Below are 217754 nucleotides of genomic sequence, written 5' to 3' on the forward strand. Positions count from 1 at the left end.
CAAGGGGGCGGAGCTCACAAAGACGAGCGAAATCCCTGCGATCCCGCCCCATCCAAACATCCCCGGTTACTGCGCAACAGGCCCACAAGGGGAGAAGGAAGGACGGTGCCGCTACCGCCCTTCGCGGTACCACATAGAGCCCATCGCCAAAAGCAGCAGGCCGAGTCCGAGGAAGCCACCGAACAGCGGCACGCGCGAGACGGCCTTGAGCACGCTGTCGTCGGTGGTGCGCAGGCCGATCCAGTCATTGCCGGAAGCCGCTCCCGAGGAGCGGACTGGAACGATCGAGGGCAGCGTGACCATGCTGGTGAGATTGCCAAGTGCCGAGGCCGGCGCCAGCCGGCGAACGCTGCCGCCGGTTGCCTCAGCCGGTGGTTTCAGCCGGTTCTCGGTGGAGACCACATCGGTGAATTCCGGGGCGTTGACCGGCCCGACATGGGCCAATGCCGTCAGGTCGCCATTGCCGACCTGGTAGAGACCGATTTCGCTGGTCTCGACGCTGCCGAGGAAGACACCTGGTTCGGATTTCTCGAGCCTGACGATCAGTGCCTTGCCGGATGGCGTGATGACTTGCGCCGGGCCGGGGTCGTCGCTCATCGTCTGGCGGCGGATTTCCAGCACCATGCCGCGGCCGTCGGCGGTCAGCCGCTCTTCCTCGAGTTCGGGCTCCTTCATCAGCCAGTGGGCGATGCGCCGGTAGAGCTGGACGTGGGGGCCACCGCCCTCGAAGCCGCGCGCCCACAGCCAGCCCTGGTCGGACAGAAGCATGCCGACGCGGCCTTCGCCCTTGCGATCGAGCAGCAGCAGCGGCCGGTTGTCGGCGCCCTTCATCACCACCTCGCCCTCGGGGTTCTCGACCCCGATGGTGCGGAACCAGCGGCTCCAGTGCGGCGGCTCGGTCGCGGAGCCGTCGAGCCCGCGCGTTACCGGATGACGCTGGCCGGTATCGGTGAGGCGCGGATAGAAGGCCTTGTCGATGACCTCGCCGGTCGGCATTGCCGGCAGCGCCGATATCAGCGGCGTGCGGGCGATCGAGCTTTCGCCGGCATATTCGGGGCCTGCCGCGATCAGCAGCGCGCCGCCCTTTTCGACATATTCGGAGATATAGTCGTAATAGAGGATCGGCAGTACGTCGCGGTGCTGATAGCGGTCGAAGATGATCAGGTCGAAATCCTTGATCTTCTCAACAAACAGCTCGCGCGTCGGGAAGGCGATCAGCGACAATTCGTTGATCGGCGTGCCGTCCTGCTTTTCCGGCGGGCGCAGGATGGTGAAGTGCACGAGGTCCACCGAAGCGTCGGATTTCAGCAAATTGCGCCAGGTGCGCTCGCCCGCATGCGGTTCACCGGAAACGAGCAGTACCCGCAGATTTTCGCGAATACCGTCGATCAGCGCGATGGCGCGGTTGTTGGTGTCGGTGAGTTCGCCCGGCTCGTGGTTGATGGCGAGTTCGACAATGTTGCGCCCGGCGCTGGGAATGGTCACCTGCAGCGGCATCGCCTGGCCGATGTTGGCGTGCTCGACCGATACCTGCTCGCCATTGACCGATACGCGGACATCGACCGGGCCGGTGTCGTTGTTGGTGGCGATGACGCGATAGGTCATGTCGAGCGGCTTGCCGACGAGGCCGAAGCGCGGCGCATTCTCGAAGCGAATGCGACGGTCCTTTTCATGCTCGTTGCCGGTAATCAGCGCATGCAGCGGGGCATTGAAGTCGGGTGTGCCGGACGGCGCGTCATGCACCTCGCCATCGGTGATCATGATGGCGCCGCCGATGCGCGATGGCGGCACGTCGCGGAAAGCATTTTCGAGCGAGGAAAACAACCGCGTCTCGGTGCGCTCGTCGGCGGCTTCGGACTTGCCGGTTTCGACGACACGGACGTCGAACTGCTTGAAGCGGCCGAGACGCTGCTGAAGCCCGGCTAACGCCGCGTCGGTCTGCTTGGTGCGGTCGCCGATATCCTGGCTCTGGCTGCGGTCGACGACGACGGCGACGATGCTTTTCAGCGGCTCGCGCTCTTCGTCGAGGAACACCGGATTGAGCAGCGCCGCAGCCAGGGCAATCAGGGCTGCCAGGCGGAAAATCGCACCGCGCTGGCGAAACCAAAGGCCGGCCAGCGCCAGCAGCAGCAGCGGCACCAGGACCACTGCGAGCAGCGGCCAGGTGATGAGCGGTTCGAAGGAGAGCGACCAGTTCATAGTCTACTGCCCCAGCCGTTCGAGCAGCACCGGGACGTGCACCTGATCGGACTTGTAGTTGCCGGTCAGCATGTACATCATGATGTTGACGCCGGCGCGCAGCGCATAGATGCGCTGCATCGGATCCGAAGGCACCGTCGGCAATAGCGGGTCGCCATTCTCGTCGACCGCCCAGGCGCCGGCGAAATCATTCGCGGTGATCATGATTGGCGAAACGCCGTCGCCGGTGCGCACCGGGCGGTTCTCGGTGTTGCTGGCTTCGAGCGATGCCTCGACCCAAAGCGGGCTGCCGGCAAAACGGCCAGGAAACTCCGGAAGAATGTAGAAGGATTTGGTCAGCACGTGGTCCGACGGCACCGGTTCCAGCGGTGGCACGTTGAGGTTGCCGAGGATGTCGCGCAGCCGCTCCGTAGCCGGGCTGGTCGAATCCGCACCAATGCCATTGGCGAACTGGTCACGGGTGTCGAACAAGACCGTTCCGCCCTGCTGCATATAGGCGTCGATGCGGGCGATGGCGGCCTCGCTCGGCATCGGGGCCGAGGGATCGATCGGCCAGTAGATCAGCGGGTAGAAGGACAGTTCGTCCTTCGAGATGTCGACGCCGGCGGGTGCTCCGGGTTCGAGCGCGGTTTTTTCGATAAGAAAGCGGGTCAGCCCTTCGAGCCCGGCGCGGCTGATCGAATCGACACCCGGTTCGCCGGTCAGCACGTAGGCGATCCGGGTCTTTGAAATGTCCCCGATCGCCTCTGTATCTCCCGGTTTGGCGTCGTCGGCACGCGCGACGTCCGCGTGGCCAATCAAGGCGCAGAGCGCAATCAGCAGGACGGCTGCCGTCGCCGCAGCGCCGGCACGGCGCGGCCGGCGCGACAACAGGCCGCCCATCCAGAATACGGCAAGCGTGTCGAGCACCATCAGCACCAGGGCGGCCGTGACAAGCGGACCTTTGAGGTTGCGCTGCTCGTCGAAGGCATACTGGATGGTGGTGATCGGCACCGTGATTTCAGGCCGGGCAAGCGGCGTGAATGCGCTGTCGCCGCCGAGCAGATTGTGAGCGAACACTCCTGTCTCGGAGCCGTAGAGGCCGGGCGGGTTTTCCAGCGTCACCGGCAGCGGGCCGGCGCCTGGCACCAACGGCTTGGCATCCGGCGTCGGCGGCACCAGCGTGCCGTCGGCGGCGATCATGCGATAGGGTGCCAGCGACGTGGCGGCTGCCTCGGCGTTGGCGACCGCCGAGCCCTGGTTGCGCGACAATTGCACGATGCGCCGCAGCATCTCGACGAAGCTGCCGGAGATCGGCAGGTTGGACCACGTCGCCTCGGGGGTGACGTGGAACAGTACGAGGGTGCCCTTGTCCTTCTTCATCCCGGTCACCAGCGGCGTGCCGTCGGCAAGCGTGGCCCAGGTGCGCTCGACAATGTCGGGCGTCGGCTCGGCCAGCACCTGCCTAGTAACGGTGACCTCGGTTGGCGGCGCGAGGTCGGCGAAGGGACCGGTTTTCGGGAATTCGGTGACCGGCTGCGGCGCCGTCCATGACAGCGCGCCGCCAAGCGATCGCTCGCCGGTGCGCAGCCGGACCGGCAGCAGATCGTCGTCATTGCCGGCAGCGGCCAGCCGCGAACCGGCAAAACGCACCAGTGTGCCGCCCTTGTCGACCCAGTCGACCAGCCTCTGCCGCGCCTGTTCCGGAATGGTGCCGACATCCGCCATGACGATCATCGCCGGTTTCTGGTCGAGCAGTTGCGGAATGGCGTCGGCGAGATCGACGCTCGACGGCTCGACGAGATCGGCGAAGGGCTGCAGGGCGCGGCGGATGTAGTAGAGCGGCGACAGCAGCGGTTGCGCCTGATCGGCCTCGGACTGCGACAGCAGCCCGACGCGGCGGCGCTTTGAGCTCTCATCGAGCACGCGGACGGCACCGGCCTGGCGCTCGCCATCGAGCGCGATGTAGGCGAAGTCGTTGCGCAGTTCGAACGGCACCGCCATCGTGCCGGTCGCGGTGGTTCCGCCCGGGGCAAAGGTAAGCGTCGCGTCGGCAATGCGGCGGCCCTTGTCGTCGAACGCGCCGGCCGTCACCTGTGCAGGTGCCGGGTCGCCCGGTGCGCGGATGGCGGTCAGGGCGAAGCCGTCGACCTGGTTGTCGGCGCCGGTCAGGCCGGTCAGCGACAGCCGGTCGGAGACGGCCCAGACAATACGTGCCGCGTTCTTTGACAACAACGTGTTGAAGGCGGTTTCGTCGCCTTGCGCCGCCAAGCCATCGGCGAGCACTGCGACGCTGGCGCCCGGCAGCGACTCCAGGGCTGACGCGACGCGGGCGTAGACGGCGGGGCGGTCGGTCGGGATCGGCCGCGGCTTTGCCGCGCGCAGCCGGTCGAGCGCGGCAGCGGCATCGAAGGGACCGATCTCGGCATTCGGCTTCTCGGCGGTGAAAGCGATGAGCACCGGCACGCCATTCGAATTGGCATCGGCGATCAGCCGCTCGGCGGTGGCGACCCGCTTGCCCCAGTCGGGGGCACTTGCCCAGTCATTGTCGATCACCAGCGCCAGGGCGGCGCCCTCGGCGGGCAGCTTTTCGCGCGGGTTGAAGACGGGTTCGGCAAGTGCCGCCACGACAAGCGCGGCCATCAGCAGCCTGAGCAGCGTCAGCCACCAAGGGCTCTGCCGCGGCGTTTCTTCGCGCCTCAACACGCGGGCGAGAATCCTGAGCGGCGGAAACACCTCGGTTTGCGGCCTGGGCGGAGTCAGCCGCAGAAGCCACCAGATCACCGGCAGCACCAGCAGGCCCCACAGCACCATCGGCGCCCCGAAGGAGAGCGGCAGCCAACTCATGCGCGGGCCCTCCCGGCAAAGCTGCCCTCGGCGGTCATCGCCATATGGATGCGCACCAGCGCCTCGGAGGCAAGGCGATCGGTATGATTGACGGTAAAGCTCCAGCCAAGCCGTTTGCACCAGGCGGCCAGTTCCTGGCGGCGGGCGGCATAAAGCAGGCGATAGTCCTCGCCCAGCATTTCGGCACGGCCGGCGGTCAGCTTGTCGCCGGTCTCAGGATCGGTGAATTCGGTGCGCCCGGCATAGGGGAAGCTTTCCTCGGCCGGATCGGCGACCTCGATCAGGTGTGCGCGCACGCCGTGGCGGGCGAGCACGTCCAGCCAGGCCATGGTGTCCTCGACCGGGTCGAGGAAATCGCTGACGAGGACGATGTCGCAGAAGCGGCGAATGCCGGACAGGTCGGGCTTTGCCGGCAGGCCGCCGGCGTGCATCAGTTGCGCCGCGATGCGCTCGGCGCCATTGCGGGCGGTGAACGGGTCGGTCAGGCCGGGCCAGGCAATGCGCTCGCCGCTGCGCGACAAAAGCTCGGCCATGGCCAGCGTCAGCACAAGGGCGCGCGATTCCTTGGAAACGCTGGCTCCGGTCGATTTGTAGAGCATGGAAGGCGAGGGGTCGGCCCACAGCCACACCGTGTGGGCGGCCTCCCATTCACGGTCGCGGACATAGGTGTGGTCGTCGCGGGCGGAACGGCGCCAGTCAATGCGCGAGGAATCGCCTTCGACATAGGGCCGGAACTGCCAGAAGTTCTCGCCGATGCCGCGCTTGCGGCGGCCATGCCAGCCGGCAATTACCGTGTTGACGATGCGGCGCGCCTCGACCAGCAGGTCCGGCACCAACGAAGCCCGCAACCGGCCTCTGGCGAGCGCATCGCGCGTCGCTGCCGGTGCCTGCGCTTCACCGATGCGCGCCATCAAATCCCTTTCGCGAGCTTCGCCACGACGTCGCGAACCGTGGTGCCCTCGGCGCGGGCGGCGAAGGTCAGCGCCATGCGGTGCTGCAGCACCGGCTCGGCCAGTGCGCGGACGTCGTCGACCGACGGCGCCAGCCGGCCGTCATAGAGGGCGCGGGCGCGGGTGCACAGCGTCAGCGCCTGACTGGCGCGCGGGCCTGGGCCCCAGGCGACGTGCTTGTCGGTATCGGCGTTGCCCTGGCCGGGACGCGCAGAGCGCACCAGCTTGAGGATCGCCTCGACGACGCTTTCCGGCACCGGCATGCGGCGGATGAGCGTCTGGATGTCCTTCAGCCGCGCCGGCTGCAGCACGTTTTCAGCCTTGGCATCCTCGATACCGGTGGTTTCCAGCAGGATGCGGCGCTCCGCCTCGATCTCGGGGTAGAGGATGTCGACCTGCATCAGGAAGCGGTCGAGCTGTGCCTCGGGCAGCGGATAGGTGCCTTCCTGCTCCAGCGGATTCTGTGTCGCCAGAACATGGAACGGTGACGGCAAATCGTGGCGCACGCCGGCAATGGTGACGTGGTATTCCTGCATCGACTGCAGCAGCGCCGACTGGGTTCGCGGTGAGGCGCGGTTGATCTCGTCGGCCATCAGCAGTTGCGCGAAGATCGGCCCGGAAATGAAGCGGAACGAACGCTTGCCGAATTCATCCTGCTCCATCACCTCTGAGCCGAGAATGTCGGACGGCATCAGGTCGGGCGTGAACTGGATGCGGCGCGAATCGAGGCCGAGCACGATGCCCAGCGTTTCGACCAGCTTGGTCTTGGCTAGGCCGGGCACGCCGACCAGCAGTGCATGGCCGCCGGCCAGCAATGCGACGAGCGTGCGCTCGACGACGCTTTCCTGGCCGAAGATGACCCGGCCGACGCCGTTGCGAACCCTTGAAATGTCGGCCAGCGCTTTCTCGGCCTGCGCCACCATGTCCTTTTCGCTGATCGGGCTTTCCTTGATCATCACGCTCATGCAGCATCGATCCTTCTGGTTGGAAATACCGCTTGGCACAGTGGGTGCCGCAGAATGCCGCGATTCGGCCTCGCAGGGCGCCTGTCTTTGAATTTAAATCACAGACTTAGGCTGACAAGCGGAACAACAGTGACTATTTCGTGACCATGACGGAAGCCGCAGACAATCGTGAAGAGAGCCTGACGGCCGCGACTGAGGCGCGCGGGCTGCAAGCGCTGGTCTCGCGCGCGACGCGCGCCGGCAAGGGGCCGGCGCCGGTGGAACGCTGGAATCCGGCGTTTTGCGGCGATCTCGACATGGAAATCAAGCAGGACGGCACCTGGTTCTATCTGGGAACGCCGATCGGCCGGATGCCGCTGGTGCAGCTTTTTTCCTCGGTGCTGCGTAAGGACGAGGACGGCAGGACCTACCTGGTGACGCCGGTGGAAAAGGTTGGCATCCGCGTCGCCGATGCGCCCTTCATTGCCGTCGAGATGGACGTGTCTGGCGCGGGCGATGGACAAATCATCACCTTTCGCACCAATGTCGGCGACGTGGTCGAGGCTGGGGCGGGACACCCGCTGCGCTTCGTCGATGAGGACGAGACAGGTGGCCTGAAGCCCTATGTGCTGGTGCGCGGGCGGCTGGAGGCGCTGGTGGCACGGCCGGTGATGTACGAGCTGGTCGAGCACGGCGAAGAGATCGACATCGGTGGCAAGACGATGTTTGCCGTCCGTTCCAAAGGCGAGGTCTATCCAATCATGCCGGCTGAGAAACTGAAACGGCTGAGCGCATGATGGACCGCCTATGATGGATCAGGCGACGCCGTTGGCGTTTTCCGCTGCCGAGTTTCGCCAGCGCGTCGCGGCGCAGCCGCTGGCGCATGCCGGCGACGATTTTGGCGACCACCGCTTCAATCCGGGCCATCCCAGACTGAAGCTGGCCAAGGCGCTGCGCGATGCCGCCGTTCTGATCCCGGTGGTCGATCATGGCCATGAAGCCACGGTCCTTTTGACCAGGCGGGCGGAAAAGCTGCGCAACCATTCGGGGCAGGTTGCTTTTCCCGGTGGCACCGTCGATCCAACCGATGCGAGCCCGGAAGCGGCGGCGTTGCGCGAGACATTCGAGGAGATCGGTCTCGATAGGGATTACATCGAGATCATCGGCCGTCTGCCGGACTACGTTTCTGGCAGCGGCTATCGCATCGCCCCGGTGCTCGGGATCGCGCGGCCCGGTTTCAGCCTGACGCTGAATTCCGACGAAGTCGATGCTGTCTTCGAGGTGCCGCTGGGTTTTCTGATGGACCCCGCCAACCACACCAGAGACAGTCGCATGTGGAACGACCTCGAATGGTTCTTTTACGAGATGCCCTATGGCGGCCAGCGCATTTGGGGCGTCACTGCGGGCATCATTCGAACGCTCTATGAAAGGCTCTATTCGTGAGCAATCCGGTGTCGATTGCCGGCAAGGCCGGCTGGCTCGGCGAAAGCCACTTGCAGCGCCTGCTCGCCGCGCTCACCGACGGCGGCGAGGAGGCGCGTGTCGCCGGCGGTGCGGTGCGCAACGCGCTCATCGGCCAGCCGGTCGCCGACATCGACATCGCTACCACGACGGTGCCCGAGGAAACCATCCGGCGTGCCGAGGCGGCGGGCTTCAAGACGGTGCCGACCGGCATCGAGCATGGCACCGTCACCGCGGTCGCCCAGGGCAAGGCCTACGAGGTCACCACGCTGCGTGCCGATATCGAAACCGACGGCCGGCGCGCCAAAGTGTCGTTCGGCCGCGACTGGAAAGCCGACGCCGAGCGGCGCGATTTCACCATCAATGCACTCTATGCGGAAGCCGATGGAACGGTCGTCGATCTGGTCGGCGGTATCGCCGATATCGAGGCGCGGCGGCTGCGCTTCATCGGCGATCCGGAAGCGCGTATCCGCGAGGATTATCTGCGCATCCTGCGTTTCTTCCGTTTCTTCGCCTGGTATGGCGACGGCAGGCCGGATGCCGAAGGGTTAAAGGCTTGCGCCCGGCTGAGGCAGGGGCTCGACCAGCTCTCGGTCGAGCGCGTCTGGTGGGAATTGAAGAAATTGCTGTCGGCGCCGGATCCGTCGCGGGCGCTGCTGTGGATGCGCCAAGCCGGCGTTCTGACCGCCGTTTTGCCGGAAAGCGAGAAATGGGGCATCGATGCCATCCACGGGCTGACCAAGACCGAGAAGGACCTGGCCTGGGCGCCGGACCCGCTGCTCAGGCTGGAAGCCGTCGTGCCGCCGGATGCCGCGCGCATGAAAACGCTTGCGGAGAGATTGAGGCTTTCCGTGAGCGAGGCAAGCCGCCTGCGGAATTGGGCGATCACGGCTGCCGTCGATCCGAAAACGACCGAAGGAGAGTTGGCGAAAAGGCTTTATTTTGGCGACCGCCAAGGCTTTGTCGATCGGCTGCGGCTGTTGCTTGCTTCCGCTCGAGCCCGCGCGGTCGAAGACAATGACGCACTACTCGAAGCCGGTGGCTTCTCGCGCCTGCTTGCCTTCGCCGAAAAATGGCAGAACCCTGTTTTTCCGCTCAAGGGCGCCGATCTGACGACACTTGGCGCGTCACCGGGGCCAAAGCTTGGTGCAACGTTGAAGAACCTCGAAAAGGAATGGGTCGAGTCCGGTTTTGCGCTCGATCGCGGCGCGCTGCTCAAGCGCGCCGCAGAGGCACTCGAATCCTGACCGTCACGCTGCGTCGCGGACCATTTCGATGCGCGAGCGGATCGCCTCGATCATCGTCTCGCGGATCACCGTCTCGCCATGCGTCTCGCGCAGATGCTCGACGGCACGGCGCATGACCTCAGCCTCCTCCTCCGCGCGTGTGTGCCACTCGCAGCCGGGTACGAGCGACCCGCAATGGAATTCCTTCATCGGCTTCTCCTCATCTCCTCCTTGGAGCACCGCGCACTGACACGGAAGCTCCAGACCTTTGATTGCGCGATCCGGAAACCGCTCCGGTATCCGGGCTACACGCTGGCCAGGTTAGCATAACACGATCGAATGGTTTTGGTTGCCTTAGAGTGCCGTGCGTCCAAGCCGACACGCGGTGATCGGGTTGCGAAAAGGCGGAGCATCGCTGCTCCGCCCTCTTACGCTACCCAGGAGTAAGACCTCGTCTTGCTCCAGCGGGCAGGACATCACTTCACGATCTTGACTGCCTCGGCAATTTTATCCTTGCCGCTCATATCCCACGTGACGCGGACCTTTTCGCCGACCTTCAGGCCAGGATCCTTGAAGGTCTGGGGCAACGTAAAGGTGGCTCCGTTATCCAGAACCAGGCTCATCGCCGTTCCATCAAAGCTTTTGATCGTGCCGGTGGTGTGCTTGACCGCAGCAAATGCGGCAGTACCAGAGGCGAGAACCGCAGCGGCGGCTGCGGTCACAATAAGCTTGCGCATGGCATGCTCTCCTGGAAAATGCGGGCACCGCTTAGGAAAGGTGCCCCATTCAATCATGGGCCGTCCGGTCACGTCGGGTCGCGGCTCTCGGGAGTAAAGAACCGCCGGCGTTTCCCGGCCCGACGCGACAAATAGCCCAATCTTTACAATGGTATATTAGACGAAAAAGATATTTTTTGGCGCGCCTTGCGCCACATTCGCCGTCAAATTCCGGGGATTTGGACCCGATTGCGGCTCACCTCGTGCTCACCGAGATTTTACGGCCATTTCGCTTCTGGCGGCAGGCTGGACAGGATCGAGGCGACATTGCCGCCGGTCTTCAGCCCGAAGATGGTGCCGCGATCGTGAAGCAAGTTGAATTCGACATAACGGCCGCGGCGGATGAGCTGCTCGTCACGGTCGCCATCGGTCCAGTTGTCATTGAAGTTGGCGCGCACCAGATGCCCGTAGACGACGAGAAAAGATCGCCCGACGTCCTGGACGAAGTTGAAATCGGCGTCCCAGCCGCCTTTGTCCTCCCCCGAATGCAGCCAGTCGAAGAAGATACCGCCGGTACCGCGTGGCTCGTCGCGGTGCGGCAGGTAGAAGTACTCGTCGCACCAGGCTTTGAATTTCACGTAGTCGGCGATCACCGCGTTCTTCTCGCAGGCAAATTGCATCGCTCTGTGGAACGCGATCGTGTCGGGGTCGTCCTGGCTGCGGCGGCGGTCGAGCACCGGTGTCAGGTCGGCGCCGCCGCCGAACCACTGGCGTGAGGTGACGACCATGCGCGTGTTCATATGCACGGCCGGCACGTTGGGGTTCCACGGATGGGCGATCAGCGAAATGCCGCTCGCCCAGAAGGACGGGTCCTCTTCGGCGCCCGGCATCTGCGTCCTGAATTCGGGGGAGAACTCGCCATGAACGGTCGAGGTGTGGACGCCGACCTTCTCGAAGACGCGGCCATGCATCATCGACATGATGCCGCCGCCGCCCTTGCCGGCATCGCGTTGCCACGGCGTCTTTTCGAAGCGACCGGGCGACCAGCTGGCCTGCGGCCCCCGCAGGTCCTGCTCGATCTGCTCGAAGCTGGCGCAGATGCGCTCGCGCAACGTCTCGAACCACAGCCGTGCCTTCGTCTTCTTCTGTTCGATGTCGGCTGGCAGCCCAGCCGGTATCTCGGGTCGTTGCAAATCCTGTCTCCGGTTGCGGGGCGTACCCCGACAAATGACTCGTCTTTTCCGGCCGCGATCCCTAATCTCTTAGGTGCAAGGGTCAAGTGTGAATGGAGTTCTTTCTTGCGCACCCCGGCAAGACCGCCGCTGGATGGCCTGAAGAAGAGGCTCGACCGTTCACGCGCCGAGAACGCGCGCATGCCGCGCGACGGTTTCCTGCGCGAGACCTTCGTGCTGCCGCGTTCCGACGCTCGTCTCAAGGCGAAGGAATGGTTCGAGCGCTTTCCCAAGCAGGCCTATTGGACCGAGATCGAGAGCTGGTTCGAGCGGCCGGGCGACGTCATCGAATTCACGATCAGGCGGCTGCCGGCGGCGGATTAACGCTCGATCAGCAAGCGCCTCGCGCCGGGCCCTCGGATGCTCAGCCGGTCGCCCTTATTCCGCAGCGGGCATTTGTCGATCGACATGCAGCCGCAGCCGATACAGTCGGTCAACCCGTCGCGCAGCTTCTTGAGCTGACTAATCTTCTGGTCGAGCTCGTCGCGCCAAGCCGTCGAAAGCAGGTTCCAATCCTCGCGGGTCGGCGTTCGTCCTTCGGGCAGCGATCGAAGGGCTGTGCCGATCTCGGCCAGCGAAATGCCGACCTCCTGCGCTACCTTGATGATCGTCACACGTCGCAGCACGTCGCGGCCGTAACGCCGTTGGTTGCCTGATGTGCGGTGGCTGCGGATCAGCCCGCGCGCTTCGTAGAAATGCAGCGCCGACACCGCCACGCCACTGCGCGTCGCCACTTGGCCGACCGTCAATTCCGTTGCCGCAGCCATCTCCGATTTTTCCGCTTGACCTCAAGTTAAGTTGAGCTTGTAGCGAAGAAGCCTCGAAGATGCAAACGGCAGGAGATGGCGATGGGCGTCTGGATTTAGAATGACCGGAGAGGACGCAGTGTTGCGTGAGGACGATGCCTTGGTCGCTGCGGCCGGCGATCGCGTACACGTCCTAGCGAAGCTGCCGGATCGCCTCGCCCGCCACCATCGCAACGGAAAGCGCGACGTTGATGCTGCGCGCTCCGGGCTGCATCGGGATGGTCAGGCACGCATCCACCGCCTCGTGGACGGCATCCGGCACGCCTGCGGATTCGCGGCCGAACAGGAGAATGTCGTCGCCGGTAAAGGCGAAATCCGTGTAGGCGGCAGCTGCTTTGGTCGACAGCAGCACGACCCGCCGCTTGGCAAGCTTGCGCCAGTCCTCGAAGGCGTGCCAGTCGACATGCCGGGTGAGCGCCGCCATTTCGAGGTAGTCCATGCCGGCCCGTTTCAGCGCCCGGTCACCGAGCGGGAAGCCCGCCGGTTCGATGATGTCGACGCCGAGACCGAGGCAAGCGGCGAAGCGCAGGATTGTCCCGGTGTTGCCGGCGATATCAGGCTGGTAGAGCGCGATGCGGAGACGGTCGTTCATTTCCGCGTCTTTCTAATAAGTGGCAGATCAGCCACAGAGCTCTCGCGGTTTTGGAAATTCCTGGACTGGCGGGTGGTCATTTTCTGCGAAGTCGGTTATACGGCCAGCATTGTCAACCCGAACCGATGGAGGGGTAATTCATGATGGCCATGCACATCCACCACCTCTCTCGTGGGCTTACCAGCCCGACGGCGGTTTCGGTACGACGATTCTCCTGACCTTCTAGACTTCTGATCGCACCGATTCCCGCCGAAACCTTTTCGGCCTTTGAAGGAATCCTGCGATGTTTTTCAAGCTGTGCAAGGGGCTGAACGCCCCGCCTGAACACAATTCGACCGATGTCACCTTTGCCGCACCGCGCATGCCCGCGGCCTGGGTCGACTCACCCTTCTATCTGCATCTTCAAGTGGAGGACGGACCGATGTTCGATCCCTGTAGAATACCCGGCTCAAGAAGCCTGCACGAGCGCAAGATTGCGACCTGGGCACTTTTGATCGGCGAGACCCACTCGTCGGCGGTTCACGCCGAGACCCGCCGGCGTCCGCATCGCGGCATGCTGCCGGACATCGATTTCTCGCGCGCCGTTCCGGACTATAGCCGGCCGTCGTTGGTGCGCCGGATCATCAGGCTGATCCGGCCTGGTGCAAAAACCGGCGCGAAAATCCGGATTGTCAAAACGTCGTCAGCATTGTCAAGCGAGACTGTCGGCGAAAGGCCCGCGACAACCTATATAGCGCGAAGCAGGGCCGGCGAGGCGGACGATACCGTATCGCCGGTTCTTGACGCCATGCGGTCTGGGCACCTCGTCCGTTCGCGTGCCGCGTGAGCGGGAAATTGTGAGCATCACTATGTTTAGCTGGTTTGAAAAAAGGCTCGATCCGTTCCCTGCCAAGGAGCCGGTCGAGCCGCCGCGGACACTGATCGCCTTCTGCGTGCATTACACGCGCGGCGCATGGCCCTACATCGCTCTCGATGCGGTACTGGTGACGGCCATCGCCCTTGCCGAGGTGTGGATGTTCGGCTTCATGGGCCGGATCGTCGACTGGCTGTCCGGACAGAATCGCGAGACGTTCCTGCAGACCGAAGGCTTGAAGCTGGCCGGCATGGCCTTCATCGTGGTTTTCGCGCTGCCGGCAACCGTCTGGTTCCATTCGCTGCTCAACCAGCAGACGCTGATGGGTAATTATCCGATGCGTATCCGCTGGCAGGTGCATCGGTACCTGCTCAAGCAGTCGATGAGCTTCTATCAGGACGAGTTTGCCGGGCGCATCGCGACCAAGCTGATGCAGACAGCGCTCGCCGTGCGCGAGTGCGTCATCAAGCTCATCGATGTGCTCAATTATATCGTCGTCTATTTTCTCGGCATGCTGTTCATTGTCGGCTCGGCAGACTGGCGGCTGGCTGCGCCGCTTGCCGTCTGGCTTGCCGGCTATGTCCTGCTGTTGCGCTATTTCATCCCGCGGCTGGGCAAGGTCGGCGAGGAGCAGGCCAATGCGCGCTCGACCATGACTGGCCGTGTCGTCGACAGCTATTCCAATATTCAGACGGTCAAGCTGTTCTCGCATGCGCGGCGCGAGGCATCCTTCGCCAAGGACGGTATGGCCGGCTTTCTCGACACCGTTTACCGATCGATGCGGTTGGTGACGCAACTCTACGGCCTGCTCTATGTCCTGAATTCGCTGCTGTTGTTTTCGGTCGCCTCAATCTCGCTATGGCTGTGGCTCGGCCAAGCCGTGACGATCGGCGCTGTCGCCCTGGTCATCGGCCTCGTGCTGCGGCTCTGGGGCATGTCGCAATGGATCATGTGGGAGATGTCCACGCTGTTCGAGAATATCGGCACGGTGCAGGACGGCATCGCCTCGATCTCGCTGCCGCGCCTCGTCGAAGACCGGCCTGGCGCCAAGGATATTGCCGTGACCAAGGGCGAGATCCGTTTTGAGGACATCCGCTTCCACTACGGCAAGCAGAAGGGTGTGATCGAAAGCTTGTCGCTGACGGTGAAGCCGGGCGAGAAGGTCGGCATCGTCGGTCGATCGGGTGCCGGCAAGTCGACGCTGGTCAATCTTCTGTTGCGCTTCTACGACCTCGAAAGCGGCAAGGTCCTGATCGACGGCCAGGACATTGCGGCAGTGACGCAGGACTCGCTGCGGGCCCAGATCGGCATGGTCACGCAGGACACCTCGCTGCTGCATCGCTCGGTACGCGAGAACATCCTCTATGGCCGGCCGGACGCCAGCAACGAGATGCTGCTCGAGGCGGCGCGGCGCGCCGAGGCGCTGGATTTCATTGCCGGCTTGTCGGATTCGAACGGCCGCAAGGGTTTCGACGCGCATGTCGGCGATCGCGGCGTCAAATTGTCCGGCGGCCAGCGGCAACGCATCGCCATAGCCCGTGTCATGCTGAAGGACGCGCCGATCCTCATTCTCGACGAGGCGACCTCCGCCCTCGATTCCGAGGCCGAGGCGGCCATCCAGGAGAATCTCTACAAACTGATGCAAGGCAAGACCGTCATCGCCATTGCGCACCGGCTGTCGACGATCGCGGCCATGGACCGGCTCGTGGTCATGGACAAGGGCCGAGTCATCGAGGAAGGTTCGCATGAGGAACTCGTTGCCAAAGGCGGGCTCTACGCCCAGCTCTGGCAACGTCAGTCGGGCGGATTCCTGCTCGACGACGCGCCTTCTGCCAACGATGCGGCCGCCAACGATGCAATCGCCAAGGGTGAAGCCGCCGAATGATGACTGCCATCTACCGCTGGTTCGAGAACTGGGTCTATCCATTCCGGGAGCCAGCGGACCTTCGGCCACCTGCTGGCGTCAGGGGTTTCCTCTGGCATTATGTCGGGCAGGCGAAGATCGCCTTCTTCGCCATGCTGGTGATCGGCGGCATCGCGCCGCTGGTCGAAGCCGGACTGTTCTATTTCGTCGGGCGGCTGGTCGACATCCTCGACCAGCTTCCCGGCGAACGCAGCTGGCACGCGCTGTGGACTGCCGCCGGCCCGGAGCTTGTCTTCATGATCGCGGTGGTGCTGGTCATCCGCACCATTGTCGTCGGTCTGTCGGCGCTGGTCGACGAGCAGACGATCACGCCGGGTTTCTATAATCTGGTGCGCTGGCAGGCGCATCGCCAGGTATCGCGCCAATCCTACGCTTTCTTTCAGAACGACTTTGCCGGGCGTATCGCGACCAAGGTCTGGCAGGCGGGACAGGCGACCGGCGATCTGATGGAAAGCTTCATCGAGGTCGTCTGGTTCATGGTCGTCTATACGGTGACGACGCTGGCGCTGGTCGCCGGGCTCGATCTCCGGCTGGCGGTGCTGGTGGTGATCTGGATTACCGCCTTCGGCTTGCTGGCCAGGCGCTATTTGCCGGCAATCCGCAAACATGCCGAAGCGACCGCCGAAGCCGGCTCGATGATCACCGGCCGCCTTGTCGATTCCTATTCGAACGTGCAGACGCTGAAACTGTTCTCGGCCGATGGCGACGACCACTACATCAGGAACGGCTTCGACATCTATCTCGACGCGCTGCGCCCGTTCACCCGCCGGCTGACAGGCGTGCGCATGGCGCTGACGATGCTGTCGGGCATCATGATAACGGCGATCGCCTGCTTTGCCGTTTACCTCTGGGTCGAGGGTTCGATCACAGTCGGCGCCGTGGCTTTCACGCTGTCTTTGGTGCTGCGGCTGAACATGCTGCTCGGCCGGCTGATGATGCAGCTCAACGGCATCTTGCGGAATCTCGGCGTGCTGGAAAATTCCAAGGCGCTGATCTCGCAGCCGCTCGGCCTGACCGATGCGCCGGACGCGAAAGAGCTTGTCGTCGGCGGCGGGCGCATCGACGTCAGCAATGTCGAGTTCCACTACGGCAAGGGGTCCGGCGTGCTCAACGGCATCGACGTCGTCGTGCGGCCGGGCGAAAAGGTCGGCCTGGTCGGCCCGTCCGGCGCCGGCAAGACGACCTTGGTCAATCTGATCCTGCGCCTCTACGACCTCGAGAGCGGCAAGATCACCATTGACGGGCAGGACGTCTCCAGGGTCACGCAGAATTCGCTGCGCGCCAATATCGGCGTCGTCAGCCAGGATACGGCACTTTTCCACCGCTCGCTGCGCGACAACATCAAGCTCGGCATGCCGGAAGCGACCGACGCCGAGGTGGTCGCGGCAGCGAAGAAGGCCGAGGCGCACGAGTTCATCCTCGGTCTGCGCGACAATCGCGATCGTATCGGCTACGAGGCCTATGTCGGCGAGCGCGGCGTCAAGCTCTCCGGCGGCCAGCGCCAGCGCGTGGCGATCGCCCGCGTCTTCCTCAAGGATGCACCGATCCTGGTGCTCGATGAAGCGACCTCGGCGCTCGATTCCGACATCGAGGCGGCGATCCAGGAAAATCTGGCAAGGCTGATGGAAGGCAAGACGGTCATCGCCATCGCGCATCGGCTGTCGACCATTGCGGCACTCGACCGGCTTGTGGTGCTCGACGAGGGCCGCATCGTCGAGCAAGGCACGCATGACGAGCTGGTCGGGCTCGACGGGCTCTATGCCAGGCTGTGGAAGCGGCAGTCCGGCGGCTTCCTGTTCAACGAGGAGAGCGCGCTGGCCGAGACCCGGCCGGCGGAGTAGTTTCTAAAAACCGGAGTAGACCATGGCGGTGAGAATGCCATCGAATTTCGGACGGTCCGGCGCGCAGGAGAGCGCGTTGGACCTGCTTGGCCATGAAATCCTCGGCGAGAAGGCGGCCGCGCTCGGCCGCGCCGGCCGGCGCGTCGAGGAAACATTGACGAGGCTGCGCGAGAATTGCGACAGTGTCGACCGTGCCCGGCTGCTCAGGGATGCAGCCGAAGCGGTGCACGGGTATTTCATCCAGCGCGAACTTTGCGGCCTGCGCAAGCACGACACGGTGATCCGGGAATACAACATTCCCAAGGCCGTTCTGGCCAGGCTCGGCGCCAGCGGATGATCCGAACCGGAACTGGTTCGGGAAGCGTTATTCCAGCCACTCGGTGATGAAGCCGCCGTTCTCGTGTATGTCGGTGGTTTCCAGCGGGCCTGGCCCGAGATTGGTGAATTTGTGCGGCGTGTTCGGCGGTACGATCAGGATCTGGCCGGCTGTGGCCTCGATCTGCCGGTCGCCGACGGTGAACAGACCGGTCCCGGTTCGGATGATGAAAATCTCGCAATAGGGATGGCTGTGCAGCCTCGGGCCGCCGCCGGTCTCCGGCAGGTAGTTAAAGATCAGGCAACTGCTGGAACCGTAAGGCCCGCATTGCAACTCGCCTTGCCAGTGGTCGGGCAACTGGTCGGGCGCTTTGGCCCATTTGTCGCGGTCGATGACATGCGCCATGGGGCGAGGATAAACCGGGCGAGCGTCCGCTGTCGAGGTGAACGCAGCCGTTTGGTTTTGCTGCTGTTTTCCAATCGTTCCGCTGGGCAAATTACGCCCCCGCGACAATCTGCCCTTGTGCCTTCGCCCGTCTGGACAAAAACAGGCTTCACGCATAAACCCAAGTCCCAAATGCCGGAGGAATTCGCTAGCCTGTTCGCCATGCGCTGTCGGGCCGGCGCGATTGAGCGGGGAACAAGCTCGGCCGCCGGCACGGAAGAGGCGAAAGGATCAGGCACCCGTGAGCGCAACCGACACCCAGGATCCCAACCGTCGTGATTTTCTCTACGTCGCCACCGGCATGGCCGCAGTGGTCGGCGCGGGCGCCGTTGCTTGGCCGTTCATCGACCAGATGCGTCCGGATGCCTCGACGCTGGCGCTTGCCTCGGTCGAGGTCGACGTTTCGTCGCTGACGCCAGGAATGTCGCTCGTCGTGAAGTGGCGCGGCAAGCCGGTGGTCGTGCGCAACCGCACCGAAAAAGAGATGAAGGACGCCGAGGCGGTCAATCTCGCCGAGCTCAAGGATCCAATCGCCCGCAATGCCAACCTGCCGGCCGACGCGCCGGCGACCGACGCCAATCGAACCACGCCGGGCAAGGAAGCCTGGATGGTGATGGTCCAGGTCTGCACCCATCTCGGCTGCATCCCGCTCGGCCAGGAAGGCGATTTCGGCGGTTGGTTCTGCCCATGCCACGGTTCCGTATACGATACCGCCGGCCGCATCCGGAAGGGGCCGGCGCCGGAGAACATGGCGGTACCGGTGTTCCAATTCGTTTCCGACACCAAGATCCGTATCGGCTGAGGCAGGGGATATTTCCATGAGCGAGGGACACTCGACCTATACGCCCAAGTCCGGCATCGGACGCTGGTTCGATTCGCGCATGCCGCTGCCGCGGCTGGTCTATGACAGCTTCATCGCCTATCCGGTGCCGCGCAACCTGAACTATGCCTGGACCTTCGGCGGCATCCTTGCGCTTATGCTGGCGGCGCAGATCCTTACCGGTATCGTGCTGGCCATGCACTATGCAGCCGACAGCACTCTCGCCTTCGATTCGGTCGAGAAGATCATGCGCGACGTGAATTCGGGCTGGCTACTGCGCTATCTCCATTCCAACGGCGCGTCATTCTTCTTCGTCGCCGTCTACATCCATATTTTCCGTGGCCTCTACTACGGCTCCTACAAGGCGCCGCGTGAGCTGCTGTGGATCCTCGGCTGCATCATCTACCTGCTGATGATGGCGACCGGGTTCATGGGCTATGTGCTGCCCTGGGGCCAGATGAGCTTCTGGGGCGCCACCGTCATCACCGGCTTCTTCACCGCCATTCCGCTGGTCGGCGACTGGATCCAGCAGCTTCTTCTCGGTGGCTTCGCGGTCGACAATCCGACGCTGAACCGCTTCTTTGCGCTGCACTACCTTTTGCCGTTCATGATTGCCGGCGTCGTCGTGCTGCACATCTGGGCGCTTCACGTCGTCGGCCAGAACAATCCGACCGGCATCGAGGTCAAATCGAAGACCGACACGCTCGCCTTCACGCCTTACGCGACCATAAAGGACGGGTTCGGCATGATCGTGTTCCTGTTCGTCTTCGCCTATTTCGTGTTCTACCTGCCGAATTATCTCGGCCATCCCGACAATTACACCGTGGCCAACCCGCTGAAGACGCCGGCCCACATCGTGCCGGAATGGTACTTCCTGCCGTTCTACGCGATCCTGCGCGCCATCACCTTCAATATCGGGCCCATCAACTCCAAGCTCGGGGGCGTGCTCTGCATGTTCGGCGCGATTGTCATGCTGTTCCTGGTGCCGTGGCTCGACACCTCGAAGGTGCGCTCGGCAGTCTACCGGCCCTGGTACAAGCTGTTCTTCTGGCTGTTCGTGGCCGACGCCATCCTGCTCGGCTGGCTGGGCTCGCAGCCGGCCGAGGGCAGCTATGTATTCATGGCGCAGATGGCGACGCTGTTCTATTTCGCCTTCTTCCTGGTAGCGCTGCCGGTGCTCGGGCTGATCGAAAAGCCGCGACGGCTGCCGAATTCGATCACCGAGGCGGTGCTCGAGAAGAACAAGGGCGGCGGCGGACATCCTGCTGGCGCCATGACCGCCCCGGAAACCAAGGGCTGAGCATGATCCCGAAAAGTGGAAACCGGTACTCGGACAAGGTCATGCTCGAGACGATGACAGCGCGTCAGAGAATCTCAAGGGGAATTGGCATGAAAAAGATTCTCTCCTCGCTGGCGCTGCTTGGCCTTGTGGCCGCGGGCATGGGTGCCGCAAGCACTGGAGCCAGCGCCCAGGAAGAGGCGCACAATGAGGCGGCGCCGACGCATTTCCCGATACACGAACCGAAGGAAATGGACTGGAGCTTCGCCGGGCCATTCGGCACCTACGACAAGGCCCAGCTGCAGCGCGGGCTGAAGGTCTACAAGGAAGTCTGCTCGGCCTGCCATTCGATGAATTTGGTGGCGTTCCGTACGCTGGAAGGCCTTGGCTATTCGGATGCGCAGATCAAGACGCTGGCGGCCGAATATACGATCCACGACGGACCGAACGATGCCGGCGACATGTTCGATCGCCCCGGCAAGCCGTCCGACCATTTCCCGGCGCCGTTCCCCAATGTGGAAGCAGCGGCGGCGGCAAATGGCGGCGCAGCACCGCCCGACATGTCGCTGCTGGCCAAGGCGCGCGGCGTCGAGCGCGGCTTCCCGCGCTTCGTGTTCGACATCTTTACGCAATATGCGCAGGGCGGCCCCGACTACATCCACTCGCTGCTGACCGGCTACGACCAGCAGCCGCCGGCTGGCATGGTCATACCGGAAGGCACGCACTACAATCCGTACTTCCTGTCCGGCGTGTCGCTGAAGATGCCGAAGCCGCTCTCCGACGGCCAGGTTACCTATGATGACGGCGCGCCGCAGACGGTCGACCAGTACTCGCGCGACGTGTCGGCCTTTCTGATGTGGGCGGCCGAGCCGCACCTCGAGGACCGCAAGAAGACCGGCTTTCGCGTGCTGGTCTTCCTGCTGCTGTTCGGTGCGCTGGTCTACCTGACCAAGCGCAAGGTGTGGGCCGGCGTGGCGCACTGAGCCCTGCGATATACGAGAATGCGAGGGCGTCGAAAGGCGCCCTTTTCATTGCAGGCATGTCGATTGATCGTAGCCGACGCTGAGCAAGGCCCTTTGCCGGACAATTTTCCGTCAGGCATCACATGGCGGTAGCCGGACTTGGCGGCGCCGGGTTACGATTGGCCCATTCCTTTCACGCTTTCAGCCGAATCTGAATAGCCCGGAGAGCCGCTCGATGAAATCCTCGCTCGAAGAGACGCTGCTTGCCGCGATCCGCACCATTCCGGATTATCCCAAGCCGGGCATCCTGTTTCGCGACATCACCACGCTGCTCGGCAATGCGCGGGCCTTCCGCCGCGCCATCGACGAACTGGTGCATCCCTATGCCGGCCTGAAGATCGACAAGATCGCCGGCATCGAGGCGCGCGGCTTCATCCTCGGCGGCGCCATCGCCCACCAGCTCTCGGCCGGCTTCGTGCCGATCCGTAAAAAAGGCAAGCTGCCTTACGAGACGGTGCGGGTCGCCTACAGCCTGGAATACGGGCTGGACGAGATGGAGATGCACAAGGACGGTGTTTCTCCAGGCGAGAAGGTAATCCTCGTCGATGATTTGATCGCCACCGGCGGCACGGCCGAGGCGGCCGTCAAGCTATTGCGGCAGATCGGCGCCGATATCCTCGCCGCCTGCTTCGTCATCGACCTGCCGGACCTTGGCGGCCGAGAGAGGTTAGAGGCGCTCGACGTACCGGTGAGGACGCTGATCGGGTTTGAGGGGCATTGAGCGGTTCTTCCTTCTTCCCTGGGGGAGAGGGGAAGAACTCCGCTCACTCCACCTTCACCAGCACGGCACTTTCGAATTCGATGACCTTGTCGCCGGTCGAATCGAAGGCCTCTGAGCGGAGCGTCAGCAGCCGCCAGCCCGGTCGCGAGGCGATGGGGCGATGGGCCAGCGCGGTGCGGGTGAAAGTCACGGTTTCCCCGGCATAGACAGGTTTGGGCCATTTGAGGTTCTTGAAGCCGGGCGAGGGACCGAATTCCGGCACCGGCCCGGGGCCGGGCCAGCGGGCGACCTCTGCCTCCATGCCAGCCTGGAGGTTCAATTTCATCCAGGTGGCGGCGGTGTGCCAGCCCGAGGCGCAGAGCCCGCCGAATATGCTGTTCCTCGCCGCCTCTTCGTCGACATGGAATATCTGCGGGTCGTATTTGCGGGCGAACGCCTTGATCGCCTCCGGTTCGAATCGATGTGAACCGAGCGTGACGGTGATACCGATGCAGAAGAATTCGTCGAGGCTCACGCACTGCCCTCGCGGGTGAGGAACATGACGGTGTTTTCGAGCTCGAAAACACCTTCGCCGCGCTGGTTGAACAACTCGCTGCGCATGGTCACCAGGCCAAGGCGGGGCTTCGATCTGGACAGTCGCTTGGCAAGGACGGTGGTGCTGCCGCTCAACAGGTCACCGGCCAGGACCGGCCGTTTCCATTTGACCTGGTCGACGCCTGGCGCGCCCTGGGAGGTCGAGTCGAGCAGGAAGGCATCGCACAGCATGCGCATGAACATGGCGCAGGTGTGCCAGCCCGAAGCCGCCAGCCCGCCGAGGATGCTGGCCTTGCCCGCGGCCTCGTCGAGATGCATCGGCTGGGCATCGAACTCGTCGGCGAATTCTATGATTTCAGCGGCGCTTACCAGCTTGGTGCCGAGGTCGAGCGAAGCGCCCTCGACAAAATCCTCATAAGCCCAGGTCTTTGTGGTCATGGTCTGGAAATCCTGTTCAGGATTGTACAATCGCTACGCGTCGGGTCCCGGATGCAGGCAGGGCGGCATTTGGTCAAGCAATTTCTGGTGCGCCAGCCTGCTGTGCCCAAGCCGTAGCGCGCATTGACAACCCTATAGCCAGCCGCGACGGCGGAAATACCAGAAGGGCAGGATTGCCGAAAGCACCATCATGCCGATTGCGAAGGGATAGCCAAAGTGCCATTTGAGCTCAGGGATGATGTCGAAATTCATGCCGTAGATTGAAGCGACAAGCGTCGGCGGCAGGAAGATGACAGCGGCGACGGAGAAGATCTTGATGATGGCGTTCTGCTCGATCGAGATCATGCCCAGCGTCGCGTCGAGCAGGAAGCTGATCTTCTGCGACAGGAAGGTGGCGTGGTCGGCAAGCGACAGCACGTCGCGCGACAACGTTTTGATGCGGGCGCGGGTATCCTTGCTCATCTTGGTCTGAGTGGAGGCATGGGCGAGGAAGCCGGCAAGGCGCTGCAGCGAGATCAGGCTGTCGCGGACCGAGGAGGCGAGGTCCTCCTTTCGGCCAATGGCTTTCAACAGTTCCTGGAAATCGCGGTTGCGCTTCGAGACCTTGGTTGATGTCGCCTCGAAGATATCGCGCGAGATCGCCTCGATGTCGCGGCCGGCGCGCTCCAGAATATCGGCGAGGCGATCGACGATTGCCTCCAGCAGCCCGATCAGGATGGTGTCGCCGCTGGTGCAGCCGGTGGCCACCTTCTCGGCGCGCACCGGAAAGGTCTTGAATGCCTTCGGTTCGTGATAACGCACGGTGATGAGCCTGCTGCCGGCGAGCACAAAGGTGACCGGCGACATCAAGGGATCGTCCAGCTCGGTCTGCGCCGGCAGAATGGCGGTCATGAAATAAGCGCCGTCCTCGACGTAGAGACGGCTCGAAATCTCGATTTCCTCCATCTCTTCGCGGGTCGGAACGGCGACGCCGAGCCAGGTCTCGATCGTCGTCTCTTCTTGCTTTGTCGGGTTGAGGAGGTCGACCCAGACGACGCTGTCGCTGTTTGCCAAGAGATCGTCGGCGAGGCGCAGGCGATCATTGTCAACGACGAAGGCCTTGATCATATCCGGGTCTCCCTTGCTGTTGCCAAAGAGGGTTCGTTCGGAGAGCCGTATCAGTCAGATTGCACCGGTACGGCCAGGTGAGGCGAGGCCGGTGCAGAGGCCCTTAGACCGGGCGCGATGGGCCGTCAAGCAGCGCCGACAGACGCTGCGGCGCTCTTGCATGAAGCCGTGATGGAGCGGCGGCCATCATAGCCGCCGGGCGGGTCTCGCCGGCTCAGGTGTTGAACTTGAACAGCATGATGTCGCCGTCCTGGACGACATACTCCTTGCCTTCGTCGCGCGCCTTGCCGGCCTCCTTGGCTGCCACTTCGCCGCCCAGCCTGACGAAGTCGTCATAGGCGATGGTCTGTGCGCGGATGAAGCCGCGCTCGAAATCGGTGTGGATGACGCCTGCCGCCTGCGGCGCCTTGGCGCCCTTGTTCACGGTCCAGGCGCGTGTCTCCTTGGGGCCGACGGTAAAATAGGTGATGAGCTGCAGCAGCTCATAGCCGGCGCGGATCACCTTGTTCAGGCCCGGCTCATCAAGCCCGAGCGAGGAGAGGAATTCCATCTCCTCTTCGTCGGAGAGCTGGGCGACCTCGGCTTCGATCGCCGCGGAAATCACGACGGTGCGGGCGCCCTGCGCGGCGGCCATCTGCTCCACCGCTTTGGTATGTGCGTTGCCGGTGGCGGCATCGGCTTCGGCAACGTTGCAGACATAGAGCACAGGGTGCGAGGTCAACAGGTTCAGCCCCTGCAGGATGCGCAGATCTTCAGGCGAGATGCCGTTGAGCAGGACGCGGGCAGGCTTGCCGGCCTGCAGCAGCTCGAGCGCCGCTTCCATCATGGGGAGTACGGTCGCGGCCTCCTTGTCCTTGCCGGCGGCGCGCTTGCGGATCTGCACGATGCGGCGCTCCAGGCTGTCGAGGTCGGCCAGCATCAGCTCGGTCTCGACGGTCTCGGCGTCGGCGACAGGATCAATGCGGCCCTCGACATGGGTGATGTCGTCATCCTCGAAGCAGCGCAGCACATGGACGATGGCGTCGACCTCGCGGATGTTGGCGAGGAACTGGTTGCCCAGCCCTTCGCCCTTCGAGGCGCCGCGCACCAGGCCGGCAATGTCGACGAAGGAGATGCGGGTCGGGATGATCTCCTTCGACTTGCCGATCGCCGCGATCTTCTGCAGGCGCGGATCGGGCACCGCCACCTCGCCGGTGTTCGGTTCGATGGTGCAGAACGGATAATTGGCGGCCTGTGCCGCCGCCGTTCTGGTCAACGCATTGAAGAGCGTCGACTTGCCGACATTGGGCAAGCCAACGATGCCGCATTTGAAACCCATTTTTGTCTGGTCCTATCGGGAAATCGAATTTGATCTGGGCTATGGGCGAAAGCGCCGATGATCGTCAAGCCCTGAGCACTCATGCCCGCGGCGCTGACGGCGCCATGGCTCAGTCCTTGCCGCCAAAAAGCTTCTTCAGCATGGCCGCCATCGGGCCGGTTTCGGGCAGCTTGGCCGCCGGCTGCTGCGGCCGCGCCTGGCGGACGTGGCTTTGTGCCTTTGGCGCCTTGGGCGGCGGGCGGTCGTCGTCGCCCGTCGGCGTGAGCTTGTCGCGCAAGGCCAGCGTCACGCGGTTCATGAACGAATTGTCGTCGCCCTTGGCAAGCAATCCGGCACCATCGGCGATTGCGTCGAGCAGCACGTCCAGCCATTCGCGGTCGCCCTTGGCGAAATCGCCGAGCACATGGCCATGCACCATTTCCTTGACGCCGGGGTGGCCGACGCCGATGCGCACACGGCGAAAATCCTTGCCGACGTGCTGGTCGAGCGAGCGGATACCGTTGTGGCCACCGGAACCGCCACCGACCTTGACCCGCACCTTGCCGGCAGCAAGGTCGATCTCGTCATAAAAGACGGTCAACGCCGAAGGGCCGAGCTTGTAGAATCGCAGGGCTTCGCCGACCGCCTGGCCGGACAGGTTCATGAAGGTCTGCGGCTTGATCAGGATCACCTTTTCGCCGGCAAGCATGCCTTCGGCAATCAGGCTCTGGAATTTCTTCGACCAGGGCGAAAAAGAATGGCGGCGGGCAATCGCGTCCGCCGCCATGAAGCCGACATTGTGCCGGTTGTTGGCGTATTTCGCGCCCGGATTGCCGAGGCCTGTAAAGACAAGCATCGTCGCCTCCGGGCGGGAAGGGGTTACTTCTCTTCGGCGGCAGGAGCCGCTTCGGGCGCAGCCGCTTCAGTCGTCTCTTCCGCTGCCTCCGGCTTCATCGCCGAGGAGCCGGCAATGGTCGCGATGGTGAAGTCGCGGTCGGAGATCACCGGCTTGACGCCGGCCGGCAAGGTGACGGCCGAAATGTGGATGGAATCGCCGATATCGGTGCCGGTGAGATCGATGGTGATGAAATCCGGGATCGCATTGGCCGGGCAATGGAACTCGACCTCGTGGCGCACGATGTTGAGCACGCCGCCGCGCTTGATGCCGGGCGACTTGTCTTCATTGATGAAGTGCACGGGCACGTCGACATTGACTTCGGTGTCCTTGCCGATGCGCAGGAAATCGACGTGGACCGGAAAATCCTTGACCGGGTCGAGCTGAAAATCCTTGGGCAAAACCTGGATCTTGTTGCCGTCGACATCGATCGTGGCGACCGTGGTCAGAAACCCGCCGCCATGGATCTTGTAATAGATGTCCTTATAGGTCAGCGCAATCGCCAGGGGAGGCTGCTTGTCGCCGTAAATCACTGCAGGCACTTTACCGTTGCGGCGAACTGCACGGGCGGACCCCTTACCGACCTGTTCGCGCGCTTCGGCCTTGAGCTCGTAAGTATCGTGGCTCATGGCATTTCCTTTCGCGTTGTTCTGGAGCGTTCGCGGCCAGCGTGGCTGGGCCGTAAACGTCGAAAGCCGCCGGGCCTGCATATCCGAAAGCGGCAGCCGCATAAGCAAGCGGACCTTTGTTCGGGATCACAAGGGAAGGCAGCCTTCCGCCGCGTTGCCTCCAAGGGTGTCTACGCGGGTGGCGGCTCTATAGCCGAAGGCGGGAAAGGGTGCAAGTCATGGCAGGCAAGGTCATGGCAGGCAGGTCTACAAGGGTTTCCCATGGCATGGCGATCACCCATGCCGGTGTCATCAGCGCCGACCTGCTGGCCTTCTTCAGGCCTTTAAGAACGTGACAAAAAACTGCCTTCTGGCGAGTGTCTTTTTTTGTCACGTCGTGCCGATGTCAGGCGATGCTCAAGCCGCCATCGATCAGCATTTCCGCTCCGACCATGAACGGGCATTCGTCCGAAGCAAGAAAAACCACTGCATTGGCAATTTCCTCGGCGGTTCCGAAACGACGGGCAGGCACCAGGCCGACCACAGCTTTCGCGCGCGCCTTCGCCGCTTCGGGGGCCAGCCCAAGTTTGTCGTTTAGCGGCGTGTCGATCGGACCCGGGCTGATCACATTGGCGCGAATACCCCGTTCTATCAGTTCGCCCGAGAGCGTCCGGGCGAGCGAAATCATGCCGGCCTTGGCCAGCGCATAGACGTGCGTTCCAGCCATTCCCATATGTGCGTTGACCGAGCCGCTGAGGATGATCGACGACGGGTTCGAAAACAGCGGAACGAGCGCCTTGACCAGGAAGTAGGGCCCCTTGAGGTCGACATCGATGCTCCTGTCAAACGCGGCCTCGGTCCAGTCGCCAAGCGGGCGCAGGTCGGCGATACCGGCATTGAGGAAGAGAATGTCGAGCTTGCCGAAGGTTTCCTCGATCCGCCGCGCTATGTCGTTCTGGGCAGCGGCATCTCCGGCGTCAGCGGCAATGACAAGTACGTCACTGCCGAGGGTGGTGCGCGCCTCCTCGAGACGGCTCGCATTGGTTCCGGTGATAGCGACGCGCGCACCTTCCTCGATGAAACGTTGTGCCGTCACTAGGCCGATGCCGCTGGTGCCGCCGGTAATCAATGCGGCCTTGCCTTTTAGTCTGGACATAAGCGAATTGCCTTTCCTGGCGCGGAGCGCTGCGCAGCATCAGGGGTAAGCCCGGTATGTTCAACTTGGAAGCGTTGCTGACCACAATTTTGCCTTCAGGGGTGACCCTCTCTGACAGGCTTTTCACCCGGCGTATGGTGAAAGAATCATCAAGGGCGCGGCAACTGCCACGCCCTCCTATCAATTCCGAAAGATGCACTGATGTTTAGCTGGCCGCCGCCTCCAGCTTCCTCGCTGCCTTCATGTTAGGCAGGAGGACCGTCAGTAGCCCGAGCAGCGGCAAATACGAGCAGACCTGGAAGACGAAATCGATGCCTTTCAGGTCGGCGACGACGCCAAGCACGGCGGCGGCGATGCCGCCCATGCCGAAGGCGAAGCCGAAGAAGATGCCGGCGATCATGCCGACGCGGCCGGGCACCAGTTCCTGGGCGAAGACGACGATGTTCGAGAAGGCCGAGGACAGGATCAGGCCGATCAGCACGGTGAGAACCATCGTCCACTCGAAATTGGCGTAGGGCAGGGCCAGCGTGAAGGGCAGCACGCCGACGATCGAGAACCAGATCATCGCCTTCTGCCCGTAGCGGTCGCCGAACGGGCCGCCGAGCAGGATGCCCAGGGCAGAGGCGCCGAGGAACAGGAACAGCATGACTTGCGACATCTGCACCGAAACACCGAACTTATGAATGGAATAGAAGGTGTAGTAGCTGGCAAGGCTGGAAATATAGGCGTTCTTGGTCAGTACCAGCAGCGTCAGCACCAGCAGCGCTCCCATCACCTTGCGGCGCGGGAAGGGCGAGACGAAGCTTGCCGCCTTGCGGGCGCCCTGCGCGGCACGCAGCCGGCTGTACCAGCCGCCGACCTGCCACAGCACGATGATGCCGATCAGCGAGCCGCCGGCGAACCAGGCGATGCTGGTCTGGCCGAAGGGCACGACGATGAAGGCTGCCAGCAGCGGCCCCATAGCCTGGCCGAAATTGCCGCCGACCTGGAACAGCGACTGCGCAAGACCGAACCGGCCGCCGGAGGCGAAGCGGGCGATGCGCGAGGATTCCGGATGGAAGATCGCCGAGCCGATACCGATCAGCGAGGCGCCGATGAGGAGCAGGAAATAGTGTCCGGCGTAGGCCAGCACGACCAGTCCGATCAACGAGGAGGCCATGCCGTAGGGCAGCGAATAAGGCATCGGCCGCTTGTCGGTGATCATGCCGATCACCGGCTGCAGCAAGGATGCCGTCACCTGGAAAGTGAAAGTCAAGAGGCCGATCTGCCAGAAATCGAGACCGTAATTGGCCTTCAGCAGCGGATAGATCGCCGACAGCAGCGACTGCATGATGTCGTTGATGCAATGACAGAAGCTCACCGCCAGGATGACGGTGAAGGCCGTCGCCTGAGCTGAGATGTGGCCGGCCGCTGCCGGCTCGCCCTCGGCGATTGCTGTGGTATCTGTCAAGGCATGCTCCGTGGTCTTTTTGGCGGGCACTTCCGCACGCGGTCTTATGGGGCCGCCTGCCTTATACGTCGCTTGTCACGCGACTTCTTTCGTGGTTTGGTCCAATAGTTTCGCAAGTGGGCCATAGCTGATGCCGCATGGCAAGGAAATGTTCAAGGCGGGCGACGCTGATCTCGGGCTGCTGCATGAGCGTCGCTGGCAATGGCTGGAGCAGGCCGTAGGGCCGGCAGTGGCGCTGCCGACCGAATATCCGGACGGCTACCATGTGCCACGGCACCATCACAGCCGCAGCCAGTTGCTGCACGCGCTGGTCGGGGTCGTGCTGGTAACGACGCGGCATGGGCGCTGGATGGTGCCTCCGGACCACGCGATGTGGATCCCCGCCGGCACCGAACATTCCGTCGAGATGCTGGGCGACGTCAGCATGCGGTCCGTCTATGTGATGCCGGAGGCCATTCCCGGCCTACCGGACGGGTTGCGTGTCGTGGGCATCACCGACCTGATGCACAGCCTGATCGTGGAATCGGAAAAGCTGCCGCAGGGCGCCGAGCTGGAGGGCCGGGGCGGACTGATCATGAAGCTCCTGCTGCACGAAATCCCGAACCTGCCGGAACGGCCGCTCGGCCTGCCGTTCCCGTCCGATGCAAGGCTGGCGACGCTGTGCCGGCGCTTCGTCTCGGCACCGTCACCGCATGCGACGATCGACCAATGGGCCGCTATCGTTGGCATGAGTCGCCGCTCTTTCACCCGCGCGTTCCACCGCCAGACGGGATTGTCGCTGTCGACCTGGCGTCAGCAGGCCTGCCTGTTCGCGGCGCTGCCACGGCTGGCCGACGGCGAGCCGATCACAAGGGTGGCGCTCGATCTCGGCTATGACAGCGTGCCGGCGTTCATCACCATGTTCAAGCGCATGCTGGGAGCCTCGCCACGCGGTTACATGCGCGGCGCCCGTGATGCTGGCGAAGGTGCGGCGAACAAGCGGTCCGGCTCGGCCTGAGTCGCAGCCCTGAAGGCGTCGCGTTCGACCCGCCTCATGCGATGCGCTTTAGGTTCTTGTTTTTATGCATGTCGTTATCGGAAAACCGCTGCACAGTTTTGCGCGACACGCATTAATCGAACAGGCTCGACACCGATTCCTCGGTCGCCGTGCGTGAGATCGCCTCGCCCATCAGTTCGGCGATGGAGATGACGCGGATATTGGCGGCGTCGAGCACTGCCTGGGTCGGCTGGATGGAATCGGTGATGACCAGTTCCTGCAGTTTCGAGGCGCCGATGCGGGCGATGGCGCCGCCGGACAAAACGCCATGAGTAGTATAAGCGGTGACGCTGGTGGCGCCGTCGGCAAGCAGCGCATCGGCTGCATTGCACAGTGTTCCGCCCGAATCGATGATGTCGTCGATCAACAGGCAATCCTTGCCGCGCACGTCACCGATGACGTTCATGACTTCCGATTCGCCGGGGCGCTCGCGGCGCTTGTCGACGATGGCGAGCTGGGCATCGATGCGCTTGGCGAGGGCGCGGGCGCGGACCACGCCGCCGACATCCGGCGAAACCACCATGACATTGGCAAGCTGCTTGTATTTCGCCTTTACGTCGCGGGCCATGACCGGCACGGAAAACAGATTGTCGGTCGGGATGTCGAAGAAGCCTTGAATCTGGCCGGCATGGAGATCCAGGGTCAGCACCCTGTCGACGCCCGCCCTCGTGATCATGTTGGCGACCAGTTTGGCCGAGATGGGTGTGCGGCCCGAGGCGCGGCGATCCTGCCTGGCATAGCCGAAATAAGGAATAACCGCAGTGATGCGCTTGGCCGAAGAGCGCATGAAGGCGTCGATCATGATGAGCAGTTCCATCAGATGATCGTTGGTCGGGAACGAGGTGGACTGCAGGATGAAGACGTCCTCGCCGCGCACATTCTCCTGGATCTCGACGAAGATTTCCTGGTCGGCGAAGCGCCTGACGCTGGCCTTGCCCAGCGGAATGTTGAGGTAGCGGGCGACTGATTCGGCCAGCACCCTGTTGGAATTGCCCGCGAAGAGCTTCATGCACCGTTCCTGGCGAAGGATTGAGAGACTCCGATAGCACTCCAGCCTCTTAGTCGGGCTTTTAGCGGCCCGCGCCGGTATTGCAAGCGTCGTGAATGGGAATCCGCCGGCTAATCTCAATAAACGCTTACGGCTTGACGATGCGGCGATAGGTCCACTGCGATGCCGACGGAATCGGGGATAGCTCTATCTTTCAGTCTGAGCATGGTCTTTTCCGAAAACCGGATTCCACTTTTCGGAAATCATGCTCCAGGTCAGCCGGCGCCGCCGCCAAGCCAGGTGGCGAACTGGTCGATTGTCTGGTCGGCAATTGCCTGCATGGTCGCCGGCGCCACCGCCGCCCAGCCTTCACCGCCGCCGACGGAGGGTGCCTTCTGCTGGCCATTGATGCGATGCAGCCGGTTGCCGGCCGGGTCATAGATGTCCCAGACGTAGATGACGGTGGTGTCCTTGCCTTCCGTCATGGTCGAGAAATAGCCCTTGAGCACATGCGTTGGGGTCTGGTCGGTGCTGCCGGCCAAGGTGATGCCGCGCTGCCTGGCGCGTGTCTGAAGCTCGGCGGTCAGCGGTGTCGCGGCTTCTACCGAGGCGCCGACGATCGGCGCCACCTGCAGCCGGGTCCGCGCAATGGCAGCCGCGCTTTTGGCGGGCGGCACGGCTACTGCAGCCGAAGGCTGCGCTGTATCTGCAGTTTGCGCGGTGCCGGCAGGCCGAGCCGGAGTTGCGGGGGGCGTTGCGGCACTTCCGGCTCCGGAGAGCGATTGCGTCGATTGCGGGGCAATGGCCGACGGTTCGAGAACGTCCTTCGCATTGGTGCAGGCCGCCAGCGCCAGCGCCACGAGCAATGACACGGTCGTCACATGCGATCGTCTCATTAGCCTGAAAACTCCTTGGCGATGAACGCCCCTCACACTCTTTGCATTATGGATTCACTGCACGATCAAGTCGAGATCATGGCGGGACAGCGGCTTCGGCTGGGATTCGGTCGTCAGATAGGTGCGGCCAAGCGTCATCGCGGTTTCGGTTTCGGAGTCCATGATGATCATATGGGCGAACAGCGTCATGTTCGGCGCAATCGGTTCGGGATTACCCTGATAGAACATCGGCATATCCATCCAGGACGGGGTGAAGCGGGCGCCGAGCGAATAGCCGCAGGCATTAAGCCGGTGCTTGGTCAAATTGTGGACTTCGAGGGTGCGGGCATGGGCGTCGAACACGTCGCCGAACGTATTACCGGGCGTCATCGCCTTCTCGACTGCAAGTAGCGCGGCGCGGGCGGCATCGAACAATTCCTGGTGGCGTTTCGATACCTTGCCGGTCAACACCGTGCGCATCATTGCCGCATGGTAGTGGTGGAAGACACCGGCCCATTCGAGCGTCAGCTGGTCGTTCTTGGTGAGCTTGCGGCGGCCGGCTTTGTAGCGGCAAAGCAGGGCGTCGACGCCGGAGCCGATGATGAACTCGTTGGCCGGATAATCGCCGCCGCCGGCAAAGATGGCACCTTGCATGGCGGCGAGGATCAGCGCCTCATCGCCGCCCTGCTTGATCAGCGGCAGTGCTGCGTCCAGCGCGTCGTCGGCCAGATTTGCGGCTTTTTCCGCCTTGGCGATTTCTGCCGGGCTCTTGAACAGCCGTAGCCGGCTGACAATGCCGGAGGCATCCGCGATCTGCCCGAAGGTCTGCAACTGCTCGTCGAGGCGCCGGCCATTATAGGCGGTCAGGCCGTGGGTGTCGTATTCGACGCCGATGCGGGCACCGAGCAGGTCGAGTTCGTTGAGCAGGTTGCGCAGGTCTACCGCCGGATTGGCGCCGTTGCGGTCCGTCCACAAAACGATGTTGTCGATGATCGAGGTGTGGCGCGCCTGGCGCAAGTCGGCCGAACGCGTCAGCAGCACCATCGAGCCGTCGGCCTTGACCACCAGGCACTGGAAAAAGCAGAAGCCGAAGGTATCGTAGCCGGTTAGCCAATACATGCTTTCCTGGGCAAACAGCAGGACGGCGTCGAGCTTCTTTTCGGCGATCTCGATCATCAGTCGATCGCGCCGCGCGTCGAATTCCGAGCGTTCGAAATGCAGCGCCATCAGTCAGCCTCCAAAACGATTGCCGAAACCTGCCGCCCGTAGTCGGGCTCGTTGCGATGCGTGCTGCGCCGATAGGAGTAGAAAAGCTCTTCCTCGGCATAGGTGCAGCGGCCAAGTCCTTCGGCGTTGACGCCAGCCTTGGTCAGCCGGTCAACCGTGTAGCGGTTGAGATCGAACATCGCGTGTCCGGCATTTGCGGAGGGCGCGAAATAGCGAGCATTGCAGGCATCGGCGTCGACGAAACGGGCGACGAATTCCGGTCCGACTTCGTAATTCCGTGTGCCGATCGAAGGACCGAGCACTGCGACGATGCAGTCGCGCCGGGCGCCGAGGCTTTCCATTGCCGCGATGGTGTTTTCCAGCACTCCGGTGAAAGCGCCTTTCCAGCCGGCATGGGCGGCGCCGATAATGCGCGCCTCGGCGTCGGCGAAGAGGACCGGTCCGCAGTCGGCGGTCGAGGCACCGACGGCAATGCCCGGCCGGTCGGTGACAATGGCGTCGGCCTTGGGCCGCTCGCCGGCAAAAGGCTCCCTGGCAATGACGACGTCCGGCGAATGAACCTGGTGAGCGGTCAGCAGATGGTTTGCGGGCACGCCCATCCATTCGGCGACCCGGCGGCGATTTTCGCGCACCAGCGTCTGGTCATCGTTCGAACCGGCCCCGATGTTGAGGCCCCGGTAGATGCCGCTGGAAATGCCGCCGACTCGCGTGAAGTAGCCGTGGCGGATGCCTTGCGCCGTTTCCAGCAAGGGCGACCGAACGGGATCCGGTTTGGTCTGATTCAGCATGGCGGCTTTGTTGTCCGTATGGGCGATTTCGTCAAGCGAGTTGAAGGGGCGCAGTTGAAGGCTGGGCGGTTGAAGGCTGGCGAAGTTGATGTCGGGCGCTAGTCGGAGACGGGAGAGTGAAAGAGGCGGCAGCGAAAAGTCAATCCGTGCTTGGAAACGGCGGAACGGCAATGCCGGCAGGGAGGACGGCAAGCACCTTGAAGAGTTCGCCCATGGCCAGCGGGCCGGCGAGGCGCTCGACGTCGGCCGCGATCTTTTCGCGAGCTGCCTCATCGGCGTTGGCGCCGAGCCGGCCAGCCCGTTCGAGAAGCCCCATCTTGAGCAGGAATTCACCTTGCGTTGAGAGGTGGGCATCGAGGCCGTGTGCCCGAACGGTTGCCGCGAGGGGAGCGAAATCGACATGGGCTGTGAGATCGGCCTGCCCCGGATTGGCCAGCACGTCCTCATGACCGTGCTTGCGCAAGGCCTGCAAGGTGTCGCCGATCCCGGGCTGGAGATGACCGTAGTCGAGAAACAGGCCGGCTCCGCCAAATCCGGCAAGTCGCCCGGCGATGGCCGCCATCAGGGCGGCGCGGGCTGGCGCCACCTCGACGATGGCACCTTGCGTCGCATTCTCGGCACCCTCCGGCAGCAGCATCGGGTCAAGCGAGCCGGCGCCGACGAAAAAGCGCAGCCGGTTCGCGTCGTCGAGACCGATCATCCGTTCGCTCCAGCCGGCTCCAGCGCGGACGAACTGGCGGATGGGCACGGCGTCAAACAGCTCGTTACCAACAATCAGAAGCGGCCCCTGCGGCAGCGTGTCGACGGCCTCATGCCAGGCGATGGTGGCCGACGTCCCGGCAAGCGTCCGTTTCTGGACCTCGGTCAACCGCGGACTGGCCTCGATCAAGGCGAACGATGCGCTGGCGGTAAGCGTCGGATCGAGCCGCGAAAGCGTGCGCAGCATATCTCTCATCAGCGTGCCGCGGCCGGGGCCGATTTCGGCGATGGCGACCGGCGTCGGCCGGTCGATCGCCAGCCACGCCTGGTAGAGCCAGATGGCGACCAGCTCGCCAAACATCTGGCTGATCTCCGGCGCGGTGACGAAGTCGCCGGCGGCGCCAAACGGCTCGCGTGTCGTATAATAGCCGTCCTGCGGATCGAACAGGCAGAGCGCCATGTATTCGCTGATGGGGATCGGTCCTACCGCACCGATCAGCTCGGCGATGCGGGTCTTCAGCCGCGTCATGCCGGCTGCGGTTTTGTCACCGGCTTGGCTGTAGCCATCGCCCAGATGCCGGCCAGCACCATCGGCAGTGACAGCACCATTCCCATGGTCAGCCAGCTCGTGCCAAGGAGGTAGCCAAGCTGCTGGTCGGGCTCGCGGAAGAATTCGACGAAGATGCGCGAGGCGCCATAGCCGGCGATGAAGGCGCCGCCGACGAAGCGCGGCGTCTTCAGCTTGAGCCTGGAATGGGTGAGGAAGCGCAGGACCAGGAACAGCACCAAGCCTTCGAGCAGCGCCTCATAGATCTGGCTCGGATGGCGTGCAAATGGGCCGCCATTGGGGAATTCGAATGCCCATGGCACGTCGGTCGGCCGGCCCCATAGTTCGGAATTGATGAAGTTTGCCAGGCGAACGAGGCCAAGCCCTACCGGCACGCCGGCGGCAACCACGTCGAACAGCGACCATGTGCGGATGCCGCGAGACCAGGAAAACAGCGTCATGGCGAGAATGACGCCGAGTAGGCCGCCATGAAACGACATGCCGCCCTGCCAGACGGCGACGATATCGAGCGGATTGGCAATGTAGCGCGGCAGGTCGTAGAACAGCACGTAGCCGGTGCGTCCGCCGAGCACCACACCGATGGCTGCCCAGATGATGAAGTCGTCGAGGTCGATGGGCTTCATCGGCAGGATGCCGTCGGGCCAAAGTTTGGGGTTGGTGACGAGGCGTTTGGCATACCACCAGGCGAACAGAATGCCGACGATATAGCCGACGCCGTACCAATGCACCGCCAGTGGTCCGATCCGGACGATGACCGGGTCGATGTTGGGAAAGGGCAGGGCGGCCAGCGGCAGCAAATATTCGCTCAACAGGGTCTCCGGGTTCCAATCAGGTTCGGGCGCGGACCATGCGGCAGGCTTTTGGCGCGGTCAAGGCAAGCATATGCTTGCATTCCGAATGGTGCGCCACTACGTCAATTCAACCAAGCGAGGATTTGCCATGGCGACTGGACCGAACCGCATTCTCGATGAATTCGCCAAGCTGATGACCGATGCAGCCGGTGCCGCGCAGGGCGTGCGGCGCGAGGTGGAGACCGCCTTCAGGGGCCAGGCCGAGCGCATACTCAACTCCATGGACGTGGTGCAGCGCGAGGAATTCGACGCTGCTCGCGACATGGCGGCGAAGGCCAGGGAAGAAAACATCCGGCTCGCCGCTCGCATCGAGGCGCTCGAGGCCAGGCTTGCCGAATTGACCGGTCAAGCAGCGCCTGTGGCTGCGGCAAAGCCGCGTGCAAAAAAATAATCAGAAATAAATCGTTAAACTTTTCCACAAAGCCGGATCGTAAAAAGCGCTTTGTCGTGAATCGCTTACCGGTACTGCGTGAATCTTTGTGACATCGCCTTTCCACATGCGAATGACGCAGTGCGAAAAATTTGGCTGGTCACGCGACTCCCGATCAATAGACTGAATTTGTTGCATGATTCGGAGCAGGGTCATGCGCCGGGCGGTGGGGTCCGGTCCGGGGTCTTTGCGTTGACGAAGTCCTGGCCGTCCGAGTTCTAGGCAGAATTGTTCGAGTGTGCCTCTCCCGCGGAGCGTGTGGTGGCGCTCCCAGAACGACAGGAAGCATTTCATGGAACTTCTCGAACTCGAATTCTCCCGCGAAATCCATCCGGTGGATGTTATCGAGCAGGTGGCGCACAACAACGACTGGTCCTTCGAACGGGCCGGCGACGACGAGATCTCGATTTCGGTTGCCGGGAGCTGGACCGACTACCACGTTTCATTCTCCTGGATGGAGGACTACGAGGCGCTGCACCTGGCCTGCGCCTTCGACATCAAAGTCCCGGAGGCGCGCGCGCTCGAGGTGATGCGGCTGCTTTCGCTGATCAACGAGCAGATGCTGTTTGGCCATTTCGATCTCTGGGAGCAGGAAGGCGCCATCATGTTCCGCCAGTCGCTGCTGCTGGCCGGTGGGGTCGAGCCGTCAAGCCAGCAGGTCGAGGTGCTGCTGTCGTCGGCGCTGGAAGCCTGCGAATGCTATTTCCAGGCGTTCCAGTTCGTCGTCTGGTCGGGGACTTCGGCCAAGGATGCGTTGGCCGGCGTGCTGTTCGAAACCTACGGAAACGCCTGACCGTCGATGAGTTCGAGCAACAGGCGAAAACCCGAGATCAGCTTTGCCGATTTCGACCGTATCGACATCCGCGCCGGCACGATCGTAGAGGCCGAGCCTTTTCCCGAGGCGCGCAAGCCGGCGATCAAGTTGAAAATCGATTTTGGTCCCGTGATCGGGGTGAAGAAATCCTCGGCCCAGATCACAAAATACTATACGCCCGAAACCCTGATCGGCCGGCAGGTGTTCGCTGTAGTCAATTTCCCGCCGCGCCAGATCGGGCCATTCATGTCGGAAGTGCTGACGCTAGGCTTTCCCGATGAAGAGGGCGCCGTCGTGCTTGGCGCGATCGAGCGCAAGGTGCCGGACGGAGGCAGGTTGTTCTAGCTGCGCTGTTGCTCACGCAGCCAGTTTACGCGTGGTGCCCAGCGCCTCTTCAACCGTTTTCATGAACATTTCCGCGCAGGCCTTCCAGCTGTAGCGCATCGCGCGTTGCCGCGCCTCGGCGCGGTCGACGTGAAGGGCGGCGAGCGCTGCTTGCCGCAGGTCGTCCGATACCGCGCCGCCGATGCCGTCTCCGATGATGTCGATCGGTCCGGTGACGGGATAGGCTGCGACCGGCGTGCCACTGGCCAGCGCCTCGATGATGACGTTGCCGAATGTGTCGGTGCGGCTGGGGAAGACGAAGGCATCGGCCGAGGCGTAGATCTCGGCCAGCTCGTCATTCGGACGATGGCCGAGGAAATGGGTATCGGGATATCTGGCCTTCAGCTTCGCCAATTCCGGCCCTTCGCCTACGACCACCTTGCTGCCCGGCAGGTCGAGGTCGAGAAAGGCCGGCAGGTTCTTTTCGATCGCGACGCGGCCGACGCAGAGGAAGATCGGTCCGGGAAATCCCAGGTCCTTTCTTTTATCCGGCCGAAAATGATCGGTGTCGACGCCGCGCGTCCACGGCCGGAGCTTGGTGAAGCCGCGCGCCGCAAGATCGTCGGCAAGCGACTGGGTGGCGACCAGCGTGCCCTGTCCTGAATTATGGAAATCGCGCAGCCAGCGATAGGCCCATGCTTCAGGCACCGGCAGGCGTGCGCTCAGATATTCCGGAAAACGTGTGTGATAGCTGGTCGTGAACGGGCGGCCGGCGTTGCGGCAGTAGCGCCGGGCCATAATGCCGAGCGGTCCTTCGGTGACGATATGAACGTGGTCCACCTTGCGCGCCTCGATCAGCCGCGCCACGCGGTGCGGCGTCGTCAGCGCCAGCCTGATATCGGGATAGGTCGGCAGAGGCAGGGTGCGAAAGATGTTGGGTGTCAGGAAATCCGTCTCGACATCGAAGGATTTCAGGGTCTCCGAGAGGCGCTCCAGCGTGTGGACGACACCGTTGACTTGCGGGCGCCAGGCGTCGGTGACCATCAGGATGCGCATGGCGGTCCCTTGGCGGAGAGCTTGATTGCCTTGCCGCGATGCCTGAGCGGCGACCACGCCGCAGCTCTGGCGTCGCACCGGCGCACCCGGGCAGGCGCGGGGTCGAAATGAGGCCGCAGGGCCGAATCAATCAGGATCGCGCGCTTCATTGGCGCTCTTCACCATGGTTTCATGACGGGCGAATGAAGGCCGGGTCTCGCTGCCGTCAAGCCGGAACCTTGATCACCGCCCGCAAGCCGCCGAGCGGGCTGCGTTCGAGGACGATGTCGCCGCCATGGCTGCGGGCAATGTCGCGTGCGATGGAGAGGCCAAGGCCGGTGCCGCTGGCGTCGAGGTTGCGGGCCTCGTCGAGCCGCACGAACGGCTTGAATACATCCTCCCGCTTTTCGGGCGGAATGCCCGGACCGTCATCGTCGATGGTGACGAGCAGCGAACCGCGTCCATGATTGGCGTTGATCTCCACCGTCTTGGCATAGCGGAATGCATTGCCGACGACATTGGAGAGCAGCCGGGCAAAGGCATTGGGGCGCACGTGGACGTGCGGATCGCCGGTAAGTACGGTCGACAGCTTGCGCTTGCGGAGCGCGGCTTCCTCGCGAAGCTTGTCGAAGAAGGCTTCGAGGTCGAACCGGCCGGCATCTTCCGATGCTTCGCCGCGTGCAAAGGCAAGGTAACCTTCCAGCATCGACTGCATGTCGTCGATGTCCTGGTCGAGTGCCTGGGTGTCGGCCGCCTTGGTCCCGGCCAGTGCCAATTGCAGCTTGAAGCGGGTGAGGATGGTCCTCAGATCGTGGCTGACGCCGCTCAGCATGGCGGTGCGCTGCTCGAGCTGGCGTTCGATGCGTTCGCGCATCTGGATGAAGGCAAAGCCGGCGCGGCGGACTTCCTCGGCGCCGCGCGGGCGAAAATCGCGCGGCATCGGCCGGCCTTTGCCAAAGCTCTCGGCCGCCTCGGCCAGCGTCAGAATCGGCCGGATCTGGTTGCGCAGGAAGGGAATGGCGATCATCAGCAGCACCAGCGAGGTGCCGACCATCCAGATCAGGAAAATATGGGTGTTCGACGCATAGGCCTGGCTGCGGCGCACGAAGACCCGCAGCACCTTGTTCTCAAGCTGGACGCGGACCTCGACGATATTGGAATTGCCGACCGTATCGATCCAGAACGGACGGTTGATCTGGCGGGTGATCTCGGACGAAAGGATCTCGTCGAGGATCGAGAAGAACGGCTTTGGCCCGGGTGGCGGCAGCGGGTCGGGGGGGAGGAGGTCGACCTTCAGCTGCATGCGATCCTGGGCGATGCGGATGACGTTCGCGTAGTCGGCGTCATGCGGATAGGTCTCTATCAGGTCGATGATGGCGGCGATGTCGCGCACCGTGGCCTGTGACAGGCGTTGCGTCACGGTCTGCCAATGGCGCTCCATGAAGACAAAGGCGACGACCGACTGCAGCATGATCATTGGCGCTATGACGATGATCAGCGAGCGGGCATAGAGCCGCTTCGGCATGTAAAGCGACACCAGGCGCCAGAAACGGTTCCAGGCGCGCGGCACGGCCTTCAGCGCCCGCGTCGCGCGGGCGCCGAAGCCGCCATCTCCCGGCCGTTCGAGTTGCGTGGTCGCCATTCGTCTTTTCGCTCACCGGGACCCGGCAAAGGGCCGCTGTCGGCGGCATTCTATTCCACGCTGAGCCGATACCCAATACCGCGCACGGTCTGCAGCCAGACCGGATTGGACGGATCGCGTTCGATCTTGCGGCGCAGCCGGTTGATCTGGACGTCGATCGTGCGCTCGCCGACCTCGGATTCGTCGCCGACAAGCTCATGCCGCGGTATCGTCTCGCCGGCACGGGCAGCGAAGATCGCCAGGATTTCCTGCTCGCGGTCGGTCAGCTTGAGCGCCTCTCCGCCGCGCTTCAGCTCACGCCTGGCGATCTGGAACGTATAGGGACCGAAGACCAGCTGTTCGACCTTGGGCGTCGTCGCGGGGCCGCCGCGGCGCAGGATATTGTTGATACGCAGGATCAGCTCACGCGGGTCGAACGGTTTAGGCAGATAGTCGTCGGCGCCGGCCTCGAGCCCGGTGATCCGGCTGTCGGTTTCGGACAGTGCGGTGAGCATCAGGATCGGTACGTTTTTCTCCGCCCGCAGCGCCTTGGTGAGATCGACGCCGCTTTCACCCGGCATCATGACATCGAGCACGATCAGATCGAAGTCGAGGCCGGCGAGCTTTCGGCGCGCCTCGCCGGAATTTCCGGCGACGGTGACGCGAAAGCCGTTTTCGGTCAGATACTGTTTCAGAAGATTGCGGATACGGGTGTCGTCGTCGACCACCAGCAGATGCGGCGCGTCGTCTTCCGGTGCTGTCGGATGATCAACCCTCTCAATGGTCTCCATGGCTTTTCCCTGACATCTTTGCGGGCACAATGTCGATCTGCGCCCTTAGTTCCGGATTGACCATCGCTTCAAGGAACCGTTCGATAACGGCGCGTTCGGTGGCTCCGGAATCTTCCAATGCAGCATGGATGCGGCGCGACTGTGGCCGCGCCAGCGCCAGCGCCAGCGCACGGCCCTTGGCCGTCGGATAAAGCTCGCGCTGGCGGCGGTCGCGAGGGCCCTGCAATTGCACGATATGGTCGGTGTCAATCAGTTGCTTGAGCACGCGCGCCAGGCTCTGCTTGGTGATCTTGAGCACGTCGAGGAGCTCGGCGACCGTCAGGCCGGGCCGGCGATTGACGAAATGCAACACCCGATGATGGGCGCGGCCAAAACCGTAATCGGCCAGGATCTGGTCCGGATCGGAGGTAAAGTCGCGATAGGCGAAGAAGAACAACTCGATGATGGCGAAATCGATGCCGTCCTCGTCGGTGATCGCCGTCCTGATCGGCTCTGCGGCTGCGTGGCTCGTCATCTTTTCTCCGTGTGAAGCAGGAAATTATGTCAGCACTATTGACGTATTTTCCGCGCGATGGTAATTTTTGGCAAGCTTTTCGGCGGATTGCGAACGAAAAGGCAAGCGAAGCCGTTTTTTTCCGGAACTTCCTGAGTTTGCCAGACCTTAAATATCCGCCTACGCTTTGAGACAATGGCCGTCCGCAGCGGCCGAGGCGAAACACGCAACGACACTGTGCGGGCTGCCGCCCGCGGGAGGTTACCATGGCATCCGTTCCCTTCGACCAACTGGACGGCTTTATCTGGATGAACGGCGAATTCGTCAAATGGGCCGACGCCAAGATCCACGTCTTGACCCACGGGCTGCACTACGCCAGCGCGGTATTCGAGGGCGAGCGCGCTTATGGGGGCGAAATTTTCAAGCTGACCGACCACACCGAACGCCTGCATGAATCGGCGCGCCTGCTTGGCTTCAAGATACCCTACTCGGTCGCCGAGATCGACGACGCCTGCCGCACGCTGTTGAAGAAGCAAGGTTTCCAGGACGCCTATGTCCGGCCGATCGCGTGGCGCGGCAGCGAACAGATGGGCGTTTCCGCACAGAACAGTCGGATCAACTGCGCCATCGCCATCTGGCAGTGGCCGAGCTATTTCGACCCGGCGCAGAAGCTCAAGGGCATCCGCCTCGACATGGCCGAATGGCGCCGCCCCGACCCGCGCACCGCACCGTCGAAATCGAAGGCGGCCGGCCTCTATATGATCTGCACCATGTCCAAGCATGCCGCCGAGGCCAAGGGCTATGCCGACGCTATGATGCTCGACTGGCGGGGCCAGGTGGCGGAAGCGACAGGCGCCAACATCTTCTTCGTCAAGGACGGCAAGATCCATACGCCCAAGCCCGATTGCTTCCTCGACGGCATCACCCGCCGCACGGTCATCGGCCTTGCCAAGGACCGCGGTTTGGAGGTGATCGAGCGCGCCATCATGCCGGAAGAGCTTGAAGGCTTCCAGCAGTGCTTCCTCACCGGGACGGCAGCCGAGGTGACGCCGGTTTCGGAGATCGGTCCATACCGATTCGAGGTCGGCGAAATCGCCAAGACGCTGATGAATGACTATTCTGCGGCCGTTCAGCCCAAGCACGCAATCGCTGCAGAATAACGAAAGTCACAGCTTTTTTAACTAGTAAGGGCGGTTTTCGGGCCGCCCTTTTTATTTAAGCGCTTCTGCATTTGACTTTCACACAATTCGGCGTCTCATGATGGGGTCGGCCCGGGAGGCTGGCAGCTATGGAGGGACTGGAAATATGGATATGAACACGCTTCTTCCGATCATTATTCAGGTGATTACGGGTATCATCGGTGGTCAGGCGGTTGGCGCGGCTATCAAGACGGCGGCGATGGGGCAGCTTACCAAAATCCTGGGCGGCGCTGTTGGCGGCGTCGGCGGTGCGGCCATCCTCAACAGTCTGCTGGGTGGGGCGGTCGATCCGACAGCCGCGGCCACGGCGGCAGGGGCAGGCAGCGCGTTGAACATTTCAAATATCGTTGGCGGTGCCGGCGGCGGCGCCATCCTGACCGGCATCATCGGTGCGGTCATGAACGCGATGAAGAAATAAGCTTTGACGTTTCAGGGTTTTAAATGGGCGGCTTCGGCCGCCCATTTCGTTTTCCGTTTTGCGTTTTTCCGTTTGCCGTTTGTGGAGCGGTGGACGCCGTTCGCGTGTGTCTCTACATCAGGGTAAGGTTAGGGCTTTCCTGACGCGTTCGAGGGGGCGCGCAGCGCTCCGACAGCGTGAAAGGACGAATATGGGTCTCAACGCCGGCATCGTGCCGGTCACGCCGTTCCAGCAGAACTGCACCATTCTCTTCGACATGGACGACAGGCAAGGCGTTGTCGTCGATCCGGGCGGCGACATCGACAAGGTGCTGGCGGCGCTCGAGGACAATGCGATCACAGCCGGCGCGATCTGGATCACGCATGGCCATATCGACCATGCCGGCGGGGCCATGGAGCTGAAGGAGGCGCTCGGTATCGAGATCATCGGCCCGCATGCCGCCGACCGGCCGCTGCTCGCCAATCTCGAGAACCAGGCGAAGCGCTACGGCATCACCGATCCCGTGCGCAACTGTGTCCCCGACCGGTTCCTTGCCGAAGGCGAGACCGTTTCGTTCGGCTCACACGTGTTCGAGGTGCTCCATTGTCCGGGCCACGCACCCGGCCACGTCGTCTACTATAACCGGGCGGCGAAGTTCGCGCATGTCGGCGACGTGCTGTTCCGCGGTTCGGTCGGCCGCACCGACCTGCCGGGCGGCGACCACGCCGCGCTGATCGCCTCGATCAAGGAGAAGCTTTTGCCGTTGGGCGACGACATCGGCTTCATCTGCGGCCACGGTCCCGGCGGCCGTTTTGGTGAGGAGCGGCGGAGCAATCCGTTCCTGATCTGAACCGCTTGCCGGAAACAAAAAAGCGCGGCCTGTGCGACCGCGCTTTTTTCCGGCAGGAAACTGCCTCCGTTAATTGGCGGTGCAGAAATGCTGTTCGCCGTCATAGCCTGTGAACGTGCCGGTACGCGCGTTGAAGCTCCGGTAGCGGTCCGAGCAGTATTCGTACCAGCCGCGGGTCCAGGGCTCCGCATAGCTTTCGGCATAGGCCACTCGCGGCTGCACGTAATAACGGCGCACCGGGGCAGGCCGGTAGTATTCATCATCATAGGCCGGGTCGTAATAGCGGGGCTGCGGGCTGGCGAGCGCACCGCCGATCAGGGCACCGGCCGCAAGGCCGAGCACGCCTGCCGCAACGGCGTCGCCGTTGCCGTGGTGCTGGCGGTGATGGCGCCATTCATCGGCACTGGCCGCGGGCAAGGTCGCAAGCGTGGTCGCAACGACCGCGGCGGACAGGATGGCAGTCTTGAAAATTCGGTTCATGTCGGTCTCCTTCGTGCCGGCCCGGGTCGTTTTCGGGGGATGCGGTCCGGCTTTAACGAAGATTAATATGGGACCGTGGCTGAACGGGGGCTGAACGAAATTTGGCCAGGCGGGTTCATCCAACCGGGCGATTCAAGCGTGCGGCAAACACCGCAGGCCAGACCGGCCCGCGTCCATTCTGTCCAGGGCCGGTTCAGCCGATCGACAGGTTGACGGCTTTCGGACCCTTGCCGCGCTTGTCCGGCTCGGTGTCGAATGTCACTTTCTGCCCATCCTCAAGACCGGGAAGACCCGACGCCTGCACGGCCGAAATATGGACGAAGACATCCTTTGCCCCGTCGTCCGGCGTGATGAAGCCGAAGCCCTTGGCGTGATTGAAGAATTTGACGGTGCCGGTCTGCGGCATGGGAAGCTCCTTTGATCCCACAAGTCCAGTCTCGGGCCGGCAAATGCCCGGACGGAAATTTGTCCTTTATTTTAGTGCCATCGGCAAGAGAAAGTTTTGCGGGTGCCGGCAAGCATCCCAGAACACAAAAGGCGCGACGAAAGCCGCCGCGCCTTTATAAAATTCACGTCACACCAAAGCCTTGCAGCATCCTCACACCCCGAAAGGACGCGCGGCACGCCGCCGTTCAGGCGGCGCGGAGATTGACCGCTTTCGGACCCTTCCCCATACGGTCGGGCTCGACATCGAAGGTGACCTTCTGACCGTCGACGAGCGTGCGCAGCCCGGAAGCCTCGATCGCCGAGATGTGGACGAACACATCCTTGGCGCCGCCATCGGGCGTGATGAAGCCGAAGCCTTTGGTAGCGTTGAAGAATTTAACGGTGCCGGTCTGGGCCATTGGGGAAACTCCTTCACCCGTGTCAGTCTTGGTGGTTCCGCCCGCCGCCTGGCGCCGTGGGCAAGTCCCGGTGGTTGCTTCGGCAGTCATGCACTGGCGCATGGTAAAACCCCCCGCCGAAAACGGGGCTGTCAGAGATTCACAGTATCGGGGAAAGGTCGTCCAAAACGTTCCGCTCTCCGGGTCGCAAATGCCCGAACACAAAATTTATCGCACGGAAACGTGATGCTTGCAAGATAGAGCCGCGGGCGGCCCAACAGGCGCATCCCGACGCATCGCACCGATAGTTCCGGTTCTCCGCGCGGTCATCGGCCAGACGCAGCCCAGGCATGGTCCAGCAAGCGGGGCCGGTGCTGTTTTGCCTTTGCGCCGGCCTACCGTCGCCCTGGTTGGCCATGCCGCCGGTTGCAAACAGGGGTTGCATTTGGCGGCGGAATGACGAGGATCGGCCGGACGCAGGCACCATTTGTGCAGGCACGAGTTTCGAGGGAGGGAACATTCATGCGGTTTCTTGCGGCAATCTTCTCGCGGCAGGGTTTTTCCATCCTGTTCCTGTCGGCAATTCTCGCGGCCTGCACCGTCGTGGTCGATGAGGGGCCGGGGCCGCGCCCGCCACGGCCGGGACCGCAATTCTGCACCAGGCAATATGACCCGGTCTGCGCCAGGCGCGGCGGCGACCGCCAGACCTTCGCCAACGCCTGCCTTGCCGAACGGGCCGGATACCGCATCATCCGTGAAGGCGAGTGCCGTGGCGGTGGTGGCGGCGGGGAGCACACATTCTGTACCCGCGAATACCGCCCGGTCTGTGCCCGTCGCCATGGCGAACTGCGCACGTTCCCCAATGAATGCGAGGCCCGCGCGGCTGATTATCGGGTCGTCGATGATGGGCCGTGCTAGCGCACCGGCCTCACTGTTCGTCCGGATAGGCACCATCGGCGGGGCCGACGTAGAGCTCGGCGCCGTCCTCGTTGGAGATGCGCAGGCGATCGGGGATCTGCGGCATCATCAACGTGTGAAGCAGCGTGGCGGCGCCTTGCAGGGCGGCGCGCAGGTTCGGCGCCTCCAGCGACACCCGGTCGAGTGTCGCTTCGTCGGCATCGCGCAAGCGGTAGAACTCGATGACGAAGTTCAAGCACGCCTCCAGCAGATTGTCTCCGATCGACCCTAGCCTTTGGACTTGGGTTTCGTACCGGTCTCCGCCTGCTTGACCGCCGAGCCGAACGGCGAGGCCGGCTTTGCAGCCACCTTGTCCTTCTTGGGCTTGCGTGTCTCGCGGTTGCTTCGCTGTTGACCCTTGGCCATTTCTGATCCCTCGTGCGTGGGTGGTAATGTCGAGAGTGCTATCGCTCAGCCGGCCGGGTTGTCGACCGGTTCGAGATTGTCTTCCGTGGTGACCCGCTCGTAGGTCTCCTGCTCGCTGCGGATGCGGTATTGCGGCGAGCCGTCCTTGACCGGCAACCGGCTCTTGATCTGGAACAGCTCCGCGGTCTTTTGGACAAGGCCGATGCGGCTCTTCATGCGGACGGTCTGGCCGATGGTGAAGATATGCGACGGCGTATCCGTGCGCCGCGCACTCTGCTGGAAGCGGATCATGTAACATTCTCCTGATCGTGCCGAAGCGCTGCTTCGAGTTCGGCGTGGTCGACGGCGACAAGCTGGCTGGTCGGGCTTTTCACCGTCCTTGACGGCAGATGGATGAAAGTGGCGACGCGCCGCCAGGCAAGCCACGACATGCCGTCGATCAGTTCCTCGTCGTGGTCGATGTCATAGTCGCCGGCCGGCTGCACGCCATCTAGCCCGCCAAGCACGAAAGGTGCCGCGAAATGCGCGATGGAATGAGTGGTGCGGGCAGACATTCTTGTGCCTTGAAGTTTCTTTCCGGCCTGGCCCTGAAAACGGGGCCTGCATTGCGGTATCGGGTATCGGCGATTTGAATGAGTTTTGGCGGGCCGAGAACCCCTGACGCCGCGAGGGGACCAAGCACGGCCCAAAAACGGTTCCATACCAATATTCTGAAAATGCGGCTTATTCAAGAAGATTCCGGCTTTTTGCCGCTACCAACGTAAAATTACTTTTCTATGGTTATTTGCGAAACGATGATACGGTGCCGGGCATCTCAAAAATTGTTTGAAGAAGTTCCGGAAGAGTTCCTCCGGCATTTGTGTTTATTTAGGTATGAAGGGAATAGAGTCATGAGTTCCGTAAGAACAGCGAATGTCCCGACAGTTGCAGTCGATCCTGTCGTCAAGCCGACAAAGGTCATATCGCCGCGCCTCACGATAAGAAGCGACGAGGCGGCAAGGCGAAGGATTGCCGACACCGACGGCACGGTGCGGCGGGCGCGCCAGCTTGCCGAAAGCAACCGCCTGATTTGACGCGCAAGCCATGACACTCAATTTTCCCAATCCCAGCCGGTCCTACGACGCTGCAGCCAAGCGCGTTCGTTTCGTCGGGCATGACGGCATGTTCGAAGTCCCGTTCTTTATCGAGGTTACGGCACTTTCGACGGTAAACCCGGCTGCAAGCGGAGCCGAAGCCGAATTCCTCAGTGCCTTCGACGCCAAGCGTTCGTCGATCCACGATATTGCGCGCGAAGCCTACTCGCACGGCCGCAAGAACATGTATGTGCTGACGCCGGCCGACTTTCGGTAAGTTCCCCGGGTTCGGAGGTTTGCTTCGTAGCGACCGCCGTCTGCTCTTGCACGTGCCGCAGCGATGGCCTAGATCGCGGCAGGCGGACAACACGGCAGGTTTCCCATCAACAGAGATCCGAGACAACCGGCAGGCACACGTTACGGCTCAGGCGGACAGCCGCCGCTGGGGCTCGACCAGCACGTGCAGCGGGCGCTGCAGCTGCACCAGGCGGGGCGCCGGCAGGAAGCCGAGGCGCTTTACCGTCAGGTGCTGGCGCAAAAGGCCAACCACCCCGCTGCTGCGCATTTCCTCGGGCTTCTGCTGCACCAGACCGGGCGCAGCGCCGAGGGGCTGGCGCTGATCGAACAATCGGTGCGTCTGCAGCCGAACAATCCGGATTTCCTCAACAATCTCGGCACCGTGCTGCGCGACCTCGGCCGGGTGGCGGCCGCGGCCGATCTCTTCCGCAAGGTGGTGGCGATTCGGCCGGACCAGTTGGCGGCGCGCGACAATCTCGGCTCGTCGCTGAAGCAGCTCGGCCAATTCGAAGGCGCCGAAGATATTTATCGCGGCACGATCGGCCGCAACCCGTTCCATGTCCGCGCCCGCGTCGGGCTTGCCGAAACGCTGCAGGAAGCGGGCCGGCTGGATGAAGCACTGGCTGTTTTTCGCGAGGCGCTGACGATCCGGCCGAAGGATGCCGATCTTTTGCACGGCCTGGGCGTCGGGCTGATGGAAAAGGGCAATCTCGACGAGGCTGCGGATCTTTTCAGGCAGGCGCTGGCGGTGGACCCCGGCATGGCCAGGGCCTGGCTGATGCTCACCCAGGTCAAGCGCCAGAAGGAGCGCGACGCCGAGCTTGCCCGCATGGAGGCGGAGCACGCCAAGGCGCCCCAAGGCAGCCTTGCGCGCATGCAGCTTTCCTTCGGCCTCGGCAAGGCCAACGACGACCTTAGTGATTATGGCCGCGCTTTCGACTATTTCACCGAAGGCAACGCGATCCGCCGCCAGGGCATCGACTACGACGCCGGCAAGACGCGCGGCGAGTTCGAGGCGATGAAGGCGGTATTCGACAAGGCCTTTTTTGAAAAACACAGGCCGAGCGGGATCGCCGACGACACGCCGATCTTCGTTGTCGGCATGCCGCGATCCGGCACCACGCTGGTCGAGCAGATCATCGCCAGCCATCCGCAGGTCTATGGCGCCGGCGAGCTCAGCATATTGAAGACGGCGGTCGGTAAGCAGTTTCCGCTCAGCATGAAGGGCGGCTTTCCCTGGGGCATCGCCGACATGCCCGACAAGGCCTATGCTGAGGCCGGCCAGGCGTATCTCGACATGCTGCGCGCCCGCTATCCAGGTTTTCGGCACGTCACAGACAAGATGCCCGGCAACTTCCTCTTGGTCGGCTTCATCCATATGATGCTGCCGAAGGCCAAGATCATCCATTGCGCGCGCGATGCGGCGGCGACCTGCCTGTCGATCTACAAAGTGCATTTCCGCGGCGACAGCCACCGCTACGGCTACGACCTCGGCGAGCTCGCCGATTTCCACAATCTCTACACCGATATCATGGCGCACTGGCACGCCGTGCTGCCTGATGTCGTGCACGACGTTCGCTACGAGGATTTCGTCGCCGACCAGGAAGGCCAGTCGCGGGCGCTGATCGCCCATCTCGGCCTGCCCTGGGACGACGCCGTGCTGTCGTTTCACCAGACCGACCGGCCGGTGCGCACGGCGTCGGCCGCGCAAGTGCGCCAGCCGATGTATCAGGGCTCGGTCGATCTGTGGAAGCGCTATGGCGACCGGCTGAAGCCGCTGCTCGACCGACTAGCGTAATGCGTTGCGGGCCTACAGCTCCAAAAACGGCTGGAAGCCGCCAAAGATCATGCGCTTGCCGTCGAACGGCATGGTCTCCCAGTCCGGCTTGAGACGAGGATCGGCCATCACCTTGGCCATCACCGCGTCGCGGCTCTGGCGCGATTCGTAGACCACCCATGAGAAGATGACGACCTCGTCTTCCTTGGCCTGCACGGCGCGCGGGAACGAGGTGAGCTCGCCATAGGGTACGTCGTCGCCAATGCATTCGACATAGGCCAACGCGCCATGCTCCTTCCAGACGGCGCCGGCCGTCTGCGCCATTTTCTTGTAGGCATCGAGATTTGCCTTGGGCACGGCCAGCACGAAACCGTCGACATAGGACATCTGACTTCCTCCATGTGATCGTTTTCCTCTCCCTTTATAGCGGGGAGAGGTGATTTCAGACACAGCCTGTGTTGGATGTTAAGCTGCTTTCACCGGTGCGTTCATTGCCCATTCGACGCCGAACGGATCACGCATATTGCCCCAGCGGTCGCCCCAGAACATCACCTGCAACGGCACGACTGCCTCGCAACCCGCCTCGATGGCCCGCTTCCACCAGGCGTCGATGTCGTCGCTGCCGAGATGGAGCTGCATGGTGTAGCCCTGCGGCTTCACAGCGGCCATTCCATGCTCGGGATAGAAGTCGGAAAGCATCAGGGTCGAACCGTTGATGTGGAGATGGATATGCATGGTGCGGCCCTGTTCATCCGGCGGATAGGCAAAGACCTGCTCGGCACCGAAGGCCTTTTGGTAAAATTCTGCGGCTTTGAAAGCGCCGTCCAGCTGAAGGTAGGGCGTCAATCCGCCAAGCACTTTGGCGGCGGACTGGGTCTGCGGCTGATCATTCATGTCATGCTCCTCTTTGCGTCTGGTTGGCCTTTGCGAACCACAGGACGAACTCAACGGCGAAGATCCTACACGGCCGATGGTTTGGATTCGAAATGGCGCCTGCCGCGACGGCCAACTGCCACCTTTCAACCTTCGATGCGAATCCGCGGGCTGTTTTGCGCGTCGACGACGATTTCCGGCCAGCCGATATCTTTGCGCAACTCGATCGGCAATGAAAGGATGGCGCGTTCGCTGCGATAACGGGCGCGAGCCGCCGAGTAACGCGTCACGGCGTGACCTATGGATGACAGAATAGACATGATGCTTTCTCCTCGATTGGCGCCGGCATCACCGTGTCGGCGTCCCAAGGACGTGGCATGCGATCATCATCCGACAGAGCGCCGGATTTTTTTCCGCAATTTTTTAACCGCCCGCTTCGGCTACCTCCTGGAAGAAAGCTTCCGGGCTATCGATCTCGGTCAGCCGCCGTTTCTCGATCAGCCAGAAGCGGTTGCCAACCGCGCGGATGAAGGAGCGGTCGTGCGAGGCGAGCAGACAGCTCGCCTGACGTTCCAGCAATTCCGCTTCCAGCGCCTCCTGGCCATCAATGTCGAGGTGGTTAGTCGGCTCGTCGAGTAAATAGAAATTGGGATTGGCGAGCCTCAGCGCCAGCATCATCAGCCGCGCCTTTTGCCCGCCGGACAGCACGCCGATCCTGCGCTCCTGCATGTCGATGCTGACGCCGGCGCCCGCCAGCAGCGAGCGGGCGCGCTGCTCACCGACATCGAATCTGCGCGAGAGCATCGCCAGCGGCGTGTCGTCGCCGCCGATGCCCGACAGCGCCTGGTCGCTATAGCCGAGCACCGTCGACGGCGTCACCTTCACGCCTTGCGCCGCCGTTTGCGGCTCGACGATGGCATTCCGGATCAGGCCGATCAGCCGTGATTTGCCGACGCCGTTACGGCCGAGCAGGACAATGCGGTCGCCTTGGCAGATATGGCGCTTGCCGGTGCCGAACAGAACCGTGCCGTCAGGCGTTCCGACCACCAGATCGTCGAGCGTGATCAACACCTTGGCATGGCTGCCGCGATTGGCGAGCTTGATCGTGCCCGCCGATCTTTCGCGGTGCGCCGGCGCTGCCGCGTCTTCCAGGCGCTCTGCCCGCTGGTTGAGCTGCTTGGTCTTGACCGTCAAAAGGTCGCAGCCGGAATTGATGCCGATATTGTTGAGCTTGGCCGCCTGCCGGCGCAGCTGCTGCGCCACTTTCATGTCGCGCTGGAATTTGCGCTCGGTCGAGGCGTCGACCTCGTCCAGCGCAAGCCTCGCCCGCGAATAGGGCAGCGAAAACACCGGCGATTGTTCGGGGCGTAGAAACAGCGTGCGGTTGGTCGTCGCGTCGAGGAACGCCCGGTCATGGCTGGCGATCACCACCGGCACCTCGCGCGGCAGCGCGTTCAGCCAGGTCTCGAGTTGGCTGATCTTGCCGAGATCGAGATGGTTGGTCGGCTCGTCGAGCAGCAGGACGTCGGGATCGGTGACCCAGACGCGGGCGATCAGTGCCAGCCTTTGCCAGCCGCCGCTCAAGGCCCGCATCGGCCGCGCGCGCATCGGCTGCGGCACGTCGAGCGAGTCGAGAACGACATCGACGCGCCATTGTTCGCTTTCGGCCTGCTCGGCCGGCAAAACGTCGGCCACCACTTCATGAAAGCTGCGCCCGGCGAGCGCTGCGGGGATGAGTTGCTCGACATAGCCGACGCGCAGGCCACGCGTGCGGGCGATGTCGCCTGTGGTGGCTTCGAACTCGCCCGTCAGGCACCTCAACAAAGTGGATTTGCCGCGACCATTGGCGGCGACGATGCCGAGCCGGTCGCCGGTGCCGATGCTGAGGTCGAGGTTGGAGAAGAGCGGCGCACTCAGGGTGACGCCGAGGGACTTGAGGCTGATCAGGGCCATATCGATTTCTCTGGTCTGGCCGGAGTGAGCTCCGGTTCAATGCACTTTGACGGTGCGCAGGCTGGCAATCAGGCTCAGCGTTGCAGCACCATGAAGGGCAGACCAAGAAAATCGAAGCGGGAAGAAGAACCCGGACCGTCTCTGATCAGCCCGGCAAGCAAGCTCGCAGGGCAGAGACAGGGCCGCGCTGACGGTGGTGAGAAAATAACACGCAGCCCTCCTTTCAAGACGTTCAAGTTGTAGAAACTGGCTACACCAAGGGTAGGGCCCATGGCAAGTGGCTAGGCTCCCCCTTCTCCCCTTGCTTGGTGGGAGAAGGTGGCCGAGCGAAGCTCGGTCGGATGAGGGGTGTTCCAGCTTGGCATCGACGGCGCTCCGTCCAACACCCACAACCGTCTCGGCGCTGCGCGCCGATCCACCTTCTCCCACAACAAGGGGAGAAGGGAAGCTCTCTACCGTCCCGGCCGACCAGTCTTGCCGGGGCGGCGCTTTTCGCGGCGGGCGTCGGCGGGATCTTCGTAGGAGCCGATGCCGGCACGCTGGCGGACGATTGGCTTCGCGGAATCGTCGCGATCCTTCGCGCCCCCCTCTGCCCTGCCCTCTTTGCCACCAGTTGGCATCTCCCCCACGAGGGGGGAGATTGGCTGTGGTTTCGCCGGCGCTTTTCCCTGGACCGGCTTCTCGGTCCGCCGCACCGTCATCTCGTCCAGTGAGTTCTTCCTGAACAGCGGCTTGGTCGGTTCACCCGGTATACCGAAATCCGAACCGTGCGCTTCCTGCGCCGACTGTTTCTTGAACAGCGAACGGGAGACCGCGCCTGACGGCGTCGGCATGTCGGTCCCAGGTCCCATATCGTCCAGCGAAGGTTTCGCGAACAGCGGCTTCTTGACCGGTACGGCGCCGTCGGCGCCCATTTCGTCGAGCTCCGGCTTGCGGAAGAGGTTGGGCCGGGCAGCCTTGGCCGCCTCTTCGGCGGCATGTGCCTCGTCGAGCTTGCGGAAACGCTCCTGTTCCTCTGCTGTACGATGTTTGGCCACGCCCTTGTTGTGCTTGCCCTTTTCGCGGCCCGAAACCGGGCTTTCCATGTCGGCATATTTGGCCAGCGGGTCGTCCGAGATGGACAGTTCCATCTCGCGCAGCCGCTTGATCTCGTCGCGGATGCGGGCCGCCTTTTCGAAATCGAGGTTGGCGGCGGCGTCGCGCATCTGCTTTTCCAGGGCGTCGAGATGCGCCTTCAGATTGTTGCCCATCATCGCGCCGGCGCTGTCGGTGAACTGCGAAATGTCGGCGCGGACATGATCCTTCTCGTAGACCGAATCCAGAATGTCCGAAATGCGCGACTTGACCGATTCCGGGGTGATGCCGTTGGCCGCGTTCCACTCCATCTGCTTTTCGCGACGGCGGTTGGTCTCGGCCATCGCCCGCTCCATCGAGCCGGTGATCTGGTCGGCATAGAGGATGACCTTGCCGTCGACGTTTCTGGCGGCGCGGCCGATGGTCTGGATCAGCGATGTCTCGGAGCGCAGGAAGCCTTCCTTGTCGGCATCAAGAATAGCGACGAAGCCGCATTCGGGAATGTCGAGGCCCTCGCGCAACAGGTTGATGCCGACCAGCACGTCGAAGGCGCCGAGGCGCAGATCGCGCAGGATTTCGATGCGCTCCAGCGTGTCGATGTCGGAGTGCATGTAGCGGACGCGAATGCCTTGCTCATGCAGATATTCGGTCAAATCCTCGGCCATGCGCTTGGTCAGCACGGTGACCAGCGTGCGGTAGCCGGCCCTCGTGGTCTCGCGGATTTCGCCGACGACGTCGTCGACCTGTGTCTTGGCCGGGCGCACTTCAACCGGCGGGTCGATCAGGCCGGTCGGGCGGATGACCTGCTCGGCGAAGACGCCGCCGGACTGCTCCATCTCCCAGGCGCCGGGCGTCGCCGAAACCGCGACGGAAAGCGGCCGCATGGCGTCCCACTCCTCGAAGCGCAGCGGCCGGTTGTCCATGCAGGACGGCAGGCGGAAACCATACTCGGCCAGCGTCGCCTTACGGCGAAAGTCGCCGCGATACATGCCGCCGATCTGCGGTATGGTGACATGGCTTTCGTCGATGAAGACCAGCGCATTGTCGGGAATGTATTCGAACAAGGTCGGCGGCGGATCGCCCGGCTTGCGGCCGGTCAGATAACGCGAGTAATTCTCGATGCCGGCGCAGGAACCGGTCGCCTCCAGCATCTCCAGGTCGAAGCGGGTGCGCTGCTCAAGCCGCTGCGCCTCAAGCAGGCGGCCAGCCTTTTCAAGCTCTTGCAGCCGATATTTAAGTTCTTCCTTGATAGACTTGATGGCTTGATTCAAGGTCGGGCGCGGCGTGACGTAGTGCGAATTGGCGTAGATCTTGACGCTCTTCAGCTCGCCGGTTTTCTGGCCGGTCAGCGGATCGAATTCGGTGATCGCTTCGATCTCGTCGCCGAACAGCGAGATGCGCCAGGCGCGGTCTTCCAAGTGGGCCGGGAAGATCTCGATCGTATCGCCGCGCACCCGGAACGAGCCGCGGACGAAGTTGATGTCCTGGCGCTTGTATTGCTGGGCGACGAGGTCGGCGAGCAGCGCGCGCTGGTCGAGCCGGTCGCCGATCTGCATCTGGAAGGTCATCGCCGTATAGGTCTCGACCGAGCCGATACCGTAGATGCAGGACACCGAGGCGACGATGATGACGTCGTCGCGCTCGAGCAGCGAGCGCGTCGCCGAATGGCGCATGCGGTCGATCTGCTCGTTGATCGAGGATTCCTTCTCGATGTAGGTGTCGGTCCGGGGCACATAGGCCTCGGGCTGGTAGTAGTCGTAGTAGGAGACGAAATACTCGACGGCGTTTTCCGGGAAGAATTTCTTGAACTCGGAATAGAGCTGCGCGGCCAGCGTCTTGTTGGGCGCCAGGATCAGAGCAGGGCGTTGCGTCTCCTCGATCACCTTGGCCATGGTAAAGGTCTTGCCCGAGCCGGTGACGCCGAGCAGCACCTGAGTGCGGTCGTTGCTGTTGACGCCCTCGACGAGATCCTTGATCGCGGTCGGCTGGTCGCCGGCCGGCTCGAAATCCGAGACCATCTTGATGGCGATGCCGCCTTCGGACTTCTCCGGCCGGGCAGGGCGGTGCGGCGTCCACAGCACGCCGTCCTTGTGCAGCGGATTGCCGGATTCGATCAGCGCCGACAGCGCCGCGACGGTGGCGGTGACGCCGCCCGAGGCCATGGTCTCGGCGTCCTCCAGCGAAATGTCGAGGCCCGCGACAGGGTTGAGACCGGCCGCAGTGCGCTCCCGCGCCGAAGCCGCGCCGCCCATCGAGGTGCCGCGTGCCGTCCGGCCGGGGGAAGAGGAGCGCTCGGGGATTTTCTTCGCCGGTTTCGGCGATTTGCCGCCGACTTTGCCGGAAACGCGCCCTTCCTTCTCGGCTTCCTGCTCGATCTGCTCGGCCCAGTCGGCGATCGAGCCGGTCAGCGCCGCGCCGGTGAACTCGGCCTGCGGCGCCTCGGCAAAGCCGCTCTTGTACAGGGGCTCCGAGGCATCGAGGAAATCGGTCAGCGGACTGCGCCGCTTGGGCGGCGAAGCGCGCTCGTCATTCGCCGGCGGCGGCGTTTTCTTGTCGGAGAGTCTGGCCATGGCCCGAATATGGGAGGTATCGGCCAAAATGGAAAGAGCGGAGTGGCGGGTGGCGCGAGGGGCAATTTGGCTGCTGACAGCAGGCTGTCAGGAATAGCGTCGACGCACTCCCTCAATTGAACCAAAGCGCGAACGTCAGAAACCCGGCGCCGCCGAACTGGCGCTGGATCTGGTTGAACTCCTCGCTGGTGAGAATCTTGCCGTGTTCGAGATAGGGCGCGATGGCCGGGCCGGTGATCGACAGCACCAGGTCGAAGGGCTTCGGCTCGTCGAAGAAGCGCTTCATGTTGATGCCTTTGTCGGCGATGCGGAAATGCGGCAGCAAGGTGCGGCCTTCCAGAAGATCCTCGGCCATATCAAGGGCGGCGAGCCAGGCCTGTACCTGCTGCTGGCCGACTTCGAGACCGGTCAGCGGGCTGGCGCCTTTCTGCTGCGGCCCGGGCAGCCATTCGCGGTCATTGTCGGTTTCGGCGCGGATGGCTTTCCAGTCCTCGCGCGACAGCCGGATCATTTCCATCAGATGGCGGCGCGCCGCTTGCCGGCGCTCAGGCTCGACCACTTGCCAGTTGACGAGATGCACCAGGGAGATGAAGTCGGCGAGGCGCCATTCGGACGTTAGGATGCCACCATTCATGCCACCGTCCAGCGGCACGAGCGTATCCTGCAGCGGCAGTTTTGCGCGCGGGAACAGCATGTGGAAGGAGCCGTCGAACGTGTTCCTGAAATCATGCGCCAGCCAGAAGTCGGCCTGCGCCATCAGGAACTCGGCATAGCCCTGCAGCCAATAGCCGTCGGCGCGGTCGAAGCGGAAGGTGAGGGCGGGTGCGGCCGCGTCTGGCACACCGCCGCCGCGTGACAGAGACGCCATGATCGCGGCGGCACTTTCGTCCGGCGCGATCTGGCCATCCTCGTTGAGATCGATGCCGAGGCGGGTGAGGTCGATGACCATGCCGATGTCCGCGTCGGCGGGTACCGAACCCAGCGTGGCTGCGGATTTCTCCAGCCGGTCGCGGAAGGCGACGAGAATGGCGCGGAATTGTCCGTAGGTCAGCGGCTCGGGATCGGGGTTGTCCGGCACCGGCAGCCGCATCAGCGGCAGCATGAAGGATTGCGGGCTTTCGAAACCGTGGCGATGCAGGCCGCCGGCCAGGATCTCCAGCGCGGTGAAGAATTCGCCGGCGCCGGCGGCGTAGGCGGCTGCCGGATCGCCTGGCGCGGCGGTTTCAAGAGCGGCAAGAGCGCCGTTACGCTCAGTCACGGTTTTTGCCTCGAACAGTGCCGCGGCATCCCGCACTGCGGCGCCGGCCGAAGACAGCGGCAGGAAAAGAACGATGGCGCACGCCACCAGCCTGGAAAAACGCGTCATCGTGATCACCCCTTTTGTCGCTCCGCAATGGATCATACACGCATTTGGTTCGCGCGCCTGTAGCCCTGTGGTTCAACGACAACAGTCAGCGCTTCAATCAATCCGGCTGGCGGTCTACACAAGGCAAACCATTGGGCCGTCGCGTGTCGAATTATCCGCTTTCCTACAAACTGTCCTGGCTGCCACGCTTCCTCCGGCCTTCGCTCAATGGCGACGCGCGCGGCTTTGCTCCGGCGGCCGCAGCCCTGCTCGACCCGCCGCCGGCGCGCACGGTGCGGCTGGCTTTCGTCGGCGATATCTCGGCGGTGGCCAATCGCAGCCCGCCGGACTGCGATCCGGCGATTGCGGCACTGCTTGCCTCGGCCGATCTGGTGGTCGGCAATTGCGAAAGCCCGGTGGTGGAACGGCCGAGCGCTGTTTTGGGTACGAGGTTTGGCACGCACCACGCGATGAGCGAGCGGTTTCTTGCCGAGGCACTGGCCGCTGCCGGCATTTCGCGCGAAAAACTGGTGCTGTCGCTGGCCAACAACCACGTGCTCGACCAGGGCATCGTCGGCTTCGACGAGAGTGTCGCCGCGCTGGATCAATTAGGCATCCGCACGATCGGCGCTGCGGCTCCAGTCGAGCGGTTTGCGGTTGGAACGCTGACAATAGGCCTTGCCGCCTTTACCTTGTGGCGCAATGCTGACGCGGCTCAGTTCGCGGGCCGTGTCTCGATGGAAAGCAATCCGGCGCAATGGCCGCGCGATGCCGCTTCGGGTGTCGACCTCCTGTGCGCGGTGCCGCATTGGGATTGGGAATTCCGGCATTTTCCACGTGCGAGGACGCGGGCACTGGCGCGGCTTCTGGCCGAACACGGCGTCGGCCTGGTCGCCGGACATCATGCTCATGTCGTGCAGCCGATCGAGCGGATCGGCAAGACGCTCGTCGCCTATGGACTCGGCGATTTCTTCGGCACCGCCTTCGCGCGCCAGCCTTGGCCTGGCCGCATCGGCGCCATTTTCGTCGTCGACATCAGCGCCGATTCCGGCACGCGCGGCGCCATTGCCGCCTACCGGCTGCATGCCTTCATGCGGCTGCGCGCCGGCGATCACGAGCGGCTGGTGCGGGTTGAAATGTTGAAGGGAAAATCAAGGCAAAGGGTTCTGGACCGCCTCGATGCGATCTTCAGTGCCGGGCGCTGACGGCTGCGCTGACGCGGTCCACCAAACCGTTTATCATGCCCAACGCGGGCAGGCTTGTGGCGGCGGTGGGTGATGGAAACTGCGGATTTCATGCCGAGCGAAGCGGTGATCGCCGGCCTCAGGAAGAACATCGAGGCCTATGAGCCCGAAAGAGCTTCGGCCCATCGCCGGACGCGCTTGCGGGTCCCACTTTTCATCGGGCTGGTGCTGGCGTTCGTGGTGTTTGTGGCCTGGCTCTTCAACGGGGTTGCCGACCCGAACGAGCAGTGGGTCTCGACCCCGCATGTGTTCCTCTATGTCGGCGGACTCCTGGCAGCGATCTTGCTCTATTTCCGGGCGATCAAGCCAGCGAGCAAATTGCAGCAGTCGTTTCGCAGCATGCTGTTGCCGACCATCTTCGGTTTCATCGAGGACATGCGGTATCGGAACAACGTCAAGCCGAATTCGTTCGACCGGCTGCCGCGTGAGACGGTTGGTTCGTTCAACCGACAGTCTTTCGACGATGTTTTCTCCGGCCGCTATGAAGGGTTTCCATTCGAACTGTACGAAGCAGATCTACGGGAAGGGACGGGCAAGAGCACGACGGCAGTGTTCAAGGGCGTGATCGCCGCCTTCGAGACGATCGTGCCGTTCCCCGGCACATTGGTGGCCGCGCGCCGGACCAACAAGGTCGTCGGCTTTCTCCGCGGCATCTTCGGCAGCAGGATGCAGGAACTATCCAGCGGCGTACCCGAACTCGACGCCGCCTATGAGTTCCGCACCGACAATATCGAGGCGGCGCGGCCGCTGGTGACCGGCCGGCTGGCGCAGGCGCTGCAATGGCTCGGCGAGACCCGGCCGAACGATCCGGCACGCGTCGCGCTCAACGGCAGCGACGGCTTCCTCCTGCTGCCGCAGGAACGGAATTTCTTCGAGCTGCCGGATGTCTCCACGCGCCTCGACTACACCAGGCATGTCGCGCCGATGATCGCCGATATGGGCGCGATGCTGGCGACGGCGGCTTTGGTGCGCAAGATCGGGGCGAAGGACGAGGAGGCGAGGTAGTCCGGCTGGGCGGTCAGCAATCGAAGCCGCGTTGGCTACGCATGTAGTCGACTTCTTCCTTCGGCATCGACTTGAACATCACACAGACGGTGAAACTGCCAACCTGGTGACCGTTTTTGGTATATCCCCAGTCGGAAATATCGTCTCGGTTGAATTCGACATACTGGCCAGCCACGACGTTGTGAACACTATGTGGCTCATTCGCCAATATCCCCACGAATCCGGTTTCGTTCCGCTGGAACGGGATGACCCAGAAGTGTTCGGTCACATGTCCGTCCTTGATCATCACCTTCAGTTTGAATGTGTCCGTTCCAGGTGGCGGTGTCTGGGATAATGCCAGGAATGCATCCAGGGTGGCACGTGCCTGTGCAGTCGCCGCCGCCATATCTGGATCGTCAGGCGCGACTGCGACGACGCTGTCGTCACCCTGACTGGAGTCGTGAGCCTCGGCGCATATCGGAGCAAGCTCTAGCATCAGGGACAGTATCGCGCGGGACACGAGCTTCATGGAATGGGCGCCCATACAATGGTCAGCATCATCATGGATCCGTTCGATCTTCAATCATAGCGCGAAGCATACCTTAGTTGCAACCATAAGAAAATGCTCCTGATGCCGCAACTGCCGCTAGTTCTGCTACGCACTCCGGCTCTGGTTTTTGCCGGAAACCCGCGCTATCCCTAGGCAGCGAGGGGTATCATGGTCGAAGAACGCAAGGGGTTTCGCCTGTCGCGGCGGCTGCTGCTTGGTGCGACGGTGGTCGGCGGCGCGATGGTCTGGGGCGGGACGACAGTGGCGCGGCTGGCGCGCGGTCCGTCGGGGCAGAAGAATTCCGGGCGCATCGACGACATTGACGGCATCGATCTGGCGCAGAAGCCGCTGGAGGGCCCGCCAGCCTACGATCCGTCGCTGCCATGGCTGACCAAGGGCGGCGACATCAACGATGCCAGCGGCCTGTCGATGACGCCGGTCTACGGCGTTGTCGAAGTCAGCGAGGAAGGCCACATTGCGAGCGCGCTGGCCTTTGCCCGCACCAATGGCCTGAAGGTCTCGGTCGCGGCTGTGCGCCATTCGATGGGCGGACACGCCTTCGACGACAACGCACTGGTCCTCGACATGCGCAAATTCAACAAGGTCAGCGTCGACCCGACTGCGAAGACGATGACCTTGCAGCCGGGCGCGCGCTGGCACGATATCCAGAACCTTTTGCACCCGCGCTTTGCGGTGAAGGCGATGCAATCGACCGACATCTTTTCGGTCGGCGGCTCGCTGTCGGTCAACGCGCATGGCATGGACCACCAGGCCGGCTCGGTCGCCGGCTCGATTCGATCGATGCGGGTGATGCTGGCGGACGGTTCGGTGACAACCTGCTCACCGACCGAAAACACCGAGCTGTTCCGCCACGTCGTCGGCGGCTACGGCCTGTTCGGCGTGGTGCTGGAGGCGACGCTCGACATTGTCGACAACGACGTCTACCGGACCTCGCGCGAGATCATCAAATCGGACGACTTTCCAAGGTTTTTCGCCGAGGTGCTGGAGCCAAACAGGGCGATCGGTCTGTTTTATGGGCACCTGTCGACAGCGCCGGGTAATTTCCTCGAGGATATGATCGTCTACCGCTATGACAAGGTGGCCAACCAGCCGCCGGCCGACCAGCCGGCAATCGGCGAACCGGGTTCAGTCGGGCTCAAACGGGTGATCATCAACCTGGCGAAATGGGGAAGCCTGTTCCAGGAACTGAAATGGTTCACCGAAAAGACGCTGGAGCCGCAATTCGAGAGCTGCACGGTGGCGCGCACGACGGCAATGGCCGAAGGCGAGGCCTGCCTCGTCACCCGCAACAACCCGATGCATGATTCAGTGCCCTATCTGTTCAACGATCTGCTCGATGAGACCGACATCCTGCACGAGTATTTCATCCCGCGCGCCGCCTATAACCCGTTTATCGCCGAAGCGCGCGAGATCCTGCGCAACCAGAGCCTGCCGGTGCTCAACGCGTCGGTGCGCGTCGTCCACAAAGAGGATGTGGCGCTGAATTATGCGCCGGAGCCGGCCTATTCGCTGGTGCTCTACATCAATCAGCCGACCGACGCCGACGGCAATGCCAGGATGCGGGCGCTGACAAGGGCGCTGATCGATGTGACGATCAAGCATGGCGGGCGTTTCTTCCTGCCCTACCAGCTCCACTACACGGGCAAGGAACTGCTTGCGTCCTATCCGGAACTGCCGTCCTTCCTGGCGAAGAAGCGGCAATACGATCCGGGTGAGCTGTTTTCGTCGACTTTTTATCGCGCCATCAGGGCATTGATCGGCACGGCCTGAGCGTCGGTTACAGACCGTCAGGCAGTTTCGCCGCCAGCCAGTTCGCCGAGCGCTTGGCGATGCCGATCGTTGCCGCTGCGGCGCGGCCGAGATCGGTCTTGACCACGGCGTAACCCGCCTTCGTGCGGTAGAGCACGGCGCGGCCGCCATCGACCGCCGCTTCATAGGCGAGCGGCCGGACGGTTTCCGTTTCCGTCGCCGTTGCCTGCGTTCCGACGGCAGCACTGGGCCGATGGCTCAGTTCCGGTGGCAGCGGGTCTGTCGCGGCGGTGCTGGCCGTCGTCAATTCGGGCTCGGAAGTGGTCGCCGCGAGCTGAGATGACGAGTTCTGTGTCCGGCAGATGCCGGAGACCAGCGGATAGTCAAAATTGCGCTCGTGCAGCATCTGGCTTTTCATCGCCGCTTCGCATTCGGCGATGGTCGACCATTTGGCGGGCGTCTCGCCGATATATTCGCAAAGCCTGGCGTCGCAATCGCAGCCGACGATGGTCATGGCGACAAGGGCGGTCTTGATCACGGTCTTGTCCCTCCAAGTTGCCTGGCTCATGTGCGCAGGACAAAGTGCTGCGGCGTCATCAATCGTTGCGGAACAAGGCGGGATTTGGCCGCGATTGTGGAATGAGCGTGGCGGAGCATCACGCAACGTCTTGCCGGGGCCGGCTGTGGCCGAAAGGCCTCAGTAATCGTAGACGTGCTCGAGCCTGGCGCCCGCCGTCATCAACGCCGGCAGCACGATGTGCAGCTTGCGCACGGCGACGGTCAGGCCGGTGCGTCGCGTCGAAGGTTCCGCCGGAAGCGGGTAGCTGAACAAGGTGCGTGCACCTTCGGGAACCTTGATTTCGTCGTTGGAAAGCATGGTGACCATGATCTCGTCATTGCCGCCGATCTCGACGAAGGAGATGCCCTTGCCGATCAGGCGCGGGATCATGTCGGTGAACACCTGATAGCGCCTGGTGACGAAGACCGTGCCATCGGCGCCGAGATCGCGCTCCAGCAAGGTGTCGGGTTCGTTGCGCGTCACCTCGCTGACCGGACCCTTGGCCCAGACGTGAATGTCGAGCAAGGCCGGGTCCGTGGTGGTGGCGAGCGCCGACTTGATCAGATCGGCGTAGCCTTGCTTGATGGCGTCGGCGAGGCCGAAGGCGAGCTTGCATTCGCTGGTGCGGAAGGCGCTGTCGTCCGCTGCCGGCTGGACGGCGAACAGGCCGGCACGCTTTTCGGCATAGGGAAACTGGTACCACGGCACCTGGTCGAGAAAACCGGCATAGTCCGCCGCCACCTTGGCCTGGTAGATGTCGACGGCGGTGCGCTTGCCGGCGGTCGCTTCGGTGACACGGCCGACCGTATTTTCATAGGCCCACTGGATGGCGTGCTCGATCGTGTGGCTGGTGCCGATGATCACCAGCATCTGGTGGTTGTCGAGGTTGAACCTGTAGGCGGAGCTGGCGCGGATGACCGTCGCATAGTCCTGCCAGAAACGGCCGATATAGGAGAGATAGGGAAAACCGCTCGGCTGGTTCTTGTCGACGAAGCCGGCATATTCGCGGGCGGCGTAGACGATGGCCCATTCCGGATAGGTGAGAAAGGTCGATTCCTCCGGCCGCTGGTAGCCGGGGATCTCGGCACGGACCTTGCCGGCCAGCGCCTTCGGCGGGGCACCATCAGCGACGCCCGGCAATGGCGTTGTGTCCAGCGACCGCGTCGTGAGAAAGCCATAGGCCAGCCCGGCGATCGGGATCAACACGACAATGACGACGAGCCAGAGGATCGCCTTGATGATGCGCTTCAGCCAGCGGAACAGGAACATGGCCGGTCAGGCCGTGGCGAAATGGTCGTACACACGTTTCGACAGCCAGAACCCGACATAGACGGCAAAGCCGCCGATGACGATGTGCGGCAGGTTCGCGAAGAAGCGGGCCGGGAATTCGATGTCATTCAAGGAGCGGAAGCCGTTGATGAAAATGCCGCCATCGAGGCAACCGGAACCGGTGACCAGGCCGAGCACGCCGTCGAACAGATAGACCGAGCCGAACAGCTTGAAATAGAACACCGCCTGGCGGTGCGAGATGAAGGCGGCGGCCAGCGCCCAGACGCCGGAGAAGGCGTGCAGCAAATCATCATACCATTGCAGCGAGAACAGGCCGAATAGATTGCCGCCGGCATCGTTGAAGGCCGGCACATAGCCGATCGCAACAACGCCGAAGAACAGGAAAGCATAGGCAACAGCAAGCTTCTGGATGAGCGTCATGAAATGTCCCCCTGCCGTCAGCCCTTTTAAACGGCCCCCGACGGCAAATGGATAGTAGCTGATTTTGGCGCAGGGTGAAGCGTCGCCGGCAAAATCGTCAAGCGAGGCCACAAAGACAGTCGGCGCCGGGATTTCTCCCAGCGCCTCCCTGTCAGATCAGGACACGGTCGCGGCAGCAACTCCCGAAAGATGTCGCGCCATGCCGGCCTTGATTTTGACGGTCCTGCCAGTCGCCGCCCGAGGGCAACGTCCGTTCCGGACCACGCCGGTCTCCGCTCTTGCGAGCTTTGCCCGGCGCGCCATCGAAGGTTTTTGCCGTCCTTCATGGCAGCATCGGTCCGCCGTCGGCGTTCGCACGCTTTCCGCGGCCCCGTAGGTCTCGGCTTCCATCCCTCCAACAGGCAAGCCTGTTCTCGTTCAGGGCCGTACGGGCCTCAGGAAATCCGCCGTTCCGCTTTGCCTTTCGGCGTGGCGATCGGTAGCCGCCTGAGATGGGTTTAATGTATGTCGGATAAGTGTTTGGCGGAACCGCCGCATGCCTGTGGATAGCGGGATTATCGGGGACTGACCCTGCCAAAACAGCGACTTTCCGATCTCTGCCGCCGCCGGTCGGGATTTGCCGCCTCGATGCCGAAGCCGCATTGCCGGGTAATCGACCCTTGCCCCGCGGCCCGGCGCGGGCTTCAATGCCGGCAAATGATTGGAAGGCGTGTTCGATGGCCTTGGGGAGGCAGGCTTGAAGGTCGCGGTGGTTCTCAATCCGATCGCCGGCGGCGGCAGGCTCAAGCGGCATTGGCCCGAGGTTGCGGCTTCGCTGAAAAGACATTTCGGCGATTTCGAGCTGCGTGAAACGCAGGCCGAGGGCGATGCCGAACGGCTGGCGCTCGACCTTGCCGCCATCGGCTTCGAGCTGGTGATCGCGGCCGGCGGCGACGGCACCGCCAGCGAAGTCGCCGACGGGCTGCTGAAGGCTTTCCGGGAAAGCGGCCGGACGGCCGAACTCGGGCTGCTGCCTTGCGGCACCGGCATCGACTTCGCCCGCGGGCTCGGCCTGTCGAACAATGTCGATCTGACGCTGAAGCGGATTGCCGGGGCCAAGCCGCGCAAGGTCGATGCCGGCTGCATCAGCTATGTCGACGACCATGGCGCGCTGGCCAGCCGCCATTTCATCAACATCGCCAGCCTGGGGCTGTCCGGCGCCACCGACCGCGCGGTCAATGCCGACAAGCGCAAGGGCAAGGTTTCGGCCAAGGCGCTGTTCTACTGGCGCACGGTTTGGGAATTCCTCCGTTACCGCTTCCAGGACGTTGCGATCACCATCGACGACGGTGCCCCGGTCGAGGTGCGCATGGCGCTGGTGGCGGTGGCCAACGGCAAATTCTTCGGCGGCGGCATGATGATCGCGCCCGACGCCGAGCTTAACGACGGCGAGTTCGACATCGTCATCCTGCGCGCCGCCGGCAAGCTGAAGCTGATCTGGGACATCCGCCTGCTCTATGGCGGGCGGCACCGCAACCATCCTGCGATCACCATCCTGCGCGGCAAGAAAGTGGTTGTCGAGCCGCTCGGCGATGTGCAAAAGAACGCCGCGCTGATCGACATAGACGGCGAATCGCCGGGTCGCATACCAGCGACCTTCGAGATCCTACCCGGCGCCTTGACGCTGAGATATTGAATCAAGGCATTGAGGGGTTGATTCAAGTTCTTTCGGCGGTGATTCCAGCGATCCGGCCAATGTGCTGAAATCGCGTGACAATTGCCTGATGTCAGGCCTCGAGCTTGGCCGGGAAACCAGGCGCGCGAAGATCGGTTCCGATCGCATCTTCCAGAAGCCTGACGATCATGGTCGACCAATTCCTTGAAACAGTGATTTTGGCAGGTGGCGGCCCATCGGCAGCGAACGTCGGTCGTTCCTGTCGGTGGTAAATCGCAAACCCTGGAGATTGGCCGAATCCCCCCCAACTTCGTCATCCCAGGGCGAAGCAGGAGCGAAGCTCCGTCGCGGAGACCCTGGGATCCATGCCGTAACCTTGATCAAAGAGTGCAGCGGAGCAGAATTTTGCACCGCAGCAGCGCTCTGAAGTCGCGGCATGGATCCCGGGGTCTGCGCCGCGTCGCTTCGCTCCTTGCTCCGCCCCAGGATGACGAAGCGATGGGCGTTTGCGCTAATCACCAAGGCATGCGGTCCGTCAACGCAAGCGACCCGTCAAATCCTCTGTGCCGAGGAACCAGGCGCCGGGCCGCGGTCGTAGACGGTGACGGCAAAGCCGTTGCGGATCAGGCTGGCGCTCACGGCATCAGCGGTGTCTGCATCATCTGCAAATGCAGGTCCTTGCCGGTCCAGGGATGCGCTTCGCAAACGGCTTCATCGAGTTCGACGCCGAGGCCGGGCTCCTTCGACGGGATGACATTGCCGTCCTGCCATTCGATCTTCTTCTTGAGCAGCTTCTCGTGAAATCCGCCCCACTGCTTCAGCGATTCCAGAATGAGGAAGTTGGGCAGCGTCACCGCGAGCTGGATGTTGGCGGCGCCGACGATCGGCCCGCAATAGCAGTGCGGCGCGATCTGGATGTGATAGGCTTCGGCCATGGCGGCGATCTTCTTGGTTTCGAGAATGCCGCCGGAGCGGCCAAGGTCCGGCTGCAGAATGGTCGCCGCGCGGTTCTCGATCACACGCGCGAATTCGAACTTGGTCGTCAGCCGCTCGCCGGTGGCTATCGGGATCGAGGTCGCACGGGCGACCTGCGCCATCACCTCGGGCATGTCGGGCGGCACCGGCTCCTCGAACCACAGCGGGTCATACGGCTCGATGGCGCGGGCCATGCGCAGCGCCCCCGAAGCTGTGAACTGGCCGTGCGTGCCGAACAGGATATCGGCGCGGGTGCCGACCGCCTCGCGGATCGCCTTGACCATCCGGGCGGAGAGGTCGATGTCGACGAGGCGCGGCTGGTGGCCGTCGAAGGCGGTGTAGGGGCCGGCCGGGTCGAGCTTGACCGCGTTAAAACCCTGCTCGACATATTCGAGCGCGCAGGCGGCGGCCAGATCGGGGTCGTTGTAGACGTTCTTGCCGCGTGCGTCCTCGGAGTGGACGCTGCCGCTGTGCGGGTAGAGGTAGGTATAGGAACGCAGCGTTTCGTGTACCTGGCCGCCAAGCAGCTTGTAGACCGGCTTGCCGGCCTCCTTGCCGATGATGTCCCAGCAGGCGATTTCGAGCGCCGAGAAACAGCCCATGCCCGACACGTCCGGGCGCTGGGTGAAACCGGATGAATAGGCGCGGCGGAAGAAGTTTTCGACGTCGTGCGGATCGCGGCCGACGAGATAGCGCTCTGCCATGTCCTCGACCATTTTTGCGGTGACATGGGCCGAGAAAGTGGCGTTGTAAGCTTCGCCATAGCCGACGATGCCGCCATCGGTGGTGAGCTTGACGAAGATGAAATACTTGCCGCCGATGCCGGGCGGCGGATTGCCGACCACCCAGGTCTTGACGTCGGTGATTTTCATTTCTGATCCTCCAGAACCAGTTCGGCGCCCTTCCATCCGGTCATGATCGCGGCGGCGTTGGTGTTGCCGGTTATGTTGTCCGGAAAGATCGAGGCGTCGATGACGCGCAACGCCTGGATGCCGTGTACCTTGAGGCGCGGATCGACGACGGCGTGCGCCGCGTCCGGCCCCATGCGGCAGGTCGAGACCGGATGATAGACGGTGCCCGAGCGCTTCCTGAAATCCTGGATGAGATCCGCGTCGGAGGTGATCGAAGGACCGGGCAAAACCTCCTCCTCGATGATCTCGGCGATTGCCGGCATCGATGCGATCTTCCGGACGAATTTCACCGCCGCCAGCATTTCGACGACGTCTGCCTCGGTTGAAAACGCGTTGGCGACGATTTTGGGATAATCGCGCGGATTGGCGGAACGGATCATGATTTCACCGCGGCTCGATGGACGGCAGTTGGACAGCCCGATGGAAAAGCCGGGCCACGGATCGGGCGTCAGGATCGGCCGCTCGCCGCTCTTCGGAATGACGGTCGAAAACGCCTGGAAATAGAGCTGCATGTTGGGCCTCGTCGCCGCCGGATCGGTGCGGAAGAAGCCGCCGGCATTGTTCATCGACAGCGACAGCGGGCCTGAGCGCAAAAATAGGTACTGCATGCCGACCAGCAGCTTGCCCCACCACGGACGCAGGATCTGGTTGAGCGTCGGCTGCCTGCCCTTGAAGGTGTAGTTGACGCCGACATGGTCCTGCAGGTTTGCCCCGACATTCTCGTTGGCGTGAACGACAGGAATGCCGAGCGCGCCAAGTAGCGCCGACGGGCCGATGCCGGAGAGCTGGAGAAGTTGGGGCGAATTGACCGAACCCCCCGACAGGATGATCTCGCGGCCGGCGCGGGCGGTTTTCGTGGCGCCATTCTGGAGATACTCGACACCGATGGCGCGCTTGCCCTCGAAAAGGATTTTGGTCGCCAGCGCGTTGATCTCGACGCGGACGTTTTTGCGCTTCATCGCCGGGCGCAGGAAGGCGCGCGCCGCCGACATGCGGCGGCCGTTCCTGGTGGTGATCTGGTAGACGCCGACGCCTTCCTGCGAGGCGCCGTTGAAATCCGGGTTGAGCGGCAGTCCGGCCTGGTTGGCGGCGGCGAGATAGCGCTTGGTGAGCGGATGGACGGAGGTCGAGCAGTCGGTGATATGCAGCGGCCCGTCGACGCCGCGCCATTGGTCGGCGCCGGCCTGGTTATCCTCCAGCGCCTTGAAGGCGGGCAGCAGGTCGTCGAAGCCCCAGCCGGGATTGCCGGCCGCTGCCCAAGCGTCGAAATCCTCGCGCGCGCCCCTGATCCAGACCATGGCGTTGATCGAGCTCGAACCGCCGAGCAGCTTGCCGCGCGGCCAGTGGTCGACATTGCCGGCGAGACCCGGGTCCGGCTCGGCCTTGTAGTTCCAGTTGACTGCCGGATCGAAGAAGGTCTTGCCGTAGCCGAGCGGCATCTGCACGTAGAAGCGGCGGTCGCTGCCGCCGGCCTCAAGCACCAGCACCGAGAAGCGGCCCGAAGCCGACAGCCTTTCGGCCAGGACCGAGCCGGCCGAGCCGGAACCGACGATGATGAAGTCATAGGTCTGCATGGTGGCTGCGGCTGGCTCCGAATTTTCGCTCAGCCTAGACGCCGCAAGCCGCCGCCATCACCGGAGCTTCCGGCATCGCTTGTGAAAAAAGCGACTGGCGGTTCGTTTGCATTCAGTGTCCTGCCCAAAGCATTACAGTGCGTTACAGTGACAGTGCCACTAATTGGAGCGCGAACTCTGCGCAACGGGTTGCGATCATTTAGTGCACTGTCACCGTAATTCGAATTCAAGCCCCGCCATCTGAGCTCAGGACGTTTGTCACGCCTTCGCCTGTGCTTTGTCGGCAAGCCCGTCCGAGCATCACAGGCGATGATCGGCAATCTGCCTGAAATCATAGCGCATGATCGGGCGGGCCGGGGTCCTGCGGGCGACGACCCTGAACCCGGCGCGCGCGAAGGTGGAGGCATATCCGCTGCCGGAAGCGCTCGGCGATACGTCGGCATCGAAAGGATAGGCTTCGAGCGCCGGAGCATTTGCGTGCCTTGCGACTTCCAGGGCCTGTGCAATCAGCTGGGATGTTACGCCCCGCCGGCGGTATTGTTTTCGCACGTAGAGGCAGGACAGGGACCAGACCGGCCTGTCATCCACGCGCCTGAGCCGAAATAGCCGATCGAGCCAGGGCAGAGCATCTCGCGGCGTCACCTGGCACCAGCCGACAGCCATGTCGCCGTCGAAAGCAAGCAAACCCGGAAGCGGACCATGCTGGACGGCTTGCCGGAACGCTGCCTTGTTTTCCTCACCGGATCGCTTTCGATAGGAACGACCGATCCGCCCGTACATACACCAACAACGACTGCAGACGGCGCTGTCACCGAACAGGTCCTCGAGTGCCGGCCACAGATCGGGCGTCAGTGGGCGAAAGGTAAGCTTCATGTCAGCCGTCATCCGCTATCGATGTTGCCCAGTCTAGCCTGCGCTGCGCGCTACCGCATCATAGATTGCAGTCCATGCGGGTGATGTTCGAAAAGGGGATTTCGCTCAGCATCCCCGCCGTTCTCCGGCCCGGCGCAGAAAATTGATTGCTGCCTAATCTGCAGCAGTTAACTGCATCCCATCGCTATTCCCGCTGTTTATGAGGCGCATTATTGATGCCGCAGGAGTTCGCCGTTGAACCGCGCCGACCCGCTCTTCCACTTCCATGGAGGGGTCCGAGCGGTCGGCATCCGCCCTGGCGGCGATCCCGTAGCCTGCGCCCAGCTTTCAGCTGCAATTCGAAAGACAAGACCATGAATATCAACCGTCGAACGTTCGGCATCGGCACCTTTAGTGCCGGCGCCCTGCTACTTCCCCCGATCAGCCTCTTTGGGAGCAACGCTGCGGCTATCGCCGCCCCGTCTCCGGCTTCGCTTGCGAGCGCCCACAGGTTCATGCTCGGCGACCTCGAGATCACAGCACTGAGCGACGGCTATCTCAATCTCGGCCTCGAACTCTTCCCTTCCGCAGATACCGCTGCCGCCGAAGCGCTGCTGGCAAAGGCATTCCTGCCAAAAACACTCCTTCCGACCTCGGTCAATGCTTACCTTGTCACCAAAGGCGACAGACGGGTGCTGATCGATACCGGCACGGCATCGGCGATGGGGCCCATACTGGGACATATACCAGAGGCGCTCGCCGCCGCCGGCGTCAGGCCGGAAGAAATCGACACGGTAATCATCACCCACCTCCATCCCGACCATGCCAACGGCCTTGTCGGTATTGGAGGCAAGGCCGCCTTCCCGGCAGCGGAGGTCGTGGTTGCCGCGCCGGAATTCGCTTTCTGGCACGATGACGGGATCCGGTCCAAGGCGCCCGACCAGATGAAACCGTACTTCGAAATAGCGCGCAAATCGCTGGTGCCTTACCATGGCAAGGTCCGGAAGATCGAAGGCGAAGTCGAGATCGCGCCCGGGATCAGGGCGTTGCCTGCGCCTGGACACACGCCGGGGCATCTCGCGCTTCGAATTGGCTCTGGTGACGCCAACCTGCTGCTCTTCACTGACGTAATCCACGCCTCCGCGCTGCAATTTGCGCATCCGGAATGGGCAATCGCCTTCGACGTGGACCAGGAGGCCGCAATCGCCACACGCAAGAAGGTGCTCGACATGGTGTCGGCGGATGGCCTGCTCGTCGCAGGCATGCACCTGCCCTTTCCAGGCATCGGTCATGTTATTCGCGAGGGCAACGCCTACGCCTACGTCCCAACGCCCTGGCCCGCTTTGTGAAGCACGCCTATTGGTAAGCTTTCTTACCTCGGCCATGGAATGCAATCCTGCTGGTGCGCTCGTCTAGCTCCGCACAGCATCTTTTCAACACCGTCGACCGATAGCCGAACCTCAGGCCGCGACCTGTTCAGTGGCGCGTTGACCAGTCCGTGCCATGACGATACGGGATCGGGACAATCGGCTTCGAGAGGATTGGCCAAATGGTGCATTACGCGGACGGGCGGCCGATCAGCGATCTGACGCTCAGGACGCTGGCCATGCCTTCCGACGCCAATGCGGCAGGCGACATTTTTGGCGGCTGGGTGATGGCACAGATGGATCTCGCCTGCGGCATCCGCGCCGCCGAGCGCGCCAAGGGCCGCGTGGTGACGGCGGCGGTGAAGGAAATGTCCTTCGCCAAGCCGATGAAGATCGGCGACACGCTGTGCATCTATACGCATGTCGAACGCGTCGGCCGCACCTCGATGACGCTCAAGGTCGAGGCCTGGGCGCAGCGCTATCTCTCCGACCTGATGGAGAAGGTCACCCATGCCGACTTCGTCATGGTGGCGCTGGACGGCGAAGGCAAGCCGAAGGCGGTTCCGGCCGAAGGCTGACCCGGCCTGATTCCAGAAGACGGATTTAAATAGCCGTCTCTCCCGCGCGGGGGATGCGGACAGCAATCCCGCGTGGTCTTTGGCTAACGGGTTCCCGCATGCGCGCCTGCAGCGCGACCGATGGGATCTTGGGAGGAAAGACAATGCGTCAACACATGCTGAACGCTGCCCTGGCGGGTGCCTTTGCAGCCTTGCTCTGCCTGTCGTCCGCAAGCGCTTTTGCCGAGGTCAAAAAAGGCGATCCAGGCGCCACCTGCACGTCGGAAAACCGCACCATCAACGGGCAGGCGGCCAAGTGCGAGATCTGCTCGGCGACGAAATGCGACACCAGCGGCACGACGGTGAGCAATTGCCGCAAGGAGACGACCACGACCTGCACGATTGGCGGCAAGGTGGTCAGTCCCAACCCGAAATGGAACCGGATCGAGAAGCTGCCGAAGAGCAAGATGCAATTACAGCAGTAGGGCTCGTCCGGAGCATCCGCGACAGGTTCAAACCCTTACAGCGCAAGGGTTCAGCTGTGCATGGCGTCGAATTTTTCTCGCGCGGCCTTGACGCGCTCGGTGTTCTTGCGTGCCCATTCGCCGAGCGCATCGACCGGCACCAGCAGCTCGTAGCCAAGGTCAGTCAATTCGTAGTCGACCCGCGGCGGGATGGTCGGGAACACGGTGCGGGTGACGAAGCCGTCGCGCTCGAGCCCGCGCAAGGTGGTGGTCAGCATCTTTTGCGAAATGCCGCCGACCGCGCTGCGCAGCTCGTTGAAACGCAGCGGCCCGTTGCCGAGTTTGCCAACGACGAGCACAGTCCATTTGTCACCGACGCGCTGCAGGATTTCCGAGACGGCGCGGCAGTCCTCGGTGCGGTACGGGTGCCTTGGTAACAAAAAAGTGCCTCCTTGCACATTGAGCGGCCGGTTACTCATATAGCTCAGGTATCTAAACGATACCAGTATTGCTGTAAGGAGAGCCCCCCTATGTCAAAACCCAAAATCGCCATCGTCATTGGTTCGACCCGCGCCGCGCGCTTTGCCGACGTGCCGGCCCAATGGATTGCCAGGATCGCCAAGTCGCATGCCGATATCGACGTCGAAGTCGTCGACCTGCGCGATTTCCCGCTGCCGTTCTTCGATGAGGTCGCATCCTCCGCCTGGGCGCCGTCGCAGAACGAAGTGGCGCAGCGCTGGCAAAAGAAGGTCGCCGGATTGGACGGTTTCATCTTCACCGCCGCCGAATACAATCATGGCCCGACGGCCGTGCTGAAGAACGCCATCGACTACGCCGCCAACGAGTGGAACAAGAAGCCGGCCGGCTTCGTCGGGTATGGCAGCGTCGGTGGCGCGCGCGCCGTCGAGCAGCTGAGGCTGCATGCGGTCGAGTTGCAGATGGCGCCGGTGAAGTCCGCCGTACACATCTCCTGGGTTGATTTCCTTGCGGTCAAGCAAGGTGACAAGAAGCTCGACGAGTTCGAGCACCTCAACCAGGCGGCAACCGCGCTGGTCAACGACATTGCATGGTGGGCCAGGGTGCTGAACACGGCGCGTCAGGCCGATGCCGTCGCCGAGGAAGTCAAGGCGGCCTGAGCAGGTTCGAACAGTCCTCCCAAGGATTAATTCTCCCAAGCATTGGGGCGGCGCATGCGCCGCCCTTTTTGTTCACACCGCATGGGCGTCCCGCGCTTGCCGTGGCCTGATGATGCAATCGGCAAGACGGTCCATCTCATTCAGCTCGTCGGCGTGATGCTGGCCCCACTGGCAAAGTGCCAGCAGGATCGGCTCGAGGCTGAGGCCGAGCCGCGTCGCCGAATCCTCGACGCGCGAGGGGATCTCGGCAAAGATCTCGCGGCGGACGAGGCCGTGCTCTTCCATTTCGCGAAGCTGCTGGATCAGCACTTTCTGGGTAATGCCGGGCATCAGCGCCTGCAGCGCCGACAGCCGCCGGGGCCTGTCGAAGAGATGGTACAGGATGACGGCCTTCCAGCGGCCCGAAATCACTTTCAGCGCGCGCTCCGCCGGCAGCATCGGCAGCCTCTTGATCAGCTTGGCCATGGTCACCTCCCGGTCAGCAGCGGACAAATCGGTGTGTAGTCGAAGCCAGGCAGATAGTGGCAAACAGTGGCCGATGCCAATAACGATCGGTGCCTGGGATGAGAGCTATTCAACTGAACCGTTTCGGCGAGGCCGACGTTCTCGAGATAGTCTCGGTGCCGAAGCCTGAGCCGCAAGCCGGCGAGGTCCTGGTCCGCGTTCATGCGGCCGGGGTGAATTTCTTCGAAGTGCTGATGCGCGCGGATCGCTATGCGGTAACGCCGCAACTGCCGATGATCCTTGGTGTCGAAGCCGCCGGGATCGTGGAGGCGCTTGGGCATAGGGTGGAGGCTTCCTTGCTCGGCATGCGCGTCGCTGCGCCGTTGTTCGCCTCGAGCCAGCCGTTTGGCGGCTGTGCCGAGTATGTGACGATCGACGCAAGCCTGGCCGTGCCGCTGCCGGATGCGCTCTCGTTCGAAGACGCGACGGCATTGATGGTGCAAGGGCTGACGGCGCTGCATCTATCGCGGCAAAGCCGGCCGGCCGGCAAATCGGTGCTGGTCGCCGCTGCCGCGGGTGGCGTCGGTTCGTTGCTCGTCCAGCTTGCCAAGCGCGCCGGCGCGAGCCGTGTCATCGCGGCAGCCGGCAGCAAGGCCAAGCTCGACCTTGCTTTGTCGCTGGGAGCCGATGCCGCCGTCGACTACAGCAACACGGATTGGCCGGAGCACGTCCGGGCAGCGACAGGTGGCGCTGGCGTCGACACCATCTACGACATCGTCGGCGGCCCGCTTACGGCGGCCGCGCTCGAGGCCCTTGCGCCTTGCGGAGAGCTGGTGTTTGCCGCCCTTGGCAGATACGCGCTCGGCGCCCCGGAGATGGAGGCGATGATCGGCCGCAACCAGTCGCTGAGGGGTTTTGCCCTGCTTCCGTTGCTGTCTACGGACGGGCTCCGTGACGGCCTTTTGGAACTTTTCGATCTGGCCGCTGGTGGTCAGCTTGTGGTGACCAAAGGTGGCCGCTTCCCACTCGACCAGGCCAGCCACGCACACCGCCTGCTGGAGGAGCGCGGCGCAACCGGCAAGGTCGTCTTGATACCTTAGCAGGTGGTCGGCAAGGAGCCGAGGATCCGGGCTTGTGCCGTACAGGCCGTCAGCGAACCCGGTAGAACGGATTAGGCAGCAGGAACAGCTTCTCGGCATGCCCCCCGAACAGGTCGGATGGCTGGTCACCGACATTGGCAATTATCGTGTAGCCGGCCTTTTCGATTTCGGCCCTTATGGGTGCCTTGAAATCTGCTGCGGAGCCGTATTTGGCCCCAGGCTGGACCATGTAAAGGTGCTCATAGCCGGCATAGCCGGCCGACTGCAGGTTCTGTTCGGTTGCCTGACGTTGGTCCTCCGGACGTCCGGTGATGAAGAACACCGCGACTTTCGCCGTTCGCGCCTGCCGGAAAACCTCCAGCACAGGGTCGATAGCCGGATCCTTCGCAAGCTGATCCCAGGCGGCCCAGCCACAGGGGCCGTCGATTGCGATGTCGCAGGCGCCGCCGATCGGGCGGCCGAAATTGTCACGTGTGATCACTTCCCAGTTGGCCAACGCCGTCTCGTCGATGTCGAGCACCAGTGCGGGGCGAGGCACCTCCATTGCGCGCTTGACGACCCAGTCGCCTGCCTGCTTCGCCACAGCGGCAAGGTCGCGATCATAGTCGCCGGAATCATGATAATTGGCAGCCGCCAGCATCGCATCGCCGACATTGGCTGGCTGGGACGGGCTTGTGAGAAGGAGCGAGTCGGAACGCGCCGGCCCAGGAACATTTGTGCCGATCATCAGCACGATTGCCCCGACACGCGCAATTCTATTCCAACCAATCGCCCGCATCACGAGACTTTGCAGTCACGAGAAGTCGGCTGTCAAGCGAGGTCTTCCACAGGTCCTCGAGACTGCGACGCTGAATTGGACATTCCAGATGCCGAATGTCTCTATGGGTTGCTGCACGCTACACGATTTCCGCCGTCGCGGTCTTTGCCCCCGACAGGTGACGCACCGCCGGAACCGCCGGTCGAAATGCGTCACCCGAAAAATCATGCCGTTACGCGCTTTGCCGTGCCTACGCCGCCTGAACGATCTCGACCAGTTCAACGTCGAACACCAGATCCCGTCCCGCCAAAGGATGATTGCCGTCGAGCTTGACGCTGGTGTCGTCCACGCCGACGACTGTTACCGGCATCGGGCGCCCCTCTGCGGTTCTGACCTGCAATCGAGTGCCGATATCGACGTTGATGTTGTCTGGCACGCGGGCGCGGTCGACGGTCATCACCGCTTCGGGGCGGTGGGGGCCATAGGCGGCGTCGGCGGGAATGGTGACGGTGCTTTTCGCGCCCACCTCCATACCCTCGACATGGGTTTCGAGACCGGCGATCACTTGTCCTTCACCCAACGTGAATTGCAGCGGTTCGTTGCCGGAAGAATCGAACTGAGTGCCGTCAGCCAGGCGGCCATTGTAATTGATGCGCACGGTGTCGCCATTCTTGGCCTGTGTCATGATAGCCATCCTTTGAAAGTTTCGAGGGGCCGGCCAGAGCTCACAGTCCCGTCCTCGATCATCCACGCACTCGGGTGCGCGGCGCGAAACGCTAAAACTAGGGACCTGGCTGCCGATGTAAACCCCGATTGGGCTACGCCGGCATGACCCGCCGGCGTTCGTCGCCTTCGGCAGCAGTGCACCGGTCTAGCGGTCATGCCGCCTCAACCCATTCAGGCGGCATGCAAATGGCGGCTAGATCAGGTTATGGCCGCCATCGATGCGGATCGTCTCGCCGGTCGTGAAGTCGCTTTCCATGAGGTAGAGGTAGGCGGCGGCGACGTCCGCAGCGGTCGGAATTTTTCTCGATGGCAACCGGGCAGCCATGTCGGCAAAGAAGCTGGATTTGGCTTCTCCAACAATGTCCCACATCGGTGTGTCGACCCATCCGGGCGACACGACATTGACGCGCGTCGGGGCCAGTTCGAGCGCCAGGGCGCGGGCGAAGTAGCTGAATGAACCGGCAATCGCGGAGACGACCGAGCCTCCCGGCACCGGCGGCCGATCCTTATTTATTCCCGAGGTGAAGGTCATCGAGCCGCCGGCTTTCAGGGTGCGCACAGCGTGCCTGGCGAGCAAGACGGCGCCAATCAGCTTGTTATCGACGAAGCCTCGCACAGCCTCCATGTCGGTTCTGCCGATGGGATCGCCGGGCGGCAGTGTTCCGGCGGTCGATACGAGGTGATCGAAGGGACCGACCTCGTCGAACAGGCGAGCGACGTCCGCTTCGTCGGTCATGTCGGCGACCACGCTTGTCACGCGGCCCGCATTGAGCGTCCGTTCGGCAGCCAGCAGTTTCTCGGGCGAGCGTCCGACGATCACGATCTTCGCTCCGCCGTTGAGAGCAGCTTCCGCGACGCCGAGACCGATGCCGGAACTACCGCCGACGACGATGACTTTCCTGTCCACGAGCGATGTCATGAGGGTTCTCCGTTCGTTGCGATTGCGGTGAGGTTCAGGCCTTGCCGGCATAGGCGGCTTCGAGGTCGGCGATGATGATCTTGCGCATCCCGTACATCGCCTGCCGGACCCTGGCGGCCTTTTCGCGGTCCGGATCGGCGCTGAGCCGCGGCAGGATTTCCGGGATGACCTGCCAGTAGACGCCGTATCTGTCGGTGAGCCAGCCGCAGGGTTGTGCCCTGCCGCCGCCGGCGGTGAGCGCCTCATAGTAGTAGTCGGTCTCGGCCTGGTCCCTGGTCTCGATGTAGAGCGAGAGCCGCTCGTTGAAGGGCGGCTGCGGCCCGGCATTGAGCGCAGTAAGGTGCAGTCCTTCGAGCTCGAAATCGAAGGTGGCATGCGGGACCGTCTTGTTGGTTCCGGACACCCAGTCGGTGTATTCGACGGTCCGGAGCGCTTTGCTGTTCTTGAAGACCGAGAGATAGAAATCGCGGGCCTCCTTGGCGTCGGTGTTGAACCAGAGGAATGGGTGGATGGTGGCCATGTCCGTTCTCCGTTAATTCCTTGCGGCAGCGATTTTTGGCGAAGAGCCTGTCCGCTGTTGCTTTCATTCAGGCTTAGCGGTAGTCCGACGGCCGATAGACCGAGCCGTCCCAGTCGCGGGCAAACCCGAGGTCTTCGAGCCGGCGGGTCGAGAAGCGTGCAATCTGCCGCTCGGTCCGGCGCCGGCTGCTCGAGGCGAGGATGCGGCCGGCCATGCCGGTCAGGACGTCGACGATGGGTTCAACTCGTTTGGCGTTCATGGTGCTCTCCCAGAGTGGCGGCAGTTTTGGTTTCAGCAGTTGCCCCGCGACTTTCGTCAGCGAGAGTATAAGTCACATCAAATCGCCTTTTGCAGCGGCGGTGAATGACTGAATACGCGAGCAAACATGCCGTCTTCCGGCCTGGACGACAAACGACTTATCGGCGACAATGTGTGAGCATCGCTCACATATAGGTATCGATCCATGCCCCGGAAGCTGCCTCCCCTCACCACCTTGCCGAGCTTCGAAGCGGCGGCGCGCCTGTTGAGTTTCTCCAAGGCGGCAGAGGAACTTCATGTCACCCACGGTGCGATCAGCCGGGCGATCAAGAACCTTGAGGATCAGCTCGGTGTGCAGTTGTTCGAGCGCGGTACGCGTTCGGTGAGCCTGACCGCCGTCGGCGAGCCCTATGCGCGGGCGGTGCGCGAGGTGCTCGACCAGTTGGCCGCCGCCACTGCTGCGGCAACGGCCCGCTATTCGAGCTCGACACTGAACGTCAGCACCTCCGATGGCTTCGCGGGGAGATGGCTGGTGCCACGCCTCTACCGCTTTCACCGTGCGCATGGCGACATCGATGTACGGGTTTCGACGAGCGGGAAGCTGACCAACTTCCTCGGCGACGGCATCGATGTCGCCGTCCGTTATGGCAGCGGAAACTATCCGGGGCTCACGTCGGAGTTCCTCACCGGCGAGGAGGTGTTTCCAGTGTGCAGCCCAAAGCTTCTTGAGGGTGCGCATCCGCTGCGCACGCCTCAGGACCTCAGACACCACACGCTGATCCGTGACAGCTTTCCGATCGACTGGGCGACCTGGCTGGCGAGCGCCGGGGTCGAGGGCGTGGACCCGCAGAGCGGGATTACCTTCGACTCTGCCACCTTTGCCATGGAGTCGGCTGCACAAGGCGAGGGGGTGGTGCTGGGTCGGACCATGCTCGTTGCGGCCGACCTCGCCGCCGGGCGGCTTGTCCGCCCCTTCGGCCACGCCCTGAAATCCCCTTCCAGCTTCTATCTCGTCTACCCGCCGGAGGCGATCCGTCAGCGCAAGGTCAAGGCTTTCAGGGATTGGCTGCTTTCAGAAGTCACGCCGCAAATGGACTGACAGGAAGGCCGAGAGAACAGGATCGTCTACGGGTCAATCGCCCGGTGACTGTCGGCTCGCCCGAACTGCGGTGATGATCCAGGCGCGCGAGTCGAAAAGCACACCGTCCGCGGTCAAGTGCGCGTCGAGCAGATCGCGCAACCGCCGTAGCGCCGCGTCGACATCCACATCCGCGCGGGCGAGCGGATCCTTGACCAGTTGCAGGCCAAGCAAAGCGTCATAGGCCGCATCGACGTCCTGGCCGTAGAAGACCGGCTCACGCACTTCGGCAAAGTCGACCGAAACAAAACCGGATGCACGCAAGATCTCCGCGGTGATGGCGGGGTCGCCAAGCGAAAACGGGGTGGCGGCGCCCGCCGATATGGCGGTCCCCGGCGCAATTGCCCCCTGAATGGCAGTTGCCCACTCATTACGGTCCTGGCATTGCCATACCATCCACACAAGACGTGCCCCTGGTCGCATCGCCCGGCCGATATTGGCGAACGCCGCCGCCGGATCGGCAAAGAACATCACGCCAAATCGACTGATGCACAGATCGAAGCCGGCAGGCGGAAATACCAGCAATTGCGCATCGCCGCGCTCAAAGGCGACGTTTCGCAATCCTTCTTCGGCGCTACGGCTCCGGGCGATCTCGAGCATCTGCGCCGATACATCCACGCCGAGCACGCTCCCTTCCACCGCGACACGGGCGGCATCACGAGAGGATTGTCCCGAACCGCATCCGATATCGAGCACGCAATCGCGCGTTCCCGCCTTGACCGCAGCCCTGAATACCTCGTTGTGCCGCCGCAGTTCGGCGTCGTAAAACTCAGCGCAGTTCAACACCATCGCACGCCTGTCTGGAGGTGGGCCGGCAGCATTTCCGGCCGCTCTGCCCTGATCTTTTCGCGTCGGGCTAACCCCGAACTGTCAGCCGCGCCGCGCCGCCTCGATCGCTGCAACGTCGATCTTTTTCATCTCCATCATCGCTTCGAATGCGCGCTTTGCTTCATCGCCGCCGGCGGCCATCGCTTCGGTCAGCACGCGCGGCGTGATTTGCCAGGAGATGCCCCATTTGTCCTTGCACCAGCCGCACGCACTTTCCTGGCCGCCATTGCCGACTATGGCGTTCCAATAGCGGTCGGTCTCCTGCTGATCGTCGGTGGCGACCTGGAAGGAGAAGGCTTCGTTGTGTTTGAACGCGGGCCCGCCATTGAGGCCGAGACAGGGGATGCCGGCGACCGTGAACTCGACCGTCAGCACGTCGCCGGCCTTGCCGGACGGGTAGTCGCTGGGAGCGCGGTGGACGGATTTCACCGAGCTGTCAGGAAAAGTCTCGGAATAGAAACGGGCCGCAGCCTCGGCGTCCTTGTCGTACCAAAGGCAGATCGTGTTCTTGGCGATTGTCATTGCTGGTCCCTTTGCTTTCGAAATCAATCTGGGCTTTTGAAATCAACCCGGGTTTTTCACAGCTGGCCTCGGCGTTGCACCGGACATGGAAATGCGCTCGTGCCATCGACGTTCCGACAGCAGCTGCCCGGAACCAACGTACCACGGCTGGTGCTTTCAGGACCAGATGCGGGCAGTGACTCGAACCGGAGATCCGCCTGGTCCGACCGGCGGCCTCACTCTTTGCGTAGGGCAGCGCCGCTTTGCTCAAGGTCGCGCTGGCTTTCCGTTGGCGCGCCGTTGCCTCAGAAGGCGCATGAGCAAGTTCCGTCTGTCCTTGCGCGGGACGAGTTCGATATCGCTGACGAGTTTTGCGCCGCCCTTGTGCCGCTCCAATGTGATCTTGCGGCTATGGAAAGCTTCCAGCTCGGCGCGATGCGCTACGCTTATGATGGTGACCTTCGGCAATTCGCGAATAATCATCTCCATCATCTTGTCCTGGCTCTTCTCATCGAGTGCCGACGTTGCCTCGTCCAGCACGATGATATCGGGGCGGTGCAGCAGAAGACGCGCGAAGGCGAGGCGCTGCTTTTCGCCACCCGACAAGGTCTGGTCCCATGGCGCGTCCTCCTCGATCCGGTCGTTGAGGTAGTCGAGTCCCACCTTGTCGAGAGCAGCCTTGATCTTATCCAGTGTCCAGTTGTCGGCGGCGCCTGGATAGGCGACAGCGCGGCGAAGCGTCCCGGTCGGGATGTAGGGCCGTTGCGGCAACATGAACAACCGTCTGTCGGCGCGGATGTTGACGCTGCCGCTACCCCATGGCCACAGACCCGCGACGGCCCGCACCAGCGTACTCTTGCCCGAGCCGGATTCGCCTGCGACGAGCACCCGCTCGCCTGGTTCGATCACGACCTCGGTTTCCTTGACCACGGCGGTGCCGTCGTCGAGCGACACGGAGAGATTGTTCAGGCTGAGCATCGCATTGCCGCCGGTCTCGCCGCGCTTTATGCGTCCCAGCGTGTTGCTCTGTTCCGCCCGCTCGAGCCCGTCGAGCGACATCATCAGCGAGGCGATGCGCCGTGCACAGGCGTTCCAATCGGCGAGACGGGGATAGTTGTCGACCAGCCATCCGAACGCGCCCTGCACGATGGCAAAGGCCGAGGCAGCCTGCATGACCTGTCCAAGTGTCATGCTGCCTTCGAGGAACTTTGGAGCGCAAAGCAAGACCGGCACGACAGGCGCAAACAGGCTCGACCCCTGAGACACCAGCGCCGTGCGCATGTGCTGGCCTGCAAGGAGCGCCCATTGCCTGAGCACATGGGCAAATGTCTTGTCCATGCCGCTGCGCTCCTCCTCCTCGCCGCCGAGCAATGCGATGCTCTCGCCGTTTTCCCGCACGCGCGTCAGCGTGTAGCGGAACTCGGCTTCCGCCTGATTTTTTTCCTCGGAGAGGTGGACGAAATGGCGGCCAATGACCGCCATCGAAGTGGACGTGATCGCGGAATAGAGCACTGCGGTGATGACCAGGAAGCCGGGAATGGTGACGGTCGAACCTGCAATCGTCAGGGTCAGGGCGCCGCCGATCGTCCAGAGCACCACGATGAAGGTCGAGGCCGACAGAAATGCGACGATGACACCGGCGATGAAATCGACGGGCGATTCGGTGGCAATCCGCAAATCCTCGGCGATGCGGGCTTCGGGGTTGCTATGATCGCCGCCGACGAGGTTCAGCTGATAGTAGCGGCCGCTTGCCAGCCAGCGCGCGATGACCGCGGTGGTGAGCCAGGACCGCCAGCGGCGCTGTATCCTCATGCGAAAGAAGACTTGTGCCACCACAAGGCTGGCGCTTCCGATCACGAGTGGCAGGAATACGGCGCTCAGCCAATATACGGTGTGGGCATTGCGTTGCTCAATGGCGTCGAAAATTGCGCGATTCCAGACATTGATCCCATACTGGAAGCCGACATTGGCGACGATCAGGACCAACAGCCCGATCGTCAACGGCCAGGCGACCCTGTCGCCACTGCCGCTCCAGTAACCGCGGGCGCTGATCCAGAAGCGCTTAAGCAGATATCTCTTGCGCGCCCGCTCGGCCTCTTCAGGTGTCAGCTTAGGATCGGGTTCGGTGACATCCGGCGGCGGCGGGGGCTTGCCGACGACCTCGGACGCGACCTCGACAGTCGTCTGGCGCGACTTCTCGGCATCGCGCGATTGGGCGCCATCAACCGATTTCAGCTTGAATTTAGCTTGGGGCATCCGGCGATAACGGCTTAAAAATCAGAAGGTTTCACAGCGTCCGCTCGAGATCCGAGATGCCAACAACGCCAAGGCTTCGCAGCTGTTCCGGTGCTCGCAGCAGCCTATGGTCGTTCTCGATGACAGGCTTTGATCGTTGCGGGGCAGAATTCGCTCAGGCTCTCAAGATTTGTCCGCATGCTGCATTCGAAGAGGCTGGACGCAAGCGGCGCGAAAAGTGCCATCGGCCCGAGTCAACAGGATCGAGGAGGAGAGATCATCTCGATTGCGATTGCGAGCATTTGCTGCCCAGCCGGACCGCGCCAGCCCCGAATTCCGGAACAAGGGTGCGATTTTGCCGTTGAGCCAGAAACCGGAAGCGACCCGCATGTCCGAATTGCCGAATGAAGAGATCGAAGGGCGGCTGAACGCCCAGCGCGAGACTCTGGCGCTGGTCGTTGCGCTGCTTGCCAGCAAGGATACGGCACCCGAGCGAATATGGGCCGAACTGGAGGCCCGTTTTCAGTTTCAGAACAGTCAGGAGGACCCTGGCGTCCTGCCAAGCCGCGCATTTGCCATCGAAGCTACGAAGATGCGGGAGTTCAAGCTGATCGCCGAAGAGGCGCAGGCGCGCAATGCGGAATGGAACGGCAGGGACAAGCCACAGGGCGCCAGCTGAAACCCCGGAGAGTGGATGCAGGACCGGCCATTTTACGATGACTGAGCAAGCGTCAGCTTTGCTGCAAAAGTGTACGTGCCAACTCTTGCCATTCCTCGTCAAGCGTTAAGGTCGACGGCGCCGCGTTGCTGCGGCGATACCAATATTCCGCATTCGACTGGTCGCCTTCCTTGCGGTGGAGATAGGCATGCACGTGCATGCCCGCCGTATTGTCGCGCTGCTGCGCGCACTCGTGCGCCTTAGTCCAATCGCCCTTTGCATCCCACCACAACGCCTGCAGGGCAGGGCTCAAGCCGGCTGGCGGCTGTGGTTTTGCAATCGAATCCCTGAAGGTTTGCAGATCCATTTTTCCACCATAGCGACGTTCAGGGCGCCGATAATACCCGCACCGGCAGCCGACCGGAAGCGTGCTTTGGGCGGGACGACCGGAATGGGGGGACGTCCGATAACCGAACGGCCAGACGGTTGATTCGATGACGTGCATGAAATAGTGCGCACCACAACACCATGACGCCTGAGACAGCGAGGATGAGCCGATGACAGCCCCCGACAAGCCGCGCCAATTCTACCACGGCACCCGGGCCGACCTTAAACCGGGAGACCTGATCGAAGCCGGTTACAGCTCCAATTACGGGGCGCGAAAGCAGGCAGCCTGGGTCTATCTAACCGGCACTCTGGATGCCGCTATCTGGGGTGCAGAACTGGCCGCCGGTGACGGACGCGAAAGGATCTACATCGTGGAACCAACCGGCCCGGTCATGGACGACCCCAATCTTACGGACAAGAAATTTCTCGGCAATCCGACGCAGTCCTATCGCTGCCGCGAGCCGCTCAGGATCACGGGCGAGGTCACCGAGTGGCAGGGCCACTCCCCCGAGCGGCTGAAAGAGATGAAGGACCATCTCGAACGGCTGAAGGCACAAGGCATCGAGGCGATCGATTGAATTGCCAAGTTTGGCCCTAGCCTACGGTCGGCAGCAGTCCCCGCGAAATACGGCTCCACGTCCGCAATGGGTCCGCGAGTTGTCGTTGCTTGCAGGGCTGGAGAGCGGATGCTCCTTTTCATCTCATCGCGAACGTGATGATCTCTGGGCTCGAAGGGCCAAGTGGGCTGCCGTCAAAGCCGCCGAATTGCTGTTCGATCCGTAGCCCCGCGTTCCCCAGCAGGCTCGATAAGGCGTCCGTCTCGAAGAATCGCAAGGTGCTGCGACTAACTTGCGGAAGGCTCGGATGCTTTCCGCCGAACCTGTGGGTGAATGTCACCGTCTGTCCATCGAACGGCATGATCACCTCTGTTGTGATCTGCACCAGCGACCCGTCAGGCAGCTCAACGACGACCGCATTTTCGGGTGTCCAGTGCTCCCACGCCCGCACCGAAGGGTTCCGCGTTTCGAACGCGAAGCATCCGCCTGGCACAAGGGCGTGTCGGACAGCCGCCATGAAATCCCTCAGGTCTTCGTCGCTGACAAGGGCCTGGAATGCGTGCCCCGTCATCACAATGAGATCAAACTCAGCTGTCCAGCCGGCCGATTGGAGATCGCCGAGAACCCATTCGATATCCGCGCGTGTTCGTGCGCGATTCAACACGCCGGGTGCTGGGTCGATGCCGCAGAGCCGCCCTGAATGTCCGGCCAGGCGTGCCTCGTGAAGGAGGGTGCCCGTTCCACATCCGACATCAAGCACCGCGTCTGCTGTTAGAATGCGGGGCAGGTAGAAATCATAGTCGTCGCGCGCAGATCTCGGGTGCCAGGCATCGTAGACGGCAGCGAGATATGGGTCGGCGAAAAGGTGGTCGACCATAGGCGGTATTCCCAATCAACTTTGACTGTGCGAGCGGTGTCGCCGCGAGCATATAGCCCATAAGTCGCGTCGATCGTTACCGCACGACCTCGCGGTGGCGGCCGGGCAGGCGGGTGGCGATGAGCTTGTCGATGCGGCGGCCGTCGAGGTCGACGACCTCGAAGCGCCAGCCTTGCGCGTCGACACATTCGCCGGTCGCCGGCAGATGGTGCAAATGCGACAGCACATAGCCGGCGACGGTTTCGTAGTCGCGGTTCTCGGGCAGGTCGATGCCGAGGACCTCCGCCATCTCGTCGGCCTGCATATAGCCGGCGAGCAGCCATGAGCCGTCCTCGCGCTTGACGGCGTTTTCCTCGTCGCCGGCGTCGAGGTCGGAACGGAAGACGCCGGTGATCGCTTCCAGAATGTCGGCCGGGGTGACGATGCCTTCGAAATGGCCGTATTCGTCATGCACCAGCGCCATCGGCACGTCCGATTCCTTCAGCGTCGCAAGCACGTCCAGCGCGTCGGCCTGGTCATGCACGATTGGCGCGGCGCGCACGTGCCGGCGCGGGTCGAGAGCGCGGCCGCCGAGCATTGCGGCCAGCACGTCGCGGGTCTGGACGACGCCGATCATGGCGTCGACGCCGCCGTCGCCGGCCGGCAGGCGCGAATGCTGGGTGTCCATCAGCAGCTTCCTGATGGCCGCCTCGTCGGATTGCAGATTGATCCAGTCGACCTCGGTGCGCGGCGTCATCACCGCGCGCACGGCACGGTCGCCGAGCCGCATGACGCCGGCGATCATCCGCCGTTCGTCGGATTCGATGGTGCCGTGGTGCTCGGCTTCGGCGACCAGCATCTTGATCTCCTCGTCGGTGACCTTGTCCTCGCTCTGGCCGCGCTGGCCAAGCAGCCACAGGAGGGCGCGGCCGGAAAAATCGAGCAGGAAGACCAGCGGCGCCGAGACGCTGGCGAGGATGGTCATTGCCGGGGCGACCCTGACGGCTACCCGTTCGGGGTCGCGCAATGCGATCTGCTTGGGCACCAGTTCGCCGATGATCAGCGAGCCATAGGTGATGAGGGCGACGACGATGCCGACGCCGAGCGGATCGGCGAGGCTTTCGCGGATGCCGGCCGACGCCAGGGAGGTGGCCAGCCGCTCGCCGAGCGTGGCGCCGGAAAAGGCACCGGACAAGACGCCGACCAAAGTGATGCCGATCTGCACCGAGGACAGGAATTTTCCCGGATTGGCGCCGAGCGCCAGGGCCCGGCCGGCGCCCTTGACGTTGCGGTCGATCATCGTCTTGAGGCGCGCCGGCCGCGACGAGACGATGGCGAGTTCGGACATCGACAGAAGGCCGTTCACGCAGATGAGGACGACCACGATGGCAATTTCAGCATAAAGCATGCCGGGTCCATAGCATTGCCGCGCGGTTTTCGAAAATAGGACGGTCGCGCTTTTTAAATTTAGCGAGCCGGGCAATCAGGCGGCATCCATGCCGCATCCCAGGGCGGCGCGGAAAAATGCTCGATCAGGGCGTCGACGACGACGCGCACCTTTGGCGCGAGATTGCGTGTTACCGGCCAGATGGCATGCACCACGGTGTTTTCGACAAGACAGTCCGACAGAACCATTTCGAGCTCGCCGCGCCTGATGCTGTCGGCCGTCAGCCATGTCGGCAGATAGACGATGCCGCAGCCGGCCAGTACCGCATCGAGCATCGGTTCGCCGTGGCCGAGCACCAGCCGCGCCTTGGGCGCGAATTTTTCGAGACGGCCGTCGACATGCCTGACGGTCCAGGGGTGGACCGTGCCGTCGCGGCCGTAGCCGATGAGGCTGTGCCTGGCCAGGTCCTCGATCGATAGCGGCCTGCCATGGGCGTCGAGATAGGCGGGGGCGGCGCAGATGGCCGAACGTTGGGCATAGATGCGGCGCGCGGCGATCGACAAGCTGTCGTCGAGGTCGCCCATACGCACCGCCAGGTCGATGCCTTCCTCGATCAGGTCGACGCGCCGGTCGTTGAACGAGATTTCCATCGTCAGGTCCGGGAATTTTTTGGAAATGTCGAACAGAACCGGGGCGACGCACCGCCGGCCGAAGGCCAAAGGCAGGTCGACGCGCAGCCGCCCGGAAGGCACCTGCTTGCGCGAAGCCAGCAGTGACTGCGCGGCTTCGATCTCGGCCAGTGCCCTGACGCAGGCTTCGTAATAGCTCAGGCCCTCACTGGTCGGGCTCAGGCTGCGGGTGGTGCGGTTGAGCAGGCGAACGCCCAATCGCTGTTCCAGCTGCGCGATCGACTTGCCGACCGCCGATTTCGTGACATGCAGCCGCGCGCCGGCGCCGGTGAAGCTGCCGGCCTCCACCGCGTGAACGAATGCGACGATGCCTTGCAAATCGGCCGATTCCAATGAAGCGCTCCTATTGTAGAGTTTTGCTCCTTAATCTGTTTCATAACATGCCACATGGAAGCACTTTTCTCCATAGTGAAACGGCATAAATGTCTCGCGCACCATCAACCACGGAGCGCGAACCAAATGAGCACCCAAAACAGATCCTGGCAGATGACCGGTTTCGGCCTGTCCAGTTTGAAGCCGGCCGAGGGAAAGCTGCCCCGACCCGGGCCGCATGATCTTCTGGTACGCGTCACAGCGGTATCGCTGAATTACAAGGACAGGATGATCGTCGATGGCGTGCTGATACCGGACCTCAGCTTGCCGTTCGTGCCGACATCGGACGCGGTTGGCGAAGTTGTCGCCACCGGCAGCGAAGTCAGCCGCTTCGGCATCGGGCAGCGCGTGCTCGGTCAGGTGATCGCCGACTGGCCGGACGGCAACGCCCCGCCGGTGCTGCACAAGCATACGCTTGGTTCGTCACTGCCCGGCATGCTGTCCGAGCATGTGCTCTTTCACGAGGATGCCGCCGTGGCGGCGCCGCCGTCGCTCAGCGATGTCGAGGCATCGACGCTGCCGATCGCGGCGCTGACGGCGTGGTTCGCGCTGGTCGAGGCGGCCAAGCCTATCCCGGGTGAGACCGTTCTCATCCAGGGCACCGGCGGCGTGTCGCTGTTTGCGCTGCAGTTCGCCGCCGCTTTCGGCCTGCGCGCCATCGTCACCTCGAGCAGCGACGAGAAGCTCGAGCGGGCAGAAGCGCTCGGCGCCTGGAAGGGGATCAATTATCGCAGCCATCCGGCATGGGACGAGGTCGCCCGCGAGCTGACAGACGGCGCCGGCGTCAGGCACGTGCTGGAGATGGTCGGCGGCGACAATGCGCGGCGCTCGCTCAATGCGCTGGGCGCCGACGGCAGGCTGTCGCTCATCGGCCTTCTCGGCAGCATGGAGCTCAGTTTCCCGATCATTCCGTTCCTGCGCAACCGGATCGTCGTGCAGGGCATATCGATCGGCCACCGCCGCGCCTTCGAACGAATGAACCAGGCGATCGAGACGCTCGCGATCAGGCCGGTGATCGACAGGGTGTTTGGCTTCGACGAGGTGTCGCAGGCATTCGAGCGTCTGGAGACCGGACCGTTCGGCAAGATCGTGATCACCGTCCCCTGAGCCCATCGGGCGAAATGGCTGTCAGACGGGCCGATTGCGCGCCTACGGCAGTTGCAGCAGTACGCCGATGATGGCCTTGCCGTCGGTGAAATAGGGATCGCCTTCGCCGTTGCGCCCGGTCTTTGTGGCGCCGACCCCTGGTATGTCGCTGGTCGAGATCAGCATGCCGGCGGCGGACAGGTCGCGCATCAGCCCATCGCGCTCGGCGTCGATGTCGGGGCCGATGTGATGAGTGATCGCGCCGGTGTCATGGCTGAGGCCGACGCCGCGGTCAAAGCTTGCCGAGCCAAGCCAAAGCGGCCGGCCGTCGTCTCCGGTCGCAGCGGTCTGCCAGAAGCGGACGTGGTGGCGCCGGTCGGCGCTGTCGCCGACCGGCTTTTCGAAGGCTAGGTCCTGGGCGCGGCCTTCGAACAGCAGCCGGCTGACCGGCGCGTCGGGATAGGGGCGGTCAAACAGCACGCTTTCGCCGATCTCGATCGCCGTCTTCAGCGAGACCGCGTCTGCCGTATCCCAGCCGGCGACGGCAAAAGCATGGACAAGCTCCTTCTTGGTGCCGACAAGGCCGACATTGATCGGATCGCCCGGAATGCCTTGCGGCGTGTGCGTCACCATCTCGAATTGCTGATTGCGAAAATTGCGGTCCCGTAACGTCCAGAACTCAGGCGCGGCGAAATAGGCGAGCGAAAGATAAGCGGCACAGCATGCCACCAGCCAGGTCGTTGCACGTCGTCGAAGGCTTCGTTGGCTCATGCATTGGCTCGAACTGGCAGGCCCGTCGGGCCGTCGAAATCCTTGGCAAGCGGCGCGCAGCCGGTCTATCCTCATATTTTAGCATGAAATGGCGTAGAACCGGCTAGCACGAATGAGGGCGTGATGGAGGGTAAACCGGCGCGCGGCACTGCCATGGCGTTGACCGCCGACCTTATCGCGCTGGTCGAACGGGTCGAGCCGGATCCCGGCCCCGAGCCGGGGACGACCGAGCATAGCGACGCGGAGTTCGATGATCTTGTCGAGCAGCTGCTTCTGGAATACCGGCGCCAAAGCGCTCTGGGTCTTTGCCTACGGCTCGCTGATCTGGACGCAGACGCTGGCGCGGGCAGCCGGACATTGGGGTTCGTCCGCGCAGTATCTGTTCCGCACCGTCAGCATGCTCGAGGAAAGCGGAATCCGCGACAGAAACTTGTGGCACGTCCAGGACCTGGTGGCGCAGCATGGCTCCACCGGCGGCACACAACGCGGCTGATCCAGGCGCTGTTGCACGAAATAACTTGTCGCATTTCATCTGAAAACCGGAACGGTCAGCGGCAGGCGCGGTAGCCGTTCTTGCGATTCTTGATGTCGAAATGGAAATGGTTGCGGTGGTCGTAGTTGTAGCCGGGGCCGAGCACGGTGGTGAAATACTGGCAGCCGTCGGCCCGCACATTGTTGAGGAAGCCGCGCGTGCGGAAGGCGAACAGGCCGGGCTTGCGGACGTCGATGTCGTCGCCATTGTTAAGCTCGATGCTCATCACGTCGAGCGCATTGCCCTTGCCGTGTTCCGACAAAACACCTTCGCCGGCGATCCTGCGGCAGGAATAGCTCGAGCCCTGGTGGATGGTCTTGACGCCTGAAAAATAGCGCCAGCGGGCCGACGGGACGAGTTCATTCCTGGTCCAGCCGGCAAAGCTGGCGGCCATGTCGCAGGTCAGCGTCGCGGCCGGCTTCATCGCGACGCTGCCGATGGCCGAGACCTTGACCGGATAATCGATGCCGCATTGGCCTTCATGGATCGGCGCAACGTCGGTGTAGACGACGCCGAGGCGTTTCAGCTCCTTGCGGCAATCGATCTCTGCGGCCGGCATCTGTTCGGCCGGCGACATCGGATTGTCCATGCGCGGATAGGCGGCCGTCATATAGGGGTTGGACGGGACGAGGCGCTGCATGCCGGAATATTCTGGGCCGGAATCTTGCTGGCCGGAATATTGTGGGTCGGAATAGGGCGGAACGGCAGCGGTCTGGCTGCCGACGTCGACGGCCGGCTGCAGCGACAGCACGCTGCCGGTGTTGCAGGCGGAGACCGCCGCAATGGCAAGCACGACGGCAAGCCTGCCGGCCATGCGCGCGCGTCCTGTGTGCCGCGCAGCGACAAGCGCAGCGCGAAGTAGCCCGGCCATCGGAAGGGTTCCTGTCCCCAGATGGCACAGACTCTAAACCTGAAGAGTAAAGGAAAAATCAGCGGCGCCGTTCACGCCTGCGGCAAAATTGCGGCGCCCGCTATCGGCGGCCGGCGTTATTGGCAAAACGTGCCGCCATTGCGGCGCGGTTCGAGGTCGAAGTGGAGATGCTGCGAATGATCGGCGTCGCTGCCGGGGCCAAGCACGGTCTTGAACGGTCCGCAGGCTGCCTTGCGCACTGTGTCCAGGAATTTCGCGTCCTTTTCCGGCGGCGCCGGGCCGACATCGATCTCCTTCCCGTCCGAAAGCTTGAAGCTGGCGATATCGAGCGCATTGCCGAAGGCGTGCTCCGACAATTTGCCGCCACCATTGCGCGACCGGCAGACGAAGGCGGAGGCCTGGCCAATCGATTTGAGGTCCTCGCCAAACTCCGCCTTTGCAGCAGGCTGGATGACCGAAGCAGCAAAGCGTGCGGCGGCCTCGGCCATCTGGCAATTCAGCTCGGGCTCCGGACCGATGGCGATGGATTTGCCGAGCGTCTTCAGCACGATCGGGTAGGGGATCGAGCAACCGACCGCCGCATCGCGCTCGGGCTTGCGCTCCACGAAATCGACGCCCATCGATTTCAGCCGCCTGCGGCAGGCCAATTCCTCGGCCGGCATTTCTTTCTCGGCAATGGCGACCGATCGAGGATCGGGAAGGATTTCTTGCTCCGTCTTTTTGTCTGCCTCGGCCGGGTTTCGTGGCGCGACCGATGAGTTTGCCGGCGGCTCGGCCTGCGCCGGCTTTTCAGGCGGCTGTGGTGCGATCGCCGGCGGTTTCGGCTGCTCGGTCCTGGACTGGCCATTTTGGGGCTGATCGTTTTGAGGCTGACCGTTTTTGGGCCGCTCAGCCTCCGGAGCGGGGCGTGGTTCGGGGACCGGGATCTCGGTTGGTGCTGGCGGAGTGACTTGCTGGTTGAGTTGCGGAACCGGTGCGGTTGGCGGCAGCTCGGGCGCCTTGGCTGAAACGGGTCCCGCCAGCGGCGTAGCCGCAACGGCCAGCAGCAATCTGCCCAATCTGAAAAAGCCAAACGCCGCCATTGGATCGCAACGGCCAGAATGCAGGGAAGTTGCCTTGGGCGAGGAGGGCTGGCGATCACAATCGGTAACCGCGCTGTTACGCGCCGATCGCTTCCAGCCCCTCCTCGAGCCAGTCCGCCAGCAGCGGCATGCCGAGCAGATATTTTGCCGTGCGTTTGTTGGCGCGCTCGCGGGCGGCGGTCAGCGCGTCCGTCCATTCCGTCGCGTCATAGTCGCCGCGGCCGACCCAGGCCAACGCAATCAGTTCGGCCGCTTCGTCGACATTGAGATCGTCGATCAGCTCGCGCAGTTCTTCCTCGGTGAGATCTTCGGAGCTTTCCTCGGCAAGGCCGTCATGATGGTGGTTGTCGTGCGCGTTGCCGTCAAGCTCTACCTCGTGCTCGGCACCGTCGGCATAGTCTTCGTTGACGGCGGCGCTGAGCGCCTTCGCCTTCAGGATGAACAGGCGCACGGTGTCGGGACCGATCGAAAGCTCCCAGTCTCGTTCAACGCGTTGCTGCACCGGCCGTCTCCCTGCTTCGTGCTCGGTCGGCCCGATGATAGCGGATTTGCAGCGCTCGTCACGTTCTCTTGCGCGTGGGCGTTAATCGTGAACCATGATTTATGATGCCCTCTCTTCCCGGAATAAGATGCCCTTGCTGGGAGAGATCGCGGTTTTGAGATAGGATGACATTTTCCGGGACGAAACGGCTTTGGCCCGGCGTTAGTGTTGCATTGTCAGGTTCAAAGGAGAGTGTAATGCGCAGACGATTGCTGATTTACGCCATGGCCATTGCCGCCCTGCCGCTGATTGCGGCTCCGGCGTTTTCGGCTGGTGAAGGCGGGGGAGGTGGTGGTGGCGGCGGCGGCCAGAGCCAGTGCAAGAAGGGGGAGGCCTGGGACAAGAAGCAGAAGAAATGTGTCTCGCCGAAGCAAGGTATGCTGGATGACGACAGCATCTATGATGCCGGTCGCGCGCTGGCGATGGATGGACGCTATGACGAGGCGATCGCCGTGCTCAGCCTCGCCGCCAACAAGCAGGACCCGCGCATCCTCAACTATCTCGGCTATTCGCACCGCCATTCCGGCCGCGTCACCGTCGGCCTCGGCTATTATGAGGAAGCGCTGCGCATCGACCCGAACTACACGCTGGTACGCGAATATCTCGGCGAGGCGCACCTGCAGATCGGCGATCTTGCCGGCGCCCAGGAACAGCTCCGCGAAATCGAGAAGCGCACGGGCAAGGGATCTCGCGAATACGGCATGCTGTCGGAGCAGATCGATCATTTCATGAGGAGCTGATCCGACCTCCGGACGCTGCTCATACCGGCTGCGGCGATCGCAGCCGGTTTTTTGCTGTGCTCACATGCTGCTCCGAACTGGAATTTGGCATCACGGTACACGTGATGCGCTCCTTGACGTTAGGTCAGCCGCGCAATCGGTGGATGATTTTTCAAAATCCGACTTTTTGGACGTGAAAAACCCGCGAAGATTGCTATATCTTGCAAAGATTGTGGTGAGACGGTTCCGTTAGCGAGGCTGCCGGACCGTTTTCTTTTTGTACCATCGACAAGGTCGCTCCCGATTGCGGGGGCGGCGGCAGGAAAGGTCAGGCATCATGAACAAGGTCCCGATGACAGGCGAGGGGTTCGCGTCATTGAAGGAAGAACTGCGCTGGCGCCAGCAACAGGAGCGGCCGCGTATCATCGAGGCGATTTCCGAAGCGCGCTCGCATGGCGACCTCTCCGAAAATGCCGAATATCACGCGGCAAAAGAGGCACAGAGCCTCAATGAGGGCCGGGTCAACGAACTCGAGGACCTGATCGCGCGGGCCGAGGTGATCGACGTCACCAAGCTCAGCGGCGACAAGGTCAAGTTCGGCGCCACCGTGGTGCTGGTCGACGAGGATACCGAGGAGAAAAAGACCTACCAGATCGTCGGCGACCAGGAAGCGGACGTGAAGTCCGGCCGCATCTCGATCTCCTCGCCGATCGCGCGCGCCCTGATCGGCAAGGAAGTGGGCGATGCCATCGAGGTCAACGCACCGGGCGGCGCCAGGGGTTATGAGATCGTCCAGGTGCAATTCATTTAGAACCTTTTGATAATTCTACTCTGGCGGCCGACTAGCGCGGTTTTCTGCGCTTCCGGTGCTCACGTACTTTAAGTACGCTCCGCTCCGGTTCTCGAAAACCACGCTATTCGACTCGCCAGAGCGAATTCTGAAAAGGTCCTATGCAGAGCCTTGTAATTTAAGCGCCAGCAATCTCTCTGCTTCCGCCATCACCTCCGGCGGCGTGACGCTGCGGCCAGGCGCGGCCAGTAGCGTCGATGAGAACGGCCCGCGCGGGCCGGTCAGGCCGGGCTCCGTCGCCAGGAATACAGCCACCGTCGGCACGCCGACAGCGCTGGCGAGATGGGTCAGGCCGGTGTCGGCGCCGATGACCAGCGTCGAGCCGCCGATGACGGCGGCGATCTCGGCAAGCGGCGACCTGGGAACCACCACGGTTTGCGAAACGGCGCGGGCGATCGCTTCGGCAACCGCCTGTTCCCGGTCGTTCGACCAGGTGGTGACCGGGGTCATCCCTCGTGCCACGAGAAGCCTGGCGATTTCGACCCAGTCCGCGACCGGCCATTTCTTGTCCTCGCGGCTGGTGCCGTGCAGCAGGAAGGCTGTCTTTTCGCCGACAAAAGTCGATTTTCCGGCTGGCGGCACGATGCCCGATTCAAGCCGGGCAAAATCCGGCTCGTAGCCGAGCGCCAGCCCGAACAGGCGTCTCGTGCGCTCGATGGCATGCAGGCCGACCGGCACGGCGTAGCGATGGCCATAAAACAGGCTCGCCGAAGGCTCGCGGGCGCTCGAGCGGTCGAAGCCGGCGATCGGTGCTGCCGCCAGCCGCGCCACCAGCGCCGATTTCAGCAAGCCTTGTGCATCGAGGACGAGATTGTAGCGGGACGCGCGCAAGGCGCTGCGCAGGCCGACCACTTCCCGCCATGTGCCGGGCTCGAGCAGCTTCCCGCGCCAGCGCCGGATCGCCACGCTGTGGATGGTTTGGATGGCTGGATGCAGCGCCGCGATGCCGGCAAAGGCCTCTTCCACGCACCAGTGGAAGGAAATATCTGGGCGGGCGCGGTGCGCGTCCTCGACCGCCGGAAAGGTGTGGATGACGTCGCCCATCGACGACGTCTTGACGATCAGCACCTTCATGCGGCGGCCGGCATTTCCAGCAGCCGCTCCGCCGCCGCCACGACGCGTTCGACCTCCAACGTCTTCAGGCAGTTGAGATGACCGAGCGGGCAGATTTTTTTGTGGCAGGGCGAACAGGACAGGCCGAGCCAGACCAGTTCGCGGCGCTCGGCGAGCGGCGGCGTGTTCTGCGGCGAGGTCGAGCCGTAGACGGCGACGACCGGCGTGCCGACGGCGGCGGCGACATGCATCAGCCCGCTGTCGTTGGAGACGGCCAGCCTCGCCGCCGCGATCAGGTCGATGGCATCCTCGAGCCGCGTCTGGCCGGCAAGATCGACGGCGCCCGGAGCCAGCGCGGCGATTTCAGCCGTCACCTCAGCGTCGTTCTTCGACCCAAACAGCGCGACGCCATACCCTTTCGCCATCATCTCACGGGCAAGGCCGGCATAGTGTTCGCTCGGCCAGCGCTTGGCCGGGCCGAATTCTGCGCCGGGCATGACTGCCACGAATTTCCCCGCCGTCAGCCCGAAACGGCTGAGCAGTGCCGCCTGGCTGGCTTGATCGACGGCGAGCTTCGGCGCCTGGAAGGCGCCACCACGGGCAAGGCTGAAATAGGCCTGCGCGGTGCGCCGTTTCAGGCGATCGGGCAACGGCACGATTTCGGTCAGCAGCCCATAGCGCATTTCCTTGAGATGGCCGACGCGGCGCGGAATGCCGGCAAAGAACGGGATCAGCGCCGACTTCCAGCTTCCCGGCAGGACAAAGGCCATGTCGTAGCGGCCGCGCAGCAGGCTGCCGAAGCGCCTTCGGACGCGGAATTCGAACGCGCCGGATTGCAGCGGCAGGTCGATCTGCTGGCGGATTTCGGGCATGCGCTTGACCAGCGGTGCTGCCCACGCCGGCGCCAGCACGTCGATGGCGGCGTTCGGATGAAGCTCCCTCAGCGCCTGGAACAGGCACTGCGCCATCACCATGTCGCCCACCCAGCGTGGGCCGATCACGAGGATCGTTGGGCTTTCAGCCATTCGACATAGTCTCTGACGCCGGTTTCCACTGTGCGGAACTGGCCATTGTAACCGGCTGCGCGCAAGCGGGACATATCAGCTTGCGTAAAGCTCTGGTAGCTGCCCTTGAGGTGGTCGGGAAACTCGATGAATTCGATCTGGCCCTTGCCGAGCGTATCGATCACCGTTTCGGCAATGGCGCGAAACGGCTGGGCCTTGCCGGTACCGCAGTTGAAGATGCCGCTGGAACCGCGTTTCCACAGCCACAGATTGACGTCGGCGACATCGCCGACATGGATGAAGTCGCGGCTCTGCTCGCCGGGCCCGAAACCGCCATAGGCGCCGAACAGCTTGGGGTTTTCGCCGCGTTCGACCTGGTTGAACAAATGGAAGGCGACAGAGGCCATGGCGCCCTTATGCGCCTCGCGCGGACCGTAGACGTTGAAATAACGCAGGCCCGCCACCGGCGAATGGTCGGTATCGAAAACGGTGCGGCGGACATAGTCGTCGAACAGCTTTTTCGAATAGGCATAGACGTTCAGCGGCCGCTCGCATTCCGGCTCCTCGCGAAACTCGGCGCCGCCGCCATAGACCGAAGCGGACGAGGCATAGAGGAAGGGTACGCGCAAGGCCAGGCAGGCGTGCAGCAGGTGCTTCGAATAGGTGTAGTTGACCTCCATCATGAACTTGCCGTTCCATTCGGTGGTGGTCGAGCAGGCACCCTGGTGGAAAACCGCCTCGATGCGGCCGAGGTCACCGGCCTCCATCCGCGCCAGAAAGTCGTCCTTGTCGAGATAGTCGGCGATCTCGAGGTCGGCGAGATTGGCGATCTTGTGGCCGTCGGTGAGGTCGTCGACGACGAGGATGTCGCTGAAACCGTCGGCGTTGAGCGCGGCGACGATGTTGGAACCGATCATGCCGGCGCCGCCCGTGACGATGATCATATTAGTACGCCCTGACTTGCCGTTGCTTGCCGATTCCGGCCCTTATAGGGGAGGCCGGCAGGCCTGTCGATAAAGCAGGTGGCGGGGCGGTTGGATGAGCGCCACAGTGCCGCCGCAAACGTCACGTTTCAGTGGGCCTGCCGGCCAACCGGCGACAGGAGCAAGGTAATGCCGTCAACCGAACTGCTTGTCGCCTTTTTCGCCACCACGGCGATCTTCGCCTATATCCCCGGCCCCGCCATGCTCTATGCCGCTGCGCAAACCATGGCGCGCGGCCGCTGGTCGGGCCTGATGGCGGCGCTCGGCATCCATCTTGGCGGCTACGTTCATGTCTTCGCCGCCGCTGTCGGCCTGTCGGTGCTGTTCCATGCCGTGCCGGTGCTTTACATGGCGGTCAAGCTGGTCGGTGCGCTGTATCTGATCTGGCTCGGTGTTTCGCTGTTTCGCGCCAAGGCGCAAAGCGACGTTGTCTTGCCGGGAATTCAGCCGAAATCCGCCCGCCGCGCCTTTTTCGAGAGCGTTGCCGTCGAGGTGCTCAACCCCAAGACGGCGATTTTCTTCATGGCGTTCCTGCCGCAATTCATCGATGCCTCGGCAGCGTTTCCGGTGTGGCTGCAGTTCGTCGTGCTTGGAACGATCGTCAATTTGATGTTCTCGTCGGCCGACATTGTTTGCGTGGTGCTGGCCGGCGCAGTGATCGCCAGGCTGCGGCAGTCGAGCCGGGCGCAGCGCCTGATGCGGCGCGCCGGCGGTGCGGTGCTTGTCGGACTGGGCGTGGATGTCGCGTTGCAGAAAAGCTGACGCATTGCCTCGCCGCCGCGATCGGTCGAAGGCCTGCCGTTGCGTCGGCTGAAATTGCGGTATATCGGCATCGCCATGAACGGCCGGCCCTGCCAATCGAATTCCCCGTCACCGAAAATCGGCTCTCCCACGCGTTGACATGATCAAGCTGCCCTCTCCCGAACCGCTTCACCGCGCCATTTCGCGCTTCGGCAGCGCCACCGTGCTGGTGGTCGGCGATTTCATCCTGGACCGTTTCGTCAACGGCGTGATCGAGCGCATTTCGCCGGAAGCGCCGATCCCCGTGCTGCACGGGCGCGGCGAAACGCTGGCGATGGGCGGCGCCGGCAATGTCGTCGCCAATATCGTTTCGCTTGGCGCTTCCGTCATACCGGTCTCGGTGATCGGCGCCGACGAGGCCGGCAAGAACCTCATGCGCATGCTCGGCGAATTTGGCGTCGACACCGGCGGGCTGGCGCAGGATGCCGATCGCATGACGTCGTCCAAAAGCCGCTTCAGCGCGCTCAACCAGCAGGTGCTGCGTTTCGACGAAGAGGAAATCAAGCCGCTGGGCGATGCCGAGCACGCGACATTGGTCGGGCATTTTCGCGAAGCGCTGGTGCGCGCCGACATCGTCATCCTGTCCGACTATGGCAAGGGCGTGCTGCTCGACGGCGTCGCCGGTGAGCTGATCTCGATCTGCCGGGAAGCGGGCAAGCCGGTGCTGGTCGACCCGAAGGGTAGGGATTATGCGCGTTATGCCGGCGCGACGGCAATCACGCCCAACCGCAAGGAACTCGGCGAGGCGGTCGGCCGCGCAGTATTTGCCGATGACGAGATCGAGGCGGCGGCGCGCCAGCTGATTTCGGCGCACGGTTTCGATTTCGTCGTCGCGACGCGAAGCGAAAAGGGCATGAGCGTCGTCGGTGCGGACGACGCCCGCCATATCGCCACGCAGGCGCGCGAAGTGTTCGACGTTTCGGGCGCCGGCGACACGGTAATCGCGACCTTCGCGCTGGCTCTTGCAGCAGGGGCTGATCGTGTGATGGCCGGATCGATCGCCAACGCCGCCGGCGGCGTCGTCGTCGGCAAGCGCGGCACCGCGCGGCTGACGATCGAGGAACTCACCGGTGCGCTGTTTCGCTCGCATGGTCCGGTCGCCCACAAGGATGCGATCCTCGATGCCGCGGCCGCGGCGCGGCTGGTGGCTGCCTGGAAGGACGAGGGCTTGAGCGTCGGCTTCACCAATGGCTGTTTCGATATCCTGCATGCCGGCCATGTCAGCCTGTTGCATGCGGCGCGCAGCCAGTGCGACCGGCTGGTGCTCGGCCTCAACAGCGATGCCTCGGTGCGCCGGCTGAAAGGGCCGGGACGCCCGGTCAACGACCAGCATGACCGGGCCTGCGTGCTTGCAGCACTTGCCTCGGTCGACGCCGTCGTCATCTTCGAGGAGGATACGCCGCTTTCACTGATCGAGGCGCTGAGCCCCGATATACTGGTCAAGGGCGCCGACTATACGGTCGATCAGGTGGTTGGCGCCGATGTCGTGCGGAAGGCCGGCGGGCGCGTCGTGCTGGTCGATCTCGTCGCCGGCAAGAGCACGACCGGCACCATCGGCAGATTGCGCGCCGGGAACTGAGGGTTTCATGTCCGAACTGAACGATTACCTGGTTCGCTCGGCGGCCGCGATTTCGGCGATGGTCGAGCGCGACCTGACCCGTGAGATGGAGCGGGCGGTCAGCGCCGTCGTCGCCGCGCTTTCGCAGGGCAAGGCGCTGCTGATAGCCGGCAATGGCGGCTCGGCCAGCGACGCCATCCACATCGCCGGCGAGCTGGTCGGCCGCTTCCTCAGGGAGCGCAAGGCCTACAACGTCATCGCGCTGCCGGCCAACGCGGCGGTGCTGACGGCCTGGGGCAATGATTACGGCTTCGACACGGTGTTTGCGCGCCAGGTCGAGGCGCATGGTTCGGCAGGCGCCGTGCTGATCGCCATCTCGACCAGCGGTAATTCGCCAAGCATCCTCGCCGCCGCCCAGCAAGCGCGCATGATGGGCATGACGGTGGTCAGCCTGACCGGCGACACCGGCGGCAAGCTGAAGCAGCTCTCCGACATCCTGCTCAACGTACCCTCGACCTCGACGCCGATCATCCAGCAGGGGCACTTGTGCCTTTACCACCATCTCTGCGAAATGGTCGAAACGCGCCTCTGCGACGCAGGGTGATTGCGCCAGGCCGGTAAAGGCCGTCTGTCAACGGGGAGAGGTAGCCGCAACGCTGGCGACCCCTCTCCCCGTCCTTCACGGGGAGGGTAAGGGTGAGGGCAGCGCCAGTCTGTAGCGATTATTATTTGACGCATAGCCACATTTTGTTCTTGCTTTGTGCCGGCAGCTATGCTACTAATTCAACTACGGTGATGATTCCCACCGACGATCCGCCCGCCGAGGCGGGTTTTTGGTTTCCGGGTTTTGGTTCTCCGGCGCTTTGCCTCAAGCCGAAAACGCCACCAGCCCTTCGTCCTTGACCCGGCGGATGGTCAGCGCGGTTCTCACCGTATCGACATTGGGGGCCGAGGCCAGTTCCTCGATGACGAAGGTCTGGAAGGTGCCGAGATCGCTCGCCACGCAATGCAGCAGGAAATCGGATTCGCCCGACACCATCCAGGCATCGCGCACGATCGGCCAGCCGCGGGTGCGCTCGGCGAAGGTCTTGAGCTCGGCGTCGGCCTGGTGATGCAGGCCGATCAGGCAGAAGGCGACGACGTCGAGGCCGAGTGCCGGAGCGTTGAGCAGGGCACGGTAGCCGCGGATGATGCCGGCCTCTTCCAGCCGCCGGACGCGGCGCAGGCACGGCGGCGCCGAAATGCCGACGCGGCTCGACAGTTCGACATTGGTCATGCGTCCGTCCTGCTGAAGCTCGCGCAGGATCTTCCAGTCGATGGCATCGAGATCGGCCTTGATCGGCATGGCGGCTTCCGTGGTGACGCGAAAGAATCTTTCGCGACTTTGTAGTTAAACGACTTTGCTGTCTATTCCATCCGCTGGATCGAGGATTTTCGCATCATCTTGCTGCGGGTTGCTTGTCGCCGTCGCCCGCGCCGAAGCTTTCCGGGGACGAACGGCAACTTGCCTTGCTGGCGTCGCAGGCAACACTTACATTACGCGCAACAATCGACGAGAGTTCATGCCACAATCCATGGCTGCTCCCCGCAGAGGCTTTTCATGATCACCAAGCACGCGCCTGTTCTCATCATCGGCTCCGGCCCCGCCGGCTATACGGCGGCAATCTATGCCGCCCGCGCCATGCTCAAGCCAATGCTGGTCGCCGGCCTGCAGCAGGGCGGGCAACTGATGATCACCACCGACGTCGAAAACTATCCGGGCTTCGCCGAACCGATCCAGGGTCCATGGCTGATGAGCGAAATGCTCAGGCAGGCCGAGCATGTCGGCACCGACATCGTCAACGACATCATCACCGAGGTCGATCTGAACGTGCGGCCGTTCCGCGCCAAGGGCGATTCCGGCACGATCTATACCGCCGACGCGCTGATCATCGCCACCGGCGCGCAGGCGAAATGGCTGGGCATTCCGAGCGAACAGACCTTCATGGGTTTTGGCGTCTCCGCCTGCGCCACCTGCGACGGCTTCTTCTATCGCGGCAAGGATGTCGCGGTGATCGGCGGCGGCAATTCGGCTGTGGAGGAAGCGCTCTATCTCTCCAACCTGGCCAAGAGCGTCACCGTTATCCACAGGCGCAGCGATTTCCGCGCCGAGCGCATCCTGCGCGAGCGGCTGCTGCAGAAAGACAATGTCCGCATCATCTGGGACACGGTGGTCGACGAGATCACCGGCAGGCCCGGCAAGGCGCCGCTGCCGCCGTCGGTCGAAGGGCTGAAGCTGCGCAACGTGGTGACCGGGCAGGAGATGCATCTGGTGGTCGACGGCGTGTTCGTGGCGATCGGCCACGCGCCGGCGGTCGAGCTGTTTGCCGGCAAGCTGAAGCAGAAGCCGAACGGCTATCTGTGGACGGCGCCGGATTCGACCCGCACCGATATGCCGGGTGTGTTCGCCGCCGGCGATGTGACCGACGACATCTACCGCCAGGCGGTGACGGCGGCCGGTCTCGGCTGCATGGCCGCGCTCGAGGCGGAAAAATATTTGGCGGGGATCGAGGTTCACCGCGAAGCGGCGGAGTGATTGTTGAACAAGCGGCTGAGACAAGCCGCGCAAAAGCCTGATTTTTCATTCAGACGCCAAAACAGGCGGACGCCAGAAAACAGGACGAGGGGAAATCATGGCGTTGGATTGGGACAAGCTACGCGTGTTTCACGCCGCGGCGGAAGCGGGGTCGTTCACCCATGCCGCGGAAACACTGCATTTGTCGCAATCGGCGATCTCGCGGCAGGTCAGCGCGCTCGAGCATGACGTCGGCGTGCCGCTGTTCAATCGCCATGCCCGCGGCCTGGTGCTGACCGAGCAGGGCGAGATGCTGTTCCGCACGGCACACGACGTGCTGATGAAGCTCGAAACCATCAAATCACGATTGACCGAAACCAAGGACCGGCCCTCCGGCGTGCTCAGGGTGACGACCACGGTCGGCCTCGGCGCCGGCTGGCTGACCGAGCGCGTGCAGGAATTCATCGAGCTCTATCCCGAGGTCAGCCTGCAGCTCATCCTGGCCAATGAGGAGCTCGATCTCACCATGCGCCAGGCCGACTGCGCCATCAGGCTGCGCCAGCCGCAGCAGCCGGACCTCATCCAGCGCCGCCTGTTCACCGTGCATTTCCATCTCTACGCGGCGCCCTCCTATGTGAACAAATACGGCAAGCCGAATTCGATCGCCGAGCTGAAGGCCCATCGCATCGTCACCTTCGGCGTGCCGGTGCCGGCGCATCTGTCGGAACTGAACTGGCTGGAGACGGTCGGCGATTTCGAAGGTGGGCAAAGGGTGCCGACGCTGCAGATCAACGACATCCTGTCGATCAAGCGAGCGGTGCAGGGCGGCGCCGGCATCGCCATGCTGCCGGATTATGTGGTCAGCAAGGATTCCGGGCTGGTGCAGTTGTTGCCCGAAACCGAAGTGCCGTCCTTCGATACCTATTTCGCCTATCCCGACGCGATGAAGAACCAGGCGAAGCTGCATGTCTTCCGCGATTTCATCATCGCCAAGGCGCGCAGCTGGTCGTTTTAGTTACCAGTGCCGCTCGTCGACTTCTGAGCAACGTCGGGCGATGGCGAAGGCTTCGGCGAATTCGTCCTTCTTCCCGTCACTATACGTGGAGAAGATGGCGGCAGCCAGAGAAGGGGCAGCGCCAGCCTTCGTCGCACTTGCCCTTCGATGGGCAGTCCTGATGCCCCCCCATCGCCCTGCCGGGCACTTCTCCCCGTATGGTGACGGGGAGAAAGGAGCTGTCTCACCGGTTTCGCCAATTGTCGGCGTCCAGAAATTAGCCGCGCCAAGGCGTCAGCCGGGGCAGCCAGCCTGGTACGGCCCGGCGGTAGGCTTCGTATTCGGCGCCGTAGCGGCGGGCAAGCGTCGGTTCCTCATATAGTTTTACGAAGGAGATCATGGCGGCCGCGGCGATGACTAGATAGGCGGCGACCGTCCCGCTCGAAAACAGCAGTGCCTGGCCGAGGACGATCGACAGCACGGCGACGTACATCGGGTTGCGGACATGGCGATAGATGCCGCCGACGACCAGCCTCTCGGTCGGCGCGACCGGGGCTGGCGTACCCAGGCCCTCCAGAGCAAAACGGGCAAAGGCGTGCAGCAGCACGATTGTGCCGGCCACAATCAGCAGCCAGCCCACAGGAACGAAACCGAGCAGTCTCGACCAGGGCAGGCGATAGCGATCGGTCAGCAGCCAAGGCAGCAGTCCGGCGACCACGCCGGGCGCTGCCGCAAGGAAGATGACGCTGCCGGCGATCGCCGAAGTGGCTCGCATATAGCTCTCCTTACGGGCGCGGCCTTGAACGGTCTCCTGCAAAGCGCTTCAGGTCTTGTCCGGCATGTAACTCAAACCACTACACCCTCAGGTCAAGCTCGATGGCGGGCTTTTTGGGCGGCATGCACCAGCAAGGTCTGGCTGCCGAAAAAACAAACGCGTGCTGCACGATTCCACGTCATCCTGCGTTTTTCAACTTTCCGAGCAGGAATCGCTGCTGATTCGCGGCCGCGGATCGATTTTTGCCTTGCCGCAGGCTGTATTTCAGCGATTCAACTGGTCCTATTGCGCTTCGGGACGGATTAGACCACAGCCGGCGCCTTTTTGCATGTGAGTGTTGCAAAATAGATGCTTGTTTCTTGGGCATGAAGAGCACATATATAGATCATCTCCTGAGCGCGTTCTCCTCCCATTAGCGCTCTCGAGTGTTCCCCTCTGGAGGTTAGCCTTAACAGGCACTTCCAATCAAACTCAGCCGGGTCTTCATTGATCCGGCTTTTTTGTTGCCCGAAACCAACACTTCGCCGGAAAATCGGCCGGAACTGGCGCGTAACAGTGACATGTAACCTCGGGTAACATGCGTTGGCACGCTAAATCGGGTAAGCAGAGCATAGGACGCGGTGTGGCTCGTCCGGGGGATGGGGGCATCACTCGGACGACCCGGGCTCAGGCAGCTACCGCGTCCGAACCTTCCTCCGCCTCCAGACACCGGCGGCAAGCATGCGGCGGACCTGCCGTTTCGCCTCCCACGAAGACGGTCCGCAACGAAACGGCGCCCGAATGATCCGGGCGCCGTTTCCTTGTGTGCATCCTTGTGCTCTGGCCGCCGCAAGCTGCTGTTTCAGGCGGCCTTGCCGTTGGCGTTCAGCGCTTCGTCGGCCAACCGCCCGGTGAGTTCGGCCATGTGGTCGAAGACGGCCCGATAGCTGGCGACACCAGCCGTGGCCGAGCGCAGCTCGATGATGAGGTCGCCGATCTCGGCCTGCGGCATGGTCGCCTCGACCACGTCCCATCCCGGCCAGTCGGGCCGCGCGTCGTAGCCGAGGATCTGGCCGCGCCGCTGCGGGATCAGCGCGATGATCTTCGACGTCGCATCCGACGGCGTGACGATCTCGACCTTCATCACCGGTTCGAGCAGCACCGGCGAGCAGGCGGCCATGCCTTCCTTCATCGCCAGCTTCGCCGCCATCTGGAAGGCCATGTCGGAGGAATCCACCGCATGGTAGGAGCCGTCGGAAAGGTTGACGGCAACGTCGACGACCGGAAAGCCGAGCGGGCCGGATTTCAGGTAATCGCGCACGCCGGTCTCGACCGACTGGATGTACGTCTTCGGCACGACGCCGCCGGTGATCGTATCGGTGAACTGGAAACCTGACCCGCGCGGCAGCGGCTTGATCTCCAGCACTACGTCGCCGAACTGGCCGTGGCCGCCCGATTGTTTCTTGTGGCGGCCGCGCTGCTGCGTCGCTTTTCGGATCGTCTCCCGATAGGGCACGGCCGGCGCATGGCCTTCAACCGGGATCTGGTTCTTGCCTTCCAGCCGCTCGCGCACGACGCGCAGATGCATCTCGCCATGACCGGACAGCACGGTTTCGGCTGAATCCTGGTTGTGATGCAGACTGAGCGAGGGATCTTCCTCGGCCAGGCGCTGGATGGCCGCCGACATCTTGACCTCGTCCTTGCGCTCTTTCGGCCGCAGCGCGAAGGCGAAGACCGGTTGCGGCGGGGTCAGCGTGACCAGCGGCTTGATGCCGCCCTTGGTCGAGCTCAGCGTCTGGCCGGTCCTGACGGCGTCCAGCTTGCCGAGCGCCACCATGTCGCCGGCCTTGGCCGACGTCAGCTTGACCTGGTCCTTGCCGAGCATCTTGTAGATGCCGGAGACCTTTGCCGTCTCGCCGCTGGGAAGGAACAGCTCGGCGGCGTCGGCGACCTGACCGGACAGGATGCGCGAGACCGACAGCTTGCCGCCATGCGCGGTGTGGATGGTCTTCATCACCTGGACCACGGTGGCATTGCCGTCGGGAGCGCCGAGACGCTGGCGCGTCGCCGCGATATCGGGTGCGTCGTGACGGATCGCCTTCAACAGGCGCAGCACACCGTTGCCCTTCTCGGCGGTGCCGATCAGCACCGGGGTCACCGTGCCGTCGCGCAGATCCGCGGCGAGGTCATCGAAGATCGCGTCCTTTGGCGGTTCGATCTCGTCCAGCAATTGCTCCATCAGGCGGTCGTCATGGTCGGCGAGCGTCTCCAGCATGGAAAAGCGCGCCTCGAGCTCGCGCGCCTTGTCGTCGCTCGGGATCTGGGCGACCTCGCTCTCGGCATATTCGCGATAGATGTAGGCACGCTCCAGAGCGAGGTCGATCGAGCCGATGACGACGCCGTCCTTGCGCAGCGGGATCTGGCGCAGCAGCAATGGCACCGAGCTTGCCGGCTGCAGCATCTTCAGCGTGTCGCGCACGCCTGATATCGCCTTGTCGACCTTGTTCAGGAACAGCATACGCGGCACGCCGAGATCGTCGAGCTTGCGCATGATCAGCTGCAGGGCAGGGATCTTCTTCTCGTCAGCCTCGGCGACGACCACGGCGACGTCGCAGGCAGCCAGCACCGGCTCGGCTTCGAAGGAGAATTCGATGGAGCCGGGACAATCGACGAAGGTGAACGGCTCGCCCATGAAATCGGTTGTGGCGAAGGTCGCCTCGACGCTCATGCCGTGAGCGCGCGCTTCGGGCGAATGATCGGAAACGGTATTTCCGGACGAAACGGGATTCTGGCGGGGAATGGCGCCCGTACGGGCGAGTATGGCTTCGAGAAGTGTCGTCTTACCGCTTGCGAAGGGACCGACTATGGCAATGCATTTCGGTCCCGTGCGTCGTCCTCCGGCGCGAGTACCCATGGCTGACCTCCACTCAGGCGTTTCCCTGTGAGCGGCGGCCGGCCTGTCGGCCGTCGCGGGCGAGGCTTTTTTCAATTTGCCACCTACCCAAAGGGCATCGTCCCACGGGCAGGCCGGGAGGGCAAGGGATTTGAGGTTGAAGGGATTTGAAGTTGGGGCCGGTTCAGCCGGTGCCGGTTCGGCGCGACGCCAGTGGCGTTGCCTCGACGCGCTGTACTGCCACCGTCTCGGCAAAGCGCGCGAGCAACGGATTGAACAGGTCCGCACGCTCCCAGAAAGGCGCATGCCCGGCGCCGGGAATGATGTGGCAACGCTCCCACAGGGAGCCGTAGGCGAGCGTTTCAAAATAGCTGAGCCGGACGAACGGGTCGTTCTCGCCATTGACGACGGCGACCGGAAACGCGGCCTGCTCGATCACCTGTCTCTGGTCGGCGCCCTTGCCGATGAGCATGCCGCGCGTCACCGCGGCGCGCAGCCGGCCGTCGGTGCGCAGGATGGTTTTGCGAAAGGACGGGTCGGCGGTGTCGCCGAAACACAGCGTTTCGAAGCGCTCGGCATCGCGTTCGGAATACGTCTTTTTGGACGCCAGCAGCATGTCCCAATGCGCGTGGAAGCCGCGCAGCATGCCGAAAGGACCCTTCGATACCGGCGGCGCGCCGGTCAGCATCAGCCCGCCGACGGCGCGGTGAAAACTCGCGAGCTCGATTGCCACGTGCCCGCCAAGAGACCAGCCGAAGACAACGGCGCGACCGATGCCCAAGGCATCGAGGAGCTGAGCCGCCGATTGGGCAAGGCCGGCGATGGTATAGTCCGTCGCCGGATCGCGGGCGTCCGACGATTCGCCATGGCCGGGCAGGTCGAAGGCAATCAGCCGATGGGCGGCAGCCAACGGGCTGTCGAACTGGCGGGCGAATACGGTGCGCGAACTGCCCGAGCCGTGGATCAGGACAAGCGGGATGCCCGGTCCCGACGACTGGCTGAGGCGCAAATCCGCTTGCGGCGTGCGGATCGTGCGGTGGGAAACGGCCATATCCGGTTGGACCTTCGAATTGTCTCGAGGTCAACATCGCATGCCAAGGTCACCATGTTGTTTAGAACGGTGGTTAAGAAATGATTTCTCGGTTTCTGCCGGGTATGATGACCGAATCCACCACAGCTAACCCCCGGAGCCTGATGATGGAATCCACGCTCGACCTTCTCCTTTCGATCAGCAGCATCGCGACGCTCGGCCAATATGCCTGGTCGATGCGCGGGCATTTCCAGTCGCCGAGCATGTCTCAAGGCGCCATGATCATTTCGGCCGTCGTGGTCGGCACGGCGCTGTTCTTTCTGGCGCTGCTGTGGATCGAGCGGCAACCGGTTGCGGCGAAGATCGGCGGGCTTGCCGTCGAACTGACAAGCTCGGCGCTGTTCTGGTGGGCGATCTCGGTCTCACGCAAGGCGCGGCTGCGTTTCGCGTTTGATCCGGACAATCCCGACAGCCTGGTGACCGAAGGCCCTTATAGCCATGTCCGTCACCCGTTCTACACATCCTACATCATCTTCTGGATCGGATGGGGTATCGCGACCTGGTCGGTGTGGGCGGTCGTGCCGGTCGCCGGCATCGTTGCGATCTATGTGATCGCGGCCTTGGACGAAGAGCGAAAATTTTCACGTACAAGGTTGGCCGGTGCCTACCAGGCCTATAGCGGACGTGCCGGCCTGTTCTGGCCGCGTTTTGCCCGCAGCCGGCAGGAGATGCAGCCGGCATCGGACGAAAGTGGTAGTCTCTAGGACACTGGATTGGATCGAGGATTTTGCGACGATGAAGATTATTGGCTGCGGCAGCGTGCCGACGATTGTTGCGCCGGAAAAATACTTCACTGGCCGGGTTTTGCAGACGCCGATCATCGAGAAGGAGGCACCGGCGCGGCTACGCGCCACGCTGGTCAGTTTCGAGCCCGGCGCCCGCACCCACTGGCACACGCATCCGCTCGGCCAGACGCTCTACGTCACCTCCGGCGCCGGTCTCGCGCAAAGCTGGGGCGGGCCGATCCAGGAGATCAGGGCCGGCGACGTCATCTCCTTTGCGGCCGGCGAAAAGCACTGGCACGGCGCCGCGCCGAAATCGGCGATGACGCACATCGCCATGCAGGAGGCGCTGGAGGGCGTGCATGCCGACTGGCTGGAGAAGGTCAGCGACGAGCAGTATGGCGGCTGAAACGTCTCAGACCAGCGCGGCGGTGAAGCGCTGGATGCGCGTGCAGGCTTCTTCGAGCAGAGCCTCCGACGTGGCGTAGGAGATGCGGAAGTTCGGGCCGAGGCCAAAGGCCGAGCCGAAAACAACCGCCACGCCCTCGGCCTCGAGCAGTTCCGAGCAAAAGGTTTCGTCGCTGTCGATCACCTTGCCGCTCTTGGTCGTCTTGCCGATCAGCTGGGCACAGGAGGGATAGACGTAGAACGCACCCTCCGGCGATGGGCAGGTGATGCCGCGCGCCTGGTTGAGCATCGAGACGACGAGATCGCGCCGGCCCTGGAAGATCGCCTTGTTCTTCGGGATGAAATCCTGCGGCCCGTTCAGCGCTTCGACCGCCGCCCATTGGGCGATGGTGCAGGCGCCGGAGGTCTGCTGGCCCTGGATCATGTCCATCGCCTTGATCAGCGGCACCGGGCCTGCCGCATAGCCGATGCGCCAGCCGGTCATGGCATAGGCTTTGGACACGCCGTTCATGGTCAGCGTGCGCTCATAGAGCTTAGGCTCGACCTCGGCGATGGTCTTGAAGACGAAGTCGCCATAGGTCAGGTGCTCGTACATGTCGTCGGTCAGCACCCAGACGTGGGGATGCTTCAACAGTACGTCGGCCAGGCTCTTGAGCTCCGCTTCGGTATAGGCGGCGCCCGAGGGGTTCGACGGCGAGTTCATCAACAGCCATTTGGTGCGCGGCGTGATCGCCTTTTCCAGCACGGCCGCCGTCAGCTTGAAGCCGTTGTCGATCGAGGTGTCGGCAAAGGTCGAGGTGCCGCCGCAGATCGCCACCATTTCGGGATAGCTCACCCAGTAAGGCCGCGGGATGATCACCTCGTCGCCGGGGTTCAGCGTCGCCATGAAGGCGTTGAACAGGATCTGCTTGCCGCCGGTGCCGACGATGGTCTGCTCCGGTCGATAGTCGAGATTGTTCTCGCGCTTGAATTTTTTCGCGATCGCCTCGCGCAGCGGCACGATGCCGGAGACCGGCGGATATTTCGTCTCGCCGCGGCGGATGGCCTCGATCGCGGCGCTCTTGATGTTGTCGGGGGTGTCGAAGTCCGGCTCGCCGGCGCCCAGCCCGATCACGTCGCGGCCGGCGTTTTTCAGCTCGCGCGCCTTCTGCGTCACCGCGATGGTCGCGGAAGGCTTTACGCGGGAAAGGGCGTCGGCAAGAAAGGCCATGACAGATATCTCCAGGAAGGACCGGCGCGGCGAAGGCGCCGCGGCGCCTCTCATGTCGCATCATCTGGTCAAGCGCAAGCCCAGCGCAGGCATTGTCGAATGAGCCAGCGCGCAATGCTGGCAACAATAAATTCATCAACGATCGGTAAAAGCTTGAACGGCAGGGACCGTAGCCGGTCCGCCAGTCTCGCATAGCGAGGAACCGTGACGCGCAGCATCGAGCTTGCCCATATCATCCGCCACGATGACGGCACCGCCAGCGGTGTCTGGGGGCTCTATACGCTGCAAAGCGCGTTCCAGCCGATCTTCGCCTTCAACAAGGGCAAGCTGTCCGTCGTCGCGTTCGAGGGGCTGATCCGGCCGTTCCGCGAAGGCGAGCCGCAGCCGCCAATGAGTTTCTTCAACAGCTGTCCGGCGGTCGACCGCTTGCATATCGAGGCGCTGACACGGACGCTGCACCTTCTGAACGCCGGCGCCTGCCTGCCGCGAGACGCCTCCATCTTCATCAACTTCGATCCATCGGTGTTCACCGACCGCGGCATCGCCGACAAGGCGCTGCGCGACATGCGGCTGGTGCTGCACGAGGCCGACATCGATCCGCGCCGCGTCGTCTGCGAGGTCACCGAACAGAAATCGGCGTCGCAGGAAACGCTCTACAATTTCGTCGAGGCGCTCAGGGGTAATGGTTTGCGCATTGCGGTCGACGATTACGGCGCCGACGAATCCGACATCAATCGCATCAAGGAACTCAGGCCAGACATCGTCAAGTTCGAAGCCGACTGGATCATGACGCTGATGGAGTCCGGTGCCGGCTTCGCCTTGCTGACCGCCATGGTGACAAGCTTCGAAGAGCAAGGCATCCGTACGGTGTTCGAGGGCATCGAGACGGGCTGGCAGCTCGAGCTTGCCGAAAAATCGGGCGCCTCGATGGTGCAAGGCTATGTGCTGGCGCGCCCCGAGCTTGCGCCGACCAGCTTCCACGTCTTCGACAAGAGCGGGCAGGCGGCCGCGGTGTCGGCCGATGCTGAGAAGGTTTCTGCGGCCGTTTCGCCATCGCGGCGGCCGATGCGGGCCTTTGGCCGCAGGGTGACATCGTGACCGGGCGGGCCGACATGCGGCGCAAGGTCGGCGAGGCGATCTTTGCCGACGAGGTCGGCATCGAATATGGCGTCTACGGCGCATTCCGGCTGAGGAGCGCCTACCAGCCGGTCTTCGCGCCGCGCGGCAGGTTTCTCGCCGCCGTCGCGGTCGAGGGACTGATCGAGCCGCATCGTGCAGGCAGGCCGGTGGCGCCGCAAATCTTCTTCGAAGGTGTGCCGGCAGCGGATCGGCTGTTTGTCGAAACCATGTGCCGGGTGCTGCATTTGCGCAACTTCCGCAACATCGGCGTCGACGGGCTCGACCTGTTCTTCAACTACAATCCGCTGATAAACGATGACCCCGCACGGGCGCTGGCCGAAATCAGGCTGATGACCAGGCATCTGGCGGATTTCGGCCTGCATCCCGGCATGCTGGTCTGCGAGATCACCGAGCAGGCTGCCGGCGACAAGGTGCTTGTCAGCCTGGCGCGCGAGATGCGGCGCGACGGCGTCCGCATCGCCATCGACGATTTCGGCACCGGGCATTCTACCGAAGAAAGGGTCGCCCTCGTGCAGCCCGACATCGTCAAGATCGACGGCACCTGGTTCGCCGAATTCTGCCGCCATGCCGCCGCCGAGCGGTTTTTCCGGCCACTGGTTTCGACGCTGCACGATCGCGGCGCCAAGGTGCTGGTCGAAGGCATCGAGAACGCCACGCATCTGCGCGTCGCGCTGGATGGCGGCGTCGACCTGCTGCAGGGCTTTTACCTTGCCCGGCCGGCGCTGGCCGGTACGCTGTTCGACGAGGAGCCGCTGTCGATCGACAGGCTGCTTGGCAGGGATAGCAACGTCATCCCCTTGTTCGGCTAGGATATGCCGATATTCAAGTGATGCCGGCCTGCGAACGGGGGGTCCTGCGCTTCCGGTGCTCACGTACCCAAAAAGTACGCTCCGCTCCGGTTCTCGGAACCCGCCCTTCTCGGCTCGGCCTGACTTGAATCTCGACATATCCTGAAATGCATCAGCGGCGCTGATGGTTACGCCAAAACAAATCACTGGATGACGCCGCCGCTGCCGCGATAGAGGCTGGATCAAGCCCTGAGACGGGTGGTTGCGAGCAAGGGGAGCACCGATGATACTCTATGGAATGATCGACAGCGGCAATTGCTACAAGCCGCGCCTGTTGATGGCCAAGCTCGGCATCCCTTTCACCAATGTCGAGGTCAGCTCGCATACCGGCGAGACGCGCAAGCCCGACTATGTCGCCAAGAACCCGAACGCCATGGTGCCGCTGCTCGAACTCGACGACGGCCGGCGGCTGGCCGAATCCAACGCCATCCTGCTCTACCTCGCCGAAGGCACGCGGTTCCTGCCGGCGGACAGATACGAACGCGCGCTGGCCTATCAGTGGCTGTTCTTCGAGCAATACAGCCACGAGCCTTATATCGCGGTGCGCAGGGCGCTACTGACCTTTCCAGAACGCGCGAAAGACGCGACACCCGAGCGGCTGGCGGTGACGCTGGAGCGCGGCAATAAGGCGCTTGGCGTCATGGACAAGCACGTGGCCGGGAGCAGCTTCTTCGCGGGCAGTGCGCTCAGCATCGCCGACATCGCGCTCTATGCCTATACGCATACGGCCGAGACGGGTGGGTTTCAGCTCGACGCCTATCCGGCGGTGGCGGCCTGGCTGAAAAGGGTCGAGGCCGATCCGGGGCATGTGCCGCTGGAGTGGCTGCCTTAGTTCTGTCCTCACGCTGCCGCCGCTTCGCGGCTCGCTCCGGACGGGCGCGCCAAAAGGCGCGACGCCCGGTCGGGCTTGCGGCCTTCGGCCGGTGGCGTGAAATCCGGATAGTACTATTTCAGCAGGCGGTCATATTCGGAATGGGGGCCGATCCAGAACCAGACCACGTCGTCGTGGTCGCGAACAGATCAACCCGCGCCGACCAGTTGCGGCCGACCTGTTTGAAATGCAGCGATGGGTGGAACGGGTCGGAACTCAGTTTGGCGAAACGTCTGTTCGCCTTTGCTCAACGAGGGCAGTTTTGCGTAAGCCTCCCAAAACGAGGGAGTGGCAAAATGATTCACAGAGGCCGGGTCCGGCCGGCGCGATGATCAGCCAATGGCTGCTCGGTAAGCTTGTCCAGTCTGCCGCCCTTGGCGTCGGCTTCGAACTGACGGTCCCACATGTCGGCTTGCAGCGCCTCGAACCATGCGGCAAACGCCTTGAGCTCTTCGGGGCCTTAGTTCGGCGACGGATTTCTCAATCTGTTCAAGCTTGCTCATGGTCGATGGTACAATGACCGGGGTAAAAACAACCACAAAGTGGTCCCATAGGACCAAGGCGACGGTTCACCGGATTTCAGACAGCAAAAAGGCGGGACAAAATCCCGCCTTCCCATGCTTGGTAGCCTGATCGGGAGCGTTTTGGCCGGGCCGGCAGCAATCTGCTGCTTCGGCTTGTCGGGTCTTTCGCTCCGGCGCGCTTCTCGCGCGACCGCCAGTACATCCGTGACTTGCCGCGCGCCCCGGGCTATCGCCCGGCGCGCGCCATTTTCAAATCAGGCCGCCTTGCTCAGAGATCCAGCGGACGACTTGCCAGTGCGGCGGTCCTGCTCGATCTCGAAGTTGATCTTCTGGCCTTCGACCAGGGTCGACAGTCCAGCACGCTCGACTGCGGAGATGTGGACGAAAACGTCCGCGCCGCCGCTATCAGGCTGAATGAAGCCGAAACCCTTGGTGGAATTAAACCACTTGACCGTACCTGTTGCCATTTCGATAGTCCTTACGTTTGCTTTAGTTTGACTGGACCGAAACCCAGCCGGTTTGTATCGAGATTTTGGAGATAGAACGTCAGCAAACGCGAATATCGCGAGGCCCGGATCGATCGGCCGAAATATCAATGGACCGCATATAATATGCCTTCGCGCAAAAAACAAGACGGGGCGGAAAATGGCACGGCGGCAACGCTGCCCAACGGCCGCCCCAATCGCGTGAGAGCGTCGTCGTTGCGCGCCTGACGCGGGAGGATCGCGCCGGCTTCGGGCGCGACTGGGTTTTGGGGAGAGGGACATGAAAATCGTTCTGCTTGCCGCTTGCCTGACGCTGGTGGCCGCCGAGGCGCAGGCGGTCTCGCGCTACGACCCGACCCGCATGAGCTGCGGCAAGGTGCAGGCGACGATCGCGCGCGAGGGGGCGGTCATCCTGCGCTACAGATCGACGCGCGTGCCGGGCCTGGCGCTCTACGACCGCTATGTGCGGAGCCAGCAATTCTGCGACATCGGCGAGGTCAGGGCGCGGGCCTCGGTGCCGAGTGCCGATACGAATTCGTGCACCGTCTACAAGTGCAAGCGGGTGGAGATCGACCGGCGCTTCCGCCGGCGCCTGCTTCCGGATTAGGCTGGTCGAGATGGTGCGCGGGGTGCCGGCCTCACCTGAATATCAGCACAAATATCAGCACAGCTAAAACCCGAACGACACCTGCGCTGGGGGCGGCGGGCCGACGCGTACGCCTTCCATTGCCAGCATCTTTTCCTTGGTGGCCGAGCCGCCGGGCGCGGAAAATCCGCCGATCTTGCCGCCGGCGGCAAGGATGCGATGGCAAGGGATGACCAGCGGCACCGGGTTGGCGCCGAGCGCCGCGCCTGTCTCACGCGCCAGCCCGGCATGGCCGGCGCGTTTGGCCAGTTCGCCATAGGTGGTGGTTTCGCCGAAGGCGAGCTTTCGCGCCGCGTCATAGATCGCCAGGCGGAACTCGTCGACGCCGCTGAGATCGACCGGCACGCCGGAGAAATCGATAACCTCGCCGGCGGCATAGGCCTTGATCGACGCGATCAGCTCGGCAACCCATTGCGGCTCGGGCTTCACGGCTTGTTCGACGTCGGAGGCATGGCGCAGCAGCCGGCGCTCTACCGCGTCCTGGTTGCGCTGCGACAGGCAGAGCCGGGTTAGCCCGGCTTCGCTCCAGGCGATGCCCATGAAGCCGAGCACGGTTTCGAAGACCGCGTGGCCAGCGGTGGCATGAGAGGCGTCCATGGCGTGCTCCTTTCCGGAATCCTTCGAAGTACAAATCCAGAACAATATCGCATTTCCCGGCCCGGATCGCCACCCGAAAACCACCGTCTACCGCGGATTGCCCGGGGAAAGATGCTGGTGTAAGGACTTCTTAACACCCGACGAACCGGACCCGAGCGCCGCTTGCCAGCAAAATTCCTCTTTCCCGTCCTAGCGGCGGTGTTGGCCGTGGCCGCTCTCAGCGGCTGCACCTCGACTTCGCCGGTGACCCCGGCCCCTGCCTTCACGGAAAACTCGGCCAACACCGATGCTGGCTTCACGCTGGCGCTGCCCGACACTGTTTCGGTCCTGCCGGAACCGTCCGGCGTCGCCCAGACAGCAGCACTGCCGGTCGAGCCTGCGGCCGCCTTTGCCGGGCCGACGCCGCTGCCGGCAACGACCCCGGCCGTCATGACCACCAATGCCCAGCCAGCCACCGCGGTGGCTGCCGTCGCCATGCCAGTCACCGGCCAGACTGCCGCCATGCCCGGCGTTCAGCCGGTCGCCTACACGGTGCCGCAAAACCCGGCCGTTCTGGCCGCGACCGACCCGGCGGAGGGCCAGTCGAACGCCGGCGCCCGCAGCGAGATCGAGCGGCTGATCGAGAAATATTCCGCGCTTTACCAGGTGCCGGTCGATCTGGTGCGCAGCGTCGTCAACCGCGAGAGCACCTTCAACCCGAAAGCCTACAATCACGGGCATTGGGGGCTGATGCAGATCAAGCACGCGACGGCGCGCGGCATGGGCTATGACGGGCCGGCGAGCGGCCTGTTCGACGCCGAGACCAACCTGAAATATGCGGTGAAATATCTGCGCGGCGCCTGGCTGGTGTCGGGCGGCAATCCCAAGCGCGCCGACCGGCTCTACCAGAGCGGCTACTACTATGACGCCAAACGCAAGGGGATGCTGGGCGAAACCGGCCTCGGCAGCGACAGCCTGCGCCGCCGCATGCAGCCCGATGCCTGAGCCGCGCCCACCGGCGCCGAACGACATAAGACTGCGCAAGATCCTCGACGACACGCTTCTGGCGCCGCGCTGGCCGGAAGGTTTTTTCATGCGCGGCTTCGAAGCCGCCGATGCGCTCGCTTTGCATGCACTTTTGACCGCGGTGTTCGACGACGGCGCCGATGGGCCGTTCGACGAATGGTGGCCCCGCATTTCGGGCGACGCGGAATTCGATCCCGCTTTGTGTTTCCTGGTCATCGACGGCAAGGGGCGGTTGGCGGGCGCGGCGCTCTGCTGGGCGACGGGGTTCGTCAAGGATCTTGCCGTTCATCCCGAGGCGCGCGGCAAGGGCATAGCCGAGGCGCTGATGCGCTACGCGTTTGCGGTGTTTCAGGCAAGGGGTGCGGCGCATGTTGATCTCAAGACCAATACCGTCGAGAACGCGGCCGCGGTCAGGCTCTATCAGCGGCTGGGGATGATCGAGGTGGATTGGGCGGGGTGAGGAGCGCCGTTCGTCCTTTTTGAAGGCGGCAGCCCGGGTTCTTGTCGCCACGGCGCCTGCGCAAAAATGTCGGAACCGTTTCGCGCGATGCGTCCTTGGGAGGCAAGGCGCGTTGCCACGAACGGCGCGCCGCCAAAAAGCACGGCAGATGGAGATGACGATGATCAGCTTTCCCAATGAATCCCAGGAATATCGCGCCGCCCGCGAAAAACTGCTGCAGCAGGAGATCGAGCTGCGCCGCGCCATGGAGGATGTGGCGGTCGCCCGCCGCGCGCTGCCGACGGGCGGGCTGGTGCCGCAGGATTATGTGTTCGACGGGCTCGGCACGGACGGCAAGCCGGCCAGGATCAAGCTTTCGGAACTGTTTGCGCCGGGCAAGGACACGCTGATCGTCTATTCGATGATGTTTCCGCGCCATCCGCAGGAGACGCGCGACGTGGCGACGAGCGGCGGCACGGCGAAGCTGCCCAGACCGGACCAGCCTTGCCCGTCCTGCACGGCGCTGCTCGATCAGTTCGACGGCGCCATTGGCCACCTCGAGGCCGCCGGCTACAATTTCGCTGTCGTGGCCAAGACCGCGCTGGAAAACCTGCTGACGCTCGGCCGCGACCGCGGCTGGAAAAATATGCGGCTGGTCTCGTCGGCCGGCAACAGCTTCAAGCGCGACTATCACGCCGAGGCCGAGGATGGCGCGCAGCTCCCCGTGCTGTCGGTGTTCCACCGCGACGGCGACGGCATCCGCCACTTCTGGAGCTCCGAACTCGGCTTCGCGCCGCCCGAACCCGGCCAGGATCCGCGCGCCATAGGCACCTGCGAGATCCTGTGGAACCTCATGGATTTCACGCCGGAGGGCAGGGCGCAGAGCTGGCAGGAGCAGCTGCAGTATGGGGAAGGATGCTGCCACTAGCGTCGCTCGGCGCCGCCCTCATCTGCCTGCCGGCATCTTCTCCTCGTAGAGGGACGGGAGAAGGGGGCTGGCGGCAAACTCAGCTCACTTTCTTCAACTCTGGAGATTGGCGAAATGCGTGGCGACGGCAACCTTTCTCCCCGTCACTATACGGGGAGAAATGCCCGGCAGGACAATGAGGGGCGGCGCAGACCCTATGTGATTTGACGCTGCGGCGCGCTGACCTACCCTCTAATGCCGGAACCGAGGAGACGAGCGATGCTGTCACCTTTCATTCGGGGCGCCACGCTGGCAGCGGCGGTGATGCTTGCCGCCGGCACCGCAGCCTATGCCCATCACGGCTGGTCGTGGACGCAGGACGGGTTTTTCGAACTCAGGGGCAGGATCACGGCCATCTATATCGGCAACCCGCACGCCACGCTCGATGTTGACGCGAAGGGAGAGGCCTGGCGGGTGGAGATGGCGCCGCCGTCGCGCACGATCGCCGCCGGCTTCACCGAGGAGGTCGCCAAGGTCGGCGACGAGGTGACCGCGATCGGCCACCGCTCGCGCGACGAGAGCGAAAAGCGCATGAAGGCAGTGCGCGTCATCGTCGGCGGCAAGCCCTATGACGTCTATCCCGACCGCGTGCCGCCGGCCTGAATGGACGGGTTTTTCGCCGGCATCGAGCAACTCGCCTTGGTGCGGGGACTGAAGGCCTCCTTCGTGGCCTACCCCATCGTCAATGCGCTGCACATCATGTCGATCGGCGCGCTGCTGACCAGCGTCTGGCTCATGGACCTCAGGATCCTGGGCGCCTTCCGCTCGCTGCCGCAGGCGCCGTTCGTCGCGCTGCTGCGCCGGGTGGCCTTATGTGCGTTTGGTGGGGCGCTTGTCACCGGCGCGCTGCTGTTTTCCATCAGGGCGAGGGAGTATGCGGCGATGCCGATCTTCCTCGCCAAGATGGGGCTGATCCTGTTCGCTGGTGTCAACTTCCTCGTCTTCATGCGCCGGGCAAAGGGTGGTGGCGACCCGGCCGGTGGGGTCACGGCCGTGCTGGTTGTGCTGTCGCTGGTGTTGTGGACGTCCGTGCTGTTTGCGGGGCGGTTTATCGGGTTTCTCGGCTGAGGCGAGCGAGGCGCTGGCGTTCGCAACGTGCGAGATGGTTCGTGGCTCGAAACGCAGACCGAGGCGTGGCTGAAAGGCGCTGAAACATTGCCTCGAAGCGGCCGGCACCTCGTTGGAAAACATAGTCATGGTGCGCATCTACGCCGTCAATTCCGGCTTCTACAAACCATCAACCGCGTCTATGCGAAGTATTTTTCGACGAACTCGCCGGCGCGGAGTTTTGTGCCGGTGGCCTCGTGGCCGATGGAGTTTGATATCCAGATCGAGTGCGTGGCGGTGGCGTGAAGCGTCAACTTCTGCCCTTCCAGGATAATTTCCGCTTGTCTTTAAAGTAAAGTCGTCCCCAAATCCATCTGGGGATAGGGAGGGCGAGTCATGAACAAGCTGCCGAAAAAATTCGTCGCTTCAGCTTGTCGAAAATGAAGTGATCAAACGCGACACAATTGACGGCGACAAGGCGAAGGAAGCTGTAACCAGGATGCGCAAGGCTGCAAGCAAGTTGGAGAGAACAAAGAACAAAATCGTGAAGGAAGCCGTCGTCGATGTTGTGGATTAGCCTACGAAAGTACCAGACATTTTTATGGATCAGGCTGCCGCTGGCGATGTTCGTCGCTTTTATGGCGTTGCCTCAACCCGCCACTGCAAAATGCGCCGATATTCCCATGGCGGTGGTCGGTCCTATGACCGGCGATTGGGCGTACGACGGTGAGGAGATGCGGCGGGGCGCTCAACTTGCAGTAGACGACATTAATGCCAAGGGCGGGGTACGAGGATGCAAGATAGTACTCACCGTGCTCGATGATCAGTATACAACAGCCACCGCGATAGCCCTCGCCAAGAGATTGGCAAAAGAGGGGGTTCGCTTTGTTATCGGCCATTTCAACTCAGGCAGTTCTGTCCCTGCCGCGATGATCTATGCCAAGAACAACACTTTGATGGTCAGCCCCGCGTCGACAAATCCCGCTCTTACCGAATTCAAACTTTGGAATGTCATTCGCACGGTCGGTCGTGACGATGTTCAGGGGATGTTTGCCGGCGAGTATATGGCCGATCATTTCTCAGCACAAAATCTTGCCATCGTTAGCGATGGTACGCCCTATGGTGATGGCTTAGCGAACAAGGCAAGAAAAGCGCTGCGAGCAAAGGGACATCCTGAAAAGCTGGCCAAAAAGATCAAACCCGGCCAAGGCGATTTTGCAGACCTCATCAGCAAACTTAAATCGATGAAGATCGAAGTTCTCTTCTTCGCGGGGCTTGCCGATGATTTTGGTCCGCTCGTTCGCCAAACCAAGGAAGCTGGGCTGAAGGTTCAGTTCATCTCCGGAGATGGGGCTCTAGTTCACGATCTGCCCGGGAAAGCGGGGCCCGCCTTGGAAGGCGTGCTAATAGCATTTTCGCTTGAGGACCGGAGCAATCCCGCCGCAGCCGACGTTGTCGCGCGCTTTCGTTCTCAAGGATTCGAGCCGGCAGACTACACGCTGAAGTCCTATGCGGCAGTCCAAGTGGCGGCCAAGGGTATCGAAATGGCAGGTGGTCAGGCGCCAAGGGCTGTTGCGGCTTCTATAAAATCCGGCCAGCCAATTCCGACCGTGTTGGGGAACCTGACCTTCGACGCGAAGGGAGATCGAAATCAGCGTGACGTAACAATGTACGTCTGGAAAAGGCGGGGAGGCGGCACACTCATGATGGATTTCCAATCCCCATAGCTTACGCAAAATACTCCTGCAGCGGCCGCACCTCTAGGCTCCCCGCCCGCAGCGCCGCAATCGCTTCCGCCACCGCAGCCGCGCCCGAAAGCGTCGTGTAATAGGGCACCTTTTGCATCAGCGTCGCTCTGCGCAGCGACTTCGAGTCCGAGACCGCCTTCTGGCCGTCCGTGGTGTTGAAGACGATCTGCACCTGGCGGTTGCGGATGGCGTCCTCGATGTGCGGGCGGCCTTCCAGCACCTTGTTGATTTTCTCTGCGGCGACGCCGTTCTCGGCGAGGAAGCGGGCGGTGCCGGAGGTGGCCAGCACCTTGAAACCCTGGCCGGCGAGGCGCTTCACCGCCGGCAGGATGCCCTTCTTATCCTCGTCGCGCACCGAGACGAACAGCGCGCCCGCGCGGGGGAGATCGACACCCGCCCCCAGCTGGCTCTTGGCGAAGGCGAGTGCGAAGTCGCGGTCGAGGCCCATGACCTCGCCAGTCGAGCGCATTTCCGGGCCGAGCAAGATGTCGACGCCGGGGAAGCGGGCGAAGGGGAATACCGCTTCCTTGACCGCGATGTGGCCGGGATTGCGGGGGTCGGGCATGGCGCCGTAATGGGCGAAGGCGTCTTCCAGGCTCTCGCCGGCCATGATGCGGGCGGCAATCTTGGCAATGGGACGGCCGATGGTCTTGGCGACGAAGGGCACGGTGCGCGACGCGCGCGGGTTGACCTCGAGCACATAGACCGTGCCGTCCTTGATCGCATATTGCACGTTCATCAGACCGCCGACATTGAGCGCGCGGGCAAGTGCTGCCGTCTGGCGCTCCAGCTCGTCGACAAGCTCCGAGGGCAGCGAGTGCACCGGCAGCGAGCAGGCACTGTCGCCCGAATGGATGCCGGCCTCCTCGATGTGCTCCAATATGCCCGAGACGTAGGTCGACTTTCCGTCGCAGAGACAGTCGACGTCGACCTCGATGGCGCCCGACAGATAGGTATCGAACAGCAGCGGGTTCTTGCCAAGCAGCGTGTTGATCTGGCCGGTCTTGTCGTTCGGGTATTTCTGCTTGATGTCTTCCGGCACCAGGCCGGGCACGGTGTCGAGCAGGTAGGATTGCAGCATGCTCTCGTCGTGGATGATCTGCATGGCGCGGCCACCCAGCACATAGGACGGGCGCACCACCAGCGGGAAGCCGAGCTCGCCGGCGACGAGGCGGGCCTGCTCGACGGAATAGGCGATGCCGTTCTTCGGCTGGCTGAGGCCGAGCTTGTGCAAGAGCTTCTGGAAGCGGTCGCGGTCCTCGGCCAGATCGATCATGTCGGGCGAAGTGCCGAGGATCGGGATGCCGGCCTTCTCCAGCGCATCGGCGAGCTTCAGCGGCGTCTGGCCGCCGAACTGGACGATGACGCCGACCAGCTCGCCCGAGGCCTGTTCGGTGCGCAGGATCTCCAACACATCCTCCGGCGTCAGCGGCTCGAAATAGAGCCGGTCGGAGGTGTCGTAGTCGGTCGAGACGGTCTCCGGGTTGCAGTTGATCATGATCGCCTCGAAGCCGGCGTCGCGCAGCGCAAAGGCCGCATGGCAGCAGCAATAGTCGAACTCGATGCCTTGGCCGATGCGGTTGGGGCCGCCGCCGAGGATGACGACCTTTTTGCGCGATGAGACCTGTGCCTCGTTGGCCAAGGCGCCGGCAAAGGGAACCTCATAGGTCGAATACATGTAGGCGGTGGGCGAGGCGAACTCGGCGGCACAGGTGTCGATGCGCTTGTAGACCGGATGAACGTCGAGCTTGTCGCGAATCTTCTGGACTTCTTCGACGTCTTTCCTGACCAGGGAGGCGAGGCGGGCGTCGGAGAAACCCATCGCCTTCAGCATGCGCAGATTGGCGGCGTCCTCAGGAATGCCGTGCTCGCGGATGCGATCCTCCATGGCGAGGATGCCGGCGATCTGCTCAAGGAACCACGGGTCGATCTTGCACATTGCGTGCACGTCTTCCAGCGAGGTGCCCATGCGGATCGCCTGCGCCACCATGCGCAGCCGGTCCGGTGTCGGCGTGCCCAATGCCGCGCGAATGGCGTTGCGGTCGTCGACGTGGCTGGCGGGCGCGCTGCCGTGGCCGATGCCTGGGATCTCGATCTCGTCCAGACCGGTCAGGCCGGTTTCGAGCCCGCGCAAAGCCTTCTGCAGCGATTCCTGGAAGGTGCGACCGATGGCCATGACCTCGCCAACCGACTTCATCGAGGTGGTCAGCACCGGCTCGGCGCCGGGAAACTTCTCGAAAGCAAAGCGCGGGATCTTGGTGACAACATAATCGATGCTCGGCTCGAACGACGCCGGTGTCGCCCCGCCGGTGATGTCGTTCTCCAACTCGTCCAGCGTGTAGCCGACGGCGAGCTTGGCGGCGATCTTGGCGATCGGAAAACCGGTCGCCTTGGAGGCCAGCGCAGACGAACGCGAGACGCGCGGGTTCATCTCAATGACCACCAGACGGCCATCGGCCGGGTTGACGGCGAACTGCACGTTGGAGCCGCCGGTCTCGACGCCGATTTCGCGGAGCACCGCGATCGAGGCGTTGCGCATCATCTGGTATTCTTTGTCGGTCAAGGTCAGGGCAGGGGCGACGGTGATCGAATCGCCGGTGTGCACACCCATCGGGTCGATGTTCTCGATCGAGCAGACGATGATGCAATTGTCCGCCTTGTCGCGGACGACCTCCATCTCGTACTCTTTCCAGCCGAGCACGCTCTCCTCGATCAGCACTTCGGTGGTCGGCGAGGCGTCGAGGCCGGACTGGACGATCTCGAAGAATTCGGCCCGGTTGTAGGCAATACCGCCGCCGGTGCCGCCCATGGTGAAGGACGGGCGGATGATGGCGGGCAGGCCGACATGGTCGAGCGCTTGTGCTGCAATCGCCATGGCATGGCTGATATAGCGCTGCTTGCGGTCACCTTCGCCGAGGTTCCAGCGGGTTTCCAGCGCGTCGAGCGCGGCGTCGAGGTTTTCCGGCTTCTCGGCTTTCAGCGCGGCGCGTTCGGCCTCGTGCGTCTTGCGGTCGGCATTCTTGACGTCGGTGGCGTTGGCCAGCATCGACTTCGGCGTTTCCAGGCCGATCTTGTTCATCGCCTCGCGAAACAAAGCGCGGTCCTCGGCCTTGTCGATTGCGGTGGCGTCGGCGCCGATCATCTCGACCTGATAGCGGTCGAGCACGCCCATGCGGCGCAGCGACAATGCGGTGTTGAGCGCGGTCTGGCCGCCCATGGTCGGCAGCAGCGCGTCCGGCCGCTCCTTGGCGATGATCTTGGCCACCACTTCGGGCGTGATCGGCTCGATGTACGTGGCGTCGGCCAGCTCCGGATCGGTCATAATGGTGGCCGGATTGGAGTTGACCAGGATGACGCGAAAACCCTCTTCCTTCAGCGCCTTGCAGGCCTGGGTGCCGGAATAGTCGAACTCGCAGGCCTGGCCGATGACGATGGGGCCGGCCCCGATGATCAGGATCGACTTGATGTCGGTGCGTCTTGGCATATCGAAGGTCCGTTCGGCAGGCGGCTTGCACGAAAAACCGGACGGGAAGACCCGGCCGGTTGTGCTCGCGATTCTGGTATCAGGCTAGGAGGGCCTTATAGGGAAGAGTTTTGCCGGATGTAACCCCGAAAATGAGGCAGTAGGGCAGTAGGGCAGTAGGGCAGTAGGGCAGTAGGGCAGAGGTTGAGCGCCCTTTAAACATATTGCCCTACTGCCCTACTGCCTTATTCCCCTTACCACTATCCCCCAGCGCCAGTTGATCCGTAATCTCGAAGCGTTCGGACGCGCCGACGCGGATGATGTTGAGGCTGCCTTCGCGCGTGAAGCGGAATTCGCCCGGCCCATTCGAACCGGCCGGCTTGCCGGCCTGGAAGCTGATGATGCGCGTGCCGCCATCGGGCCAGGTCACGGTCACGTCGGTTTTGTCGCCGGTGCGCGCGACGCCTGCCTTGCAGTTGGTCATCGGCTGGCCGAGATAGCGCGCGCAAGGAATGACGTTGCCGGCACCCGGGAATGGTGTCCCCGGCGGCTGCAGCCGTGCAACAGTCTGCGCGTCGGCCGGAGGCGCCGCATTGGTCGCGCCGAAATTCTGGACGGGATCCACTGCCGCGGGCGCCGATCGATCAACCTGTCCAGTCGAGGGATTGCCAGCGGCCAGGGCCAGGCGGTAAGCGTCCTCGATAGCCACCCTGCCGATTGCGTCAGCGGAGTTCAGCGACGTTTCCGGAGCAGTTGCGCCGAGGCGCGTCGTCAGATCGGGCAGCGGTTGAGAGGCAGGGCTCTTCGTATCGGCCGCCGCCTGGGGTGTCACTTGCCGGGGATTGATAGGGTCGAGGTAGCGTGCGGGTGCCCATCCGCTCAGCTTCGGGTCGTCAATGTCTTCGACCTTGCACCACTTGTAGCCGCTGACCTCGCCACAGCCGAGATTTTTCACGCTCGATCCACTCGGCAACCGCGCCTCGATCTTGCCCATGGCCGACGCCGTGGCGCGCACGTTCAGAAGGTCATCGGGAGCGAGACCCGTCACAATCGAGATGATGGGCTCCGGCTCCTGGCCGTTGGCCGGCAGCTCCGCCAGCATCAGCGGAGCGGCAACCACCGCAAGCAGCGTCGTCGGGAGTGTTACTGTGCGCCTAATCATCTGCCATGGGCGGTAGGTTCAATTGCCGAAGGCGCGGCCAGGCACGAAAGCGCCGCCGCACGCCAGCCGGTTTTTATAGGCGACGAGGCGGCGCTGTGTAAGCCCGAAAAGGCGCCGCGTGTTGAATCGCGACCAGGCCACTTCCGTGAACTAACAGCCGGCAAAATATTGCACATTTCATGTAAATATGCACTCTCTCAAGTAAGGTTGAGGAGGGCAATATGGTCGACCTTGAAATATTCGCGCAAGTGGAAAACATAGTTCGCCAGCGTATCAGGAAAACCCGCACCGAAATTGAGGCTTCACTTGGTCACATCGCCAACGGCAATCCGCTGGCCGCCGAACAGACCCTCTCCAGGCGCCTCGACAGGTTGCAGGTAAAGGCGTCGCTCAGCCGCACCGAAGCGGAGATGATATCGGCAGCAATCGACATGAGATCTGCCGGGGAGAGAAAGGCGGCCGCCAAACAGCCAGGACCGGAGGCAATTCTCGGCCCAACGCTCGATTTCATCGGGGTCGCATTTCTGGAGCGTGGGCGCCGTGCTGCCGATGCGGTCGGCCGCGTTGCCTTTCTCAACGGCAATCCGCAAGGATCGGGTTTTCTGGTCGGGCCAAGGCTGTTCCTCACAAACAACCATGTGATTTCGTCGCCGGCGGATTCCCGGCGCTTCCAGGTCCAGTTCGATTATGAGCAGGACGGTGCAAATGCCGTGCGCACGCCGACGACGTTCATGTTCGATCCTGAATCCTGTTTCGTGACCGATAGCATAGAAGGTCTGGACTACACGCTGATCGGGGTCGGCGAGCGGCGTTCCGGCCCAAAGGAACTGGGGGAGTTCGGTTTTATCTCGCTGTCGGACGCGCGCGACAAGCATATGCTCGGCGAAATCGCCAACATCGTCCAGCATCCCGATGGCCGCTTCAAGGAACTGGTCCTGCGTGAAAACCGGCTGGTGGCCCGCGACGAAACGGTTCAAGTGCTGCACTATGTTGCCGATACCGAACAGGGTTCGTCCGGTTCACCGGTCTTCAACAACGAATGGGAGCCCATTGCCCTGCACCATTGGGCCGGCCCGTTCCACGAGGTGACGGGCATAGCTGGCTACGCGCTTGCGCGCGAGATCAACGAAGGCATACGGATCAGCGCCATCGTTGACGATCTGGGCGCTAGAAAGTCCAGGCTGCCGGGCTCATCGGCATCGGCGGTTTCGGAAGCTCTGGCGATTTGGTCCGGCACGCCGCGCATGATGGATGAGACAGTTCGGCTGAACGCCGACAGTCGCGGAGACGTGCCGGACAAGCCGGAGCAGCGGCCTGAACCGGATCGCGGCGCGCCGGCGACGAGACATAATGCCGATGGCTCGGTCACGTGGACTTTTCCCGTCGAGATAAATGTCCGGGCGCCGTTGATCGACGGCGACGGAGGCGATGCGAGACGAAACGACGGTCCAGCAAGCGAACCCGCCAAGGTCGTGGCCATCGCCGAGGCCGCGGGTTGGAAAACAGAGGATTTCGACGATCGTGGAGGGTATGAGCCCGGCTTCATACCGGGCTTTGTCCTGCCAATGCCGACGGTTGCCAATTCACCCTACCGGTTGGCCAAAAACCTTCTTGCCAAACCGGGCGAGGACCCACACGAATTGCGCTACCATCATTTTTCGATCTTGATGAACGCCGATCGCAGGCTTGCCTTCGCCACCGCCTGCAATATCGATGGATCCCACACCAAGGCGGTCGATCGTGAGGACAAGACGGTCATCGACAACCCGTCGCTTGTCGAATTGGGGGTGGAGTCGATTTCCGGTTCGGAAGCCAGCGATGCTTTCCGGCCCGATCGCCGCATCGACCTTGGCGAGCAGATGACCCAGGAATTCTATTCGAGCCAGAATGTGCCCGGATTTCCCGTCGCAAAATCCAAGGAACGAGTAGCTCGAATGTTCCAGAAGGGCCATATTACGCTTCGCGGCGACCCCGCATGGGGCGTCGATCAGGAGGCGGTCGCGGCAGAACGCGACACGTTCTTTTATACCAATGCTGCGCCGCAAGTCGGCTTCTTCAATCAGGGAAGCTCGCTTGACCATCCCGGCTCCAAGGGGAAGCTGAGATGGCGCGCGGTGGAAACCTATGTGCTGCGCAACGCCTATACGACGCGAGGCCGGGTCTCGGTGTTTGCCGGGCCAGTGTTCCGCGAGGACGATCCTCCCTACCGCTTCGACAGCCATGTTCCGCTGAAGTTCTGGAAGATCGCGCTGTGGTCCGATCAAGCTGGCCTGCGCGCCATCGCGCTGCTGGCCGACCAGAAGCCGGTTTTGGAAGTGATGCCCGAAGCGTTCGGCGAGCGTGCCGAAGCATTCGACGACCCGCTTGAAATTGCCAGGGTATCGGAATTTCTTTCGACGGTGGCCGAGATCGAACAGCTGACCGGTCTGAACTTTGGCCAGCAGGTGCGCGACGCCGACATTCGGGCCGGTTCCGAATCGGCTCCAGCACAGACTTTCAACCCAAGGCATCTAACGCCCAGTACGTCACGGCCAAAGGCTTCACCGCCCAAGGCTTCGGAGACCAAGACTTCGACGCCCAAGACTTCGGCGGCCGGCGCCCGACGTCCTGCCAACCGATCGAAGCGATCCGCGTCCGACAACTGAAGATTGCGGCTTCTGCCGCTCGAAGGCGGTCATCGGTTCAGCCCGGCATGACCAAGCTCAGTCCGGCATGAAGCCGGTGCGCAGCGCGTGAGCCCATTCGGGCCGCCCCGCCTGCTCGGCCTGACGCGCCGCCGCCTCATGGTCATAGTCGACGGCGATGGATTCGAAGCGATCGCGGTGCAAGTCGACGATACCATAGCGGGCGTGTGGCGAGCCTTGCTCGGAGACATGCGCCGGTGGGGTCGAATCGTCATAGGCCGGGCAGCCGATGCTGCCCGGATTGAAAATGACCGGACCGCCGGGAATGCGGATCAGCTCGCTGCGGTGGCTGTGGCCGCAAAGCATGATGCGGCAGGCGGGATCGACCGCGCCGAGGCGCCGCTCGATGGCGGCCAGCGGCGCGCGCACCAGCCGGCCCTCGACGATCGCGTCAGTCAGGTATTTTTCGTCGTGGTCGGGCCGGGCATGGAAGGCGATCACGCCGGGCGCCACCTCCAGCGTGACGGGCAGCGCGAACAGCGCCTCGCGCTGGCCTGCGGTCAGCCGTTCCTGCGCGTAGTGGTCGGACGGCCACATGGTCTCGTCGGCAGTGTCGCGGGCAACGCGGCGGTCGTGATTGCCGCGTACCGTCGGCAGGTCGAGCGCCTCGAGCCGCTCCATGGTCTCGCGCGGCCACAGCGGGCCGGAAACGCAATCGCCGAGATTGACGATGAGGTCGGCGCCGCCACGCTGCCGCAGACCGTCGAGCACGGCGTCGAGCGCCAGGACATTGCCGTGGATGTCGGCGAGGACGGCAATGCGCATGGCAGGCTCCGTTAATTGGAATGGCTGGAGGGCAGGTGAAGCTACTTTGCTCGTCTCGCGAAGCGGGCGAGAGCGGAACCCAGCTTCGCGCCGGTCAGGCGCGGACTTCGATCTCGTGGCCGCCGACCGCCGGCAACGATGCGTCGTCGCCGGCCGCGGCAATAACGCTGTCGAGCAAGCCCGGGAAGCGGCGGTCGAGATCGTCACGGCGCAGCGTGATCAATCGGCTGGTGCCAACCGCCTCGGTGCGGGTGACGCCGGCCTCACGCAGCTTGGCCAAATGGTAACTCAGATTGGTTTTCGAGGCGAAGTCGAGGAACCGGCTGCAATTCAGCGGCACGCCCTCTTTGCTGGCGAGATAGCGCACGATGGCCAGTCGCGTCGGGTCGCCGAGCACAGCAAGCACGTTCGGCAGGCTGATCTGGTCGGCGGTGGGATGGGGCAAGGTCATGCCCAGGAATTAAGCACATTTGGAGCCGATTTCAACGTGGCCAATGGACACATAGTTTCGTCCCGTCGCCCCGTCCTGACACCGGGCTGTCAGGATGGTTCGGCTATTTTGCAGCGGCTTTATTGACATCATGCCCTGTTATGTCCAATTGTTCAATAACCTTTGAACTAAGGAAATTGCCATGGATAAGCGTCTCATCTGGCTTGCGCTCGGATCGTTCACGATTTCGACCGAAGGTTTCGTCATCTCCAGCCTTTTGCCCGATATTGCAAAGGATGCCGCCATCTCCGTCCCGCTCGCCGGCACGCTGATCACCGCGTTTGCGCTCGCCTATGCGATCGGCACGCCGATCCTGGCAACGCTGACCGGCGAATGGGACCGTCGCCGCGTCATCCTGTGGACGCTGGTGTTCTTCGTGTTGGGCAACGTCGCCGCGGCGCTAAGCTCCTCCTTCGAATTGCTGTTGATCGCGCGCATCGTCATGGCGCTGTCGTCAGGCCTGTTTGCGGCGACCGCACAGGGAACGGCCGTTGCGCTTGTCGACGATCATCACCGCGCCCGGGCCATTGCCGTGGTCGTCGGCGGCACTACGGTTGCGGTCGCGGTCGGAGCACCGCTCGGCGCGCTCGTTGCGACGGTTGCCGGCTGGCGCGGCACCTTCTTTGCCATTGCCGGCCTTGGTGCGCTCGCCGGCGCGATCCTGTGGTACCGGCTGCCGCGCGGCATCGTCGGCACAAGGCTGCCGCTCCGCATGCGGCTGGCAGCGGCACTTCGCCCCGGCGTCATGCCTATCCTGGTGACGACCATCCTGGCCCTGATCGGCGCCTTCACCGTCTTTGCCTTTGTCGCGCCGCTCGCGATCGAAGGCGGCGGACTGAACCCGATCGCGCTTCCCGGAATGCTGCTCGCTTTCGGCGTTGGCGCGGTCATCGGCAATATCGGCGGCGGTCAGGCCGCCGACCGTTTCGGCGCGACACGCACCGTCTGCTGGTCGTTGGCGCTGAGTGCCGCCATGCTGGTCACGTTTTCGCTGATCCCGATGTTCCTGCCGCGCGAGATCGCCGGGCCGGCATTGATGGCCATGATGGTGCCGTGGGGCATCGTCGGCTGGGCATTCCCGCCGGCGCAGGCGAGCCGCATCATCAAGCTGGCGCCCGATGCCGCGCCCATCGTGCTGTCGCTGAACGCTTCGGCACTTTATCTCGGCGTCGCACTGGGTGCCGTGGTCGGCGCCGCGGTGCTGCGCTATGGCGCACCGGCCGACCTCGGCGTGGTCGCGGCGGCATTCCCGATCATCGGTCTGGGCGTAGTGCTGGCGGGCCACCTGGCGGCGCGGCCGGTGGCGATGCCGGCCGAATAGGGCTGTTAGCGGAGCTTGGCTGCCGGCCGCCGATAATTCAACTCGCGGCCGGCGGTACGTCGAAATCAAGCGCGGCGATTTCGTCCAGCGCCGCTCGCAGGCTTGCCGCCTGTTCTTTTCCAAACATCTCCTCGAAGCGCTGCTGAGCGACTTGCCACAGCTTCAGAGCTTCTTCGAGCTTGATCCGGCCCTGCGATGTCAGCCTGACGCGCCTGATGCGGCGGTCGGCAGGGTCGGCGAAGGTCTCGATGTAACCATCCCTGATCAGCGGCTTCAGCGTATGACCGAGGGCCGACAGGTCCATGACGAGAGCCGCGGCAATGGCACCCATCGTCGGTTCGTCGCCGATGTGGATCTGGTAGAGCAGGCCCTGCTGCGTGGCCTTCAGACCCGATGGGGCCAGCACATCGTCATAGAACTGGCCCAGTTTCCGCGTCGCACGGCGCAGCATGGCGTTGTTGCAAAGCGCCAGGCCGGGCAGGGTGGTTTGGGACATTGGCGGATTTCCGATGAGGGACCGGAAGGGCCCCTCGATGCAAACCAGAAATAGTCCTTGCTTCCCGGATTGACAAGGTGGTGGCATATGCCTACGTTCCAATGATGGCATATGCCAGTAATTCGTGTGCCAGTCGAAGCAGGGGTGTTGCCCTGCGGCACCGGCATTTGGAATCGAACCAGAAGGAACAAGACAATGAGCAATCAGGACAAAGGTACTGCGGTCGTCACCGGCGCCTCGTCCGGCATCGGTGCGATCTATGCCGACCGGCTCGCCGGCCAAGGTTATGATCTGGTGCTGGTGGCGCGGCGCGCCGATCGGTTGGAGGAATTGGCGGAGAGGCTCCGCTACGCGTATGGCAAAAAGGTCAGCGTCATCGGCGCCGACTTGGCCGACGACGGCGATCTGCGACGGGTCGAGCAGGCGATATCAACCGACGACAGCGTGACGCTGCTGGTCAACAATGCCGGCCTTGGCGGCGCGCAGGTGGTGGCAACGGCTGAAGCCGATGTCGCCGAGCGCATGATCAAGGTCAATGTCGTGGCGCTGACTCGGCTGACGCGCGCGGTACTGCCGGGGCTGCTGTCGCGCAACCGCGGCGCCATCGTCAACATCGCCTCGGTGCTTGCCTTCGATACCTCGTTCGGCGGCATCTACAGCGGCACCAAAGCCTACGTCGTCAACTTCACCGAGGCCTTGCAGCGGGAAGTCGCCGGCACGAAGGTCGCCGTGCAGGTGGTCTTGCCGGGGGCCACGCGGACAGAATTCTGGGAAGTTGCGGGAAGCGATATTGCCAATGTGCCGCAAGAGATCGTGATGACGGCCGACGATCTGGTCGATGCAGCGCTGGTTGGCCTGGCAAAGGGTGAAGCGTTCACGGCACCGGGTCTTGCCGATGTTGCCGGGGTGGATGCCTTTCTTGGCGTTCGGCAAGGCTTCTTCGGCAGTCTTCTGGCCGGCAAGCCGGCGGCGCGTTACACTGCCTGACATAGCTAAAGACTAACCTTACGCTGTCCGCCACATCGGAATGATCGAGGCGGCCAGCAGCAGGCCAAGCACGGCGTTGAGCATGCGCCACTGCCGCTCGGTTCGCAGCAACCGGGCGAGCAGCGTGCCCGCCACGCACCATGCTGCCAGGGATAGAGCCGCTGCAAGGCCGAAGACGGCGCCGAGCAGCAAGGCGAGCTGCAGCGGCCCTTTGGCGAGCGCGGCAAAAGATGCCGCCGCTCCCAGCCCCATGGCCCAGCCCTTTGGGTTCGTCCATTGCAGGCCGGCGCCGCCCAAAAAGCTGTTCGGCTTTGCCATGGCCACGTCCAGATTGGGCGGACCGCTGCGGCCGATCTTGAGGGCAAGCCATACCAGATAGAGGGTACCGGCCATTTTCATCGCCAGTTGCAGCGAAGGAGCGGCGGCCAGCAGACCAGCGAGCCCGGCAGCACCTGCCGCAGCCACCGTGGCCAGGCCGGCCGCACTCCCTGCCATCAGCGGGATAGAGCGGCGAAACCCGAACTGCGCGCCGGACGCCGTCGACAGCGTCGTGGCGATGCCGGGCGTTGAGGTAGAGACTAGCGCGAACAGGACGAGGGGAAGGACGGTTTCAAACATGCTGCTTCCTTTGAAGCCCGCACGGTAGGCTGTTTGGCTCATCAGTAAATGCAATGTTTGCTATGACATGCATTAGCAAATATAATGGCTTGATGCTCCGCAACCTCGACACCGCCCTGATCCGAACCTTTGTCACCGTTGCCGACAGGGCCAGCATGACGGCAGCCGCCAACGCGCTGCATTTGACGCAAGGTGCCGTCAGCCAGCAGGTCAAGCGTTTGGAAGAGGTTCTCGGCTGCAGGCTGTTCGACCGCGATCGGAGCGGATTGCGGCTGACCCGCTCCGGCGAGCGGCTGTTCGGCAAGGGCAAGCGCCTGCTTTCCCTCAATGACGAGATCCTGGCGGAGATGGCGGGCGATGCAGTTGCCGGTCAGGTGCGGCTTGGCGTGCCGTACGACCTTGTCGGCACCTTGCTTGCGCCGGTGCTCAAGGCCTATGCCGAGGCGTATCCGCAGGTCGAGATCTCGCTTGTCTGCGCCTCGTCGCCGGAGCTGGCTGCGGCCTTGGCGGCCGGCACGATAGAGCTCGCGGTGATCGAGGAGCCGGTCGGTCGGTCGGCCGGCGAATGCCTTGTTGTCGACCGGCTGGTCTGGGTCGGCGCCAAAGGCGGCGGCGCCCGCAGCAAACGCCCGTTGCCGGTTTCGATGGTCGCCGAGACCTGCGCGTTCCGTCCGGTGGTACTGGAGGCGCTTAACGAGCACGGGCTGGAATGGCGCACCGTGTTCGAAAACGGCAGCATCGACGCGACGACGGCGACAGTGCGTTCGGACTTGGCCGTCACCACCTGGTTGGCGTCGACCGTACCTGCGGACCTCGATATTTTGGCCAACGATCCGGATTTGCCGTCATTGCCGAATTTTTCAATCAATCTGCATTTGCCTAAGCACGGCGTTGCGCCGGCCGTACTGGCATTCGCGGGCCACCTCCGCGACGGGTTGGCACGGCGACGAGAGGCGGCTTAAAAACAGCAAAAAGGACGGCCAGTGTTCAGCCGTCCTTGATTGCCCTGCGGCATCTACTTCCAGTTCTTGCGCCGCTCGATCTCGGCTTCGGAAGGCTGTTCCGGAACAAAGGACCCGGTCTTGATCTCGCCGGAGCGCTCATAGCTCGCCATGAGGACGCCGGTGGTCGATGCCTGCGAACGGGTCAGCTTGAAGGCGGCAGGTATCGCGCCGCTGCCGAACAGTTTTTTGCCCTTGCCCAGCACCAGCGGGAAAATCAGCAGGCTGATCTCGTCGATCAGGTCATTGGCGAGCAAGGTCTGGATCAGCTCGCTCGATCCCTGAATGAGCAGGTCGGGGCCGTCGTCCTGCTTCATCCGGCGCAACGTCGCCACGATATCGCTGCCGAGCGGCCGGCTGTTTTGCCAGGACAGCGTATCCGGCCTGTGCGTAGCCACATATTTCGTGACGGCGTTGAAGCTGTCGGCGATCGGGTCATTCTTCTGGTAAGGCCAATGGGCGGCGAAGATGTCGTAAGTCTTGCGGCCGAGAAGCAGCGCGAACGGTTTTGAAAACGTCTCGCCCATCGCGGCGCCCATCACATCGTCCCAGTAGTGAAACGTCCAGCCGCCGAATTTGAAGCCGCCGACAGGGTCCTCTTGCGGGCCGCCGGGCGCCTGCATGACGCCGTCGAGGCTGACGAATGTTGCGGCGATGATCTTCCTCATTGGAGCTCCCTTTCCCTGATCCGTGCCGTCATGGCTGGACTTCGAGCCAAGGACGGGCAGACGGACATTTGTCCGACAGCGGCCGGCAAAATTCCAGGGCTGGAAGGACGGATGATTGCCGACGTTGTTGGGTCAGTTTGGAGCAGACGCTCAGCCTAAACCGACGACCGTGTCGTAGAGCAGCTTGAAGTTGAGCACCAGGATGAGGGCGGCAACCACCCAGGCCAGCACGGCAACGGCGCGGGAAATGGCGAAATTGCCCATTTTGCGCTTGTCCGAGACGAACTGCACCAGCGGGACGACCGCGAAGGGAAGCTGCATCGACAGGATCACCTGGCTGAAGACCAGCAACTGGCCGGTGCCCTTCTCGCCATAGAGGGCGGTGACGACCACCACCGGGATAATGGCGATGCCGCGCGTCAGCAGGCGGCGCGCCCATTGCGGGATGCGCAGCCGCAAGAAGCCTTCCATCACGATCTGGCCGGCCAGTGTCGCGGTGACCGTCGAGTTCAGGCCGGAGGCAAGCAGGGCCACGGCAAACAGGATCGAAGCGATGCCGAGGCCGAGGAGCGGCGACAGAAGCTCGAAGGCCTGGCCGATCTCGGCAACGTCATGATGACCGGTGCCGTGGAACGCCACCGCCGACACGATCAGGATGGAAGCATTGACGAACAACGCCAGTATCAGCGCGATGGTCGAGTCGGTCGTCGCCCATTTGATGGCGTCGCGCTTGCCGCGATCGGTGCGCTCGTAGGCGCGGGTCTGCACGATCGAGGAGTGCAGATAGAGATTGTGCGGCATCACCGTGGCGCCGATGATGCCGATGGCGATGTAAAGCATCGCTGGATTGGTGACGATCTCGGACGACGGCACGAACATGGCGTGCAGGATGGAGCCGACCGGCGGCGCGGCGGCAAAGATCTGAATGGCGAAGCAGCCGAAGATGACAATCAAAAGTGCTATGATGAAGGCCTCGAGGAAACGGAAGCCCTTGTTCATCAGCAGCAGCAGCAGGAAGGCATCGAGCGCGGTGATAATGGCGCCGCCGATCAGCGGAATGCCGAACAGCAGTTGCAAGGCGATTGCCGTGCCAATGACCTCGGCCAGGTCGCAGGCGATGATGGCCAATTCGCAAGCGACCCAGAGCATGAAATTGACCGGTCGCGGATAATAGGCGCGGCACGCCTGCGCAAGGTCACGGCCGGTGGCGATACCGAGCCGGGCGGCGAGCGCCTGCAGCAGGATCGCCATCAGGTTCGACAACATGATGATGAAAAGCAGCGTGTAGCCGAATTGGGCTCCGCCGGCGAGGTCGGTCGCCCAATTGCCCGGATCCATATAGCCGACCGAAACCATGTAGCCCGGCCCCATGAAGGCGAACAGCCGGCGAAGCCAGATCCCCGAGTGCGGCACCGCGATCGTTGCGTTGACTTCGCGCAGGCTGGGCTGCTCGTCGTCCTCCGGGCGGGCAAATCGCCACATGGACCGGGGGGCTGAGGTGGCTTCGGCTTCCGACATGAAATGGCTTTCCACTGGAACGATCGATGTTCTCTCTTTATCTATGCCACGGCTGAACATTATGCAATATGCTATATTTCATTGTCGGAGCTTTTTCGTGTAGCCGCTTGGCCGTGCGACCGGACCGTAATGACCGCCGGTTGCGCCGGTCACCGAATGGAAATAAACGGCCAGAACAAATAGGGTTCCGTGTTATGACTGCAATGTCGATTCAAACTGCCGGGAGGAGCGCGTATTGGCGCTGAAGAAAAGACCGGTTCCTCGCGAAAAGCCGCTGCCTGATGCAGAAATCCACTCGGAAGGCTTCAGGCAGACGCGTGAAGCGCGCCGCAGCGCGCTGGTCGAGGATTATGTCGAGCTCATCGCCGACCTGATCGAGGACGGCAACGAGGCGCGCCAAGTCGATATCGCGGCACGGCTCGGCGTCGCTCAGCCGACGGTCGCGAAAATGCTGACGCGGCTGTGCGCCGACGGGCTGGTCTCCCGGAAGCCTTATCGCGGCGTGTTCCTGACCGAGGCCGGCCGCAAGGTTGCGGAAGAGAGCCGCATTCGCCACCAGACGGTCGAGGCCTTCCTGCGCTCGCTCGGCGTCAGTGCCGAGACGGCGCGCATCGACGCCGAAGGCATCGAGCATCATGTCAGCGCCGAGACGCTCGAAGCCTTTCGCAAGGCAATAATCGCCGCCCGCTGAAAAGCACGTGGCGCGACTCGCTTCCCACGAGCAGGGCGAACGCCACAGACCTTGCGATGTTTCGGCCAGAGCAAACAAGCGTCAGCAAGCATTGCTTGTTCGCACGAAAAATACTGTGACTTGGCGTAACCGTTGAGATAATTGTGGTCGTGTCCGATCGAACCGGGACACGGCCCGATCGGCCGGAAGAAATTGCGTCATGGGGGTTGCCATGCTCTGGAAGGGCCGTCGTCAGAGTGACAATGTCGAGGACGAGCGCGGCCAGAGCGGCGGGTTTGGCGGTGGGCCGGGGCAGTTTCGCATCCCGATCGGCGGTCGCGCCGGCGGCGGCGGCATGTCGGGCATCATTATCGTAGGGTTGATTTTCCTGGCAGGGTGGTATTTCGGCTTCGACCCGAGCCAGATCCTCGATGACAGCGGCTTGCAGCCCGGTGGCGGCGGCCAGATCACCGACAATAGCGGCGGCCAGGACGGCGGCACCGGTGCGCCCGCGTCCGACGAAATGAAGCAGTTCGTGTCGACCGTGCTGGCCGAGACCGAGGATACCTGGACCGGTATTTTCCAGTCCGAGGGCCTGACCTATCAGGATCCAAAGCTGGTCCTGTTCAGCGGCCGGATCGGCTCTGCTTGCGGTTCTGCCTCATCGGCGGCCGGACCATTCTACTGTCCCAATGATCGCAAGGTTTATCTCGACACCACCTTCTTCCAGCAGCTCGATCAGCAGTTCGGTGCCTCCGGCGATTTCGCACAGGCCTATGTGATCGCGCATGAGGTCGGCCACCACGTGCAGAACCTCGTCGGCATCCTGCCCAAATTCAACCAGATGCGGCAGAATATGAGCGAAGCCGACGCCAACCACATGTCGGTGCAGGTCGAGTTGCAGGCCGACTGCTTTGCCGGCATCTGGGCACATTTCACCGGTCAGAAGGGCATCTTGGAACAGGGCGACATGGCGGAGGCACTGAACGCCGCCAAACAGATCGGCGACGACACGCTGCAGAAGAAGATGCAGGGCTACGTCGTACCGGAAAGCTTCAACCACGGCACGTCGCAGCAGCGGCAGACCTGGCTGGCGCGAGGTTTCCAGAACGGCAAGCTTTCGGACTGCGACACGTTCAACAACCCGATCTGAGCCGACAGTTTTCTCGTAATTATCTGAGAGACTGCATCGCAGTCAGGGGATGTCAGGATGAAAACACTCTGCCCGTTCCCTCATTGTTCCCGGCGATGTGCTCGCCTATAAGGTGTGTCCCCGTTCGCTCGGGCGGCCCGAGGAGATACCATCATGATAGACCCCAAAACCGCCAGGCGGGGCCTTGCGCTTGTTTTTACCACCCTGCTGCTCGACGTCATCGGCTTCGGCATCATTATGCCGGTGCTGCCGGCCTATCTCAGGGAATTGACCGGCGTCGGCATCAGCGAGGCGGCTATCGAGGGCGGCTGGCTGTTCTTCGTCTATGCGGCGATGCAGTTCGTTTTCGCACCAGTGATGGGTGGGTTGAGCGACCGGTTCGGACGGCGGCCTATCCTGCTCGCCTCGGTGTTGACGTTCGCTATCGACAATCTGATCTGCGCTATCGCCTGGTCCTATCCGATGCTGTTCATCGGCCGCGTGCTGGCCGGCATTTCCGGCGCCAGTTATTCCACGACATCGGCATTCATCGCCGATATCTCGACCGACGAAAATCGTGCGAAGAATTTCGGGCTGCTCGGCATTGCTTTCGGCGTCGGCTTCGTCATCGGGCCGGTTCTGGGCGGGTTGCTCGGCACGTTCGGGCCGCGTGTGCCGTTCTATTTCGCTGCCGGGCTTGCCTTCGCAAACTTTCTGATCGCGCTGTTTCTGTTGCCGGAAACACTTGATAACAAGCACCGTCGCCGCTTCGAGTGGAAACGCGCCAACCCGGTCGGCACGCTCGTCCAGATGCGCAACTACGAAGGTATCGGCTGGATCGGACTTGTCTTCTTTCTGATGACGCTGGGGCACATGATGTATCCTGCGGTCTGGTCGTTCGTCTCCAGTTATCGCTATGGCTGGAGCGAACAACAGATCGGCTTCTCGCTCGGCGCTTTCGGCCTGTGCGGGGCGATCGTCATGGCGACTGTCCTGCCGCGCGTGATCCCTAAGCTTGGCGAGTGGAAGACGGCGGTAATCGGTCTGGCATTTACCGCACTCAGCGCCTTAGGCTACGCCTTCGCGTCACAAGGCTGGATGATCTATGCAGTGATCGTCGTCGGATGTCTCGAGGCGTTGGCCGACCCGCCGCTCAGAAGCCTTGCGGCCGCCAAAGTGCCACCTTCCGCCCAGGGCGAACTCCAGGGCGCAATGACCTCGATCTTCTCGATCACCTCGATCATCACACCGCTGCTTTATACGGCGATCTTTTCCTGGTTCACGGGGCCGAACGCGCCCGTAGCTTTCGGCGGTGCCCCGTATCTGCTCGGCGCGATTTTCCTCACGCTGGCGCTCGTCGTCTTCGTCACCAGGGTGGCCAAGCCGACGCCGAAGGAGGTCAAACGCATGCACGCGCAGGAAGCGGTGACGGACGGGGCTTGATCGGCGCCGGGAGCCCGGCCGGCGCCGTTAGTCGAATCCGTTTTTACGCAATGCGCTAAACACGCTCGGCCAGTGCCGGCTCGCCGCGCTTTTCGCGGATCAGGTTGACGAAGCGGCGAAACAGATAGTGCGAATCTTGCGGCCCGGGCGAGGCTTCGGGATGATGCTGGACCGAGAAGACTGGTCTGCCGGTGAGCGCAATGCCGCAATTCGAACCGTCGAACAGCGAAACATGGGTTTCCTCGACGCCGCTCGGCAACGAGTCGGCGTCGACGGCAAAGCCATGGTTCATCGAGACGATCTCGACCTTGCCGGTGGTGTGATCCTTGACCGGATGATTTGCACCGTGGTGGCCCTGATGCATTTTTGCAGTCTTGCCGCCCAGCGCCAGCGCCAGCATCTGGTGGCCGAGGCAGATGCCGAACAGTGGGATATCGGTCTTCAAAAGATCCTGAATGACCGGCACGGCGTAGTCGCCGGTTGCTTCCGGATCGCCAGGGCCGTTGGATAGAAAAATGCCGTCGGGCCGCATCGCCAGGATCTCCTCGGCGCCGGTTTTTGCCGGCACCACAGTTACCTTGGCGCCGAGGCCGGCCAGCAGGCGCAATATGTTGCGCTTGACCCCGTAGTCGACGGCAACGACGTGCATCGACGGATCAGCCTGTTCGCCAAAGCCCTCGTTCCAGACCCAGGGCGTCTCGCGCCAGACCGAGGATTGACCGGAGGTGACCTCCTTGGCCAGATCAAGCCCGACAAGCCCCGACCATGCGGCGGCGCGGCGCTTGAGATCATCGACGTCGAAGATACCGTCGGGCGCGTGCGCGATGACGGCATTTGGCATGCCCTTTTCGCGGATCAACGCGGTCAGCGCCCGCGTGTCGATGCCTGAAAGTGCGACGATGCCGCGCTTCTTCAGCCACTGGTCGAGACCGGTTCCGGCGCGATAATTCGACGGGTTGGTGACGTCGGCCTTGAACACGGCGCCGACGGCGCCGGCGCGGGCCAGCGGGTTGAGGTCCTCGATATCTTCGTCATTTGTGCCGATATTGCCGATATGCGGAAAGGTGAAAGTGACGATCTGGCCGGCATAGGATGGGTCGGTGAGGATCTCCTGATAGCCGGTCAGCGCAGTGTTGAAGCAGACCTCGGCGACGGCGGAGCCGGCGGCGCCCAGACCGCGGCCCTCGATGACGGTGCCGTCGGCCAGCACCAGCAGGGCAGTCGGCTTGTCGGTGGCCCAAGGGGGGGGCGATGCGGCGGTCATCGTTGCCACGGCGGCACTCCAAAAGGTGCGCCCTCAGTCGGCGCAACAAAAAGCGCGAAGCGGCGATCTCACAGCCTCGGCGCGCTAAGTTTTCACTTGTGCATGTCGTTGCCCCAAAACAGCTACGCACTTTTGGGCGACGTGCACTAGAATTCAGTTCATGCAAGGCCCAGTACATAGGGGAAGGCGCCAAGGCGGTCAATGATGCCAGGAAGTGCGAGCCCGGATTTATTTCGTCGAACAATATCAGGGATTTGCCGGTAGTGTCGCATTTGCGTTGGGCTTTCGGCACGGCTATTGTCCGCCGCATTCGAAGGAGAAAGCACTATGCGAGGCAAAATCGCCGAATCCCTGAAGAGCGCGATGAAGGCGCAGGACAAGCGCCGGCTGCCGACATTGCGGCTGATCCAGGCGGCCATTCACGACCGCGACATCGCCAATCGCGGCGCCGGCAAGGAGCCGGCCAGCGACGACGAGATCCTGCAGATCCTGGCCAAGATGGTGAAGCAGCGCGAGGAATCGGCCAAGGCGTTCGATGACGGCAAGCGGCCGGAGCTTGCGGCGCAGGAGCGCGACGAGATGGCCATCATCCGCGACTTCCTGCCGACGCAACTGGGCCAGGTTGAGACGGAAAGCGCCGTCCGTTCCGCGATTGCCGAGACCGGCGCCAGCGGCGTCAAGGACATGGGCAAGGTGATGGCGGCGCTCAAGGAGAAATACGCCGGTCAGATGGATTTCTCCAAGGCGAGCGGCATCGTCAAGAGCCTGCTTCAGTAAGCTGCCGAAGGCCCTTGCCGTCGCGCCCGCAATCCGGCAGCCAAAAGCTCGCGCCCGTGATCGAACTCGTCAAACCGGCGCTTGAACACCTGCCGTCCTACAAGGCGGCTCTCGAGCGCGGCTGGTCGCCGGACAATGTGCGGCTGCTCGACGCGACGCGCGAGCAGCTTGCGGCTATCGAAAAGGATCCAGCGACTTTCCTTGGCGATCTCGACGATTCCGATGGCAAGGGACCGCCGATCACCTTGCCCGACGGTTCGACGGTGCCGCGGCTGCCCGGATTCCGGCGCTGGATCTGGGACGGGGAAGTCGCAGGCTCAATCGGCTTGCGCTGGCAACACGGCACCGCGGCGCTGCCGTCGCATGTGCTCGGCCACATCGGCTATGCGGTGGTGCCGTGGAAACGGGGACGCGGCTATGCGACCGAGGCGCTGCGGCTGATGCTGGTGGAGGCGAGGGCTGTTGGCCTGCCCTTCGTCGAAATCACCTGCAAGCCTCACAATGTGCCCTCGCAGAAGGTCGTTCTGGCCAATGGCGGCCGGCTCGTCGGGCGTTTCTTCGAGGACGCGGCCTATGGCGGCGCGGAAAGCCTGCGCTACCGGATCGATCTGTAGCCCTATTCGGCGGCAGCCGGCAGCGGCGGCGCAGCCCGGCTTCGCCATTCCCAGACATGCGAGGCAAGCGCAACCGCGACCGCGACCAGCATGGCGACCGCGCCAACCACCGGCAGGCTGCGATAGCCATAGCCGGCATTGAGCATGGCCGCGCCGAGCGATGCGGCGAGCGCGATGCCGACATTGAAGCCCGACGGAATGAGCGACGAGGCAAGATTGGAGGCATCCGCGGTCCAGGTCAGTATCCGGGTCTGGATCGGCGTGCCGATGGCGAAGTTGAGGCCGCCCCAGACGAAGATCGCTATCACCATCGGCAGTGGGTAAGAACTGACGGCATAGATCAAGGCGAGCATCACCGCCTGCAGCAAAAGCATGGCGATGAGCGACGGCATCAGCTTCCAGTCGGCGAGCCGCCCGCCGACGAAGACGCCGATCGTTGCGCCGACCCCGTTCAGCAAGAGCACCCAAGGTATCCATTTCTCGTCGAGGCCTGTGACCTCAAGCAGCGTCGGCGTGATATAGGTGAACAGGCCGAACTGGCCGATCATCAGCATCAGCATGATAATGAGCGAGGTCCAGACCTGCTGACGTGCGAGCACGCGGACCTCGCTTCCAAGGCTCACTGACGGGCTCGACGATCCCGTGTTGCGCGGCAGCAGGGCGCCGATTGCCGCGAAGGCCACCACACGCACATCACCCAGAATGTTGCACGCCATCCCCAGACGTTGCCGATTGCCGTGCCGGCCGGGACGCCGATGACGTTCGATACGGTGAGGCCGGACAGGATCAGCGCCACCGCCATGCCGCGCTGGTCTTCGCGCACGAGGCCGACGGCCACCACCATGGCAACGCCGAAATAGGCGCCATGCGCCACGGCCACCGCTATCCGCAACAGCAGCATCGAGGCGAAGTCGGGCGCCAGCGCGCAGGCGGCCTGGCCGATGGTGAAGGCTGCAGTCAGTCCAAGCAGCAGGGCCTTGCGGGAGAACCTTTTGGTGGCGAGCGCCAGCAGCGGGCCGCCGACTGCAATGCCGCCGGCATAGCCGGAAACGAGATAGCCGGCGGTCGGAATCGCGACGCCAAGGCCATCCGCCACCTGCGGCAGCACGCCGGCGATGACGAATTCGGTGGTGCCGAAGGCGAAGGCAGCTATGAACAGGGCAATGAGGGGCAGCATGGCGCGAAGGAGATCCTCGGACAAGCTGGCCTCAAACCACGGATGAGGGCGGCGGGCAATCCAGAAATTGGCGACGCCGCTTTAGCTTTTCTTGATCGCCGGTCTGGCGCCCGCCGCGGAGGCAAGAGCTAGGCGGCTGCCTTCCTCCCGTAAGGAATTTTCAGCCACGCCCGTTCGTGAAGATAATAGAGCAGCGACTTGGTGACGACCTCGGTCAGGCCGATGGCCGCGGCGAGCTTGATGCTTCCGGTCACGACGAGCGAGATGATCATTGTGTCGATGGTGCCGGTGACGCGCCAGGAAAGCGCCTTGGCGAAACTGCGAGAATGGGTGTCCATGGACTTTCCTCCCGGTAGATATGGGACGATCCTTTAGCCGACAGACGGGAAAACGCGCAAAGATAATTTTTGCGCATTGGCCCACAGCAATTTTCATAGGCGATGTTCTGAAGCTACCTGGCCTGTGGACGCAATCTATCCAGCCTTCAGCCGTGAACCGGTGAGCAGACCGCGCTCCTCAAGCACGGGATAGGCCATCGAGGCGAGCAGCGAGTTGATCTGCTTGAGGTCCCGAATGGTGTCGAGATGGATGGAACTGGTCTCGACACTCTTGGCGGTGCCGTCGCGCAGCCGCACGAAATGGCTCTGGCTGGTTTCCTTCTCGCGGTCGCGCAGCCGGTCCTTTTCCAGCACCAACTGGCGAGCGGTCTCCGGATCGCGAGACACCAGCACGTTGAAGGCAAGCCTGGCATTGGCAAGCACCAAGGCATGGAAGGCGCAAAGCTCACGCCATCCTTCCGGCGTGAACTCCAGCCCGCGCTCGAATTTCTTCTTCACGTGGACCAGCATGTTGCGCACGATGATGTCGCCGACCTGCTCCAGCTTGACGCAGGCGCCGATCAGCTCCTGGCAACGCAGGGCCTCGTCCTCGCTCAGCGGGTTCTTGGTGACCCTGGCCAGATAGAGCTTGATTGCCGCGTGCTTTCTGTCGACACGGTCGTCGAGTGCGGCCAGCGCGCCAATCTTGTCGGCATCGGCGCTCTCATAGAGCTCGATGATCCGTTTCAGCATGATCTCGACCGTTTCGCAGACCCGCACCACCTCGCGGGTGGCGTTGGCTAATGCCTGGCTCGGCACGTCGAGCGCACTTTCGTTGAGCGCGGAAAGCTCGACGACATCGAGCGCGTTGGCGGGCTGCGGCTTGGTGCCCAGCGCCACGATCTTTTCCGAGGCGCGATAGACCAGGCGCGCCAGCGGCACGCCGGCGATCAGGATCAAGATGTTGAAGGCGATGTGGACATTGACGATCTGCTCGGGCACGGTGCTGCCCAAGAAGGCGACCGGCGGCTTGAACGTCAGGAACAGGATCAGCATGATCAGCGAACCCATGCCGCGCATCAGGAGATTCCCGATCGGCACGATGCGAACGCCGGGCTCTGCGTTGCGGGTTAGAAGCGGCGCGATGATCGAAGAGCCGAGATTGACGCCGAGCACCAGCACAATGCCGAGTTCGGGCGGGATGAAACCGCGGCCGGCGAGCGTCACCATCAGCAGCACCGCGGCAATCGAGGAATGGAACAGCCAGGTGACCAACGCTGCCAGAAGATAGGCGGTGACCGGATCGCCGGAGAAGTAATCGACGATGAGCGGCATCAGTGTGCTCTGGCGGAGCGGCTCCGACGCCTGGCCGATCATCTCCAGCGACAGAAGCAGCAGGCCGATGCCTACCAGGATGCGGCCGAACTGGCGCCAGTCGCGCCGCTCTGTGGCCATGAACATGACGGTGCCGGCGACCAGGCAGACCGGCACCAGCAGCGACAGATCAAAGGTAAGCAGCTTGACCACCAGCGCCGAGCCGATCTCGGCGCCGCGCACCGCAAGCTGGCCCGACATGCCGCTGACGATGCCGGAGCCGGCGAATGAGCCGACCAGCAAGGTGACGGCGGTCGAGCTTTGCAATGCGACCGCCAGGCCGCAGCCGGCCAGAACCGCCATGAACGGATTGCGCATGGTGGCGCGCAGTTTGTGGCGCAGCACGTCGCCATAGGCGCGCTCGACGCCGGTCTTCACCAGACGGGTGGCAAACAGCATCAGTGCCACCGCACCGGCAAGGTGCAGCAAGACGACCGAGCCACTCATGCCAGGCCCCGCAACGCGACAAGTGCCAGCGACGCGGGCGCGGTGAAGTCAAAGGGGCAAAAGTGGGCGCGAATCGTGGACATTGCAGAGGTTGATATTACTCCGATTTATTTTAGCCGAATAATAAATTTTGCCCGGTTCGGACGCGTGTTGCCACACGACGGGGCGTGTCGGAAATGGTTGGCTGACAAAATGGTTGCATAGCCTGCGGGGTTGCGGAGGGTCATGCGCCCATTCTCGAACGGTCGCTTTAAATGTATCGCTGAATTAGTCGTGCTAAATATAAGAAATCATTACGAAAACGTAATCTATGCATTCAGTTTCGGTTCATCCTTCCGGCTCTATTCCGGAGGCATCGACAACCAAGGAGTACCCGCCATGAAACGTATCATTCTTTCCGCCATTGCCTTCTCGATGCTGGCTGCAACCGCCTTGCAGGGCCAGGCTGCACCCCTGAACACACCAAACGCGCCGCAGTCGAACTACAGCCAGGTCGACTGGCAGAAGCCCGGCAGGCATGTGAACAAGCATGTCGACGTGACCAAGCGCGTCATAGTGAAGAAGAAGATCGTGGTGAGGCGCAGCCATTGGCGCAACGGCCAGAGATATTCGAGCTGGAAGCGTCACCAGCCGATCCGCGACTATCGCCACTATGGCCTGCGCCGTCCGGGTCCCGGTCAGGAATGGATCCGGGTCGGTAACGACTATCTGCTGGTCAGCGTTCTCTCCGGCCTGATCTTCGGTGCCATCGCCGCGCAGTGAGCGCGGAACGGCTGACCGGCGCTGCGCCGGTTTGGATAGAAGGCGGCCCGCAGCGGCCGCCTTTCCGTCGAGCCCGTCTCGGTTTTCCTCGATATCCACGCTTTAACCGAAAGAGGGACGTGGCCAAATTCCATACGAATCTATAATCTGAACGTCCTAGGTTTTTTATCCTAAGTGTGATATTCTGCCGAACCCCTGACCGGCTCGCCCCAGAGTAAGTGATGCGTTTCCCAGATTCATTTCTCGATGAGATACGCGATCGCGTGCCGATTTCATCGGTAATCGGCCAGCGCGTCGCGTGGGACAGGAAGAAGACCAACGCGCCGCGCGGCGATTATTGGGCATGCTGCCCGTTCCATGGCGAGAAGAGCCCGTCCTTCCACTGCGAGGACAAGAAGGGCCGCTATCACTGCTTCGGCTGCTCGGTTTCGGGCGATCATTTCAAGTTTTTGACCGAGCTCGACGGAATGAGCTTTCCCGAAGCGGTCGAGAAGATCGCCGACATGGCCGGCGTGCCGATGCCGGTTCGCGATGCCGATGAGGAACGGCGCGAAAAGGAACGCGCCAGCCTGACCGATGTCATGGAGATGGCGACGGTGTTCTTCCAGGAACGGCTGCAGGGACCGGAAGGGGCAAAGGCCCGCGCCTACCTGCGCGACCGGGGGCTGACACCGGCGACGCAGCAGTCTTTCCGCCTCGGCTATGCCCCTGACAGCCGCAACGCGCTGAAGGAGCACCTTGCCGCCAAGGGCGTCCCCAAGGCCGACATAGAGGCGTGCGGGCTGGTGCGACATGGCGACGACGTGCCGGTTTCGTATGATTGGTTTCGCGACCGCATCATGTTCCCGATCCCGGATTCCAGGGGCAAGATCATCGCCTTCGGCGGGCGGGCACTGGCGCCGGATGCGCTGGCCAAATACATGAACTCGCCCGACACGGAGCTCTTCCACAAGGGCAACGTGCTCTACAATTTCGCCCGTGCGCGCCAAGCGCTCGGAAAGGGAGCGCTGGCCAAGGGCGGCACGGTCATTGCCGTAGAGGGCTACATGGATGTGATCGCGCTGGCGCAGGCCGGCTTCGAGAACGTGGTGGCGCCGCTCGGCACCGCATTGACTGAAAACCAGCTCGAACTTCTGTGGCGCATGGCCGGCGAGCCGGTGCTGTGCTTCGACGGCGACCAGGCCGGGCTGAAGGCAGCATGGCGCGCCGCCGACATGGCGCTGCCGGCGGTCCAGGCGGGCCGCTCCGTGCGGTTCGCCCTGCTGCCGGAGGGCAAGGATCCCGACGATCTGGTCAAGGGTGACGGACCGGATGCGTTCCGCGCCGTGCTTTCCGAGGCGCGGCCGCTGGCCGACCTCTTGTGGATGCGCGAGACCGCCGGCGGCATCTTCGATACGCCGGAACGGCGGGCGGAGCTCGAAAAGACGCTCCGCGAACTGACCAGCCGCATCCGCGACGAGAGCCTTCGCTATCACTACCAACAGGAAATGCGCGAGCGCGTGCAGAGCTTCTTCGGTGCCCAGCGCGGACGCCAGGGACGTCAGGACGGACGGCCCGGTGAGCGCTTCCCGGGCAGGGTCTCAGCACCCGGCGGACAGTTTGCACGTGGCGGCGGTGCCGGTGGGCGCACCGCGATCACCGAAAGCCTCGGCCGCTCGGCGCTGGTCAAACGCGGCGGCGAGGGCATGTCGGTGCGCGAGGCGACGATCATTGCGGCCCTCGTCAACCATCCCGTGCTGATCGACGAGAATTTCGCCCATGTCGAGTTCCTCGATCTCGCCAATTCCGATCTGAAGCGGCTGCATGCGGCCATCCTCGACGCCATGGCGCACGATATGGCCAACAACCGCGAGGCTGTAATCGCGACGATCGAGCGGGCCGGCTGCGGTGAGATCTGGCGGCGCGCGGTGGCGCTGATCAAACGTGCGCGGCAATGGCCGGCGCTGGAAACGGCAGCACTCGACGATGCTCGTGATGCGTTCAGCCAAGCTCTCCACTTGCAGCGCAGCGCGCGCACCTTACATAAGGAGCTGAAGCAGGCGGAAGCAGCGCTCGCCAGCGATCCCACGGACGAAAATTACCGGCACCTGGTCGAAATCCAGGCGCAATTTCGTGATGTGCAGGCAACGGAAGCGCTGATCGAAGGGTTTGGCGTATCGTCGGGCAGAGCTGGGCGCGTTTAGATCGAAGCCTCCAGAAGACTGAAATGTAAGGACGTGCTTGCGCGTTGAATCAAGCGTGCGGTGCTCTAAGTCGGGTAATTGATTCGCTTTTTTCATGCGAATCATGCGAGAGGCGCTTGACCTTCCGGCAGAATGGCGGAATCAGGTCGATTCGAAACGTTAACCCGCCCCGGCATCGACGGGAATGCAGCGATGTAAGGTACTGATCACTGGACAGGCAGTCTGCTTGCCACAGATATCAGGGTTAATCTGGACTTAACGAGAGATGCAGTTACTGGCCCGGTAAAGCGCGTTCTGGAAGGAGCGCATCCAATTTGACCGGACCGGCAGCTTACGCGGCTTTGATACTCAGCCGCTTGGAGAAAATAAAGACTATGGCGACAAAGGAAAAGGAAGAAGTCGAGACCGAACGCGAGGCCGCGACCGATGGCCCTCTGCTCGACCTTTCCGACGATGCTGTCAAGAAGATGATCAAGGCCGCCAAGAAGCGCGGCTATGTCACCATGGACGAGCTGAATTCGGTGCTGCCCTCGGAGGAAGTGACCTCCGAGCAGATCGAGGACACGATGGCCATGCTTTCCGACATGGGCATCAACGTGGTCGAGGACGACGAGCAGGGCGAGGAGCCCGAAGCCGCCGATACTGCCGCTGACGCCGAGGAAGACGCGAACGAACTCGCCGAGCAGACCGGCACCGCCGTCGCCGCCACCACGACCAAGAAAGAGCCGACCGACCGCACCGACGATCCGGTCCGCATGTATCTGCGCGAGATGGGCTCAGTCGAGCTTCTGTCGCGCGAGGGCGAAATCGCGATCGCCAAGCGCATCGAGGCCGGCCGCGAGACGATGATCGCGGGCCTGTGCGAAAGCCCGCTGACCTTCCAGGCCATCATCATCTGGCGTGACGAGCTCAACGAATCGAAGATCCTGCTGCGCGAGATCATCGACCTCGAGGCGACCTATGCCGGGCCGGAGGCCAAGCAGGCGCCGGTTGTCGAGCGTATCGAGGAAGCCAAGACCGAGGAAAAGTCGCGCCGTTCGCGCGAGGACGAGGACGACATCACCAACGTCGGCGGCGACACCCGTGGCCTGGTGGACGATGACGAGGAAGACGATGACGAGGCGAGCCTGTCGCTTGCGGCGATGGAAGCCGAACTGCGCCCGCAGGTGATGGAGACGCTCGACGTCATTGCCGACACCTACAAGAAACTGCGCAAGCTGCAGGACCAGCAGGTCGAGAACCGGCTGGCTGCCGCCGGCACGCTGTCGCCCAGTCAGGACCGCCGGCTGAAGGAATTGAAGGACCAACTGATCAAGGCGGTGAAGTCGCTGTCCTTGAACACGGCGCGCATCGAGGCGCTGGTCGAGCAGCTCTACGACATCAACAAGCGCCTGGTGCAGAACGAGGGCAAGCTGCTCAGGCTGGCCGAAAGCTATGGTGTGCGCCGCGAGGAATTCCTCAAGGAATATCAGGGCTCGGAGCTCGATCCCAACTGGACCCGCTCGATCGGCAATTTGACTTCGCGCGGCTGGAAGGAATTCACCAAGAACGAGAAGGACGCCATCCGCGACCTGCGCGCCGAGATCCAGAACCTCGCCACCGAGACGGCGATTTCGATCCAGGAATTCCGCAAGATCGTCAACCAGGTGCAGAAGGGCGAGCGCGAAGCCGCGATCGCCAAGAAGGAAATGGTCGAGGCCAATCTGCGCCTCGTCATTTCCATCGCCAAGAAATACACCAATCGCGGCCTGCAGTTCCTCGATCTGATCCAGGAGGGCAATATCGGCCTGATGAAGGCGGTCGACAAATTCGAATACCGCCGCGGCTACAAGTTCTCGACCTACGCGACGTGGTGGATCCGGCAGGCGATCACCCGTTCTATCGCCGACCAGGCGCGCACCATCCGCATTCCGGTGCACATGATCGAAACGATCAACAAAATCGTGCGCACCTCGCGCCAGATGCTGCATGAGATCGGCCGTGAGCCGACGCCGGAAGAGCTGGCGGAAAAGCTCGCCATGCCGCTGGAAAAAGTGCGCAAGGTGCTGAAGATCGCCAAGGAGCCGATCTCGCTCGAAACGCCGGTCGGCGACGAGGAGGATTCGCATCTGGGCGACTTCATCGAGGACAAGATGGCGATCCTGCCGATTGACGCGGCGATCCAGGCCAATTTGCGCGAGACGACGACGCGTGTATTGGCCTCGCTGACGCCGCGCGAAGAGCGCGTGCTCAGAATGCGCTTCGGCATCGGCATGAACACCGACCACACGCTTGAAGAGGTCGGCCAGCAATTCTCGGTCACCCGCGAGCGCATCCGCCAGATCGAAGCCAAGGCGCTGCGCAAGCTCAAACACCCGAGCCGGTCGCGCAAGCTCAGAAGCTTCCTCGACAGCTGAGGCCGGGTGACGGATAAGCAGTTTCAAGGGCGCCGGTGGCGCCCTTTTCCGTTTAGGCACAGGCGATCACGATTGAACGCGCCGCTCTTGCGGGTCGTGCCTTACGAGAGGATAATTCCGCGACGGACGCATTCTCTGGGCGACAAACCCGGATGCCCGCCCCGGCGGTTGGACGCCGTGCTCCGTGGCACCGGAGGGAGGTGTGCCATGACAACTTACATCGTGCTGATCAACTGGACGGAACAAGGCGCCAAAAATGTGCGCGAGTCGCCGAAGCGGCTCGATGCCGCCAAGAAACTGCTGGGCGACATGGGCGGGTCCTTCAAGGCATTTTATCTCACCATGGGGGATTGCGACATGGTGGCTGTGGTCGAAGCGCCCGACGATGCCGTCCTGGCTCGCTTCTCGCTGATGCTGGCGACGGCCGGAAACGTCAGGACGCGGACACTCAAGGCTTTCCCGGAGGATGCCTATCGCGAGATCATCACCTCGCTAGGGTAAGTTGCGCTCCAGGCCTAGCCGGCCATTTCGCGGCTGTCGTGTTGCGTTGCGGCGCAACGGCGTTTGCCGGATAGTCGGTGCGTCCCTCTGGTGCCGTTTCGAAACATGAGCAAGCCTCTGCTGACCGTCTGGTATAATACGCGCTGTCCGGTCTGTGATGCCGGCATCAGCCGGCAGAAACGGCGGCTGATCGAGGCGGTCAAGGCCGGTCGGATCGAATTTCGCGACATCAATACCGAACCGACGGCGTTGGCCCGCTACGGCATAGGGCTGGAGGATATCCGGCGTCGGCTGCATGCGACCGACGCCGGTGGCAAATTGCTGGTCGGCGCAGATGTTGCAGTTGCGGTGTGGCTGATAACGCCGGGCGAGGGCGGGTTGGCGACGCTGTTCGGCAATCCCGCCGCACTGCCGTTGACGCGCTATGCCTATGATCGTTTCGCCGATCTGCTCTATGCCTGGAACCGGCGCAAAGGCCGCTGGTAACAGGTATCCATTCCTCCCGCACCGAGCGTTTCGCATGCCCCGCTATCAAGCCGCGGGGTCGCGAAGCCAGCCAACGATGCGGCGCACCGCAGGCAGCACCAGCAGCAGCGTTGGAGGCAGCTTTCTGCGCGAGGTTTTCACATTCGTCTGGGATTTCGCCGAAGCATCCGGTCCGTCGCCTTGCATCCATTCGCCGGTCTTCGGCGTAACTGCCCGGAACGGGCCGTTGCTTCACGTTAGACGCCTGGGGAGTGGCCTTCGGCCCCTCGCGCGCTTCCTCCGCCCTTGCCGGCGAAAACCAATCCTGCTGGCGCCATCTTCAGATACATCGTAAGATATATCTTGACTCCGCCGCTGTGAATACGTAGTTGAGATATATCTTAAGACATAACTCAAGGAGCAAACAATGCACAAAGACAATCATTTCGGGCGTCATCGTTTTGGCGAACACGCCGAGCGCGTTTTCATGCATATGGCCGGCAAGTTCGGCGGACGCGGCGGCGGCTTCGGCCCGTTTGGGCATGGCATGAGAGGCGGACGCGGCGGGCCGGGCGACATGTTCCGCGCCGGGCGCATGCTGGCCGACGGCGACCTCAAGCTGATCACGCTGTCGCTTCTGGCCGAGGCGCCGCGGCACGGCTACGACATCATCAAGGCGCTGGAGGAGCGCACCAGCGGCTTCTACAGCCCGAGCCCCGGCGTGGTCTACCCGACGCTGACCTTCCTGGAAGAGGCCGGCTACGCCGTTTCTGCGGCGGACGGCAACAAGAAGGTGTTTTCAATCACCGAGGCTGGGCAGGCGCACCTCAACGAAAATCGCGAGATGATCGACCACGTGCTCGAACATCTCGAGCGCTTCGGCCGCAAGATGGCAAAGGCGCGCGACTGGTTCGGCTGGAACGATGACGGCGACGGTGGCCGGCGCGGCCGCGGCCGCTCGGAAAAGCGCGACGAGTTTCGCGCCGTGCGCCACCGGCTGCGCGCCGCGCTCGGCGAAATCGTCGATGCGCCTGAAGCAAAGCAGGCCGAGGCAATCAGCATATTGGAAGCTGCCGCAGAGGCCTTGGAAGCGTTGTCGCGCGACTGACCTCTGAGTGCCAAGCCAGTTGCGGCCCTTGCCCGCTCGGCCAAGGACCGGTACTGAAAATCATCCTGCACCGCGCTATGTGGTGCAGGATGATTGCCGTTGGAGGATACCCCCATGTCTTTTCTGAAGCGTCTTTTCGGCGGAGGCAACGAAGCCGCCGAGCCAAAGACAGCGGCGCCGGCAAAGCAGATCGAGCACAAGGGATTTTTAATCAGCGCCACGCCCTACAAGGCGGAGGGCCAGTACCAGACCTGCGGCGTGGTTTCGAAGGAGATCGACGGCGTGATGAAGGAGCACAAATTCATCCGCGCCGACCGCTTTGCCGGGCTTGACGACGCTGTCGACATCTCGATCAAAAAGGGCATCCAACTGGTCGACGAGCAAGGCGAAAAGATCTTCGGGTAGATCGGCTACGACAGCCTTGGGTCGATTGGCCCGCTTTCCAACGCCAGCACGGCGAAGACACACTCGTGAACCCGGCGTAGCGGCTGCTTGGCGACAAATCGCGTCAGTGCTTCGTGACCGAGCGCGAACTCCCGGAGCGTCAGGCTGCGCTTGCCGGCCAGGCCGCGTTCTCGGAGGCGGACGAGATTGTCGGGCGCGTCATATTCGGGACCATAGATGATGGGCAATATTCCGGGCCGCGGACCTTCAGCGCCGGCTGGATGAGCCCCTTCTTGCCACGGCTGACGAATAACCAATGGCAGTTGTGTGGCCCACCACAATAGGTTGTCGCCAACGAAAACAAGGGCAGGCGCCGGGCGCCTGCCCTTGTACAATTCAGATTATGCTGACGCTTTACGCCGCGGTGGCGACGCGCTCGGCATTGCCGGTCGCGGCCACAATGGCGTCGACCTTGGCCGAGGCCTTGGCCAGCGCTGCTGCTACCGCATCGGCGCCCATCCCGACTCCTTCGATGCGGATGACCTCGACATCGTTCATGCCGAGAAAGCCGAGTACGCTGCGCAGGTAGGGAATGGCGTGATCGAACTGCACGGCCGCACCTTCGGAATAGATGCCGCCCGAAGCCAGTACGATATAGACCTTCTTGCCGGTGACGAGGCCCTTGGGGCCGTTCTCGCCATAAGCAAAGCTCTTGCCGGAACGGGCAATGTGATCGACCCAGGACTTCAGCGTCGAGGAGATGTTGAAGTTGATGAAGCCGGTGGCGAGAATGACGGTGTCGGCCGCAAACAGCTCGTCCAGTACCGTGTCGGAAACGCCGACGACCTCAGCCTGGCGCTGGCTGCGCGCTTCGACCGGCATATATATGCCGGTCGAATAGTCGGGGTCGATATGCGGCAGCGGGTTGGCTACGAGGTCGCGGGCGACAAGCCTGGCCGAGGGATTGGCGGCAAGCAGCTTCTCGGCGAGTTCGGTGGCGATGCGGGTCGAGTGCGAGGCGGCGCCGCGTGGGCTGGATGTGACAAGAAGGATCGACATGATGGGTCTCCAGGGTTGGACTTAAAATCTCCCGGCAAATATGTGTGCGCAGACCCATTTGAAAAACTGGTATATTTTTTATATGATCCATCTAAATTGTGGATTGAACGATGCAACCGAACCCGACGCTTGACCAACTGCAGATACTGGTTGCGGTGGCCGAGACCGGCAGCTTCTCGGCCGCCGGGCGCAAATTGAATCGCGCGCAATCGGTGATCAGCTACGCTATCGCCAACCTCGAAGCGCAGCTCGGGCTGAAGCTGTTCGAGCGCGAGGGCACGCGTGAACCGCAACTGACCGATGTCGGCAAGGCGACGCTGGAAGATGCGCGACGCATGGTCGGCGTGATGCAACGCATCCGCTCGCGTGTCGACGGATACCGGCAGGGATTGGAGGCGGAAGTTACGCTGTCGGTCGACGTGACACTACCGTCGCCGGTGCTGGTTCGGGTGCTAAAGGCATTCGAGGCGCAGTTCCCGGCAGTGACGCTGCGTCTGCATATCGGCTCGCTTGGCCTGATCCTCGATCATGTTGTCGGCGGACAGGCCGATCTCGGCATCGGGGGGCTTCTGGGTGAGACGGACGTGAATCTGCTTCGCATCGGCTTCATCTCCCTGGTGCCAGCTGCAGCGCCTGAACACCCGCTGGCGCTGCTGCCGAGACCAGTGGCGCTAGAGGATGTCCGCGAACACATCCAACTGGTCGTCTCGGACCAATCCGAGCGTACGCGCGGGCGTGACTATGGCGTCTTCGCCTACCGCACCTGGCGGCTGACGGATGTGCGCACCAAGCACGTGCTGATGCGCGAGGGGCTGGGCTGGGGCGGGCTGCCGCGATGGCTGATTGCCGATGATCTGGCGAACGGCCGGCTCGTCGAACTCGATCTCGAGCCTTACAGCGAAGTCCGCTCGCCGCTCTATGCCATGCATCGCGCCGATCGCAGCCCGAAACCGGCGGCCGCCTGGCTGATCGACCAGTTCAAGCGCCAGCTCGGCTGTTTCAACGAGTTCGAGCCGGGTGAGATGCCTGCGAAGGAGCCCGAGACAGGCCGTCGATCAGGGCCATGAGAACGGCGCGGTAATCCTCGATCGAAGCTCCAGCTTCAATGGCGAGCGCTGCGCGGTCGAAGGCAGCGGCGAGCAAAGCGGTCAGTGCTTCCACAGGCAATCTCTTCGTGGAGTGCGACCGCATCGCGGCGATAAGGCCCTCGCGCAGCGAACGGTTGCCATGGCGATTGTCGATCGCATCCATGGCGGCGCGGCCGAGCACGGCCGGGCCATCAAGCAGCAAGAGTCGGGTGCGGCCGGGGGCACGCATGGCAGCCAGATAGGCATCCGAGCCGGCAATCAGCGCATCGTGGGCAAATAGCGAAGGCGGCGACGCGCGTTCGATCTCTTCCGCGATGGCTTGCGCCTCCTGTTCGACCACAGCGGCAAACAGCGCCTGCTTGTCGGCAAAGTGATGATAGAGCGCGCCGCGCGTTACGCCAGCAGCGGCGACGATCTCGGGTGTGCTGGTCTCGGCATAGGACTTTTCGGTGAACAGTTTTCGCGCTGCGGCGATGAGCTCGGCGCGTGTCGCCTCGGTGCGATCACGATTGGAGCGACGAGCGAATCCCTGTTGCATGCATGCAGCCTGTATGTTAGTTCAATTTACATGCAGACTGTATGTTATTCGCCGGGAGAAGGAAAGATGAGGACGACGAGCTATTATCCGGTGCTGATGACGGGCGATGTTGCCGGCACTGCAGCCTTTTATATCGCGCATTTCGGCTTCAAGCCGCTGTTCGAGGCCGACTGGTACGTCCATCTGCGCTCGGCAGAAGATCGTCGCGTCAACCTCGGCATCGTCCAGGGCGATCATGAGACGATCCCGAAGGAGGGGCGGGGCCGCACCTCCGGCCTGCTGATCAATTTCGAGGTCAGGGATGCGGATGCCGTCTATGAGCGGATCACCGCCGCCGGGCTACCGATCCTGCGAACGCTGTGCGACGAACCCTTCGGCCAGCGCCACTTTATCACCAGGGATCCCAACGGCGTGCTGATCGACGTGATCAAGCCGATCCCGCCGAGCCCGGAATTCCTAGCGCAATATGCCGATGGCGCGGCGGGCTGAGCGAGACAGCGGCCGCTGGCAGGAACTGTCCGCAGACGCGACGTGAGGGCTTTAGCCGCGTGGCCGGTCACGCCTTTGCGGTTTATGCTTTGGGGTTAATCAACCCTGGGCCTTCTCCATGCGTGAAATCTGCCTTGTCCGCGCACCCTCCAACCTTGGCCTCCGCCCGCTCCGGCCGGGGCATATTCCGGGGACCTGGCGCGCGCCGCAGGCGCTTACCGAAGCCGGCTTGGTCGAGATGCTTTCGCCCGCCAAAGTGGTTGATCTTGATCGGCCCGCCTATAGCACCGAGCCACAGCCGGGCACCCGGCTGCGCAACGGCAACGCCATACGCAGCTTCAATCTCGCACTCGCCGAAATCGTTGCCGGCGCGCTGGGACGAGGCGAGTTTCCGCTGGTTGTGGGCGGCGACTGCGCTGTCCTGCTTGGCGCGCTGGCCGCAGCACGGCGATCTGGTCCGGTTGCGCTGGTCCATGTCGATGGCCACAGCGATTTCCGCCATCCGGGCAATTACGACGTCAACGCCTCGCTCGGCTCGGCCGCCGGCATGGACCTTGCGCTCGCAACCGGACGTGGTGAGCCGTTGCTGACCGACTGGCCCGGCATCGCAAGACCGCTTGTCGCGGACGAACAGGTGATACAGATCGGCGAACGCGAGAACCGCAACGCCAACTTCGCCTGGCCGGACATCCATTCGACCGCGATGACGTTGATCGACGTCTTTGCCGTGCGCGAGCTTGGCGCGGCGAAGGTCCTGGACAAGACCTGGAGCACGTTGGCGCGAACCGGCTGGCCCCACTGGGTGCATTTTGACGTCGATGCGCTCGATCAGACAGTGATGCCGGCAGTGGATTCACCGGGCAGCCCCGGCATCGATCCTGACGATCTCGTCGACATTCTCACGGCGCTGGTGGCGGATCCGCGCTGCACCGGAATGGATATGACCATTTTCGATCCGGATCTCGATCCGACCGGCGAATTGGCCGCGCTGCTGGTGTCGCTGCTTGGCCGGATCTATGCGCCGCGATAGAGCCTGCCCATCCCGATAGGTTCGGGATGGGCTCTATCTTGTTTGACCATGATGTTGTCCGAAAAACCGGTTCCCACTTTTGCTGCGCTGACCTTCGGTTCGGGATCAAGGTCGAGCACTCAGCTTCGCGCCACTGGCATCACCGTGACCTGAGTAATGCCGGAGCGGCGCACCACCGTGCACAGCGTCTCGTGGCCGATGCGCTCGGCGTCGAGCATGCGCACCAGATCGTCGACACCGGTGACCGGGCGGCCGTCGATGGCGGCAATGATGTCGCCTTCCCTGAGGCCGGCCTTGTCCGACGGGCTGTTCTTTTCGACGGTGCGCAGGCGCACCGCCGTGCGGCTCGATACTTGCGACAAAAGGGCTGCGCGGCGCGGCAGGTTGGTGGTGTCGGCTGAAACGCCGATGAAGGCACGGCGCACGCGGCCGAAGCGGATGATTTCCGAGATGACGAAATTGGCCGTGTTGGAGGCAACCGCGAAGGCGATGCCTTGCGCACCATGGATCATCGCGGTGTTAACGCCTATCACCTCGCCGGCCGAGGACACCAGTGGTCCGCCGGAATTGCCGGGGTTGAGCGCGGCGTCGGTCTGGATGACGTCGTCGATCAGCCGGCCGGTGGAGGCACGCATCGAGCGGCCGAGTGCCGAGACGACGCCAGTGGTGACGGTCCATTCGAAGCCGAGCGGGTTGCCGATGGCAATTGCAATCTGGCCGCGCCTCAAACGCTTGGAATCGCCGAGCGGCGCAACGTCGGCAAAGTCACCGTCGGCGCGCACCAGCGCAATGTCGGTGTCGGGGTCGCGGCCGAGCACGCGGCCTTCCCTGGAAGCGCCGTCCGGCATTGATACGCGCACGCTGCGCGCATCGCCGACGACGTGGAAGTTGGTGACGACCAGCCCGTCCGGCGCGATGACGAAGCCGGAACCATGGCCGCCCGGGCCACCGATGCGCTCGATGCGGCAGACGGCGGGCCCGATGCGGTCGACGGCATCGGCGACCGTCGCCGAATAGGCATCGAGAAGGGCATCGTCATATTGCAATTGCTAAGCGGGCAGGGCCACCTGAGGACTCCGTTTGGAACAAGATGAACAATGCCTATATGTGCGGAGCAGCCGGACCGGCCGCGACCTGACCAGATGGCCAGTCAAATGCTCAACTAGCCGTCAGGCGAGTATCCGCCAACCCCCGCCGGGCGATATCTGGGTCACGAAGAACCCAGGAGACAAATCATGAGCGATTTCAATCTGAGCATGTTATCCGACGCCATTGCCGACATCGCGGCAGCTGCGGCACCAGCGACGGCCAGCTTCGCGACGCACCAGCGGACGTCAACTGCTTTCCACTGGCGGGACGGCTATTTCGTCACTGCCGAGGAGGCGGTCGAGGCCGGCGAGGAGATCGAGCTGACGTTTTCTTCGGGCCAAGCCGTCAAGGCCGAACTGGTCGGCCGCGACCCGTCCACCGGCACGGCCGTTTTGAAACCGGCCGGCGCGCCGAGCGCCCCGTCATTGGTAAAGGCGGAGGCGGTGCGGCCGGGCAATCTGGCAATCATCGCGGGCAATAGTGACGGTACGTCACTCGCCACCTGCGGCACGGTCGGCGAGGTCGGTCCGGCCTGGCGCTCGATGCGGGGCGGCACGATCGACCGGCGCATCAACCTTGCCGTCAATGCCGGCGGCCGTTTCGAGGGCGGCCCTGTGCTCGACGCCAAGGGCGGACTGATCGGCATGCTGCTGTTCGGGCCACGCCGGCGGGCACTGGTCATGCCTTACGAAACGATCGAACGGGCAGTCACGACACTGCGCGAGAAGGGTCATGTGGCGCGCGGCTATCTTGGCGCCGGCCTGCATCCGGTCCGCAATGGTGATACACAGGGCGCCATGGTGATGAGCCTGGACGATAACGGCCCGGCGAAAGCAGCCGGTCTCAGCCTCGGCGACATCATCGTGTCGTGGAACGCAGAGGCGGTGCATGGCCCGCGCGAGCTGATCCGCAAGCTCGGGCCAGACAGTGCCGGTGCCCTGGTGACACTCGGCGTGGTGCGCGGCGGCGAGAATCGTGAGGTTTCCCTGACCATCGGTGAAAAACCACTGAGCTGAGGGATAGATGGTAAGCGGTGAGGTCGCTGGCAGACGGCTGACGGTGCTGATCGCGCTCGCTGACGCCGAGCGCGCACGAAGTCTGTCCGCGGCTCTCGCCGCGACCGATGATCTGCGGCCGGTTCTGGCGGGCGATGTCGACGGGCACGGGGCGGCGGATGTCGCCATCGTCGATGACCATGGAGTACAAGGCGGTCTCTTCGACGCGGCTATGCCTCGCGTGCTGCTATTATCGCGAGCGGCCCGTGAACGGCCGGCCGATACAGTGTTTGCCGTGCTGCCGGTGCAAGCGGACGAGTTGCTGATCGCCGCCGCCGCGCGGCTGGCGGCGGCGGGCTACCGGATTTCGCGCGACAGCCATGCTCTATCCGATCTGCATCACGATTTGACCTTCCACGACAGCGGCCGGTTCGAGGAAGAACCAACTGACGAGCATATCGTCCGGCCGACGGTTTCGCCGCGCGAAAGCGAGGTGCTGGCGCTGCTGGCCGAAGGCGCGCCCAACAAGGTTATCGCGCGACGACTGGACATCTCCGTGCACACGGCGAAGTTCCACGTCGCGGCTATCTTGACCAAGCTCGGTGCCGTCAACCGCACCGATGCGATCGCCATCGCCATGCGGCAAGGCTTGGTGCTGGTCTAACGTGGATCAAAGGGCCGGTTCGATGTCGGTCAGCCGGAAGTCGTCACCCTTGAACAGCAATGGCATGGCTTCGAGACGGGCCGTAGCATAAGCAATGCAGTCGCCGAAGTTCAGAGCGGCAGGATGCCGGCCTTTGCCGTAGCGCAGGAAAGCCTGACGGGCGACAGCGGCGTGGTCGGCCGTGAAGGGTATCGTTTCGATCGAGGCAGTGCGCAAAAAGGCTTCGAAACGATCGATAATCTGATCCTGCCAGCGACCGACAAGCACCATTGTCGTTTCGAGCAATGTCGGTGCCGCAAGCAAACGTCTTTCAGCCTGGGCGATTGCCAAAACGAATCGATCGTAGCCCGGTTCCGCGCGCAAGATGGCGACCAGCGCCGAGGAATCGATGATCATCGCGTCGGGATGCCCAGCTCATCGTAACCGAGAATTTCATCTTCGCTCATCGCGTCTTCGCGCTCCGGTATTCGTGCGGCCCGTTCGGCAATGGCCATCAGACGTTGAAAGAGATCACCGGTCTCCTCGCGGGGCACAAGCCGTTCGCGCGCAACTTCCCGCTCAAGGCTTTGACGGATGGCCTCCGTCACCGATACCCGGCGGCGGCGGGCGAGCTCACGCGCCAATTGCTCGACCTTGGTATTCTTGATAGACAAAGCCACTTATATATTCTTCCTGTTTAGGTAGAATATAACAATTTTGCTCGGCGATTCAACGCGTCTCACGAAATCCACAACCCTCCGTGGCGTCACATCGTTACGGCCGCAGGCCCTTGTATCCGTCGTTGGTGCGGGCAAGGATCGCAAAGAGAAAAGATAGCGGAAAAGAGCGTAGCACAAGGAGACGCAACGATGTCGCTCAAGGGAAAGACGCTATTCATCTCCGGCGGGTCGCGCGGCATCGGACTGGCGATTGCGTTGCGCGCGGCGCGCGACGGCGCCAACGTGACGATCGCGGCCAAGACCGCCGAGCCGCATCCGAAGCTGCCGGGGACGATCTACACGGCGGCGCAAGAGATCGAGCAGGCCGGCGGCAAGGGGCTGCCAGCGCCGTGCGACATCCGTGATGAAGCGCAGGTCGCCGAAGCCGTCGCCAAGACCGTGGAGAGGTTCGGCGGCATCGATATTTGTATCAACAATGCCAGCGCCATCCAACTCACCGGCACGCTGGAGACCGACATGAAACGCTACGACCTGATGCACCAGATCAATACGCGCGGCACTTTTCTCGTCTCCAAAATGTGCATTCCATACTTAAGGTTGGCGGAAAATCCTCACATTTTGAATCTGGCACCGCCGCTCGACATGAAGGCCAAATGGTTCAAGAACCATGTCGCCTACACGATGGCGAAGTTCGGCATGTCGATGTGCACGCTGGGCATGAGCGCCGAGTTCGCCAGGGATGGCATCGCGGTCAATTCGCTATGGCCGATCTCTACCATCGACACGGCGGCGGTGCGCAACCTCTTGGGCGGAGCGACGGTGGCAGCGATGAGCCGTTCGCCCGACATCATGGCCGATGCGGCATACGCCATCCTGGTCAGGCCGTCGCGCGAGGCGACCGGCAATTTCTACATCGACGAAGAAGTGCTGCGTGCCGAGGGCGTCAGCGATTTCTCGACCTATGCGCCGGGCGCGACAGGCCCGCTCGCCGGCGACTTTTTTGTGCCGGACGAGGTGTTCGGGCGGACTGATACCAAAATCAAAGCTATCTACTGACGGAAGTATCTACCTACAGAAGTATCCTCAAAAGACCGGCACAGACGCATGCTCACTCCCCGGCTTTCTTGGCTTTGCCCAGGCCCATCAGCCGGTCGATATAAGCAAGCATGAATGCCGAGGCGACGAAGGCCAGATGAATGATGGTCAGCCACATCAGCTGGTCGGTCGTGTAGGAGACCGAGTTCAGGAACACCTGCAAGAGGTGGATCGAGGAGATCGCTACGATTGTCGAGGCGACCTTGACCTTCAGCGAGCCGACATCGATCGTGCCCAGCCAATGCACCTTGCCGTCATTTTCATCGAAGCGGCTGACGAAGTTTTCGTAGCCCGAGATGATCACCATCACCACCAGTGAGGCGACCAGCGCGGCATCGATGAGGCCGAGCATTTTCAGGATGGTGTCGGTGTCATCGAGCGTGAAGGCGACAGGAACGAACTCGAACAGCTTCTTGCCGAAGGACACGGCATAGATGGCAAGTGCCGCGCCCAGTCCGAGATAGAAGGCGACCAGCAGCCAGCGCGAGGCGAGAATGATCGATTCGATGGCAAGTTCGATGCGCTTCATGTGACGGTTCCGGGCTTCTTTGCGGAGCGCCGTATTTCGGGCAGGCTGCGGCGGTTTGCAAGGTCCTAAAAAAACGAAACCCCGCCGGGAGGGGACCGGCGGGGCTCGCGTGTCCCGCTGGAGTCGGGACAGGGCAGGGAAGCCCTGTCCAGAATTTGGGATTGGTAGCCGCGCGTTTCAAGATTGATGACCGCGCGACTCAATGGTTGATCGAATCGCGCGGTTCACATTGCGGTTTATTGGGCGCTGGCCACCGGCGCCACCAGGGGGGTAATCCGGCGGATGGCGACGCGCCGGTTCTCGCGATTGGGTCCCGACGTGTTGACCTTGAGATACTCCTCGCCATAACCCTGCGTCGTCAGGTTCTCCGGCGGGATGCCAAAGGCATTGGTCAGAGCTTCGGCGACCGCCTCGGCGCGGCGGTCGGACAGAGCGAGGTTCGCCTCCGGCGTGCCGACTGCATCGGTATGGCCTTCGATCAGGAAGGTCTCGGCCGGGTTTTTCTTCAGCAGCTTCTCCATGGCGTTGGCAACACCCTCCAGCTTCTGGACCTCGGTGTCGGAAATCGAAGCCGAACCGAACTCGAAGTTGAGCGTATCGAGGTCGATCCGGCGGGCGATGTCACGCACTCGGGCCGAGCGCTTGACCTCGTCGACCGAATAGAGGCGCTGGACCCTCTCCACCGGCGGCCGTTCGAGGAAGGTGTAATAGTCGTCCGGATCCTCGACCTCTTCGGAATCCAAAATGTACTCCTCTTGCGGAATGGTAAGGCGCATCGGCGGCAGGTCGTCGCCCGGGTCGCGCCAGTCTGCATCATCGTCATAGTAGCGCTCGTCGACATAGCTCAGCACATATTCGCGCCCGTCAGGCGCGATGCGTGAACGCTGGATGACGTCGCCGTAGCGGTTGCGGATAGTGACGATCCGGACACCATTGTCACGCTCGACGATTTCCCGGGTGCGATCGCCCGACAGGTCCTCATAATAGACATTCCTGGCGCCGCGGTGCATGCGCGGGGCATCGCTGCTTTCCACGAAGGTCTGGTTGTTGAACTGCAGGATGACGCGGTCGCCGAATTCCCTGACGACGTTGGCGCCCTGCGGGCGCGGACGGCGGCGAACATCCTCGATGTCGGGCGCACGCTCGACGCGCTTGCCTTTTTCCTCGGTCACCGGAACGATCTTTTCAGGCTTGATCTCCTGCTGGGCTGCCTTGTCGTCGGTAGGTGGCGGTCCCTCCTCGATCGGAGCAGGCTTCGGGGCTTCCACCTGGTTCTCGCCCTGCTGGGCTGGCTGGTTGCCCTGCTGCTTACCGGCATTTTGGCCGCGCTCCTTGCCGCCCTTGCGCTTGCGCAAGACATCCTTCTGGCTGTCCAGTATGGGCGCCTCGTTCGGGTTGGCGGCGGCTTCGCCCTGAGCAGGGAGCCCACCCTCGGCGGGTGCTGCCTGTTCGCCCGTCGTCGTGGGCTGCTCACCGGTTGCGGGCTGCTGTTCGCCGGTCACCGGCTCTTCCACAACGGGCTTCTTGCCACGCTTTTTCGCCTGGTTCTCGGGCTGTTCGCCTTGAGCAGGAGCCGCTTGCTTCTCGGTTGGAAGTGGCTCGGCCTGTGGGAGAGGCTCACCGGCGGGGCGTTCCTTCTTGCGCGGCGCCTGTTCGGCCGGTGCCGCCTCGATCTGCTGGTCTTGCTTGTTCTTCCTCTTGCGCGGATTGACTTGCTCGTTGTTGTCGTTCGCGGGTGCAGCCTGCTCGGCCGGCTGTTCGGCAGGCGCGGCCTCCTGCTGTTGCTGGTCGCGCTTCTTTCTCCTCGGCTTGAGCTGCTGCTGATCGTCGTTCGCGGGTGCAGCTTGCTCGGCCGGCTGTTCGGCAGGCGCGGCCTCCTGCTGCTGCTGGTCGCGCTTCTTCCTGCGCGGTTTGAGTTGCTGCTGATCGTCGTTAGCAGGCGCGGCCTGCTGGTCAGCCGGAGCGGCTTCGATCTGCTGCTGGTCGCGCTTCTTCCTGCGCGGTTTGAGTTGCTGCTGATCGTCGTTAGCAGGCGCGGTCTGCTGGTCAGCCGGAGCGGCTTCGATCTGCTGCTGCCTCTTCTTCCTTCGTTGATTTCCTTGCTGCTCTTCGCCGGAAGGCGCGAGCTGTTCAGCAGGCGCGGATTCACTCTGTTTTTGCTGCTCGCGCTTGTTCCTGCGCGGCTTCTGCTCGGGCTCGCCCGATTGTTCGGCGGGCGCCGCTTCGGATTGTTTTTGCCGGTCGCGCCTCTTGCCGGGCTTCTGTTCCGGCTCCGACTTTCCGCCTTGAGCGCAGGCTTCGGCCGATTCGCCCTCGGCACAATTCGACTGCGCCGGGATAAACATTGCGCTGTTCCGGGCGGGGCCGAATGCAGCATTGCCTTGCAGCGGGAACGCGCCTAACGGCGCGGACGCCATCAACAGGCCAAGCGCCGTGCCTGCCAGAATCCGTGGTTGGCGTTTCATCATAAACACTCCTTGTGGCGTCCCATCCGTGCCCAAACTTTCAGCAACCATGTTTGGTTCCTGTTTGCAGGTCTTAGCGGTGGCACAGGGCGATTGACCGGCGTTTTGAAGGCGACTTCGTGTCATTCGTATGTTCCTGGCGTATCGTTCGGACGAGGCGCAAAGGTTGCCGTGCTTGACCTTGAGGCGTCCGAGGGCCACATGCCGACAATGGACAAGCCGTTCTGGAAGACCAAGACGCTCGAGGCGATGACCCCGGCCGAGTGGGAATCACTCTGCGACGGTTGTGGCAAGTGCTGCCTGTCCAAACTCGAAGACGAGGACACCGGAGAGATCTACTGGACCAGCGTCGGCTGCCGGTTGTTCGACGCTGGAAGCTGCCGCTGCTCCGACTATGCCAACCGGCTGGCGCGTGTTCCGGATTGTGTCGGGCTGACGCCGCAGAATGTGCGCACCATCAGCTGGCTGCCCAAGACCTGCGCTTACCGCCTGGTCGCCGAGGGCCGCGATCTCTATTGGTGGCACAGGCTGGTGTCTGGAAGCGACGAGACCGTGCACGAGGCAGGCATCTCGATGCGCGGCCGAGTCAGCGCCAGCGAGATCGACCTTGCCGAGCCGGACGACTATTTCGACCATATTCTCGCGGACGAGCCTTAGGATTTTATCGCAAAATCGAGAATCCGGAATCGACGGCAAAACGGACGTTGTCCATCCACCATGCTATCCACCCTATGTAGCACCGCCGTCCATAGCACCGCCTTCAGAAGCGAGAGACTGTTCCGGTCTGCCTCATGAACTGGAGATGAATGGCCGGTTCGCAAAAAATTCAGACAGGCGGGTGCATTCTCCTCCCATCGGTTCGACGAAACGGGTGGAAACCCTCAACAAGGAGAGAAGACAATGTTCAACACCATCAAGACGGCGGCTCTTTCGGCTCTTGTCGGCCTTGGCACGCTTGCTGCCATCCCCGCTCATGCTGACAGCATCTATCTCGGCTTCGGCAACAACCAGGACCCGCGCGTCGGCGTCTATGCCGGCGACGAAGATGATGGTTACTATCGCGAACACCGCCGTCATGGCGGCTGGCGCCGGTTCTGTTCGCCGGAGCGTGCCATCGACAAGGCCGAACGCATGGGCCTGCACCGCGCCCGCATCATCGACATCAACCGCCGCACGGTCAAGGTCGCCGGCCGCCAGTATGGCGACCGTGTCGTGATCGTATTCGCCAACGAGCGCGGCTGTCCGATCATCTATCGCTAAGGTCTTCGGGCGTGCGGCCGGTTGACTTGCAGCCGGTAGAGTAGCGGAGCCCTTTCCGCCAGGACGGAAAGCGCGGCTCAAAAACCCCGGAGGATCGATCCTCCGGGGTTTTGCATGCTGCAAGCGATGATCATTTCAATTCGAAAGTCACCGTCACCTGTGCGGTATAGGAATTCTCGCCGGCTTGCACCGGGACGGACGCGCCAGCGGCATCGAATGCCTTGGCGTTGATCGGCATCGGCGGTGGTGCGAAATTCTGGTCGGTGATTTCCAGGACCCGGCCGATGCCGACGCCGGCCGCTTCGGCCAGCGTCTTGGCCTTGGCCATGGCATTGGCGACGGCCTTCTTGCGCGCCTCGGTGACGGCTGCCGCCGGATCGTCGTTGGAGAAGGAGATGCCGCCGCCCTGGTTGACGCCGAGCGACACCGCCTTGTCGAGAATGTCGCCGGTCTTGTCGATGTCGCGGATGCGCACCGACAGCGTGTTGGTCACCTGATAGGCGACAAGCTCGGCCTCCTGGCTGCCGTCGGGCTTGTTGGTGTAGTTATAGCGCGGGTTGATCTGGATGCCCGCGGTCTGCAGGTCGCGCTCCTTGATGCCGGATGATTTCATTGCAGCGATCACCGCGGCCATGGCGTCGTTATTGGCATCGAGCGCTGCACGTGCCGTCTTGGCTTCGCGCATGACGCTGAGCGTCAGCAGAGCCAGATCGGGTGCTATCGCCGCCTCGCCTTCACCGGTGACGACGATACGCGGCGGCGGTGGTGAATCGGCGGCGGCCGCGATCGCCGGAAATGCGACTGCGGCGGCGATCGCCAGGGGCAAAATACGTCTGGTCATAAAATCTCCTCGATCTGGGATCCCAAGGCCGCCGAGTAGGCCGCGTCCAATGGGCGACGTGCAATAGGTTATCAATATGGGCTGATTTGGGCGATCTCTGCCAGCCCCTTGGAACGCCTGCTCGGAAAGCCATTGGAAAGCCTTGTGCGGTTCAGGGAAAAACACTAATCCAGCGCCGTGGGGCCTGTAGCTCAATGGTTAGAGCCGGCGGCTCATAACCGCTTGGTTGGGGGTTCGAGTCCCTCCGGGCCCACCATTGGCTTTTGTGGCCGTTGATTTAATTGGATTTTTTGGCCATTTTTGTCCCACCTCTTTCAACCCCCTCAGAAAGTGGGACAATTTTGTTCTCTTTTCGATCGATAACCAGCAGGTATTTCGCCGCTCTCGCTACCTTCCGGCGACGCGCTTTCTTGATGTAGTGGTCGGGCTGCTGGTACGTAGTCCACCCATATATCGCCTTCAGCTGCTCGTGCGTCGCGCCGTTCTCAGCGGCGATCGTCGCGCCGGCCTTGCGAATTCCATGAGCACTGCAGTGCGGCAGCTCAGCTTGATCACACCACTGGCGCATCTTGTTGCCCAGACCGTTCTCCGAGAACGGGCGACCATACTCATTGACCAGGAAGGTCATCTGGTCGGAGGGCGTGTGCTCAAGTTCCGCCTCTAGTTCGGGCAGAAGCGGGAGCTCCACCAACACCGCATCCTTGTTACGACTGGTCTTCCCAGGCTTAATTCTGATCCACTTCTCCCACTGCTCGGTCTCCTCGTTGTAGACGAGCGTGATGTGCTGTCGACCGAAGATCGCGACGTCGGACAACCGCAGGCCAGTAAACATGAAGATCGAGAGCGCACGTCTGGCTGCGGTACCCAGCGGATGCCGCTTCTCATATTGAACGATCTCCGACACGTCCCATGGGTGCCAGCCGTCGCCGCTCTTTAGCCGTCTGATGCCGCGGGCGGGATTGGAGTCGACGCCCGGAATCTCTGTGTCCTTTGCCCACTCAAACATCGCGCTGATGGCTTTTACGATATTGTTTGCCGCGCCAAGGGCGTCGAGCCTGGTGTCCCTGATCTCCTTAACATGAGACCGTTTCATACCGGCGAATGGCAGAGATCCCTTGGTGGGATACTGAGGATCCGGGTCACCTTCGAGGGGATGAGGTAATTCGCATACGCGCTCCAGAATTGCTCGTCGGCGCGCCATAGTGTCTTGGGTGATTTCCGTGCCGCCCCGACGGTAATACTCCTGGCAAAGCCACAGCAACGTGCCTTTCTTCGCTGGCTCGGAAGGCTTGGGGAGGCGCCGGCAAATCTCGGGAAGAGTGCCGGGCCGAACATAAGTGACCTCGGCGCGCGCGCACCGCAGTTCCTCGAGGAACTCGTCGCTGCCGGTCGGTTCACGGAGCCGGACCTTCTTCCGACCCGGTGCGCGAAAATAGTACCGATCATTGCCGTGGCGATCAGTGTCCTTCACTACGCCCTTAAGATCGATTTTCACGGGCTCATCCGTCATGTTCGTGGTTTTCGATCCCAAGGATTGTCTAGTGGCGGCGAATCTTCGTCAAGCTTTGGTGCTCCTCCGATTTGGCGGTGAGGGAGCTTTCGAAAGGCCAATACAAGTTCCTCGACGTCCCAAACAATGCGCCCCTTGCTCGGCATTCGTGGCTGGGGCATCCGGCCGTCCTGGACCATTTCATCAAAGGTCGTTGAGCTTACGCCGATGAACGTCGCAGCCTGCTCGCGATTGATTCCTACCGGCGGGAGCGAGGGCGGCAAGACGCTCGGGGTGCGTAGCATCGGTTTAGCGCGTTGAAAGCGCGTTTTTGACGCCTGCCAGTCTTCCTATGTACCTGTCCGAATATTGCAGACGCTCAATCATGTCCTAGCCCTGTGCTTGCAGGCTCACCCTAGGTCTCCAGACCTCAGGATCGCTCAAGACACCGGACTCTTTTCCAGCCTTTGTGTACGATGATGGGTATCTTAATGCGCTCGAGGCCAAGAACTGAATGGTCGGCGACTTGGAAGGGCAAAATGACCGTGGAACCACGAATCTGAGTCAGAGGCGGAATCATGGCTGTGGTTTCAGACGGTTATGACTCTCATGCATGCGTAACAACCAACAAGAATACCAACAAAATGTTTCTGTGGTTACTTTCATTCCTCATGGAATGCGCGACTGATTTGGTCCGACAGCGGCTTCACAAAATAAGAAAGCGCCGTACGCTCGCCCGTCTGGATCATCGCTTCGGCCGGCATGCCGGGCACGAGCGTCAGGTCCTTGAGCTTCGTCAGTTCCGCATGCGGAACCGACAGACGCACCAGGTAATACGAAACGCCGTTTTTTTCGTCCGTCGCCAGATCGGCTGCGATCCGGCTGACATATCCGTTCAATACCGGCGTGGTCCTCAGATTGAAGGCTGACATCCGCAGCACGGCCTTGTGACCAAGCTGGATTTGGTCGATGTCCTTCGGGGCGATTCGTGCTTCAAGCGCAAGATCGTCGCCTTCCGGCACGATTAGCATAATCGGATCGGCGGGCGTGATCACTCCTCCGACCGTATGAACTGCGAGTTGTTGAATGGCGCCTGACTGCGGCGCGACAATATCGATCCGTCGCAGTTCCTGTTCAGCCGCCACCTTGCGCTCAACATACTCCCCAACCTGCGCCTGAACCTCTCTGAGCTCCTGGCCGACTTCCGTCTTGAAATCCGGATCGATCTGCAGGATCTGCAGGCGCGTTTCGGCTATGCGGGCTGCCGTCTGTGCCTGATGTGCAATCTTCTCACCGCGTTCGCCGCCGAAAGTGGCAACCTGCGTCTTCAGACTGTTCAAGCGTTGGTCCGAGACAATGCCTTGGTCGCGCAGCCCACTCAGGGCAGCAATTTCCTTTTGGAGGATCTCGGTGCTTTTCTCACAAGCGATTGCCTGCGCCTTGAGCCCCTCGATCTCGTGCTCATATTGAGTGATGCGTTCCGCTAGCTGCGCCTGCCTTCCGTCGCGGGATTGTCTGCGGAATTCGAACAGCCGCGTCTCGCCATGTACTGCCGAAGCTACGTCCGGAACATCTCTGCGGGCGAGCAGCCAGTCCGGGAAGGCGATCTCCGCCAGATCGTCACGCTCAGCTTCGAGTCGTGCCAGGTTGGCGGCCAGCTCATCGAGCCGCTTGGTGACTACAGCGAGAGTGGCGCGCGTCTGGGTGGCGTCGAGCCGCATGAGGATGTCGCCGGCTTTTACTTTATCCCCTTCGCTCACCAGGATTTCTCCCACCACCCCGCCGGTCGGGTGCTGCACCTTCTTCACATAGGAATCGACGACAAAGTGTCCGGACGCGACAACCGCGCCGGAGAGATTCGTGAAGGCCGCCCAGGCTCCGGCTCCTCCCACAAAGATCACGCTCGCCAGCAGGCCCGCCACCAGGTGCCGGCGAATGGACCTGGAAACGTCATTGTTCTGATGAATGCCGGACACCGGGATCCTCCATGTCAGCGCGCTCGTTATCCTGTGTAGACTCGATGGCCTTGACCCCAGCGCCTGATGCCATCGCTGCCCCCTTAAGGACTTTGGAAAGCGCCTCATCACGCGCACCGAATGCTCGCTGCCGTCCACCTTCCATCACCAACACCAAATCCACGGCGCGGATGGCGCTCGGCCGATGGGCAACGACAACCGCAATGCCCTTGCGCTCGCGCACGGAGGCGATCGCCTTGACAACCGCAGCCTCGCCTTCCGCATCGAGATTGGCATTGGGTTCATCCAGCACAACAAGGAAAGGGTCTCGATAAAGAGCACGGGCAAGACCGATACGCTGGCGCTGCCCGGCGGAAAGTGCCGATCCGGCCTCACCAATCGGAGTTTCGTAGCCGTGCTCAAATCGGAGGATCAGTTCGTGCGTGCCCGCTGCTTTCGCCGCGGTGACAATAGCCTCAGGGTCAGGATTATCTTCAAAACGAGCGATGTTTTCGGCAATGGTGCCGTCGAATAGTTCAACACCTTGCGGCAAATAGCCGATATGACGGCCTAGCGCTTCCCGGTCCCATTGATCGAGGCTTGCGCTGTCGATGCGAACCTTTCCGGCGACCGGCGCCCATGCGCCGACGATGGCGCGCGAGAGTGTCGACTTGCCCGAACCCGATGCACCGATGATCCCGAGTGCGCTTCCCGCCTGAACGGCAAACGCAAGGCCGGTCACGGTCGGCTTCCTTTCGCCGGGCGGAACGATTGTCACGCCTTCGAGGCGGAGTTCGCGTTCAGGTGCAGGCATTGGCATAACAGGAGCGGTTTCAGGAACCTTTCCCAAGAGGTCCTCCAGCCGCGCCCAACCCTGGCGCGCCATGAGGAAGGGTTTCCAGCTTGAAATGGCCAGATCGACCGGAGCCAGCGCACGCCCCATCGTGATCGAACTGGCAATCATGACCCCGGCCGTAGTCTCCTGCCTGATGACAAGGTACGCGCCGACGGCAAGAATGGCCGATTGCAGCAGCACGCGCAGCGACTTTGAAATGCCACCCAGCCCACCTGCCACGTCCCCGACTTTCCGGTTGGCGGCCAGATACTTGGCATTGGCCTTGTGCCATCGGGCAGCGATCCGCTTTGCGAGACCGAGAGCTTGCACGACCTCGGCATTGCGGCGCGCTGCTTCCAGTAGACCATTGCGTACCATGTTGTGGTCAATGGTATCGCGTATCGGCCCTTGCGAGAGAGTGTTGGTAAGGAGTGTCAGAGATGTGAGACCGATCGCCCCGATAAGTGCCGTCATGCCGATCCAGAAATGAAAGAGGAAGCAAATGCCAAGATAAAGCAGCATCCATGGCAGATCGAAGAACGCTGTCGGGCCGTTTCCACCTAAGAATCCGCGAACATTGTCGAGATCGCGTAGCGGCTGCAAGCCGTCGCCCGGCATGCGCGTTAAAAGCGGAAGGCGAACGATCGCATCGTGAACGCGTCCGGAAAACTGTTCATCGAAACGCTCGCCAATCCGCAGCAGCACGCGGGCGCGCAAAACGTCGAGCAGGCATTGGAACGCATAAAGCCCTGCAGCAAGCACGACGAGCCCCACTAGCGTCGATACGCTGCCACTTGCCAGAACGCGGTCGTAGACCTGAAGCATGAACAGCGGCGAGATCAGCGCAAGCACGTTGACCACGCCGCTGATCAACAGAATTCCCCAAATAGCGGAAGTCAGAGGGAAAGGTCTCAAAGCTGAATCCTTCAAGGAATGGTTACTCACGTAGGTCTCCGTGAGGATCTGGCGACCCAGCTCCCTATATTGCTCCCCGAGCGGCAACCGACTGCATCCGCTCGCTGATTCAGGATCAGTGCTCCCGCCGAATGTGTTTGGTTTGGCATCTAATGGAGCGGGTCAACAACAACACCGTCCGGCTGAAGGTTTGGAAGGGCAACGTCATCGTGGCCGGCCGCAAGGGCCCGAACAGGCTTCCGCCTCCACGCCTTCAGGGAGATTTCGGTGTACGACCAGCGCGACGTGCAGGGCTTCGTCAAGCTGTACACGCTGCGACTGCTCCCGGGCGCCCCGGCCCATCGCAAGTAGCGGAAACGGAAGCGCCCGCCCCCGGGGGGCGGGGCGCTGTTCCGTATGGGTTTTCTGGATCAAACGAAGGTGAAGTCCGACGCGGTCAGGCCTAGGTCGGCCACGGTGACCACACCGCCCAGGTGGACGAATTCATGCGCGTTGTTGTCGGCGGTGACATAGGCCAGAGTTGCGACTCTGTCGGTGTAGCTGCTTTGGTAGACAATGATGTCGCCGGCGTGCTCGCCGGAGATCGCACTCGCGGCTTCAGAAGCAGAGTTGAAAGATTCGCCAGTGATTACCACGACGTGTTCGCCGTTCGCACCTGAGGCCGCACCACTGTAGAAGCTGCTCACCGGGTAGCCGGACTGTATGCTGGCGTTGTTGACGAAGTTCGCGCCAAAACCGTCATTGTAGAGGCCCACCGCATCGAAGGCGAACTTGTCCTCCGCCGGGTTGAAATCGGTGATAGTGGTAATGTCCGACTTCGACCCGACAACCCCAGGCACCGGATTGTGGAACTGGAACACGAACGTGTCACTGTCGGTGCCCCCGGTCAGCGTGTCCTGGCCGTCACCCACGTAGAGGACATCCTGGCCGGGACCGCCGCTGAGCCTGTCATTGTCCTCACCGGAGACGCGCGGGTTGAAGCGGCCGTTGTCGCCGGAGAGATCGTCCCAGCCATCTCCGCCGAAGATGCGGTCGTTACCCTTGCCGCCGATGAGTCGGTCACTGTCCGGGCCACCCGAGATCTCGTCGTTGCCGCCACGACCGTCAATCCAGTCACCGCCCTGGAAACCCTCCATCCAATCGTCAAGCTCGGTGCCGATGAGTGTTTCGGCACCCGGGCCACCCTCGATAATCTTTGCCATCGAAAATACTCCTAATGATGCACCCTGCCTGACGCGTTCATATTGCTCATCGGATAATTAGAGAAATCGATTGCTTGGATAGACACACATTTACGAAATGGATGCATTCACGTTCACTTCGCCCTTCTGCTGAGCAGTTGCGGGCTCGCTGGCGGCGGGGACGCTGGTCGCCCAAGCAATCGATGAAGATTCGACACTCAAACCGGGACTAGGACGAACTTCGTAACGGGGCCGTCCTGGTTGGGCCCCAAACTTCTCTCTGTTTGCTCGACGCCGGCATACCCGCACCGTGAGCGCTGGACGAGGACAAGTTCCGCTGGCGGAGAACGGCGTGATCGGCTTGCCGCGCCGAAACTGATGGCGCTCGTCGAAGGCATGGACTGGACACGCGTTCGAGCCGAACGGCGACGGCGTCCGGCCGGAAGGCGGTGGCGAAGTGACTCAGGCGCAAAAGGCGGGCTTCAGGCCGTGCACAATAAGCTTCTGTCGGCGTCATGATGAGAAGCGCTTCGGCCCGTCCCCACGAAATCGATACGCTCAAGGCGATGTTCGTCGCCATGGCGGCGGAGAAGGCCGAACTGCAACAACTCCGGAGCGAAACACTCAAGGCCGAGATCGTCCGGATGGCGACACTCAACGAGCGTGCCCAGGTGAGGATCGCCGACCTTCATGGGATCGTCAAGCAGCTGGAGCGCGCCGCTTCGGTCGCAGCTCCGAGAAGCTCGAACGTGCCTAGCAGGCCTTCGCCTTCGAAATCCAGACCGGGCTCGGCGCGATTGAGTCCGAGCTCGAGGCCGCAAGACCGACAGGCGAGCCGCGACGTGCTGCGCGACCGCGCAAGGCGTTCCCGGCGCATCTGGAGCGGGTCGAGATCGTCATCCAGCCCGAGCCATGGGGGAAGAAGCGCTCCCGCAGCCAATCGTCCAGTCCGTCAAACGCGGTCGGCCGCACAGGCTTGCGAAACGGAACAGTCCCGCCCTCGCTTAGATACCGAGGCACCGTGTTGCGAGCGCACCCGAATTCGTTCGCCCGTCGGTTCCCCAGCCAAGCTCATGCAGCGGCAGCATCGCTGCCACCTCTTCAGGCTGAAGGATCTGCTCTCCCTGCATCGTTCTCGACAATGCAGGAATCGCCCAATCCCAATCGCCATCCATGCCTCCTCTCATAACCGAGGGGTCGTCGGCCGACAACTGAGACGTCCGGTGCTCTTAGGCGGGGTAATCATACGAGATGCCTCCTGCAACATCATTTCCCGCATCCATAGGCTTGCCGGATCATTATTGTGAAGCGCAGGCCATTGGACGGCCTCCGTGAATGCGGCAGGAAGTGGCGGCGGAAGTTCGACAATCCGCAGGGGTGTTAATTTTGCGAAATGCTGCGCCAGCCGTAAGGGCATTGTCCCGATGCGGTTGGTGCCTGATAGAAGGGGCGGGATCATGCTAAAGCCCTGTACGACGACCTCGATACGTCTCTCGAAACCGTTCTCGAGCAAATACCATTCCTCGATGGAGGGCTGCCGGGTGTCCCCGAATTTAAGCACAACCTGCCCCATCGACAAGTATCGGTCGAATGTAAGTGGCTCTGACAGCTGCTTGTTCGTGCCGCAGCCTACGCATACGAGCATATCTTCGAACAGGGCTGCGCGAGGATGTTTCGACATGAACACTTCGGGCATAATCAGAAAATCAACGTCGCCGCGCCGGAGAAGCTCCTCGGGGTCGTCGGAAATAAGCAGACATTCGAAGCGGACGGCGGGAGCTTCCCGCGCAGCACGCTTTACGATCTTCTTAAAAAATACGAGCGTGAGGTAATCGGAAAGGATGATGCGGAAGCGACGATCCGATCGGGCCGGGTTAAAGGCGTCCCAGGAAATAATCGACAGCTGGATGTGCAGCAATGCGTCCCGGACTGCTGTGGCGAGCCCCTCCGCGCGTGGTGTCAAAATGAGTTCGCGGCCGTTCATCGTAAATAGCTCATCGCTGAAATAGGCGCGTAACCGACCGACGGCGGCGCTCATGGCCGGCTGACTCAGGTTAATACTGCGGGCCGCGGCGGTGACTTTACGCTCCCTGATCAAAGCGTCCAGCACAACCAGGAGATTTAGATCGAGTCCCTTAAAACGCATGTATTGACCTATCCGACGCGTGGATGGGTATCGCCCAAAGAATCAATTTTACGAATGGTGAGTAGCGTCAACGCATCAGCCGACGACGAAATAGAGCAACCGATAGGAAGAACGGCAAAACCGTGTATATGCAAAGCGCGCCGATATGCAGGCCCATGCTGCCGGCCGGACGGCCAAGCATCGCCGGACGAATGAGGTCAATTGCATGTGCGAGCGGCAACAAGGAGGCGACGTCCTGAAAAGTGCCGGGCAATTGGTTGACCGGAAACATCGCGCCGCAAAGGAACAGCATGGGTGTTATAACAAGCGTATTATAAAATATGAAATATTCATAACTGGGCGCAAGCGCCGTGACGACCATCGCTAGACTCGCGAAGGCGAGGCCACTGAGAGCGATGACTGGCAGCAAGCAGAGGATGGATGGCCACGATGTGTAGCCGAGCGTGGTGGCAACAACAGTGATTGCTGTGCCCGCCATCAGGGCCTTGGTGGCTGCCCACGCCAATTCGCCGAGTAAGATATCGCCAAGCGTCAGCTGAGTGCATAACATTCCTTCCCAGGTGCGCTGGTTGTCCATGCGGCCGAAACTCCCGTAAACCGTTTCAGCAGTCGCCGATGCCATCGCGCTTGTGGCAACCATGCCAGCCGCGAGAAACGCAATGTACGACGTGCCCTCAATAGGACCTATCATTGTTCCGATGCCAAAGCCGAGACCGAACAGATAGATCATCGGATCGGCGAGGTTGCCGAGAACCGATGCAAGCCCGATTTTCTTCCATCCAAGATAGTTGCGGCGCCAAACCGCGACCCAATTCCACGCATTGGCGGGCATGGCCGCCGCATAACGTTCGCCCATTGTTCAGTCCTCCATCTCGCGCCCGGTTAGCCGCAAGAACACATCCTCGAGATTGGGGGGACGCTGCAGAAGGCGCAGACCCGCGCGCCCGCGTAGCTGCACCAGCACCTGCTCCGGATCGGGTGCATAGCAAAAAAGCGTCTCACCGCTCACCTCGATGCGCTGTGCGTACGGCCGGATCAGCGCACCCAGTTCATGCGGATTGCCGCCGTAGACCTCGACCACGTCACAGCCGATCTGCTCGTCAATGAGTGCGGACGGGCGGCCTTCGGCGATCTTGCGCCCCTCCTCCATAACGCACAGCCGATCGCACAGCCGCTCGGCCTCTTCCATGAAATGGGTAGTCAAAAGAATAGTCTTGCCCCGCGCCAGCAGCGATCGCAGCCGTTCCCAGATCAGGTGGCGGGCCTGCGGATCGAGGCCGGTGGTCGGCTCGTCCATCACCAGCAAGTGCGGGTCATTGATCAGCGCACGCGCGAGCGTCAGGCGCCGCTTCATGCCGCCGGACAGTTCGGCGACGCGCGCATCCGCTTTGTTCTCGAGGCGGGCGAACTCAAGCAGCGATGGTATGACCGCTTCGATCTGGCGTCTGCTCATCCGGAAGTAGCGCCCGAACACCAACAGGTTCTCGCGTACAGTGAACGCGGTATCAAGATTGTCGAACTGCGGGACCACGCCGATGCGCATACGTGCCAAACGCGCGCGCGCCGGCACTGGAGCGCCGAGCACAGTAATCTTCCCCGCATCAGGCGATGTCATGCCGAGGACCATACGCGCAATCGTGCTTTTGCCCGCACCGTTCGGTCCCAGGAGCCCGAAGCATTCCCCCGCCGCAACGCGGAACGACAGTCTGTCGACAACGAGCTTGTCATAAGTTTTGCTTACGTCAGTAAGATCGATCGCTACCATGGACATGGGTTCATTTTACCGAGAGGGACGCCAAGACTGGCGGTTGCTTGGTTGCCTGCCGGACCTGAAACTGTGACTCGTCTTCGCCATCCCAGCCGTCGATAACGAACTGATCGACATCACAAGGATTTAGCCCCTGTTCCGCCAAAGCGGCGACAATTGCGTCGAGATTATCGATGGTTTGATAACGCGGATTGTTGTGCCGCTTTTCCTGCTCAACGCAGAAGACGAGCCGTCCATCCTCGACAAGGGCGATCGCCCCATCATGGGTAGCGGAAAGCGGGTTCCGGAAACGGACGAGCAAGCAGTCTTCGTTGACCGACTCGCCCCGACACTCAAGACGCTCTACCTCGATCAACGTTTCGTTCAGCATGGCGATGACCGGCTCAGCACCAGCGGCGTGACCCCAGCGACGGCAATTAGCATCCCTTGCCGATCCGAAGATCAGATGCCCGCCTGGCGCAAGCACCCGCACCAGGTTTTTGACGGCCGCGCGCATCTCGGCTATGTCTTCGAGGTAGTATAGGACCTCCGCCACAACGATCAGGTCAAACAACTCGTCGGTCGAAAACTGTTGAACATCGGAGACTATCCAGTTGATGCGCGACGGCTCCTTTATCCGTTGACGTGCTCGAGCAATCGCTTGCGCCACGACATCGATGACGGTGAGCCCTTGGCAGTTGGGAGCTAATTTTTCCGTGAATGCGCCGGCAGCGCACCCGACTTCGAGGGCATTTGTAATGGAGCCTTGGGCAAGCGCCAGCTGGAGCATTTGCGTGTGGCGCTCCCGCTCGAACGGATTGCCGTCGAGGCGCCACGGATCGTCTGCGGCCAATTCCCGATCGAGCAACTGATGATTCATGTTCTGGGTCAAACTCGTCCACCTCTCGTCCACCTAGGTAATTAGCGATCACTCGTCGCCGCAGATGTTGCTCGACAGCGCTAATCCCGAAGAATCCGCGCAAGATTGAGCCTGCGAAGCGGAGCCGCATGCGGTGAGAATTCTGCCCTGCTTGATCCAGTGATCGGAGTTTGGGTGGGGGCCTGTTTTCCCCCAGTGTTCGATGTAGGGACAGCAGAGCTTCGCGACAGCCAATCGCTATTGCTCAATGTACACAGCGCGTAGGCCTTCAAGGGAAGTAAGAGAAAGATGTTGATGAACGTGTGCAGGGAAAAGCCCAGAAATCGAAACTGTCGAGCACGAAATGCTACCACGCTGCATCGGAGCATGGTCATGGACACAATCATCAGTCCTGTCCACCAAGGCACAGTGCCTGTCAGTGCGAAATGTGCGAGGCCCGTTAGTACCGATAGGGCGAGGAGTAGCGGCCCGAGATTCTGTCCGACCACGTCCAACGTGAGATAGCTATTGAGGCCGGGCAGCAAGCGCAGCCCAAGCAGCGTGTCCCGGAATGTGCTTCGTGCCCAACGGAGTTGTTGGCGCAGATACGGTCCGAGTCTGTTCGGAACGACTGTGGCCGCGATGGCGCCCGGAACGTACTCGGTTCGAAAGCCTGCTTTCAGCATGAGGATAGTGAGATGGCGATCCTCCCCGAAGTCGCTTGGCTTGCCCCGAAAAAATTGCGACTCGTACTGGTCCAGTAACAAAAGGAGCGCAGACCGGCGGTACATGGCACATGGGCCGCAACAGCACATAACGGCACCGAAGCGAGCCTGTGCCGCGCGCTCCTCGTTGCAAGCCAGCCAGTACTCCATGTCTATCAGCCTTGTCAGCCAGCTCTCGCTCCGGTTACTGGCAATCAACTGACCCATGACTGCGCCGACCGCTGGATCTCGCATCTTCGGTACAAGCTTGGTGATGACGTCGGGCGCGAGTATCGTGTCTGAATCAACGTTAAGCACCAAATCCCCGGATGAGCGGCGTATCGCGGCGATCTGCGCCTTGCGCTTTCCAACATTCTCGGGAAGCAAAATGATGTCGAACCTAGGGTCGCGCGCGTAGGTTTCGTGGACAGTTCCTACGGCTTCGCGATTTCCAGAACCGTCATCAACCACATAGACCCGAAGTCTTCCGGCGTATTCTTGGTCTGCAATGGACGCCAGGCACTCTGAAAGCGTGCGCGGATCCTCGTTGAAGCAGGGGACGATGACATCCACGCTGGGCAGTTGATCGGAGCCGACGAGATCCTCCAACGCCGATGAGTCGTTTGTCGGCAGAGCATAAATCCCCTGCATGCTCTTATAAGCAGTCGAGAGCAGTGCATAAAGCGAAATGGCCACAGTGCTGGTTGTACCAAGAAGAGTCATGGGATCTCGTTTGTTCAGTGATGTTGAGGAAGTGAGCGGATTACAAATCCGCGCTCATGAAGTGCTGGAATCAGCCGGGACAGCGCCGTGACCGTCTGGTCGCGCAGACCGGCGTGAGCGCCCTGGCTCAACTCGCCGGGAGGGCATCCGTCGTGCAAGAGTACGATTGCGCCCGGCCGGACAGAGGCGAGCACGGTATCGATAATCGCGTCGGCCCCAGGGCGAGACCAATCTCGAGGGTCGACGGACCAATGGAGGGCCGTCAGCCCGGCGATCTGTGACGCTGTGAAGACTTCTTCGCTCCAGGCCCCGTAGGGCGCGCGAATATAGCGCACCGAGGCCTGAGGGCACGCCCTCATGATGGCGCCGTTCGCTTCAAAGATCTCACGTTGCACTTCGCCGAAGCCGCATTTGTACAGATCCGGATGAGTCATCGTGTGGTTGCCTAGCTCGTGCCCTTCTGCAAACATTCGTTGGATTAGATCCGGGTGCTCTAAGGCGTAGGCGCCGATGACGAAGAAACTCGCCGGCACCCGCTGCTCTGCCAACACATCCAGAATCTCCGGTGTGAAAAGTGGATTGGGACCGTCGTCAAACGTCAGATAAACGCTGCGACGGCCGGTGCCGTCAGAGCACTCACGGCGCACTTCGTACAAGCAATCGGGACGGCTCATAGCTCTGGTCCGTTCCGATCGATCATCGTGCCCGTGGGCCATTCGCTGATCGGCCGTCCAACTGGCAGAACAATGGTGAGTGCGTCATCGATGCGTGTGGGCGGCAGGTCGAGGCGCGCCTCTGGTCGGGTGGAGCGCACGCGAATTCCCGACAAAACGGCCATAGGGCTGTATCGCCGCCCGAACCTCTCAACATGATTCCGCAGCGCGTCCCGGACGGTTCCGAAAGCGAATGGAACGCCAAGCTCCTGCAGTATTGGAAGCATGACATGGATTGAATGGGCGATTCCGAGACCCTCAAGATCCGGACGTACCCCGTACAGGCCCAGCTCAGCCACCAACAGATCGACCGCGTCAACCTTGATGAAACGGCGCAGTATGCCCATGTGAGCCGCTACACCGCTCGAATCATAGGCGATTGCGCGGAGTTCAGGCCTGGCTCCGGCCCAGCTTCGACTACCTTCGAACGGTTCTGCGTTGGACGCCCCAGTCGGCCCGTAGGTATTACGAAAGAACTGGGCGAGCTCGACGTGGTCCGAGAGCTGCAACTCGTTTTCCCAGCACAATTTCCACTGCACCTGAGGGCGCATTCAGGACCTCTCTTCAAAATAGTTTCTTGCGGGCCGCATTACCCGGCCAAAGCGGCGGCGTTGTTGGCTGCACTCAACCGTTGTCGTTAGCGAAGGTGAGCCAGCCGGTGGGGCTCGCCAGTGAGCTCTCTCGATGTTCCCGCCCGTGTCGCGGCGCCGTCGATTTGAGCTTGACGTCGGTCATTTACGTTCCTCTAATGCATGGTTCGTAAATTCGTAAAATTGATTGTTTAGATGATGCCCATCCACACGCTGGATAGATCAGGATATGCGGTTTAAGGGGCTGGATCTGAATCTCCTCGTTGTGCTGGACGCTCTGATCAGGGAGCGTAAAGTCACTGCCGCGGCCAACAGTATTAACCTGAGCCAGCCGGCCATGAGCGCCGCCGTCGCTCGGTTACGCGCCTACTTCAGCAATGAGCTATTTACGATGAACGGCCGCGAGCTCATTTTGACACCGCGCGCGGAGGGGCTTGCCCCAGCAGTCCGGGACGCATTGCTGCACATCCAGCTATCGATTATTTCCTCCGACGCCTTTAACCCAGCCCAATCGGATCGTCTCTTCCGAATCATGCTTTCCGATTACCTCACGCTCGTGCTTTTTAAGAGGATCGTAGAGCGTACTGCGCGGGAAGCTCCCGCCGTCCGCTTCGAATGTCTGCCTATTTGCGACGACCCCGAGGAGCTTCTCCGGCGCGGCGACGTTGATTTTCTGATTATGCCGGAAGTGTTCATGTCGAAACATCCTCGCGCAGCCCTGTTCGAAGATATGCTCGTATGCGTAGGCTGCGGCACGAACAAGCAGCTGTCAGAGCCACTTACATTCGAGCGATACTTGTCGATGGGGCATGTCGTGCTCAAATTCAGGCACACCCGGCAGCCCACCATGGAGGAGTGGTATTTGCTCGAGCACGGTTTCGAGAGACGTATCGAGGTCGTCGTACAGGGCTTTAGCCTGATCGCGCCCGTCCTATCAGGCACCAACCGCATCGGGACCATGCCCTTACGGCTGGCGCAGCATTTCGCAAAAACAACACCCCTGCGGATTGTCGGACTTCCGCCGCCACTTCCTCATCCCGCATTCACCGAGGCCGTCCAATGGCCTGCGCTTCACAATACTGATCCGGCAAGCCTGTGGATGCGGGAAATGATGTTGCAGGAGGCATCTCGCCTGGCGCCTTTGCTTGAAAGCTATTGAGCGTCTCGGGCTTCCTGGAGGCGGTCGCGATCGCGTAGGAGCGGTTGCCATTCGGGCGTCAGGCCTTTGGCTCGGCAGAGCGGCGCAGTTCTCTTGCTGAGTACGAGGGCCAGGAACGAGCAGAACACATGCCCGGGTTGGTGCTGAGTTGACTGCCGCCTCCGATTTCGCGTGCGAAGTCCCAGAAGATGTCTAGCCCCACTCAAATGCCAACTTTGCCGGCCTTGCCGCGGCTTTTCACGCGCGGCCAGGCGAGGAGATGCCGGTCGACGAGGTCAATCCCAATGGACTGTGCCGGCCTCGCTCGGCTACTGGCGTGAGGCATCCTTGACGACACCGCCCTGCACCGACAACGTCGAGATGTTGGCAATGAAGCCGGTCGCGATTGACGCTGCGGATGTAGGCAATTTACCTCGCGCTTCCGCCTGAACGCGTGGCCGATCCGTTCACCCAATTGGCTTCATCCTGGGCCGCGGCTGAGGCCTGTGGGGTGCGGCTACCCCGCGTGGATGGAATCATCAATCAACTTTCTCTCATTTATGAAATGAAACTTCCCCGCTTACGATAGAAGCCATCAGTTTCATATATTTTCCGGCAGATGAATGTCGAACGGCAGAAATGTCTGTCCTGGTGTTTGAGCAGTGCCGGTCTCGATAGCCCGCGTCATCAGCGTTATCAGCTCCTGGGAAAGCCGGCGCATTGGCGTGGCGACCGCCATCGTGATGATGTTATCAGCGAGTGCCGCCCGAGATTCCGGCGTGATTTCATTCACGATCGCGACGAGATCGCGACTTTTACCCTCTTCCCGGACCGCGGAGATGGCGCCCTCCATGCCGCCCCCGGCGACATAGAAGCCGACGAGCTCGGGTTCCCGCTGCATGAGATTAAGCGTTGCCTCGTAGGTGACCTGCCGTTTCTCCAGGTTCACGAGCGGATCGAGCACCTCGAACGTCGGCGCGTTCTCACGGCAATAGGAGCGAAAGCCGACGTCACGGAGCTCGTGCCCCTGGAAACGATGGCTGCCGACAAACACCGCCACCTTGCCGGGCCGTTTTGCGACCTTGGACACCATCCAAGCGGCCGTGCGCCCCACCTTGCGGTTGTTGAGGCCGATATAGCCCTGTCGCACGCCGGCGGCGAAGTCGGAAAGCAGCGAGAAAACGGGAATGCCTTTGGCCTTGAGGTCCTCAACCGCTGCTGTAATTTTTGGGTGGTCCGGTGCCACCATCGCGATCGCATGGCAGCGTGCGCCCAAATCCTTGAGCGGTGCGATTAGGTCGCTCGGCATATGTGACGGGGCGAATTGGATGAGCGGAATGCCGTGGAAGGACTGGGCCAAATTGACCGACGCTTCGACCTCGCGCGCAAAGTCTTGGTAGAAATGCTGGGCCGGTTTTCTCAAGATGAAGCCCAGACGGTAGCACGGTAGGTCTCGCCGCAAGCGCTGCTTGATGAGCCCGGCAGCATGATAGCCGATCGCGTGGGCGGCGTCGTGGACCCGCCGCGCGGTCTCCTCGCGCACCGGATGGCGGGCGTTCAGAACCCGATCGACCGTTGCTACGCTGACTCGGGATTCGCGGGCGAGATCGGCAATTGTGGGGCGCTTGGTCATGGGTCCTATTCTGATTGGTTTTTGACGCAGGCTGGCTCTCTGTCACCTAGCGCGATTCGACAATGGTTTCGGGTGGGCAAAGTGAAGACGCCCGCATACTGAATGATCGACAGCGTATTGGACTACTCCAGACGTAGACCGGCCGGGTATAACGGAAGGTTCATTCGCTTAGGGCGGCGATGATTTGCACTCACACATTTAGCGCTTCTGATACATGGTCCGTGAGGCGCCGTTTAGAGCCTGCGAGTCGATCGTTCAGGTCATGTGACCAGCTTGGCGAAGCCGGTCGCGGTGCGTCGCCCTTACTCGGCGGAGGATAGCCGGTTTGATGCCTCGGCAAGCTGATGACCGCAGAAGGCGGCTTTCATCTGCGCTTGGTCCAATTCTCCTTCCCAGCGGGCGACGACGAGGGATGCCACTGCGTTACCAACGCAATTCGTCAACGCCCGGCATTCGGACATGAAGCGGTCGATGCCGAGTATCAGGGCCATCCCAGCAACGGGAACACTCGGAACTACGGCGAGCGTAGCAGCCAGGGTGATGAAGCCCGCACCTGTCACACCTGCAGCGCCCTTGGAGGAAAGCATCGCAACGAGCAGCAGCAGCACCTGATCGCCGATTGACAGATCGGTGTTCGTCGCCTGCGCGATGAAGAGGGCCGCCAGGGTCATGTAGATATTCGTGCCGTCCAGATTGAACGAATATCCGGCCGGGATGACGAGACCCACAACCGAACGCCTGGCGCCCGCCTTCTCCATCTTCTGCATGAGCGAGGGGAGCGCGGCCTCCGAGGAGGACGTTGCGAGGACAAGCAGCAGCTCTTCCTTGATGTAGCGAATGAGAGAACAGATCGAAAAGCCGTTGTAGCGGCAGACCGCGCCGAGAACCCCGAACACGAAGAGGAAGGCGGTGAAATAGAACGTCGCGACCAGCATCGCGAGGTTGACGACCGAACCGATGCCATATCTGCCGATGGTGAAGGCCATTGCGCCGAAAGCGCCGATCGGCGCGGCTTTCATCAGAATGCCGACGAGCTTGAAGACAGGCGCGATGAGCGCCTGAAGGAAGGAAACGACAGGCTTGCCCGTCTCTCCGGCCATCGCGAGCGCCATGCCGAACAGAACCGAGAAGAACAGCACCTGCAGGATGTCGCCTTCCGCGAAGGCGCCGACTATCGTTGGCGGGATGATGTTCATCAGGAAGCCGGTGACCGACTGCTCGTGGGCCTTTGCGGCGTAGGTATTCACGGCCTGGACATCGAGCGAGGCCGGATCGATGTTGAGGCCGGCGCCAGGCTGGACGACATTGGCGACGATCAGGCCGACGATCAGCGCGAGCGTCGAGAAGGTGAGGAAATAGACCATTGCCTTGCCGGCGACCCGGCCGACCTTGTGAAGATCGTTCATGCCGGCAATGCCGGTCGCAATTGTCAGGAAGATGACAGGCGCGATGATCATCTTGACCAGCTTGATGAAGGCATCACCCAGCGGCTTCAGGCTCTCGCCGGTCCCCGGATAGAAATAGCCAATTGCGACGCCGAGCGCGATGGCGGCAAGCACCTGCGCGTAAAGCTTGGCATAGAAGGGTTTGCGGGGCGCGGGACTCGCGCCGCGGACTTGTGCAGCTGACACTGTTTCTCTCTCCCTGACCGGATCGAGGTGGCGTGACTTCTCCCGGGCTTCTCCCTATCGCGGCGCTCCGGTCGAACGCTGCACCAACGCCGCCGCAATACCCATGCCAAATGGATCCGCATGACCTGAACTGACGTTGGGCTCGCCAATGATGGGATGAGTCCGGTGGCACAAGACGGGAATGACAAGGCCGCCGTCCAGCACGCGCTTGATGTTCTCCGGCAGATTGCCGGTCGATCTCTCTGGCTTGCGGTTTTGCTGCACATCGTGGTGGGCTCCTCGGTTTGCCGACTTTGGGAAGGGCCGCATCGCTGGCACCAGAGCGGAGAATTGCCGTGTTCTTTGCCGCGCTGCCGCTGCAGCGACAGCTTGAAAGCGACGTCGAGACGTAGGGACTGACGCCGCTGGTGCTGACCGCGACGATGCGGTTCAGAAGTTCCGAGCACCGCCGAGAAAGCCGCGCTCGACCGCCACCTTCGCGCCTTCACACGCGACGCCGCCGCCTTAACTGCGTCATCAATATCGAGGAAATGGCGGTTGCCGCGACCGACCAGTGTCGTCGGCAGTGATTATCGCTCCCGCCCCTGGTTCGCAGGCGCTGGTGACTGGCACGGCCCGGCAACTCGGCGCGGTCAGCCGCTCGGGCACCGCATCGCCGGCGCCGTATTTCTGTCGTTCAACATCGCCGACAAAAATTAGAACTGATGAATTCTATCATAGGCCGCGAGGTTTCCTTTCACGAATGAAAGAAAGCTCGATTGACTATCCCGCCTCGCTCCAGTCTTTTGAAAATCAACGTGTGGTTGCCCCCGTGCAAGCCGAGAACGTGGCCAAGCTTCGTGGAGGGAGAGCCAAGCGATGCGTCAGGGGTCGACCCGCTTTTCACTCGACCACACGGCGGTGGCACGAGTTCACGTCAGAGCATTTTCGCGCTTGCCCGCGACGTCGCGGGCGCACATGCCGCCGGCATGCATTTCATGGCGCGAGATCGAGGATCATATGCACCACAACATTCCCAAATCAGAACAAAATGCCAGCGAGTGCCGCATTTCGCTTCCGGATGCGAAAAGGGCTTACCCAAAGTCCGAGATGAACACCGCGGTCCCTTTTGTGCCATCGCACGAGCACGCGCTTACCGGCATCTTCGAAATATCGAAAGTACTCACCAACCCCGCCCGGCTCGAAGTCACGTTGGCCAAGGTCGTCGATCTCCTGCCCTCGTTTGTGCAGATGCGGCACGGCATCATCGCTCTCTTCGACGCTGAGGGCGTACTGGACATCACCGTAGTCACCGGCTCCGACGAGAACAGCGATGAGCGCTCCCGGATGCGCCTGCCGCGCAAGGCAATCGATCTGATTGTGACGACGGACACGCCGCTCGTCGCCGAGAACATAGCGGTGCATTCGGCCTTCACTGCCGCTGACATAGAGGTGCTTGGGGCCTCCGACACCGTGTCCTTCATCGGCGTTCCCATTCGTGTTGATGGGAACGCCGTAGGCACGCTGACTATCGATCGCGCCTTGGACAGCAGGTCAACGTATCGGCTCGATTATGATGTCCGGTTGCTCACCATGATAGCCAACATGGTGGGACAGACAGTCAAGTTGCACCGCTTCTCCGCGGGCGACCGCGAACGACCGACGGAGGTGGAAGATGGGCTGCAAACGCAATTCTCTGATGTCAAGCACCCTGCACCGCAGCGCAAGAAGGTTCACGTCAAGGGAATGATTGGCGATAGTCCGGCGCTAAGCGCGCTGCTCGAGAAGATCGCAGTTGTAGCTAAGGCAAAGACCACGGTTCTGTTGCGAGGCGAATCCGGTACCGGGAAGGAGCTGGTCGCGAAGGCAATTCACGAGTTGTCGCCGCGCGCCAAGCGGCCCTTCATCAAACTCAATTGTGCAGCGCTGCCAGAGACAGTCCTGGAATCCGAATTGTTCGGTCATGAGAAGGGTGCCTTCACAAGCGCGTTCAATTCCCGCAAGGGTCGCTTTGAGCTCGCCGACAAGGGGACGTTGTTTCTGGATGAGATCGGCGAGATCTCGGCCTCCTTCCAGGCAAAGCTACTGCGCGTGCTGCAGGAGCAGGAGTTTGAGCGCGTCGGCAGCAACCAGACCATCAAGGTCGACGTTCGCGTGATTGCCGCCACGAACAGGAACCTTGAAGAGGCGGTTGCAAGGAATGAGTTCCGCGCCGACCTATATTATCGCATCAACGTGGTTCCCTTGCTGGTGCCGGCGTTACGCCAAAGGCGCAGCGATATTCCGCTCCTCGCAGCTGAGTTTCTCAAGAATTTCAACGATGAGAACGGCCGTACGCTGACCTTCGATCCGCGTGCGATTGAAGTACTGATGAAATGTGAATTTCCCGGCAACATTCGCGAGCTTGAAAATTGCGTGCACCGGACCGCGATCCTGGCGGAGGGACTATCAATCGGGAGAAACGACTTTGCGTGCTCCCATGACCAATGCTTTGCCGAGGCGCTGCGGAAGAGCAGATCGGGCAAGGCCGCGCTGCAACCAGCGCCAATCCTGCCAGAGGCAGTGAATCCGGCCACGCCGCCGGATGCGACCGCTCGTTCGGCCGCCACCACAGTCCCGCCTGCCGGCGCAACCCACTCATTGGGCGCGAGGACCGCCGACGCCGAGCGCGTCATTGCTGCCATGGAAAGTTGTGGCTGGGTGCAGGCAAAGGCGGCGCGCCTGCTTGGACTGACCCCACGCCAGATTGGCTACGTGCTGAGGAAATACGGCATCGAGATCAAGCGTCTGTGAAAGCATGACTCAGGCGGATTAGCTAAGACCGCTTAGCGGCTTGGCCCGCGCAGGGATGCAGATCCGCGTCCGCGTCAAGTCGATCCGACCGAGGACAGCCTGGCCGAATTCCCGTGGCAGCCGGCGTTGCGACCATCTTGTGAAAGGCGACGCTGCCATCGTCAATCCGTCCGCCATGTTGCTCTCGTTGCGAGCTCATACGGATGCCCCTGTGCGACTGAAACGGAGATAAAATATGTCCGATGCAAAACTGCAAGCTGTGCTTTCGTCTCTTCCGCAAGAGACGCGACAGTTAGATGCTCTGCCGTCCAACGGACCAGCGCCGGACAAAAGTTTTGTCAAGCTGAATACGAATGAGAACCCGTTTCCGTTGCCGCCAATCATAATGCAAAGTGCAGTGGCGGCCCTCAATCGCCAGTATCTGTATCCGGACGACGATAACATCAGCTTGAGGGAAGCAGCGTCCAATACCTATGGGGTATCCACGGATCAGGTCATCGCAGGCAACGGGTCGTCTGAACTGCTCGGACTCATCTACAGAGCTTTCCTCGCCCCTGGCGACAAGGTGGCGATGATATCGCCAGGGTTTTCGTTCAACCGCAAACTTGCCATGTTGCATGGTGCTGAGTTTCTCGAGATCGGATGTCAAACTCATTCGCTGCCAATGGAGCAATTGCTTTCCGGTCCGGCAAAAGACGCCAAGTTCATTCTGGTGGCCAATCCAAACAATCCGACCGGAACATTCCTCTCGATAAGCAATATCGAACGCCTCGTGGCACAATCGGATCGCCTGGTCGTCCTTGATGAGGCCTACGTCGACTTTGCACCCGATCACGGGCTGCGCCTCATCAACCGTTATTCGAACCTTCTGATCTTGAGAACATTTTCGAAGAGCTATGCCGCCGCCGGCATTCGCGTCGGTTTCGGTTTCGGTCACCCTGAGATTATTGGCAGGCTGCGCAACATCCAGAACGTCTTCAACATGAACGTGATCGGGCATGCGGTTGGTATCAGCGTGCTTGCGCATCGCGGCGCCTACGCAGAGAACCACAAGCACATCAGACATGAACGACAGCGAGTGACAGCCGCACTGTCGCAACTTGGATTTTCCGTAACGCCCTCCCACGCAAATTTCTTGCTAGCCCGTGTGCCAGCGGGACAGGACGGCTCATGGTGGCAAGCAGCCTTGGAAAGGCAAAAGATACTCGTTGCCTACTTTCCGGACAATGGTTTGGAACATTGCATCCGCGTCAGCATCGGCACAAAAGAGCAATTGGATGCATTTCTTGCTGCCGCTCGCGATATAGTTGGAAGCTTAAACATACCAAGCACCACGGGCAGGGGAGCGTCAGGCTCTGCTCGTTCGGTACGCTGACGCTAATCCGATATCACACATTGCTATCTTTAGACTTGCTTGGTCACCCAAGCACGACAACATTTTTCTTTAAAATCGGGGACAATATCGAGTGACAAACGTCTTTCCTTCAAACCTAGCCTTCGGGATCTTCGATCATCTGGACGAGGACGGCCTCGATATCGCCCGGCAGTACGAAGATCGCCTGATATTAGCAGAGGCGTGCGATCAGCTAGGGTTCTATGCCTATCATCTCGCAGAGCACCACTGTACCCCCCATGGGAGAGGTCCATCGCCGAATCTGTTCTTATCGAGCGTCGCCCAGCGCACCCGGCGCCTGCGTCTCGGACCCTTGGTGATGCTGCTTGCGCTTTATCATCCGCTGCGTGCGTTCGAAGAGATCTGTATGCTGGACCAGTTGAGCGGTGGCAGGCTCGAACTGGGCATAGGGCGCGGTGCTCTCCCGATCGAATTGGGTTACTTCGGGATTGGTGCGGATGCGGTGCCGGGCCGCTATGCGGAAGCCAGCGAAATTCTTGTTGAAATACTTGTTAATGCCATGAAGGTTGGCACGCTGTGCTATCAAGGCCGCCATTTTGAGCTCAATGACGTTCCTTTGACGCTAAGACCTCATCAGCGTCCACATCCGCCGACATGGGTCGCCGCCAATCGACCCGAGTCCGCAGCCTGGGCCGCTGCGAATGGAGCAAATATCGCGTGTGTAGGACCTTCCTCTTCTGTTCGCAAAACTACTGATGCGTTCCGCGGCTATCAAGAGGACAACACTGGCGCGGGCGATCGAGCGCCATTTATTGGATTGCTTCGCATGGTCGTGGTTGGGCGTTGTGACACACATGCCTATTCGCTCGCGGCACCTGCTTACGAACGATGGCTCAAGAGCTTCCAATTCCTTTACGAGCTTAACGCTATCCCCACACCACCCAACCTGCCGCTGACCTTCGATGCGGCAGTCGAGAGTGAATTGTGCGTGATAGGATCAGCAGCGTCTGTGCGAGAAGCTCTGCTCAGTCAGTTGGAAGAGGCAGGTGCTAACTACCTTCTTTGTCAACTGGCATTTGGGAATCTGCCGCTAGATGCTTCCCTATACACCGCGACGACCATTCAATCCGAAATCATGGCTCGACTTGGCTGACCATGAAATTCGCGGTCTGATCCGAAGGTAAATCGTTGTAACAGCGCTCCCTCACATTGCTCGAGCGTGCACGTGGTGGGGATTGGGAAATCGTGAGGGAGGCCAAACTGACGACGAGCCGGCGGCACAGATTACCAGGTTTGTGCGTTGGCCGGCATCTGGGCACGGTGTGAGACTGCACGATCCTAAGGAGATGATGGCCGAGCGCGTCACGATGCCGGCACGCATCTGCTCGTCGCGCTCGCGCTAGTCGTTGCCCATAGCCCGCCGCAAGAGGTTCTTCTCGACCGGGGCGGCGCCGGTTGCGGCTCCCGCATCCAGCTTCATCAGCGGCTCGGCGGTAGCAAAGCCGTCACTCGCTACGGCGCTGTTGAGGGCGCGCTCGCGAGCGGCTTTGCTACGCCGAGCGACACCACCTGGAGCGAGTTCGCCCGATGTCGCGGCGTGCACCGCGGTCGGATAACGACGCTGGAGGAAATCGTTTCGCAGCCGGTCTTCACGATCCGCGCGAGTGCTTTGCATGAATGCTGCCTGCTTCCTCGTCTGCGGCGGCCTGAGTGTCCGCCGGCACGCCCGAAGTCAATGTCAGTACCACAAGGCCGCCAAGACGTCAGGTCTGGGAGCCGGCTTGTACGGTCGTATCGTGTTCTGGAATATCGTCAAAGGAGGCGTAGTTGAGATTGTAGAGTTTGGAATACAGGCCCCCCATGGCTATTAGCTGATCGTGGTTGCCAGTCGCAATAACTTGGCCATTCTGAAGCACGATGATGCGGTCGGCACCCCGGATCGTGGCAAGACGGTGGGCGATGACGAGGCCAGTGCGCCCTTCAAGCAGCTTTATCAGAGCCTTCTGAATCTGCATTTCCGTGTAGCTGTCGATGTTGGCGGTAGCTTCGTCGAGCACGAGGATCTTGGCGTCGGCGACGAGGGCGCGGGCGAAACTGATAAGCTGGCGCTGGCCGAGAGATAAGTTGTCGCCGCGTTCGCCAAGTTGGGTCTCATACCCGTCGGCGAGGCTCATTATGAAGTCGTGGGCGCCGACCGCCTTGGCGGCCTCGATCACCTTGTCGCGCGTGGCTTCCGTCTTGTGGTATCGAATGTTCTCGAAGACCGTCCCGGTGAACAGGAACGGCTCCTGCAGCACCATGGCGACCTGGCGGCCGAGCGATTCCTGGGTGAGATCGCGCACATCATGTCCGCCGACCAGCACTTGGCCCTGCTGAACATCATAGAAGCGGTGGACCAGGGCCATCGCGCTCGATTTGCCAGAACCGCTCGGCCCCACCAGTGCGACCGTCTCGCCGGGATTGACCCGGAAGGAGACATTTTTCAGCACCGAACGGTTCGGATTGTAGCCGAAGGTGACGTCCCTGAACTCGACCGAGCCGTCCATTTCGGGCGAAAGCACCTCGGCATTGGGTTTGTCCTGAACATCGATCCTGACGTCGAGCACATCGGTCAGGCGCTTGCCTGAGGCCATGGCGCGCTGCATGACCGAATATTGCAGGGTGAGTGAGCGGATCGGGTCAAAGAAGCGCTGGATGTAAAATAGGTAGGCAACCAATACGCCCACATCTATACGGCCATTCATGACCATCGAGCCGCCGACCACAATAACGGCGGCCATGGCGAGGCCGGTGAGGCCATCGACGATAGGCACCATGACCAGTGCATATTTGGCAGCGATCAGGTGGGTCCTGAGGTTGGCATGGGCCTTGTCGTCAAAAAGGATGAAATTCACCTGCTGGCGGTCCATTGACTGGACGGTGCGCACGCCGTGAATGGCTTCGGCCAGCGCGCCGTTGACGACGGAATTAGTCTCGTGTGCAGCCATGAAGGCTTCGCGGGCACGCGGCAGCCAGACAATGCGGACGATCACCAGGACCGGCAGAACCGAGAGCGTCAGGAGGCCGAGGCGGAAGTCGAGCCACAGCATTACGAAAACGATGCCGAAGAGAAGGGCAACATCGCCTATCGAATATACCGAGGTTTCGAGGAATTCCTGTATGGAGTTGACGTCGCCTTGCAGGCGCGACATGAGGCGTCCGACCTCGGTCTTGTCCATGAAGGAGAGCGAAACCTTCTGCAGATGGCCAAACATGGCGCGGCGGATGTCGAACAGGACAGTTTCGGCCACTTTCCCAACCACGGTTTCCTGCATGTACCCGGCAGCGAAATTGACCAAAATCGCCAAAACGAACGCGCCGACGGCCGCAAGCTGGGCTGAGCGATCGCTCCTTGCCGGGTTCATGCCCTGGTCGAGCGCGTAGCGGATGATCAACGGGATGAGAAGCTGCGTCCCGGTGAAGATCAGCATTGCTGCAATCGTGATGACTACCCTGGCCCGATAGGGACGGACGAAGGCCCAGATGCGCCGGAGGATGCTCTTGTCGAAAGCCCGGCCGAACATCTCCTCCTCGATGCGGTGCGAGCCGACAACCGCGCGCGGAGGGCGTCTGCCGTCGTCACGTTCGGCTTCGAGTTCGCCGGCGCGGCCCTGCGCCATCAGCGGGCGCCCCCATACTGGGTCATAATGTCATCACCCGGGCGCGTCTGGAGATCGTAAAGGGCCCTGTAGCGTCCCCGCTTCTCCAAAAGCTCTTGATGCGTGCCGCGTTCTACGATTTCGCCGTTATCGACAAAAAGGATCTGATCGGCATGCATAAGCGCACTCAGCCGGTGCGCGATGATGATCGTCACCCGATCCTTGGCGAAGCGCCCCATCGCCGCGCGGATGCGCTGCTCGGTGCCGGCATCGATCGCGGCCGTTGAGTCGTCGAAAACGACGACGGAGGGGCGCAGCATCATGGTGCGAGCAATCGTGAGACGCTGGCGCTGGCCGCCAGAGAGAGAGACGCCGCGTTCGCCCACGACCGTCTCGTAGCCTGCTGGGAGCCCGAGGATGTAGTTGTGGAGCTGGGCGAATTCGCCAGCGCGTTCTATTCGCTGTCTCTTCGCCCAGGGATCGCCATAAGCGATGTTGTTCTCGATCGTGGTGGTGAATAGGAATGCATCCTGCTGTACGACGGCGACCGCCTTGCGAAGCGTCGCGAGGGTGACATTGCGTATGTCCTGGCCGTCCAGCGTGATGGCGCCACCGGTCACGTCGTAAAAGCGGGGGACCAGATGAGCCATCGTCGATTTGCCCGAACCCGGCGGACCGACGATCGCGATCGTCTCGCCTCTACGGGCCTCAAAGCTGAGGTTCTTCAGAATGGCGCGGGTTTCGGCGCTGGGGTAAGCAAACGAGACATTGTGGAAGCGCAGAGTGCCGTCGCTTATCTCGAGCGGTCTGGCCTCGAGAGCATCCCTGATTGTGATCTCCTGGTCGAGGAGACCGAAAAGCCGCGAACCGCAGCTAGAAGCGCGGGCAAAGGCATTGACCATGAGGCCGATCTGGCGGACTGGCATTTGCAGGATTGTCATGAAGGTCAGGAAGGTCGCCACCGTTCCGACGCTGATCTCGCCAGCGACGAGCTTGCTGCCACCGATCCAGAGCACCAATCCCATTGCGAAAAAGAAGGACAAGGTCATCGCCGACGTGCTGGGCACGTAGATGTCAACTCGGTCGTGGGCGAGGTCGAGCGCGTTCTTGGAAGCGCCGTCGAACTTCAGCATCTCATAGGCTTGAGCCGCAAAAGCGCGGACCACGCGGATGCCTGCGAGATTTTCCTCCATCACGCGGCTTAGTACCGAAAGCCGCTCATGCAGGTCGAGCCAGGTGGCGCGCAGCCTAAGCTGTGTGGCCGATGAGCGCCAGGCGACAAAAGGCACGAAGCTCAGCGCGACCAGGCCGAGCATGGGATCGGTCGAGATCATCATGTAGGCGCCGATCCCGATCAGCATGGTGAGCAGGACCACGCGAACGAGCGCGGTGGAAAAATACATCCGCACGCCTTGGAGATCGAGCATTCCGATGGTGATCAGATCGCCTGAATGGACCCGGTCGTGAAAGGAAAAGCTGAGACGCTGGATCTTGTCGTAGTAGGCGAGCCGCAGTTCGTACGCGACATGATGCCCGACGGCTTCGGCAAAATAGTTCTGCGCCATCGTGAAAAGGCCGCGTAGCGCGCTGACGGCGAGCAGCAGGAGAGCAGGGGTCCAGAGCGCTTGTCCTGCCGCAGTCCCCGCGCCACCGCCCCCGATGGCTGTCTGGGTCAGGTCGACGGCCCGGCCGAGAAGCTGGGGAATGAGCAACTGGAGGATTGCCGCCAGGACCGTCGAGCCCATAGCGAAGGCGACCTGCCAGGGGTGCCGCAAATTCATACGCGTGATGCGCAACAGCGTACTCAAATCCCGGCCCCAGCGCGCCGCTTCCACATGGGTCAACGAATTCAGAGCGTTCGTTGCGCTGCCGATAGCATCACTGCTCACGGGTGTATTCCCGACTGCATTTTGCGCCCTCGAGGCAAGCCGAAGGACCAATCATCAAAGGGGCCCGCCATTGTTAATCCTGTCCACCACCTGCAGCAGGGCGCGTTCCTATAAGCCGAGCCGCGGCTTCACTTACTGGCATGTCGATCACCGTGATTCCGCTTGCCGCAAGGAAACGCGCTTCGTTTCTGGTCAGCGTTTCCGCGTCCATTACCGCGCAATGTGGACCTCGGGAGCGCTTCATGATCTGCCTGGCGTAGGTGCGCAGCATCTGATCGTTGAAGCGGCAGCCAACGAAGAAAAATCCACGGGTGATGCGCCGTTCCTTCACCACGTCTGGGATCGGTGTCTGGATATCGATTTCGGTCAGGACTTCGACATAATCGGAATCTGCGACGAGAAAGTTTTGCGCCGGCCTAATACTCCCGTGAGGTGTATAGAGAACCGTCTTCGCCCCCGATCGGGGGTCGAGTTCCCTCCCGGACAAATCGTAGGTTTTCGTCCAAATGTCCCGGATTTCGTTCGCCCGCGTTACGCCCTGGATCTCGACGACGTCCGTTCGGCCAGTCTCTACGAGAGCCGTGCGCATCGCGCCGTCGTACCAGCTGTCGATGATGAGGGAGAGCGGCAGCCTTGCGAGCCAGGCGTGGAGGAGGGTCGGCGCCACCGGCGCTGCGAATATGTCGCTCATCCAAGCTTGCAGCGTCCGGCGATGCCGGCGCTGTTCGATGAACTGCGCAACCGACCACATATTGGTGCGGATCCTGGAAGGGGCTGGCGCCCGCGCATTGAGTGCCGCGGCAACGACCTCCGGCCTATGCGGCACAGGCGGTTCCGCACAGTTGAATTCAAGAAGACCCGGACCGAGATAGGGGATCACCTCATCGGCGGCGAGCGCTTTCTTCGCCAGGTCAAGCAGCTTTTCGGCAAAACTGTCCCGCACGATGACGAGGTGGCCCGATGTCAGGATCGTGTTCATGCTCGTTTCCTCGCGACGCACCTTATCAAGGGGGAGCATCAGTCTTCTTCGGAAACCTTCCTTGCCTCGACGGTGATCGGCAGACGCGTATCCCGTGGGAGATCGGGTAGGAGGAGCCGCCACCCGTTCCTGAGCGTCACAGTTCCGCCCCACAACTCTTCCTTCTCGAGCTTGATGATCGGCTCTTCGAGGTCCTTCTTCGGGACATACGCCGACAAGCCAGCATCGGTCCTGCGGATCATGACTTTCATCTGGCCGTCCCTTCATTGGTATTGCTATCAGCACTGCAGGGCACCTCGGCTTTGTCGAGGCTCATCAGTTCACGCGCTCGCATGCCGACGACTGTGCCACGGTCGATCCATTCGACCGCATAGATGAAGAACTGCTGGAGAAAGGTGCCAATGTCGCGCACATATCCCTCGTCGCCCTTCCGCACGAGATTTTCGCCGATCTCCCTGCCAGGATAGGTGCCGTCATTCTTTATGTGGCGAGTGGCACGTACCCGCTCTCCCGGCATGAATCGTGGAGGCCTGCGGATTTCGACCTCCTCTTCGCGTCCGAGCGACATGTCCGTTCCCTGATTTCCCTTGAGGCTGCAGATTGTGAACAAAGGCGTTCCAGGCGTCCTGCGAAGGCATCCCCGACCATGTCGGCGGCCCAATGTCCGTCACGCAGGAACGCAGGTCTTCGGCACCGGGCATACCGAGGCACATTGCTGCGCATCGAAGACCCCCTCGCATTCGGTGCACTTTTGCGGCTCGATCACATAGCTCTCGCCTTTGAACTTGATCGCGCCGGAGGGACACTCGAATTCGCAGGCGCCGCATTGGGTGCATTGGGATGCGATGATCTTGAAAGCCATTTTAACTCCTGGTCCGAATGGATGAGACGCGCTCAGGCCGTCGCCGCGAGTGCGGGGGTCCAGACGCGGCCGCGTAAATCGCGCTGATTGCGGTCTCGATATAGTCGTGGGCATATGCGTCGGTGGCTTGGATTCCAGCGTCGGCGAGCTGATCCTGCGGGCAGTTTCCGATCTTGGCGCACAGCACGATATCTATGCCTTCAAGCGCTGCGATGACGCCATCGAGGGCGGCTTCTCCGCCCCAGCCGCCGAGGCAATACTGCTCCACCTTCCGATGCCCGACAAAACTGATCCCTCTCGGCGAGACTTGATAAACCTGGAATTCCTTCGCATGGCCGAAATGTTCATTGACGCGGCCGCCGCCCTTGGTCGCCACCGCGAAGAGAAGGGACTTGCCGGGGCTCGCTGCCTTGACCAATCCGATCGCTTCTCTCCTAGCCGCCACGTGATCACGGCGCTCCTCCGCGACCAGCTCCCGATAGGCCTTGTGATTGCTGGCATCGTAGGTGACCTCGCCGGGAATCCGGTCGACTGTGAATTCCTGGCCACGATCCTCTCCGAGCAGGCCGACGGCATCTGCCCGGCACTGCCGGCAGTGGCGCATCAACTGGGCGCCGCCTTCGACACGATCCTGAAGAGCCTTCAGCTCCATTGCGTTTGGGCCGCGTTGCCCGCTCAGTCCGTAGTGCGTGCCGTGCGCCGGGTCCGAAATCAGCGGCATGAGGTTGTGCAGGAACGCGCCTCGCTCCTTGACCCATCTATTCACCTTGATCAGATGCTCATCGTTCACGCCGGGGATCATCACTGAATTGATTTTGGTGAGGATGCCGCGCGCGGTCAGCATCTCCAGACCCAACATCTGCCGCTCGTGCAGGATCCGGGCGGCTTCGATGCCGACGTAGCGGCGATGGTCGTAAAAGATCCAAGGATAGATCTTTGCACCGACCTCAGGGTCGACCATGTTGATGGTGATCGTCACGTGATCGACATTCATGTCGGCAAGCTCATCGACATGGTCCGGCAGCGCGAGCCCATTCGTGGAGATGCAAAACTTGATGTCTGGGATTTCCCTGGCAACTCGTTCGAACGTTGCCTTCGTCTTCTTCCAGTCGTAACAGGCATCGCCCGGTCCGGCGATGCCGAGCACGGAGAGTTGCGGCACCTCGTTGGCGACCGCGACCACCTTGCGTAGCGCCTGGTCGGGTGTCAGCTTTTCGGAGACCACCCCAGGCCGGCTTTCGTTGGCGCAGTCATATTTGCGATTGCAGTAGTTGCACTGGATATTGCAGCCGGGCGCGACCGCGACGTGCATGCGCGCGAAATAGTGATGCGCCTCTTCTGAAAAGCAGGGGTGATCCTTGATCTTCTCCCAGATAGCCGGATCCGTGTCGTCCGGCTTTATCGACGAGCCGCAGGACGAAGACGCGCAGCCACCGGCTTTCACGGTGGCAAGCAACTGGTCACCGAATGTCGTGCTGAGGCTCTCAAGCGAAATTGCCGGTGCGGACATCGAACGGCTCCGTTGCTGGGTGAATGTCGCAGTTCAAACCGCAAGAGCTATGCCAGCTCAAAGAGCGGTTTTGGTTCACGAATTGGCTTTCGTGTCGGATTCCATCGGATTGCTCCGACACATCTTTGTCGGGCTTCCGACAGTGGACAAGCAAATCGAGTCGCGAAGGCTACCAGCCTTGGGCGCGAAGGGTCTGAGGGAGACTACTCCGGACTTACGTTTGACGTCATCACGACGTCTAGAATTTCTTCACCTCGATGCCATATCGGCGCAGCGCGTAGCCGATTTGCCGCGGCGTGAGGCCGAGGATACGAGCCGCCCTGGCCTGAACCCAACCGGCCTTGTCCATCGCGTCGATCAGCCGGTCGCGTTCCGTCAGACGCGGGGGACAAGCGGGATCGTTTGGATCGCCGGCCGCAAGGGGAGATACGTTGCCTGCGGAGGCACCGATGCGACTGGCCGGCAGCCGCAATCCGACCGGCACTGCGTTGACCCGTGCGAGATCGTCGATGGTATTGCCGCCATTCGAGCGGTCGGCTCGCTTCCAGAGGAGCCAGGAAAGGCACTGGCTCTTCTTACAGGCGAAATCGGATGGCGTGATCGTCCTTGAACGCGCAAGTGTGGCCGTCCTTTGGACGCAGTTCTCCAGCTCGCGGACGTTACCAGGGAAGTAGCATTGCGAGATCAGGTCAAGCGCCGACGGCGCGAAGGCGAGTGCGCGATCGTTCTCCTTGTTGAATCGGTTGAGGAAGGCGTTCGCAAGGCGTGGAATATCGCCGGGTCGCTCTCTGAGCGGAGGCAGGATAATTGGCACCACATTGATGCGGTAATAAAGGTCGGCCCGGAACTCCCCTTTTATGACGGCCGTCTCGAGGTCCTTGTTGGTGGCGCATATGAGGCGCACGTCGACCTGTAGCGTTTTGGTGCCGCCGACTCGCTCCAACTCGCCTTCCTGCAAGACACGCAACAGTTTGGCTTGAAAGGCCGGCGAAATCTCGCCGATTTCATCAAGTAGCAGCGTTCCCTCATTTGCCAATTCAAAACGACCGGCGCGCTGGGAGATAGCACCCGTGAAAGCGCCCTTTTCATGCCCAAACAGTTCTGACTCCAGAACGCTTTCAGACAGTGCGGCGCAGTTCAATTTGACGAAAGACTTCTTCCTCCGACGTGAGAGCTTATGGATGGCTTGCGCAAAGAATTCCTTGCCGGTGCCGCTTTCACCCCGCAGTAGCACGGTGGAATTGGTCCCTGCTACGACCGAGACGGTTTCGAGCACCTGCTTGAGTGCGGGGCTTTCCCCGATGATCCCGTCGATTTTGACATCCGCATGCCGGGCAGGGTCGTAGGTCCTCCCCTCGTTGGGCGATTTCTCCGGTCTCCATTGCTCATGGACAGACCGCTGACGATCTGTACTCAGGATGCGATGGAGACGGATCGTCCGGCCGACAAGGTTGGCGACCATCGTCAGGAAGTATGTGTCCTCGTCGTCGCGAAAGTCGGTGGCGCCGTCTCCGGCGCGGTCGATCGACAATGTCCCAAGGATTTTATGATCAGCCTTTAGCGGGATACCGATAAAGGCAATTGGGATGGTGCCGCTGCTCGAAGATGTTTGAAGGTCAGCCTGAAATAGTTGGGACTTGCGGACGTCCGGTATGAAGAGCGGCGTCCCCGTAGCGACGATTTGATCTGTTATGGCCTGTGGTATGACGCGGCGAGTGCCTGATTGAGGTGCGTGGGTATTGCCGGCAGTTGCGGCAATCTCCGGCTCTCCTTCAGCGTCCAGGACGACGATTGCTCCGTGACGCATCTGCAGAAACGAAGGCAGGATGTTCACGACATTGGCGAGCGTAATCTCCAGCTCGCTGGGGGCGGTCAGCACCTTCGATATCTCGTAGAGTCCCCTGAGCGCGATATCTGCTTGGGGCATGCTTTTGATGGGCGGTTCAGGGCGGGTATCCCGAGGTGCTACCTCGTCGACCCGATCTTGCGGTACGTGAGCCATGGAAACACCTCAGCGGTTGTCGTCCAGAGTGCTCCTCCTTTTGTGTCTGAGTCTGAATTGTGAAAGCACAGTATTCACGAGCTTCTCTTCGTGGCGCGGCAATTCAAGCAAAGATAGACTTGGCGTTGGTCGCGACCTCAGGTGTACCAAGATTGACCCTCTTGATACGGTGCGTGCGTCCTCATCCGAATTTGAAGAGGACTCCGAAGCCGCCGCGTGGATAGTTCCACTCGATCTCGCCACTGGTCTCGCACAAAATCCGGCAGGTGCCGCACTCCATGCAGCCGTCGGCAGTGATCTCCACTTGACCTTTGTCGTTCAACTCATAACATTTCGCCGGGCAGACGTGGGTCAGCGCGAGCAAGTTCGCGCTTGGCCTCTCGTGCGGTCGCACTTTGATATGCGGACGGCCGGAATCCACCAAGTAGCGGTTCTGGTAAAGCTTGTCCTCGACACGTGACTTCGTCACTGCGATCGTCATTTCGTCTCCCCTCAGCGCCACGCCAATGCAAGGCGGACCGCGTCGCTGACCAGCCCCCAGCGCGAGCGCGCCTTGATGAAGGCCGCCGTGGTCGCCTTTTCCTTCTCGATCTTCGGCGTGCCGTCGACACGCATGAAGTTCTGCGCGGCTTGCGACATCAACCGCGGATAGGTCGTGAAGTAATTGCAGGAATTGGTGTGGAGCAAGGCCGGCATGTCTTTGTATTTCCTTAGGTCCTTGACCACGAAGGACTTGTCCAGCATGGCTTTGTAAAGGGCGAGATTCCGTTTGGTCATAGGACCGTTGCGGCTCTTGACCTCGATGATTGCCTCAGCCGCGATGCGGCCGGAGGTCATGGCGAGGTTCGAACCCTCGCGGTGAATGGCGTTGTTCAGTTGCGCGGCATCGCCGACCACGACCCAACCGTCGCCAAAGAGCTGCGGAATAGCCTTGTAGCCGCCTTCGGGAATGAGATGCGCGGAATATTCTTTCACTTCCGAGCCGGCAATCAGCGGCCGGATCGAAGGATGGGTTTTTAAGGCGTCGAGGAGGACGTAAGGGCTCTCGACCATCGCGGCGAAATCGGAGACGAGGCAGCCAATGCCCAGTGAGATCGACTCCTTGTTGGTGTAGAGGAAGCCGAGCCCGGCCATGCTGCGGGAGGTCGTGCCCACCGCCTCGATCACGCAGCCTTCATCGCCTTTGAGGCCGAACCGCTGCTCAATGACCTCTTCGGGCAGGAAATGCATTTCCTTGACGGCGAGCGCCACGGTTTGCGGCTTCGGCATCTCGCGCAGGCCGGCCCGCGTGCCAAGCAGTCCGCAGACACCTTCTGCGAGGACGACCACGTCCGCGTAGATGGCTCCGCCGGCCCGGTCTGTGCGGACGCCGATCACCCTGTCCTTGGCGTCACGGATGAGTTCCGTCACGGTCGTCTCGCACAGAACCGTCGCGCCGGCCTCGCGCACCTTACGCGAAAACCATTTATCGAACTGGGCACGGATGATCGTGTAGCGGTTGGGCTTCGCCTCATTGAAGTCGTCCGACCGATAGTGAATCCCGGTGTGGGACGTGTCGTCCATCACCCAAAGCCGCTGTTCAACCAAATGCCGCTCAAGAGGCGCATCGTCCCGGAAATCCGGGATGATCTTCTCCAGCATGTTCGCGTACATGATGGCACCCTGGACATTCTTGGACCCCGGATATTCACCCCGCTCCAACTGCAGCACCTTCAGGCCGTGGCTGGCCATGGTGTAAGCAGCTGCGTTTCCGGACATGCCGGCCCCAATAACAATGGCGTCGAATTGTTCCTCAATCATATCCATCCCTTAGCTCGCAAGCTTATCGCGACTGTGGGGCGACAGCCGCCGGGTGAAGGCTTCCGTCAGTGCGGGCAGGAAGCGGATCGCGTCGGTGACGATCCCGAGGTGAGCGAAATCGAAAATCGGCGCGTTCGGGTCGGTGTTGATGGCCACGATGAGATCCGCCCCCTCGACGCCAACCCGGTGCTGGATGGCGCCGGAAATCCCAGCCGCTATGTAAAGCTTCGGCCGGATGGTCTTGCCAGTTTGGCCGATCTGCCGATCAGCCGGCATCCAGCTCTTCTGGACCAACGGGCGCGAACAGCCATGCTCGGCACCAATTGCCCGCGCGAGATTCTTCACAAGCTGCAGGTTCTCCGCCGCGCCTAGACCGAGGCCTCCCGCAACCACGACGTCGGCATAGGCAAGATTTGCCTTTGCCGACTGACTATCCGGCAGGAAGCCCAGGACTTTGGTAACGATCTCGTCCTCGGCTACCGAGAGCTTGTGCCGGATGACACGCCCGACCGGTTTATCCGCCCGCGGTGGCATGGGCATGACCCTCGGTCGCACTGTCGCCATCTGGGGGCGGAAATTGAGCGTATAGATCGTGCACAGCAAGGAACCGCCGAAAGTCGGACGGGTGGCGGCGAGCGAACCGTCGGTATCCACATCAAGTTCGGTGCAGTCGGCCGTGAGCCCTGTCTGCAAGGTCGTCGCCACGGAGCCGGCAAGATCCCTGCCGAGTGTGGTGGCACCGAGAAGAAGGATCTCGGGTTTGTGGGTATCGACCAGATCCGTCATCGCCTTGGTGAATGGCTCGTTCCGATAGTCGGCGAGCAGCGGCGCCTCGACGATGTAGACAAGGTCGGCGCCATAAGCGAACGCTTCGGCAACGGCGTTCCCGATGGCCTCTCCCGGCGGTCCAAGCACGACGCCTGCAAGCTGGACCTGAAGCTTGTCTGCTAACTTGCGGCCTTCGCCGAGCAGTTCGAATGATACGGGATGGACCTGGCCGCGTTCGAGCTCGATGAAAACCCAAACGTGCCGGTAGTCCTTGAAATGCGCGGGCAGCTCCTTCTTTATGCCGGCACGGCCGGCGGCAGGGCGAGGGGTTTCTCGGTTCGCGGTCGACATCGTCTGCTCCTTGCCCTCTCACGCGCCGCCGTTGAAGGCGAGCTCATGTTCCAATGCCGGCTGGCGGGTGAAGATTGCCGTGATGAGTTCGTCAGCGACATCGCGCAAGGCCATCTCGGCGGTGTCGATTTTTGCCGCCTTTTCGGCCCGCGCAGGAGGCGCGAAAACGCGCTTGACGACCGTCGGTGAACCGCGCAGGCCGCATTTGGTGAGATCCTCAATGCCGGCATCGGCCGCACTCCATTTCAAGACCTGGCTGCGCGCGGCGCACAGGGCGTCCTGGATCGAGCCCCGGCGGATCTCGTTTGTGCCTTCCAGCATGGTGATCAGGCAAGGGAGACTGCTCTTCAGCATCTGTGTGCCGCCTTCGGAGCGGCGCTCGACCTTGATCTCGCGCGCAGCAATATCAATGGAGGCGATCTTCGCGACATAGGTAAGCTGCAGGAGTTCGAGGCGCTTGGCGATGCCGGGCCCGACTTGGGCGGTGTCGCCATCGATCGTCTGCTTGCCGGTGAAGACGAGGTCTGGCGTGCCGAACGTCTCGCCAACCTTCGCGATTGCCTGGGAAAGGGCGAACGAGGTCGCCAGCGTGTCGGAGCCGGCAAAATAGCGGTCGGTCAAGAGCACCGCTCGGTCGGCGCCGTATCCGAGCGCCTTGCGCAACGCGTCCTCTGCCATGGGCGGACCCATAGTGAGTACGGTAACTTCGCCACCATAGGCGTCGCGCAGTCTGAGGGCCTCTTCGAGGGCGAACAGGTCGTAAGGGTTGATGATGGTCGGAACACCCTGGCGCATGATCGTGTTCGTCACCGGATGGACCCGTATCTGTGCCGAGTCCGGCACCTGCTTGATACAGATTACGATGTGCATTGGCGGTTTCTCTAGGCTCCTGTCCGGATGCGGGCTTGGCGGTTATCTCCTTGGTGTGCATCATTCGTGCCAACTGTTTTGCGCTGCCCCCTATTCCTAGAACTTCGTTGGTTGCTTCTGAGGGCGCCGTGGTGATGACCGGATTTGTCGGCCTCTCGACATTGTCGCGTCGCAACTCGTGTCGCTGTCATTCCGTCCGAACCGCTTCAGTACGGAGTCGAACGGGACAAAGGTGCGGCCCGGCGTGGCAGGTTTGTTCGGATCGTGGTCTTTGAGCACCTTGAAGACCCGATGCATGAGCGGCGAGGAAATCGCGAAATCCTCGTAAGCGCGTTCGAGCGTCGCGCGCACCCGCGCGGCAATCACCTGGTCGGGCAGACCGGAGAAATCTTCTTCGGCAAGGTATTGGCCCACGCGCTTCATGATATGGAGCCGCGAGACATTCAGCACCTTCGGGTCATAGGAGACGCCAAGGACTGCGAAGAACTCCTCCGCAGCCGACAGGCGCTTCAGTCGTGCGAGGATGTCGGTGATATCGATGGGGCGTCTGTCAGCGGAACAATTCATTGCATTCTCCCTGGTCGGAAAACTGTGGTGTCGGTGCGCTCGCGCAGGGCTGACCTGGACCCGCACAGCTCCGCGAGGGATGCCTCGCTGCACATTCCATCGTAGAGCTCGACCAGTTGAGTTGCAGTGACGGTCGATTTGGTCTCGGCCGCCTCGCGCCGGACGCGGGCCACCATCGCGGCTGCCAAATCCGGGTCGAGATCGCGGCCGCTTTCGCTCAGCACATGGGCAATCGCAGTGGCGCCGGAATGCTTGCCGATGACGATACGCCGGCAGCGGCCCACGAGAGCCGGATCGAGCCCCTGATAAGTACGCGAGTCCTTCAGCAGCCCTGCCACGTGAATGCCGGATTCGTGGGTGAAAACATCGGCGCCGACGACCGGTTTAATGGCCGCGGTCTGCCGGCGGGCGGCCCAAGCCACCTGGGCGGCGAGGTCGGGCAATGCGGTCAGCTCGATGCCGGTATCCGCGCCGTCGAGGACCGCCATCGCGGCGGCCACCTCTTCCAGCGCGGCATTGCCCGCACGCTCGCCGAGCCCCAGGACGGTGACGGAGGCATGGCGCGCGCCTGCGCGGATCGCGGCCAGCGTGTTGGCGGCAGCAAGTCCGAGATCGTTGTGCGCATGAAATTCAAGGTCAATTGGAGACTGCGCAACGAGCTGGGCGACAAGTTCGAAGGTCGAAAACGGGTCGAGAACGCCGACTGTGTCGGCTAGCCTGACGCGGCTTGCGCCGGCGCGTGCAGCCGTCTCGATGACGCGGGCGAGATGATCCCGATTGGCCCGCGAGGCATCCTCGCAGCCCACCGCGACGAAGAAGCCGGCGGCGGCGGCGCGCCTGACCATATGATCGATGACCTGGAGCGCTCCCGCCTTATCGAGGCCGAGCTTGGCGGCAAGTTGGATGTCCGACGCAGGCAGCGATAGATTGACGGCGTGGACGCCGCTCTCGATCGCTGCATCGAGATCCAGCGACGTCATCCGGCACCAGGCCATGAGCCGAACCGGGAGACGCCGCGCGACCACGGCGCGAATTGTTTCGATCTCGTCGGCGCCCATGACCGGCGTGCCGATCTCGATCTCTGTGACGCCGGCCGCCGCAAGAGACTCGGCGATCTCCAGCTTTTCCGTCGTGGTAAAGGCGACGCCGGGCGCCTGCTCGCCATCGCGCAAGGTCGTATCGTTGAGAAAGACATGACGGGTCATGAACGGTAGCCTGTTCTGCTGCCGCTCAGGCATAGACCGGATTGAACGTCTTCGGAGCTTCGCTTACCCGGCCCAGAACTGGGAAAGCCACGCAGCTTCTCCACGATTGCCGGCATGACCTCGAGCACCCGGTCGACGTCCGCTTCGCCGTTGTCCCGCGCCAAGGAGAAGCGGACTGCCGCGTGTGGCGTTTTCATCGCGCTCAGGACATGGCTCGGTTCCAGCGAGCCGGAGGTGCAGGCGGAGCCGGAGGAACACGCGATGCCCACGCGGCTGAGGAGAAGTGGAATTCCATCACTTTCGACATGTTCGAAGGAGATGCTTGCGGTGTTGGGCAACCGTTCCAGGGGATCACCAGTGACACAGGTGCTTGGGATGCGCTGGAGAATCCCGTCCTCTAAACGGTCGCGGAGCGACTTTACCCGTGTGGTCTCGTCGTCCATGAATTTCAAGGCGAGTTCGGCCGCCATGCCGAGCCCGACTATGCCGGGCGTATTCTCGGTGCCAGCACGCCGGTTTTGTTCTTGGTGGCCCCCCTTGATCAGCGAGTGGAAATTGACGCCACGTTTTACGAAAAGCGCGCCGATCCCTTTCGGCCCATGCAGCTTGTGGCCGGAGAGCGACAGCATGTCGATTGCGGTCGACTTCAGGTCCATCGGAAGCTTGCCGACCGCCTGCACAGCATCGGTATGGAAAAGGGCGCCCACTTCCTTGGCCAACTCGGCAAGCCTGGCCACGGGGAAGATCACACCAGTCTCATTGTTCGCCCACATTATCGAGACGATTGCCACCTGTGGGGTGAGGGCGGCCATATAGGCGTCGAGGTCGAGCCGGCCACGGCAATCCACCGGGATCCTGTGCACCTTGACGCGGCGGGTCTTCTCAAGATGCGCGCAGAGCGTCAGCACGGCGGGATGCTCGACCGCGGACGTCACGATCTCGGTTCGGTTGGGCGTCGCCTCGAGCGCCGAAAGAAGCGCTGCATTGTCGCTTTCTGTCCCACCCGAGGTGAAGGTGATCTCATCGTCGAACTCCGCGCCGATCAGAGCTTGCAACTGCCTCCGCGCCTTTCTCACCGCCGCACTGACTGAGGCGCCAAGAGCGTGCGCCGACGAAGGGTTGCCGAATTGATCCCTAAAGAACGGCAACATCGCTTGCACGACCTCAGGATCGGCCCGTGTGGTTGCGTTGTTGTCGAGGTAGACAGGTTTCATGTGCGATCCTCAGTTGACCGGAATGACGCGAGCGTGCGACCGCCTCATTGAGCCTCTGGCGCATGCCGTTGATGATGATGGGCCCGAACTGGCAGCCGGCGCAGACGCCCGAGAGTTTGACTTAGACCGGATCGGCGTCGACACGGACAAGTCCGCAGTCGCCGCCGTCAGCCCGCAGGTAAGGACGCCCGAACGCGACAACGTTATCGATAAGCCGAATTTGGCGCAGCGGCGCGATTTGGTCGCCAGCAGCTTGGGTGCCACCAGGAACCGAACTGTTTCGGGAGGCGACGTTCTTTGCATCCTACCTGAAGCGATTGCCGGTCCCAAGATCGGCTTCGACCTTGCCTTGTTCTTGAGGACAGGGACATCTGTTGTGCCGGCCATATAAGCCTCCTCTGCCGCAAATGAGTCCGTCAACGGCAATCGCTTCATGGACCCGCACAGGCGCTTCGGGCGATCAACTGAAGGACTTGCCGCAGCCGCACTTCTCGCGCGCGTTGGGGTTATCGAAGACAAAGCCGGAAGATTCCAGCCCGGTGAGGAAGTCGACGGTCATGCCGGCGACATGCGGTTGGGAGCCCGCGTCCACGAACAGCTTAATCCCATCTGTCTCGGTGATCGCGTCGCCCTCGCGCGACACGCTCTCCAGGCCCATTAAGTATTTGAAGCCGGCGCAGCCGCCGGCCTGGACCATGATGCGAAAGCCTTCCGCCGGCTCGCTGGCGCGGGAAAGAGCAGTCTTGATGGCGGCAACAGCGTTGTCGGTGAGCGTAATCATGGCTCCATTCTCCTCAGTCCGGGACCTGCTTGCGCATCACGTTGCATGCACCGTGCCAAAGCGAAAAAATGTTTCAACACAGCGCGGCATCTCTGACACTGCGGTGGTTCTTGTGAGTCCATTGCTGCGAAGGTGTCGGCCAACCGACACGTACTGTCGGGTTTGTCGGGTCCGCCACGCGGGATGTTGGGCCTGAGTTGTTGGCTGAACTCACATTAAACCAATGACCATTACAGAAGACTTCTTCTGAGCTTGCTTCGGTCAATTGGCACGGTTTTTGAAGCTCCACTTGGCGAGGCGGCAAGAGACTGCCGATCCACAATCGTGTCGTGGGTGCCCTCGCGATCGATGGGGCGAAGCAAGGGAGCAACATGTCAGGACTGGGTCAGACACGCTTTGTTTGGCGAAGCAGCGCCGCCCGTGGCATCCGAATGACCGATTGGCCGATTGCGACAACACCCACAATCGCTCACCACCGCCCGGTGGCCACCGACCGGCTCGATGTGATTCCATCGGCATGTGCCTGCTCGTGTCACTCGGGTCTCGCCGCTCCGATAGCACCCCCGGTTTTCGCGCGGGTGCGACGACGTGCGCACGCTGTCCAGCGACACTTTGTTCACGGGCCAGCAGCAGATCAGGGTCGAGCATTACGGCGCGCCCGATCGGCTGAAGATTCACCGGCAGGGCAGCTGATCCTCACACGTAGGTGGAAGCAGGGGTAAGACATGGACCAGCGCGAGAAACCGTCGCCGGACGAAATCCGGCGGGCGTGCGAAGACAATCCGAAAATCCGGGAGCATGATCTCGCCGCTCGATTGGGCATTTCGGAAGCCGAATTGGTCGCGGCGCATTGTGGTCACGGCGCGGTGCGCATCGAGCCGCGCGTCGATGATCTGCTGACCGGCCTCGAAGCGGTCGGCGAGGTGATGGCGGTCACCCGCAACCAAAGTGCCGTGCACCAAAAGATCGGCGTTTACGACAAAGTGGTCACCGGCAACCCGCATGCCATGGTGCTCGGCGACGAGATCGACCTGCGCATCTTCCCGAAAGCGTGGGCGTATGGCTTCGCCGTCGAGAAGCGCGAGGAAGCCGAGATCCGCCGCAGCCTGCAATTCTTTGATGCCACCGGCGAGGCGATGCACAAAATACATCTCAGGCCCGCCTCGAACCTGCACGCCTATCAGAATCTGGCGGCAGAGCTCGTATCCTCCGACCAGGAGCCGATCATATCGGTCGAGGCGAGCGGGGCGCGCGATAACGCAGTGAGTCAAGACCAAGCCGCCACGGTCGACGACCTACGCGAGCACTGGAGCCGGCTGAGCGACGTGCATCAGTTCTACCATATGTTGAAGACACTGAAGCTCAGCCGCTGCCAGGCGATACGTATGGCCGACGAGGATTACGCCTGGCTGCTCGACAATGACGCCGTTGGCGCCCTGTTCCAACAGGCGGCCGAAGACGAGATGCCGATCATGTGCTTTGTCGGCAATCGTGGTTGCATCCAGATCCATTCCGGCCCGATCAAGTCGGTCAAGCAGATCGGGCCGCGGATCAATGTGCTCGACGAGAACTTCCATCTCCATCTTAGGACTCATCACATCCGCGAGGTCTGGGCCGTGCGCAAGCCGACGAGGGACGGTCACGTCACGTCCGTTGAAGCCTATGGCGCCGACGGCAAGATGATCATCCAGTTCTTCGGCGCGCGCAAGGAAGGCGAACGCGAGCGCAGCGACTGGCGGTTTCTGGCCGAGAGTCTGCCACGCGTTCCCGGTCCGACCGACAGGGATGTGTAGAGCCGACAGGCCCTCGGAATGAACCGGCCGCCATAGGACTCGGCACCACGTTCCGACAGCGGCTCGCGAGGAAATATAGGTCCATGTGCGATAGAGCTTGCCGTCGTAGCGCATACGGACGGTCAGGTGTGCACGCCGGAATTGGACCGCATCGATACAGTCAGGCTCGTCGCCGGCCGGATCGCTGCGCACGAGTGCATCGCTCGTCTGACCGGAAATCCTTGCAGCGGCTGCGAGTGATACAACGCATACGCCATCAGCGCCGAACCGAAGCGCGGCTCGACCTTGTTGATAATTTCGATCATCGCGGGCAAGCGCCGCGGGTCTTGTCGGACCACATCCGATCCTTTCGGTGGATCGCGTCGTTGCTCAATCCGGGCCCTGCGAGCGATCTCCTCGCTCGTCGACCGGAAGGCTGTGCAGCAGCCGCCAGGCCGAACTGCCCTATGTCGCGGACTCGACAAAACCGACCGTGGATGTCGGTTGTCGGACGTTGTCCTAAGAATGATGGACAGGTGATCATCAACTTAGCGGCGACGGGCCCAGTGCAGGCTGGCATCGCTTGCTGCAGCGCCATGGGTACGCCTATCCGGCACGCGACTTGCTTCGACTATTTGATCAGCAGGGCATCAGCAGTGCGTCACGGAGCTCAGCGGTGATTGACCAGCCTCTCGACCCTGACGGGAACAAGCGGCGGCTTTGCTTCATGACCGCTGCGCAGCGGAGATGCCCTTCTGATTGACTTCGCAACCGATCTCATCCGCGCTGGTGCAGGTGGGCTGTATCGGGCGACAGAATCTAGAAGGCGCCCGACCCGAGACGTACCCATGCTGCAAATCGACTTTATGAACAGAGGTGCAATCTCAATCGAGCCATGAACGTCAATGTAGAGAAAGCAAAATGGCGACCAAGCCCGTTCCAGATCATGTCCCGCCCGAAATGGTGAGGGACTTCAGCCTGTTTACATCGCCAGGGATGCCACCAACACCCAACGGGGATCCACACGCAGCTGTCGCTTGCGTACATGACGGGCCTCCGATCTTTTACTCCCGCTACAACACGCAAGATGGCCGGGGTACCTGGGTCATCACCCGTGCCGCGGACCAGCGGAAGGTGCTGCAGGACGCAGAGACTTTTTCCAGCCATCGCAGCATCTTCTCCTCCATACTGGGTGAAAACTGGCCGACGATCCCGCTTGAGCTCGATCCACCGGCCCATGGCGTCTTTCGCTCACTGCTCAATCCGCTGCTTTCGCCAAAGCGGGTGTTGGCTTTGGAACCGGCTGTCCGCGAACGGGCGGTCGAGCTGATCGAAAGGATCGCCGCGTCGGGCACAAGCTGCGACGTGATGAAGGATTTTGCCTTTCCTTTCGCGGTGAGCACCTTTCTTCGCTTTCTGGGGTTGCCCGATGACCGACTCGATACATTCGTCGGCTGGGGGAAAGATCTGCTCCACGGCGACGATAAGGAACGACTTGTGGCTGCCCGGACGATCGTGGCATTCATCGACGAACTTGCAGCCATGCGCCGCCAGGAGGCGGTTGACGATTTCATGACCTTTATCGTGCAGGCACAGGTCGAGGGCCGCCGGCTGACGGACACCCAAGTCCGCGGCATCGGCGTGCTTGTCTTCGTCGCTGGGCTCGACACGGTCGCAGCAGCTATAGGCTTTGACTTGGCGTACCTCGCGCGCAACCTCAAAGATCAGCAATTGCTGCGGAGCGAACCGGACCGCATCCCGCTCGCAACCGAAGAATTGCTGCGGGCCTATCCGCCCATTCAGTTGATCCGCGTGGCTACGAAAGATATCGACTTCGAAGGCGCGCCGATCCGGAAGGGGGACTATGTTTCCTGCGCCACGATGATTGCCAATCGTGACCCGGCGGAATTCGAATGCCCCAACACGATCGATTTGGAGCGGGAGGACAACCGCCACGCCGCCTTTGGCTATGGTCCCCACCGTTGCCTTGGCTCACACCTTGCCCGGCGGGAGATTGTCATTGGCCTGGAGGAGTGGCTGGCGCGCATCCCGGCTTTCAGGATCAAGCAGGGTACGGCACCCATAACCTCTGGCGGCCATGTGTTCGGGATCGAAAATTTGATCCTGGACTGGTCATAGGCCCGCCCCGAGCCGGGGCACAGACAATGGAGGCACCGCCATGCGCATCATCGTCCAAAATGCCAAATGCCAGGGTCACGCGCGATGCGCGGCGCAAGCGCCGGACATCTTCAAGCTTGATGACGAGGGTTATATCCTGCCTGGTGACATTGAAGTTGCGGAAGGGGAGGAGCTGCCGGCATCGCGAGGCGCGCGATGCTGTCCTGAACGTGCGCTGGAACTCACCCCCTGACGCTTTGAATCAGACGTCATTCAACCGTGGGTCTGGCGGGCTTGAATGGGGTCGACCATGTGGCCGCACTGGAAAGGACAGCACGCGACCTCTGTCCCGCATGGTCCACGTCCAACTCCGCGGGGGCATTTCCGGCGCCGAGGTGTTCCCCATGAGGCGCAAACGGCAGGGCGGGGATTCGCGAAACACCTCTTCCAATCACAGAATTTGCGACAGAGCCGATGGACCAGACGAAAATTACCGCACTACTCGACCGCGAGACGATCCGCGACTGCCTCTACCCGAAGAACTGCCCGACCCATGTTGCGGCCGGCCGGGTCGCTGCATGACTTGATAGGACAAACCAGGAGAACGGCACCATATTTGCCCAACACTATGCCCGGCTCAGCACCGGCCGATGGCCGCAGATCGAGCTGGAGAGGAGGTTCGACCAGCATGTGCTTGCCTGTGTGCTTTCACGTGCGCTCGAGGAGATCGAGGCCGGCGAGGCGACGGCGACGCAGGCAACCGGCCTTTCGCGCGCCGAGCTGCGCGATGTCCTGGCCCGCTGTTTCCCTGCTATTCCTATCACCGCGTTTGCCTTGGAAGAGGTGAGCGAGCCCGAGCCGGACCTGGAGGAAGAACTTCTGCGCGGACTGCTGCTGGCGCATGCCCGGCCGGGAGACCCGGCGAGCGCCCGCTTCGCCAAGATCATCGCCCGGCGTGCCATGCGCAATGACCATCTCTGGCAGGACCTTGGCCTTTTTAATCGAAGCGACCTCGGCTGCCTGCTCGCCTCGCATTTTCCGACGCTGGCGGCCGGCAACACCCAAAACATGAAATGGAAGAGATACTTTTACCGCAAGCTCTGCGAGGCCGAAGGTTTTTCGCTGTGCAGCGCGCCCAGTTGCCGGGAATGCAATGATTTCGAAAGCTGCTTCGGCCCGGAGGAAGGCGAAAGCCACCTCACACGGATAAAGAACGGCATCGCCTCGGATTGAGAGCCGCTTCCGTCAGTCGTAAGCCCCAGCGCTCGCGCCGCGCCATATGTCTCTTGTCGAATGTCGACTGACGCCTTCGGGGATTGAACGCTGTGCCTGCTGCCCGATGCGCGGTGCTCGCTTCGGCGGGCCGTCGTCATGGCGCGCCGCCGGTGGAGCTCTTACGGCAGGCGCAAGCGATTTGACCTGCTTGCGAGCGTCTTTCTCGTTGCCGCAAAAAGAGAGCCTCAAAGTGAGCTACGGTAAGCGGGCAGCTGAGGCCGTTCAGCGCTGGTAATTCCATGGCATGAGGGCGTCGATATCGCTGTTTGGCCAGCCATTGGCAATGCGCTCGAGGGTCAGGGTGAGCCAGGCGTGCGGATCGACCTGATTCATCTTGGCGGTGGTCAGCAGGGTGGCGATGGTGGCCCATGTCCGTCCGCCGCCGTCGCTGCCCGCGAAGAGGCTGTTCTTTCGGGTAATTGTCTGCGGCCGGATGGCGCGCTCGACGGTGTTGGAGTCGATTTCGATCCGGCCGTCAGTGAGGAAGCGCTCCAGCGCGGCACGCCGGCCGAGTGCATAGCGGATCGCCTCGGCCGGCTTCGATTTTCCCGACAGCTTGGGCAGCTCCTTTTCCCACAGCGCAAACAGAGCGGCAACGACGGCGGCGGATTTCTCCTGACGCGCAGTTATCCGTACTGCCGGGTCCTGGCCGCGTACGGCCTCCTCGGCGGCCCACAGTGGGGCCATCTGCGCCACCGTCTGCGAGGCGATAACGGAGGAGCCTGCGGCATGCAGTTCGTAGAACTTGCGCCGCACGTGCGACCAGCACGCCGCCAGCATCACGCCGTCATTGCCCCGATCGGATCGGGCCAGCCGGTTATAGGCGGCGTATCCGTCGACTTGCAGGATGCCGCGATAGCCGTCCAGATGACGGGCGACACATTCGCCGGCGCGGCTGTCCTCGAAGCGGTAGGCGACGATGGGCGGTCCACTGCCGCCAAAGGGCCGATCATCACGCTTATGCAGAAATCTACATAACAGGGATTATGCGCACCCGATGATTATGCGCAGCTCATCGGGACAGTATCCAGTTTTCTTCGGCAGATCAGTGAGATGGTGGCCGGCATTCAAACTAAGCGCTGCGCATAATCCTTCCGAGTCCAATCAACTCGGAAGGAGATCAACATGCAAAAAGCGATCATCCTTCAGCCACAGCCCCGCGCTTGGCTGGAGGGCAGTATTCTTCGGCCCTACGTTTCGCAGTACGGCGAGCACTTGCTGCGAAGGCGATATGCGCCGAACACGCAGCGCGTCTATTTGTGCTGCATCGCGCATTTCGCCTATTGGCTGACCCAGGAGGGGTATGACCTGGAAGCGATCGGCCAGGGCGCCGTTATGCGCTTTCTCTCGGAGCACCTGCCGGCGTGCGCCTGCTCCGACCCGGTCCGTCGTTTGCGCCATGAGCTGCAGGCGGCACTGGGCCATCTTCTGGAGGTACTCGAAGCCGGCGGGGTGGTGCTGCAGTATCCTGCCCGCAATTCCACCATCGAACAGGAGCTGACGCGCTTCGATGCCCACATGCGCGACGTCAGGGGACTGGCGGACAACACCCGTCGGAAGCGTTGCCGAGTGGTCGGAGGATTTCTTGTCGAGCATTTCGGCGAGCAGCCGATCTCCCTGGCGACAGTCAACGCCGCATCCATCCGCCGCTTCGTCCTTGGCAAACAGGGGCGAAGACCCACCACCGTCGCCGCGATCGGCGTCATCATTGGCTGCTATCTCCGCTTCCGCAGCATGTTCGGCGACCGGGTGAGCGAACTGAAGGCCGCGATTCCCCGGGTCGCCCACTGGCGGGTGGCATCATTGCCTGAGGTGCTGACCGGCGCCGAGATCGACGAACTGCTGAGGTCCTTTGATCAGGCGTTCCCGTCGCGCCTGCGGGCTTATGCGATGGTGCGGTGCCTGATCGATCTCGGCCTGCGATCCAGCGAAGTCGTCAAGCTGCAGCTTGACGACATCAACTGGGCCGATGGCACGATCAAGCTTGTCGGCACCAAAAGCCGACGCGCGGATGCTCTCCCGCTACCGTCCGAGACGGGAGCGGCGATTGCAGCCTATCTGCACGAGGAGCGGCCCGCGACGTCGAACCGGGCCATATTTGTTCGCCATGTTGCCCCCTACGACGAGCCGATCACGACCAAGAGCGTCAAACGCGCAGTGCTGGCCGGCTACCGACGATGTGGATGGACGCGGACGGGTGTCCACATTCTCCGCCACAGCATGGCGAGCCGACTTCTGCGCGCCGGCGCGCCGATGAAGGAGATTGCGGACATCCTGCGGCATCGAAGCCTCGACACGTCCGCCATTTACGCAAAGGTCGATCTGACCAATCTTGCAGCCGTGGCCCTACCCTGGCCGGGGAGCGCGCAATGACCGGCGCGCGCACCATGCTCTCGCTGGCAGAGGACTATTTGTCCGAACGCCGCGCCCTTGGTTTCGCCCTCAGGATGCAGGGCCATCAAATCACCGCCTTCGCCTTGTTTGCCGACGAGCGCGGTCATAGTGGCCCGCTTACTAACGATATCGTCCTGAACTGGGTGCAAGGCCAGGCCAAACGAGCCAGTCCTTTCTCATGGGCCCGGCGCCTCGAGGCCCTTCGCCCGTTCGCGAGGTATCTTGCCCGGCTCGATCCCGGCACCGAGTTCCCACAAACCGCGACCTTTGGTCGTTCACATCGCCGCCTCGCACCGCACATCTATTCGGAGCAGGAGATCTGCGACCTTGTGACCGCCGCTTCGCGCCTCGCCCCTGAGGGCGGGTTGCGGCCGGCAACCTACGCGACGATCTTTGGGCTGATCGCCGCTACGGGTCTGCGCCGGTCAGAAGCACTTCACCTGCGCTGCAGCGATGTCAATCTCGATGGAGCGTTCCTTACGGTTCGGAACACGAAGTTCCGCAAATCCAGGCATGTGCCCATACACGCCACCGTCGTAGCCAAGCTACGGCGCTATCTGGCGGTTCGGGCGCGTCATGGTGCACGCACCGAGGACTCACCGCTGTTCCTGTCTCCGGCGGGCGGATTCATCGCGAAGCGGAGGATCAATAAGGTTTTCCAGAAGCTTCGCACCAACCTTAGTTGGACCGCGCGGGGCGGCCATGGCAAGGTGCGTATTCACGACCTGCGCCACACCTTCATTTGCCGCCGTATCCAGCTCTGGCACGAGCATGGCGCCGATATCGACAACGCCATGGCGGCGCTCTCGACCTATGTCGGCCACGCCAAGATCTCCGATACTTATTGGTATTTGACCGGCGTCCCGGAACTCATGGCGGTCGCTGGCAAACGGTTCGAGCTGTTCGCCTCTACGGTTGGAGGGGGTCATCATGACTGACCCCAAGCTGGCATCGTCCTTCCCCATCCTGCTGCAACGCTTTTTCGTCGAGCATCTGGGCAATCAGCGAGCCGTCAGTTCGCGCACTATCGCCGCCTACCGCGATACCTTCCGATTGTTTCTTGGCTTCGCCGAGGCGACGATTGGAAAGGCGCCCACCCGGCTGACCCTGGCCGACCTCGATGCGCTGTTGATCCTGAGCTTCCTCGACCACTTGGAGAAGGTGCGGAGCAACGGCGCCCGTACTCGCAACGCCCGCCTGGCGGCACTTCGCTCTTTCCTTAAGTATGCCGCCCACTACGACCTTACCGCGCTCCCCATCATTGAACAGGTGCTGGCCATTCCGATGAAACGGTTCGACCGGCCGGTCCTGGGATTTTTGTCACGCGAGGAGATGCAGGCGATCCTTGAGGCGCCGGATGCGCGGACATGGGCAGGTGAGCGGGATCGCGCACTGTTCAGCCTGATGTACAACACCGGCGCCCGCGTGTCTGAAGCCATCGGCCTGCGCGTCGGCGAGGTCGCCGTCGATGGCTCGGCGGTCGCGCACCTGCATGGAAAGGGGCGCAAAGACCGCAGCGTGCCGCTCTGGCGTACGACCGCTAACCTGATCCGTAACTGGAAGCGCCGGTTGGACTATGGGGGCGAGGAGAACTTCCTGTTTCCGAACAGAGGCGGCGGATGCATGGCGCGTTCGAACGTCACCCAGCGCCTTGAACTTGCGGTCTCGGCCGCCGCGGAACGTTACCCGCAACTCGCGCGTCGCTCGATTTCGCCTCACACC

218 protein-coding genes, 1 tRNA gene and 7 pseudogenes are annotated in these 217754 nt (G+C 62.3%); 94 read left to right on the top strand and 132 right to left on the bottom strand.

Annotated elements, in window-relative coordinates:
• Positions 1-111: 111 nt before the first annotated feature.
• The 4 genes from NKJ12_RS17205 to NKJ12_RS17220 are packed head-to-tail and all read right to left on the bottom strand — an operon-like array spanning position 112 to position 6940.
• Positions 112-2199, bottom strand: a complete 2088-nt coding sequence (locus NKJ12_RS17205; RefSeq protein WP_352704078.1) for a hypothetical protein — start codon at positions 2197-2199, stop codon at positions 112-114.
• Positions 2200-2202: 3 nt separating this feature from the next.
• Positions 2203-5025, bottom strand: a complete 2823-nt coding sequence (locus NKJ12_RS17210; RefSeq protein WP_352704081.1) for a DUF4159 domain-containing protein — start codon at positions 5023-5025, stop codon at positions 2203-2205.
• On the bottom strand, positions 5022-5936 hold the full coding sequence (locus NKJ12_RS17215; RefSeq protein WP_352508154.1) for a DUF58 domain-containing protein: 915 nt from the start codon (positions 5934-5936) through the stop codon (positions 5022-5024). Before NKJ12_RS17215 ends, NKJ12_RS17210 begins: the two co-directional genes overlap by 4 nt.
• Positions 5936-6940, bottom strand: coding sequence for an AAA family ATPase (locus NKJ12_RS17220; RefSeq protein ID WP_254819166.1), 1005 nt, complete (start codon positions 6938-6940; stop codon positions 5936-5938). Before NKJ12_RS17220 ends, NKJ12_RS17215 begins: the two co-directional genes overlap by 1 nt.
• Positions 6941-7086: 146 nt before the next feature.
• Here NKJ12_RS17220 and NKJ12_RS17225 point away from each other — a divergent pair, with 146 nt between their 5' ends.
• From NKJ12_RS17225 to NKJ12_RS17235, 3 genes are read left to right on the top strand one after another with little or no spacing between them, the layout of a single operon-like run.
• Positions 7087-7716: a DUF1285 domain-containing protein gene (locus NKJ12_RS17225; protein WP_352477995.1), complete on the top strand. Its 630-nt coding sequence runs from the start codon at positions 7087-7089 to the stop codon at positions 7714-7716.
• 13 nt (positions 7717-7729) lie between these two features.
• Positions 7730-8362 carry a CoA pyrophosphatase gene (locus tag NKJ12_RS17230; RefSeq protein ID WP_352508150.1) on the top strand — a complete coding sequence of 211 codons (633 nt, stop codon included), beginning with the start codon at positions 7730-7732 and terminating at the stop codon, positions 8360-8362.
• Positions 8359-9627 (top strand): CCA tRNA nucleotidyltransferase, encoded by a 1269-nt coding sequence (locus NKJ12_RS17235; RefSeq protein ID WP_352508149.1) that lies wholly within the window; start codon positions 8359-8361, stop codon positions 9625-9627. The genes NKJ12_RS17230 and NKJ12_RS17235 overlap by 4 nt, the downstream gene beginning before the upstream one ends.
• Positions 9628-9630: 3 nt before the next feature.
• On the opposite strand, the gene NKJ12_RS17240 is transcribed toward NKJ12_RS17235, so the two are convergent.
• The 3 genes from NKJ12_RS17240 to hemF form a co-directional block, all read right to left on the bottom strand.
• Positions 9631-9816 (bottom strand): DUF1059 domain-containing protein, encoded by a 186-nt coding sequence (locus NKJ12_RS17240; RefSeq protein WP_352508148.1) that lies wholly within the window; start codon positions 9814-9816, stop codon positions 9631-9633.
• Between the two features lie 266 nt (positions 9817-10082).
• A complete protein-coding gene (locus NKJ12_RS17245) occupies positions 10083-10343 on the bottom strand; it encodes a DUF1344 domain-containing protein (protein ID WP_352508147.1) in 261 nt (86 codons plus the stop codon).
• Between the two features lie 257 nt (positions 10344-10600).
• Entirely contained in the window at positions 10601-11515 is a 915-nt protein-coding gene (hemF, locus tag NKJ12_RS17250; protein WP_352704084.1) for an oxygen-dependent coproporphyrinogen oxidase, read from the bottom strand.
• Between the two features lie 105 nt (positions 11516-11620).
• Here hemF and NKJ12_RS17255 point away from each other — a divergent pair, with 105 nt between their 5' ends.
• Positions 11621-11878, top strand: a complete 258-nt coding sequence (locus NKJ12_RS17255; RefSeq protein ID WP_023679487.1) for a hypothetical protein — start codon at positions 11621-11623, stop codon at positions 11876-11878.
• Here the strand turns inward: NKJ12_RS17255 and soxR are convergent.
• Positions 11875-12321: a redox-sensitive transcriptional activator SoxR gene (gene soxR / locus NKJ12_RS17260; RefSeq protein WP_352704087.1), complete on the bottom strand. Its 447-nt coding sequence runs from the start codon at positions 12319-12321 to the stop codon at positions 11875-11877. The genes NKJ12_RS17255 and soxR overlap by 4 nt on opposite strands.
• Before the next feature lie 172 nt (positions 12322-12493).
• The gene (locus NKJ12_RS17265; protein WP_352704089.1) at positions 12494-12952 is read right to left on the bottom strand and encodes a tRNA (cytidine(34)-2'-O)-methyltransferase; all 459 of its coding nucleotides are present in this window, start codon (positions 12950-12952) and stop codon (positions 12494-12496) included.
• 283 nt (positions 12953-13235) lie between these two features.
• Here NKJ12_RS17265 and NKJ12_RS17270 point away from each other — a divergent pair, with 283 nt between their 5' ends.
• The 4 genes from NKJ12_RS17270 to NKJ12_RS17285 are packed head-to-tail and all read left to right on the top strand — an operon-like array spanning position 13236 to position 17907.
• On the top strand, positions 13236-13778 hold the full coding sequence (locus NKJ12_RS17270) for a hypothetical protein (RefSeq protein WP_352704090.1): 543 nt from the start codon (positions 13236-13238) through the stop codon (positions 13776-13778).
• 22 nt (positions 13779-13800) lie between these two features.
• Positions 13801-15690 (top strand): ABC transporter ATP-binding protein, encoded by a 1890-nt coding sequence (locus tag NKJ12_RS17275; RefSeq protein ID WP_352704092.1) that lies wholly within the window; start codon positions 13801-13803, stop codon positions 15688-15690.
• Complete coding sequence (locus tag NKJ12_RS17280; protein ID WP_352704094.1) at positions 15687-17570, top strand: ABC transporter ATP-binding protein; 1884 nt, start codon at positions 15687-15689, stop codon at positions 17568-17570. Before NKJ12_RS17275 ends, NKJ12_RS17280 begins: the two co-directional genes overlap by 4 nt.
• Before the next feature lie 22 nt (positions 17571-17592).
• Positions 17593-17907 (top strand): DUF6665 family protein, encoded by a 315-nt coding sequence (locus tag NKJ12_RS17285; protein WP_352687895.1) that lies wholly within the window; start codon positions 17593-17595, stop codon positions 17905-17907.
• Between the two features lie 27 nt (positions 17908-17934).
• Here NKJ12_RS17285 and NKJ12_RS17290 read toward each other — a convergent pair whose 3' ends face one another.
• Complete coding sequence (locus NKJ12_RS17290; RefSeq protein WP_352687893.1) at positions 17935-18291, bottom strand: cupin domain-containing protein; 357 nt, start codon at positions 18289-18291, stop codon at positions 17935-17937.
• Between the two features lie 280 nt (positions 18292-18571).
• On the opposite strand from NKJ12_RS17290, the gene petA reads away from it, so the two are divergent.
• The 4 genes from petA (at position 18572) to NKJ12_RS17310 (ending at position 22172) form a co-directional block, all read left to right on the top strand.
• On the top strand, positions 18572-19132 hold the full coding sequence (petA, locus tag NKJ12_RS17295) for a ubiquinol-cytochrome c reductase iron-sulfur subunit (RefSeq protein WP_352477980.1): 561 nt from the start codon (positions 18572-18574) through the stop codon (positions 19130-19132).
• A gap of 16 nt (positions 19133-19148) precedes the next feature.
• Positions 19149-20450: a cytochrome b gene (locus tag NKJ12_RS17300; RefSeq protein WP_352687891.1), complete on the top strand. Its 1302-nt coding sequence runs from the start codon at positions 19149-19151 to the stop codon at positions 20448-20450.
• A gap of 89 nt (positions 20451-20539) precedes the next feature.
• Positions 20540-21412: a cytochrome c1 gene (locus tag NKJ12_RS17305; protein ID WP_352477976.1), complete on the top strand. Its 873-nt coding sequence runs from the start codon at positions 20540-20542 to the stop codon at positions 21410-21412.
• Between the two features lie 214 nt (positions 21413-21626).
• On the top strand, positions 21627-22172 hold the full coding sequence (locus tag NKJ12_RS17310) for an adenine phosphoribosyltransferase (RefSeq protein ID WP_352687889.1): 546 nt from the start codon (positions 21627-21629) through the stop codon (positions 22170-22172).
• 43 nt (positions 22173-22215) lie between these two features.
• Here NKJ12_RS17310 and NKJ12_RS17315 read toward each other — a convergent pair whose 3' ends face one another.
• The 8 genes from NKJ12_RS17315 to NKJ12_RS17350 all read right to left on the bottom strand — a co-directional run bounded on the left by NKJ12_RS17315 (position 22216) and on the right by NKJ12_RS17350 (position 29657).
• The gene (locus NKJ12_RS17315; protein ID WP_352687887.1) at positions 22216-22686 is read right to left on the bottom strand and encodes a MaoC family dehydratase; all 471 of its coding nucleotides are present in this window, start codon (positions 22684-22686) and stop codon (positions 22216-22218) included.
• On the bottom strand, positions 22683-23144 hold the full coding sequence (locus tag NKJ12_RS17320) for a MaoC family dehydratase (protein ID WP_352477973.1): 462 nt from the start codon (positions 23142-23144) through the stop codon (positions 22683-22685). Before NKJ12_RS17320 ends, NKJ12_RS17315 begins: the two co-directional genes overlap by 4 nt.
• Before the next feature lie 132 nt (positions 23145-23276).
• Positions 23277-24251, bottom strand: coding sequence for a magnesium/cobalt transporter CorA (gene corA, locus NKJ12_RS17325; protein WP_352704096.1), 975 nt, complete (start codon positions 24249-24251; stop codon positions 23277-23279).
• Between the two features lie 214 nt (positions 24252-24465).
• A complete protein-coding gene (gene ychF / locus NKJ12_RS17330) occupies positions 24466-25569 on the bottom strand; it encodes a redox-regulated ATPase YchF (RefSeq protein WP_352704099.1) in 1104 nt (367 codons plus the stop codon).
• Positions 25570-25678: 109 nt separating this feature from the next.
• Complete coding sequence (gene pth, locus NKJ12_RS17335) at positions 25679-26404, bottom strand: aminoacyl-tRNA hydrolase (protein ID WP_352704101.1); 726 nt, start codon at positions 26402-26404, stop codon at positions 25679-25681.
• 23 nt (positions 26405-26427) lie between these two features.
• Positions 26428-27072, bottom strand: coding sequence for a 50S ribosomal protein L25/general stress protein Ctc (locus NKJ12_RS17340; RefSeq protein ID WP_352489001.1), 645 nt, complete (start codon positions 27070-27072; stop codon positions 26428-26430).
• A gap of 385 nt (positions 27073-27457) precedes the next feature.
• The gene (locus NKJ12_RS17345) at positions 27458-28207 is read right to left on the bottom strand and encodes an SDR family oxidoreductase (RefSeq protein WP_352508134.1); all 750 of its coding nucleotides are present in this window, start codon (positions 28205-28207) and stop codon (positions 27458-27460) included.
• Positions 28208-28412: 205 nt separating this feature from the next.
• Positions 28413-29657: an MFS transporter gene (locus NKJ12_RS17350; protein WP_352508132.1), complete on the bottom strand. Its 1245-nt coding sequence runs from the start codon at positions 29655-29657 to the stop codon at positions 28413-28415.
• A gap of 130 nt (positions 29658-29787) precedes the next feature.
• Here NKJ12_RS17350 and NKJ12_RS17355 point away from each other — a divergent pair, with 130 nt between their 5' ends.
• The gene (locus NKJ12_RS17355; protein ID WP_352508131.1) at positions 29788-30654 is read left to right on the top strand and encodes an AraC family transcriptional regulator; all 867 of its coding nucleotides are present in this window, start codon (positions 29788-29790) and stop codon (positions 30652-30654) included.
• Positions 30655-30766: 112 nt separating this feature from the next.
• Here the strand turns inward: NKJ12_RS17355 and NKJ12_RS17360 are convergent, their stop codons facing one another.
• The 6 genes from NKJ12_RS17360 to lgt all read right to left on the bottom strand — a co-directional run bounded on the left by NKJ12_RS17360 (position 30767) and on the right by lgt (position 36647).
• The gene (locus NKJ12_RS17360) at positions 30767-31702 is read right to left on the bottom strand and encodes a ribose-phosphate pyrophosphokinase (protein ID WP_254819191.1); all 936 of its coding nucleotides are present in this window, start codon (positions 31700-31702) and stop codon (positions 30767-30769) included.
• Positions 31703-31956: 254 nt separating this feature from the next.
• The gene (locus NKJ12_RS17365) at positions 31957-32577 is read right to left on the bottom strand and encodes a hypothetical protein (protein ID WP_352508129.1); all 621 of its coding nucleotides are present in this window, start codon (positions 32575-32577) and stop codon (positions 31957-31959) included.
• Between the two features lie 54 nt (positions 32578-32631).
• Complete coding sequence (locus NKJ12_RS17370; RefSeq protein ID WP_352508128.1) at positions 32632-33783, bottom strand: M24 family metallopeptidase; 1152 nt, start codon at positions 33781-33783, stop codon at positions 32632-32634.
• A complete protein-coding gene (pgeF, locus tag NKJ12_RS17375; protein WP_352508127.1) occupies positions 33783-34571 on the bottom strand; it encodes a peptidoglycan editing factor PgeF in 789 nt (262 codons plus the stop codon). The genes NKJ12_RS17370 and pgeF overlap by 1 nt, the downstream gene beginning before the upstream one ends.
• Before the next feature lie 139 nt (positions 34572-34710).
• Positions 34711-35799, bottom strand: a complete 1089-nt coding sequence (locus NKJ12_RS17380; protein ID WP_352704104.1) for a class I SAM-dependent methyltransferase — start codon at positions 35797-35799, stop codon at positions 34711-34713.
• The gene (lgt, locus tag NKJ12_RS17385) at positions 35796-36647 is read right to left on the bottom strand and encodes a prolipoprotein diacylglyceryl transferase (protein WP_352704107.1); all 852 of its coding nucleotides are present in this window, start codon (positions 36645-36647) and stop codon (positions 35796-35798) included. The genes NKJ12_RS17380 and lgt overlap by 4 nt, the downstream gene beginning before the upstream one ends.
• A gap of 130 nt (positions 36648-36777) precedes the next feature.
• Between lgt and NKJ12_RS17390 the strand changes: the two genes are divergently transcribed.
• From NKJ12_RS17390 to NKJ12_RS17400, 3 genes are all read left to right on the top strand, one after another.
• Entirely contained in the window at positions 36778-37080 is a 303-nt protein-coding gene (locus NKJ12_RS17390; protein ID WP_352508124.1) for an accessory factor UbiK family protein, read from the top strand.
• 331 nt (positions 37081-37411) lie between these two features.
• Positions 37412-37912 carry a type III secretion system chaperone family protein gene (locus tag NKJ12_RS17395; protein ID WP_023678420.1) on the top strand — a complete coding sequence of 167 codons (501 nt, stop codon included), beginning with the start codon at positions 37412-37414 and terminating at the stop codon, positions 37910-37912.
• Between the two features lie 6 nt (positions 37913-37918).
• Positions 37919-38278 carry a tRNA-binding protein gene (locus tag NKJ12_RS17400; protein WP_352687875.1) on the top strand — a complete coding sequence of 120 codons (360 nt, stop codon included), beginning with the start codon at positions 37919-37921 and terminating at the stop codon, positions 38276-38278.
• A 12-nt stretch (positions 38279-38290) separates the two neighbouring features.
• Here the strand turns inward: NKJ12_RS17400 and NKJ12_RS17405 are convergent, their stop codons facing one another.
• The 4 genes from NKJ12_RS17405 to NKJ12_RS17420 form a co-directional block, all read right to left on the bottom strand.
• The gene (locus NKJ12_RS17405) at positions 38291-39313 is read right to left on the bottom strand and encodes a glycosyltransferase family 4 protein (protein WP_352687873.1); all 1023 of its coding nucleotides are present in this window, start codon (positions 39311-39313) and stop codon (positions 38291-38293) included.
• A gap of 205 nt (positions 39314-39518) precedes the next feature.
• Positions 39519-40934, bottom strand: a complete 1416-nt coding sequence (locus tag NKJ12_RS17410) for an ATP-binding protein (RefSeq protein WP_352508121.1) — start codon at positions 40932-40934, stop codon at positions 39519-39521.
• 50 nt (positions 40935-40984) lie between these two features.
• Complete coding sequence (locus NKJ12_RS17415; protein ID WP_023678415.1) at positions 40985-41704, bottom strand: response regulator; 720 nt, start codon at positions 41702-41704, stop codon at positions 40985-40987.
• Entirely contained in the window at positions 41691-42218 is a 528-nt protein-coding gene (locus tag NKJ12_RS17420; RefSeq protein WP_023719182.1) for a MarR family winged helix-turn-helix transcriptional regulator, read from the bottom strand. The genes NKJ12_RS17415 and NKJ12_RS17420 overlap by 14 nt, the downstream gene beginning before the upstream one ends.
• A 245-nt stretch (positions 42219-42463) precedes the next feature.
• Here NKJ12_RS17420 and NKJ12_RS17425 point away from each other — a divergent pair, with 245 nt between their 5' ends.
• The 3 genes from NKJ12_RS17425 (at position 42464) to NKJ12_RS17435 (ending at position 44643) form a co-directional block, all read left to right on the top strand.
• The gene (locus NKJ12_RS17425) at positions 42464-43357 is read left to right on the top strand and encodes a branched-chain amino acid aminotransferase (RefSeq protein WP_292661281.1); all 894 of its coding nucleotides are present in this window, start codon (positions 42464-42466) and stop codon (positions 43355-43357) included.
• Positions 43358-43502: 145 nt separating this feature from the next.
• Positions 43503-43814: a hypothetical protein gene (locus NKJ12_RS17430; protein ID WP_254819202.1), complete on the top strand. Its 312-nt coding sequence runs from the start codon at positions 43503-43505 to the stop codon at positions 43812-43814.
• 190 nt (positions 43815-44004) lie between these two features.
• Positions 44005-44643: an MBL fold metallo-hydrolase gene (locus NKJ12_RS17435; RefSeq protein ID WP_352704109.1), complete on the top strand. Its 639-nt coding sequence runs from the start codon at positions 44005-44007 to the stop codon at positions 44641-44643.
• Positions 44644-44712: 69 nt separating this feature from the next.
• Here the strand turns inward: NKJ12_RS17435 and NKJ12_RS17440 are convergent, their stop codons facing one another.
• From NKJ12_RS17440 to NKJ12_RS17450, 3 genes are all read right to left on the bottom strand, one after another.
• Positions 44713-45123 carry a BA14K family protein gene (locus NKJ12_RS17440; RefSeq protein WP_352704112.1) on the bottom strand — a complete coding sequence of 137 codons (411 nt, stop codon included), beginning with the start codon at positions 45121-45123 and terminating at the stop codon, positions 44713-44715.
• Positions 45124-45316: 193 nt separating this feature from the next.
• The gene (locus tag NKJ12_RS17445) at positions 45317-45529 is read right to left on the bottom strand and encodes a cold-shock protein (protein WP_006202521.1); all 213 of its coding nucleotides are present in this window, start codon (positions 45527-45529) and stop codon (positions 45317-45319) included.
• A gap of 226 nt (positions 45530-45755) precedes the next feature.
• The gene (locus NKJ12_RS17450) at positions 45756-45968 is read right to left on the bottom strand and encodes a cold-shock protein (RefSeq protein ID WP_006202520.1); all 213 of its coding nucleotides are present in this window, start codon (positions 45966-45968) and stop codon (positions 45756-45758) included.
• A 501-nt stretch (positions 45969-46469) separates the two neighbouring features.
• Between NKJ12_RS17450 and NKJ12_RS17455 the strand changes: the two genes are divergently transcribed.
• The gene (locus tag NKJ12_RS17455; RefSeq protein WP_352704114.1) at positions 46470-46865 is read left to right on the top strand and encodes a Kazal-type serine protease inhibitor family protein; all 396 of its coding nucleotides are present in this window, start codon (positions 46470-46472) and stop codon (positions 46863-46865) included.
• A gap of 10 nt (positions 46866-46875) precedes the next feature.
• Here NKJ12_RS17455 and NKJ12_RS17460 read toward each other — a convergent pair whose 3' ends face one another.
• The 4 genes from NKJ12_RS17460 to NKJ12_RS17475 are packed head-to-tail and all read right to left on the bottom strand — an operon-like array spanning position 46876 to position 47824.
• Positions 46876-47100 carry a hypothetical protein gene (locus tag NKJ12_RS17460; protein WP_352704117.1) on the bottom strand — a complete coding sequence of 75 codons (225 nt, stop codon included), beginning with the start codon at positions 47098-47100 and terminating at the stop codon, positions 46876-46878.
• A gap of 32 nt (positions 47101-47132) precedes the next feature.
• The gene (locus tag NKJ12_RS17465) at positions 47133-47270 is read right to left on the bottom strand and encodes a hypothetical protein (protein ID WP_254819207.1); all 138 of its coding nucleotides are present in this window, start codon (positions 47268-47270) and stop codon (positions 47133-47135) included.
• 45 nt (positions 47271-47315) lie between these two features.
• A complete protein-coding gene (locus tag NKJ12_RS17470) occupies positions 47316-47561 on the bottom strand; it encodes a hypothetical protein (protein ID WP_352704119.1) in 246 nt (81 codons plus the stop codon).
• Positions 47558-47824, bottom strand: coding sequence for a hypothetical protein (locus tag NKJ12_RS17475; RefSeq protein WP_352477936.1), 267 nt, complete (start codon positions 47822-47824; stop codon positions 47558-47560). The genes NKJ12_RS17470 and NKJ12_RS17475 overlap by 4 nt, the downstream gene beginning before the upstream one ends.
• 336 nt (positions 47825-48160) lie before the next feature.
• Here NKJ12_RS17475 and NKJ12_RS17480 point away from each other — a divergent pair, with 336 nt between their 5' ends.
• From NKJ12_RS17480 to NKJ12_RS17490, 3 genes are all read left to right on the top strand, one after another.
• Positions 48161-48343 (top strand): hypothetical protein, encoded by a 183-nt coding sequence (locus NKJ12_RS17480; RefSeq protein ID WP_352477934.1) that lies wholly within the window; start codon positions 48161-48163, stop codon positions 48341-48343.
• 10 nt (positions 48344-48353) lie between these two features.
• Positions 48354-48620, top strand: coding sequence for a DUF1488 family protein (locus NKJ12_RS17485; protein ID WP_254819211.1), 267 nt, complete (start codon positions 48354-48356; stop codon positions 48618-48620).
• A 183-nt stretch (positions 48621-48803) separates the two neighbouring features.
• Positions 48804-50438, top strand: a complete 1635-nt coding sequence (locus NKJ12_RS17490) for a tetratricopeptide repeat-containing sulfotransferase family protein (RefSeq protein WP_352687858.1) — start codon at positions 48804-48806, stop codon at positions 50436-50438.
• Positions 50439-50450: 12 nt separating this feature from the next.
• Here the strand turns inward: NKJ12_RS17490 and NKJ12_RS17495 are convergent, their stop codons facing one another.
• From NKJ12_RS17495 to NKJ12_RS17520, 6 genes are all read right to left on the bottom strand, one after another.
• On the bottom strand, positions 50451-50804 hold the full coding sequence (locus NKJ12_RS17495) for a DUF1428 domain-containing protein (RefSeq protein ID WP_352687856.1): 354 nt from the start codon (positions 50802-50804) through the stop codon (positions 50451-50453).
• A gap of 78 nt (positions 50805-50882) precedes the next feature.
• A complete protein-coding gene (locus NKJ12_RS17500) occupies positions 50883-51311 on the bottom strand; it encodes a VOC family protein (protein WP_352646563.1) in 429 nt (142 codons plus the stop codon).
• A gap of 125 nt (positions 51312-51436) precedes the next feature.
• The gene (locus NKJ12_RS17505; protein WP_023719167.1) at positions 51437-51610 is read right to left on the bottom strand and encodes a hypothetical protein; all 174 of its coding nucleotides are present in this window, start codon (positions 51608-51610) and stop codon (positions 51437-51439) included.
• 103 nt (positions 51611-51713) lie between these two features.
• A complete protein-coding gene (locus NKJ12_RS17510; protein WP_352704121.1) occupies positions 51714-53243 on the bottom strand; it encodes an ABC-F family ATP-binding cassette domain-containing protein in 1530 nt (509 codons plus the stop codon).
• A 452-nt stretch (positions 53244-53695) separates the two neighbouring features.
• A complete protein-coding gene (uvrB, locus tag NKJ12_RS17515) occupies positions 53696-56887 on the bottom strand; it encodes an excinuclease ABC subunit UvrB (protein ID WP_352704123.1) in 3192 nt (1063 codons plus the stop codon).
• Positions 56888-56999: 112 nt separating this feature from the next.
• Positions 57000-58253, bottom strand: a complete 1254-nt coding sequence (locus NKJ12_RS17520; protein WP_352704125.1) for a hypothetical protein — start codon at positions 58251-58253, stop codon at positions 57000-57002.
• Between the two features lie 143 nt (positions 58254-58396).
• Between NKJ12_RS17520 and NKJ12_RS17525 the strand changes: the two genes are divergently transcribed.
• Together NKJ12_RS17525 and NKJ12_RS17530 are read left to right on the top strand one after the other, a co-directional pair.
• On the top strand, positions 58397-59437 hold the full coding sequence (locus tag NKJ12_RS17525) for a CapA family protein (RefSeq protein ID WP_352704127.1): 1041 nt from the start codon (positions 58397-58399) through the stop codon (positions 59435-59437).
• Positions 59438-59509: 72 nt separating this feature from the next.
• Positions 59510-60481, top strand: a complete 972-nt coding sequence (locus NKJ12_RS17530) for a hypothetical protein (RefSeq protein WP_352704129.1) — start codon at positions 59510-59512, stop codon at positions 60479-60481.
• Positions 60482-60494: 13 nt separating this feature from the next.
• On the opposite strand, the gene NKJ12_RS17535 is transcribed toward NKJ12_RS17530, so the two are convergent.
• Positions 60495-60989 carry a YegJ family protein gene (locus NKJ12_RS17535; RefSeq protein ID WP_254819220.1) on the bottom strand — a complete coding sequence of 165 codons (495 nt, stop codon included), beginning with the start codon at positions 60987-60989 and terminating at the stop codon, positions 60495-60497.
• A gap of 189 nt (positions 60990-61178) precedes the next feature.
• Here NKJ12_RS17535 and NKJ12_RS17540 point away from each other — a divergent pair, with 189 nt between their 5' ends.
• Positions 61179-62801: an FAD-binding oxidoreductase gene (locus tag NKJ12_RS17540; RefSeq protein ID WP_352704132.1), complete on the top strand. Its 1623-nt coding sequence runs from the start codon at positions 61179-61181 to the stop codon at positions 62799-62801.
• A 7-nt stretch (positions 62802-62808) separates the two neighbouring features.
• Here NKJ12_RS17540 and NKJ12_RS17545 read toward each other — a convergent pair whose 3' ends face one another.
• The 3 genes from NKJ12_RS17545 to NKJ12_RS17555 form a co-directional block, all read right to left on the bottom strand.
• Positions 62809-63318 carry a hypothetical protein gene (locus NKJ12_RS17545; protein ID WP_352704133.1) on the bottom strand — a complete coding sequence of 170 codons (510 nt, stop codon included), beginning with the start codon at positions 63316-63318 and terminating at the stop codon, positions 62809-62811.
• Positions 63319-63477: 159 nt separating this feature from the next.
• Complete coding sequence (locus NKJ12_RS17550; RefSeq protein ID WP_352704135.1) at positions 63478-64608, bottom strand: hypothetical protein; 1131 nt, start codon at positions 64606-64608, stop codon at positions 63478-63480.
• 6 nt (positions 64609-64614) lie between these two features.
• The gene (locus NKJ12_RS17555; RefSeq protein ID WP_023719157.1) at positions 64615-65049 is read right to left on the bottom strand and encodes a DUF4383 domain-containing protein; all 435 of its coding nucleotides are present in this window, start codon (positions 65047-65049) and stop codon (positions 64615-64617) included.
• A 736-nt stretch (positions 65050-65785) separates the two neighbouring features.
• On the opposite strand from NKJ12_RS17555, the gene NKJ12_RS17560 reads away from it, so the two are divergent.
• Positions 65786-66724 (top strand): diacylglycerol/lipid kinase family protein, encoded by a 939-nt coding sequence (locus NKJ12_RS17560; protein WP_352450476.1) that lies wholly within the window; start codon positions 65786-65788, stop codon positions 66722-66724.
• A gap of 614 nt (positions 66725-67338) precedes the next feature.
• Here NKJ12_RS17560 and NKJ12_RS17565 read toward each other — a convergent pair.
• The 3 genes from NKJ12_RS17565 to NKJ12_RS17575 all read right to left on the bottom strand — a co-directional run bounded on the left by NKJ12_RS17565 (position 67339) and on the right by NKJ12_RS17575 (position 71036).
• Positions 67339-68550 carry a mandelate racemase/muconate lactonizing enzyme family protein gene (locus NKJ12_RS17565; protein WP_352506696.1) on the bottom strand — a complete coding sequence of 404 codons (1212 nt, stop codon included), beginning with the start codon at positions 68548-68550 and terminating at the stop codon, positions 67339-67341.
• Positions 68547-70163, bottom strand: a complete 1617-nt coding sequence (locus NKJ12_RS17570; RefSeq protein ID WP_352704137.1) for a GMC family oxidoreductase — start codon at positions 70161-70163, stop codon at positions 68547-68549. The genes NKJ12_RS17565 and NKJ12_RS17570 overlap by 4 nt, the downstream gene beginning before the upstream one ends.
• Positions 70164-70463: 300 nt before the next feature.
• Positions 70464-71036 (bottom strand): GNAT family N-acetyltransferase, encoded by a 573-nt coding sequence (locus NKJ12_RS17575; RefSeq protein ID WP_352704139.1) that lies wholly within the window; start codon positions 71034-71036, stop codon positions 70464-70466.
• Positions 71037-71389: 353 nt separating this feature from the next.
• Here NKJ12_RS17575 and NKJ12_RS17580 point away from each other — a divergent pair, with 353 nt between their 5' ends.
• From NKJ12_RS17580 to NKJ12_RS17590, 3 genes are all read left to right on the top strand, one after another.
• The gene (locus tag NKJ12_RS17580) at positions 71390-72364 is read left to right on the top strand and encodes an MBL fold metallo-hydrolase (RefSeq protein ID WP_352704141.1); all 975 of its coding nucleotides are present in this window, start codon (positions 71390-71392) and stop codon (positions 72362-72364) included.
• Between the two features lie 200 nt (positions 72365-72564).
• The gene (locus NKJ12_RS17585) at positions 72565-72960 is read left to right on the top strand and encodes an acyl-CoA thioesterase (protein ID WP_352506702.1); all 396 of its coding nucleotides are present in this window, start codon (positions 72565-72567) and stop codon (positions 72958-72960) included.
• A 98-nt stretch (positions 72961-73058) separates the two neighbouring features.
• Positions 73059-73424 (top strand): hypothetical protein, encoded by a 366-nt coding sequence (locus tag NKJ12_RS17590; RefSeq protein ID WP_352506703.1) that lies wholly within the window; start codon positions 73059-73061, stop codon positions 73422-73424.
• Between the two features lie 50 nt (positions 73425-73474).
• On the opposite strand, the gene NKJ12_RS17595 is transcribed toward NKJ12_RS17590, so the two are convergent.
• Entirely contained in the window at positions 73475-73843 is a 369-nt protein-coding gene (locus tag NKJ12_RS17595) for a winged helix-turn-helix transcriptional regulator (RefSeq protein WP_352506704.1), read from the bottom strand.
• A 90-nt stretch (positions 73844-73933) separates the two neighbouring features.
• On the opposite strand from NKJ12_RS17595, the gene NKJ12_RS17600 reads away from it, so the two are divergent.
• Positions 73934-74539, top strand: a complete 606-nt coding sequence (locus tag NKJ12_RS17600) for an NADPH-dependent FMN reductase (protein ID WP_352506705.1) — start codon at positions 73934-73936, stop codon at positions 74537-74539.
• 72 nt (positions 74540-74611) lie between these two features.
• Here the strand turns inward: NKJ12_RS17600 and NKJ12_RS17605 are convergent, their stop codons facing one another.
• Positions 74612-75004: a winged helix-turn-helix transcriptional regulator gene (locus NKJ12_RS17605; RefSeq protein WP_352704143.1), complete on the bottom strand. Its 393-nt coding sequence runs from the start codon at positions 75002-75004 to the stop codon at positions 74612-74614.
• A gap of 98 nt (positions 75005-75102) precedes the next feature.
• Here NKJ12_RS17605 and NKJ12_RS17610 point away from each other — a divergent pair, with 98 nt between their 5' ends.
• Complete coding sequence (locus NKJ12_RS17610) at positions 75103-76083, top strand: quinone oxidoreductase family protein (RefSeq protein ID WP_352687835.1); 981 nt, start codon at positions 75103-75105, stop codon at positions 76081-76083.
• Between the two features lie 49 nt (positions 76084-76132).
• On the opposite strand, the gene NKJ12_RS17615 is transcribed toward NKJ12_RS17610, so the two are convergent.
• The 5 genes from NKJ12_RS17615 to NKJ12_RS17635 all read right to left on the bottom strand — a co-directional run bounded on the left by NKJ12_RS17615 (position 76133) and on the right by NKJ12_RS17635 (position 79264).
• Complete coding sequence (locus tag NKJ12_RS17615; protein WP_352506708.1) at positions 76133-76810, bottom strand: HAD family acid phosphatase; 678 nt, start codon at positions 76808-76810, stop codon at positions 76133-76135.
• A gap of 280 nt (positions 76811-77090) precedes the next feature.
• Positions 77091-77525, bottom strand: a complete 435-nt coding sequence (locus tag NKJ12_RS17620; protein WP_352506709.1) for an FKBP-type peptidyl-prolyl cis-trans isomerase — start codon at positions 77523-77525, stop codon at positions 77091-77093.
• Positions 77526-77759: 234 nt separating this feature from the next.
• Positions 77760-78485: an SDR family oxidoreductase gene (locus NKJ12_RS17625; RefSeq protein WP_352704145.1), complete on the bottom strand. Its 726-nt coding sequence runs from the start codon at positions 78483-78485 to the stop codon at positions 77760-77762.
• 34 nt (positions 78486-78519) lie between these two features.
• Positions 78520-79005, bottom strand: coding sequence for a VOC family protein (locus tag NKJ12_RS17630; RefSeq protein WP_352704147.1), 486 nt, complete (start codon positions 79003-79005; stop codon positions 78520-78522).
• A 73-nt stretch (positions 79006-79078) separates the two neighbouring features.
• Positions 79079-79264, bottom strand: coding sequence for a DUF1127 domain-containing protein (locus tag NKJ12_RS17635; protein WP_352506711.1), 186 nt, complete (start codon positions 79262-79264; stop codon positions 79079-79081).
• Positions 79265-79468: 204 nt separating this feature from the next.
• Here NKJ12_RS17635 and NKJ12_RS17640 point away from each other — a divergent pair, with 204 nt between their 5' ends.
• On the top strand, positions 79469-80362 hold the full coding sequence (locus tag NKJ12_RS17640) for a transcriptional regulator GcvA (RefSeq protein WP_352506712.1): 894 nt from the start codon (positions 79469-79471) through the stop codon (positions 80360-80362).
• 33 nt (positions 80363-80395) lie between these two features.
• On the opposite strand, the gene NKJ12_RS17645 is transcribed toward NKJ12_RS17640, so the two are convergent.
• The 3 genes from NKJ12_RS17645 to NKJ12_RS17655 all read right to left on the bottom strand — a co-directional run bounded on the left by NKJ12_RS17645 (position 80396) and on the right by NKJ12_RS17655 (position 83986).
• A complete protein-coding gene (locus NKJ12_RS17645) occupies positions 80396-81190 on the bottom strand; it encodes a class I SAM-dependent methyltransferase (RefSeq protein WP_352506713.1) in 795 nt (264 codons plus the stop codon).
• 81 nt (positions 81191-81271) lie between these two features.
• Positions 81272-81745: a VOC family protein gene (locus NKJ12_RS17650; RefSeq protein WP_352704272.1), complete on the bottom strand. Its 474-nt coding sequence runs from the start codon at positions 81743-81745 to the stop codon at positions 81272-81274.
• A gap of 252 nt (positions 81746-81997) precedes the next feature.
• Entirely contained in the window at positions 81998-83986 is a 1989-nt protein-coding gene (locus NKJ12_RS17655; RefSeq protein ID WP_352704149.1) for an ABC transporter ATP-binding protein/permease, read from the bottom strand.
• A gap of 367 nt (positions 83987-84353) precedes the next feature.
• Between NKJ12_RS17655 and NKJ12_RS17660 the strand changes: the two genes are divergently transcribed.
• Positions 84354-84644 carry a hypothetical protein gene (locus tag NKJ12_RS17660; RefSeq protein WP_352506715.1) on the top strand — a complete coding sequence of 97 codons (291 nt, stop codon included), beginning with the start codon at positions 84354-84356 and terminating at the stop codon, positions 84642-84644.
• Positions 84645-84696: 52 nt separating this feature from the next.
• Here the strand turns inward: NKJ12_RS17660 and NKJ12_RS17665 are convergent, their stop codons facing one another.
• Positions 84697-84990: a hypothetical protein gene (locus NKJ12_RS17665; protein WP_352704151.1), complete on the bottom strand. Its 294-nt coding sequence runs from the start codon at positions 84988-84990 to the stop codon at positions 84697-84699.
• 190 nt (positions 84991-85180) lie between these two features.
• On the opposite strand from NKJ12_RS17665, the gene arr reads away from it, so the two are divergent.
• A complete protein-coding gene (gene arr, locus NKJ12_RS17670) occupies positions 85181-85588 on the top strand; it encodes an NAD(+)--rifampin ADP-ribosyltransferase (RefSeq protein WP_352506717.1) in 408 nt (135 codons plus the stop codon).
• Between the two features lie 118 nt (positions 85589-85706).
• Here arr and NKJ12_RS17675 read toward each other — a convergent pair whose 3' ends face one another.
• From NKJ12_RS17675 to NKJ12_RS17685, 3 genes are all read right to left on the bottom strand, one after another.
• Positions 85707-86444 (bottom strand): class I SAM-dependent DNA methyltransferase, encoded by a 738-nt coding sequence (locus NKJ12_RS17675; RefSeq protein WP_352704154.1) that lies wholly within the window; start codon positions 86442-86444, stop codon positions 85707-85709.
• 76 nt (positions 86445-86520) lie between these two features.
• Entirely contained in the window at positions 86521-87831 is a 1311-nt protein-coding gene (locus NKJ12_RS17680; RefSeq protein WP_352704156.1) for a hemolysin family protein, read from the bottom strand.
• Positions 87832-87890: 59 nt separating this feature from the next.
• Complete coding sequence (locus NKJ12_RS17685; protein WP_352704158.1) at positions 87891-88832, bottom strand: LysR family transcriptional regulator; 942 nt, start codon at positions 88830-88832, stop codon at positions 87891-87893.
• Between the two features lie 126 nt (positions 88833-88958).
• Here NKJ12_RS17685 and NKJ12_RS17690 point away from each other — a divergent pair, with 126 nt between their 5' ends.
• A complete protein-coding gene (locus tag NKJ12_RS17690) occupies positions 88959-89978 on the top strand; it encodes a zinc-dependent alcohol dehydrogenase family protein (RefSeq protein WP_352704160.1) in 1020 nt (339 codons plus the stop codon).
• Positions 89979-90020: 42 nt separating this feature from the next.
• Here NKJ12_RS17690 and NKJ12_RS17695 read toward each other — a convergent pair whose 3' ends face one another.
• Positions 90021-90728, bottom strand: a complete 708-nt coding sequence (locus NKJ12_RS17695; RefSeq protein ID WP_352506721.1) for an LssY C-terminal domain-containing protein — start codon at positions 90726-90728, stop codon at positions 90021-90023.
• Between the two features lie 250 nt (positions 90729-90978).
• Between NKJ12_RS17695 and NKJ12_RS17700 the strand changes: the two genes are divergently transcribed.
• Positions 90979-91221 carry a hypothetical protein gene (locus NKJ12_RS17700; RefSeq protein ID WP_352704162.1) on the top strand — a complete coding sequence of 81 codons (243 nt, stop codon included), beginning with the start codon at positions 90979-90981 and terminating at the stop codon, positions 91219-91221.
• A 55-nt stretch (positions 91222-91276) separates the two neighbouring features.
• Here the strand turns inward: NKJ12_RS17700 and NKJ12_RS17705 are convergent, their stop codons facing one another.
• The 3 genes from NKJ12_RS17705 to NKJ12_RS17715 all read right to left on the bottom strand — a co-directional run bounded on the left by NKJ12_RS17705 (position 91277) and on the right by NKJ12_RS17715 (position 93715).
• The gene (locus tag NKJ12_RS17705; RefSeq protein WP_352704164.1) at positions 91277-92131 is read right to left on the bottom strand and encodes an extensin-like domain-containing protein; all 855 of its coding nucleotides are present in this window, start codon (positions 92129-92131) and stop codon (positions 91277-91279) included.
• Between the two features lie 116 nt (positions 92132-92247).
• Positions 92248-93213 carry an extensin family protein gene (locus NKJ12_RS17710; RefSeq protein WP_352704166.1) on the bottom strand — a complete coding sequence of 322 codons (966 nt, stop codon included), beginning with the start codon at positions 93211-93213 and terminating at the stop codon, positions 92248-92250.
• Between the two features lie 76 nt (positions 93214-93289).
• Entirely contained in the window at positions 93290-93715 is a 426-nt protein-coding gene (locus tag NKJ12_RS17715; protein ID WP_254819248.1) for a DUF3775 domain-containing protein, read from the bottom strand.
• Positions 93716-93951: 236 nt separating this feature from the next.
• Here NKJ12_RS17715 and NKJ12_RS17720 point away from each other — a divergent pair, with 236 nt between their 5' ends.
• Both NKJ12_RS17720 and greA read left to right on the top strand, forming a co-directional pair.
• Positions 93952-94494 (top strand): tetratricopeptide repeat protein, encoded by a 543-nt coding sequence (locus NKJ12_RS17720; RefSeq protein ID WP_352704168.1) that lies wholly within the window; start codon positions 93952-93954, stop codon positions 94492-94494.
• A 316-nt stretch (positions 94495-94810) separates the two neighbouring features.
• Complete coding sequence (gene greA / locus NKJ12_RS17725) at positions 94811-95284, top strand: transcription elongation factor GreA (protein WP_023719113.1); 474 nt, start codon at positions 94811-94813, stop codon at positions 95282-95284.
• Positions 95285-95422: 138 nt separating this feature from the next.
• Here the strand turns inward: greA and waaC are convergent, their stop codons facing one another.
• The 3 genes from waaC to rfaD are packed head-to-tail and all read right to left on the bottom strand — an operon-like array spanning position 95423 to position 98324.
• Complete coding sequence (gene waaC, locus NKJ12_RS17730) at positions 95423-96397, bottom strand: lipopolysaccharide heptosyltransferase I (protein WP_352704170.1); 975 nt, start codon at positions 96395-96397, stop codon at positions 95423-95425.
• On the bottom strand, positions 96394-97401 hold the full coding sequence (gene waaF / locus NKJ12_RS17735) for a lipopolysaccharide heptosyltransferase II (RefSeq protein WP_352704171.1): 1008 nt from the start codon (positions 97399-97401) through the stop codon (positions 96394-96396). The genes waaC and waaF overlap by 4 nt, the downstream gene beginning before the upstream one ends.
• A complete protein-coding gene (gene rfaD, locus NKJ12_RS17740) occupies positions 97374-98324 on the bottom strand; it encodes an ADP-glyceromanno-heptose 6-epimerase (protein WP_254819252.1) in 951 nt (316 codons plus the stop codon). The genes waaF and rfaD overlap by 28 nt, the downstream gene beginning before the upstream one ends.
• A gap of 168 nt (positions 98325-98492) precedes the next feature.
• On the opposite strand from rfaD, the gene NKJ12_RS17745 reads away from it, so the two are divergent.
• The 3 genes from NKJ12_RS17745 (at position 98493) to NKJ12_RS17755 (ending at position 101326) form a co-directional block, all read left to right on the top strand.
• A complete protein-coding gene (locus tag NKJ12_RS17745; RefSeq protein WP_352704173.1) occupies positions 98493-99125 on the top strand; it encodes a LysE family translocator in 633 nt (210 codons plus the stop codon).
• A 139-nt stretch (positions 99126-99264) separates the two neighbouring features.
• On the top strand, positions 99265-100743 hold the full coding sequence (gene rfaE1, locus NKJ12_RS17750; RefSeq protein ID WP_352704175.1) for a D-glycero-beta-D-manno-heptose-7-phosphate kinase: 1479 nt from the start codon (positions 99265-99267) through the stop codon (positions 100741-100743).
• Between the two features lie 7 nt (positions 100744-100750).
• Positions 100751-101326, top strand: coding sequence for a D-sedoheptulose-7-phosphate isomerase (locus NKJ12_RS17755; protein ID WP_352704177.1), 576 nt, complete (start codon positions 100751-100753; stop codon positions 101324-101326).
• Positions 101327-101590: 264 nt separating this feature from the next.
• On the opposite strand, the gene NKJ12_RS17760 is transcribed toward NKJ12_RS17755, so the two are convergent.
• Positions 101591-102067 (bottom strand): Lrp/AsnC family transcriptional regulator, encoded by a 477-nt coding sequence (locus tag NKJ12_RS17760; RefSeq protein WP_023678347.1) that lies wholly within the window; start codon positions 102065-102067, stop codon positions 101591-101593.
• A gap of 255 nt (positions 102068-102322) precedes the next feature.
• Between NKJ12_RS17760 and trxB the strand changes: the two genes are divergently transcribed.
• Positions 102323-103297: a thioredoxin-disulfide reductase gene (trxB, locus tag NKJ12_RS17765; protein ID WP_254819256.1), complete on the top strand. Its 975-nt coding sequence runs from the start codon at positions 102323-102325 to the stop codon at positions 103295-103297.
• Positions 103298-103394: 97 nt separating this feature from the next.
• The gene (locus NKJ12_RS17770) at positions 103395-104291 is read left to right on the top strand and encodes a LysR family transcriptional regulator (protein ID WP_023719100.1); all 897 of its coding nucleotides are present in this window, start codon (positions 103395-103397) and stop codon (positions 104289-104291) included.
• A gap of 256 nt (positions 104292-104547) precedes the next feature.
• Here NKJ12_RS17770 and NKJ12_RS17775 read toward each other — a convergent pair whose 3' ends face one another.
• The 3 genes from NKJ12_RS17775 to NKJ12_RS17785 all read right to left on the bottom strand — a co-directional run bounded on the left by NKJ12_RS17775 (position 104548) and on the right by NKJ12_RS17785 (position 108968).
• Positions 104548-105045, bottom strand: coding sequence for a methyltransferase family protein (locus NKJ12_RS17775; RefSeq protein ID WP_352704179.1), 498 nt, complete (start codon positions 105043-105045; stop codon positions 104548-104550).
• Between the two features lie 841 nt (positions 105046-105886).
• A complete protein-coding gene (locus tag NKJ12_RS17780) occupies positions 105887-107938 on the bottom strand; it encodes an elongation factor G (RefSeq protein WP_352704181.1) in 2052 nt (683 codons plus the stop codon).
• A 163-nt stretch (positions 107939-108101) separates the two neighbouring features.
• The gene (locus tag NKJ12_RS17785; RefSeq protein WP_352704183.1) at positions 108102-108968 is read right to left on the bottom strand and encodes an alpha/beta fold hydrolase; all 867 of its coding nucleotides are present in this window, start codon (positions 108966-108968) and stop codon (positions 108102-108104) included.
• A 146-nt stretch (positions 108969-109114) separates the two neighbouring features.
• Between NKJ12_RS17785 and NKJ12_RS17790 the strand changes: the two genes are divergently transcribed.
• Together NKJ12_RS17790 and NKJ12_RS17795 are read left to right on the top strand one after the other, a co-directional pair.
• The gene (locus NKJ12_RS17790) at positions 109115-109711 is read left to right on the top strand and encodes a methyltransferase family protein (RefSeq protein WP_352704185.1); all 597 of its coding nucleotides are present in this window, start codon (positions 109115-109117) and stop codon (positions 109709-109711) included.
• Positions 109712-109742: 31 nt separating this feature from the next.
• The gene (locus NKJ12_RS17795; protein WP_352704186.1) at positions 109743-110138 is read left to right on the top strand and encodes a (R)-mandelonitrile lyase; all 396 of its coding nucleotides are present in this window, start codon (positions 109743-109745) and stop codon (positions 110136-110138) included.
• A gap of 6 nt (positions 110139-110144) precedes the next feature.
• On the opposite strand, the gene NKJ12_RS17800 is transcribed toward NKJ12_RS17795, so the two are convergent.
• Positions 110145-111347 carry a pyridoxal phosphate-dependent aminotransferase gene (locus NKJ12_RS17800; protein ID WP_352704188.1) on the bottom strand — a complete coding sequence of 401 codons (1203 nt, stop codon included), beginning with the start codon at positions 111345-111347 and terminating at the stop codon, positions 110145-110147.
• Positions 111348-111551: 204 nt separating this feature from the next.
• Between NKJ12_RS17800 and NKJ12_RS17805 the strand changes: the two genes are divergently transcribed.
• The 3 genes from NKJ12_RS17805 to NKJ12_RS17815 all read left to right on the top strand — a co-directional run bounded on the left by NKJ12_RS17805 (position 111552) and on the right by NKJ12_RS17815 (position 114167).
• Positions 111552-112445: an EAL domain-containing protein gene (locus NKJ12_RS17805; RefSeq protein ID WP_352704190.1), complete on the top strand. Its 894-nt coding sequence runs from the start codon at positions 111552-111554 to the stop codon at positions 112443-112445.
• The gene (locus NKJ12_RS17810; protein WP_352477841.1) at positions 112442-113296 is read left to right on the top strand and encodes an EAL domain-containing protein; all 855 of its coding nucleotides are present in this window, start codon (positions 112442-112444) and stop codon (positions 113294-113296) included. The genes NKJ12_RS17805 and NKJ12_RS17810 overlap by 4 nt, the downstream gene beginning before the upstream one ends.
• A 262-nt stretch (positions 113297-113558) precedes the next feature.
• Entirely contained in the window at positions 113559-114167 is a 609-nt protein-coding gene (locus NKJ12_RS17815; RefSeq protein ID WP_352704192.1) for a glutathione S-transferase family protein, read from the top strand.
• Between the two features lie 817 nt (positions 114168-114984).
• Here NKJ12_RS17815 and NKJ12_RS17825 read toward each other — a convergent pair.
• Positions 114985-115197 carry a cold-shock protein gene (locus NKJ12_RS17825; protein WP_023678332.1) on the bottom strand — a complete coding sequence of 71 codons (213 nt, stop codon included), beginning with the start codon at positions 115195-115197 and terminating at the stop codon, positions 114985-114987.
• 298 nt (positions 115198-115495) lie between these two features.
• On the opposite strand from NKJ12_RS17825, the gene NKJ12_RS17830 reads away from it, so the two are divergent.
• Positions 115496-115822, top strand: a complete 327-nt coding sequence (locus NKJ12_RS17830) for a hypothetical protein (protein ID WP_352477837.1) — start codon at positions 115496-115498, stop codon at positions 115820-115822.
• 63 nt (positions 115823-115885) lie between these two features.
• Here the strand turns inward: NKJ12_RS17830 and NKJ12_RS17835 are convergent, their stop codons facing one another.
• Complete coding sequence (locus NKJ12_RS17835) at positions 115886-116458, bottom strand: methylated-DNA--[protein]-cysteine S-methyltransferase (protein ID WP_352687794.1); 573 nt, start codon at positions 116456-116458, stop codon at positions 115886-115888.
• A gap of 207 nt (positions 116459-116665) precedes the next feature.
• Here NKJ12_RS17835 and NKJ12_RS17840 point away from each other — a divergent pair, with 207 nt between their 5' ends.
• From NKJ12_RS17840 to NKJ12_RS17870, 7 genes are all read left to right on the top strand, one after another.
• Positions 116666-117442 (top strand): transglycosylase SLT domain-containing protein, encoded by a 777-nt coding sequence (locus tag NKJ12_RS17840; protein ID WP_352687792.1) that lies wholly within the window; start codon positions 116666-116668, stop codon positions 117440-117442.
• Positions 117435-117923 carry a GNAT family N-acetyltransferase gene (locus NKJ12_RS17845; RefSeq protein WP_352704194.1) on the top strand — a complete coding sequence of 163 codons (489 nt, stop codon included), beginning with the start codon at positions 117435-117437 and terminating at the stop codon, positions 117921-117923. The genes NKJ12_RS17840 and NKJ12_RS17845 overlap by 8 nt, the downstream gene beginning before the upstream one ends.
• Positions 117924-118083: 160 nt before the next feature.
• Positions 118084-118830, top strand: coding sequence for a DUF899 family protein (locus NKJ12_RS17850; RefSeq protein ID WP_352687789.1), 747 nt, complete (start codon positions 118084-118086; stop codon positions 118828-118830).
• A 258-nt stretch (positions 118831-119088) separates the two neighbouring features.
• Entirely contained in the window at positions 119089-119472 is a 384-nt protein-coding gene (locus tag NKJ12_RS17855) for a DUF6152 family protein (RefSeq protein ID WP_352687787.1), read from the top strand.
• Complete coding sequence (locus NKJ12_RS17860; RefSeq protein ID WP_352704196.1) at positions 119473-119937, top strand: DUF6644 family protein; 465 nt, start codon at positions 119473-119475, stop codon at positions 119935-119937.
• Between the two features lie 424 nt (positions 119938-120361).
• Complete coding sequence (locus tag NKJ12_RS17865; RefSeq protein WP_302897169.1) at positions 120362-120493, top strand: hypothetical protein; 132 nt, start codon at positions 120362-120364, stop codon at positions 120491-120493.
• On the top strand, positions 120480-121643 hold the full coding sequence (locus NKJ12_RS17870) for a branched-chain amino acid ABC transporter substrate-binding protein (RefSeq protein WP_352704198.1): 1164 nt from the start codon (positions 120480-120482) through the stop codon (positions 121641-121643). Before NKJ12_RS17865 ends, NKJ12_RS17870 begins: the two co-directional genes overlap by 14 nt.
• Position 121644: 1 nt before the next feature.
• Here NKJ12_RS17870 and carB read toward each other — a convergent pair whose 3' ends face one another.
• Positions 121645-125148, bottom strand: coding sequence for a carbamoyl-phosphate synthase large subunit (gene carB / locus NKJ12_RS17875; RefSeq protein WP_352687781.1), 3504 nt, complete (start codon positions 125146-125148; stop codon positions 121645-121647).
• Positions 125149-125356: 208 nt separating this feature from the next.
• Entirely contained in the window at positions 125357-126229 is an 873-nt protein-coding gene (locus NKJ12_RS17880; RefSeq protein WP_352704200.1) for an SH3 domain-containing protein, read from the bottom strand.
• A gap of 281 nt (positions 126230-126510) precedes the next feature.
• Between NKJ12_RS17880 and NKJ12_RS17885 the strand changes: the two genes are divergently transcribed.
• A complete protein-coding gene (locus tag NKJ12_RS17885; RefSeq protein ID WP_352704202.1) occupies positions 126511-128934 on the top strand; it encodes a DNA/RNA non-specific endonuclease in 2424 nt (807 codons plus the stop codon).
• 57 nt (positions 128935-128991) lie between these two features.
• Here the strand turns inward: NKJ12_RS17885 and NKJ12_RS17890 are convergent, their stop codons facing one another.
• Together NKJ12_RS17890 and NKJ12_RS17895 are read right to left on the bottom strand one after the other, a co-directional pair.
• Positions 128992-129738, bottom strand: coding sequence for a metallophosphoesterase family protein (locus NKJ12_RS17890; protein ID WP_352704204.1), 747 nt, complete (start codon positions 129736-129738; stop codon positions 128992-128994).
• Positions 129739-129832: 94 nt separating this feature from the next.
• Positions 129833-130189, bottom strand: a complete 357-nt coding sequence (locus tag NKJ12_RS17895; protein WP_352506754.1) for an ArsR/SmtB family transcription factor — start codon at positions 130187-130189, stop codon at positions 129833-129835.
• Positions 130190-130370: 181 nt separating this feature from the next.
• Between NKJ12_RS17895 and NKJ12_RS17900 the strand changes: the two genes are divergently transcribed.
• A complete protein-coding gene (locus NKJ12_RS17900; RefSeq protein ID WP_254820339.1) occupies positions 130371-131549 on the top strand; it encodes an MFS transporter in 1179 nt (392 codons plus the stop codon).
• A 37-nt stretch (positions 131550-131586) separates the two neighbouring features.
• Here the strand turns inward: NKJ12_RS17900 and NKJ12_RS17905 are convergent, their stop codons facing one another.
• Positions 131587-132045, bottom strand: a complete 459-nt coding sequence (locus NKJ12_RS17905) for a MarR family winged helix-turn-helix transcriptional regulator (protein ID WP_352477816.1) — start codon at positions 132043-132045, stop codon at positions 131587-131589.
• A gap of 195 nt (positions 132046-132240) precedes the next feature.
• Between NKJ12_RS17905 and NKJ12_RS17910 the strand changes: the two genes are divergently transcribed.
• Positions 132241-133032 carry an SDR family NAD(P)-dependent oxidoreductase gene (locus NKJ12_RS17910; RefSeq protein WP_352704206.1) on the top strand — a complete coding sequence of 264 codons (792 nt, stop codon included), beginning with the start codon at positions 132241-132243 and terminating at the stop codon, positions 133030-133032.
• Between the two features lie 18 nt (positions 133033-133050).
• Here NKJ12_RS17910 and NKJ12_RS17915 read toward each other — a convergent pair whose 3' ends face one another.
• Positions 133051-133650, bottom strand: a complete 600-nt coding sequence (locus NKJ12_RS17915; protein WP_352704208.1) for a LysE family translocator — start codon at positions 133648-133650, stop codon at positions 133051-133053.
• Between the two features lie 92 nt (positions 133651-133742).
• On the opposite strand from NKJ12_RS17915, the gene NKJ12_RS17920 reads away from it, so the two are divergent.
• On the top strand, positions 133743-134612 hold the full coding sequence (locus NKJ12_RS17920; protein WP_352704274.1) for a LysR family transcriptional regulator: 870 nt from the start codon (positions 133743-133745) through the stop codon (positions 134610-134612).
• A gap of 53 nt (positions 134613-134665) precedes the next feature.
• Here the strand turns inward: NKJ12_RS17920 and NKJ12_RS17925 are convergent, their stop codons facing one another.
• Positions 134666-135319: a dihydrofolate reductase family protein gene (locus NKJ12_RS17925; protein WP_352704210.1), complete on the bottom strand. Its 654-nt coding sequence runs from the start codon at positions 135317-135319 to the stop codon at positions 134666-134668.
• A 150-nt stretch (positions 135320-135469) separates the two neighbouring features.
• The gene (locus NKJ12_RS17930; protein WP_352704212.1) at positions 135470-136837 is read right to left on the bottom strand and encodes an Nramp family divalent metal transporter; all 1368 of its coding nucleotides are present in this window, start codon (positions 136835-136837) and stop codon (positions 135470-135472) included.
• 235 nt (positions 136838-137072) lie between these two features.
• On the opposite strand from NKJ12_RS17930, the gene mntR reads away from it, so the two are divergent.
• The 3 genes from mntR to NKJ12_RS17945 all read left to right on the top strand — a co-directional run bounded on the left by mntR (position 137073) and on the right by NKJ12_RS17945 (position 140082).
• On the top strand, positions 137073-137528 hold the full coding sequence (mntR, locus tag NKJ12_RS17935; protein ID WP_254820344.1) for a manganese-binding transcriptional regulator MntR: 456 nt from the start codon (positions 137073-137075) through the stop codon (positions 137526-137528).
• Between the two features lie 211 nt (positions 137529-137739).
• Positions 137740-138660 (top strand): KPN_02809 family neutral zinc metallopeptidase, encoded by a 921-nt coding sequence (gene ypfJ / locus NKJ12_RS17940; RefSeq protein ID WP_352704276.1) that lies wholly within the window; start codon positions 137740-137742, stop codon positions 138658-138660.
• Positions 138661-138813: 153 nt separating this feature from the next.
• Positions 138814-140082 (top strand): TCR/Tet family MFS transporter, encoded by a 1269-nt coding sequence (locus NKJ12_RS17945; protein WP_352704214.1) that lies wholly within the window; start codon positions 138814-138816, stop codon positions 140080-140082.
• Between the two features lie 55 nt (positions 140083-140137).
• On the opposite strand, the gene carA is transcribed toward NKJ12_RS17945, so the two are convergent.
• Positions 140138-141346 carry a glutamine-hydrolyzing carbamoyl-phosphate synthase small subunit gene (gene carA, locus NKJ12_RS17950; RefSeq protein WP_352704277.1) on the bottom strand — a complete coding sequence of 403 codons (1209 nt, stop codon included), beginning with the start codon at positions 141344-141346 and terminating at the stop codon, positions 140138-140140.
• Positions 141347-141673: 327 nt separating this feature from the next.
• On the opposite strand from carA, the gene NKJ12_RS17955 reads away from it, so the two are divergent.
• Together NKJ12_RS17955 and NKJ12_RS17960 are read left to right on the top strand one after the other, a co-directional pair.
• Complete coding sequence (locus NKJ12_RS17955) at positions 141674-142123, top strand: GatB/YqeY domain-containing protein (protein ID WP_254820347.1); 450 nt, start codon at positions 141674-141676, stop codon at positions 142121-142123.
• 56 nt (positions 142124-142179) lie between these two features.
• Entirely contained in the window at positions 142180-142737 is a 558-nt protein-coding gene (locus NKJ12_RS17960) for a GNAT family N-acetyltransferase (protein WP_352457535.1), read from the top strand.
• Between the two features lie 2 nt (positions 142738-142739).
• Here NKJ12_RS17960 and NKJ12_RS17965 read toward each other — a convergent pair.
• The 3 genes and pseudogenes from NKJ12_RS17965 to NKJ12_RS17975 all read right to left on the bottom strand — a co-directional run bounded on the left by NKJ12_RS17965 (position 142740) and on the right by NKJ12_RS17975 (position 146052).
• Positions 142740-143914, bottom strand: a pseudogene (locus NKJ12_RS17965) (MFS transporter).
• Positions 143915-144042: 128 nt separating this feature from the next.
• A complete protein-coding gene (locus tag NKJ12_RS17970) occupies positions 144043-144252 on the bottom strand; it encodes a DUF2061 domain-containing protein (RefSeq protein WP_023678301.1) in 210 nt (69 codons plus the stop codon).
• 135 nt (positions 144253-144387) lie between these two features.
• On the bottom strand, positions 144388-146052 hold the full coding sequence (locus tag NKJ12_RS17975; protein WP_352704216.1) for a Na/Pi cotransporter family protein: 1665 nt from the start codon (positions 146050-146052) through the stop codon (positions 144388-144390).
• A 378-nt stretch (positions 146053-146430) separates the two neighbouring features.
• On the opposite strand from NKJ12_RS17975, the gene NKJ12_RS17980 reads away from it, so the two are divergent.
• The 7 genes from NKJ12_RS17980 (at position 146431) to NKJ12_RS18010 (ending at position 153872) form a co-directional block, all read left to right on the top strand.
• Positions 146431-146814: an RcnB family protein gene (locus NKJ12_RS17980; RefSeq protein ID WP_352704218.1), complete on the top strand. Its 384-nt coding sequence runs from the start codon at positions 146431-146433 to the stop codon at positions 146812-146814.
• A 221-nt stretch (positions 146815-147035) separates the two neighbouring features.
• Positions 147036-148997 (top strand): DNA primase, encoded by a 1962-nt coding sequence (dnaG, locus tag NKJ12_RS17985; protein WP_352704220.1) that lies wholly within the window; start codon positions 147036-147038, stop codon positions 148995-148997.
• 374 nt (positions 148998-149371) lie between these two features.
• On the top strand, positions 149372-151393 hold the full coding sequence (rpoD, locus tag NKJ12_RS17990; RefSeq protein ID WP_023678297.1) for an RNA polymerase sigma factor RpoD: 2022 nt from the start codon (positions 149372-149374) through the stop codon (positions 151391-151393).
• A gap of 207 nt (positions 151394-151600) precedes the next feature.
• Positions 151601-151894, top strand: coding sequence for a GYD domain-containing protein (locus tag NKJ12_RS17995; RefSeq protein WP_254820351.1), 294 nt, complete (start codon positions 151601-151603; stop codon positions 151892-151894).
• A 105-nt stretch (positions 151895-151999) separates the two neighbouring features.
• Positions 152000-152380, top strand: coding sequence for a thiol-disulfide oxidoreductase DCC family protein (locus NKJ12_RS18000; protein WP_352704222.1), 381 nt, complete (start codon positions 152000-152002; stop codon positions 152378-152380).
• A gap of 406 nt (positions 152381-152786) precedes the next feature.
• Positions 152787-153467 (top strand): PadR family transcriptional regulator, encoded by a 681-nt coding sequence (locus NKJ12_RS18005; protein WP_352506767.1) that lies wholly within the window; start codon positions 152787-152789, stop codon positions 153465-153467.
• A 114-nt stretch (positions 153468-153581) separates the two neighbouring features.
• Complete coding sequence (locus NKJ12_RS18010; protein WP_023678291.1) at positions 153582-153872, top strand: HlyU family transcriptional regulator; 291 nt, start codon at positions 153582-153584, stop codon at positions 153870-153872.
• A gap of 5 nt (positions 153873-153877) precedes the next feature.
• Here the strand turns inward: NKJ12_RS18010 and NKJ12_RS18015 are convergent, their stop codons facing one another.
• Both NKJ12_RS18015 and NKJ12_RS18020 read right to left on the bottom strand, forming a co-directional pair.
• Entirely contained in the window at positions 153878-154099 is a 222-nt protein-coding gene (locus NKJ12_RS18015) for a hypothetical protein (RefSeq protein WP_352704224.1), read from the bottom strand.
• 166 nt (positions 154100-154265) lie between these two features.
• On the bottom strand, positions 154266-154910 hold the full coding sequence (locus tag NKJ12_RS18020) for an FMN-dependent NADH-azoreductase (RefSeq protein ID WP_254820355.1): 645 nt from the start codon (positions 154908-154910) through the stop codon (positions 154266-154268).
• Between the two features lie 110 nt (positions 154911-155020).
• Between NKJ12_RS18020 and NKJ12_RS18025 the strand changes: the two genes are divergently transcribed.
• Positions 155021-155977: a LysR family transcriptional regulator gene (locus NKJ12_RS18025; protein WP_352704226.1), complete on the top strand. Its 957-nt coding sequence runs from the start codon at positions 155021-155023 to the stop codon at positions 155975-155977.
• Here the strand turns inward: NKJ12_RS18025 and NKJ12_RS18030 are convergent.
• Entirely contained in the window at positions 155910-156536 is a 627-nt protein-coding gene (locus tag NKJ12_RS18030) for a TetR/AcrR family transcriptional regulator (RefSeq protein ID WP_352704228.1), read from the bottom strand. The two genes, NKJ12_RS18025 and NKJ12_RS18030, sit on opposite strands and share 68 nt — an antisense overlap.
• 66 nt (positions 156537-156602) lie before the next feature.
• Between NKJ12_RS18030 and NKJ12_RS18035 the strand changes: the two genes are divergently transcribed.
• Positions 156603-157025: a VOC family protein gene (locus NKJ12_RS18035; protein WP_352704230.1), complete on the top strand. Its 423-nt coding sequence runs from the start codon at positions 156603-156605 to the stop codon at positions 157023-157025.
• 118 nt (positions 157026-157143) lie between these two features.
• Positions 157144-158055 carry an arginase family protein gene (locus tag NKJ12_RS18040; protein ID WP_352477778.1) on the top strand — a complete coding sequence of 304 codons (912 nt, stop codon included), beginning with the start codon at positions 157144-157146 and terminating at the stop codon, positions 158053-158055.
• 119 nt (positions 158056-158174) lie between these two features.
• Here NKJ12_RS18040 and NKJ12_RS18045 read toward each other — a convergent pair whose 3' ends face one another.
• Positions 158175-159101, bottom strand: a complete 927-nt coding sequence (locus tag NKJ12_RS18045) for a S1C family serine protease (RefSeq protein ID WP_352704233.1) — start codon at positions 159099-159101, stop codon at positions 158175-158177.
• A gap of 189 nt (positions 159102-159290) precedes the next feature.
• On the opposite strand from NKJ12_RS18045, the gene NKJ12_RS18050 reads away from it, so the two are divergent.
• Positions 159291-160160, top strand: coding sequence for a S1C family serine protease (locus NKJ12_RS18050; RefSeq protein ID WP_352506774.1), 870 nt, complete (start codon positions 159291-159293; stop codon positions 160158-160160).
• A 7-nt stretch (positions 160161-160167) separates the two neighbouring features.
• Positions 160168-160803 carry a helix-turn-helix transcriptional regulator gene (locus NKJ12_RS18055; protein WP_352704235.1) on the top strand — a complete coding sequence of 212 codons (636 nt, stop codon included), beginning with the start codon at positions 160168-160170 and terminating at the stop codon, positions 160801-160803.
• Between the two features lie 6 nt (positions 160804-160809).
• Here NKJ12_RS18055 and NKJ12_RS18060 read toward each other — a convergent pair whose 3' ends face one another.
• Together NKJ12_RS18060 and NKJ12_RS18065 are read right to left on the bottom strand one after the other, a co-directional pair.
• A complete protein-coding gene (locus NKJ12_RS18060) occupies positions 160810-161199 on the bottom strand; it encodes a type II toxin-antitoxin system VapC family toxin (protein WP_352506776.1) in 390 nt (129 codons plus the stop codon).
• Positions 161196-161462 carry a type II toxin-antitoxin system VapB family antitoxin gene (locus NKJ12_RS18065; protein WP_352506777.1) on the bottom strand — a complete coding sequence of 89 codons (267 nt, stop codon included), beginning with the start codon at positions 161460-161462 and terminating at the stop codon, positions 161196-161198. Before NKJ12_RS18065 ends, NKJ12_RS18060 begins: the two co-directional genes overlap by 4 nt.
• Before the next feature lie 189 nt (positions 161463-161651).
• On the opposite strand from NKJ12_RS18065, the gene NKJ12_RS18070 reads away from it, so the two are divergent.
• Positions 161652-162518: an SDR family oxidoreductase gene (locus NKJ12_RS18070; protein WP_352506778.1), complete on the top strand. Its 867-nt coding sequence runs from the start codon at positions 161652-161654 to the stop codon at positions 162516-162518.
• A 52-nt stretch (positions 162519-162570) separates the two neighbouring features.
• Here the strand turns inward: NKJ12_RS18070 and NKJ12_RS18075 are convergent, their stop codons facing one another.
• Entirely contained in the window at positions 162571-163086 is a 516-nt protein-coding gene (locus NKJ12_RS18075) for a TIGR00645 family protein (RefSeq protein WP_254820365.1), read from the bottom strand.
• Between the two features lie 236 nt (positions 163087-163322).
• Positions 163323-165551, bottom strand: coding sequence for an OmpA family protein (locus NKJ12_RS18080; protein WP_352704279.1), 2229 nt, complete (start codon positions 165549-165551; stop codon positions 163323-163325).
• Between the two features lie 210 nt (positions 165552-165761).
• Here NKJ12_RS18080 and NKJ12_RS18085 point away from each other — a divergent pair, with 210 nt between their 5' ends.
• On the top strand, positions 165762-166208 hold the full coding sequence (locus NKJ12_RS18085) for a YcgN family cysteine cluster protein (RefSeq protein ID WP_352704281.1): 447 nt from the start codon (positions 165762-165764) through the stop codon (positions 166206-166208).
• Between the two features lie 243 nt (positions 166209-166451).
• Positions 166452-166811 carry a hypothetical protein gene (locus tag NKJ12_RS18090; protein ID WP_352704237.1) on the top strand — a complete coding sequence of 120 codons (360 nt, stop codon included), beginning with the start codon at positions 166452-166454 and terminating at the stop codon, positions 166809-166811.
• A 130-nt stretch (positions 166812-166941) separates the two neighbouring features.
• Here the strand turns inward: NKJ12_RS18090 and NKJ12_RS18095 are convergent, their stop codons facing one another.
• Positions 166942-167652: an SIMPL domain-containing protein gene (locus tag NKJ12_RS18095; RefSeq protein WP_352506781.1), complete on the bottom strand. Its 711-nt coding sequence runs from the start codon at positions 167650-167652 to the stop codon at positions 166942-166944.
• Positions 167653-167832: 180 nt separating this feature from the next.
• Here NKJ12_RS18095 and NKJ12_RS18100 point away from each other — a divergent pair.
• Positions 167833-167908, top strand: a tRNA-Ile gene (locus tag NKJ12_RS18100).
• Positions 167909-167929: 21 nt separating this feature from the next.
• Here the strand turns inward: NKJ12_RS18100 and NKJ12_RS18105 are convergent.
• The 13 genes and pseudogenes from NKJ12_RS18105 to NKJ12_RS18165 all read right to left on the bottom strand — a co-directional run bounded on the left by NKJ12_RS18105 (position 167930) and on the right by NKJ12_RS18165 (position 181470).
• On the bottom strand, positions 167930-169147 hold the full coding sequence (locus tag NKJ12_RS18105) for a tyrosine-type recombinase/integrase (RefSeq protein WP_352457555.1): 1218 nt from the start codon (positions 169145-169147) through the stop codon (positions 167930-167932).
• Positions 169148-169803: 656 nt separating this feature from the next.
• Positions 169804-171117, bottom strand: a complete 1314-nt coding sequence (locus tag NKJ12_RS18110; RefSeq protein WP_352704239.1) for an HlyD family type I secretion periplasmic adaptor subunit — start codon at positions 171115-171117, stop codon at positions 169804-169806.
• A complete protein-coding gene (locus NKJ12_RS18115) occupies positions 171092-172861 on the bottom strand; it encodes a type I secretion system permease/ATPase (RefSeq protein ID WP_352450798.1) in 1770 nt (589 codons plus the stop codon). Before NKJ12_RS18115 ends, NKJ12_RS18110 begins: the two co-directional genes overlap by 26 nt.
• A gap of 395 nt (positions 172862-173256) precedes the next feature.
• Entirely contained in the window at positions 173257-174048 is a 792-nt protein-coding gene (locus NKJ12_RS18120) for a calcium-binding protein (RefSeq protein ID WP_352483785.1), read from the bottom strand.
• An 891-nt stretch (positions 174049-174939) separates the two neighbouring features.
• Positions 174940-175202, bottom strand: a pseudogene (locus NKJ12_RS18125) (hypothetical protein); the annotation flags it as partial.
• Positions 175203-175210: 8 nt separating this feature from the next.
• Entirely contained in the window at positions 175211-176173 is a 963-nt protein-coding gene (locus NKJ12_RS18130; RefSeq protein ID WP_352483784.1) for a LysR family transcriptional regulator, read from the bottom strand.
• A gap of 67 nt (positions 176174-176240) precedes the next feature.
• The gene (locus NKJ12_RS18135; RefSeq protein ID WP_352494954.1) at positions 176241-177029 is read right to left on the bottom strand and encodes an ABC transporter permease; all 789 of its coding nucleotides are present in this window, start codon (positions 177027-177029) and stop codon (positions 176241-176243) included.
• Between the two features lie 3 nt (positions 177030-177032).
• A complete protein-coding gene (gene nodI / locus NKJ12_RS18140) occupies positions 177033-177944 on the bottom strand; it encodes a nodulation factor ABC transporter ATP-binding protein NodI (protein WP_023719311.1) in 912 nt (303 codons plus the stop codon).
• 43 nt (positions 177945-177987) lie between these two features.
• Positions 177988-178218, bottom strand: a pseudogene (locus tag NKJ12_RS18145) (carbamoyltransferase N-terminal domain-containing protein); the annotation flags it as partial.
• Positions 178207-178800 (bottom strand): annotated as a pseudogene (nodS, locus tag NKJ12_RS18150) (nodulation methyltransferase NodS); the annotation flags it as partial. The pseudogenes NKJ12_RS18145 and nodS, both read right to left, overlap by 12 nt.
• Positions 178801-178880: 80 nt before the next feature.
• On the bottom strand, positions 178881-180206 hold the full coding sequence (gene nodC / locus NKJ12_RS18155) for a chitooligosaccharide synthase NodC (RefSeq protein WP_352494955.1): 1326 nt from the start codon (positions 180204-180206) through the stop codon (positions 178881-178883).
• Positions 180207-180220: 14 nt separating this feature from the next.
• A complete protein-coding gene (gene nodB, locus NKJ12_RS18160) occupies positions 180221-180880 on the bottom strand; it encodes a chitooligosaccharide deacetylase NodB (RefSeq protein WP_352704242.1) in 660 nt (219 codons plus the stop codon).
• Positions 180877-181470 carry a NodA family N-acyltransferase gene (locus NKJ12_RS18165; protein ID WP_352615318.1) on the bottom strand — a complete coding sequence of 198 codons (594 nt, stop codon included), beginning with the start codon at positions 181468-181470 and terminating at the stop codon, positions 180877-180879. The genes nodB and NKJ12_RS18165 overlap by 4 nt, the downstream gene beginning before the upstream one ends.
• Before the next feature lie 268 nt (positions 181471-181738).
• On the opposite strand from NKJ12_RS18165, the gene NKJ12_RS18170 reads away from it, so the two are divergent.
• The gene (locus tag NKJ12_RS18170) at positions 181739-182668 is read left to right on the top strand and encodes a LysR family transcriptional regulator (protein WP_352457033.1); all 930 of its coding nucleotides are present in this window, start codon (positions 181739-181741) and stop codon (positions 182666-182668) included.
• Positions 182669-183248: 580 nt separating this feature from the next.
• On the opposite strand, the gene NKJ12_RS18175 is transcribed toward NKJ12_RS18170, so the two are convergent.
• The 3 genes from NKJ12_RS18175 to NKJ12_RS18185 all read right to left on the bottom strand — a co-directional run bounded on the left by NKJ12_RS18175 (position 183249) and on the right by NKJ12_RS18185 (position 186175).
• On the bottom strand, positions 183249-184280 hold the full coding sequence (locus NKJ12_RS18175) for a LacI family DNA-binding transcriptional regulator (RefSeq protein WP_352704244.1): 1032 nt from the start codon (positions 184278-184280) through the stop codon (positions 183249-183251).
• A 302-nt stretch (positions 184281-184582) separates the two neighbouring features.
• Positions 184583-185911: a dicarboxylate/amino acid:cation symporter gene (locus NKJ12_RS18180; protein ID WP_352615322.1), complete on the bottom strand. Its 1329-nt coding sequence runs from the start codon at positions 185909-185911 to the stop codon at positions 184583-184585.
• 54 nt (positions 185912-185965) lie between these two features.
• Positions 185966-186175, bottom strand: a complete 210-nt coding sequence (locus NKJ12_RS18185; RefSeq protein ID WP_352704246.1) for a hypothetical protein — start codon at positions 186173-186175, stop codon at positions 185966-185968.
• 735 nt (positions 186176-186910) lie between these two features.
• Here NKJ12_RS18185 and nifA (NKJ12_RS18190) point away from each other — a divergent pair.
• The 3 genes from nifA (NKJ12_RS18190) (at position 186911) to NKJ12_RS18200 (ending at position 191190) form a co-directional block, all read left to right on the top strand.
• Positions 186911-188683 (top strand): nif-specific transcriptional activator NifA, encoded by a 1773-nt coding sequence (gene nifA / locus NKJ12_RS18190; RefSeq protein WP_502905717.1) that lies wholly within the window; start codon positions 186911-186913, stop codon positions 188681-188683.
• 235 nt (positions 188684-188918) lie between these two features.
• Entirely contained in the window at positions 188919-190058 is a 1140-nt protein-coding gene (gene hisC, locus NKJ12_RS18195; RefSeq protein ID WP_352457030.1) for a histidinol-phosphate transaminase, read from the top strand.
• 91 nt (positions 190059-190149) lie between these two features.
• Positions 190150-191190 carry an LLM class flavin-dependent oxidoreductase gene (locus NKJ12_RS18200; protein ID WP_352704248.1) on the top strand — a complete coding sequence of 347 codons (1041 nt, stop codon included), beginning with the start codon at positions 190150-190152 and terminating at the stop codon, positions 191188-191190.
• A 246-nt stretch (positions 191191-191436) separates the two neighbouring features.
• Here NKJ12_RS18200 and NKJ12_RS18205 read toward each other — a convergent pair whose 3' ends face one another.
• The 16 genes and pseudogenes from NKJ12_RS18205 to nifS all read right to left on the bottom strand — a co-directional run bounded on the left by NKJ12_RS18205 (position 191437) and on the right by nifS (position 207692).
• Positions 191437-191712 carry a hypothetical protein gene (locus NKJ12_RS18205; protein WP_352704250.1) on the bottom strand — a complete coding sequence of 92 codons (276 nt, stop codon included), beginning with the start codon at positions 191710-191712 and terminating at the stop codon, positions 191437-191439.
• Positions 191713-191800: 88 nt separating this feature from the next.
• A complete protein-coding gene (locus NKJ12_RS18210; protein ID WP_352704252.1) occupies positions 191801-193696 on the bottom strand; it encodes an ABC transporter ATP-binding protein in 1896 nt (631 codons plus the stop codon).
• Positions 193696-195564 carry an ABC transporter ATP-binding protein gene (locus NKJ12_RS18215; protein WP_352704254.1) on the bottom strand — a complete coding sequence of 623 codons (1869 nt, stop codon included), beginning with the start codon at positions 195562-195564 and terminating at the stop codon, positions 193696-193698. Before NKJ12_RS18215 ends, NKJ12_RS18210 begins: the two co-directional genes overlap by 1 nt.
• A gap of 73 nt (positions 195565-195637) precedes the next feature.
• A complete protein-coding gene (locus NKJ12_RS18220; protein WP_352450750.1) occupies positions 195638-196543 on the bottom strand; it encodes an SIR2 family NAD-dependent protein deacylase in 906 nt (301 codons plus the stop codon).
• Positions 196544-196581: 38 nt separating this feature from the next.
• Complete coding sequence (gene nifT / locus NKJ12_RS18225) at positions 196582-196794, bottom strand: putative nitrogen fixation protein NifT (RefSeq protein WP_023678250.1); 213 nt, start codon at positions 196792-196794, stop codon at positions 196582-196584.
• Positions 196791-197111, bottom strand: a complete 321-nt coding sequence (locus NKJ12_RS18230; protein ID WP_352450751.1) for a nitrogen fixation protein NifZ — start codon at positions 197109-197111, stop codon at positions 196791-196793. The genes nifT and NKJ12_RS18230 overlap by 4 nt, the downstream gene beginning before the upstream one ends.
• A gap of 99 nt (positions 197112-197210) precedes the next feature.
• A complete protein-coding gene (locus NKJ12_RS18235) occupies positions 197211-197405 on the bottom strand; it encodes a 4Fe-4S dicluster domain-containing protein (protein WP_023678248.1) in 195 nt (64 codons plus the stop codon).
• 1 nt (position 197406) lies between these two features.
• Positions 197407-198915: a nitrogenase cofactor biosynthesis protein NifB gene (gene nifB / locus NKJ12_RS18240; RefSeq protein WP_352704256.1), complete on the bottom strand. Its 1509-nt coding sequence runs from the start codon at positions 198913-198915 to the stop codon at positions 197407-197409.
• A 238-nt stretch (positions 198916-199153) separates the two neighbouring features.
• A complete protein-coding gene (nifA, locus tag NKJ12_RS18245; protein WP_036238852.1) occupies positions 199154-200917 on the bottom strand; it encodes a nif-specific transcriptional activator NifA in 1764 nt (587 codons plus the stop codon).
• A 181-nt stretch (positions 200918-201098) separates the two neighbouring features.
• Positions 201099-201398 (bottom strand): ferredoxin family protein, encoded by a 300-nt coding sequence (locus tag NKJ12_RS18250; protein ID WP_023678245.1) that lies wholly within the window; start codon positions 201396-201398, stop codon positions 201099-201101.
• Between the two features lie 11 nt (positions 201399-201409).
• Positions 201410-202717, bottom strand: coding sequence for an FAD-binding protein (locus NKJ12_RS18255; RefSeq protein ID WP_352450801.1), 1308 nt, complete (start codon positions 202715-202717; stop codon positions 201410-201412).
• Between the two features lie 9 nt (positions 202718-202726).
• Positions 202727-203836 carry an electron transfer flavoprotein subunit alpha/FixB family protein gene (locus NKJ12_RS18260; RefSeq protein WP_352450753.1) on the bottom strand — a complete coding sequence of 370 codons (1110 nt, stop codon included), beginning with the start codon at positions 203834-203836 and terminating at the stop codon, positions 202727-202729.
• An 18-nt stretch (positions 203837-203854) separates the two neighbouring features.
• On the bottom strand, positions 203855-204706 hold the full coding sequence (locus tag NKJ12_RS18265; protein ID WP_352450754.1) for an electron transfer flavoprotein subunit beta/FixA family protein: 852 nt from the start codon (positions 204704-204706) through the stop codon (positions 203855-203857).
• 195 nt (positions 204707-204901) lie between these two features.
• Positions 204902-205273, bottom strand: a pseudogene (gene nifW / locus NKJ12_RS18270) (nitrogenase stabilizing/protective protein NifW); the annotation flags it as partial.
• Positions 205270-206478 carry a homocitrate synthase gene (nifV, locus tag NKJ12_RS18275; protein WP_352704259.1) on the bottom strand — a complete coding sequence of 403 codons (1209 nt, stop codon included), beginning with the start codon at positions 206476-206478 and terminating at the stop codon, positions 205270-205272. The gene nifV and the pseudogene nifW, both read right to left, overlap by 4 nt.
• A complete protein-coding gene (nifS, locus tag NKJ12_RS18280; RefSeq protein WP_352704261.1) occupies positions 206475-207692 on the bottom strand; it encodes a cysteine desulfurase NifS in 1218 nt (405 codons plus the stop codon). Before nifS ends, nifV begins: the two co-directional genes overlap by 4 nt.
• Between nifS and NKJ12_RS18285 the strand changes: the two genes are divergently transcribed.
• Positions 207691-208083 carry a hypothetical protein gene (locus NKJ12_RS18285; RefSeq protein WP_352450758.1) on the top strand — a complete coding sequence of 131 codons (393 nt, stop codon included), beginning with the start codon at positions 207691-207693 and terminating at the stop codon, positions 208081-208083. The two genes, nifS and NKJ12_RS18285, sit on opposite strands and share 2 nt — an antisense overlap.
• 69 nt (positions 208084-208152) lie before the next feature.
• On the opposite strand, the gene NKJ12_RS18290 is transcribed toward NKJ12_RS18285, so the two are convergent.
• On the bottom strand, positions 208153-208473 hold the full coding sequence (locus NKJ12_RS18290) for a HesB/IscA family protein (protein WP_023678237.1): 321 nt from the start codon (positions 208471-208473) through the stop codon (positions 208153-208155).
• A gap of 725 nt (positions 208474-209198) precedes the next feature.
• Between NKJ12_RS18290 and NKJ12_RS18295 the strand changes: the two genes are divergently transcribed.
• Entirely contained in the window at positions 209199-210266 is a 1068-nt protein-coding gene (locus tag NKJ12_RS18295; protein WP_352450759.1) for a hemin-degrading factor, read from the top strand.
• Positions 210267-210388: 122 nt separating this feature from the next.
• Here NKJ12_RS18295 and NKJ12_RS18300 read toward each other — a convergent pair.
• Positions 210389-210730, bottom strand: a pseudogene (locus tag NKJ12_RS18300) (hypothetical protein).
• Between the two features lie 436 nt (positions 210731-211166).
• Between NKJ12_RS18300 and NKJ12_RS18305 the strand changes: the two are divergent.
• The 3 genes from NKJ12_RS18305 (at position 211167) to NKJ12_RS18315 (ending at position 213596) form a co-directional block, all read left to right on the top strand.
• Complete coding sequence (locus tag NKJ12_RS18305) at positions 211167-212384, top strand: cytochrome P450 (protein WP_352704264.1); 1218 nt, start codon at positions 211167-211169, stop codon at positions 212382-212384.
• A 40-nt stretch (positions 212385-212424) separates the two neighbouring features.
• Positions 212425-212616, top strand: a complete 192-nt coding sequence (locus NKJ12_RS18310; protein ID WP_352450761.1) for a ferredoxin — start codon at positions 212425-212427, stop codon at positions 212614-212616.
• Between the two features lie 359 nt (positions 212617-212975).
• Entirely contained in the window at positions 212976-213596 is a 621-nt protein-coding gene (locus NKJ12_RS18315; RefSeq protein WP_352450802.1) for a nitrogen fixation protein NifQ, read from the top strand.
• Between the two features lie 264 nt (positions 213597-213860).
• Here NKJ12_RS18315 and tnpC read toward each other — a convergent pair.
• Positions 213861-214601, bottom strand: a pseudogene (tnpC, locus tag NKJ12_RS18320) (IS66 family transposase); the annotation flags it as partial.
• A 162-nt stretch (positions 214602-214763) separates the two neighbouring features.
• On the opposite strand from tnpC, the gene NKJ12_RS18325 reads away from it, so the two are divergent.
• From NKJ12_RS18325 to NKJ12_RS18335, 3 genes are all read left to right on the top strand, one after another.
• Complete coding sequence (locus NKJ12_RS18325) at positions 214764-216011, top strand: site-specific integrase (protein ID WP_352704266.1); 1248 nt, start codon at positions 214764-214766, stop codon at positions 216009-216011.
• The gene (locus NKJ12_RS18330) at positions 216008-216970 is read left to right on the top strand and encodes a tyrosine-type recombinase/integrase (RefSeq protein WP_352704268.1); all 963 of its coding nucleotides are present in this window, start codon (positions 216008-216010) and stop codon (positions 216968-216970) included. The genes NKJ12_RS18325 and NKJ12_RS18330 overlap by 4 nt, the downstream gene beginning before the upstream one ends.
• Positions 216963-217754, top strand: a 792-nt coding sequence (locus NKJ12_RS18335; protein ID WP_352704270.1) for a tyrosine-type recombinase/integrase, incomplete at its 3' end; no start/stop codon positions are given. The genes NKJ12_RS18330 and NKJ12_RS18335, both read left to right, overlap by 8 nt.

The sequence above is a fragment of the Mesorhizobium sp. M0195 genome (genome assembly GCF_040322115.1).
Classification (GTDB): Bacteria; Pseudomonadota; Alphaproteobacteria; order Rhizobiales; family Rhizobiaceae; genus Mesorhizobium.

What these genes read in the sequence shown, in the direction of transcription:
- NKJ12_RS17205 (WP_352704078.1), bottom strand. Translation starts at nt 2,199, where the DNA reads ATGAACTGGTCGCTCTCCTTCGAACCGCTCATCACCTGGCCGCTGCTC.
- NKJ12_RS17210 (WP_352704081.1), bottom strand. Translation starts at nt 5,025, where the DNA reads ATGAGTTGGCTGCCGCTCTCCTTCGGGGCGCCGATGGTGCTGTGGGGC.
- NKJ12_RS17215 (WP_352508154.1), bottom strand. Translation starts at nt 5,936, where the DNA reads ATGGCGCGCATCGGTGAAGCGCAGGCACCGGCAGCGACGCGCGATGCG.
- NKJ12_RS17220 (WP_254819166.1), bottom strand. Translation starts at nt 6,940, where the DNA reads ATGAGCGTGATGATCAAGGAAAGCCCGATCAGCGAAAAGGACATGGTG.
- NKJ12_RS17225 (WP_352477995.1), top strand. Translation starts at nt 7,087, where the DNA reads ATGACGGAAGCCGCAGACAATCGTGAAGAGAGCCTGACGGCCGCGACT.
- NKJ12_RS17230 (WP_352508150.1), top strand. Translation starts at nt 7,730, where the DNA reads ATGGATCAGGCGACGCCGTTGGCGTTTTCCGCTGCCGAGTTTCGCCAG.
- NKJ12_RS17240 (WP_352508148.1), bottom strand. Translation starts at nt 9,816, where the DNA reads ATGAAGGAATTCCATTGCGGGTCGCTCGTACCCGGCTGCGAGTGGCAC.
- NKJ12_RS17245 (WP_352508147.1), bottom strand. Translation starts at nt 10,343, where the DNA reads ATGCGCAAGCTTATTGTGACCGCAGCCGCCGCTGCGGTTCTCGCCTCT.
- soxR (WP_352704087.1), bottom strand. Translation starts at nt 12,321, where the DNA reads ATGGCTGCGGCAACGGAATTGACGGTCGGCCAAGTGGCGACGCGCAGT.
- NKJ12_RS17265 (WP_352704089.1), bottom strand. Translation starts at nt 12,952, where the DNA reads ATGAACGACCGTCTCCGCATCGCGCTCTACCAGCCTGATATCGCCGGC.
- NKJ12_RS17270 (WP_352704090.1), top strand. Translation starts at nt 13,236, where the DNA reads ATGTTTTTCAAGCTGTGCAAGGGGCTGAACGCCCCGCCTGAACACAAT.
- NKJ12_RS17275 (WP_352704092.1), top strand. Translation starts at nt 13,801, where the DNA reads ATGTTTAGCTGGTTTGAAAAAAGGCTCGATCCGTTCCCTGCCAAGGAG.
- NKJ12_RS17280 (WP_352704094.1), top strand. Translation starts at nt 15,687, where the DNA reads ATGATGACTGCCATCTACCGCTGGTTCGAGAACTGGGTCTATCCATTC.
- NKJ12_RS17285 (WP_352687895.1), top strand. Translation starts at nt 17,593, where the DNA reads ATGGCGGTGAGAATGCCATCGAATTTCGGACGGTCCGGCGCGCAGGAG.
- NKJ12_RS17290 (WP_352687893.1), bottom strand. Translation starts at nt 18,291, where the DNA reads ATGGCGCATGTCATCGACCGCGACAAATGGGCCAAAGCGCCCGACCAG.
- NKJ12_RS17300 (WP_352687891.1), top strand. Translation starts at nt 19,149, where the DNA reads ATGAGCGAGGGACACTCGACCTATACGCCCAAGTCCGGCATCGGACGC.
- NKJ12_RS17305 (WP_352477976.1), top strand. Translation starts at nt 20,540, where the DNA reads ATGAAAAAGATTCTCTCCTCGCTGGCGCTGCTTGGCCTTGTGGCCGCG.
- NKJ12_RS17310 (WP_352687889.1), top strand. Translation starts at nt 21,627, where the DNA reads ATGAAATCCTCGCTCGAAGAGACGCTGCTTGCCGCGATCCGCACCATT.
- NKJ12_RS17320 (WP_352477973.1), bottom strand. Translation starts at nt 23,144, where the DNA reads ATGACCACAAAGACCTGGGCTTATGAGGATTTTGTCGAGGGCGCTTCG.
- corA (WP_352704096.1), bottom strand. Translation starts at nt 24,251, where the DNA reads ATGATCAAGGCCTTCGTCGTTGACAATGATCGCCTGCGCCTCGCCGAC.
- ychF (WP_352704099.1), bottom strand. Translation starts at nt 25,569, where the DNA reads ATGGGTTTCAAATGCGGCATCGTTGGCTTGCCCAATGTCGGCAAGTCG.
- pth (WP_352704101.1), bottom strand. Translation starts at nt 26,404, where the DNA reads ATGCTTGTCTTTACAGGCCTCGGCAATCCGGGCGCGAAATACGCCAAC.
- NKJ12_RS17340 (WP_352489001.1), bottom strand. Translation starts at nt 27,072, where the DNA reads ATGAGCCACGATACTTACGAGCTCAAGGCCGAAGCGCGCGAACAGGTC.
- NKJ12_RS17345 (WP_352508134.1), bottom strand. Translation starts at nt 28,207, where the DNA reads ATGTCCAGACTAAAAGGCAAGGCCGCATTGATTACCGGCGGCACCAGC.
- NKJ12_RS17355 (WP_352508131.1), top strand. Translation starts at nt 29,788, where the DNA reads ATGCCGCATGGCAAGGAAATGTTCAAGGCGGGCGACGCTGATCTCGGG.
- NKJ12_RS17360 (WP_254819191.1), bottom strand. Translation starts at nt 31,702, where the DNA reads ATGAAGCTCTTCGCGGGCAATTCCAACAGGGTGCTGGCCGAATCAGTC.
- NKJ12_RS17365 (WP_352508129.1), bottom strand. Translation starts at nt 32,577, where the DNA reads ATGAGACGATCGCATGTGACGACCGTGTCATTGCTCGTGGCGCTGGCG.
- NKJ12_RS17370 (WP_352508128.1), bottom strand. Translation starts at nt 33,783, where the DNA reads ATGGCGCTGCATTTCGAACGCTCGGAATTCGACGCGCGGCGCGATCGA.
- pgeF (WP_352508127.1), bottom strand. Translation starts at nt 34,571, where the DNA reads ATGCTGAATCAGACCAAACCGGATCCCGTTCGGTCGCCCTTGCTGGAA.
- NKJ12_RS17380 (WP_352704104.1), bottom strand. Translation starts at nt 35,799, where the DNA reads ATGACGCGGCTGAAGACCCGCATCGCCGAGCTGATCGGTGCGGTAGGA.
- NKJ12_RS17390 (WP_352508124.1), top strand. Translation starts at nt 36,778, where the DNA reads ATGGCGACTGGACCGAACCGCATTCTCGATGAATTCGCCAAGCTGATG.
- NKJ12_RS17395 (WP_023678420.1), top strand. Translation starts at nt 37,412, where the DNA reads ATGGAACTTCTCGAACTCGAATTCTCCCGCGAAATCCATCCGGTGGAT.
- NKJ12_RS17400 (WP_352687875.1), top strand. Translation starts at nt 37,919, where the DNA reads ATGAGTTCGAGCAACAGGCGAAAACCCGAGATCAGCTTTGCCGATTTC.
- NKJ12_RS17405 (WP_352687873.1), bottom strand. Translation starts at nt 39,313, where the DNA reads ATGCGCATCCTGATGGTCACCGACGCCTGGCGCCCGCAAGTCAACGGT.
- NKJ12_RS17410 (WP_352508121.1), bottom strand. Translation starts at nt 40,934, where the DNA reads ATGGCGACCACGCAACTCGAACGGCCGGGAGATGGCGGCTTCGGCGCC.
- NKJ12_RS17415 (WP_023678415.1), bottom strand. Translation starts at nt 41,704, where the DNA reads ATGGAGACCATTGAGAGGGTTGATCATCCGACAGCACCGGAAGACGAC.
- NKJ12_RS17420 (WP_023719182.1), bottom strand. Translation starts at nt 42,218, where the DNA reads ATGACGAGCCACGCAGCCGCAGAGCCGATCAGGACGGCGATCACCGAC.
- NKJ12_RS17425 (WP_292661281.1), top strand. Translation starts at nt 42,464, where the DNA reads ATGGCATCCGTTCCCTTCGACCAACTGGACGGCTTTATCTGGATGAAC.
- NKJ12_RS17430 (WP_254819202.1), top strand. Translation starts at nt 43,503, where the DNA reads ATGGATATGAACACGCTTCTTCCGATCATTATTCAGGTGATTACGGGT.
- NKJ12_RS17435 (WP_352704109.1), top strand. Translation starts at nt 44,005, where the DNA reads ATGGGTCTCAACGCCGGCATCGTGCCGGTCACGCCGTTCCAGCAGAAC.
- NKJ12_RS17440 (WP_352704112.1), bottom strand. Translation starts at nt 45,123, where the DNA reads ATGAACCGAATTTTCAAGACTGCCATCCTGTCCGCCGCGGTCGTTGCG.
- NKJ12_RS17445 (WP_006202521.1), bottom strand. Translation starts at nt 45,529, where the DNA reads ATGCCGCAGACCGGCACCGTCAAATTCTTCAATCACGCCAAGGGCTTC.
- NKJ12_RS17450 (WP_006202520.1), bottom strand. Translation starts at nt 45,968, where the DNA reads ATGGCCCAGACCGGCACCGTTAAATTCTTCAACGCTACCAAAGGCTTC.
- NKJ12_RS17455 (WP_352704114.1), top strand. Translation starts at nt 46,470, where the DNA reads ATGCGGTTTCTTGCGGCAATCTTCTCGCGGCAGGGTTTTTCCATCCTG.
- NKJ12_RS17465 (WP_254819207.1), bottom strand. Translation starts at nt 47,270, where the DNA reads ATGGCCAAGGGTCAACAGCGAAGCAACCGCGAGACACGCAAGCCCAAG.
- NKJ12_RS17470 (WP_352704119.1), bottom strand. Translation starts at nt 47,561, where the DNA reads ATGATCCGCTTCCAGCAGAGTGCGCGGCGCACGGATACGCCGTCGCAT.
- NKJ12_RS17475 (WP_352477936.1), bottom strand. Translation starts at nt 47,824, where the DNA reads ATGTCTGCCCGCACCACTCATTCCATCGCGCATTTCGCGGCACCTTTC.
- NKJ12_RS17480 (WP_352477934.1), top strand. Translation starts at nt 48,161, where the DNA reads ATGAGTTCCGTAAGAACAGCGAATGTCCCGACAGTTGCAGTCGATCCT.
- NKJ12_RS17485 (WP_254819211.1), top strand. Translation starts at nt 48,354, where the DNA reads ATGACACTCAATTTTCCCAATCCCAGCCGGTCCTACGACGCTGCAGCC.
- NKJ12_RS17495 (WP_352687856.1), bottom strand. Translation starts at nt 50,804, where the DNA reads ATGTCCTATGTCGACGGTTTCGTGCTGGCCGTGCCCAAGGCAAATCTC.
- NKJ12_RS17500 (WP_352646563.1), bottom strand. Translation starts at nt 51,311, where the DNA reads ATGAATGATCAGCCGCAGACCCAGTCCGCCGCCAAAGTGCTTGGCGGA.
- NKJ12_RS17505 (WP_023719167.1), bottom strand. Translation starts at nt 51,610, where the DNA reads ATGTCTATTCTGTCATCCATAGGTCACGCCGTGACGCGTTACTCGGCG.
- NKJ12_RS17510 (WP_352704121.1), bottom strand. Translation starts at nt 53,243, where the DNA reads ATGGCCCTGATCAGCCTCAAGTCCCTCGGCGTCACCCTGAGTGCGCCG.
- uvrB (WP_352704123.1), bottom strand. Translation starts at nt 56,887, where the DNA reads ATGGCCAGACTCTCCGACAAGAAAACGCCGCCGCCGGCGAATGACGAG.
- NKJ12_RS17520 (WP_352704125.1), bottom strand. Translation starts at nt 58,253, where the DNA reads ATGACGCGTTTTTCCAGGCTGGTGGCGTGCGCCATCGTTCTTTTCCTG.
- NKJ12_RS17530 (WP_352704129.1), top strand. Translation starts at nt 59,510, where the DNA reads ATGGAAACTGCGGATTTCATGCCGAGCGAAGCGGTGATCGCCGGCCTC.
- NKJ12_RS17535 (WP_254819220.1), bottom strand. Translation starts at nt 60,989, where the DNA reads ATGAAGCTCGTGTCCCGCGCGATACTGTCCCTGATGCTAGAGCTTGCT.
- NKJ12_RS17540 (WP_352704132.1), top strand. Translation starts at nt 61,179, where the DNA reads ATGGTCGAAGAACGCAAGGGGTTTCGCCTGTCGCGGCGGCTGCTGCTT.
- NKJ12_RS17550 (WP_352704135.1), bottom strand. Translation starts at nt 64,608, where the DNA reads ATGTTCCTGTTCCGCTGGCTGAAGCGCATCATCAAGGCGATCCTCTGG.
- NKJ12_RS17555 (WP_023719157.1), bottom strand. Translation starts at nt 65,049, where the DNA reads ATGACGCTCATCCAGAAGCTTGCTGTTGCCTATGCTTTCCTGTTCTTC.
- NKJ12_RS17565 (WP_352506696.1), bottom strand. Translation starts at nt 68,550, where the DNA reads ATGAAAATCACCGACGTCAAGACCTGGGTGGTCGGCAATCCGCCGCCC.
- NKJ12_RS17570 (WP_352704137.1), bottom strand. Translation starts at nt 70,163, where the DNA reads ATGCAGACCTATGACTTCATCATCGTCGGTTCCGGCTCGGCCGGCTCG.
- NKJ12_RS17575 (WP_352704139.1), bottom strand. Translation starts at nt 71,036, where the DNA reads ATGAAGCTTACCTTTCGCCCACTGACGCCCGATCTGTGGCCGGCACTC.
- NKJ12_RS17580 (WP_352704141.1), top strand. Translation starts at nt 71,390, where the DNA reads ATGAATATCAACCGTCGAACGTTCGGCATCGGCACCTTTAGTGCCGGC.
- NKJ12_RS17585 (WP_352506702.1), top strand. Translation starts at nt 72,565, where the DNA reads ATGGTGCATTACGCGGACGGGCGGCCGATCAGCGATCTGACGCTCAGG.
- NKJ12_RS17590 (WP_352506703.1), top strand. Translation starts at nt 73,059, where the DNA reads ATGCGCGCCTGCAGCGCGACCGATGGGATCTTGGGAGGAAAGACAATG.
- NKJ12_RS17600 (WP_352506705.1), top strand. Translation starts at nt 73,934, where the DNA reads ATGTCAAAACCCAAAATCGCCATCGTCATTGGTTCGACCCGCGCCGCG.
- NKJ12_RS17605 (WP_352704143.1), bottom strand. Translation starts at nt 75,004, where the DNA reads ATGGCCAAGCTGATCAAGAGGCTGCCGATGCTGCCGGCGGAGCGCGCG.
- NKJ12_RS17610 (WP_352687835.1), top strand. Translation starts at nt 75,103, where the DNA reads ATGAGAGCTATTCAACTGAACCGTTTCGGCGAGGCCGACGTTCTCGAG.
- NKJ12_RS17615 (WP_352506708.1), bottom strand. Translation starts at nt 76,810, where the DNA reads ATGATCGGCACAAATGTTCCTGGGCCGGCGCGTTCCGACTCGCTCCTT.
- NKJ12_RS17620 (WP_352506709.1), bottom strand. Translation starts at nt 77,525, where the DNA reads ATGACACAGGCCAAGAATGGCGACACCGTGCGCATCAATTACAATGGC.
- NKJ12_RS17625 (WP_352704145.1), bottom strand. Translation starts at nt 78,485, where the DNA reads ATGACATCGCTCGTGGACAGGAAAGTCATCGTCGTCGGCGGTAGTTCC.
- NKJ12_RS17630 (WP_352704147.1), bottom strand. Translation starts at nt 79,005, where the DNA reads ATGGCCACCATCCACCCATTCCTCTGGTTCAACACCGACGCCAAGGAG.
- NKJ12_RS17635 (WP_352506711.1), bottom strand. Translation starts at nt 79,264, where the DNA reads ATGAACGCCAAACGAGTTGAACCCATCGTCGACGTCCTGACCGGCATG.
- NKJ12_RS17640 (WP_352506712.1), top strand. Translation starts at nt 79,469, where the DNA reads ATGCCCCGGAAGCTGCCTCCCCTCACCACCTTGCCGAGCTTCGAAGCG.
- NKJ12_RS17645 (WP_352506713.1), bottom strand. Translation starts at nt 81,190, where the DNA reads ATGGTGTTGAACTGCGCTGAGTTTTACGACGCCGAACTGCGGCGGCAC.
- NKJ12_RS17655 (WP_352704149.1), bottom strand. Translation starts at nt 83,986, where the DNA reads ATGCCCCAAGCTAAATTCAAGCTGAAATCGGTTGATGGCGCCCAATCG.
- NKJ12_RS17660 (WP_352506715.1), top strand. Translation starts at nt 84,354, where the DNA reads ATGTCCGAATTGCCGAATGAAGAGATCGAAGGGCGGCTGAACGCCCAG.
- NKJ12_RS17665 (WP_352704151.1), bottom strand. Translation starts at nt 84,990, where the DNA reads ATGGATCTGCAAACCTTCAGGGATTCGATTGCAAAACCACAGCCGCCA.
- arr (WP_352506717.1), top strand. Translation starts at nt 85,181, where the DNA reads ATGACAGCCCCCGACAAGCCGCGCCAATTCTACCACGGCACCCGGGCC.
- NKJ12_RS17675 (WP_352704154.1), bottom strand. Translation starts at nt 86,444, where the DNA reads ATGGTCGACCACCTTTTCGCCGACCCATATCTCGCTGCCGTCTACGAT.
- NKJ12_RS17680 (WP_352704156.1), bottom strand. Translation starts at nt 87,831, where the DNA reads ATGCTTTATGCTGAAATTGCCATCGTGGTCGTCCTCATCTGCGTGAAC.
- NKJ12_RS17690 (WP_352704160.1), top strand. Translation starts at nt 88,959, where the DNA reads ATGAGCACCCAAAACAGATCCTGGCAGATGACCGGTTTCGGCCTGTCC.
- NKJ12_RS17695 (WP_352506721.1), bottom strand. Translation starts at nt 90,728, where the DNA reads ATGAGCCAACGAAGCCTTCGACGACGTGCAACGACCTGGCTGGTGGCA.
- NKJ12_RS17700 (WP_352704162.1), top strand. Translation starts at nt 90,979, where the DNA reads ATGATCTTGTCGAGCAGCTGCTTCTGGAATACCGGCGCCAAAGCGCTC.
- NKJ12_RS17705 (WP_352704164.1), bottom strand. Translation starts at nt 92,131, where the DNA reads ATGGCCGGGCTACTTCGCGCTGCGCTTGTCGCTGCGCGGCACACAGGA.
- NKJ12_RS17710 (WP_352704166.1), bottom strand. Translation starts at nt 93,213, where the DNA reads ATGGCGGCGTTTGGCTTTTTCAGATTGGGCAGATTGCTGCTGGCCGTT.
- NKJ12_RS17720 (WP_352704168.1), top strand. Translation starts at nt 93,952, where the DNA reads ATGCGCAGACGATTGCTGATTTACGCCATGGCCATTGCCGCCCTGCCG.
- greA (WP_023719113.1), top strand. Translation starts at nt 94,811, where the DNA reads ATGAACAAGGTCCCGATGACAGGCGAGGGGTTCGCGTCATTGAAGGAA.
- waaC (WP_352704170.1), bottom strand. Translation starts at nt 96,397, where the DNA reads ATGAAGGTGCTGATCGTCAAGACGTCGTCGATGGGCGACGTCATCCAC.
- waaF (WP_352704171.1), bottom strand. Translation starts at nt 97,401, where the DNA reads ATGGCTGAAAGCCCAACGATCCTCGTGATCGGCCCACGCTGGGTGGGC.
- rfaD (WP_254819252.1), bottom strand. Translation starts at nt 98,324, where the DNA reads ATGATCATCGTCACGGGCGGCGCCGGCATGATCGGTTCCAACATCGTC.
- NKJ12_RS17745 (WP_352704173.1), top strand. Translation starts at nt 98,493, where the DNA reads ATGCCGTCAACCGAACTGCTTGTCGCCTTTTTCGCCACCACGGCGATC.
- rfaE1 (WP_352704175.1), top strand. Translation starts at nt 99,265, where the DNA reads ATGATCAAGCTGCCCTCTCCCGAACCGCTTCACCGCGCCATTTCGCGC.
- NKJ12_RS17755 (WP_352704177.1), top strand. Translation starts at nt 100,751, where the DNA reads ATGTCCGAACTGAACGATTACCTGGTTCGCTCGGCGGCCGCGATTTCG.
- NKJ12_RS17760 (WP_023678347.1), bottom strand. Translation starts at nt 102,067, where the DNA reads ATGCCGATCAAGGCCGATCTCGATGCCATCGACTGGAAGATCCTGCGC.
- trxB (WP_254819256.1), top strand. Translation starts at nt 102,323, where the DNA reads ATGATCACCAAGCACGCGCCTGTTCTCATCATCGGCTCCGGCCCCGCC.
- NKJ12_RS17770 (WP_023719100.1), top strand. Translation starts at nt 103,395, where the DNA reads ATGGCGTTGGATTGGGACAAGCTACGCGTGTTTCACGCCGCGGCGGAA.
- NKJ12_RS17775 (WP_352704179.1), bottom strand. Translation starts at nt 105,045, where the DNA reads ATGCGAGCCACTTCGGCGATCGCCGGCAGCGTCATCTTCCTTGCGGCA.
- NKJ12_RS17780 (WP_352704181.1), bottom strand. Translation starts at nt 107,938, where the DNA reads ATGGGTACTCGCGCCGGAGGACGACGCACGGGACCGAAATGCATTGCC.
- NKJ12_RS17785 (WP_352704183.1), bottom strand. Translation starts at nt 108,968, where the DNA reads ATGGCCGTTTCCCACCGCACGATCCGCACGCCGCAAGCGGATTTGCGC.
- NKJ12_RS17790 (WP_352704185.1), top strand. Translation starts at nt 109,115, where the DNA reads ATGGAATCCACGCTCGACCTTCTCCTTTCGATCAGCAGCATCGCGACG.
- NKJ12_RS17795 (WP_352704186.1), top strand. Translation starts at nt 109,743, where the DNA reads ATGAAGATTATTGGCTGCGGCAGCGTGCCGACGATTGTTGCGCCGGAA.
- NKJ12_RS17800 (WP_352704188.1), bottom strand. Translation starts at nt 111,347, where the DNA reads ATGGCCTTTCTTGCCGACGCCCTTTCCCGCGTAAAGCCTTCCGCGACC.
- NKJ12_RS17815 (WP_352704192.1), top strand. Translation starts at nt 113,559, where the DNA reads ATGATACTCTATGGAATGATCGACAGCGGCAATTGCTACAAGCCGCGC.
- NKJ12_RS17825 (WP_023678332.1), bottom strand. Translation starts at nt 115,197, where the DNA reads ATGGCAACAGGTACGGTCAAGTGGTTTAATTCCACCAAGGGTTTCGGC.
- NKJ12_RS17830 (WP_352477837.1), top strand. Translation starts at nt 115,496, where the DNA reads ATGAAAATCGTTCTGCTTGCCGCTTGCCTGACGCTGGTGGCCGCCGAG.
- NKJ12_RS17835 (WP_352687794.1), bottom strand. Translation starts at nt 116,458, where the DNA reads ATGGACGCCTCTCATGCCACCGCTGGCCACGCGGTCTTCGAAACCGTG.
- NKJ12_RS17845 (WP_352704194.1), top strand. Translation starts at nt 117,435, where the DNA reads ATGCCTGAGCCGCGCCCACCGGCGCCGAACGACATAAGACTGCGCAAG.
- NKJ12_RS17850 (WP_352687789.1), top strand. Translation starts at nt 118,084, where the DNA reads ATGATCAGCTTTCCCAATGAATCCCAGGAATATCGCGCCGCCCGCGAA.
- NKJ12_RS17855 (WP_352687787.1), top strand. Translation starts at nt 119,089, where the DNA reads ATGCTGTCACCTTTCATTCGGGGCGCCACGCTGGCAGCGGCGGTGATG.
- NKJ12_RS17860 (WP_352704196.1), top strand. Translation starts at nt 119,473, where the DNA reads ATGGACGGGTTTTTCGCCGGCATCGAGCAACTCGCCTTGGTGCGGGGA.
- NKJ12_RS17870 (WP_352704198.1), top strand. Translation starts at nt 120,480, where the DNA reads ATGTTGTGGATTAGCCTACGAAAGTACCAGACATTTTTATGGATCAGG.
- carB (WP_352687781.1), bottom strand. Translation starts at nt 125,148, where the DNA reads ATGCCAAGACGCACCGACATCAAGTCGATCCTGATCATCGGGGCCGGC.
- NKJ12_RS17880 (WP_352704200.1), bottom strand. Translation starts at nt 126,229, where the DNA reads ATGCTGGCGGAGCTGCCGGCCAACGGCCAGGAGCCGGAGCCCATCATC.
- NKJ12_RS17885 (WP_352704202.1), top strand. Translation starts at nt 126,511, where the DNA reads ATGGTCGACCTTGAAATATTCGCGCAAGTGGAAAACATAGTTCGCCAG.
- NKJ12_RS17890 (WP_352704204.1), bottom strand. Translation starts at nt 129,738, where the DNA reads ATGCGCATTGCCGTCCTCGCCGACATCCACGGCAATGTCCTGGCGCTC.
- NKJ12_RS17895 (WP_352506754.1), bottom strand. Translation starts at nt 130,189, where the DNA reads ATGACCTTGCCCCATCCCACCGCCGACCAGATCAGCCTGCCGAACGTG.
- NKJ12_RS17900 (WP_254820339.1), top strand. Translation starts at nt 130,371, where the DNA reads ATGGATAAGCGTCTCATCTGGCTTGCGCTCGGATCGTTCACGATTTCG.
- NKJ12_RS17905 (WP_352477816.1), bottom strand. Translation starts at nt 132,045, where the DNA reads ATGTCCCAAACCACCCTGCCCGGCCTGGCGCTTTGCAACAACGCCATG.
- NKJ12_RS17910 (WP_352704206.1), top strand. Translation starts at nt 132,241, where the DNA reads ATGAGCAATCAGGACAAAGGTACTGCGGTCGTCACCGGCGCCTCGTCC.
- NKJ12_RS17915 (WP_352704208.1), bottom strand. Translation starts at nt 133,650, where the DNA reads ATGTTTGAAACCGTCCTTCCCCTCGTCCTGTTCGCGCTAGTCTCTACC.
- NKJ12_RS17920 (WP_352704274.1), top strand. Translation starts at nt 133,743, where the DNA reads ATGCTCCGCAACCTCGACACCGCCCTGATCCGAACCTTTGTCACCGTT.
- NKJ12_RS17925 (WP_352704210.1), bottom strand. Translation starts at nt 135,319, where the DNA reads ATGAGGAAGATCATCGCCGCAACATTCGTCAGCCTCGACGGCGTCATG.
- NKJ12_RS17930 (WP_352704212.1), bottom strand. Translation starts at nt 136,837, where the DNA reads ATGTCGGAAGCCGAAGCCACCTCAGCCCCCCGGTCCATGTGGCGATTT.
- ypfJ (WP_352704276.1), top strand. Translation starts at nt 137,740, where the DNA reads ATGCTCTGGAAGGGCCGTCGTCAGAGTGACAATGTCGAGGACGAGCGC.
- NKJ12_RS17945 (WP_352704214.1), top strand. Translation starts at nt 138,814, where the DNA reads ATGATAGACCCCAAAACCGCCAGGCGGGGCCTTGCGCTTGTTTTTACC.
- carA (WP_352704277.1), bottom strand. Translation starts at nt 141,346, where the DNA reads ATGACCGCCGCATCGCCCCCCCCTTGGGCCACCGACAAGCCGACTGCC.
- NKJ12_RS17955 (WP_254820347.1), top strand. Translation starts at nt 141,674, where the DNA reads ATGCGAGGCAAAATCGCCGAATCCCTGAAGAGCGCGATGAAGGCGCAG.
- NKJ12_RS17970 (WP_023678301.1), bottom strand. Translation starts at nt 144,252, where the DNA reads ATGGACACCCATTCTCGCAGTTTCGCCAAGGCGCTTTCCTGGCGCGTC.
- NKJ12_RS17975 (WP_352704216.1), bottom strand. Translation starts at nt 146,052, where the DNA reads ATGAGTGGCTCGGTCGTCTTGCTGCACCTTGCCGGTGCGGTGGCACTG.
- NKJ12_RS17980 (WP_352704218.1), top strand. Translation starts at nt 146,431, where the DNA reads ATGAAACGTATCATTCTTTCCGCCATTGCCTTCTCGATGCTGGCTGCA.
- dnaG (WP_352704220.1), top strand. Translation starts at nt 147,036, where the DNA reads ATGCGTTTCCCAGATTCATTTCTCGATGAGATACGCGATCGCGTGCCG.
- rpoD (WP_023678297.1), top strand. Translation starts at nt 149,372, where the DNA reads ATGGCGACAAAGGAAAAGGAAGAAGTCGAGACCGAACGCGAGGCCGCG.
- NKJ12_RS17995 (WP_254820351.1), top strand. Translation starts at nt 151,601, where the DNA reads ATGACAACTTACATCGTGCTGATCAACTGGACGGAACAAGGCGCCAAA.
- NKJ12_RS18000 (WP_352704222.1), top strand. Translation starts at nt 152,000, where the DNA reads ATGAGCAAGCCTCTGCTGACCGTCTGGTATAATACGCGCTGTCCGGTC.
- NKJ12_RS18005 (WP_352506767.1), top strand. Translation starts at nt 152,787, where the DNA reads ATGCACAAAGACAATCATTTCGGGCGTCATCGTTTTGGCGAACACGCC.
- NKJ12_RS18010 (WP_023678291.1), top strand. Translation starts at nt 153,582, where the DNA reads ATGTCTTTTCTGAAGCGTCTTTTCGGCGGAGGCAACGAAGCCGCCGAG.
- NKJ12_RS18020 (WP_254820355.1), bottom strand. Translation starts at nt 154,910, where the DNA reads ATGTCGATCCTTCTTGTCACATCCAGCCCACGCGGCGCCGCCTCGCAC.
- NKJ12_RS18025 (WP_352704226.1), top strand. Translation starts at nt 155,021, where the DNA reads ATGCAACCGAACCCGACGCTTGACCAACTGCAGATACTGGTTGCGGTG.
- NKJ12_RS18030 (WP_352704228.1), bottom strand. Translation starts at nt 156,536, where the DNA reads ATGCAACAGGGATTCGCTCGTCGCTCCAATCGTGATCGCACCGAGGCG.
- NKJ12_RS18035 (WP_352704230.1), top strand. Translation starts at nt 156,603, where the DNA reads ATGAGGACGACGAGCTATTATCCGGTGCTGATGACGGGCGATGTTGCC.
- NKJ12_RS18040 (WP_352477778.1), top strand. Translation starts at nt 157,144, where the DNA reads ATGCGTGAAATCTGCCTTGTCCGCGCACCCTCCAACCTTGGCCTCCGC.
- NKJ12_RS18050 (WP_352506774.1), top strand. Translation starts at nt 159,291, where the DNA reads ATGAGCGATTTCAATCTGAGCATGTTATCCGACGCCATTGCCGACATC.
- NKJ12_RS18055 (WP_352704235.1), top strand. Translation starts at nt 160,168, where the DNA reads ATGGTAAGCGGTGAGGTCGCTGGCAGACGGCTGACGGTGCTGATCGCG.
- NKJ12_RS18060 (WP_352506776.1), bottom strand. Translation starts at nt 161,199, where the DNA reads ATGATCATCGATTCCTCGGCGCTGGTCGCCATCTTGCGCGCGGAACCG.
- NKJ12_RS18070 (WP_352506778.1), top strand. Translation starts at nt 161,652, where the DNA reads ATGTCGCTCAAGGGAAAGACGCTATTCATCTCCGGCGGGTCGCGCGGC.
- NKJ12_RS18075 (WP_254820365.1), bottom strand. Translation starts at nt 163,086, where the DNA reads ATGAAGCGCATCGAACTTGCCATCGAATCGATCATTCTCGCCTCGCGC.
- NKJ12_RS18080 (WP_352704279.1), bottom strand. Translation starts at nt 165,551, where the DNA reads ATGAAACGCCAACCACGGATTCTGGCAGGCACGGCGCTTGGCCTGTTG.
- NKJ12_RS18085 (WP_352704281.1), top strand. Translation starts at nt 165,762, where the DNA reads ATGGACAAGCCGTTCTGGAAGACCAAGACGCTCGAGGCGATGACCCCG.
- NKJ12_RS18090 (WP_352704237.1), top strand. Translation starts at nt 166,452, where the DNA reads ATGTTCAACACCATCAAGACGGCGGCTCTTTCGGCTCTTGTCGGCCTT.
- NKJ12_RS18095 (WP_352506781.1), bottom strand. Translation starts at nt 167,652, where the DNA reads ATGACCAGACGTATTTTGCCCCTGGCGATCGCCGCCGCAGTCGCATTT.
- NKJ12_RS18120 (WP_352483785.1), bottom strand. Translation starts at nt 174,048, where the DNA reads ATGGCAAAGATTATCGAGGGTGGCCCGGGTGCCGAAACACTCATCGGC.
- NKJ12_RS18130 (WP_352483784.1), bottom strand. Translation starts at nt 176,173, where the DNA reads ATGCGTTTTAAGGGACTCGATCTAAATCTCCTGGTTGTGCTGGACGCT.
- NKJ12_RS18135 (WP_352494954.1), bottom strand. Translation starts at nt 177,029, where the DNA reads ATGGGCGAACGTTATGCGGCGGCCATGCCCGCCAATGCGTGGAATTGG.
- nodI (WP_023719311.1), bottom strand. Translation starts at nt 177,944, where the DNA reads ATGTCCATGGTAGCGATCGATCTTACTGACGTAAGCAAAACTTATGAC.
- nodC (WP_352494955.1), bottom strand. Translation starts at nt 180,206, where the DNA reads ATGACTCTTCTTGGTACAACCAGCACTGTGGCCATTTCGCTTTATGCA.
- nodB (WP_352704242.1), bottom strand. Translation starts at nt 180,880, where the DNA reads ATGAGCCGTCCCGATTGCTTGTACGAAGTGCGCCGTGAGTGCTCTGAC.
- NKJ12_RS18165 (WP_352615318.1), bottom strand. Translation starts at nt 181,470, where the DNA reads ATGCGCCCTCAGGTGCAGTGGAAATTGTGCTGGGAAAACGAGTTGCAG.
- NKJ12_RS18170 (WP_352457033.1), top strand. Translation starts at nt 181,739, where the DNA reads ATGCGGTTTAAGGGGCTGGATCTGAATCTCCTCGTTGTGCTGGACGCT.
- NKJ12_RS18175 (WP_352704244.1), bottom strand. Translation starts at nt 184,280, where the DNA reads ATGACCAAGCGCCCCACAATTGCCGATCTCGCCCGCGAATCCCGAGTC.
- nifA (WP_502905717.1), top strand. Translation starts at nt 186,911, where the DNA reads ATGCACCACAACATTCCCAAATCAGAACAAAATGCCAGCGAGTGCCGC.
- hisC (WP_352457030.1), top strand. Translation starts at nt 188,919, where the DNA reads ATGTCCGATGCAAAACTGCAAGCTGTGCTTTCGTCTCTTCCGCAAGAG.
- NKJ12_RS18205 (WP_352704250.1), bottom strand. Translation starts at nt 191,712, where the DNA reads ATGCAAAGCACTCGCGCGGATCGTGAAGACCGGCTGCGAAACGATTTC.
- NKJ12_RS18210 (WP_352704252.1), bottom strand. Translation starts at nt 193,696, where the DNA reads ATGGCGCAGGGCCGCGCCGGCGAACTCGAAGCCGAACGTGACGACGGC.
- NKJ12_RS18220 (WP_352450750.1), bottom strand. Translation starts at nt 196,543, where the DNA reads ATGAACACGATCCTGACATCGGGCCACCTCGTCATCGTGCGGGACAGT.
- nifT (WP_023678250.1), bottom strand. Translation starts at nt 196,794, where the DNA reads ATGAAAGTCATGATCCGCAGGACCGATGCTGGCTTGTCGGCGTATGTC.
- NKJ12_RS18230 (WP_352450751.1), bottom strand. Translation starts at nt 197,111, where the DNA reads ATGTCGCTCGGACGCGAAGAGGAGGTCGAAATCCGCAGGCCTCCACGA.
- NKJ12_RS18235 (WP_023678248.1), bottom strand. Translation starts at nt 197,405, where the DNA reads ATGGCTTTCAAGATCATCGCATCCCAATGCACCCAATGCGGCGCCTGC.
- nifB (WP_352704256.1), bottom strand. Translation starts at nt 198,915, where the DNA reads ATGTCCGCACCGGCAATTTCGCTTGAGAGCCTCAGCACGACATTCGGT.
- nifA (WP_036238852.1), bottom strand. Translation starts at nt 200,917, where the DNA reads ATGGCTCACGTACCGCAAGATCGGGTCGACGAGGTAGCACCTCGGGAT.
- NKJ12_RS18250 (WP_023678245.1), bottom strand. Translation starts at nt 201,398, where the DNA reads ATGACGATCGCAGTGACGAAGTCACGTGTCGAGGACAAGCTTTACCAG.
- NKJ12_RS18255 (WP_352450801.1), bottom strand. Translation starts at nt 202,717, where the DNA reads ATGATTGAGGAACAATTCGACGCCATTGTTATTGGGGCCGGCATGTCC.
- NKJ12_RS18260 (WP_352450753.1), bottom strand. Translation starts at nt 203,836, where the DNA reads ATGTCGACCGCGAACCGAGAAACCCCTCGCCCTGCCGCCGGCCGTGCC.
- NKJ12_RS18265 (WP_352450754.1), bottom strand. Translation starts at nt 204,706, where the DNA reads ATGCACATCGTAATCTGTATCAAGCAGGTGCCGGACTCGGCACAGATA.
- nifV (WP_352704259.1), bottom strand. Translation starts at nt 206,478, where the DNA reads ATGACCCGTCATGTCTTTCTCAACGATACGACCTTGCGCGATGGCGAG.
- NKJ12_RS18285 (WP_352450758.1), top strand. Translation starts at nt 207,691, where the DNA reads ATGTGCGATCCTCAGTTGACCGGAATGACGCGAGCGTGCGACCGCCTC.
- nifS (WP_352704261.1), bottom strand. Translation starts at nt 207,692, where the DNA reads ATGAAACCTGTCTACCTCGACAACAACGCAACCACACGGGCCGATCCT.
- NKJ12_RS18290 (WP_023678237.1), bottom strand. Translation starts at nt 208,473, where the DNA reads ATGATTACGCTCACCGACAACGCTGTTGCCGCCATCAAGACTGCTCTT.
- NKJ12_RS18295 (WP_352450759.1), top strand. Translation starts at nt 209,199, where the DNA reads ATGGACCAGCGCGAGAAACCGTCGCCGGACGAAATCCGGCGGGCGTGC.
- NKJ12_RS18305 (WP_352704264.1), top strand. Translation starts at nt 211,167, where the DNA reads ATGGCGACCAAGCCCGTTCCAGATCATGTCCCGCCCGAAATGGTGAGG.
- NKJ12_RS18310 (WP_352450761.1), top strand. Translation starts at nt 212,425, where the DNA reads ATGCGCATCATCGTCCAAAATGCCAAATGCCAGGGTCACGCGCGATGC.
- NKJ12_RS18325 (WP_352704266.1), top strand. Translation starts at nt 214,764, where the DNA reads ATGCAAAAAGCGATCATCCTTCAGCCACAGCCCCGCGCTTGGCTGGAG.
- NKJ12_RS18330 (WP_352704268.1), top strand. Translation starts at nt 216,008, where the DNA reads ATGACCGGCGCGCGCACCATGCTCTCGCTGGCAGAGGACTATTTGTCC.